Consider the following 182,309-nt stretch of genomic DNA (forward strand, 5'->3'; position numbering starts at 1 on the left):
GCCCTTTTCTGGTGGGGGTGGATTTTTTTTTTTATAACCCCCCCCCCGTTGTGGGGGTGGTGTTCCCCCCCCCCCCCCACCTTGGGGGGGGGCCCCCCCCCAACAACACACCTGTCCCCGGACACCGGTCGAGCCGCTGACTGTCAGGAGATTGCCCCGTCCTGATGCGTACGGTGACGGCTCGTTCCCCGGTTGCACGCCCCTCCTCGCGGAGTACGCTCAAAAATGAGCACACTCACCAGGAGGTGGTGTCGTGATCGCCACGGCAGCAGCGAACGAGCTCCGCACGACTCCCCCGACCGGGCGCCGCCAGCGTGCGATGCGCGAGAAGGAGAAGCGCATCTTCGAGGCGGCCTCGACGCTGTTCGACCAGCGCGACTTCCAGCACGTCGTGACCCAGGAGATCTCCAAGCGTGCCGACGTCGCCGTCGGGACCCTGTTCCGGTACGCGGCATCCAAGGGCGAGCTGCTGCTCATGGTCTACAACGAGCACCTCCGCGAGGCTGTCGCGGCCGGCGAGAGAGCGTCGGCCGGGATCGACGATCCGGCCGACGCCGTGGTCGCGCTCGTCGCACCGATCCTCGTCGAGAGCTCGAAGCACGCGCAGAACGCGGCGGCCTACCAGCGCGAGCTGTTGTTCGGCTCCCCCGAGGAGAAGTACCGGATCGAGGGACTGGCCCTCGTCGAAGGCCTCGAGGCGCGGATCGCCGAGCGGCTGGTCGCGGCAGCGAGCCCCGCCCCCGGTGCGCCGGGCACCGGTCCCGGCCCAGCGGTGGAGGTGCCCGACGCCGTCGGGCAGGACGCCTCCCGGGCGGCCCGCAGCGTCTTCGCGGTGCTCCACCTGCTGCTCGCCCAGGCCTCGACCGGCGCGCACGCGAGCCGAGACGCCTCGGTCGAGCTCGACGCGCAGGTGCGCCAGATCGTCCGCGGGTTCCTCGCGACCGTCGCCCCCGCCCCCACCCCCTGACGTCCGGGCCGAGGGCGGAGATCCCGCCGCGGCCCGTGCTGCACCCACTTCAGAAGATCCGTCGATGAAGGGAATGGCACATGTTCTACAGCAGCGGCAACTACGAGGCGTTCGCGCGACCGCGCAAGCCCGAGGGAGCGGAGAGGAAGTCGGCCTGGTTCGTCGGCGCCGGCCTCGCGTCCCTGTCCGGGGCAGCCTTCATGATCCGTGACGGGCAGGTTCCCGGGAGCCGGATCACGATCCTCGAACGCCTCAAGCTGCCGGGCGGCGCCCTCGACGGCATCCGGGAGCCCAAGAAGGGATTCGTCGTGCGCGGCGGACGCGAGATGGAGGACCACATGGAATGTCTGTGGGACCTCTTCCGGTCGGTGCCGTCGATCGAGATCGACGGGGCGTCGGTCCTCGACGAGTTCTACTGGCTCAACAAGGACGACCCGAACTTCTCCCTGCAGCGCGTGACCGAGAAGCAGGGGCAGGACGCGCACACCGACGGCCTCTTCACCCTCAACGACAAGGCCCAGAAGGACCTCGTCAAGCTCTTCCTCGCGACCCGCGAGGAGATGGAGGGCAAGCGGATCAACGAGGTCCTGGGCAAGGACTTCCTCGCGAGCAACTTCTGGCTCTACTGGCGCACCATGTTCGCGTTCGAGGAATGGCACAGCGCCCTGGAGATGAAGCTGTACCTGCACCGGTTCGTGCACCACGTCGGCGGCCTGCCCGACTTCAGCGCCCTGAAGTTCACCAAGTACAACCAGTACGAGTCGCTCGTGCTGCCGCTCACCCGCTGGCTCATCGACCAGGGCGTGACGTTCCACTTCCAGACCGAGGTCACGGACATCGACTTCGACATCACGCCCGAGCGCAAGCTCGCGACGCGGATCCACTGGATCAAGGACGGCGAGGAGGGCGGCGTCGACCTGGGCGAGGACGACCTGGTGCTCACCACGATCGGCTCGCTCACCGAGAACTCCGACGACGGTGACCACCACACCGCCGCGAAGCTCGACGAGGGCCCGGCCCCGGCCTGGGACCTGTGGAAGAACATCGCCCGGCGCGACCCGTCGTTCGGGCGCCCCGAGGTGTTCTGCACCAACATCCCCGAGAGCAAGTGGGAGTCGGCCACCGTCACCACGCTCGACGCCCGCATCCCGGAGTACATCCAGAAGATCGCCAAGCGCGACCCGTTCAGCGGCGGCGTCGTGACGGGTGGGATCGTGACCGTGCGCGACTCGGCCTGGCTCATGAGCTGGACGGTCAACCGGCAGCCGCACTTCAAGCAGCAGCCCGAGGACCAGATCGTGGCCTGGGTCTACTCGCTGTTCGTCGACACCCCCGGGGACTTCGTCAAGAAGCCCATGCAGGAGTGCACGGGCGAGGAGATCACGCAGGAGTGGCTCTACCACCTGGGCGTTCCCGTCGAGGAGATCCCCGAGCTCGCGGCGACGGGTGCGATGACGGTGCCCGTCATGATGCCGTACGTGACCTCGTTCTTCCTGCCCCGCCGGGCAGGCGACCGCCCCGACGTCGTCCCCGAGGGGGCCGTGAACTTCGCGTTCATCGGCCAGTTCGCCGAGACCACGCGCGACACGATCTTCACGACCGAGTACTCGGTGCGCACCGGCATGGAGGCGGCCTACCAGCTCCTCGGGATCGAGCGGGGCGTGCCCGAGGTCTTCAACTCGACCTACGACGTGCGCAAGCTGCTCGCCGCGACCACACGCCTGCGCGACGGCGAGGAGCTGCACATCCCCGGCCCCGGCATCCTGCGCAACCGCCTGCTGCGCAGGATCGACGCGACCGAGATCGGAGAGCTGCTCAGCGAGTTCGGGCTGCTGCACGAGAAGAAGTAGGGCGGGTCGTCGCACCGCGTCCGGCTCCCCGGGGGTGGGGTGCGTTGTTCGCGTCGTCGCAACAATTGTGGTGACTGCGCGAACGACACACCCCACCCCGGGGCCGTCCCTACCGGGAACGGGGTGCGTCCGGACGACCATGCACATCGACGAGCGCATCCTGCCCCGTCGAGGGGGCAGGATGCCGGTATGAGCACAGCATCAGCCGGCCCTCTGTCCGGCTACGTTCTCGAGGTGGTGCGCAACGACAGGTCCACGACCCTGTGGTGGGGTGAGGGTGCCGACGGCGGCGACGTCGTCGCGACGCGCAGCGGCAGGGTCATCACGTGGACGAGCCCCGAGGCCTGCTTCGCCGCGGCGGCCGTCGAGGGCTGGGACGTGGCTCACGACGAGGCGACGCGGATGGACCTGACTCCTGTCCTCGAGTGGCTGGCTCGCCGACGAGCCCTCGATGCCGCGGCGGCTCTGAACGCGTGGAACCTGGCAGGCGACACGGCGCGCAGCACCAGGACACCCTGGGGAGACCGTGGGCGCGTCGCGGATGCCTGTCACGACAAGCTCACCGTGGCGTGCATCCCGTGGCTCGTCGGGCAGGACGACCGCTCGCCCCGTTGGGCCGTGACCGAGGAGCGCTACCTGCGCGCGCGGGTCGGTGCGGCGGTCGCGCTGTTCGACCAGCAGGTCGCGGGGCGTCGCCACCTCCGCCCCTAGACCCGCGCCGGGACGATTCCTCAAGCCGGGACCCCCACGAAGGGATCTGGTTGGAGGTTTCCTCCAACCGGTTGTCGACTTCCGCCAACGCACGCTGCTCTCCCTGATTCGTGGCGCCGACGCACCGGCCCCCTGTCCGCGACAAGAGTGGACACGTGCCACCCGGCACCTCACGCCCTTCCCGAGGAGACCCCGTGGCCCGCGCAGTGCGCACCGACCTGCCCGCAGAACTGCCCGCTGACGTCCCCGCGAGCGAGCACCCCGACGCACCGGTGTCGCACGAGCCGGTACCCCGCAGTGCGGGCTCCGAGACCTCCGCGACCTCCCGCTGGCGCATCACCGCCGCCGACGCAGCCCGCATCGCGACCTTTGCCGCACTGACCGCGGTCCTCGGCATGCCCGGCTCGCTGGCCCTGTTCGGCAACGCGGTCCCGATCACGCTCCAGACCCTGGGCGTCATGCTCGCCGGCGCCCTCCTCGGCGCATGGCGCGGCGCGCTCGCGATGCTCACGTTCCTGGCCCTGGTCGCGGCGGGCCTCCCGCTCCTGTCGGGCGGCCGCGGCGGCCCCGCGGTCTTCGTGGGCCCGTCGGTCGGCTACCTGATCGGGTTCGTGGCGGGCGCTGCGGTCGTCGGCCTGATCGTCGAGCGCTTCCGCACCCTGACGTTCTGGCGGGTCCTGGTCGCGAGCGTCGTGGGCGGCATGCTCGTCATGTACGCCCTGGGCATCCCGCTCCAGGCGCTCGTCACGGGCTTCCCGCTCCAGACCGTCGCGACCGGGTCGCTCATGTACCTCCCGGGCGACCTCCTCAAGGCCGTGATCGCGGCCTCGGTCACGGTCGGCGTGGTCCGCGCCTACCCTGCGGCCTCGCCGCTGCGCCGCCCCCAGAGCCCCGGACGCTCCACCGAGCAGCGGTCCGCCGCGAGCCCCGCGGCCTGATCGACCTACGATCCCCTCATGCCCGTCGCCCGCACCGTCATCGCGCACGCCCGCAGCTCCGCAGGGGGTCGCTGCGCGCTGCGCTCACCGGAACGCTCCCGCACCTACCGAGCCCTCGCCGCGGACGTCGTGGCGGGCGGGGAGTTCCTGCGGGCGACCGGGACGGTCGTGGGCGACGTCGTCGCGATCTCGCTGCCCGACCCGGTCGACCTCCTCACGGCCCTCCTCGCGGTCGACCTCGCGGGAGCCACTCCCCTGGTCTGCGACCACTCGTGGTCGCGGGCCCAGCGCGCCGAGGTCCTGCGGACCATCGCCCCGGCGGGCTTCGTCGAGGTCCCGCTCCCGCGCGGCAGCGCCACGGACGCGCTCGCCCCGCTCAGCGGCCCGGTCACGAGCAGCCTGTCCGACGACGTCGCTCCCCTCGAGCCCTCGGCTGCGGATCTCGCGTGGGCCGGCTTCTCGTCGGGCAGCACGGGTCGCCCGCGCGCCGTGGTCCGCACGCGCGGCTCGTGGGTCGGGTCGTTCGAGGCGGCGGCCCGCCTCACGGGCACCAAGCCCGAGGACACCGTGCTGGTGCCCGGCCCGCTCGCGTCCTCGCTCTACTGCTTCGCGGCCGTGCACGCGCTCGCGACCGGGGCGTGCGTCCAGCTCGCCACGGGGGACGCTGCGATCACGACAGCCCTGGCGACCTCCGACGTCGTGCACCTCGTCCCTTCGGCGCTCGAACCGATCCTCGACGCGATCGAGGCGGGGGCCCCGAGCCGTCTGCGGACCGCCGTGGTCGGCGGTGCCTCGCTGCCCACGGACGTGCGCGAGCGCGCGGCGCGCGCCGGGGTCGCCGTCGTGACCTACTACGGGGCCGTCGAGCTGTCGTTCGTGGCGATCGACACCGACGGCACGGGTCTGCACCCGTTCCCGGGCGTCGAGGTCGAGGTGCGCGAGCTGCCCGGTGCGACGCTGGGCGAGGTCTGGGTGCGGTCACCCTGGGTCGCGCAGGGGTACCTCGCCCGCGCGACCGGCCCGTTCCGCCGCGAGGGCGAGTGGTCGACCGTGGGCGACCTCGCGGAGCTGCCCGCCCCCGGGGACGCGGATGCTGCCCTGGTCCTGCGCGGGCGCGGCGACGGCGCGATCCTCACGGGCGGCGCGACCGTGGTCCCCGAGGACGTCGAGGTCGTCCTGCGCGCGATCCCGGGCGTCGAGGACGTCGTGGTCGTCGGCACCCCGCACCGGCGCCTGGGCGCGGTCGTGACGGCCGTGGTGCAGTGCGCCGACCGCCCAGGCCTGCGCGCCCACCTCGAACGGGTCGCCCGCGCCTCGCTCTCGGCCGCCCAGCGCCCGCGCCGGTGGTACGGCGTGCGCGAGCTGCCGCGAACGCCGTCGGGCAAGGCGGCGCGCGGCGCGATCAGCGAGGCTCTCCTGTCCGGCGGCCCCGCGTACGAGGCGCTGCGGTGAGCGCCTCCCCCGACTCCCCCGTGATCGTCGCCGCGCGGCGTACCTGGATCGGCACGGCGGGGCACGGGCACGCAGACCTGTCGGCGACCGACCTCGCCGCCGCCCTGCGCGACCCGGCCGGCCCGCTGTCCGAGCGCGTGCCCGGCCTCACGATCGACCGGCAGTGCGGCAGCGGGCTGGCCGCGGTCCTGCTCGCGGCCCAGGGTGTCCGCGCCGGCGACGGCGACCTGGTGCTGGCCGGTGGTGTGGAGAGCGCCTCGACCGCCCCGCTGCGCGCCCACCGCCCGCCCCGCGGATCGGGGGCCCAGCCGGTCCCCTACGACCGCGCCCCCTTCACACCCTCCGAGCTCGGCGACCCCGACATGGGGGCCGCGGCAGACGCCCTGGCCCACGCACGCGGCATCGGCCGCGAGCGCCAGGATGCCTACGCCGCCCGTTCGCACGCCCGCGCCCTCGCGGCGCACGCGGCGGGCCGCTTCGACGCGGAGGTCGTCCCGGTGGATGGCCTCGCCCGTGACGAGCGCGCCCGCAGGCTCGACCCCGCGCTGCTCGCGCGCCTCCCGTCCGCCTTCACGCCGGGCGGCGACGGGACAGCGGGCAACGCGAGCCCGGTCAGCGACGGGGCCGCTGTGGTCGCGGTCGTCCCCGAGCGGGTCCGGGCACGGCTGGGCCTGCCGGGCCTGCGGCTCGTGGGCGGCCTGACGCGCGGCTGTGACCCGCGCCTGCCCGGGTGGGGCCCGGTCCCGGCGGTGCGCGAGCTGCTGGACTGCACGGACCGCACCACGGGCGACCTCGCGGCGCTCGAGCTCGTCGAGGCCTTCGCGGCGCAGGTCCTGGCGTTCACGGGAGCGTTCTCCCTGCCCGACGACGACGCTCGCCTGTGCGCGGACGGCGGCGCCCTGGCGCTGGGTCACCCGTGGGGGGCGAGCGGGTCCGTCTCCGTCGTGCGGTTGTTCAGCCGCCTCGTGCGCTCGGGCGCTCCGGCGGGTTCGCTCGGGCTCGCGGCCGCAGCGGTGGGCGGGGGCCTGGGCGTGGCCGGGCTGTTCGAGGTGGTCCGGTGAGAGGGACGAACGTGCGGAGAGCGGCTGCGACAGAAGCACCGCGCCATGCGACCGAGCCGCCCGAGGTGGGCTGCGTCGTCGGGCTCGAGGACGTGCACGTGCGCCTGGGCGAGCGCCACGTCCTGCGCGGGATCACCGCGGAGCTGCGCGAGCGGCGCATCGGGATCGTGGGGGCCAACGGCTCGGGCAAGAGCACCCTGGCCCGGCTGCTCGACGGGCTCGTCCTGCCCACGCGCGGGACCGTCCGCGTCGACGGCCTGGACACCCGCCGCTCAGGTGCCCAGGTCCGCCGGCGCGTGGGCTTCGTGTTCTCCGACCCCGACGCCCAGATCGTCATGCCGACCGTTGCCGAGGACGTCGCCTACTCGCTGCGCCGCAGCGAGCACGACCGTGCCGCGCGCGACCGGCTCGTCGCCGACTGGCTCGCGCGCCACGGCCTCGACGGGCACGCCGACCACCCCGCGCACCTGCTCTCGGGCGGGCAGAAGCAGCTCCTCGCGCTCACGTCGGTGCTCGTGACCGCCCCGCGACTCGTCGTCGCCGACGAACCCACGACCCTGCTCGACCTGCGCAACACGCGCCGCGTCGCGGCGCTGCTGGCCGAGCTCCCGCAGCAGGTCGTGCTCGTCTCGCACGACCTCGACCTCATGGCGGGCTACGACCGCGTCCTCGTGGTCGACGAGGGCCAGGTCGTGGCCGACGACGAACCCGCCCCGGCGATCGCGTACTACCGCCGGCTCCTGGACGAGCGGCCGTGAGCGGGACGAGCGCAGCGGCCGGGGCCTACGTCTTCGGGCGCTCGCTGCTGCACCGCGCGCCCGCCGGACCCAAGCTCGCCGCGCTCATGCTCTGCTCGCTCGCCCTGCTGCTGGTCCGCTCCCCCCTGGGCGTCGCGCTCGCGGCACTCGTGGTCGCAGGCCTCTACGCTCTCGCAGGCGTCGGCGGTCGCGCCGCATGGGGGCAGGTGCGCCCCCTGCGCGTGTTCGTGCCCGTGCTCTTCGCGCTCCAGTGGTGGCTCATGGACCTCACCTCCGCAGCCGTGCTCAGCACGCGGCTCGTGGTCCTCGTGGCGCTCGCGGGACTCGTCACGTGCACCACGCGGGTCGCCGACCTGCTCGGGGCGATCGAGCGCGGGCTCGCACCCCTGGGGCGCGTGGGCGTGGACGTCGAGCGCATCGCGCTCGTGCTCGCCCTCGCGCTGCGCAGCGTGCCCGTGATCGCGGACCTCGCGGGACGGGTCCGCGACGCGCAGCGGGCGCGCGGGCACGAGCGCGACGTCAGGGCGTTCGCCGTGCCGCTCGTCGTGGGCGCGATGCGCCAGGCCGACGCCCTGGGTGAGGCCCTGAGGGCGCGCGGGTTCGACGACTGAGGTCGTCGTCCCCCGCCTCAGGCCCGGCGCCGTGCCAACCAGTCGATCGCGACGAACCCCTGACGTCGCTGGAACGCGCGCAGGGTCGGCATGTTCTGCGGTGCGGGGTGCCGGGCGGCGTCGAAGAAGTAGCCCGCGAGCCCCGCGAGGAAGGCGTCGACGTGCTCGCGCGTGGCCCCGCGGAAGAGCGGGTGCGACGACGCGATCGCGTCGACGTCGACCGTGCTGTCGTTGACGCGCGCGTCGAGCAGCAGGGTCAGGGCGTCGATCCAGCGCGCACCCGTGGCGGCCCACGGCCAGTCGACGACCCACACGCGCGAGGACTGGTCGACCAGCACGTTGTCGAAGCGGAGGTCGAGGTGGACGAGGCGGTCTCCGTGCGCGGCCTGCGCGGCCGTCGCCGCGAGCGCCTCGAGCTCGTCGAGGTGCTCGACCGCCCAGGCAGGAAGACCCACCAGGTGACCGTCGGCGCGCAGCCGGGACCAGCCCTCGAACGTGGGGGCGAGCTCGGTCCGCGCGTCGGCGAACGGTGAGACGCCGGACGCGTCCCGGACCACGGGGAGCTCGAGGAGTGCGCCGAGCACCGCGATGAGCTCGCGGCGCTCGGGCGGCAGGTCGGGGTGGCGGCCCTCGATGTCCTCGACGACGAGCGCGACCCACTCCTCGCTCTCGTGCGCGCCCAGGAGCCGGGGCGCGGGGGCCGCGTCGGGCAGGCGGCGCAGCACCTCGAGCTCACGGCGGTGGACGTCGTACGCGTCGGGGTTGCGCGAACGGCTCACGGCTTTGACGAACGCACGGGCCCCCGACGCGGTGCGCACGCGGTCGGCGCTGCCCGGCGAGTAGCCCTGGACCTGGCTCGCGGCGAAGACCACCGGCCCGCCCAGGATCTTCTCGACGTCCGTGCGCACCTGCGGTGCGAGCTCCTGCCAGGTCGTGCGCCGCGTCGAGTCCACCCGGCGAGACTAGTGCGCGGGCGCGGCGTGCACGGACAGCGCGCGCCCGCGAGTCTGCGGAGCGCGCCGCCTACGTGCCCGCGGGCGTCGGCTGCTTCTCGATCTCGACCCTCGTCATCTCGGGCGTGAACGCGTAGACGTCCTCGCCCTCCGCCGAGATCCACCACTTGCCGCATATCACGGTGCTCCTGGCCTCCTGGCCCTCCGGCCACCAGCTCGCGAGCAGGGTGGAGTCGGTGCGGTAGTCGTCGGCCACCAGGTCGCCGCGCTCGGGCCTGGCGACCAGCGGGTCGTCGGCCGAGACGGCCGTGCAGTCGGCAGGCAGGCCGTCGAGCGACCCCTGGAACGTCACCAGGCGCTCGTCGCCCGTGGTGCGGAAGATCCCCCGGACCTTCGCGGCGTCGTCGGGCACCCAGGTCGGGACGACCTTCTCGTCCTTGCCCTCCTTGCCGGTCTCGAACGCGAAGGTCTTGGTGTGGCCGGCGTCGCGTTCCTCGAGCCCCTCGGCGATCGAGCCGCACGCGCTGAGCGTGAGGGCCGCGAGGCCTCCGAGGGCGACGACGAGGAGCGTGCGGGGGCGGCGGGACATGGACGGGGACGTGGTGTTCGTGGTCATGGCACCGACGCTACGGACGCGTCCCGGGGCACCGCGTCGGGTCCTGGTCGGGTCCTGCGGGCTCGTGGTTGCACCGCTCGCCGGACTCTCCTGCCGACCGGCTCCACCCCTCGGTGCAGGCCGGGGGCAGGTGTCCCAGGGTCATCCCCTAGGCGGCGCGGCGCCCGGTTCGTCCCGTCCGCCCCACTGGTCACCCGTCGGCCCCCACCGCGTCGGGCACCGTTCACCGACCGGACACCCGCCGCGCCTAGGTTCCGAGCGTCTGCCCTGCACCCTGCGGGGCCATCGGAACGAGGAGCACGGAATGCGCGTGGTTCACCAGTCCCGCCGGCACGGGAAGGCGGCCGGGATCGTGGCCGCCGGCCTCACGGTCGCCGTCGCCGCCGGGACGTTCGGGGTCGTCGGCACCGCCGTCGCCGCCCCCGACCCGTCCGTCCCCCCTGCCGTCACCCTCTCGCCGCTCGGCACGTACTCCACGGGCCAGCTCGACGAGTCCGCAGCGGAGATCGTCGCGTTCCACGCGGCCTCGAAGCGCCTGTTCGTCGTCAACGCCCAGTCCGGGAAGGTCGACGTCCTCGACGCCCAGGACCCCACGGCCCCGACCCGCCTGTTCGAGCTCGCGGTCGGCGGCACGCCCTCCGCGGACGGCTCGGTCGTGGCGGCCGACGCCGTCGTGAACTCCGTCGCGATCCGTCCCGACGGTCTCGCCGTCGCCGCGGTCGAGTCCAGCACCAAGACCGACGAGGGCTGGGTCGTCTTCTTCGACGCCGCCGCCCCCGTGACCACCCCGGGCACCGCGCCCGCAGCAGCGGTCCTCGGCGCCGTGCGCGTGGGCGCGCTGCCCGACATGGTCACGTTCTCGCCCGACGGCACGCGCATCGCGGTCGCCAACGAGGGTGAGCCGGCAGACGACTACAGCGTCGACCCCGAGGGATCGATCTCGATCGTCACGGCGCCTGCGGGCCTCGCGAGCGCCGCCCAGAACGACGTCCGCACCGCGACGTTCCACGCGTTCGAGGCGGGCGGCACCAAGACGCTGCCCGCGGGCGTCCGGGTCTTCGGCGGTCGGCAGGCCGCAGGCACGGGCGTCCCCGAGCGCCCCGTCTCGGAGAACCTCGAGCCCGAGTACATCGCGTGGGACGCGACCGGCACGGTCGCCTACGCGAGCGTGCAGGAGGCGAACGCGCTCGCGGTCGTCGACGTCGCGAGCGCGACCGTGACCGACCTGCTGCCGCTCGGGACCCAGGACCACCTGGCAGCCGGCAAGGGCCTCGACGCGTCCGACAAGGACGGGAAGATCAACATCCGCTCCTGGCCCGTCAAGGGCCTCTACCAGCCCGACACGATCGCCTCGTACCAGGCGGGCGGCGCGACCTACCTCGTGACCGCGAACGAGGGCGACTCGCGCGACTGGAAGGGCTGGTCCGAGGTCGCGCGCGTCAAGGACCTCGGCAAGAAGGGCGTGCCCGGCCTGTGCGCCGACGCGTTCTCGTCGTTCGTCGGCGCGCCGGGCAACCCCGCGACGCTCGCCGAGCTCACGGCCGACGCCAACCTGGGCCGCCTCAACATCAGCACCGCGAGCGGCCTGCGCGCCGACGGCTCGTGCTACGAGGAGCTGTACTCCTACGGGTCGCGGTCGTTCTCGATCTGGTCGACCGACGGACGACAGGTCTTCGACTCGGGCGACGCGTTCGAGCAGCTGGTCGCCTCGGTCAACCCCGACTTCTTCAACTCGAACCACACCGAGTCCGGGTTCGACGGGCGCAGCGACGACAAGGGCCCCGAGCCCGAGGGGCTCACGCTGGGTGAGGTCGGCGGACGCACCTACGCGTTCATCGGCTTCGAGCGCGTGGGCGGGATCGCGGTCTTCGACGTCACGGACCCCGCGCACGCGACCTACGTCTCCTACGTCAACAACCGCAACTTCTCGGTGAGTGCCGAGGCGACGCCCGAGAAGCTCGCCGAGGCCGGCGACCTGGGACCTGAGGGCCTCACGTTCGTCCCGGCGAGCGACTCGCCCACGGGCTCGCCGCTCCTCGCGGTCGGGAACGAGGTCTCGGGCACCACGACGTTCTACGACGTCGTCGTCCCGGGGGCCGAGCCCGGCGACGGCCAGATCGACCTGACGGTCACCATCCCGGCCGCTCCCGTCGAGCCGGGCGAGTTCGTCTGGACGGTCGACGGCGGCACGCGCGTGGTCGACCTCGGCACGGCACGCCTCGCGGGCGACCACCTCTCCGCGGCCGGACGCCTGGGCGCCGTGACGGTGACGGACACCCGAGCGACCGCCCCCGCGTGGTCCGTCTCGGCGCAGGTCGGGGACTTCACCACGACCGCCGGGGCGCGCACCCTCCCCGGCAAGCACCTCGGCTGGACGCCCGCCCTGGTCACGGCCGGCGGCGGGACGCTCGCGGGCGCCCCGGTCGCGTCGGGCCTGGTGAGCGGGAACGGCCTGGCCGACTCCGCCCTGCTCGGGTCCGCAGCGGCGGGGCACGAGCTGGGCAGCGCGGTCCTCGGCGCCGACCTCGACCTGCGCCTCCCGGTCGACGCGGCCGCCGGTACCTACACGGCCACGCTGACCCTCACCGCGATCGGCTGACCGACATGACCCGTCGCCACGTGCACGGTGGCAGCCGGTCCACCCGGTCCCGCGTCGCGACGGCGCTCCTGGTCGGGGCGGTGGCAGCGCTGCTGTCCGCAGCCCCGGCCGGAGCGGGCCTCCGGCAGGGCGTCGCCGCTCCGTCGTCGGCCGCGGCACGGTCGGCCGTCGACGAGACCACGAACCGGCCCGACGCTCAGCCGGTGACCTGGGGCGTGGCCCCGGCCTCGGCCCCGACCTTCGACTTCGCCCTGGAACCCGGGGCGACGCTCACCGACCAGCTCGTCGTGACCAACCACGGCGACGTCCTGCTCGACCTCGCGGTCTACGCCGCCGACGCCTTCACCTCGCCCACGGGAGCGCTCGACGTCCTGCCGGCAGGCACACCGTCCGAGGACCTGGGGTCCTGGATCTCGACCGACGTCGCTCAGGTCGTGGTCGCCCCCGGTGAGCGCGTGACGGTCCCCTTCACCCTCACGGTCCCGGCCGACGCCACACCGGGCGACCACACGGCCGCGATCGTGACCTCGCTCGTGACGGACGCCGGCGAGGGCGGCGTCGCGGTCGACCGGCGCCTCGGCACGCGCGTCCTGGTCCGGGTAGCGGGCGACCTCGCCCCGTCGGCGACCATCACGGACGTCGACGCCGACTACACCGGGTCGTGGAACCCGGCCGGGACGGGCGACGCGCACCTCACGTTCACCGTGACCAACACGGGCAACGTCCGCCTCACGGGACCGCTCGCAGCCACGGTCGCGGGCCCCGTGGGCATCGGAGCCGTCTCGGTCCCGCTGGGCGACCTGCCCGAGCTCCTGCCGGGCGACGCGATCACCCTCACGGGCACCGCGACCGGGGTCGCCCCGCTCGGGCGCCTGGCGGCGTCGGTCGCGCTCGCACCCGTGGTCGCCACGACGGCGACCACGACCCTGCCCGACGACGCAGCCTCCCACGCCCTCGACCCCGCCACGGGCGAGGCGCACCTGTGGGCGGTGCCGTGGTCGGCGCTCGCGGTGGCGACTCTGCTCGTGGGCGCGGTGCTCGCGTGGCGGACGCTGCGCCGTCGGGCACGCGTGCGCTTCGAGGCCGCAGTCCGGGACGCGCTCGCGGCCGCCTGACCGCGGGCGCTGGGCTCGGCCGCGACACGTCGGACGTGGCGCGGCCGGGTCATGCTCCCGACGGGCCGCAGATGTCCAGCGCCGCCTCCTCGGCCGCCGACGCGCGCGAGCCCTTGAGCGAGAGCAGCATCGAGACCGCGAGACCTGCGGCGGTCAGCCCGACCAGGAGGCGGTAGTCGACGGCCCCGACGACGGCCGCCGCGACCACGGTCATGACGAGCTGCGGCACGTTGAGCAGCATGTTCGTCGCGGCCGAGGTGCGCCCCTGGAGCGTGGGCGGCGTCTTGAGCTGGCGCTCGGTCACGAACCCGACGATCGCCCACGTGACCCCCAGGCCGATCGCTCCCATCCCGGCGACGATCGCGACGAGGTTGGTGCCCAGCGCCGGCAGGATGCCGAGCGTCACGATCCCGAGCGCGAGCGCGACCAGACGCTGCGAGCCGATCCGCTTGATCATGCGCGCGGCCGTGAGCCCCGCGACGATCGCCGTGACACCCTGGACGCTCGAGATGGGTCCGAGCATCTCCGGCCCCAGCCCCAGGCCGCTCTCGATGACCGCGAAGCTCACCGCGTTGAGCACGCCCACGGCGCCGAACCCGACCGCGAGCGCGACCGTCAGGACGCCGAGCGGCGCGGTGCGGAACAGGTGCCGGAACCCCGCAGTGACCTCGGCGAGGAACGGCTCACGCTCGTCCTGGGGCGTCGGCGGGGTCTCCACGAGCACGATCCGCGACACGAAGAACGCCGCGACCACGAACGCGACCACGGCCGAGACCACGAGCGGCAGGGGCCCGACCGCGACGTACACCCCTGCGCCGATGACGGGCATGACCAGGCGGAACGTCTGGTCGATCGTCGTGAGCCGGCCGTTGGCGGCGCCCAGAGCCTCGTCGGGCAGGAGGTCGCGGATGAGTCCCGACTGGGCCGCGGCCGTCGCGAAGCCGATCCCCGAGTACAGGACCGTGACCACGAAGATCAGCCACACCTGGCCGGGACCGCGCACGGCGAACAACGAGAGCAGCGAGACCGCGCCGACGAGGTAGGCGACGATCATCATGCGGCGGCGCGAGACGCGGTCGGCGACCTGGCCGAGCAGCGGCGAGACGAGCGCCGGGAGGCCCAGGGCCGCGAAGACCAGACCCGCGGTGCCGTTCGAGCCCGTGAGGTCCTTGACCCACACCGCGAAGATGATCGCGAGGACAGAGTCCGCGAAGTTGGTGAAGCCCCAGGCGACCGTGAGGAACCGGAAGGGCCGGGTGCGCAGCGCCTGCTTGACGAGGGTCGCCTCGTCGGTGGTCGCGCTCATGCGCGGGGCTCCCCGCCGGTCGGCAGCTCGACCGTGACCGGGCCGTCGGCGGGCGCGTCCAGGGCCCGGGACGCAAGGCCCCCGGCGTCCGCCGGCGCGTCGGGGTCGAACGGGTCCGCGTTGACGACGCCGAAGAACCGCGCGGGCCGCGACCCCTCGGGGCGCAGCTCGGGACGCGTCCAGCGTCCTGCGAAGCGGTCGGTGATCGCCTGCAGCTCGCGCGAGAGCTCGGTCAGCTCCTCGGGCGTCGCCCAGAACGAGCTCTTGGTCATGACCGAGGCGAGGAGCCACTCGTGGGGCTGGCGGGTCGCGCTGTCGATCCAGTGCCTGACCCGGTCCGCCTCCTGGTCGACCACGATCCGCGCGAGCTCGCCCGCGGCCCGCAGCGACTCGGGCTGCTCGGGGTCGTAGCGGCTCGTGCGCCCGGTGCCCACGGGCTTCCACGGCTTCTCGCGCCCCACCCGCTCGGCGGGCTCGACGAACCCGTACTTGGCGAGCATGCGCAGGTGGAACGAGCAGCTCGCGACCGACTCGCCCGTGACCTCGGCGCAGCGCGTGGCCGTGGCCTGCCCCTCGTCGTCGAGCAGGTCGAGGATCGCGAGGCGCAGCGGGTGGGCCAGGGCCCGGATCCGCTCCGGGTCGGACGTCGTGATGTCCTCGTCGCGCTGCGCCGGGGCCGGGAACTGTGCGGGCGGGTGCGCGACGTCGTCGGGCGGGGTGCTCTGTGGCATGCGGCCACCCTACGACTCTAAAGAAGTCTTGCGCAAGAGTTCTTTAGGATAAGGAGGAGCGCGCTCCGGGCACTCCTCCCAGGTCCGCTACGGACGACGTCCGGTGACGTCACTCGACAGGGACCAGACGCCCCCCGGTGAGCAGCAGCCGCACATCGCAGTGTTGAGCGACAGTCTCGCTGTGCGTCGCGACGACCATGTGCCGCCCGTCGCGCTGCAGGCGGGCGAAGAGCTGGAGAATGTCCTCCTCGGTACCCTCGTCGAGGGCGCCGGTCGGCTCGTCGGCGAGGATGATCTCCGGGGCCTTCGCGATCGCCCGAGCGATGGCGACCCGTTGCGCCTCGCCCCCGGAGAGAGTGTTGACTCGTGAACGCTCGAATCCGCCGAGGCCCACCAATTCGAGACACTCGCGCGCACGGGCCACTGATGCCTTCCGGTCGACCCGGCGGCCCGGGACGCCACGCACCTCCACGCCGAGAAGGACGTTGCGCAGGACGTTCCGGTCCTCGAGCAGATCGTAGTGCTGAGTCACGATCCCGACCTTCTCGCGACGGAATCGGGCCGCCGCGCTCGGCTGCCTGCTGACCTGCCTGCCGTCGGCGACATAGGTCCCGTCATACCGGAGATCGAGTCCCGCGAGGATCCGGAGGAGTGTGCTCTTCCCCGAGCCCGAGCGGCCCAGCACGGCCACCGACCGGACGTCGTCACGGAACGCCAGGTCGAGCCCGTCGAAGAGGACGCGTTGCGCACCGTTCCTGTCCCGCAAGACCTTGGTCATACCCTCGAGCCTGATCATGACCGACCTCCTGGAACTGCGAAGACCGCTCCGACGAGGAGGCGGTGCTGGACGAGCCCGTCCACGACGAACCAGACGACCATGAGCGCGAGAGTCGCCAGGAGAGCTCCCGGGCCCACCCCTGGAAGCAGGGGCAACCCGAGGGCGAACAGCGCCCCCACTGCCACGTACTCGACCATCCAGAGCCTGCGCTGCAGGCGAACGATACGTGGGAAGCTCCACCCCAGCGTCCACAGCACACTGGCGGCAGGACGCCGCCGAGCGCGCAGGTGCAGCGAGACGAACGTCCCCGCGCAGGCCACACCCCCGGCGAGCAACGCCAGCACGACGACGAGCAACCCGCGGTTGTCCACGATGAGCTGTCTCATCAGACCGAACTGGACGAGGTACGTCGGAACGCCGATGAGCGAGTAGTCCTCGAACCCCGTCCTCATCGAGATCTGCCTCAGCTCGTCGGCGACCCCGTCGAAGCCCGTGCCCCCGTCAGACGCGATGTCAGCGTTGATCATCGCGAACGAGAGGATCCCGAGAAACTCCTGGTCCAGCGAACCGATCTCGGTGAGAGACTCCGGGTACGGCACGATCATGGCCGAGTCCAGGTACGTGTTCATCTCTCCCTTGTAGAACATCGCAGACCCCTGCCTGAGGATTCCGACCACCTCGAACTCCATCGGGCGGAGGTAGAGCGAACCGCTCAACCTCTCTCCGACCTGGTAGACGCCCTCATAGGAACTGCCGAGGAGCACCGGCACCTTTCCGCCCGGATAGTCGACGGTGCCCCAGTCGATGGACGTGCCGCTGGCTACCTCGATGTCGTAGAACTCCAGGGCCTGACGGTTCATCTGCATCGCTCGGACGTCCTCGACCACCGACCCCGAGGCGGCATCGACGTACTCGTCCGTGAGCGAAAGCTCGTTCCCGTAACCTGGGTCGAACTCGTCCCCACCCCGGAAGTCCTGCACCGGGATCTGCTGGTCAAAGGCGGAGAGCAAGGCCAGGTCGTCGGACGTGTTGAGCCCGTCGTAGAACGCACCGAGCTGCTGGATCGACCGTGCTGACTGGCGGAAGGCATAGAAGGCGTCCGGGTCGGTCAAGGTGTCCACCACACCGAAGAGGTCGACTTCCGTCTCCTCGGAGAACGCCGAGCTGATCGCCGAGGAGACGGACGTCGCAAAGCTCGCGACGGTCGCGACGATGAGGAAGAACAGCGCCAGCACGACGACCTTCACCGAGATCGGTACGACGTTTCTTCGCAGGTCGATCAGCACCTCGCTCACTCGCCCGCACCCCTTTGGCGTGCGGTACCGAGCAAGAACACACCGGCAACCACGGCACTCTGCGCCAGGAGTCCCGCACCGAGAACGTCGAGCGGGACGGCAGTTCTCGACAGGAGCGTCGACACCACCGCGACGACAGCAGCGGTCACGATCCCGATCGCGGTCACCTCCGCCAGCAGCCTCAGCCGCGTGAGCGAACGAGGAGCACCCAGAAGGTGCAGGACCAGGTTCCGCCGACGGGTCGCAAAGCTCAGGAAGACACCTACGAACACCCAGCCCAACGCGACGAGCACCGCGCCGAGCACGAGGATCAACGGGGAGACCACGTCGATGTTCGTCCGGCGGCTGGTGGCTGTCGAGAAGTGCTCGACCGACGCCGCACCGTGCAGCCCTGCATACCGCGTACCAGCATCTGGGCCGTCCAGCACGAGCGGCTGCGGTTCGCCCGAGTCGAACAGATCCGGATCGAGCACGAGGATGTCATTGGCCAGCAGGCTGTTCTCACGCAGCCCGAGCCGGCCGACGACTTCATAGGATCGCTCTCCGAGTCGGACGAACTCACCGGTCGCCCCCTCAGAGACCACGACCCTGGATCCGACGAGCGCCACTCCTCGCTCTCCGCTCCGGAAGGTTCGGCCAGCATGAACAGGAAAGTTCAGTCGGGCTGATGAGCTTGCAGCGACGGCACGCACGGTGCCGCCGGACGTCAGTTCAGTGAAGACTCTCAGGTCACCGTCCGGCGATACCGCGAGCGCCTGTGCCGCGGTCGCGTCGACCAGGACTGCGTCGGCGGAGTAGAGCGAGTTCCCCTCTAGCTGGATGGCCCGCTGGCGGGAGTCGTAGATCGCAAGAGTCGCGGCGAGCGCCGAGAACAGGAGAAGCAGGAGAGCGCAGATCGCGCGACTCTTCACTGTCATGGTCGACCTTCGTGGCAGGCACCGGGCCGGGAGGGTCGTGAGAACCTCCCGGCCGGCCTGTCACTTGCCGTAGTAGGTCTTTGCCGTGCCGAGCTCCACAACCCGCCGCTGTGAATACGCACAGAGTAGCCTATTTCCGAAAATCAGGCCATAAGGGTTGCAAACGTGCACCCGGTCAGTCACGCCCGTTCGCCGCCGACAAGCGCTTGATCTCGTGCAGCCTGTCGATCACCACCACGCCCCCGAGGACCGCGACCGCGAGGCTCGCCCCCGCGAGCACGTCGGTCACGAAGTGGTAGCCCAGGTACAAGCGGCTGCCCCCGACGACCGCGATCACCACCACGCTCACGGCGACCCAGACCACGAGCACGAGCCGGCGCTGCCGCCCCTCCTGCCACTGCCGCCACACGAGGTAGCCGCCGACCAGCACGAGCGTCGCGGCACCGATCGTGTGCCCCGACGGGAACGAGAAGCTGCGCTCGACGCCCGGGACGACCATGGCGGCGTCGTCGGGCCGCGGCCTGGCCACGAGCGCCTTGAGCAGCGTCGAGACGATCGTCGAGGTGATCATGGCCCCGGCCAGCAGGCCCGGTTCCCACCAGCGCCGGGTCGCGAGCCCCCACCACAAGCACCCCACCCCGACCAGGATCGGCAGGACCACGGGGCCGAACATGTTCGTGACGACCGTCAGGACCGCCGTCGCGGCGGCGGTCCGGTGCGCGACCATCCACGCCAGCACGGCGTCGTCGGTGAACCAGAGGTCGTCGCGCTCGCGCACGGAGTCGTAGACGACCAGGAAACCCAGCACGCCGATCATGACCAGGACCAGGCCGGGCAGCGCGGCGACGAGCCGCGCGCGCCACACGCCCACCGTGCCCGACGACGTCCCCTCCCCCGCGCTCACGTCGCCCCGTGCGTCACTCGGCCCACCGTCTGCTCCCATCCCGAGAGCCTAAGGAGAAAAAGGCGTGCACCGCCCGGCGAGGAGATGGTTGTGTTGCACCTATCACCGCGGTGGCGTCCGTCCGGTCAGTACCGGGCGGTGGAGGACCCGGCCAGGTCCACGAATCCGACGTCACGAAAGACGAACCACCATGCATCCCCAGCTCATGCACGACGTCGCCGACCTCGGTCGGCGCGAACAGCTCCAGGAGCAGACGCTGCGCCGCAGCAGCCTGCGACGGACGACGACCCGCATCCCGGCGCGCACCCGGCAGGCCCGCCTGCCGCGTCGCACCGCATGACGGCGCCCGACCGTTCGGCGATCTCCCGCCGGCCGGGCACCCACCACCGAAGGCCCTGACCTCCTCGTCACAGGAGTCAGGGCCTTCGCGCTGCCGGCCCGCCACGAGCCTCCAGGAAGCGTCACCGGAGCGCCGCGGGCGTGCCCGCCCCGACCCACGGCCTAGGCTGTGGGCGTGAGCCCTGTGAACACCAATGACCGCATCGTGTGGATCGACTGCGAGATGACCGGTCTCGATCTGGGCGCCGACGCGCTCATCGAGGTCGCCGCCGTCGTCACCGACTCCGAGCTGAACGTCCTGGGCGACGGGATCGACGTCCTCATCGCCCCTCCCGCCGAGGCGCTCGAGCAGATGGGCGACTTCGTCCGCGAGATGCACACCACGTCGGGGCTCCTCGAAGAGCTGCCGGGCGGCACCACCATGGCCGACGCGCAGGCCCGCGTGCTCGAGTACATCCGCACCTGGGTCCCCGAGCCGGGCAAGGCCCCGCTCGCGGGGAACTCGGTCGGCACCGACAAGACGTTCCTCGAGCGCGACATGCCGGAGCTGGTCGGCCACCTGCACTACCGGATCGTCGACGTCTCCTCGATCAAGGAGCTCGCGCGCCGCTGGTACCCACGCGTGTACTTCGCGTCCCCCGCCAAGACGGGTGGCCACCGTGCGCTGGGCGACATCCTCGACAGCATCGACGAGCTGCGCTACTACCGCGAGGCGCTGTTCCTGCCGCAGCCCGGCACCGACTCCAAGACCGCGAAGGCGATCGCCGAGCGCATCGCGGCGACCTCGGTCGCCAGGTCGATCGGGACGCCGGAGACGGCCGCCGAGACCGGGACCGAGGCCGACGCCGCACCCCTGTCCTGAGACCCCTCAGAAACCAGGTACACTTTTCGACGGCTGCTAAAGAGTTCTTCGGAGCTCATGCAGGCCGTGGTGGGTATAGCTCAGCTGGTAGAGCACCTGGTTGTGGTCCAGGGGGTCGCGGGTTCAAGTCCCGTTACTCACCCCACGGAGAGAGGCTCCTCGCGTTCGCGCGAGGGGCCTCTTCTCGTTCCGGTCAGCCCCCTCGGACCGCGGTACCAGGGTGTGATTCCGCTCACCGGTGGCGACCGCGCCAGCCCGACCTACAGTGGGTGAGGTGTCAGCCCCCGCGAGCGTTGCCGTCCGTGGTGAGCACCAGCACGCCGAAGCCGTGGCCACGCTGGTCCGCTCCGCCGCCGCCGTCGAGTCCGGCCACCCGTTGCGCCTGGCCAAGCGGACCACCAACCTCTTCCGTCCCAGACGCCCGTCGGACGGGCCGGGCCTGGACGCGTCCGGCCTGACGGGTGTCGTCTCGATCGACCCCGCGGCCGGCACCGCGGACGTCCAGGGCATGTGCACCTACGAGGACCTGGTCGCGGCCGCCCTCCCGCACGGCCTCGTGCCGACGGTCGTCCCGCAGCTGCGCACGATCACGGTCGGTGGCGCGCTGGCGGGGCTGGGCATCGAGTCGAGCTCGCTGCGCAACGGTCTGCCCCACGAGGCGGTCCTCGAGCTCGACGTCCTGACGCCCGCGGGCGAGGTCGTCACGGCTGCACCCACGGGCGCCCATGCCGACCTCTTCCGCGCGTTCCCCAACTCGTACGGCACGCTCGGATATGCGACACGAGTGCGGCTGCGCCTGGACCGGACCGAGCCGTTCGTCGCGGTCCGCAACGTGCGCTTCGGTTCGGTCGCCGAGGTCGCGGCCGCGATCGGCAAGATCGCGGCGGACGGGTCGTGGGACGGCGAGCAGGTCGACTTCTGCGACGGCGTGCTGTTCGACCCGGGCGAGCTGTACCTGTGCCTGGGCAGGTTCGCGTCGCGCGACGAGGCACGAGCGCTCGCGCCCGCCCCGAGCGACTACACGGGCCAGGAGATCTACTACCTGTCGCTGCGCGAGAAGCCGCTCGACGTCCTGCGCACGCAGGACTACCTGTGGCGATGGGACACCGACTGGTTCTGGTGCTCGCGCGCGTTCGGGGTCCAGAACCCGCTCGTGCGCAGGCTGTGGCCGCGGCGGTGGCGACGTTCGGACGTCTATCGCCGGATCGTGGGTCTCGACGAGCGCCTGGACGTCACGGGTCGGCTCGCCGACCTCCGCCGTCGGCCCCGCAGCGAGCGGGTGGTCCAGGACGTCGAGGTGCCGCTCGACCAGGTCGAGAGCTTCATGGCGTGGTTCACGAGCCACGTGCCCATGACGCCGGTGTGGCTGTGCCCGCTGCGCCTCGCGTCGCCCGAACCCTGGCCGCTGTACCCCCTCGAACCTCACCGGGTGTACGTCAACGTCGGGTTCTGGGGCGGCGTGCCGATCGCCGAGGGCGCGCACGACGGCGACGTGAACCGCCAGATCGAGATGGCCGTCGCCGTCCGCCACGGCCACAAGTCGCTCTACTCGACCTCGACGTACGGCCGCGAGACGTTCGACACCCTCTACGGCGGCCTCGACTACGCGGCGGTCAAGGACCGCTACGACCCCGCGGGGCGCACGCCCACGCTCTACGAGAAGGCGGTACAGGGAGCATGACGCAGATCGCAGTGGCCGACGTCCTCGACCAGCTGGCCGACGGCCCGCTCCCGTTCGGGTTCACCGCGTACGACGGGTCGAGCGCCGGGCCCGCCGATGCCGCGTTCCACGTCCACCTCGCGAACGAGCGCGGCCTGCGCTACGTCGCGACGGCCCCGGGCGGGCTGGGTCTGGGTCGGGCGTACGTCGCGGGCGACCTCCAGGTCGACGGGGTGCCGGAAGGTGACCCGTACCCCCTGCTCAAGGCCGCCGCGGACGGGCTGCGGCTGCGCCGACCGAGCGCAGCGGAGGCCGCGCGGATCGCCCGGGGCCTGGGGCTGGGGGTCCTGCGACCGCCCGATCCCCCGCCCGAGGAGCACCTGTCGCGGCTGCGTCGGCTCACCGAAGGCCTGCGTCACTCGCGCCGGCGCGACGCCGACGCGATCAGCCACCACTACGACGTCTCGAACGCGTTCTACGGCCACGTCCTGGGGCCGTCCATGACGTACACGTGCGCGTGCTTCCCGACGCCGCAGTCGACGCTCGAGGAGGCGCAGGAGCACAAGTACGCACTCGTCGCGGGCAAGCTGGGCCTGCGACCGGGGATGCGCCTGCTCGACGTGGGCTGCGGCTGGGGCGGCATGGTCCGGCACGCGGCGCGCTCGGGCGTCCGGGCCCTCGGGGTCACGTTGTCGCGCCAGCAGGCGGAGTGGGCGCAGGACCGGATCGAGCGCGAGGGACTCGCGGACCTCGCCGAGGTCCGTTTCGCCGACTACCGGGACGTCACGGAGGGCGGGTTCGACGCGGTGAGCTCGATCGGGCTCACCGAGCACATCGGGGTAGCCAACTACCGCGCGTACTTCACGTTCCTCCAGGGTCGCCTGCGGGACGGCGGGCGCCTGCTCAACCACTCGATCACGCGCCCGACCAACACCGCCCGCCCCCGTGCGGGCGGCTTCATCGACAGGTACGTCTTCCCGGACGGGGAGCTCACGGGGTCGGGCCGGATCATCTCGACCATGCAGGACGTGGGCCTCGAGGTGCGCCACGCGGAGAACCTGCGCGAGCACTACGCGATGACGCTGCGCGAGTGGGGTGCGAACCTCACGCGGCACTGGGACGAGTGCGTGGCCGACGTCGGGATCGGCACGGCCCGCGTGTGGGGCGTGTACATGGCAGGTTCTCGGCTCGCGTTCGAGCGCAACGAGATCCAGCTGCACCAGGTCCTCGCGGTGCGTCCGGCGCCTGGTGGGGCGGCAGACTTCCCGCTGCGCCCGGACTGGACCCCGTAGGCCCGACGGCGTCGCTCGCCCTGGGCGGTCGCGTGCGGCGGGTGAGGAGTCAGGGCTCGTCGCGCGCGGTCGTGAGGTGCGTGCGCACGCACCGCCAGCCGTCGGATCCTCGGACGAACACGTCGGTGACCCACTCGTCGGAGCAGAACGCCTGGCCGCGGTAGTGCCCGGTGTTGGCGCCGCGCCCGGTGAGGACCGCGACGTCCCCCAGGTCGCGCACGCTGCCCGTGATCTTGCTCATCGTCTCGTGCGTGAGATCCCCTGAGCGGACGAGGTCCAGGAAGGTCTCGCGGGACGTGATGCCGTCCTCGCCGACGATCTGCCAGTCGTCGGTCATGAAGCGGCCGATCGCATCGGCGTCGTTGTCGACGATCGCCCGTCCCCAGGCGGCCTCGACCGCCTCGAGCTCACTCGTCAGGTCGCGCTCCTTGTCGCTCATCCGTCGCTCTCCCGTCGGTTCCTGGTGGGACCGGGACGGCCCGTGAAGAGGGCCGTCAGGACCTTGGTCCCCCGGCTGCGAACCCTTCGGCACTACGCCCCGGCGAGGCCTGTCGGATCACGCCTCCCCTCGTTGACAATCTGTCATCTCCGCGTGACAGAGGCCACATTCTCGCGCTTGTGAAGGCATTCACAAGCAGGTTAGGGTCGACACATCGAAGCGCTCCCAGCCCCGGGTTCGCAACGAAGATCGGCCCTTTCCGTTCCTTCACCGCAGGTCGTCCGACCTCTTCCTCTGGGAGTCACACCATGAGCACCAGCACCGCTGGTCCCGCCCGCTCCGTCCGTCTCATCGGCCTCGTCACGATGATCGCAGGCCTCGTGCTGCTGCTCGCCGGCGCAGCCACCTGGGCCACCATCTCCTCGCAGCTCGCCGCCGAGAAGATCACCGTCTCCGAGGACGCCTCGATGTTCGGTGGCTCGCAGGTCCGCGGCCCGTTCACCGCCTACGCGCAGGCAGAGGTCATCAACAAGCACGCGCTCGCCGCCTCGGAGGGCAAGACCTACGCCGAGCTCGACAAGGAAGACCCGGCCCGTGCGACCGTCATGAACGGCTCGTTCCTCCGCGCCTCGCTCTTCACCTCGGTCGTCTCCTACGGCGTCAGCGCACTGGTCATGGGCCTCGGTGTCCTGTTCGGCCTCCTCGGCTACGCACTGCGCCGCATCGGAGCAGCTCCCGCCCTGGCCGCCGGTCCCTCGACGCCCACCCCTGAGGTCGCCAAGGTCTGATCTCGGACCGGCTCCACCGCACGACCCGCACGACCCGCACGGCAGATCACCCGGCAGATTCTCCCGGCATGGTGAAGGGCCGACGAGCACCAGCTCGTCGGCCCTTCATCACGTCCGGGCCCGGTCGGTGGCGCGTGTGCCCGCCGAGCCGGACACAGGCCGTCGGGGACGGAGAGCGTCAGGCCGTGGGCGCCGCCACCAGGCGCTGCGCGACAGCGTCGGCGAACCGGTCGAGCGCCCCCTTGCCGAGCGAGAAGAAGAGCGAGGGCTCCGTGAGCTCGACCTCGATGACCATGGGTGCGCCGTCGTCCCCGCCCACCAGGTCGACGCGCGCGTAGAGGTTGGGCTCCTGCCCCGGGACGGCCTTCGCGGCGACCTCGAGCGCCTGCTGCGCGACCGCGAGCTGCTCGGGGCTCGCCTCGAAGCGGGTCATCTCCTCCTGCTTGTACAGGCCCTGGGTGGGGCGGTGCGGCCCGGTGAGGAGCGCGTTCTTGCGCACCGCGTGCGAGAACTCGCCGTCGATGAAGACCAGGCCGGTCTCGCCGGCCGTGTCGACGCTGCGGACGTAGGGCTGCACCATGACCTGGCGGCCCGAGACGAGCAGGTTCTTGGCGTGCTGGATGGCGAGGCCGCGCGAGTGGGCCTCGCCCGACTGGTAGCGCCCGGTGTCCTTGGCCCCAGCGCTCACGACGGGCTTGATGACGAAGTCGCCCTGCGCGGGCAGGCGCGTGTGGATGGCGCGCGACGACAGGTTCTGGCTCGGGTCGAGCCAGAGCGTCGGGATGACCGGGACGCCCTGCTCCTCGAGCTCGCGCAGGTAGCGCTTGTCGGTGTTCCAGCTGATGACCGCTGCGGGGTTCAGCACCCGCCCGGCGCGCTCGGCCCACTCGACGAACTCGTCGCGGCGCGGCGCGTAGTCCCAGGCGGAGCGCACGACGACCGCGTCGAACGAGGTCCAGTCGACCGTCTCGTCGTCCCACACCGAGGGCACTGCCTCGATCCCCCGCGCGGCGAGGGCCCCGACGAGCGGTGCGTCGTCGGGGTCGAGGTGCGGCAGGACGGAGCAGGTGGCGACGGCGATGCGCGAGGTGGTGGTCACGCACAAGAGCCTAGACGCCCTGGGCGCGCTGAACACGTGGGATCGGGTGAGATCTCCGTCGCGCCGCTAGACCGCAGCGGCGTCGGCCGTGCGGCGCAGGGCGGCGAGGATGCCGTCCGCGGTGAAGGAGCCGACGACGTCGCCCACCTCGTCCGCGACGGGCACCCTGCCCATGGCGGACCCGGGCAGGGCCGCGATCGCCTCGAACGCCTCGGTCAGCGGCGCGCCGAGCCGGATGGGCTCGGGGGCCGGGGCGGAGATCAGCTCGGCCCCGTCGAGGTCTCCCCGCTGCACCGTGGCCAGGCCGAGCATCCGGACCGGCGCTCCCTCACCGATGAACTCGCGGACCGCGTCGCTCGCGGGGTGCGCCAGGACGGTCAGCGGCTCGGCGAGCTGTTCGAGGTGCCCGCCGAAGCTGAAGACCGCGATCCGGTCGGCGAGGCGGACCGCCTCGTCGATGTCGTGGGTCACGAACAGAACCGTGGTCCCGAGCTCGCGCTGGATGCGCCGGAACTCGGTCTGGAGCCGGCGGCGTCCGGCAGGGTCGACCGCGCCGAACGGCTCGTCCATGAGCAGGACGGGCGGGTCGGTCGCGAGCGCCCTGGCCACTCCCACCCGCTGTCGCTCGCCCCCGGACAGCTCGTGCGGGTAGCGCTCGGCGTAGGTGCCGGGGGCCAGCCCGACGAGCTCGAGCAGCTCACCGACCCGCGCCCTGGTGCGTGCCCTGTCCCACCCGAGCAGCCCGGGCACGGTCGCGACGTTCTGGGCCACGGTCCGGTGCGGGAACAGGCCCACGTTCTGGATGACGTAGCCGATCCTGCGGCGCAGCGCCACGGGGTCGCCCTGCGTGATGTCCTCGCCGCGCAGCAGGATGCGCCCGGCCGAGGGTTCGACGAGCCGGTTCGTCATGCGCAGCGTCGTGGACTTCCCGCAGCCCGAGGGCCCGACGAGCGCGAGCATCTCGTGCTCGCGGACGCTCAACGAGAGGTCGCCCACCGCGACCGTGCCGTTGGGGTACTCCTTGCGGACGCCGTCGAACACGATGGCCGACTCGTCGGTGATGCTCGGGAAGGCTGCGGTCGCCTCGCTGGTGCCTGTCGTGGAGCTCGCCATGCCCCGACGCTACCGGGCGCCGCACGTCGTCGCGCGAGCGGTGGGCGGCTCGGGATAGGTTCGACGGCATGCCACCCAACCCGTGGTTCTCGTGGAGCTACGTCCAGAACAACTGGGGAGAGATCTCCCAGGCGCTCGTCGAGCACACGACGATCACCCTCGAGGCCGTGCTCATCGCGCTCGTGATCGCGCTGCCCCTCGCGGCCCTCGCGCACCGTGTGCGCTGGCTGGCTGTGCCCGTGCTCGGCATGACGGGCGTCATGTACACCATCCCGTCGCTCGCACTGTTCTCGATCCTCGTCCCGTTCACGGGGATCGGGCGGACACCCGTGCTCATCGGTCTGGTCATGTACGCCCTGCTGATCCTGGTCCGCAACATCCTCGTCGGTCTCCAGGGCGTGGACCCGGACGTCCGTGACGCCGCCCGGGGCCTGGGCTACGGCTCGACCCGGCTCCTGGCGTCGGTCGAGATGCCCAACGCGCTCCCGAGCATCATGACGGGCGTGCGCCTCGCGACGGTCTCGACCGTCGCCCTCGTGACCGTGGGGTTCGTCGCAGGCTACGGCGGGCTGGGCACGCTCATGTTCCGTGGCTTCCGCTCGAGCTACAACGCGCAGATCATGACCGCGACGCTCCTGTGCCTGCTCCTGGCGGTCGTGCTCGACCTCCTGCTGCTGCTCCTGGGGCGGGCGCTGACACCCTGGTCACGCACACGCGGCGCCTCGTCGAGGACGGGGGCCCGGGCGGCGACCGTCTCCCCGGGCGCGGCCGCGACCCCCGAGCCGCGGGATCCACGCGAGCCGCAGGACCGGACGGCGGTGCGGGACGCATGAACGTCGTCGAGCAGGCCCTGACGTGGCTCAACGACCCGCTCAACTGGACCGGACCGGACGGGCTCCTGGTCCGCACGGGCGAGCACCTCGAGATGACGGCCGTCGCGGTCCTTCTCGCGGCGCTCGTCGCGCTGCCCGTCGGTATCTGGCTCGGGCACTCCGGGCGCGGGGCCGGGCCGACCATCGTGGTCGTCAACACCTCGCGCGCGCTGCCGACGTTCGGGATCCTGCTCATCCTCGCCGCGGGCGGGCTGTTCGGGAACCGTGCGGCGGTCATCTCGGCCGTGATCTTCGCGATCCCGCTGATCCTCGCGAACGCCTACACGGGCGTCGCCGAGGTCGACCCCGACGTCAAGGACGCCGCGCGCGGCATGGGCATGTCGTCGCAGCGCTCGTTGTGGCTCGTCGAGGTGCCGCTCGCCGTGCCGTTGGTCGCGGCGGGTCTGCGCACCGCGATCGTGCAGGTCATCGCGGTGCTGACCCTCGCGGCGTTCGTGGGGGGCGGGGGGCTCGGGGTCCCGCTGCGGGTCGGCTTCTCCAACCAGCGGTACGGGCAGGTGCTCGCCGTGGGCGTCGTGATCGCGGTCCTGTGCCTGGTCGTGGACGCGGTCCTCGCCCTGGTCCAGCGAGCCGTGACCCCCGCACCGCTGCGAGTCCGGGCCGGGACCTTGCGCTGAGGTGTCGCTCGGGTTGCCGGTCTGCGGCCCCGGGGGTGGAATGGGTTGTCCGTGCGAGCCGACGATCGAGAGGCCCCGACACACATGTCACGGCGATCCACCACCCTTCGCACCCTGTCCGCTTCCGCCCTCCTCGTCCTGGCCCTCGCGGCGTGCGGCGAGGCCGGCTCCTCCGGTACCGGAGGGAACACCTCCGGCGGTCCGACGTCCACAGCGAGCGGCGCCGCGTGCGAACCGGTCGCCGGTGACGCGCTTGTCGTCCTCGAGGACGACAAGCACCTCCAGACGGTCGACAACATCATCCCCGCGGCCAACGCCGCCGCGGTGGCGAACCAGCCCGCGGTCCTCGAGCTCCTCGACACCGTGTCCGCGGCGCTGACGACCGACAAGCTCATCGCGCTCAACAAGGCCGTCGACGTCGAGCGGCAGACCTCCTCACAGGTGGCCCAGAAGTTCGTCGAGGACGAGGGCCTCGCAGCCCAGGACACCCCGGGGACGGGCACGTCGCTGGTCGTGGGGGCGGCGAACTTCTCGGAGAGCACGACGCTCGCGGAGATCTACGCGGCCGTGCTGCGCTCGGGCGGGTACGACGTCACCGTGCAGACCGTCGACGCGCGCGAGACGTACCTGCCCGCGCTCGAGTCGGGCCAGCTCAGCGTCTTCCCCGAGTACGTGGGCACGCTCACCGAGTTCCTCAACAAGGAGATCAACGGCCCCGACGCGGAGCCCCTCGCGAGCGGAGACCTGGACACCACGGTCGCGGCGCTGCGCGAGCTCGGTGCCGAGAAGGGCCTGACGTTCGGCGAGCCGTCGTCGGCCCAGGACCAGAACGCGTTCGCGGTCACCACGGCCTTCGCCGAGGAGCACGACGTCTCGACCCTCTCCGAGCTCGCCGAGGCCTGCCCGGGCGGCATCACGCTGGGCGCCGGTCCCGAGTGCCCCGAGCGCGCGTTCTGCGAGCCCGGGCTCGAGGAGAAGTACGGCCTGAACATCACCAACTTCGTGAACCTGGACGTGGGCGGCCCGCTGACCAAGGCCGCCCTCCTGCAGGGCGAGATCGTGCTCGGCCTCGTGTTCTCCTCGGACGGCCAGCTCGGCTGACGAGTAGGCGGCCGCTCGGGGCAGACGGTCACAAGCCGTAGGTCTCGAGCAGCCGTAGCCAGACCTCGCTGATCGTCGGGTAGGCGGGCACAGCGTGCCACAAGCGTGCAAGCGGCACCTGCCCGACGATCGCGATGGTCGCGGCGTGCAGCATCTCCGCCGCGTCCGGGCCCACGAACGTCGCGCCCACGATCACCTGGCGCTCGGTGTCGACCACGATCTGCGCGGTCCCCTCGTAGCCCTCGGCCACGAGCACGGCCCCGGACACGGACCCGAGCTTGTACGACACCGCACGGACCGGCAGGCCCGCCTTCTTCGCCTCGGCCTCGGTCGACCCCACCGACGCGACCTCAGGACGCGTGAACACGACCTGGGTCCTGGCCCCGTGGTCCGCGGTCGCGGCGTAGCGGCTCCAGGGTTCGGGGACCTCGCGCGCCGCCCCGCCCGCCCCGGCGGCCCGCGCCTCCTCGGGTCGGACCTTCCCGAACCGTGCCGCGACCACGTCGCCGACGACCCTGCCCTCGTACTTGCCCTGGTGCGTGGTCGCGACCCGTCCCGTCACGTCACCGCACGCGAACAGCCACCCGCCCTCGACCCCCTGGACCTCGAGCTGGTCGTCGACCGCGAGCGCCTTCCCCGGCTCGAGCCCGACCACCTCGACCCCCAGGTCCCCCGTGCGCGGCACCCGACCGGTCGCGACGAGCACCTGTGCGCCGGCGACCCACCCCTTGCCCTGCGGGCCGTCGTACGCGAGGCGCGCTCCGCCGTCGGGCAGGGAGGTCGCGCCCGTGACGCTCACCCCCAGCCGGACGTCCACCCCGATCGACCGCAGGCCGGCCGCGACGGCCTCGCTCGCGAACGGCTCGGAGCGTCCGAGCAGGCGACCGCGCGAGAGCAACGTGACCTTCGACCCGAGGTCGGTGAAGGCCGTGGCCATCTCGACCCCCACCACTCCCCCGCCGACGACCGCCAGCGACGCCGGGACGTCCTGCACGCTCGTCGCCTCGCGGCTGCTCCACGGGTCGGTCTCGGCGAGGCCGGGCGTGTCGGGCAGCACGGGCACGCTGCCCGTCGCGACGATCACGGCGTGCCGCGCCGCGATCAGGCGGGTCGCGGGGAGGTCGTCGACGTCGGCGTCGGGGTCCTCGGGGCTGACCTCGACGAGCCTCGGCCCGACCAGACGTCCGAGACCACGCACGAGCGAGATCCCGACGCCGTCGAGCCACTGGACCTGGCCCGAGTCGTCCCAGTGCGAGACCATCTCGTCGCGGCGCGCCAGGATCGGGGCCGGGTCGAGCGTCGGGCTCGCCTCGACCCCCGGGACCGCGCGAGCGGCCGCGAGCGCCGCCCCGGGGCGCAGCAGCGCCTTGGACGGCATGCACGCCCAGTAGGAGCACTCGCCGCCGACGAGCTCGGCCTCGACCACGGCCACGCTCAGGCCTGTGCGGCTCGCGCGGTCGGCTGCGTTCTCGCCGACCGGTCCACCGCCGATCACGATCACGTCGAAGGTCTCGTCGGGGGTGGCTTGGGTCCGGGGGTCGCTGCTGCTCATGCCTCCCATCGTGGCCCGGAGGACGCGGGGCTGCGCGCCGGGCGGTCAGCTCACCGAGCGACGGGGTGACCCGCTCGGCCGCCGGCCCCGCTCAGGCGACGCGCGCCTCGTCGAGACGGTCGAGGATCTGCGCGACCGTCTCGACGACGGTCCACCCCGTCGTGTCGAGAAGCAGCCCGCCGGGGGTCTCGCTCGCGGCCTCGGCGAACTCCTCGGGGGTCCAGGCGCCGTAGGCCTGCTTGTGTCGGGCGGCGTCGCGCGCCGCGAGGGTCGCGGCGTCGGGCGTCAGCACGACGGCGTAGCGCGGGCGGGTGCGCAGGCTCGCCGTGAAGCGGGCCAGGTCCGGCCCCAGCAGGATGTCCTGGACCACTGCGGTGATGCCCGCCGACGCGTACGTGTCCGCGGCGTGGGCCGCGAGGGACTGCCGCAGGTCGAGCTGAGCCCGCGCAGCGGGTGAGAGCGGCGGGTCCATCGAGGCCTGGCCGCTCACGACGAACCGCCGGAACATGTCGCCGCGCACGTGCGCCGCGAGCGGGAAGGTGCGAGCCAGGGCCTCGGCGACGGTCGACTTCCCGGAGGCCATGGCCCCCGTGACGACCAGGACGGGAGCCGACGGACCGGGGTGAGCGGCGCCGTCGGGCGGGGAGGTCGAGGACATGTCCGGAGCCTAGGTCGCACGGCCCTCGCCGCGAAGCGAATTACCGCCGCTGATCCGCACCTCTCGGCGAGAGCCGGCCCTGCGGGACCGAAGCCCGGGGCCTCAGACCCGGCGGAGCTCCAGGTCCGTGATGGACCGGCCCGCGGCGTGGCCCTTGCCCTCGAAGCTCGTGCGCACGCGCCCCTCGAAGCGCGGCGCGACCGCCCCGACCCCGTGGACGTTGACGAACGACGGGTTCGCTCCGATGACCTCGAGCATCTGGTCGGCGTACTCGGCCCAGTCGGTCGCGAGCCGCCACGTGCCGCCGGGGCGGATCGCGCGCGCCGCGAGCTCGGCGAGCGAGGGCGTGACGAGGCGACGCTTGTGGTGGCGGGCCTTGTGCCACGGGTCGGGGAAGAAGACCCACAGCTCGTCGACGGACCCCTCGGGGAGCGTCGTCGTGAGGACCTCGGCGGCGTTGGCCTGCAGCAGGCGCACGTTCGTCAGCCCGCGCTGCGTCGCGCGCAGCACGGTCTGCGCGAGCCCGGGCGTGTAGACCTCGACGGCCAGGAAGTCGCGCTCCGGGGCCGTCTCGGCCGCGTGGACAACGGCCTCGCCCAGGCCTGACCCGACCTCGACCACGAGCGGAGCCTGGCGACCGAACGTCGCGGCGACGTCGAGCACGTAGGCCGGGTCCACCGAGGTGCGGGCCTCGGCGCGCGGGACGTCGACGACGAGCCGCGCCGCGTGCTCGTCCCACGCGCGCTGCTGGCGGGGGTTGAGGCGACCGCTACGACGGACGAAGGACACGATGTCGGTACGGAAGCCCTGCTCGCGGGCTTCGTCGAGGGTCTCGGGCATCCGACAAGTCTAGGCGGGCCCCGAGGCGGCCCCGGGCTGCGTGAGGCGGACCTCCAGGAGGTCCGCCTCACGCGACCAGGGACTACCTCGACCGGGCCACGGCCTGCAGGGTCCGCACGAGCGGCAGGACCCGCCGCGCCCGCGCGCCGCGCCGCGCCGCGTCCGACGGCGTCACACGTACTGCGCGTACGCCGGCAGGTCGAGCTGGCCGTTGCCCGACAACCCGATCACGACGACCTCGGGCTCCGTGACGGTCCGCGCGTACGCGATCGCGGCGGCGACCGCGTGCGTCGACTCGGGCGCCGGGATGATGCCCTCCGAGCGGGCGAACTCGAGCCCTGCCCGGAACGCCTCGTCCTGGTCGATCGCGACCGCGTCCATGAGGCCCAGGTTCACGGCGTGCGACACCATGGGCGACATGCCGTGGTAGCGCAGGCCGCCCGCGTGGATGGCCGGCGGCACGAAGTCCTTGCCCAGCGTGTGCATCTTGAGCAGCGGCGTGAGCCCTGCGACGTCGCCGTGGTCGTAGCGGTACTCGCCCTGGGTGAGCGACGGGCAGGCCGCCGGCTCGCACGCGACGAGCCGCGTCGTCGTGCCCTCGCGCAGGTTGCGCCCGAGGAACGGGAACGTGAGCCCCGCGAGGTTCGACCCGCCGCCCGCGCAGCCGAACACGACGTCCGCGCCCGTCTCCCCCGCCTCCTCGAGCTGGACCAGCGCCTCCTGGCCGATGACCGTCTGGTGCAGCATCACGTGGTTGAGCACGCTGCCCAGCGAGTAGTGCGCCTGCGGGTCCTGCGCCGCGACCTCGACGGCCTCGCTGATCGCCATGCCGAGCGAGCCCGTGGTGTCCGGGTCGCTCGCGAGGATCGCGCGCCCCGACGCGGTCAGCTCCGAGGGCGACGAGTGGCACACGCCCCCGTAGGCCTCCATCTGGAAGCGGCGGTACGGCTTGGAGTCGTACGACGCCCGGACCTGCCACACCTCGCACGTCAGACCGAGCAGGGCGGCGGCCATCGAGAGCGAGGCCCCCCACTGCCCGGCGCCCGTCTCGGTCGTGAGGCGCGTCGTGCCCTCGATCGCGTTGTAGTACGCCTGGGCGATGGCCGTGTTCGGCTTGTGCGAGCCGACCGGGCTCACGCCCTCGTACTTGTAGTAGATGCGGGCGGGCGTGCCGAGCTCGCGCTCGAGGCGGTGCGCGCGGACGAGCGGCGCGGGCCTCCACATCGCGTAGATCTCGCGGATCGTCTGCGGGATCTCGATGTAGCGCTCGGTGCTGACCTCCTGCTCGATGAGCGCCATGGGGAACAGCGGGGCCAGGTCCGCGGGCACGAGGGGCTCGAGCGTGCCTGGGTGCAGGTGCGGCGGCACGGGCTCGGGCAGGTCAGCGTTGAGGTTGTACCAGTGCGTCGGGACGGTGGAGGGGATCTCGACGCCGAGCGGCTCGAGCGAACGAGCGGTCGGACGGATCGGCACCTGGGGTGCGGCCGGGACGGAGGTGGAGACGGGGGACGTCGTCAAGGGACTCTCTCCTTCATGGATGGGCACGTGCCGGGGCACGTTCCGGGCGATCCACTCCGGGAGACCTGCTGGACCGCCCGTCGTCGGGCTCGGTCAGCACGCCACAGCGTCCGACCGTCAGTGGTCGGGCCACCAGGTGCGCGCGGTGAGCAGGTTCACACGGGTGACCATAGCCGACGGCGGACCGGGTGTGAAACGCGTCTCAGCATGGAATCGCGCGTGCCCGCGAGGGCGGGCCGTCAGGTCCGTCCGGGGACGCCGAAGGCCCCTCCCCCGCGTCTCCGCAGGTGAGGGGCCATCGTGTGGTGCGCCATCATGGACTCGAACCATGAACCCGCTGATTAAGAGTCAGCTGCTCTGCCAATTGAGCTAATGGCGCGCTGGTACTGCTGGGTGGTGCGGTGCTGCTGGTCGAACGTCACGACGGCCCTGTCTCCGGGACCGTGATCGTGGTGCGCCATCATGGACTCGAACCATGAACCCGCTGATTAAGAGTCAGCTGCTCTGCCAATTGAGCTAATGGCGCGCGAGAAGAAACACTACTGAACAGGCCCGGTAGAGACAAATCAGGAGGCCGGGCGGGCCTGTGACCTGCGCGACAACCGCCTGCGCACACGGTTCGCCCGGCCTCTTCTCGCCGGCGGACCTACAGGTACAGGCCGGTCTTGCCGTCGCTCTCCTCGGGCTGCGAGACGGCACTGACGTCCTTCTCGCGCAGCAGCACGTAGCTCTTGCCGCCCAGCTCGACCTCGGCGCGCTCCTCGGGGTCGAACAGCACGCGGTCCCCGCGGCTCACGTGCCGGACGTTCTCGCCCGTCGCGACGACCTGCGCCCACGCGAGGCGCTTGGGCCCCACGGCGGTGGCCGGGATCACGAGCCCCGCGGACGACTGCCGCTCGGACGCGTCGACCTCGGGCAGGACGAGGAGACGGTCGTGCAGCATGCGCAGCGGGAGTCGCTCGGGCGCGGTGGCCGACGGCGTCGCTCGGCTCGCGGAGGCGGCCTTCCGGGGGGCGGGGGTCGGGGTGTCGTTCGTGCTCGGGGTCGTCTTGCTCACGACCCCCACGCTACCCGTGTCCTCTAGGCTCGGAGGGAACCGTGAACGCTTCCCGAGGAGTCCCATGAGCACGCGCCTTGCCGTCGGAGACGACGCCCCCGACTTCACCCTCCCGACCGCCGACGGCGGCTCCGTGACGCTCTCCGAGCTGCGCGGCAGCTCCGTGATCGTCTACTTCTACCCGGCCGCGTCGACGCCGGGCTGCACCAAGGAGGCGTGCGACTTCCGCGACTCGCTCGCCTCGCTCCAGGGGGCGGGCTACAAGGTCGTCGGCATCTCGCCGGACCCGCTGCCCAAGCTCGTGAAGTTCGCCGAGGAGGAGCTGCTGACGTTCCCCCTCGCGTCCGACGAGTCCAAGGCGACGCTCGAGGCCTACGGCGCCTGGGGCGAGAAGAAGCTCTACGGCAAGACCGTGACGGGCGTGATCCGCTCGACGGTCGTCGTCGACCCCGAGGGCAAGGTCGCGCTCGCACAGTACAACGTCAAGGCCACGGGCCACGTCGCCAAGCTGCGCCGTGACCTGGGGATCGACCCCAAGAAGTAGGCCGCCCGTCGGTGGGCGGGGGCTCGGCGCAGGGCGCCGAGCGCCCCGGGCGCAGACCGCGCCGCACCCGGCGAGACCACGAACGACGCACCCCTCGCGCGCCCGTAGACTGTGCGGGCGCGCGAGTGGCGTAATTGGCAGCCGCGCCAGGTTTAGGTCCTGGTGTCTTCGGACGTGCGGGTTCGAGTCCCGCCTCGCGCACCACGTCGGTGCAGGTCAGCCGACCGGAACGTCGGACGCCCCTGGCACCAGGCCCGGCTCGGGGTCACCACAGCCGGACTCGTCCGGGTGGTCCCAGGCCTTCACGGGCACGGCGTCCCCGGCACAGCCGACGAGCGAACGCTCACCGAGCGGCTCCTCGAGCTCGACCGTCACGAGCCGCACCCCGAAGTCCTCGCTGCACGTGCCCGTGGTGCGGAGCACGAACGCCCGGACCTCGACGCTCTCCGCGCCCTCCTCGACCTCGATGCCGTCGTCGTCGGTGCAGGTGCTCCCACCGGCGTAGACCCCCAGGTCGAGCGACGTGCCCTCCTCGGACACCAGGATCCACTCGACCCGCTGCCGTTCGGGCGTGCCTGCGCCGCACGCGACGAGCATCCCGGTGCCGACCGCGCACACGAGAGCCCCGGCGAGCACCCGACCGGTCACCCCCGGTCTCCTCCGCGACGGTGGGCCCTCAGCTCCTGCCGATCCGGTCATGTGCGGGACCCTACCCTCCTGCCGGGCGCGAGGTCCCGCCCGTCGACCGCCGCGTCGTCCTACCCTGGAAGCAGGTCCCGAGGAGGCGATCCGACGTGCCGAACGGTCACAGGGCTCAAGCGACCACCGCGCGCGACGTCGCGGCAGCGATGTCGGCGATCGACCGACGTCGCTTCCTGCCCCGCAACCAGCGGCCCTACGCGCGCGACGACCGGCCGCTGCCGATCGGCCACGGCCAGACCAACTCGCAGCCACGGACGGTCGCCGACACGCTCCGCCTCCTCCAGGTGCCGCGCGGGGCGCGCGTCCTGGACGTCGGGTCGGGCTCGGGGTGGACGACCGCGCTGCTGGCCCACCTCGTCGGACCAGCCGGCAGCGTCGTCGGGGTCGAGATCGACCCGGACCTCGCGGAGTGGGGGGCGTCCAACCTCGCGAGCTACCCCATGTCCTGGGCGCGGATCGAGGTCGCGGAGCCGGGAGTCCTGGGACGTCCCACGATGGGCGGCTACGACCGCATCCTCGTGTCGGCGGCAGCGCAGGTCCTGCCGCAGGAGCTGGTCGACCAGGTCGCGATCGGCGGGCGCCTCGTGATCCCCGTGCAGCACGTGCTGGTGCTGGTCGAGCAGCACCTGACGGGCACCGTGACGAGCCGGCACGGCACCTACAGCTTCGTACCGCTCATCGGTTCCTGACCGTCGGGTCGTCCACGACTGCGGCCCCCGGCGCACCGGCACGCCAGCGGGCCGCCGTGAAGTGGACGCGGCACCGCGCCTGGTAGGTCTCGAGTCCGCCGACGTGCTCCGCGCCCGCGGTCAGGGCGTCCCCGTCCGCGGTGGCCACGACGCGCTCGTGGAAGGGGGCGTCCTCCCCGCAGACGGTGCAGACGGCCGTGAGCCTGTCGGCGCGCTCGGCGAGGGCCCCCAAGGCAGGGATGGGCTCGAACGGCCGGCCGTCGAACGTGACGTCGAGACCCGCGACGATCATCACGAGGCCGCTGTCAGCGCCACGCTGCACGACGTCGAGGAGCTCCGGTCCGAAGAACTGGGCCTCGTCGACCGCGACGAGCTCGATCGACGGGTCGACGCGGTCCAGGATCTCGGGCGCCGACGACGCAGGACGCGACGGGACGTCCAGACCGGAGTGCGAGCTGACGATGCCCTGGCCGCGCCGGTCGTCGAGCTCGTGGTGCACGACCTCGACGCGACGTCCCGCGATCTGAGCCCGACGAACACGCCGCAGCAGCTCCTCGGTCTTGCCCGCGAACATGGGCCCGCTGATGACCTCGACACGTCCCCGCCTCACGTCGTCCACGGGGCCAGTACAGCACCGGCGGCCGGCACGGGCCTGTCGAAGGTCAGGCGCCTGCTTCCCGCTCGCCGCGAAGCAAGTACGGCCCGTCCCGGTCGTGCCACTCGTGGTGGGGCCGCAGCCACCCACGGAAGACGGCGAGGTCCGCGGGCCGCCAGCCTCGGAGTCGGGCAGCATGCCCGACGCCGTGGACCGGCACCCGCGGGTCCCTCGCCGTCACGTGTCCTTCAGCAGGTCAGGAGTCGTCGCGCGACTCGTCGTCCGCTGCCGTCTCCTCGTCGGTCAGCCCAGCCGTCGGCGCAGGCTCTTCAGCAGCCGCGTCGTCAGCGGTGGTCGGCTCGGCGTCAGGGTCCACTGCCGTTCCGGGCTCGACTGCCGTTCCGGGCTCGACTGCCGTTCCGGGCTCGACTGCCGAGGCCGGAAACTGGTCCTCGTCGGCGACCTCCGGCGCGCCTTCCGTGGACTCGACGTCCGTCAGGACGGTCTCGACGCCCACCGCCTCGACCTCGACCTCGACCGCGGCCTCGGCTTCGGAGAGCGAGACCTCGACCTCGGTGGCGACGTCCGAGGTGACGACCTCCTCGACCGGCGCGGCGCCGTCGTGCTCGTGCTCGTGGGCGTGCGCCGCTGCTGCGGCGATCGTCGCGAGCGTGGCCTTGACGGCCTCACGGGCCTCCGACGTGACCTCGGGCAGGACCGGCACCACGGGAGCCACGGCGACCGGAGCGGTCTCCTTGGTCACGCGCTTGCGGCGCGAGCGCGACCGCGAGCCCTCCGCCTCGGCGGCGGGCTCCTCCGCCACCGGAGCAGCAGCCACCGGGGCGTGCTGGTGCTGGCCGCCGCCGTTGTTCGAGCCGCCCGACTTCTCGATCGGGTCGGTGTGCACGATGAAGCCGCGACCGTTGCAGTGGTCGCAGGTCTCGCTGAACGCCTCGACCAGGCCCTGTCCCACGCGCTTGCGGGTCATCTGGACCAGGCCGAGCGAGGTGACCTCGGCGACCTGGTGCTTGGTCCGGTCGCGGCCCAGGCACTCGACCAGACGACGGAGCACGAGGTCACGGTTGGACTCGAGCACCATGTCGATGAAGTCGATGACGATGATGCCGCCGATGTCGCGCAGGCGGAGCTGGCGGACGATCTCCTCGGCGGCCTCGAGGTTGTTGCGCGTCACGGTCTCCTCGAGCGTGCCACCGGAGCCGGTGAACTTGCCCGTGTTGACGTCGACGACCGTCATGGCTTCGGTGCGGTCGATCACGAGCGACCCGCCCGAGGGCAGCCAGACCTTGCGGTCCATGCCCTTGGCGAGCTGCTCGTCGACGCGGTGCGCCGAGAAGGCGTCCTTCTCCGACGTCCAGCGCGAGACGCGCTCCTTGAGGTCCGGCGCGAGCTCGGCGACGTAGCTCGAGATCTCGTTCCAGGCGTTGTCGCCCGAGACGACGAGCGAGCTGAAGTCGTCGTTGAAGATGTCGCGGACGACACGGATCGCGAGGTCGGGCTCGCCCTGGAGCAGTGCGGGGGCGGAAGCCGACTTCGCCTTCTTCTCGATCGCCTCCCACTGGCCCTGCAGGCGCTCGACGTCGGCGCGCAGCTCGTCCTCGCTCGCACCCTCGGCGGCCGTACGGACGATCACGCCCGAGCCCTCGGGGACGATCTCGCGGAGGATCTTCTTGAGGCGGGCACGCTCGGTGTCCGGTAGCTTGCGCGAGATTCCGGTCATGCCGCCACCGGGCACGAACACGAGGTAGCGGCCGGCGAGCGTGATCTGCGACGTGAGGCGCGCCCCCTTGTGGCCGATCGGGTCCTTGGTGACCTGCACGAGCACGGAGTCGCCCGACTTGAGCGCCTGCTCGATGCGGCGCGGCTGGCCGTCGAGGCCGACCGCGTCCCAGTTGACCTCACCGGCGTACAGGACCGCGTTGCGCCCCTTGCCCACGTCGATGAACGCGGCCTCCATGGAGGGCAGCACGTTCTGGACGCGGCCCAGGTAGACGTTGCCGGCCATCGAGACCTGCGACTGCTGGGAGACGTAGTGCTCGACGAGCACGCCGTCCTCGAGCACCGCGATCTGCGTGCGGCCGTTCTTCTCGCGCACGATCATGGCGCGCTCGACCGACTCGCGGCGGGCGAGGAACTCGGCCTCGGTGATGATCTGGCGGCGGCGGCCCGCGTCGCGGCCCTCGCGACGGCGCTGACGCTTGGCCTCGAGACGCGTCGAGCCCTTGAGCGCGGTGACCTCGTCGGACACGCTGGTGCTGCGCTCGCGCGAGCGGGTGCGGCTCGACGATGACGTCGTCACGGTGACGCCCGCGCTGTCGCCCGACTCGGGGCGGCCACCACGGCGACGGCGGCGACGGCGACGGCTCGAACCGACCCCCTCCTCGCCGTCGTGCTCGTCGGCGTGCTCGTCGTGCTGGTCGTCCGTCTCGGCCGAGGTCTCGACCGCGCCGGTCGTGTCGGTCGCGTCGGCGGAGGGCGACTGCTGCTCGTGCGAGGACTCGTCGTCCCCGTACTCGTCGTCGTCAGCACCTTCCGCGCGCGGCTCCCCGCCGCGCGAACGGCGGCCACGGCCACCGCGGCGGCGGCGACGACGCGGGGCGCCGTCCTCGTCGGTCTCCGTGGCGGGGGCGGGCTCGGCGACCTCGTCGGCCTCGACCACGAGGTCGAGGTCGTCGAGCTCGAGCGCGTCGGCCGGGATCTCGACGCCCTCGGCGACGAGCTCTGCTTCGATCAGCTCGATCTCCTCGACCGCAGCGAGGTCCGCACCCACGAGCACGATCTCCGCAGCGGGCGTGACGGCGGCCGGGGCCGCCTCGGGTGCCGCAGCCGGCGCCGGCTGGGTGGTAGGAGCCGACGAGGCGGCAGCCGACGCAGGAGCGCCCGCACCCCGACGGGCAGAACGGCCGCGGCCGCCGCGGGTACGCGTGGGCGCCTCGGTCCGCTGCTCGGCGGCGGGCTCGGGAGCCTGCTCGGCGACCGGGACCTGGCGAGCGGGCTCGACGCGAGCCGCGGGGGTCTCGACCTGGGCCGCGGGCTCCTCGGGGGTCCGGGCCGACGGCGTGGCGAAGCTGGGCATGGCGTCGGCCGCGAACGGGGACGTCGTGGGCCGCACGACGCGACGCGAGCGGCGGGGCGCAGCGGCCGGGTCGGGGGCCTGGAAGAGCAGCGCGGTCGTCGCGAGGCGGGGTGTCGCGGAACCGCCGCCCGTCGACGCGGTCGACGGCGCGGGAGCGGGCTCAGCGGCAGAGGTCTCGGGGGCCGGAGCGGCCTTGGACACCTTGTTGACCCGGCGCGAGCGGACCTTGGGCGCTGCGGGCTCGGTCGGGGCCTCGACAGCCGGCACCTGCGCGGCCGGAACGTCCACGACCGGGGCCTCTGCCTCGACGGGCGCGGTGGTCGCGGTCTTCGAGGTCGCGCGGCGACGCTTGGCCGGAGCCTTCTCGACCGGCGCGGGCTCGGCCGGCTCCTCGATCGCGGCCGGAGCCTCGACCGGGGCCGCCTCGGCAGCGCTCGAGCGCGTCGCCCGGCGACGGGTGGCGGCCCGCGGCGCAGCGGGCTCCGTGGGAGCAGCATCCTCGGCAGGAGCCGCAACCTCAGGGGCAGGGGTCTCGACGGGAGCCGCGACCTCGGGGACGACGGCCTCCGCGGCGGGCTTGCGGGTCCGACGGGCGCGGGCCGGCTTCTCGACCGGGGCGTCCTGCTCGGGGGCAGGCGCGAGGCCCAGCTCGGACAGCACGTCGAGCACGGGCGCATCGGCGGCGGCGCGTGCCGCGGCGCCGCGCTTGCCGCCGCGGCGCGGGGCTGCGGGAGGTGCGTCCTGCGCCACGGGCGCGGCCGCGGACTTCTCGGTGACGGCCTTCTCGACGGCCACCTTCTCGACGACGGGCTGCGCGGGCGCCTCGGCGACGGGCTTCTCGGCCGGAGCGGCGGGCGCCTCGACCGGAGCGGTGGTGGGTCGCACGACACGGCGTGAGCGGCGCGGCGCGGCCTCGGCCGAGGGCAGCTCGATGCCGAGCGAGCCCGTGGGAGCGGAGGGGTTCACGGGGGCCGGCTGCGCGGGCGTCGTGACGGCGGGGAGGGTGATCTGGGCCGCGGACGGGGCGTCCGGGGTGCCGGGGGCCGCCGTGGTGCGAGTGACCCGTCGTCGGGCCGGCTTCTTGGCGGGTGCTGCGTCCTGACCGTTCGACGAGCTCGTCGTGTCAGGGGTGTTGTCGAGGGTCACGCGATGCGCTCCTGGTACCCCGAAGGATCGCCCCCACATCGTGCGGCCCGTCGGGCGGTTGTCGTCGGCCGGGGCGTGCGCATCACAGCGCTGTCGTCCCCCGCGACGGAAGTCGGCGGTGGCGGCTCGAGCAAGGGCGAGCGGCGGGGGGCGCCTCGCCGTCCGGGCCATTCATCCCGGTCGGCGGCGCTCCGCGAGCCGCGGATCGCGGTTGCGACGAGCACGTACTGGGCCAGTGGGAGATGTGGTCCCCCCGGCTTGGTCAAGTATCGCACAGCCGAGGTCGATCAGATGGGCAGGTACAGGGTCGGGTGCCGTGTCGTCCAGAGGACCAAGGTCCCGATCCGGACCTTGTGAAGGTTCTCACAAACTGTCGTTTCCCGAGAGTTTTGGCGCCTCCCTGCCTCGCCGATGGTGCAGATTGGTCATAGCGTCAGGAGTACGACTGCTGACCCTGCCCTGAGCTCACCCTCAGAATCCCCCGGTAGCCCCCAGGAAACCCCCCAGGAGCGTTTGTGGACGTCCTCGATCTCGCGAGGTGGCAGTTCGCCATCACGACCGTCTACCACTTCATCTTCGTGCCGCTGACGATCGGGCTCGCCCCCCTCGTCGCCATCATGCAGACCGCATGGGTCCGCACGGGGAACGAGCGGTGGCTCAAGCTCACCAAGTTCTTCGGCAAGCTCCTCCTCATCAACTTCGCGATCGGCGTCGTGACGGGGATCGTGCAGGAGTTCCAGTTCGGCATGAACTGGAGCGAGTACTCACGCTTCGTCGGAGACGTCTTCGGTGCCCCGCTCGCCATGGAGGCGCTCGCCGCGTTCTTCATCGAGTCGACGTTCCTCGGTCTGTGGATCTTCGGCTGGGACCGCCTGTCCAAGCGCGTGCACCTCGCGTGCATCTGGGCCGTCGCGATCGCCGTGAACCTCTCCGCGTTCTTCATCCTCGCGGCCAACTCGTGGATGCAGCACCCGGTCGGGACGATCTACAACCCCGAGACCGGCCGCGCCGAGATGAACGACATCGGTGCGGTGCTCACCAACAACACCCTGTGGGCCGCGTTCCCGCACACCGTGACCGCGGCGTTCCTCACCGCGGGCACGTTCGTGGCGGGCATCGCCGCCTGGTGGATGGTCCGCCTGGTGCGCACCAAGAAGGCCGAGAACATCGAGCTCGCCCGCAACGTCTACCGGCCGGCGATCACGCTCGGCGTCATCACCATGATCATCGCGGGCCTCGGCGTCGCGGTCAGCGGTGACTTCCAGGCCAAGCTCATGTTCCAGCAGCAGCCCATGAAGATGGCGGCCGCCGAGGCGCTGTGCGAGAGCTCGCCCGACGGGGCCCCGTTCTCCATCCTCGCGATCGGCGACCTGTCCGACTCGTGCGAGGGCGTCAACCACATCCTCGAGATCCCCGGCATGACCTCGTTCCTCGCCAAGGGCAGCTTCACGGCCCCGCTGCCGGGCGTCGACGAGGTCCAGCAGTCCATGACCGAGCGCTACGGCGACGTCACCGCGGACGGCGAGCCGGTCAACTACTCCCCCAACCTCGGCCTGACCTACTGGAGCTTCCGCCTCATGATCGGGTTCGCGGTCGGCTCGATCGCGCTCTCGCTCATGGCCCTGTGGCTCACCCGCAAGGGCAAGGTCACCGACAACAAGTGGTTCGCCCGCGTCGGGATCTGGGCCATCCCCATGCCGTTCATCGCGTCGTCGTTCGGCTGGATCTTCACCGAGACCGGGCGTCAGCCGTGGGTCGTGGCCCCCAACCCGTCAGGGATCGACTCGATCCGCCTGCTCACCGAGCGCGGCGTGTCCACGGTCGTCGGCCCCGGCGTCGTGCTGACCTCCATGATCGTCTTCACGCTCGTGTACGGGGCCCTCGCGGTCGTCTGGTTCAAGCTCATCCACCGGTACACGGTCGAGGGCGTGCCGGACGTCGTGCACGACGACTCCCCCGAGGCGCGCGCCAAGGGCGACCCCGACGACCCGGACTCGACCGACGAGTCCGAACGCCCCCTGTCCTTCGCGTACTGACGCGCTCTGACGGCTCAAGGAGACCCAGTACTCATGGAACTCACCATTCTCTGGTTCGTGCTCATCGCGATCCTGTGGATCGGCTACCTGGTCCTCGAAGGATTCGACTTCGGCGTCGGCATGCTCATGCCGATCCTGTCCCGCAACAAGGACAAGGCCAAGCAGGACACCGAGCGCCGGCTCATCATCAACACGATCGGCCCGGTCTGGGACGGCAACGAGGTCTGGCTCATCACGGCGGGTGGCGCGACGTTCGCGGCGTTCCCCGAGTGGTACGCGACGTTGTTCTCGGGCTTCTACATCCCGCTGCTGCTGATCCTTCTCGCCTTGATCGTGCGCGGCGTCGCGTTCGAGTACCGCGGCAAGATCAACGACGACCGCTGGCGGGCGCGCTGCGACCAGGCGATCATCTTCGGTTCGTGGATCCCCGCGATCCTGTGGGGCGTCGCGTTCGCCAACCTCGTCCGCGGTGTCGAGCTCGACGCGGCGCACCAGTACGTGGGCGGCTTCTGGGCCCTGCTCAACCCCTTCGCGCTCCTCGGCGGGCTCACGACGCTCGTGCTGTTCCTCCTGCACGGTGCGGTCTTCATCGCCCTCAAGACCGACGGCGAGGTGCGGGTCAAGGCCCGCCGCCTGGCCGGGTACTTCTCGGTCGCCGCGGTCGTCGTGGCCGGCGGCTGGGCCGTGTGGGCCCAGGTCGCCTACTCGGTGCCGTGGACGTGGGCTGCGGTCGTCGTCGCGGCGCTCGCCCTGGTCGGCGTCGTGATCGCCAACGCCAAGGCGCGCGAGGGCTGGGCGTTCCTGTTCTCCGCGCTCGCGATCCTCGCGGCGACCGTCCTGATCTTCGGGTCCATGTACCCCGACGTGATGCCGGCCCACGACCCCGCGAACTCGCTGAACATCGACAACGCGTCCTCGACGCAGTACACGCTGACGGTCATGACCTGGGTCGCCGTGATCCTGGTCCCGGTCGTCCTGCTCTACCAGTCGTGGACCTACTGGGTGTTCCGCCGCCGCCTGTCGACCAAGGACATCCCGCCGCCCATCGGCCTCTCGCTCAAGAAGATCAAGGACGCCGCGTTCGGCGGTCCGTCGTCGGGCAGCGCCAGGTCCCTCGACCTGACCCCCGCCGAGGACGAGAAGGACACCGGGACGGGCGCGGCGCCGTCGGGCTCGGGGAAGCGCGGTCCCGGGGACACCTCCGCGTGAAGCCCCTCGATCCACGGCTCCTGCGCCAGGCGCGGGCGGCCCGCGGGTACGTCGTGCTCACGGCGGTGCTCGGCCTCGTGACGGCCGGGCTCGTCGTGGCACAGGCGCTGCTCATCGCGAGCGTCCTTGCCCCCGCGATCCAGGGCGACCTCTCGCTGACCGACGTCGGCACTCCCCTCACGCTGCTCGCTGCGGTCGTGGTGGTGCGCGCCGGGGTCGCGTGGGCGCAGGAGCGGTTCGCGCTCAAGGCTGCGACCAAGACGGTCGCAGAGCTCCGCGAGCAGGTCGTCAGCCATGCGGTGGCCCTGGGCCCCCGCTGGCTGGCGACCGGCCGCGGGCCCGCGGTCGCGACGCTCGCGACGCGCGGGCTCGACGACCTCGAGCCGTACATGGTCAGGTACCTGCCCCAGCTCCTGCTCGCGGCGACCGTGACCCCCGCGACCCTCGCGGTCGTCCTGGGGCTCGACTGGATCTCCGCGATCATCATCGCGGTCACGATCCCCCTCATCCCGGTCTTCATGATCCTCGTGGGCCAGCTCACCGCCGGGACGTCCGAGCGGCGCCTCAAGGTCATGCAGCGCCTCGGTTCCCAGGTGCTCGACCTCATGGCCGGCCTGCCCACGCTGCGGGCCTTCGGCCGCGAGCACGGGCCCGAGAAGCGCGTCAGGGCGCTCGGCGACGCCAACCGGCGCGCCACCATGGGGACCCTGCGCGTCGCGTTCCTGTCGGGCATGGTCCTCGAGCTGCTCACGACCCTGTCGGTCGCGCTCGTCGCGGTCGGGATCGGCTTGCGCCTGGTGTACGGCGAGGTCGGGCTCGAGCCCGCGCTCGCCGTGCTGGTGCTGGCCCCCGAGGTCTACCTGCCGCTGCGGCAGGTCGGCATGCACTTCCACGCCTCGACCGACGGGATCGCCGCGGCCAACCAGGCGTTCGAGGTGCTCGACGAGCCGTTGCGGCCCGTCGGCACGACGCCCGCCCCCGCCCTGGCCGGCGCCCGGATCACGTTCGAGGGCGTGAGCGTGCGCGCGGGAGACCGCGACGTGCTCGCCCCAGCGGCGCTCACGACGACCTTCGGCTCCGCTGCCGGCGAGGCGGGCTCCGCGACGGACGCTCCGTCGTCGGGCACCGTGGTGGCCCTGACCGGGCCCAGCGGGTCCGGCAAGACGACCACTGCGCTGGTGCTGCTCGGGCTGCTCGCCCCCGACGCCGGGCGCGTCGTGGTGACCCCGCGCGAGGGCGATCCCGTCGACCTCGCCGAGATCGACCCGACCACGTGGTGGCCGCAGGTCGCGTGGGTGCCGCAGCGCCCCACGCTCACCCCGGGCACGGTGCGCGACGTCGTGCTCGACGGCCGCGAGGTCCCCGACGACGAGCTCGCCGACGCCGCACGGCTCTCGGGGCTCGACGCCGTGCTCGACGTCCTGCCCGAGGGCTGGGCGACCCCGATCGGCCAGGGCGGCGTGGGCCTCAGCGTGGGCCAGCGCCAGCGCGTGGCCCTGACCGCAGCACTGCTGGGCGACCCCGCTCGCGTGCCGCTCGTGGTGCTCGACGAACCCACGGCGCACCTCGACGCGCGCGGCGAGCGCGCCGTGCTCGACGCCGTCCGGGCCTGGCGCGACCAGGGACGCACGGTCGTCGTGGTCGCGCACCGCACGAGCCTGGTCGAGCTCGCCGACCAGGTCGTCGTGGTCTCGTCGGCCGCGCTCCCCCCGGCTCCCCGCGCCGCTGCCGACGACGCCGCCTCGTCCTCACCCACCTCGTCTGGAGCCGTCGCATGAGCGCCCTCGACACGTCCCGCGACTCACCCGTCCATGACGCCGGCACGGCCGACGGCGCGGGCGTCGATCCCCTGTGGCGCGCGGTGCGGCTCCTCGACGTGAGCTGGGGACGCGCCGCGCGCGCGATCGGGCTGGGCTCGCTCGCGCTGGCCAGCTCTGTCGGGCTCGCGGCCGTCGCGGCGTGGCTCATCGCGCGCGCCTCGCAGATGCCGCCCGTGCTCCAGCTCTCGGTCGCGACCGTGGCCGTGCGCGCGTTCGGCATCTCGCGCGGGGTGTTCCGCTACCTCGAGCGGCTGGCCTCGCACGACGTCGCGCTGCGCGGCATGGCCTCGCTCCGCGCCAACGTGTACACCTCGCTGGCCTCCGGGCGTACAGCCGCGGTCGCGGGTGTCCGTCGCGGCGACCTGCTCGCGCGCGTGGGCGCCGACGTCGACTCGGTGGGCGACGTCGTCGTGCGCGCGATCATCCCCGCGGGCGTGGCCCTCGTGGTGTCCGCCGGTTCGGTGATCCTGGTCGGGGTGTTCCTGCCCTCGGCCGGCGTCGCCCTGTTCCTGTGCCTGCTGCTCGCGGGCGTCCTGGGGCCGTGGCTCTCGGCGCGGGCCGCGCGCCGTACCGAGGAGCGCGGGGCGGCCGCCCGCGCCGAGATGACGTCCACGGTGCTCGAGACGCTCGAGGGCTCGGGACCGCTCACGGTCTCGGGGCGGCTCTCCCAGCGCATGGACGCGCTGCGCCGCTCCGACCGCGAGCTCGCGGCCGTGACGGACTCGGGAGCCCGGACCTCGGGGACGGCCGCCGCGATCAACAACGTGTCGATCGGGCTCGCGGTGCTCGCGTCACTGCTGCTCGGCATCCCCGCCGTCGCCGCGGGGACCCTGGCCCCGGTCGAGCTCGCCGTGATCGTCCTGACCCCGCTCGCGGTGTTCGAGGCCGCCGGGGTCCTGCCCGCCGCGGCCGTGCAGATGCACCGCTCACGCCAGGCCGCACGCCGCATCATGGAGCTGCTCGACGCGGCGGCCGGGACCGAGGTGCGCGCTGAGGACGACGGGACCACCGGGCCCACCGCGGTCTCTGCCACGAGCCCCGGTCGCGCCGAGCTGTCAGAAGCACACCGGGCCGTCCCCCGGGCCACGTCTGACACCTCGGAAGCCGTGGACCCCACCCCCGAGATCACCGTGGCGGACGCCGCGTGCGGCTGGAACGGCCGCGCGGCCGTGACGGGGATCGACCTCGCGGTCCGCCCCGGTCGGGCGGTCGCGATCGTGGGACCGTCGGGCGTCGGCAAGACGACCCTGCTCATGACGGCCGCGGGGCTCATCCCGCAGGTCGCGGGGCGTGTGAGCCTCGACGGCTCGCCGGTCTCGTCCTTCGCACCCGACGACGTCGCCCAGCAGGTGGTCTTCGTCGCCGAGGACGGGCACGTCTTCGACACCACGCTGCTCGAGAACCTGCGCGTCGCGCGCGGCGACGTCACGCCGGACGAGGCCGAGGCCGCCCTGGTCGAGGTCGGGCTCGGCGAGTGGCTCGCGGGCCTGCCCGACGGCGTCGGCACGATCCTCGGCCCGGACGCGACGACCATCTCGGGCGGGGAGCGCCGTCGGCTCCTCGTGGCGCGGGCCCTGCTGGCCCCCGCTCCCCTGCTGCTCGTCGACGAGCCCGCCGAGCACCTCGACCCGGCGACCGCCGACGAGCTGCTCACCCACCTCGTGGAGACCAGCCGGACGGGTGGGCGCGGCGTGGTCGTCGCGACGCACCGGCTCTCGGCGCTCGCCGCGGTCGACGAGGTGCTGCTGCTCGGCCGGACCGACGACGCGAGCCCCGAGAGCCCCGCGACCGTGGTCGCCCGCGGCACCCACGCGGAGCTGCTCGCGCACGACGAGGGCTACCGCTGGGCGCTCGCGCAGGAGGCCGCGGTCTGACACGCGGACCCGAGGCGGGTCGGGCAGGCGAGCCGGCCGGCCCGACCCGCCTCGGGTGCGCGACCCGTCAGCCCAGCCGGGACAGGAACAGCGCCTCGCCCACCGCGAGCTGCTCGATCTCGCTCGGCGCGACCGACTCGTTGGGCGCGTGGATGAGGCACGCGGGCTCCTCGACACCGAGCAGGACGATCTGAGCGTCCGGGTACTCGGAGGCGAGCACGTTGCACAGCGGGATCGACCCGCCCTGACCGGCCGTGACGGTCTCCTTGCCGAACGCGTCCGCCAGCGCACGCGAGAGCGTGTCGAAGACGTGACCGTCGGTCCGGGCCTGGAACGGCTGCCCGACGGCGTCGCGCGTCGTCGTGACCTTGACGCCCCAGGGCGCGTGGTTCTCCAGGTGGGCCACGAGCTTGTCCTGGAGGTCCTGCGCGTCCGCCCCCGGTGGGACCCGCAGGTTCAGGCGGGCCGCCGCCCGCGGCTGGATCGCGGCGGCCGAGCCGACGACGTTCGGCGCGTCGATCCCCAGGATCGTGACCGCGGGGCGCGACCACAGCTGGTCGGAGACGCGTCCCGACCCCAGGAGCCGGGTTCCCTCGAGCATCCCCGCGTCGCTCCGGAACTGGTCCGGGTCGTAGTCGACCCCCGGCCACGTCGCGTCGGCGATCTCCGGCGGGATGCCGTCGATCGTCGTGTTCCCCGCGTCGTCGCGCAACGAGGACAGGATGTGGACGAGGGCAGCGAGCGCGTCGGGCGCCGCTCCCCCGAACATGCCCGAGTGGATCTCGCCCTCGAGCGCCTCGACCGTCACGACGACGTTGGTCGCGCCACGCAGCGACACCGTGAGCGTGGGGAGGCCGAGGGTCGCGTTGCCCGTGTCGGCGATGAGGATCGCGTCGGCGGCCAGCTCCCCCGGGTGAGCCTCGACGTACTGGTCCAGCCCGCCGGTGCCCTGCTCCTCGGAGCCCTCGATCACGATCCGGATGCCGACCGGGAAGTCGTCGCCACCGAGCGCCCGCAGAGCGCGCAACGCCGTGAGGTGCGTGACGATGTTGCCCTTGCAGTCGGCCGACCCGCGTCCGTACAGGCGCCCGTCGCGCTCGGTGAGCTCGAACGGCGGCGTGAGCCACGCGGCGTCGTCGAGCGGGGGTTGCACATCGTAGTGCGAGTAGAGGAGCACCGTGGGGGCTCCGGGTGGGCCGGGACGGTAGCCCAGGACCACGTTCGACCCGTCGGGAGTCTCGACCAGGCGGGCGTCGGCGATCCCCTCGGCACGGAAGGCGTCCGCGACCCAGTGCGCGGCGCGCTCGCAGTCCTCGCGCGGGAAGAGCCGTTCGTCGGCGACCGACGGGATCGCGACGAGCGTCCGCAGGTCGTCGAGCGCTCGAGGCAGCAACGAGGCCACCTGTGCCTGGACGGGAGCGAGGTCCAACGGTGTGCTGCTCACGATTCCTCCGGGGTGGTCGTGTTCTCGTCGAGGTTGAGGGAGTCGACATAGGCGTCGAAGTCGTCGAGCTGCTCGGGGCAGTAGACCTCGATCACGAAGCGGTCCCCCTGGAGGCGTCGCTCGTCGACGAGCGACGGCCTGCTGCCAGGACCCGTGGCCCCGTTCGTGGACCCGAGGTTCGCGGTCGCCTTCACCAGGGCTGCCGGGTCGGTGCAGAAGCCGCCGCCGTCGGCGCCCAGCACGGCCACGATCTGGTCCTCGTCGAAGGCGGTGATCCCGATCTCCTCGAACTTGGCGTGCAGCTCGGCAGCCCGCTGCTCGGCGAGCTCGCGGTCCTGCGCTGCGTGGTAGTTGTTGTACAGCACCGCCATGAGGACTCCTACGGCGACGGCCAGGATCGCGGCCGCGGTGTAGACGATCCACCGCCGGTTGTCGTCCGGCTCGTCCTCGTGCTGCGGCAGCCCGTCGGGGCCGTTCGTCGTCGACGTCGTGGTCATGTCACGCTTCCTCCGGTCCGCCCGCGGGGGCATCGACGAGCGGCTCCTCCGGTCCTCCGACGTTGGCCGGGTTCTTCCAGTGCGGCTTGCGCAGGAGGTAGAAGAGCGCGGGCACCAGGATCCCGACGACGCCCAGGCCACCACCCACGATCAGCAGGTAGACCCCTGCGCTACCGCTCGAGAACTGTGCGGGTGGCACGAAGCCGATGATCATGGCCGCGACCGACGCGAGGAACCCGACCGTGCACAGCAGCGTGAGCGCCGGTGCGCGATACCCGCGCGGGTGGTCGGGCTTGTTGCGCCGCAACCGGACCGCCGCCACGAAGAGCAGGAGGTACATGATCAGGTACACCTGCGTCGTGATGACCGACAGGATCCAGTAGGAGCTCGACACGTCGGGGATGAACGCGTAGAGCAGGGCGATCACCGTGGTCACGAGGCCCTGGGACACCAGGATGTTCTGCTGGACGCCGTGCTTGTTGAGCTTCTGCAGGAAGGGCGGCAGGTACCCCTCCTCGCGGGCCACGGTCAGCAGGCCCTTGGACGGACCGGCGAGCCAGGTCAGCATGCCGCCGAGCGAGGCCGCGATGAGCATCAGACCCAGGATCGGGGTCAGCCAGCTCACACCGAAGTTCGCGAAGAACGCGTCGAAGGCCTGCATGACGCCGGCCGTGAGGCTGAGCTGGTCGGCCGGGATGACCCAGCTGATCGCGAGCGCCGGGAGGATGAAGATGACCAGCACGAGGCCGATCGCGAGGAACATCGAGCGGGGGAACTCCTTGGCCGGCTTGCGCAGGCTCGTCACGTGCACGGCGTTCATCTCCATGCCCGCGTACGACAGGAAGTTGTTGACGATGAGCACGAGCGACGCGATGCCCGTCCACTGCGGCAGCAGGTGCGAGGCGTCCATGGGGGCGGCAGAGGTGTTGCCCTGCCCGAGGAACACGAGCCCCAGGACGACGAGCAGCGCACCGGGCACCAGGGTCCCGATGACGAGCCCGAAGCTCGACAGTCCCGCGACCGCCTTGGTGCCCTGCGACGACACCCAGACCCCGGTCCAGAACAGGACCACGATGACGATCGCGACGTACACCCCGTTGCTCGCGAGCGAGGGGTTGATGACGTACGCGAACGTGCTCGCCACGTACCCGAGGAGACTCGGGTAGTAGAAGATCGTCATGGCGAACTGGCACCAGATCGCCAGGAAGCCCGCGGGCTTCGAGATGCCGTCCGCGACCCAGCGGTACACGCCTCCCGACCAGCCGGACGCGAGCTCGGCCGAGACGAGCGACGTCGGGAGCAGGAACACGAGCGCCGGGACGATGTAGAGGAACACCGCGGCCAGCCCGTAGACCGCCATGGTCGGCGCGGCGCGCAGGCTCGCGACCGACGAGGTGATCATGAACGCGAGCATCAGCCACGTGATGTAGTTCTTGGGGGTCCTGGCGGTGATCGCCGCGCGCATCTCCTCGCGGGTGGGCGGGGCACCGCGGCTCTCGGACGTGACCGACGAGGGCGTCCCTGAACCGCCCGACTCCGCTGTGGGTGAGGCCATCATTCCTCCGTGCCGCCGAGACCCCCCTGGACGGACGGGTCGCCGAGAACCGCTCGAACGTGCCAGACGTTGCGAACATATCGCCCGGCACGGGTTTGCGCTCCCGGAACGGGCCGGCCCCGCGAACACCCGCGACACGCCGGGACGGTCGGGCGTGTCGCGCTGGTAGCGTCGACGCGTCAGCCGCCCGGGAGTCCCGGCCGCCGGCCCGCCCGCACCGCCCTCGCCCCGTCTGGAGCCACGCGTGAAGATCCTCGTCCCCGACACCCTCCCCCTCGACCTCACGTCCCGGGGCGTCGGTGACCCCACGCCAGGCGAGGGCGGCGCGCAGGACGTGTTCGTCGAGTACGACGCCGGGGCTCGCCTCCCGGTCGAGCACCGCGACGCCGAGGTCCTGGTGGCCTGGGCGAACTCCCCGGAGAACCTCGCGGACGCCGCCGCGCACCTCCCCCGGTTGCGCTGGGTCCAGACCCTCGCTGCGGGTCCCGACGCGATCCTCGCGGCGGGCTTCGCCCCGGACGTGGTCGTGACCAACGGGCGGTCGCTGCACGACGGCCCCGTGGCCGAGCACACCTTGGCCCTCACGCTCGCCGCAGTCCGGCGCCTCGACCGGTCGGGCACCGCGCAGCGCGAGCACCGGTGGGACTCCGCCCTGGGGCGCGAGCAGGCAGACCCAGCGACCAGCGGTCGCTTCACGCTGCACGGCGCGCACGTCACCATCTGGGGCTTCGGCTCGATCGCTGCGGCGCTCGCCCCGCTCTACGCCGCTCTCGGGGCCCGGGTCACGGGGGTCGCGAGCACTGCGGGCGAACGGTTCGGCTTCCCCGTCGTGACCGACGAGGACCTGCCACGGGTCCTGGCGACGACCGACGTCCTGGTCTCGCTGCTGCCCGCGGTCCCCGCCACGCGCCACGCGTTCGACGCCGCACGCATCGCCCAGCTCCCGGATCACGCGTGGTTCGTCAACGCCGGCCGGGGAGCCACGGTCGACGAGGTCGCCCTGGTCGCTGCGCTGCGCGAGGGCCGCCTGGGCGGCGCCGCGCTGGACGTGACGGAGACCGAGCCGCTCCCGGCGGACTCACCCCTGTGGGATGCCCCGCGCACGATCCTCACGCCGCACGTCGCAGGGGGCCGGCCCCAGGGTGCGTCAGCCCTGGTCCTGGAGAACCTGGAGAACCTGCGCGCGGGCCACCCGCTGCGCAACGTGGTCGCGCGGGGCTGAGCACCCGGCGGGCCCCGGGCGCGAGAGGGCTACCAGCGCGCGTTGCGCGGCACCTTCTGGCACACGGGGCACGTGTACGACGACCGGTTCATGAACTCGTCACGTCGCACGAGCGCCCCGCACCGCGTGCACTCCTCGCCCTCGCGCCCGTACACCGCGAGCGAGCGCGAGAAGTAGCCGGACTGGCCGTTGACGTTGACGTAGAGCTCGTCGAAGCTGGTCCCGCCCTGGGCGAGGGCTTCTCGCATGACCTCCTCGGCGGCGTCGAGCACGCGGTGCGCCTCGGCCAGGCGCAGGGTGTCGGTGGGGCGCGCGTAGTGGAGGCCGGCGCGCCACAGCGCCTCGTCGGCGTAGATGTTGCCGACGCCGGAGACCAGCCGCTGGTCGAGCAGCGCACGCTTGATCCCGGTCCGACGACGGCGCACCGCCCGTGCGAGGTCGTCGCGCCGCAGCGCGGGGTCGAGCAGGTCGCGCGCGATGTGCGCGGCGGGCTCGGGGATCTCCGCGAGGGGCGACCCCCAGCCGCCCGGCGCGCCGTCGGGGGTCGGTGCGAGATCCGTCACCGACAGGTGCCCGAACGTGCGCTGGTCCACGAAGTCGAGGGTGCGCGGGGCGTCGTCCTCGCCGGTGAGCGCAGACAGCTCGAGCCGGACCCGCAGGTGCGGCACCTTGTCGACCGCGGCGGTCCCCGAGCGGACCAGCAGCTGGCCGCTCATGCCCAGGTGCGCCATGAGCGCGGTGACGTGCCCGCCTGCGGGCGCTGCGGCGTCGGGCAGGTCGCCCGGCGTGCCGTCCTGCGTGCCCGAAGCGTGCTCCAGGAGGAGCCACAGGTACTTGCCTCGGCGCACCGCGGCGCCCACGCGCTGCCCCACGAGCTGGCCCCGGAAGCTGTCCGGGCCGCCCTCGTGACGACGGACCGAGTAGTCGCGCAGGACCTCGACGCCCGTGACCGTGCGTCCCGTGACGTGGCGGGCGAGACCGTCACGGACGGTCTCGACCTCGGGGAGCTCAGGCAACGGTACCCGGACCGTCGAGGGGCTCGTCCTCCGGGGAGGAGTCCACGTCCACCGCGCCCGGAACGGGCAGCGGCAGCTTCTGGATGGCGAGGTACGCCATCTCGGCTGCCTCCTGCTCGGCGTACTTCTTGGCCGAGCCGTGGCCCGTGCCGTAGACGACGCCGTCGAGCGAGACCTCGGACGTGAACGTGCGGGCGTGGTCGGGACCTTCGCCCGTGCTCGCGTAGACCGGAGCACCCAGGTTGCGGGCAGCGGCCGACTCCTGGAGGGAGGTCTTCCAGTCGAGACCGGCACCCAGGTCCGCGGCGACGGCGAGCGTCGGGTCCACGAGCCGGTGCACGAGGTCGCGGGCGACCTCGAGGCCGTGGCTCAGGTAGGTCGCACCGATCAGCGCCTCGACGGTGTCCGACAGGATCGAGTCCTTGTCGTTGCCGCGGGTACGGACCTCGCCCTTGCCGAGCAGGATGTACCCGCCGAGGCCCAGGTCGCGCGCGATCGCGGCGAGCGACTTCTGCGAGACCGTGGCGGCGCGCATCTTGGCGAGCTCGCCCTCCGGCAGGTCCGGGTGGCGGCGGTACAGCGCCTCGGTCACGACGAGCCCCAGCACGGTGTCCCCGAGGAACTCGAGGCGCTCGTTGGTGGGGATGCCGCCGTGCTCGTGGGCGAAGGAACGGTGCGTCAGTGCAAGCACGAGAAGCTCGGGATCCAGGTGGATCCCGAGCCTCTCGAGAAGACCGGCGGCCGCAGGGGCTTCCGGCGTCACGCTATTCAGCCTGCGTGCTCGGTGCGCAGCGCCTCGACGTACTGACGGCCCTTGTAGGTGCCGCAGGTCGGGCACGCAGCGTGCGACAGCTTGTCGCCCTTGCACTGCGGGCAGGTCGTGAGGTTCGCGGCGGTGGTCTTCCACTGCGAACGACGCGCACGGGTGTTGCTGCGCGACATCTTGCGCTTCGGAACAGCCACGGCTAGCTCTCTTTCGTCTCGTCGGACACGCTCGGATCCTCGAGCATGCTCTGTAGTGCCGACCACCGGGGATCGACAATGTCGTGCGAGTGATCAGGATCCTCAGCCAGACGTGCTCCGCACTCGGAGCACAGGCCCTGGCAATCGGGCTGACACAACGGTCTGAATGGTAGTGCAGTGACGACGGAATCCCGAAGCGCGGGCTCGAGATCGATCAGGTCGCCCTCGAGCTCGTACACCTCGTCCTCGTCGTCACCGGACTCTGCCGCAGCCTTTGCACGCTCGGGATACACGAACAGCTCCTGGATGTCCGCGACGACGTCAGCCGTCACCGGTTCCAAGCACCGCACGCACTCCCCGACCGCCTGGGCCTGGGCAGTCCCTGTCACCAGGACCCCGTCCATCACCGACTCGAGCCGGACGCCCAGCTCGAGGTCAGCGCCTTCAGGGATGCCGATCACGACGGTACCGAGGTCTGCCGGAGCCTTGACCGAGCGAGTCACTTCACGCATCGATCCGGGACGCCGACCGAGCTCGTAGGTGTCGAGCACAAGAGGCGAGCGCGAGTCGAGAGTGATGGGTTCCTCCACAGGTTCTCAGCGACCCGAGCGGGCCACCAGGTGTTCAAGGTCACAACGCGCACGTCAGTCCCGCAAGAACCAGGGGGATCTCAGGGAGATGAACGTGCACCTCGGCCCCAGCCGATGACAGGCAGGACCAACGGACCATCTTACGGCATGACAGAACCGCCGTCGAACCTCACGAACTGACCCGGATCGGACAGGTGTTCCGGACCCCGCGCGCGGGGCACGCGCTCCGTGCCGCCGACGGGCCAGCTCCTACTCCCCTGAGCCCTCGCCGCCCTGGAGCTCGCCCATGCGCTGGGCGAGCTTGGCCCGCCCGGCGTGCACCTGCGCCATGATCTTGCCCAGGTCCACCTCGAACTCGGCGAGACGGCGGTCGCAGTAGTCGTCGGCGTCGACCCGCAGCTCCGCGGCGGTCCGCTCGGCGTCCTCGACGATCGCGTGGGCCCGCGACTCGGCCTGCACCACGACCTGCTCCTTCTGGACCAGCTCGATCGCGCGGGCGCGCGCCGTCGTGAGGATGTCCTCGGCCTGCTTGGTGGCCTCCGCGAGCACCGCGTTGGCCTCCGCGAGCACCTCGTCGGCGTGCGCGAGCTGCTCGGGCAGCGCGTGGCGCATCTCGTCGACGAGGGCCAGGGCGTCGGCCTTGTGGACCAGGACCGACGACGACATGGGCATGGCCCGAGCCGTCTCGACCAGGTGGGCCAGGTCGTCGAGGATCACGTGGAGCCCGGCCTCGGTCTGCGCCTCGTCCTCGGTCTGGGCGAGCGGTTGGTCGTTCATCGGCCTGTTCCTTCCGTGGTGGGGGTCGCCTGCCGCGCCTGCCCCGACTGCTCCGTCGCGGGCGTCGAGCCGGCCGCGCGGTCCGCGAGCGCCCGGCGCACGAGGTCGCCCACGCCCGCCGGGACGAGGTCGTCGACGGGGCCGCCGAAGCGGGCCACGTCCTTGACGAGCGAGGACGCGACGTGGGCGAGGGCGGGGTCGCCCGGGACGAACACGGTCTCGACGCCCACGAGGTGGCGGTTCATGAGGGCCATGGGAAGCTCGGCGTCGAAGTCCGCGCCTCCGCGCAGGCCCTTGACGACGGCCACGGCTCCGACCTCGCGGCAGAAGTCCACGAGGAGACCGGGGACGATCGCGACGCGCACGTCCTCGAGGCCCGGGCTCGCGTCGAGCGCGGCGCGGGCGATCTCGACGCGCTGCTCGGCGCTCAGGAGCGCGGACTTGGACGAGTTGCGGGCGACCCCCAGGACGACCTCGTCGAACAAGGACCGCGCTCGGCGGACGATGTCGAGGTGGCCGAGGGTGAGGGGGTCGAACGACCCCGGGCAGACGGCGATGGTCACCTCGCCACGGTAGTACACGGGCCCCGGGAATCCGGGCAGGCCGGGGCTCGCCGCGGGCCGCGCCAGGCCGCGCGCGGAGCCCGGGCGCGGCAGGATGGGTGCCATGTCTCCTCAGTCCGGTCCCGTCGTCGTCCCCCTCCGCTCGGTCGAGCAGCTCACGCAGCTCTACCGGGACGTGCTGAGCCCGTCGTTCCCTCCGGCGGAGCTGGTCTCGCTCTCGTCGTTCCTCGCGGACCACGCGGCGGGGCACCTGGAGTCGTTGGGGGTCGTCGAGGTGCCCGACGGCGCCGCTCCCCCGAGCGGACCGGGTGCGGCCGGGCCGGGGCCCGGTGGGGCGGGCACGACGGACGGCGCGCCGGGCGAGGTCCCGGCCGGGCGTGTGGTGGCCGGCGTCGTCGGCTCGTGGTCGGCCGAGGCGCGGGTCCTGCTCGTGCAGTACCTGGCGATCGCGCCGGGGCGGCGCGGGGGCGGGATCGGCGCGGCCCTGCTCGGGGCGGCCGTGGCCGCGTGGCTGACGAACCTGCGCCCGGCCATGGTGCTGGGCGAGGTCGAGCACCCGGGCTTCCACGCGGCGAGCGAGGCGCACGGCGACCCCGAGGCGCGGCTGCGGTTCTACGCGCGCCACGGCGGACGTGTCCTGGCGGTGCCGTACTTCCAGCCCGGCAACGCTCCCGGCGCCGAGCGTGTGCCCGCGCTGCTGCTCATGACGCTCGCGACCGAGGACCCCACGGCGACGAGCGTGCCCGCGGCCCCGCTGCGCACGTTCCTGCGCGAGTACTTCGTGGACAGCGAGGGAAGCCTCGCGGACGACGAGCCCACGCGCGCGCTGCTGGCCTCGGTCGCAGGAGAGCGCGTCGAGCTGGTCGCCGCCGACGAGCTCGACCGCGTCCCGGTGGGGCTGCTCGACGAGGCGTCGCTGCGCGCGCCCGCTGCCCCGTCCGGTCTGTAGGTCCCTCAGGACCTGGGCAGGTCCCTCAGGACGCGTCGCCCGCAGCCTCCCCGGCCTCGGCCGCGGCCGGACCCGCGTAGTACACGGCCGTCTCGCCGTAGTCCTTGCGGGCGAGCAGCTCCCATCCTGCGGGCCACTGCGGCTCGGGGCTGCGCGTCGAGCGCTCCACGACCACGACCGCGTCCTCGACGAGCGCCGACGTCACCGAGAGCTGCCGCAGGAGCTCGGCGACCACTGCCTCCGCGAGGTCGTAGGGAGGGTCGATGAAGACGACGTCCCACGTGGTCGCCGGCGGCGACAGGACGAACTTCTCGGCCTTGTCCTGGACGACCTGCACGTTCGTCAGGCCGAGGGTCTTCACGTTGGCCCGGCAGACCTCCGCGGCGGCGCGCGCGGCGTCGACCAGCACGACCTTCTGCGCGCCGCGCGAGGCGGCCTCCAGGCCCAGGGCTCCTGACCCCGCATACAGGTCCAGGACATAGGCCCCCTCGAGGACCCCGTAGTGCTCGAGCCGCGAGAAGATCGCCTCGCGCACCCGGTCGCTCGTGGGGCGCGTGCCCTTGGGGGGCACCTGCAGGCTGCGTCCACCGACCGTCCCGGCCACGATCCTCGTCATGCGGGACAGCCTAGACGGGTCGGCCCGGGGCCCGGCTACGACCGTTCGAGGAACTCCTCGCGCTCGGGGTCGAGCCTGCTCGTGATCGCGGCCCGCAGCTCGGGGTGGTGCTCGAGGTCAGGGTCCGCGGCGATCACCTCGGCCGCGTCCGCGCGTGCCTGCTCGATCACCGCGACGTCCTTGACGACACGCAGCAGCCGCAGCGAGCTCGCCCTGCCGGACTGGGCAGCGCCCAGCACGTCGCCCTCGCTGCGCAGCTCGAGGTCGACGGTCGCGAGGCGGAAGCCGTCGGTGGTCTCGGCCATGGTCTCGACCCGGACGGCCGCGGGCGTGCCGGGCTCGACGGTCGAGACGAGCAGGCACAGCCCCGGCGCGGAGCCACGGCCCACGCGGCCGCGGAGCTGGTGGAGCTGCGAGAGGCCGAACCGGTCGGCGTCGAACACGACCATCACGGTGGCCTCGGGCACGTCGACGCCGACCTCGACCACGGTCGTGGAGACCAGCACCTGCACCGCGCCGGACGCGAAGTCGGCCATGGCCTTCTCCTTGTCCGCCGGCGGCATCTGCCCGTGCAGGACGCCGACCGAGAGGCCGCGCAGCGCGGGCACGCGCGCGAGCTCCTCGGCGACCTCGAGCACCGCGCGCAGCGGCGGCCGGTCCGACCCGGTGCCGGTCCCGTCGAGGTCGAGGAAGTCGGGCACCTCGTCGAAGTCGTCGGTCCTGGTCCTCCTCCTCGCGGCCACCTTGCCCTCCCCCGCGGCGTCGGGACCTGCGTCCGGGGCCGGGACCTCGGCGTCGGGGTGGATCCGGGCGCACACCACGTAGGCGCGGTGGCCGGCGTCGACCTCCTCGCGCACGCGCTGCCACGTCCGGTTCATCCACGCCTCGTTGTCCGCGGGGACCACGTGCGTCGTGATGCCCGCCCGCCCGGCCGGGATCTCGGTGAGCGAGGACGTCTCGAGATCACCGAACACCGTCATGGCGACCGTGCGCGGGATGGGGGTCGCGGTCATGACGAGCAGGTGAGGGCTCGTGCGGGCCTTGGCCCGGAGCGCGTCGCGCTGCTCCACGCCGAACCGGTGCTGCTCGTCGACCACGACCAGCCCGAGGTCCGCGAACTGCACGTTCTCGCTCAGCAGCGCGTGCGTCCCGACGACGATCCCCGCGCGTCCGCTCGCGGCGTCGAGCAGCGCGGACTTCTTGGCGGCGGCCCCCAGGGATCCCGTGAGGAGGGCGACGCGCGTGCCGTGGTCGGCCCCACCCAGCATGCCTCCCTCGGCGAGCGGCCCCAGCAGGGTCGCAAGCGTTCGGGCGTGCTGCGAGGCGAGCACCTCGGTGGGCGCCAGGAGAGCGGCCTGCCCCCCGGCGTCGACCACCTGGAGCATCGCGCGCAGCGCGACGACGGTCTTGCCCGAGCCGACCTCTCCCTGGAGCAGCCTCTGCATGGGCCGCGAGCGCGCGAGCTCCTCGGAGATCTCCGCGCCGATCTCACGCTGCCCGGCCGTGAGCGTGAACGGCAGGGACGCGTCGAAGTCCGCGAGGACGCTGGGCTCGCCCCGGGCGAGCAGGGGCCGGGCCGTCGCCTCCTCGGCCTCGGCCCGCGCGCGCCGCTGGGCGAGCGCGGCCTGGAGCACGAACGCCTCCTCGTAGCGCAGGCGGTCACGGCCGTGCTGCCACTGGCGCGTGTCGAACGGCTCGTGGACGTCCTGGAGCGCGGCGTGCCGCGACCCGAACCCGCGGGCCTCGCGGACCGTGGGAGGCAGCGGGTCCGGCACCTCGTCCTCGGTCAACGGGTCCAGGACCTGGCGGACGGCCTTCTGGATCCGCCAGCTCGGGATCGCGGCGCTCGCCGGGTAGAGCGGGATGGGGCGACGGGCCTCGATGAGGGCGGACTCCTCGTCGTCGGCGTCGACCCCGATGATCAGGTAGTCCGGGTGCGTGAGCTGGCGCGCCCCGCGGTAGGCGCTCACGACGCCCGTGAACAGTCCCGTGCGCCCGGGCTGCAGGCGGCTCTCGTGGGTCCGGAGCGCCCCGGTGCCCTTGGCGAAGAACGTCAGCGAGAGCCGGTGGACGCCGTCGGTGACCTCGGCCTGCATCATGGCCCCGCCCCGTGAGCGCATGGCGCGTACGGTCGCCTGGACCACGCGCGCCATGATCGTCACGTGCTCCCCGAGCACGAGCCCGCCGAGGTCGGTGAGCCTGCCCGGGTCGCCGTAGCGGCGCGGGTAGTGGCCCAGCAGGTCGCCCGTCGTCTCGAGGCCCAGCTTCGCGAGCGCGCCGGCGGTCCGCGGGCCGAGCACCTTGGCGAGCGGCTCGGCGAACCGGTCCACGGGTCCCGTGACGAGGTCCCCGGCCAGCACGCGGGTGGCGGTCACGTGGTCCGGGGTCTCGGGCGTCAGGTCCTTGGTCATTCCGCTCCCAGCTCGAGGTCTGCGTGGTCGCGCCCGGAGTCGAGGACGACGACCTCGATGCCCGGGACGCGCTGACGGGCGATGCCGACGACGACGTCGATCACGAGCGGGTCCACCCCACGTCCCGGCATGATCGTGAGGACCTCGTCGTCCGGGCGCAGGAGGTCCTCGAGCGCGGGACGCACGAGCGAGCCGTCCGCCGCGACCTGGACGGCCCGGACGTCGGCGAGCGCGGCTCGCATCGCCTCGGCCTGGTCCTCCTCGACGAGTTGCGCCGCGGCGAGGGCCGCGACGACGTGCAGGTCCGTCGGGGCGTCGAGGACCTCGACGGCCTGCAGGTCGCCCGCTCCCGGCTCGACCCGCGACGCCGCCGCGCGGGCCGCGACCGCGGCCGCGGCGCTGCCCGGAAGCACCGTGACGAACCGGGCCGAGGTGTCCACCGCGACCCTCAGCACCTCCTCGGGCTCGGGGGCGCGGTCGGCCGCGAGCAGGACAACGGCCCCGCTGCGGGCCAGGTCCGGTACGAGCCCTGGCGCCGACGTGATGGCCACCACGCCGTGCGCGGGCACCTGCTGCTCGGGGTGGGGCGCGGCGGCCGACGGGTCCTCGTGCACGCCGCGCGCAGCGACCTGGGTCGCGAGGTGGCGCACGCAGACCTGGCGCAGCCCCGCACGTCCGGCGGCGACCTGTCGCGCCGCGGCGACCGCGCGCCCGGGGTCGTCCGTGTGCACGTGCGCCTGCCAGACGCCGTCACCGACCACGACGACCGAGTCGCCGACCTCCTGGAGCGCGGTACGGAGCGCGGCTGCGAGGTCAGGGGCGTCCCTGCGGCCGTCCTGGACCGACTCCACGACGAACATGACCTCGAACTCGCCGTCGAGCCCCACAGCCGCGGGGTCGCCGCCGGTGAGCGCGGGCGACGGGCCGGCAGAGGGATCGGCGTGCCCGACGGCGAGGCCCGCCCTCGCCCGCGGGTCCACCGAGGCGTCGGTCGTCAGGGTCGCCATGGCGTCCATGGTGCCGCCGGCCACCGACAGCGTCGGGAGCGCTGGCAGCACCGGACCTGCCGGCACGTCCGACGCAGGCGAGCTGCCGTGACCCGGAACCACCACCGGGGCCCCGCCGAGGCGCGAGGTCTCGGTCACACCGGCCTCCAGACCGGCGCCGTCGAGCCCGTCCGCGCCCAGGACTCGGCACAGCGCGTCGAGCACGAGGACGAGCCCGAACGCCCCCGCGTCTCGCACCCCGGCGCGCGAGAGGACCTCGAGCTCGCTGGGGCTGCGGAGCATGGCGCGGTGAGATCCGTCACGTGCCGCGACCACCACGCCGGTCAGGTCGGCGCCCGCGTCGGCCGCGGCGCGGGCCGCGGACGCCCCGCCGCTCGCGGCCGTGAGGATCGTCCCGGGCACGGGAGCGGCGACCGCCGCGTACGAGGCCCGAGCAGCGGCCTCGAACCGTGTCGCGACGCGCAGCGACCCCACGGGCTGGTCCGCGGACGTGACCGCGCCCGCGAAGCCGCGCAGGAACTCGCTGAGGATCACGCCCGAGTTCCCGCGCGCCCCGAGCAGCGCGCCCCGCGCGAAGGCGACCAGGACGGAGTCGGTGGGCTCGCCGTCGGGCAGGGCGGCCACGGCCCGCGCCCCCTCGGTGACCGTCAGGAGCATGTTGGTGCCGGTGTCCGCGTCCGCGACGGGGAAGACGTTCGCGCTGTCGATGCGCGCCCTGGCCTCCCCGAGCGTCCGGACCGTCTCGGTCACCCACGCCCGCACCACTGCGGGCTCGATGTGCTCCTTGCCGTCGGTCACGCTCGTGGGGCTCCTCGGTCCGGGGCGGCACGCGAGGGTGCCGAACCCCCGTCGAGCCTGCGATACTGTCCGGACCACCGTAGTCCGCCTCGCGCGCTGCCTCTTGCATGCGTTCGGGCCGGTTTGGGGTGGAGGGCGGCCATCGGCTACCCTATGGAGGTTGCCCGGACAGATCTGGGCGACCACGGACGCTCCCCGGCTTCTGCCGGTTCGGAGCGTTCACCCCACAGACCATTCACTACGTCGCCGCTGTCCTTCGCGGAGGCGTGCACGACGATCAGGAGAAATCGTGGCTGCCAACTGCGAAGTCTGCGGCAAGGGCCCGAGCTTCGGGCACAGCATCTCGCACTCGCACGTCCGTACGAAGCGTCGCTGGAACCCGAACATCCAGCGCGTCCGTGCCATCGTTTCGGGCACCCCGAAGCGCCTCAACGTGTGCACCTCGTGCCTGAAGGCCGGCAAGGTCGTCCGTCACGTCTGAGCCTTTCAGCTCGTTCCACGAAAGCCCGTCAGGACTCGTCCTGGCGGGCTTTCGTGTGTCCGAGGACGTTCGGTGCCCGACGGCGGGCCGCCCGGGTGGCGGGCAGCGTCCGCCCGCGGGGCGCCCGGCTCCTCAGTCCGGCCGGTCGGCAGCGCGTGACGTGGGCCGCGCCCGCACGTGCGCCCTCTCCCCCTGGGGGCCGTAGAGGACGAGCAGCTCGACCGGGTGCTCGTCGGCACTGAGGATCGCGTGCGGGGTGCGCGTGTCGAACTCGGCCGCCTCGCCCTCGCCGAGGACCAGGTCGTGCTCCCCGAGCAGGAGGCGCAGCCGCCCACCCAGGACGTACAGCCACTCGTAGCCCTCGTGCACCCTGGTCTCGGGCAGGACGTCCGAGGTCCTGCCGTGCAGGAGCTGCTTGTAGGCCTGGACGCCGCCCGGCCTGCGCGAGAGCGGCAGGAACGTGGACCCGTGCCGCTTGACCGGGCGCGCGTGGATTCGCGGGTCCCCCGTGGGCGGGGCGCCGACGAGCTCGTCGAGCGGCACCTCGTGCTCGCGGGCGAGCGGCAGGAGGAGCTCGAGCGTGGGGCGCCGCCCCCCGGACTCGAGCCGGGACAGCGTGCTCACCGAGATGCCCGTGCGGTCGGACAGCTCGGCGAGGGTCAGGTGACGCTGCCGACGCAGCGCGCGCAACCGTGGCCCGACGGCCTCGAGGGCTTCGGCGAAGGGATCGTCCATGGCGTCAAGTTTGCCACTTCGGCAAGAGGAATTGCCAGCAGGCGGCGGGGGCGCGGATGCTCGACGACGGAGGTGGTCACCGTGACCCGAGAGAACCCAGCGCCCGCCACGGGCGAGAGCACGCCGAGCAGCACCACGCCGGAGACCTACGACGTCGTGGTCGTGGGAGGTGGCGCGGCAGGCCTGAGCGGAGCCCTCACGCTCGCGCGGGCACGACGCAGCGTGCTCGTGATCGACGCCGGACGTCCCCGCAACGCACCGGCCGAGCACATGCACGGCTACCTGTCCCGCGACGGCGAGAACCCCGCCACGCTCCTCGCGGCCGGGAGGGCCGAGGTCGCGGCCTACGGGGGCCGGATCTCCCAGGGCACGGTCGAGTCCGCGACGGCCCTGCCCGACGGCGGGTTCGAGGTCCTCACGACCGACGGCAGGGCCGTCCTGGCCCGTCGTCTGCTGGTCACCACGGGCCTCGTCGACGAGCTGCCCGACGTGCCCGGACTCGCCGACCGGTGGGGCAAGGACGTCCTGCACTGCCCGTACTGCCACGGCTGGGAGGTGCGCGACCAGGCCGTGGGCATCCTCGCGACGGGCCCGATGGCGGTCCACCAGGCGCAGATGTGGCGCCAGTGGAGCGACGACGTGACCCTCTTCCTCCACGGGTCGCCGGCCCCCGACGCCGAGACCCGTGCCGCACTCGACGCGCGCGGCATCCGGGTGGCCGAGGGCCCGGTCGCGGGGCTCGCGCTCGACGCGGGCGTCCTGAGCGGCGTCCGGCTCGCGTCCGGAGACGTCGTCCCGTGCGCGGCGCTCGTCGTCGCTCCCCGCTTCACGGCCCGGTCCGCGGTCCTCGCGTCGCTCGGGGTCGCGACCGAGGACCAGGTCGTCGACGGGGTGACGATCGGGACCTACGTGCCCTCCGACCCCCAGGGCGCGACCTCCGTCCCCGGTGTCAGGGTCGCGGGCAACGTCACGAACATCATGGCGCAGGTGGTCGCCGCGGCGGCGGCCGGCGTCCAGGCGGCAGCCGCGACCAACGGCGACCTGATCGCCGACGAGGTCCGGCAGGCGCTCGCCGCACGCACGACGTCCAGCGAGCACGCGGGGTGAAAGGCTGAGAGGATCGGCGGACGACGTGCGGGCACGCCCGCCGCTCCTCTCTCATCCCACCAGCACATCACCTTGGGGAGATTTGCTGAAGATCCGGACAAAGAGGTTTGGTGAAACTCCACGGAAGTGGCAGGATTTGGTCATGGTGACGGAACTCAACGAGGTAACGATCCGCACGGCAACTCCACAGGACGCGGCGTCGATCGCCCAGGTCCACATCGCCTCGTGGCGTGGCGCCTATGCCGGGATCGTCCCTGACGACTACCTCGCATCGCTCGACCACGACCAGCGCGAGGCCGCCTGGACGCAGAACCTCGCGAACTCCGGCGCCGACATCCTCCTGGCCGAGGCCGACGGGCGAGCCCTCGGGTTCGCGAGCCTCGGTCCCGCGCGCGACGAGGACGCCGAGTCCGGAGACCTCGAGGTCTACGCGATCTACCTCGACCCCGAGGCCTGGGGACGCGGCGTCGCCCGCGACCTCATGCGCACCATGCTCGCCAAGGTCCCGCCGCGCACCCCGGTCTCGCTGTGGGTCCTCAAGGACAACGAGCGCGCCCAGCACTTCTACCGCCGTCACGGGTTCGCACCGGACGGGGTCGAGCGTCGCGACGACATCGGCGGCCGTGACCTGACGCAGGTCCGCTTCCGCCGGACGGTCTGACCAGGCCCGCAGCACACCAGCTCCTCCGTCGAGGGGGTCGCCCTCCAGGGCGACCCCCTCGACGCGTCCGGTACGCGACCGTCACGACCTGGCGAGGAAGGTCACCTGGGTAGCCTCCGTCGACCGCGGAGTCCCTCGGCTGCGGACCAGGGCCCCTCAGCCGCGGAAGTGGTCCCACCCCACGCCGTGCGCACGCGGAGCCTCCCCGTCGACCGTGACCACCGGGGCCGGATCCGCGGCACCGCCGGCTCCCGGCGCGCTCGTGGGCCGCGCCACGACCCGGCCCACGGCCCGGAACGACTCGGGCAGCGACGTCCCCGCCGGGAACGTCGCGAGCAGACCGTGGTCCTCGCCGCCGGTCAGGACCCAGTCCCGGGCGAGGGCCGCCTGCGCACCGAGGTCCGCCGGGCCCGGCCCCGTCGCAGAGAGCGGTCCGTCCGCCGCCCGCACGGCCGACGCCGCGACGGCCAGCCGGTCCAGGTCGCCGCGGAAGGCGCCCAGGTCCAGGTCGACGGCCACGCCGCTGGCCCGGGCGAGACGCCCGGCGTCACGCAGCAGGCCGTCGGACAGGTCGAGCATGGCCGTGGCCCCGGAGCCCGCGGCGGCCGGTCCCGCGGCGAGCGGTGGCTCGGGACGCAGGTACGCGTCGACGAGCTCCTGGTCCAGGGGACCCAGGTCGTGGTCGAGCAGCGCGAGCCCCGCGGCGGACCAGCCCCTGCGCCCGGCGTGCGCGACGACGTCGGACACCTGGGCACCCGAGCGCAGGACCGGCTCCCGCCCGCCCAGGTCCCCGTGGACCGTGACCGCGACGACCACGTCGTCGCCGCTCGACAGGTCTCCCCCGACCACGGCCGCACCGCTGGGCGCGCACGCCGCGGCGAGTCCGCGGGCCAGGCCCGTGACCCACTCGACCGGCAGGTGCCCCGGGATGACGAGCGAGACCACGAGCGAGGTGGGCCGCGCTCCCATGGCCGCGATGTCGGCGAGGTTCTGCATCGCGGCGCGCCACCCGACGTCGTACCCCGTGGACCACTCGGGGCGGAAGTGCCGACGCTCGACCAGCACGTCGGTCGAGACCACGAAGCGCCCGTCGGGGGCGCTCACGACGGCCGAGTCGTCGCCGGGGCCCACGAGGGTCGCCGCGCCCGTCGGCAGGAGCGGGAAGATCGCCGCGAGCAGCTCCTCCTCGGACGTCTCGCGCACCAGCACCCGGCCCTCGTTCAGATCAGTCACGGCGCCACCTTACGCGGGACGAGGGCCCCGCCGGAGCGGCTACCGTTGGAGGGTGCTGAACGCCCCTCGTACCCCAGTCCGACGCCGGACGCTCGCCGGGATCCTGCTGCTCGCCACGGTCGCCGGCACCAGTGCGTGCACCCCGACCATCGGCGTCCCGGTCGCCGACGACGCCGCGAACCCGAAGTGCGCCGAGGTCGTCCTCGCGGTCCCCGACATGCTGGGCGACCTGCCCAAGGTCAAGACCGACAGCCAGGCCACGGCGGCCTGGGGGGCGTCGGGCGCCGCCGTGACGCTGCGGTGCGGCGTCACGCCGCCCGAGCCCACCACGACGGGCTGCCAGGGGGTGCCCAGCGCTGCGGGCAGCGTCGACTGGATCGTCGCCGACGACGGCAAGGGCACGTGGACCTTCATCACGTACGGTCGCGACCCCGCGGTCGAGGTCCAGATCCCGCCGTCGGTCAGCTCGGACCACTCGTCGTCGTTCGTCTCCGACCTCAACCGCGCGGTGTCCAAGGTCGAGCAGACGCGCTACTGCATGTGATCTTCGTGACCCGAACGACGCGAGGAGCGCGCCACCCCTGCGGGTGGCGCGCTCCTCGCGTCGGTCGGGCGGCGCCCGGGTCGGTCAGCGCAGGCCCGTGGGGCGCTCGAGCGCGAGCTGGATGAGCTCGTCGATCAGCTCGGGGTACGAGATGCCCGACTTCTCCCACATGCGGGGGTACATCGAGAACGGCGTGAAGCCCGGCATGGTGTTGATCTCGTTGACGATGACCTGGCCCTCGTCCGTGACGAACACGTCGACCCGGGACAGGCCCTCGGCACCGACGGCCTCGAACGTGCGGACGGCGACGTCGCGCACCTCGTCCACGAGGTGCTGGGGCAGGTCGGCCGGGCAGCTCAGCTCGACGCCGGCCTCGTCGAGGTACTTGGCCTCGAAGTCGTAGAAGTCGTGGTGCGTGTCGGTCACGACGATCTCACCGGGCAGCGACGCGCGCGGGCGCTCGCCCTCGCGCCCACCGAGCACCGCGCACTCGATCTCGCGCCCGACGACGCCGGCCTCGACCACGACCTTGGGGTCGTGCTTGCGCGCCTCGTCGATCGCCGCGGGGAGGTCTGCGAGGTCGTCGACCTTGGTGATCCCCAGGCTCGACCCCGCGCGGGCGGGCTTGACGAACACCGGCAGCCCCAGGCCCGCGACCGTCTCCGTCCAGGCGACCGGGTTGCGGTCCCACTCCCCCGGGCGGATGACCGTGTAGGGCGCGATGGGCAGTCCCTGGCCCGCGAGGACGAGCTTCATGAAGTGCTTGTCCATGCCCACGGCCGACGCGAGCACGCCCGCACCCACGTAGGGCACGTCGGCCAGCTCGAGCAGGCCCTGGAGCGTGCCGTCCTCGCCGAACGGGCCGTGCAGCAGCGGGAGGACGACGTCGACCTCGCCCAGCTCGCGCGGGAACTCGCCCGGCTCCAGGACGCGCAGCCCACGCTGCCCGACCGCGAGCGGCAGCAGGACCTCGCCGCCCGTCGCGGTGACCTCGGGCAGGTTGCCCGCCGTGATCTCCCAGCGCTCGGGCTCGTCAGCGGCGAGGACCCACTGGCCCGCCTTGGTGATCCCGACGGGGACGATCTCGTAGCGGTCTCGGTCGATCGCACGCATGACGCCGCCCGCGGTGGCGCACGAGATGACGTGCTCGCCGGAGCGTCCGCCGAAGAGGATGAGGACGCGCGTCTTGCGCGCGGGAGCACTGGGTTCTGGCTGGCTGGACATCGCGGACGACCCTACCGGAACCATGCTTCCCCGAGAGAACAGGAACGTTCCCCGCTCGTGAAGGAGCGGTGATAGAACGGGGGCATGAGCCACCCCCTGCTGACCGACGACCTGCTCGACCGCATCCGCTCGCGCGCCGCGGGCTACGACCGCGAGAACGCCTTCTTCACCGAGGACCTCGAGGAGCTGACCGCGGCCGGCTACCTCCAGGCCTTCGTCCCGGTCGCGATGGGCGGCCCGGGCCTCGGCCTGCGGGACGTGGCGCACGAGCAGATCCGCCTCGCGGGCGCTGCCCCCGCGACCGCCCTGGCCGTCAACATGCACCACGTCTGGACCGGCGTCGCGCGGTACCTGTACGAGCGCGGGGACCACTCGCTCGACTTCGTGCTCGAGGAGGCCGCGCGCGGCGAGGTCTTCGCGTTCGGGTACTCGGAGCCGGGCAACGACCTGGTCCTGTTCGGGTCTCGGACCCAGGCCCGTCCCGACGGCGAGGGCGGCTACTCGTTCCACGGCCGCAAGATCTTCACGTCGCTCTCGCCCGCGTGGACCCGGCTGGGGGTGCTCGGGATCGAGACGGCGGCCGAGGGCGGTCCGGAGCTCGACGGCGACCCTCGCCTCGTGCACGCGTTCGTGACGCGCGAGGGCGGCGGCGTCGACGTCCTGGACGACTGGGACACGGTCGGCATGCGCGCGAGCCAGAGCCGCACGACCCTGCTGGTCGGTGCGCACGCCCCGGCCGACCGGGTCGTCCGGCGCCTGGCTCCCGGCCCCTCGACGGACCCGCTCGTGCTAGCGATCTTCACGACGTTCGAGGTGCTCCTCGCGTCCGTCTACACGGGGATCGGCAAGCGAGCCCTCGAGCTCGCGGTCGAGAACGTGCACCGGCGCACCTCGATGAAGAACGGCGGCAAGCCGCTGTCGCAGGACCCGGACATCCGCTGGCGCGTCGCGGACGCGGGCATCGCGATGGACGGGATCTACCCGCAGATCGACCAGGTCGCGGGCGAGATCGACGCGCTGGTGGACCGCGGCGCCGGGTGGTTCACGGCCGTCGCGGGGCTCAAGGTACGCGCCACCGAGACGGCGCGCGTCGTGGTCGACCAGGCGATCCGTGTGTCCGGCGGGTCCTCGTACTTCGCGTCCTCCGAGCTCGGGCGACTCTACCGGGACGTGCTCGCGGGGATCTTCCACCCCTCCGACGACGAGTCCGCGCACTCGACGTTCGCGAGCGCGCTGCTCGGACCGGTCGAGGACTGAGCGCTGGGCGGGGCGGCGTCGAGTGTGCCGTTCGGGTCGTCCGGCCGCGGCAGACGACGACCAGAACGGCACGCTCGACGCACCCGCCCCGTCTCCACCTGCCGGTTGCCCGCGGCACCCGCTCCGCGTCGAGGCGTAATCTCACCTCCATGACGACCGAGCCGACCGGGCCGACCGCGCCCACCGTCCACAGCTCCCCCCTGTCCCCCGCCACGATCGCGGTCGCGGCCGGGCGCCCGCCGCGCGAGCAGGGCGGGCCCGTGAACCCGCCCGTCGTCCTGTCCTCGACCTACGTGTCGCGCGGCGTGCAGCAGCCCGGCGAGCTCCTGTACACGCGCATGGACACCGAGACCTGGCACCCGTTCGAGGAGGCCCTGGCCACGCTCGAGGGCGCCTCGGAGCCGGGCATCGTCTTCAGCAGCGGGATGGCGGCGATCGCGGCGGTCTTCTCGTTCGTCCCGGCGGGCGGCAAGGTCGTCGTGCCCCGGCACGCGTACCAGGTGACGCTCGGCTTCGTGGACGACCTCGCGGCCCGCCACGGGGTCGAGGTCGTCCGCGTCGACGTCGCCGACACCGACCAGGTGCTCGGGGCGATCGACGGGGCGGACCTGCTCCTGGTCGAGTCGCCGACCAACCCCATGCTCGAGGTCGCGGACCTGCCCGTGCTCCTTGCCGCGGCACGCGAGCGTGGAGTCCTCACCGCGGTCGACAACACGTTCGCGACCCCGCTGGGCCAGCAGCCCCTCGCCCAGGGCGCGGACGTCGTCGTGCACTCGGTCACGAAGTACCTCGCGGGACACTCCGACGTCGTGCTCGGGGCCGTCGTGACGAGCGACCCGGACCTGGCCGCGAAGGTCCGCGCGTACCGGACCCTGCACGGCGCGATCGCCGGTCCGTGGGAGGTGTGGCTCGCGCTGCGCGGGCTGCGCACGCTCGCGCTGCGCGTCGAGCGGTCCCAGGCCAACGCCGCGGAGATCGCCCGGCGCCTGGCCGAGCACCCGCTCGTCGAGGAGGTCCGCCACCCGAGCCTGCCGACCGACCCGGGCCACGAGCGTGCGGCCCGCACCATGACGGGCTTCGGGGCGATCATCGGGCTGCGCCCCCGCGGCGGTCGTGATGCCGCCGACGCGGTCGTCGAGGCCGTCGAGCTGTGGGTACCCGCGACGAGCCTGGGAGGGGTCGAGTCGAGCCTCGAGCGGCGGCGACGGTTCGCGACCGAGTCGCTCACGGTCCCCGAGGACCTGCTGCGCATGAGCGTCGGCATCGAGGACGTCGAGGACCTGTGGGCAGACCTCGACCGTGCGCTGCGGTCTGCTGCGGGCAGCTAGCGCGCAGCGGGCGTTCCGTCGGCGTCCTGCGGCTCGTACGCGTCCGCAGTGAAGACGACCACGCCCGACTCGAGGTCGACGTCGATCGGCGGAGCCGTGGACGGTGCCTGCGCGATGTCGAGCCGCTGCCGCTCCTTCTCCTCGGTGAGGTGGACCCGGCTCGGCTGGAAGACGTCGAGGAGCTCGCCGAACGCGCCGGCCCCCGGGCTCTCGCCCGACCCCCGTCCGTCCCCGAGCTGCCGGTCCCTGGAGCGCCCGCTCACCATGCGCTCGATCGCGACCACCGCGACGACCACGAGCACGACGACGAGGAAGAGAGGCGCGCCCACGCTGCTGAACCACGGCATGGGGCCACCGTAGGGCGGACGGGTGCCGCTGTCATCCCTCGCGGAGCAGCTGGCCCGGATCGCCCACCGCGACGACCCGGGCAATCGTCGTCGGCGCGAGGCGAGCAGGTCGCGTCTCGCGAGGCGCGTTCCCCGATCGAGACCTTCCCTCCATGCGACCGTGTCCTGGCCCACCTAGGCTTGAGGCGACCGAGAGCCGTTCCCGGTCGTACGTGCCGAGCAGGAGGCAGACATGGACTGCGCCACCCGAACGGCCCCCCAGACGGCCACCCGGACGCCCCGGCGTCGGCAGCGACCCCCCGTCGTCGCCGCCGTGTGCGTCGGCGTGCTCCTCGTGCTGACCGCGTGCTCGGGCGCGAACGGCGGCTACGACGCGACGCCCGATGAGTCCCCGTCGCCGACGGCGACGACGACGCCCAGCCCCTCGCCGTCGGGCGACGCCACCGACTTCCCGGCGGGAGCCACCGGATCGACCGGCTCCACCGAGGGGGACGGGTCGACCGCTGCTCCCGCGTTCCCCGCGAACACCGACCCGGACGTCTCCGAGCCCTCGGCCGGCGCCGCTCTGACCGTGACGGACCTGCGGGTCGGGCGCCACGACGGGTTCGACCGCGTCGTCTACGAGCTGGGAGGCACCGGGACACCGGGTTGGCGCGTCGAGTACGTCCCCGAGGCGATCGACGACGGCAGCGGGAACCCCGTCGAGATCGCCGGGGACGGCACGCTGCAGGTCATGATCTCGGGCTCGGGCTACCCCATGGACACCGGTGTCGCCGAGTACTCGGGCCCCAACCCCCTGCGTGTCGCGGAGACCGACGAGGTCGAGGAGGTCGCGCTCCGCGGCGTGTTCGAGGGGTACACGCAGTCGTTCATCGGGACCGACGACTCCGACAACCCGTTCCGCGTCTACGCCCTCACGAACCCGACGCGCGTCGTCGTCGAGGTGCGCGACGACGACTGACCAGCTCTGAGCGCACACGTCCGGCCAGGCTCCCCGCAGGGACCGGGCCGGACGTGTCGTGGGCGCCCCGCGCGGGGCGCAGGGTCAGCGTCCCGACGTCACGCCCTCGGACTTCTGGGGACGCGCGAGCAGCCCACGGGCCATGTCGTCGACCGGCATGCCCTCGTGCAGGACGGCGACGACGCCGGCCGTGATGGGCATGTCGACGCCCACCTTCTGGGCGAGCTCCAGGACGGAACGGCAGGACTTGACGCCCTCGGCCGTCCCACCCGTCGCCGCGACGGCCTCGTCGAGGCTCATGCCCTGCCCGATGTGCTTGCCGAGCGTGTGGTTGCGCGACAGGGGGGACGTGCAGGTCGCGACCAGGTCCCCCATGCCTGCGAGACCCGAGAAGGTCTCTGCGTCCGCACCGAGCGCGAGCCCGAGGCGCGTGATCTCGACGAGTCCGCGCGTGATGACGGTCGCGGTCGTGTTGTACCCGAAACCGCGGCCCTGGGCGATGCCCACGGCGAGCGCGATGACGTTCTTCACGGCGCCGCACAGCTCGACGCCCACGACGTCCGAGTTGGTGTACGGCCGGAAGTACGACGACGAGCAGGCCGCGGCGACGAAGCGGGCCGTCTCCGGGTCGGTCGCGGAGACCACGGTCGCGGTGGGCTGGTGCTCGGCGATCTCACGAGCCAGGTTGGGGCCCGAGACCACAGCGACCTTGTCGAGCGGGAGGCCCCACACCTCGGCGACGACCTCGCTCATGCGGCGGTCGGTGCTGAGCTCGACGCCCTTCATGAGCGAGACCGCGACGGCGCCCTCGGCGAGGTGCTCGCGCAGCGGGGCGAGCGTCGCGCGGGCGCTCTGCGAGGGGATCGCCACCACGACGAGCTGGGCACCGGCGAGCGCCGCGGCCGCGTCGGTCGTCGCGGTGAGCCCCGCGGGCAGCTCGATGCCGGGCAGGTACGCCGAGTTGTGGCGCGTGGCGTTGACGTCGGCGGCGACGTCGGCGTTGCGGCCCCACAGCCTGACCTCGCAGCCCGCGTCGGCGAGGACGGCCGCGAACGTGGTCCCCCAGGCACCGGAGCCGAGCACGGCGGCCGTGACGGGTGACGGGCTGGTGGTGGTGCTCACTTGCGCTCCTCCGAGCCGGGGTTCTTGCGGACGTCGAACCGCTCGGCCGGAGCCTTCTCGCCGCGGATCTCCTCGAGCAGGCCCGTGATGGCGTCCATGATGCGGTTGGTGGCCTCGCGCAGGGTCACGGAGTCGACGGGACGGTCGTAGAGGTCCGACAGGTCGACGGGCGGGCCCGCGTGCACAGCCACCTTCTTGGGCGGGATGGGCCTGAACCGCTTGCTGTAGCGAGGCAGGATGTCCTGCATGCCCCACTGCGCGATGGGCACCACGGGCATGCGGCTCGCGAGCGCGAGGCGCGCGGCACCCGTCTTGCCGACCATGGGCCACAGGTCCGGGTCGCGCGTGAGCGTGCCCTCGGGGAACACCGCGACGCACTCACCCAGCGCGAGCTGGTCGACGGCCTCGCTCACCGAGGACGCCGCGCCCGCGGTGTTGCGCTGCACGGGGATCATCCCGGTGCGGGTCAGCAGGCCGCCCAGGAACGGCACCTTCCACAGCGACGCCTTGGCCAGGATCTTGGGCGCCCGACCGTGGTCGTACAGGAAGTGGGCGAACGTCAGCGGGTCGATGTTCGACATGTGGTTGCCCGCGGCGATGAAGCCGCCCGTGGCGGGGATGTTCTCCGCACCCTGCCAGTCGCGGCGGGTGATCGCGAACATCAGGGGACGCACGATGAGCGCGACGAGTCGGTACGCGCGGCTGTCTGGATGAGCTTTCGGCACGGTCACCGAGCCTACCGGGCCTCGTGCCGTCGTCGGGCCCGACGGCGCCGCTCGCCCGGGGTGAGACCCTCACCCGGGGCGGGGCGCACCCTCAGATCCAGCCGTGCCGGCGCGCTAGGTGGACGGCCTCGTGGCGGTTCGTCGCGCCCAGCTTGGCCGCGGCCGACGAGAGGTAGTTGCGCACCGTCCCCGGTGCGAGCGAGGCGCGCGTGGCGATCTCCTCGACGGGCGCTCCCCCGGCGGCGAGCTCGAGCACGTCGGCCTCGCGGGGCGTCAGGGGGCTCGCGCCGGCCGCGATGGCCTCGGCGGCCAGCTCGGGGTCCACGTAGCGTCCGCCGCCGTGGACCTGACGCACCACGTCCGCCAGGACGCGCGACGAGACGGTCTTGGGCAGGAACGCGCGCACCCCGGCCTCGAGCGCACGCTTGAGGTACCCGGGGCGCCCGTGGCTCGTGACCATGACGACGCCGCACGCCGGCACCTCGGACGCCAGGGCCTGCGCGACCTCGATCCCGTCGAGGCCGGGCATCTGGAGGTCGAGCACCGCGACGTCCGGCAGGTGCCTGCGCGCTGCCGCGAGCGCCTCGGTCCCGGACGCGGCCTGGACGACGACCTCGAGGTCGTCCTCGAGCGAGAGCAGGGTGGCCAGGGCGTCGCGGATGAGGTTCTCGTCGTCGGCGAGCAGGATGCGGATCACGCGGTGGGGCCTTCCTGGGCGGGGCGAGGGGCGCCGGTGCCGCGGCCCCGGGGGACGAGCGGCATGCGCGAGACGAGGCTACCGACCGCCGGGAGCGGGACGCTGGCCGTGAGACGGAACGTGGGGGGCTCGAGGTGGGTCTCGAGCCGGCCGCCGGCACCCGCGAGCCGCTCGCCGAGCCCGATCAGCCCGGACCCGCTGGGGCTGCCCGGGCTCGTCGTGGTGCGGTCCAGGTCGGGGACGCCGTCGTTGGTCACGGTCAGGACCGCCTCGCCCCGCTCGACGCCCAGGGTGATCTCGCAGCGCGTCGCGTGGGCGTGGCGGACCACGTTGGTCACGGCCTCGCGCACGACCCAGGCGAGCGCCTCCTGCGTGGCCTCGGGCAAGGAGTCCTCCTGGCCGTCGTCGGACGACTCGATCGTGGTCTCGATGTCGGCCGACCGCAGGACCGAGCGTGCGCCGCTGAGCTCCGCGGCCAGGTCCGCGGCCCGGTAGCCCGCGACGACGGCCCGGACCTCGCGCAGCGAGTCCTGAGCGATCTGGCGCACCTCGAGCATCTGCTCGGCCGCGCCGGGGCGTCCGCGCGAGGCGAGCTCCGCGGCCAGCTCGCTCTTGACGGCCACGACCGAGAGCGTGCGGCCGAACACGTCGTGCAGGTCGCGCGAGAAGCGCAGCCGTTCCTCCGCGACCGCCAGGCGCGCGTGCAGGACGCGGTTGCGCTCCTGCTCCCACACGATCCCGAGCATCCACACCGACACGCGGTAGGACGCGAAGATGCCCACGCACATGAGGACGACGCCGATGCCCTGGCCCACCGCGATGCCCGCCGCCGTCTCGTCGCGGACCGGGGCGACGAACCACGAGACGAGCCCCGAGACCGCTGCGACGGCCACGGCCCCGAGCGCCAGCCACCGGAAGGTCAGGAGCGGCGCGCAGGCCGCGACCGAGAACGCGGTCGCCGCGGTCACGACCAGGACCGGGGTGTTGCCCTGGAACATCGATCCCTCGCCGGTCGGGTACGCCGCGAGGCCGACCGCGCACGTCGCGAGCGCGAGCCCGCACATCGCACCCAGGGACCAGCGGGGCGGGGGCGGACCGCCGAGGAACCGGGTGATCCCGTACCGGATCACGACGATGCAGGACGCCGTGTGCGCGAGGCACAGGCCGATCAGCGGGGCGAGCAGCACCGGGTGCCCGGTGGGCACCTCACCCACGATCCACAGCACCACGAAGAGCTCGAACGTCGCGACGACGTACAGCGACCAGCGCGTGTAGGTGTCGAACCGTTCGGGGTTGCTGCGACGCGACCACGCGCCGACGAGGGGGTTCCAGCTCACGGGGGTCAGCCTTTCACGCGGGATCGTCGCGGGGCGCAGGGGTGGCTCCGGTGCGGTCCGGGTGCTCCGGATGCGCTGTTGCTCCGGGTGCTCCGGGTGCTCCGGGTGCTCTGGGTGCCGAGCACGAGGTTGCGGTCGCTCTCAGCGGGAGAGCGACCGCAACCTCGTGCTCGACCGACCGCAACCTCGTGCTCGACGACGCCCGGTCCCCGCGTCACCACGGGCGACGCCGCGACCGTTTCAGCGGCGCGGCTCCCATCGCATGTACCGGGCCGCGAGCCACGCACCGATCACGCACCAGGCGAGCAGGATCGCGAGCGGCTGCGCGGCCAGGGCGAACGTCTCGCCGAAGCCGACCGCGACGCCGTCGGGCCCCAGACCCGTGAGGCCGATCGTCAGGAGCTCGCCGACCGGGTGCAGGGGCGTGAACGCGGCGAGCGTCTGGAGGCGCTCCGGCAGGAGAGCGAGCGGCAGCGTCGTCCCCGACAGGAGCAGCGCCAGGGCCATGATCGGCAGCGTCGAGAGCTGGACCGACTCGAGCGTGCGCGTGAACGCGGTGCTCGCGGCGGCCAGCGCCGCGAAGACGAACGTCCCCCCGAGGACCGCGACGAGCAGCAGCACCACGTTCGCGGGGGCGTCGAGACCGATCCACAGCGCGATCGCGGCCCCGCCCAGCACGAGCTGGCCGAGCATCGTCACGACCGCGGGCGTCGCTGCGCCGATCAGGATCTCGGCGTCCGAGCACTGCCCGGTCCGCAGCCGCTTGAGCACGAGCTCCTCGCGCCGCGCCACGTACGCGCTCGCGAGGTTGTAGTAGACGACGAACATGAGCGCGAAGCAGATGAGGCTCGTGAGCGCGAACGCCCCGACGACCGACGCCCCGGCCCCGTCGCCCACGACCGCCTCGAGCGCCCCCGAGAAGTGCAGGAACGCGACCATCGCGGGGGCCAGCGCGACCCCGTTGAACAGGGCGGTGCGGTTGCGCAGGAGCAGCGTGGTCTCGGCGCGGACGAGCGAGCCGACGCGGCGCAGCGAGCCCGCGAGGCCGGTCGTGCCACGGGGGGCCGAGGACGCACGGGTCGCGCGGCTCGGGGTCTGGGTCAGGGTGGTCATGCTGCACGCTCCGTCGGGTCGATGGTGGAGGAGGACGGGTGGCCGGGCCCGTCGGCGATCGCGAGGAATGCCTGCTCGAGCGACGCGGGGCGCGCCTCGATGCGGCCGAACGTCACGTCGCGGTCGGCCGCCCAGGCGAGCAGGACCGCGAGGCTGCGCTGGAGGTCACGCGTCGCGATCGAGAGCGTGCCGCCCTCGACGCGCTCGAGGGTCTCGCCCGGCAGGAGCGGGAGGTCCGCGAGGTGAGGACGCACGCTCGCCTCGTCGACGTAGACGTGCGCGGGCTCGGCGTCGACGATCTCGGCGACGGTGCCCTCCTGGACGATCCGGCCGCCGTGCATGATCGCGAGGCGGTCCGCGAGGCGCTCGGCCTCCTCGAGGTAGTGGGTCGTGAGGACGACGGTCGTGCCGTCGTCGAGCAGCGACTGGACCAGGTCCCAGGCCGAGCGGCGGCTCTCGGGGTCCAGGCCCGTGGTCGGCTCGTCGAGGAACAGCACCTCGGGGCGGCCGAGGAGCGCCAGGGCGAGGTCCAGACGGCGCCGCTCGCCTCCCGAGAGCGACGTCACCGTCACGTCGGCACGGCCGCGGAGCGCGACCAGGTCGAGCGCCTCCTCGACCGGGCGAGGGGCCGCGAGCGTCCCGGCCCACATGCGCGCGGTCTCGATCGCGGTCAGGTCGGACGGGAAGCCGGCCTCCTGCAGCATGATCCCGATCCTCGGGCGGACGTGGGCGCGCTCGCGGTAGGGGTCCTTGCCGAAGACCCGCGCCGTGCCGGCCGTGGGGCGCGAGAGCCCCTCGACGACCTCGAGGAGCGAGGTCTTGCCCGCGCCGTTGGTCCCGAGGAGCGCGAAGAGCTCGCCGCGGCGGACCTGGAGGTCGACGCCCGCCACCGCCTCGAACCCCTGGGCGCCGCGGGTGCTGCCGCCGTACCTGCGGCGCAGTCCCTGCACGTCGATGACGAGGTCGGCCTTGCGCGCGTCGCGGCCCGTGGTGCCGCGGTCGAGGCTGTCGTTGTCCATGCCTCCAGCCTGGTGCCGGCCGGAGCGCTCAGGCAGTGCAGCCCTTCACCCGTTCTGTCGGTTTCCTCATGCTTCGTCGGTGAGGTTTGTCATGCCGCCCGTGCCCCGGCGTCCGGTGGCGGTCGCGGCGTCCGGCACGACCGCGGACGGCACGCCCGCGGCGGCCCCGGTCACGGTCGCGGAGTCGGGGGCCGGAGCGCTCGTCAGCGCGAAGCCGCCCAGGGTGAGCACCGAGAAGGTGAGGGCTCCCGCGCCCCAGGTGAGTGCCCGACGTCGGGCACCGCGCGGCTCGGCGTGGTCCGCAGGCCCGGCGTGGTCCGTGGGGCCAGCAGGATCGGCCGGGCCGTCGAGCGGCTCGTGGTTCTCGGGTGACGTGGCGGACGGCATGGTCGCTCCTCCTGTCCGGGCGAACCCTTCGCCCCTGCCGACCACCCTCCTCGCCCGACCTGCGCACCGCGTGGTACGAGGCTGTGCGGCACCTGTGACCTCGCCCCGGTGGACGACGACGGGCGCGGCGCGTGCCTCAGCACGCACCGCGCCCGCGGGTCGGTCGCTCGGGGTCGGCGCCTGTCAGCCCCGGCTGACGTCGGCTCCGAGTGCGTCGAGCTTGTCCTGGAAGTACTCGTACCCGCGGTCGATCAGGCCGATCCCGCGCACGGTCGAGGTGCCCTTGGCCGTGAGCGCTGCGATGAGGTGGCTGAACCCGCCACGCAGGTCGGGGACCTCGATGTCCGCCGCGGACAGGGGCGTGGGCCCCGACACGACGGCCGAGTGGTGGAAGTTGCGCTGCCCGAACCGGCACGGCAGCCCGCCCAGGCACTCCTTGTAGACCTGGATGGTCGCGCCCATGCCGCGCAGCGCGTCGGTGAAGCCGAAACGGTTCTCGTAGACCGTCTCGTGCACGATCGACAGGCCCTTGGCCTGCGTGAGCGCCACGACCAGGGGCTGCTGCCAGTCCGTCATGAAGCCCGGGTGCACGGCCGTCTCGAGCACGATCGCGTTGAGGTCGCCACCGGGGTGGTAGAACCGGATGCCGTCCTCCTGGACCTCGAACTCGCCGCCGACCTTGCGGAACGTGTTGAGGAACGTCATCATCTCCGGCTGCGTCGCGCCCTTGACGGTGATGTCGCCGCCCGTCGCGAGGGCCGCCGAGCCCCAGGAGGCCGCCTCGATGCGGTCGCCCAGCGCGGTGTGCTGGTAGCCCATGAGCTTGTCGACGCCCTCGATGCGGATCACGCGGTCGGTGTCGACCGAGATGATCGCGCCCATCTTCTGCAGGACGGCGATGAGGTCCATGATCTCGGGCTCGATCGCGGCGCCCGAGAGCTCGGTGATGCCCTCGGCGCGCACCGCGGTGAGCAGGAGCTGCTCGGTGGCCCCGACGCTCGGGTACGGCAGGGAGATCTTGGTGCCCTGGAGGCGGCGAGGGGCGCGGATGTGGATGCCCTGCTCGCGCTTGTCCACCACGGCGCCGAACTGGCGCAGGATGTCCAGGTGGTAGTTGATGGGGCGGTCGCCGATCCGGCAACCACCCAGGTCGGGGATGAACGCCTCGCCCAGGCGGTGCAGCAGCGGACCGCAGAAGAGGATCGGGATGCGGCTCGACCCGGCGTGCGCGTCGATGTCCGCGACGTGCGCCGACTCGACGTCGGTCGGGTCGAGGTGCAGCGTGCCCCCGACCTCGTCCGCGACGACCTTGACGCCGTGCAGCTCGAGCAGCCCCGTCACGACGCCGACGTCGCGGATCTGCGGCACGTTGCGCAGCACGCTCGGCCCCTCGCCGAGCAGGGAGGCCACCATCGCCTTGGAGACGAAGTTCTTCGCCCCTCGCACGGTGATGGTCCCGTTGAGCGGTGTGCCACCGTTGACGTACAGCAGATCGTTCATGTGGTCGTCGTCGCCTAGCTCTCTCGATGGTCGTGCGGATGGGTCGTGCGTCTGACTCGGTCCGTGCGTCCCTGCGGCCGCCCGTCGGCCTGGCGGGCCGCTCCGGCGTCGGTGCGCGGACGCCGCGCGCGGCGCCGTGCTCCCTGTCCCCCAACGCGGGGCATCCGAAGATTATTCACCCACCGGGGCCCGTCCGACGACGGCGGGCCTCGCGGCACGTCGCTGACCAGCAGCGACGCGGCCCGACCGGGCCCGGCGCCAGGGTGCCCGCTCCCCCGGGCGCCCGACGGCGCAGGCTCGCCTCACGCGTGAGGCGGGCCCCGCCGTCGGGCACCTGCTGTGTCCTAGGCCTGGGCGGGCTCGTACTGCTCGACGTAGCGGTCGACCGCCGCGAGGTAGTCCGCGCGGCGGTCCTCGTCGATCCAGGAGGCCTCGAACGAGTTCTTCGCGAGCGTCACGACCTCCGCGGACGTGAGGCCGGCCTTGGCGGCGACCGCCGCGTAGTTGTCGGCGACGTACCCACCGAAGTACGCGGGGTCGTCGGAGTTGATCGTGATCTTGACGCCGTCGCGCAGGAGCTGGGCGACCTCGGCGGCCTTCATGTCGTCGGTCACGAAGCTGTTGGACACGGGGCAGCTCGTCAGGCCGATACCGCGCGCCTTGACCTCGGCGACGAGCGCCGGGTCCTCGACGATGTTGGTGCCGTGGTCGATGCGGTCGACCTGGATGGTCTCGAGGACCGTGCGGATGTTGTCGATGCTCCCGACCTGGTCGATGTCGCAGTGCATCGTGAGGCGGTAGCCGAGCTCGCGGGCGCGCTCGAAGACCGCGGCGAACTTCTCGGGCGGGTTGCCCCGCTCGTCGGAGTCCAGGCCGACGCCCAGGATCAGGTCCTTGAACGGCACCGAGGCCTCGAGGGTCTCCGCGGCGCTCTCGGCCGAGTGGTCGCGCAGGAAGCACAGGATGAGGTCGGCGTCGACGCCGAAGTCGGCCGCGGCCGCCGCGGCGCGGTGGTAGCCCTTGACGACGGTCTCGAACGGGACGCCGCGCGAGGTGTGCGCCTGGGGGTCGAAGAACATCTCGGCGTGCTGGACGCCGTTCGCGGCCGCGCGCAGGAGGTACGCGTGGGCCAGCTCGAAGAAGTCGTCCTCGGTCTGCAGCACGTCCATGGCCGGGTAGTAGACCGCGAGGAAGCTCGTGAGGTCCGTGAACCGGTAGGTCGCCTGGACCTCCTCGACCGTGCTCTGGCCGATGTCGATGCCGTTGCGCTCGGCGAGGCGGAGCTTGAGGTCCGGCTCGAGCGTGCCTTCGAGGTGCAGGTGGAGCTCGGCCTTGGGCAGCCCGGTGACGAAGTCCAGAGTCGGCTGGAGGGGCAGGGGCATGGTTCTCCTTCGTGAGGGGGTCGTCCTCCCATCATGCCCCCGGCTCTCGCCGTGACCACATCGCGAGACGGCCGCTTCGCCATGTGGGCACGGTCCTTACCGTGGGAGGGAAGTTACCGGGTAGTACGGTCCCCTCCGTCGCGCAGGGAGACCTCCCCGAACCATCGTCTGCACCAGGAGCGCACCCCCGTGACCACAACGGCCGCCCAACCGTCCGCCGACCCCGAGGCCCCCGCCAACAGCAAGGGCCGCGTGATCTTCGCGAGCCTCATCGGCACCTCGATCGAGTTCTACGACTTCTACGCCTACGCGACCGCGGCCGTCCTCGTCTTCCCGACCGTCTTCTTCTCGGCGCTCGACGGCGGGACGTCCCAGCTCCTCGCGTCGTTCGCGGTGTTCGGGGTCGCGTTCGTGGCGCGCCCGCTCGGCTCGATCGTGTTCGGTCACTACGGCGACCGGATCGGGCGCAAGGGCACGCTCGTCGCCTCGCTGCTGACCATGGGGGTCGCGACGTTCCTCATCGGCCTGCTGCCGCCGTCGACCACGCCCGGCTGGGCCGTGCTCGCCCCCGCGCTGCTCGTCGTCATGCGCTTCTGCCAGGGCCTGGGGCTCGGCGGCGAGTGGAGCGGCGCCGCGCTGCTCGCGACCGAGAACGCCCCCGCGGGCAAGCGCGCGATCTGGGGCACGTTCCCCCAGCTCGGCGCGCCCATCGGGTTCATCCTCGCCAACACGACGTTCCTGATCCTCGCCGAGACGCTGACCGACGCGCAGTTCGCCGCGTGGGGCTGGCGCGTGCCGTTCCTGGCGAGCGCGATCCTCGTGGTCGTGGGCCTGTGGGTGCGGCTCAGGCTCGTCGAGACGCCCGCGTTCCAGAAGGTCGTCGAGACCGGAGCGGTCGCCAAGCTGCCCGTCGCCCAGGTCTTCCGTACGTCGTGGCGCCAGATCGTGCTGGGCACGTTCATCATGCTCGCGACGTACGTGCTGTTCTACCTCATGACGACGTTCACCCTGACGTTCGGCACGGCACCCGCCGAGGTCCCCGCGGGCGCCGACGCCGCCCCCGGGCTCGGCTACGCGCGCACCGACTTCCTCGTGATGCTCATCGTGGGCGTCGTGTTCTTCGGGATCTTCACGCTCGTCTCGGGTCCGATGGCCGAGAGGTTCGGTCGCCGCAAGCACCTCATCTGGACGACCGTCGCGATCATCGTCTTCGGCGCGCTGTTCGTGCCGCTCTTCATGGGCGGGACCGTCGGGGTCATGACGCTCCTGATCGTGGGCTTCACGCTCATGGGCCTGACGTTCGGCCCCATGGCAGCGATCCTGCCCGAGCTCTTCCCCGCGAACGTCCGGTACACGGGCTCCGCGATCGCGTACAACCTGTCGTCGATCCTCGGGGCGGCCGTCGCGCCGTTCATCGCGGTCGCGCTGTGGAAGCAGGCAGAGGGCTCGCCCGTCCTGGTCGGGGTCTACCTCTCGGCCATGTCGGTCCTCACCCTCGTCGCGCTGCTCGTCAGCAAGGAGACCAAGGACGTCGACTACACCGACAACGTGAGCTGACACCCGCCCAGGTGCCCGACGGCGGGGCGCACCTTCCCACGGACGGCGCGCCCCGCCGTCGGGCATCCGCTCCGTGAGACCCGCACGCGCCCGTGGCATGCACTTCTGCGGAAGCACGACTTCTCCGCCATGCTGAGGGAACGACGCGGGGGAAGAGGCCGATCCGATGGAGGACGAGGCGCGGGACGGGGCGAGCGGCCGTTCGGGAGCAGCTCCCGGGTCGGCGCGGCGCACCGAGCGCCCGCCGGACGACGCGGAGCCTGCACCCGAGGCCGACCGGCTCGACTACCGTGCGGTGTTCGCCGCGCTGTCCGCGCCCAAGGTGGTGCTGGCACCCGACCTGACCGTCCTCGACGTCAACGACGCCTACCTCGACATGCTGGGCCTCCCGGCGACCGCGCTCGTCGGCCGCTCGCTCGACGCGGGCTTCACCTTCTCGCCCGCGGACGACGAGCACGTCGGACGGATCGTCCGCTCGTTGGAGAAGGTCCTGCAGACCGGTCGGATCGACCTGCTCGAACCGTTGCGCATCGACCTGCCCGGTGACCGACCGGGCGAGTGGGTCGAGCGCCACTGGCTCGTGACGAACATCCCGGTCTTCGACGCGAGCGGGCGCGTCGCCGCGCTCGTGCACCGCGCGGAGGACGTGACCGGGGTCGTCCAGAGCTCGCAGCGGACCGCGGCCGACCAGAGCATCGGGCTCGACGCCGCGGTGGTCGACCAGGCCCTGCACCTGGGGTCCTCGGTCGGCCGGTTCCAGGAGGGCCTCGACCGCGAGCGCCGCGCGGCGCTGCAGCTCCAGGACTCGATTCTCACTGCGCCCGCCCAGCCCGACGGGCTGCGCATCGACGTCCGCTACCGGCCCGCCTCGCGCGAGATGCACGTCGGCGGCGACTGGTACGACGCGTTCGAGCTGGCGTGCGGGTGCACGTTCGTGGTGGTCGGGGACGTCGTCGGGCAGGACATCTCCGCGGCGGCGACCATGGGTCAGCTCCGAGGGGTCATGCGCGGCGTCGCGTACGAGTCGGGCACGTCCCCGGCGACGATCCTCGAACGCACCGAACGAGCGGCCGAAGGACTCGGCATCGAGACGGCGGCAACGGTGGCCGCGGCACTCGTGGGGCTCCCCGGCCCGGCCGGCGACCGGGCGCTCACCTGGGTCTCGGCCGGTCACCCTCCGCCCGTCCTCGTGCGCGCCGACGGCTCGGCCGAGCTGCTCGCGCGGCACAACGACCGGATGTTCGGCCTCGGCTCGGGCACCTCGCGGACGAACCACGCGGACGTCCTGCACCCCGGCGACACCCTGCTCCTCTACACCGACGGCCTCGTCGAGAGGCGGGACCGACGACTGCGCGACGCCCTGCGGGACCTGCCGGGGGTCGTCGAGGAGATCGCGGACGGCTCGCGGGACAGGCTCCTCGACGCCCTGGTCGCCCGGCTCGTGCCCCGGCCCAGCGAGGACGACGTCGCCCTCGTGTCGGTCGAGGTGCTGACGGGTGACGCGAGCGGCGGCTGACAGGACCTGGGTCTCTACCCCGACGCGTCCCCTCTACCTCGCGGAGGGGCGCCCGACGACGGCTACGGGTTGTGCACCCGTGCGACGTCGAGGCTCTCGCGGACCAGTCCCAGGACCACGGCCATCTCGTCGGCGTCGCGCGGCCCGTAGACCATGATCTCGGTCGCGTGGTCGGCGTACTGGTGCGCTTCTCCCCAGCCTGCCGCGCAGACCTCCTGGGCCCGTTCGCGCGGCAGGCACAGGTGCAGGCTCGTGTCGGTCACGCCGTGCAGGTGGACCGGTTCGAGGCGCTGGTCCGGCGTCGCGAGGGACGTCGTGGGGTTCGAGGTGCGCTCGTGGCCATCGAGGAACAGTGCCCGGGACGACGCCGGGGAGACCGAGCTGTGCCCTTCGCGGACGCCCTCGATCGTGGTCGCCGCGAGCACGAGCTCGCCCCACAGCTCGGCCGGCGCCAGCTGGTCGACCTGCCGGTGCGGTCCCTCGTCGGACGTGATGGGACGAGGGCCTCGGCGCGGGGTGAGAGTCATGGGCGGGACGCTAGCGGGACCGGCACGGCTGCGGCGAGGGAATTGCCGGCGCGGGCAGGCTGAAGGCGCCCGACGACGGAGCGCACCCTCGCGGCGAGGGTGCGCTCCGGCGTCGGGCGCCTGGGTTCTGCAGCCCTGCCCGGATCAGTCAGGCGAACAGGTTCGTCTGCAGGACCGTGTAGAGGATGGTGTGGACGCGCTCGCGCAGGCCGTTGCCGACCCCCACCGGGTCTGCCTCGACCGCGGCCCGGGTGGCCTTGTCCGACCCCGGGAGCATCGCGAGCATGAGGTCGTTGCCGTAGCGGGCCGCGAGACCAGGATCCATCCAGGATCCGAGCACCGCGTCGGTCGAGACGATGCCCTGGAAGCCCCACTCCCCGCGCAGGACGTCCTGCAGGAGCGCCTCGTTGCCACCGGCCCAGGTGCCGCCGATGTTGATGAAGGAGCTCATCGCGCCGGTCGGGTCGGCCTCCTTGACCGTGATCTCGAACGGCTTGAGGTACAGCTCGCGCAGGGCCTGCTCGTCGACGAAGACGTTCACGCCCGTGCGGGCGTTGACCTCCTGCTCGTTGAGCGCGAAGTGCTTCATGAACGTGAGCACACCCTTGCTCTCCGCGCCCGAGACCATCGCGGCGGACATCATGCCCGACAGGTACGGGTCCTCCGAGAAGTACTCGAAGTCACGCCCGCCCAGAGCAGAGCGGTGCAGGTTCATGCCCGGGGCGTACCAGCCCTCGATGTCGTGGGCGACGGCCTCGTCGCCCACCGACTCGCCGAGCGCGAACGCGAGCTCGTCGTTCCACGTCGAGGCCACGACGATCTGCGTCGGGTAGGCGGCGGCCTCGAGCGGGCTGAACAGCGAGTTGAGGCCCGCCGGCCCGTCGAGCAGGTCCATCGCGGGGATGCCGAGGCGCTCGACCTCGTGCGTGCGGTACGCGCCCTTGGCGAAGAGGTCGATCTGCTCGTCGAGCGTGAGCTGGTCGAGGAACTTCTCCCACTGGGGGTCGTCACGGTCGAGGCCCGCCAGGTCGGCCAGGACGAGGCCGTTGTCGGCGCCGTAGGTCGGGACCTCGCCCTCCGCGGGCTCGATCTCCGGGTCCATGCGCGCGAGCAGCTCGTCGGAGGCCGTGGCACCCGGCTCAGGAGCCTGCGGGTACGTGCCCTCCCAGTCGGCGCGCGAGAGGGAGGTCAGGTCGCCCTCGGCGTCGGCGAAGCGGTTGGTCAGCTCGTACCCCGTGTCGGCGTCGGTGTCGTAGACGACGTCCTCGGCCACCACGTGGTCGAACTGCGCGACGGGCGTGTGCACGTCGGTGCGCACCGAGATCTGGTACGTCCCGGCCTCGAGCAGGTAGGCACCGTGGCCCTCGGTGCCCCAGGAGGCCATGTCGCGCACGTCGAACGTGACGGTCACGGTCTCGGACTCGCCGGGCTCGAGCATCGTCGTCTTGTCGTAGCCCGCGAGCTCGATCGCGGACTTCTCGATGCCGCCCGGCGTCCAGGGCGCCGAGAAGTAGACCTGCACGACGTCCTTGCCCGCGACGTCACCGGTGTTGGTCACCGTGACGTCGACGCTGATCGTCTCGCCCTCGACGCGCGGCGCGGCGGCCTGCTGCTCGAACGTGGTGTAGCTCAGGCCGTGCCCGAACGGGAACTGGACGGCCTCGGCGTAGCCCGCCTCGTCACCCACGTACCGGGTCTCGTAGTAGCGGTAGCCGACGTAGATGCTCTCTTCGTAGTCCATGTACGAGCGCTTGACGTTGGCGTAGTCGAAGTCGCCGACGTTCTCGATCGCCGGGGCGCTCGTGACGTCGTAGGCGTAGGTGTCGGTCAGGCGGCCGGACGGGTTCACGTCCCCCGTCAGCACCTTGGCGAGCGAGACCGCGCCACGGGGACCCGGGGTCCCGATCCACACCGCGGACTTGATCTGCGGGTACGCGTCGAGGAACCCGAGCTCCAGCTGGTTGCCCGAGTTCACGACCACGACGACGTCGTCGAACGAGGCCGTGACACGGTCGAACAGAGCGCGCTGCTCGTCGGTCAGGCGCAGCTGCTCGGGGCTCATGTCCTGCCCCTCGACGCCGTCGTTGCCGACGACCACGAGGGCCGTGCCGGAGAACTCGGCGGCCTGGGCCATGACGTCGTCGGTCAGGTAGTCGGGAGCGGGCTCGCCCTCGTCACCGCCGCCCAGCATGGCGCCCGCGATCTGCACGAGGCCGTTGGCGCCACCGGTCTCGGTCTTGGCGCCCGCGTCCTCCATGGTCGCCTTGAGGTCGGGGTTGACAGTGATCCCCTGGTCGGCGAGCGCGTCGTAGAACGGCACGGCCTGCGACTGGTTGCTGCCGCCCGACCCGCCGCCACCGAGGATGAGGTTGAAGGACGCGAAGCTGAACACGTTGAGGGACTTCTCGGCCAGCGGCAGGACGTCGTCCTCGTTCTTGAGCAGGACGATGCCCTCGTCGGAGATGTCCTCCGACACCTGGGCCGCGTTCTCCCGGGCGGCCACGCCTGCCGGGGAGGACGAGTCGTACTCGATCGACATGAGGCGGCCGAACGCGCTCGCGAACGGCGCGACCAGTCCCCCGATCGCGATCACGGCCACGGCGGTGACGCCCCACCCGACCGCGCGGCGCGGACGGTGCTCGACCTTGCGGTTGATCCGTGCGCGCCGCCTGTCCTCGCGGCGCTCCGCACGGGTCATCCCGGCGTGGGCCGCAGCCCGCTCTGCCTTGGCGCTCTTCTTCGCCTCCCGGGCTGCGACCTTGTCGGCTGCCCGGGCTTCCTTGCGGTCCTGCGGCGCCATTGCCTTCAGCTCGGCGCGTCGGGCCCGCCTGGCCGCGCGCAGCTCCTGTGCGCGCGCGACCGCGTCCCGCTTGATCTCTGTGCGTGTCGCCATCGTTCTCAGTCCTTCTTCGGAGCCCGCGCGGCCTTCGCGTGGGCACGCCATGCCGGGACGAGGCGGCGCATGCCACCCCAGAACCGGCCGTTGACCATCACGAGCAGGGCGTCGAGCATCGCGTCGTCGACCTTGCCCGCGCTCATCCGCGACACCGACCGGAACGGCAGGTCGAGCGCGAAGCGGGTGTTGTTCGCCGCCAGAGGGCGGCCCAGTGCCATGAGCAGTCGCCCGGCGGTGTCGATGAGCCCGACCAGCAAGCCCCCGACCCCGCCTCGGCCCCGCGCCTGGGCGACGATGTCGTCGCGCGTGAGCGGCTGCCCGACGGGCCAGTCCGCAGCCGGGGGCGTGCGCCCCAGGAGCGCGGCGAACTCGGCGGCCGGGACGCGGTCCACCCGGCCGCTGACGTAGTGCGGCAGGGCCGTGGCGCCCGGCGCGGTCGCACCGGGCGTCCACGGCTCGCCGTCGACCTCGACGGGCGCGCTCACCCGCAGGTCGCGCGACGAGGCGCCCACCTGGACCGTGGAGATGCCCGGCACGGTGCGCCACTGATGCGCGACGACGTCGTAGGCGTCGAACGCGTGCTCGGCCAGGTCGACCGTCACGGTCGCGCTCTCCCCCGCGTCGAGCGTGACCTTCGCGAAGCCCGCGAGCTCGCGGGGCGCGCGGAACGCGCCTTCCGCGGCGCCGGGCGCCTCGACGTACACCTGCACGGTCTCGGTCCCTGCACGGTCCCCTGTGTTGGTCACCGTGACGGTGACCTGCTCCCGGCCCGCCGTCAGGTCGCTGTACGCGAACGTGGTGTAGCTCAGCCCGTGCCCGAACGGGTAGCGGACGGGCAGGCCGACCTTGTCGGCGTAGCGGTAGCCGACGTAGATGCTCTCGCGGTGCTCGGACGTCGCCTCGGTCCGCCCGAACGTCGCCGACGACGGAACGTCCACATAGCGCAGCGGGTACGTCTCGGCGAGGCGACCGGCCGGGTTGACCGCGCCGGTCAGCACGTCGGCGACCGCCTGCCCGCCGCCCTGGCCCGCGAGGTAGCCGTGCACGATCGCGTCGACGTGCTCGGCGAACGGCAGCTCGACGGGGGCGCCGCCGGCCAGGACGACCACGACCGGGATCCCGAGCGCTGTCAGCTCGCGCGTGAGGGCGAGCTGGTTGCGCGCGAGGCGCATGTGCGCCCGGTCGACGCCCTCGGCCTCGGCGGACTCGTCCAGGCCGAGGAAGAGCAGCACGACGTCGGCGCGCTCGGCGAGACGGACGGCCTTGCGTCGGCGTCGCACCGACGACGGCGAGTCCCACGCGCCCCGGCCCGCGTCGCGGCGTGCGCAGCCGGGCTCGTAGCCGACGACGTCCAGCTCGCTCGCCCGCAGCGCGTCGAGCGCGACGTCCACCCGGGTCGGGTTCACGAGCGAGCTGCCAGCCCCCTGGTACCGGGGGCTCGCCGCGAAGTCGCCGATCACCGCGACGCGGCCCGAGTGCGACCCGAGCGGCAGGGTCCCGCGCGCGTTGCGCAGCAGGACGACCGAGCGTCGCGCGGCCTCGACCGCGAGCGCGTGGTGCGCGTCGTGGTCGACCGGTGCGGCGCCGTCGGGCGTGCGGGTTCCCTGCGCGCGGGCGCGCTCCGTGCGCGCGATCAGCGTGAGCAGCTCGTCGACGCGGGCGTCGAGGACCGCCTCGTGGAGGCGCCCCTCCTCGACCGCGCGCACGACCTCGGCGTCGGTCACCCCGTCGGTCGACGGCATCTCGAGCGCGTTGCCCGCGACCAGGCCTGCGACGCGGTCGTTGTTGCCGCCCCAGTCGGTCACGACCAGGCCGTCGAAGCCCCACTGCTTGCGCAGGATCTCGTCGAGGAGCTCGCGGTGCTCGTTCGCGTAGGTCCCGTTGACCTTGTTGTACGAGCTCATGACGGTCCACGGCCGGCCCTCGGTGACCGCGATCCGGAACGCCTCGAGGTAGGTCTCGTGGAGCGCGCGCTCGTCGACGACCTCGTCCATCGACATGCGGTGCGTCTCCTGGCTGTTCACCGCGAAGTGCTTGGCGCTCGCGGCGACGCCCTGGGACTGGATACCGCGGATCTGCGCGGCGGCGAGGCGGCCCGCGAGCAGCGGGTCCTCGGAGAAGTACTCGAAGTTGCGGCCCGCGAGCGGGTTGCGCTTGATGTTGAGGCCGGGACCGAGCAGGACGCTGACGTCCTCTGCGGCGGCCTCGGCGCCGAGCGCCTCGCCCACGCGCTCCACGAGGCCCGGGTCCCAGCTGTTGGCGAGCGTGGCCGCGGTGGGGAAGCACGTCGCGGGGATGCTCGCGTTGAGACCGAGGTGGTCCGCTGCCCCGCCCTGCTTGCGCAGACCGTGCGGGCCGTCGGTGAGCATGATCGAGGGAACGCCGAGCCGGTCGACCGGCTTGGTGTTCCAGAAGTTCGCGCCTGAGGTGAGCGATGCCTTCTCGGTGAGGGTCATCTCGCTACGGGCACGTCGTCGGGCGTCAGGAGTGAGCACGGCGCCAGGATAGCCCAACCTCCACCACTTGGTGGAATTACGTGGCAGGGTAGCCTCTGACCTCGGAGAGGATCGTCGTGACCACACAGCAAGCAGCCACCACAGGGCGACCCGAGGGGTACGCCACCGGGCGGGCGACCAAGCAGTCGATCGTCGCCCGCGCGGCCGAGGCCTTCGCCCAGAAGGGGTTCTACGGAGCCTCCCTGCGAGGCATCGCGCGTGAGGCCGGGGTCGACCACTCGACGCTCCTGCACCACTTCGGCAACAAGACCGCACTGCTCCTGGCCGTCATCGAGTGGCACGACGCGCAGCACGCGCCACCCGAGATGCCCACGGACTTCACGCCCGAGGACCTCGCCGACGGGTTCGTGCACGTCGCCGAACGCAACCGCGAAGCACCCGGGCTCGTGCAGCTCCTCTCGACCCTCTCGGCCGAGGCGGGGACCGAAGGGCACCCCGCGCGGCCCGTGCTCCAGCAGCGGCACCAGGTGCTGGTCTCGATCATCGGCGGGATGATCCGGTCGCAGCGCGAGCGCGGGGTCCTTGCGGAGACCGGCGCCTCACCCGAGGAACGCGCGGCGCTCTTCATCTCCACCTGGGAAGGGCTGCAGGTCTACGACGCGCTGCACCCGGGGACGGTCGACGTCCCCGGGATGGTCGGGGAGATGCTGCGGCGGGAGTTTGGGATCGGGTGATGCCGGGGGCCGCTGGGTGCGGCACCCAAGATGCCCGACGACGGAGCGCGCCGTCGTGCGGAAGGTGGGCTGCGACGTCGGGTAGGCGGGTGGCCGGAGGGCTCCAGCAGCATTGTGTATGGACAGGTGCAAATTCACCCGATCGGCGCTGATTTACCACCGGATGCTGTGGAACGATCCCACCATGCCTGGTTCGATTCACGCCCACGTCGCCGACGGTACGCGCCTCACGGTCGCGGTCGTCTCGGACCAGGGCGCAACACTCACCCTCTCCGGCGACATCACCGACCTCGACCCCACGATTGAGAGCGGTGGGGTCCTGCAGACCAATCCAGCTCTCCTCAGCAACATGTGGGCCTACGCCAAGGCGTGGTACGTGGCGCGGACGACGTCGTACTCAGAAGCGCTCGCTGCATCCGACCGCGAGAGCGAGAAGGCTGCGCTCAAGCAGGCCGAGGAGAACAAGAAGAGCGCCCAGAAGCGCGCCGACGGCTATGCGAAGGTCGCGCAGTGGATCGCCGACGTCGCAGACGACGTCTCACCTTATGAGCCGAAGCTGGGCTGGTGCTCGTCGTGCTTCGCCAAGTCCGAGCATCGCAAGTCCAACCGGCCCGCCGGCCAGCTGCCCGTCTACGTGTGCCAGGCGTGCGGGTCACCGACCCTTCCGTGCGTGGCTCCCGGTTGCGAGAACATGGCGGTCCGAGACCGCGGCGCCCTCCGTGTCCCCCAGTACTGTGCCGAGCACCGCCATGACATCCCCGGTTTCGAGAAGGCCCAAGGAACGTTCGGCGAGCTGCACGACTACGAGGACTTCCTCAAGTACGAGAAGCCCGACCTGAACAAGGCGTCCAAGATCGCTGCGGTCGGAATCGTCGGCCTTGCTGCCGGCGCACCACTCGCCCTTCTCGCCGCGCCGGCGATCGGCGGGGCGATCGGTTCGCTCGGGATGTTCGGCGGGCTCTCCGGTGCGGCCGCGACGTCGCACGGCCTCGCCGTCCTCGGTGGCGGCAGCCTCGCCGCCGGAGGGCTCGGCATGGCAGGAGGCACCGCCGTCGTCACCGCCGTCGGCGCTGCCGTCGGAGGCACTCTCGGTGCGTCCGTGTCGAACGCCTACGTCCGCGAGGACAAGTCGTTCCGGATCGAGCTCCTACGTCCTGGCCGCGGTGGCGTGCCCGTCCTCGTGTCCAACGGCTTCCTCACCGAGGGCGACCAGGAGAAGTGGGGTGGGTGGAAGTCGATCGTCGACGGGCGCTACCCCGACTCCCCCGTGTACCGCGTGCGCTGGGGCGCCAAGGAGCTCAAGGACTTCGGGGTGATGGGCGCGGGCCTGATCGGGAAGGCCGGGGGCACCACAGCGGTCAAGGGGGCCGCCGCCGTTGCTCACAAGGCCGGGGCGAAGTTCCTCGGCCGGACCATCGCACCAGCGCTCCTTGCGACCGACCTGGCCAAGAATCCCTGGCATGTCGCGAAGAGCCGCGCCGACAAGACCGGCGTCATCGTCGGCGACCTCCTCGCCCGGACCGAGGCAGAGTCCTATGTGCTCATCGGGCACAGCCTCGGCGCTCGAGTGATGGCTGTCGCGGCCGAGGCGCTGGGCACCAAGCCCGGCGGTCCGCGCATCCGGTCCGTCCACCTGCTCGGCGCAGCCATCGGCGCCAAGAGCGACTGGCGTGACCTGACGGGTTCGGTCGACGAGGCCGTGTACGGGTACCACTCGACTCGTGACAACGTCCTGAACGTGGTCTACAGGGTCGCGCAGGGGGGACAGGTCGCCGCCGGTCTCACGGGCTTCACCCCCGCCTCGGACAAGCTCGTCAACGTCGACGTCTCCGAGCACGTGAAGTCGCACTTCGAGTATCTGGGGCACGTACAGCTCAAGTGACAGGTGGGGGCGCGGTGGATCCTCGGACGTCACTGCACCACTACCCTGGGGCGATGCGTCCACCCCTCCACGTCCGCCCGGCCCGTCCCGACGACGCGGACGCGATGGCCGACGTCCACGTCGAGTCCTGGCGGCAGACCTACCGAGGCCTGATGCGTGACGAGGTGCTCGACGACCCGGGCCTGCTGCCGGCACGCGGGCGGTTCTGGAATGCCGTGCTCACCGAGGAGCGCTACGAGCCGTTCCGGGCTGCCGTCGCCGAGTCCGACGGCGCAGTGGTCGGCATCGCGCTCGCTGGACCAGCCACCGAAGCCGACGTCGCGTGGGACACCCAGCTGTACGTCCTCTACCTGCCGGGAGCGTTCCACGGCAGCGGCGCGGGACGTGGGCTGATGGAGGCCGTCCTCCCGGCCGGCACCTCGGCCGGGCTCTGGGTCGCAGATCCCAACCCACGAGCCCAGGCGTTCTACGCGAAGCAGGGCTTCAAGCCCGACGGCGTGACGAAGGTGGACGACGGTGTGAGCGAGGTTCGGATGGTGCGAAGCCACGGCTAGCTCGCCACATATCAGGTGGGTCCGGCGAACAGCGCCCGTTCAATCTCGTCGGCCTCGACCGTGCGGCCGACCGCAACGCTCAAGTCGTCAGCCCATCTCGACAACAGTCCGCAATAGGACACGTACGTGTCGGTGAACCAGTTGTAGTTGCCCTTCGGAAGCGACTCCCATCCGCAACTACGGAGGGACGTCGCGACGCGCGCATCGAGAATCAGACACCTCACGGCGCGACGCTCCTGCGGGGCGTCACCGCCAAGGAAGTACAGCACCTTGGTGAAAAAAGCCGGCCCGAGCCCAGGGATACGGCCCCGTCCCGGTTCGACGAGCGCGCCGTACGCCCCCCGCACGTCCTCTTTCCACACCCGCTCGGCAGCCTCGCGCAGATAGCCGATGCGATCTCTTCGCGTCACGGGATCCGCGAAGGCGTCGATTCGCGCGCGATTGTTCCGCCGCGACGGCCCAGAACCCCAGGCGAGCACATGCCACAGGAACTGCAGCCACTGCTCGTCCCGGCCTCGCCGCCCCTTGCTGCGGAGGTCCGCGGACATGGCGAACAAGTCCGCCCGGGTCAGCACCGCCGTCCCGTCCTCACGAGTCGAGGGGAACGTGATCATCGGAGAGGTCCCGTCAGCCAGACCGGCCTCGGTAAGCCGAGACGTCCACCACACCGACTTGAGTTGGGCATCGGAGAATCCGTGATCCAAGACCCGGCCGGTACGGCTCGACTCCCTGACTGCTTCCCGAACCCAACGGGGTGGGGCCAACCCTTCCGGCGCCGTCGGGCGCTGCCTCATCGTCATGCCGGGGATCGTCGCACATTCCTGCTTCCCCGGCGATACCCCCAGTGGCGCGAACGGGGCACCCCGGAGCCAAGCACGTCCACGCGGGGCACCACGGCACCGCGCGGTGAATCGCCCCTTCCCTGTTTACGACCGACAGCGCAGTCGCCATCGAATTCACCCGATCGACCGCCCCGACGCGAGGAGGACTGTGGGATGGCATCGATCACGGTGCGCACCGAACTGGAGCGCATCCAGGCACAGAACATCGACATCACAAACTTTGAGACCACCCTCAAGGGCTTCCAGGACTCGTTCAAGATGCGGGTCGGAAAGGCTCGCAACCAGTATGAGGTTGCGATCAAGACGATCGATACCGCCATCGCCAACCTCGAGAAAGTTAAGGAAGCCATGCGACTGTGGACACAGCAGCTTGACGTCGCGGACCGCGGGCTTGACGAGGTGACAATCCGCAAACTGACCAAGGGCAATCCCACGATGACCGCGCACTTTGAGTCGCTCGTGCTCGAAGCCACCGAACCAACCAACTAGGTCCGAGGCCACCTGACGCGTGCCCGGGCGTACGTTGTTGCCGCACAGGTCCGCACGTTGTCGGGAGTTACGCCAGGCTGTCGCGGACCGCCCAAGAAGAGCCTCGATCTAGGCCGCCGAACTCCGACGATGTGATCCCCAGCATGCAAGGTCCGCTTCAGCAGTTGTCTCAGTGCTTCCTGGCTGGTCGCCCGGTCCCTGCCCCCTTCGGAGTCGAGCAGCCCCGCGACCTTGAGGTTCTGGATCGTGAGAATTGGGCTCCCCTGGAACGCACGAAGAGGCCCGGACCTGCGGAAATCCGCAGATCCGGGCCTCCGATCAGGCGATCGACGCCCGACCCACCAACCAGGTCAGAAGTTGATCATGTGCCCCGCGAGTCCATGAATAGCCTCCTGCACGGCCTCCGACAGCGTCGGGTGCGTGTGCACGTTGCGCCCCAGCTCGGATGCCGTGAGGTCCCACTTCTGCGCGAGCGTGAGCTCGGGCAGCAGCTCGGATGCGTCGGGGCCGATCAGGTGGCCGCCGAGGAGCTCGCCGTAGCGGGCGTCGGCGACGAGCTTGACGAACCCCGTGGGCTCGCCCAGGCCGTGCGCCTTGCCGTTGGCCGTGAAGGGGAACTTGGAGACCTTGACGTCGTAGCCCTCGTCGCGGGCCTGCTGCTCTGTGAGGCCGAAGCTCGCGATCTGCGGCTGGCAGAACGTCGCGCGCGGCATCATGCGGTAGTCGCCCAGCGTCATGGTCTCGGCGCCGCCGATGGTCTCGGACGCGACGACTCCCTGCGCCTCGGCGACGTGCGCGAGCATGAGCTTCGCGGTGACGTCACCGATCGCGTAGATGTGGGGCACGTTGGTGCGCATGACGTCGTCGATCGCGATCGCGCCGCGATCGGTGAGCTGCACACCCGTGTTCTCGAGGCCGAAGCCCTCGACGTTGGGTGCGAAGCCCACGGCCATGAGGACCTTTTCGACCTCGATCGAGCCGGGCTTGTCGTCCTTGACGCCCTTGTAGGAGACGGTCACCGACGAGCCACCATCCACCACGGTCTGCACCGCGGTCGACGTCAGGATGTTCACGCCGAGCTTCTTGTACTGCTTGGCGATCTCCTTGGAGACCTCGATGTCCTCGTTGGGCAGCGCGCGGTCGAGGAACTCGATGATGGTCACGTCGACGCCGTAGTTCTTGAGGACGTACGCGAACTCCATGCCGATCGCACCGGCCCCGACGATCGCGATCGAGCGCGGCAGCTCGCGCGTCAGGATCTGCTTCTCGTACGTGACGACGTTCTCGCTCAGCTCGACGCCCGGCAGCAGGCGGACCTTCGAGCCCGTCGCGATGATGACGTTCGCGAACGTCACGGTCTCGGTCTGGCCCGAGGACAGCGCGACGTCGATCGTGTTGGCGTCGCGGAACGTGCCGCGCCCGTCGTACTCGGTGATCTTGTTCTTCTTCATGAGGAAGTGCACGCCCTTGACGCGGCCGTCGGCGACGTCGCGGCTGCGGTCGAACGCCTTGCCGAAGTCGAACGACACGTCACCGGTCATGCCGAAGAAGTCGGCCTGGTGCGTGAACAGGTGGGCGAGCTCCGCGTTGCGCAGGAGCGCCTTGGAGGGGATGCACCCGACGTTGAGGCACACACCGCCCCAGTACTTCTCCTCGATGATCGCGACGGACTGGCCGAGCTGGGCCGCGCGGATGGCGGCGACGTAGCCGCCGGGACCCGCGCCGAGGACGACGACGTCGTAGTGGTTAGCCATGTGGACCAGCCTAGATCGTCTGCCCGACGGCGGTGCGACCGATCGCGTCACACGCCACCAGGGCAGGGGGCCGGGTCGGGCGTCGACGAGCCAGCGGGCTCTCGTGGACGCCCCGAGACGGGCGCCCGTCCGAGGGAATACGATGCGCTACAGCCGCGTCGACTCCCGACCTCAGGGCTCGTGGGCGGCGACACGGGCCTCGTGGAGACCTCATGGCCTTCGGACTCGCAGCACTCCTGGACGACATCGCGGCGTTCGCCAAGCTCGCGGCCGCCTCCGTCGACGACATCGGTGCCGCCGCGGGGCGCGCGAGCGTCAAGGCCACCGGCGTCGTGATCGACGACACCGCGGTCACGCCCCGCTACGTCGAGGGTCTGGCCGCGAAGCGCGAGATCCCGGTCGTCAAGCGCATCGCCCTGGGCTCGCTGCGCAACAAGCTCCTGTTCATCCTCCCGGCGGCGCTGCTGCTCAGCCAGTACCTGCCGTGGCTCCTGACACCGCTGCTCATGGTCGGCGGGACGTACCTCGCGTTCGAGGGGGCCGAGAAGCTCTGGGAGATGATCTCGGGCAAGCACGGCGAGGCGATCGACGAGGCGGCGGCGAAGAAGGCCGTCGACGAGGACCGGGTCGTGTCGAGCGCGGTGCGCACCGACTTCATCCTCAGCGCCGAGATCATGGTCATCGCGCTCAACGAGGTCGCCGACGAGGCGTTCTGGTCGCGCGCGATCATCCTCGTGGTCGTCGCGCTGCTCATCACTGCTCTGGTCTACGGGATCGTGGGCCTGATCGTGAAGATGGACGACATCGGCCTGCACCTCGCCCGGCAGCGCACGGGGTGGGTCCAGTCGTTCGGGCGCGGCCTCGTGACCGCCATGCCGCGCGTCATGGCGGTCATCTCGACCGTCGGCATCGTCGCGATGCTGTGGGTCGGTGGGCACATCCTGCTCCAGGGCGCGTACGACCTCGGGTGGCACGGGCCCTACGACCTGCTGCACTTCCTCGAGTCGGGCGTGCACGGCGTCCCGGTCGTCGGGGGCGTGCTCACCTGGCTCGTCGACACCCTGGGCTCGGCGATCGTCGGCACCATCGTGGGCGCGGTCGTCGTCACGGTCGTGCACTTCATCCCGCGCAAGAACAAGCACCACTGATCCCCTGACGACGCCCGAAGGCCCGCTCGCCCGCGAACTCGCGGGGCGAGCGGGCCTTCGTCGTCCGGCCCGCGGCGCGTGTGGGTGGCCGGTCCTACCGTGGGAGGACCGCCAACGAGTCGCAGGAGGACGTCATGGCCTTGAAGTTCGGGTTCGTCGGGAGCTTCGGTTCCGCATCAGAGCTGGTCTCCATGGCCCGCGAGGCCGAGGACCACGGCTGGGACGGCTACTTCACGTGGGACGGCATCAGCCTGCCCGGCATGGAGGGCTACGACCCGTGGGGCATCCTCGCCGCGGCGGCCGTCCAGACCGAGCGCGTGACGCTGGGTGCGCTCGTATTCGCACTGCCCCGCCGGCGTCCGTGGGAGCTCGCACGCCAGGCGTTGACGGTCGACCACCTCTCGGGCGGGCGGCTCGTGCTGCCCGCGGGCGTCGGGGTGCTCGACGACGCGGGCTTCAGCGCCGTCCCCGGCCAGCTCACGTCGCTGCGCGAGCGCGCCGAGCTGCTCGACGACGTGCTGGCCTTCCTCGAGCGTTCCTGGTCGGGCGAGGCGTTCTCGTTCGACGGGAAACACATCTCGACGGGCGAGATGACGATCTCACCGCAGCCCGTCCACGGGCGCATCCCCGTGTGGCCCGTGGGGGTGTTCCCGAGCGAGAAGTCCATGAGCCGAGCGGTCCGCTGGGACGGCGTGACGGTCCAGCTCCGGGGCGACCGCGGCCTGGACCCGCTCACACCGGAGGACGTGCGCGAGGTCGCGACCTGGATGGGCGACCACCGTGACCCGGCGGCCGGTACGTTCGAGCTCGTGGTCCAGCGGGACTTCGCGACCGACCTCGACGCCGCGGCCCAGGACGCGCGCGCGCTCGAGGCCGCGGGCGCGACGTGGTGGCTCGAGGCCGGGTGGGACCCGTCGAAGATCACTGCGGAGTCGCAGCTCGCGCGGATCCGCCAGGGGCCGCCGCGACCGTGAGCGCGTGCGTCGCGCCACGTACGCCGCCCGTCGGCGACACGCCGTCTCGGCGAGCAGGTACGTCCCCCGTCCCGCACACGCCGACGGCGCCGCTCCCCACCCAGGGGCGCGGCGCCGTCGGGCCGTGCGAACCGCGTGCGACCGTCAGGTCATGCGGACGGGCGGGCCGCCTCGATGTCGACCGTCGGCAGGTGCTTCGCCGGCAGCGTCTTGGGGCGCCACGACGCGCGCGTCTGCTCGAACGCCGTGATGTCGGCCTCGTGCTGGAGGGTCAGGCCGATGTCGTCGAGCCCCTCCATGAGGCGCCAGCGCGTGTAGTCGTCGATCTGGAAACGGACCACGACGTCGTCGGCCGTCGCCGTGCGCTCGACCAGGTCGACCGTGACCTCGGTGCCGGGCTTGGTCTCGAGGACCTTCCACAGCAGCTCGATGTCCTCCTGCGCGACGATGCCCGCGACGAGGCCCTGCTTGCCCGAGTTGCCGCGGAAGATGTCCGCGAAACGCGAGGCCAGGACGACCTTGAAGCCGTAGTCCTTGAGGGCCCACACGGCGTGCTCGCGCGACGAGCCGGTGCCGAAGTCGGGGCCCGCGACCAGCACGGAGCCGGACGAGTAAGCGGGCTGGTTCAGGACGAACGCGGGGTCCCCGCGCCACGCCGCGAACAGCGCGTCCTCGAACCCCGTGCGCGTCACGCGCTTGAGGTAGACGGCGGGGATGATCTGGTCCGTGTCGACGTTGCTGCGGCGCAGCGGGACACCGACACCGGTGTGGGTGGTGAACTTCTCCATGATGCTTCTGCTTCCTCGATGAGTCGGTCGTCAGGTGGCCTGCCGGGGTGGCGCCCCGCGTGGGGCGCCGGAACCCGGTGTCAGACCTGCAGCGGGACGCGCGGGTCGAGCGGCGCGAGCGGCGTGCCGTCGAACGACGTGATGTCGACGTCGGCCGGCAGGTCCAGGTCGGCCAGCGAGGACAACGTCCCGCGGATGGCCGTCGCGGCCGCGACGAGCGGCGAGACCAGGTGGGTGCGTCCACCCTTGCCCTGGCGACCCTCGAAGTTGCGGTTGGACGTGGAGGCCGAACGCTCCCCCGGAGCGAGCTGGTCCGGGTTCATGCCCAGGCACATCGAACAGCCGGCGTTGCGCCACTCGGCACCGAAGTCGAGGAAGATCTGGTCGAGCCCCTCGGCCTCGGCCTGGAGGCGGACGCGCGCCGACGCGGGCACGACGAGCACGCGCAGCGAGTCGGCCTTCTTCTTGCCCTGGACGACCTTGGCGACCGAGCGCAGGTCCTCGATGCGGCCGTTGGTGCACGAGCCGATGAAGACCGTGTCGATCGCGATGTCGCGCAGCGGAGCACCCGGGGTCAGGCCCATGTACTCGATCGCGCGCTCGGCGGCGACGCGCTCGTTCTCGTCGGCGATCTCCGCCGGGACCGGGACGTTCGCGGACAGGGGCAGGCCCTGGCCGGGGTTGGTGCCCCAGGTGATGAACGGCTCGAGGTCGGCCGCCTCGAGCACGACCTCCTCGTCGAACGTGGCGTCGTCGTCGGTCTTGAGCGTCTTCCAGTACTCGACCGCGGCGTCCCAGTCGGCGCCCTCGGGCGCGTGCGGACGGCCCTTGAGGTACTCGAACGTGGTCTCGTCAGGAGCGATCATGCCGGCGCGCGCGCCCGCCTCGATCGACATGTTGCAGACCGTCATGCGGGCTTCCATGGTCAGCTTGCGGATGGCCTCGCCGCGGTACTCCAGGACGTAGCCCTGGCCGCCGCCCGTGCCGATCTTCGCGATGATCGCGAGGATGATGTCCTTGGACGTCGCGCCCGGGGGCAGCTCGCCGTTGACCGTGATCGCCATGGTCTTGAAGGGCGCGAGCGGCAGGGTCTGGGTCGCGAGCACGTGCTCGACCTCCGAGGTCCCGATGCCGAACGCGAGGGCCCCGAACGCGCCGTGGGTCGAGGTGTGCGAGTCGCCGCACACGACCGTCAGGCCCGGCATGGTGAGCCCGAGCTGGGGGCCGACCTGGTGCACGATGCCCTGGTCCGCGTCACCCAGGGAGTGGATGCGCACGCCGAACTCCTTGGCGTTGTTGCGCAGCGTGTCGATCTGGGTGCGGCTCGTGAGGTCCGCGATCGGCAGGTCGATGTCGAGCGTGGGGGTGTTGTGGTCCTCGGTCGCGATCGTCAGGTCGGTGCGGCGCACCTGCCGGCCGGCGAGACGCAGGCCCTCGAAGGCCTGCGGACTGGTGACCTCGTGGATGAGGTGCAGATCGATGTAGAGGAGGTCGGGCGACCCGTCGGTGCCACGTCGCACCAGGTGCGCGTCCCAGACCTTCTCCGCCAGCGTGCCGGCCATGTTGGTTTCTCCTACCTGTGTCCTGCGGTGGTCGCTCACGCGGGGGCCGTGGGCGACGATCGGGGGGTACAACTCGGTCGTGGTCCGGGTGATCTTCCCGGTCCTTCGGCGACACCGACACCCGCAAACTTGCATCTCACTGTGCGAGACGTCAATATCGACCTATGGACAATTCTAGCGGAGTCGGCGTGCTGGACAAGGCGGCGTCCGTTCTGGGCGCTCTGGAGTCCGGACCAGCCACTTTGGCCCAGCTCGTCACCGCCACCGGACTCGCCCGTCCGACGGCTCATCGCCTCGCTGTCGCGCTCGAGCACCACCGCATGGTGGCTCGCGACATGCAGGGCCGTTTCGTCCTCGGACCGCGCCTGAACGAGCTCGCGACCGCAGCAGGCGAGGACCGCCTGCTCGCCGCCGCGAACCCCGTTCTCACGGCGCTGCGCGACCACACGGGCGAGAGCGCCCAGCTCTACCGCCGCCAGGGCGACCATCGCATCTGCGTCGCCGCGGCAGAACGCCCGGTCGGACTCCGTGACTCTATCCCCGTGGGGGCTACCCTCACGATGGGTGCGGGCTCGGCCGCCCAGGTCCTGCTCGCCTGGGAGGAGCCGGACCGCCTCCACCGCGGCCTGCGCGAGGCCGTCTTCACGGCCACGATCCTCTCGGGAGTCCGACGGCGCGGCTGGGCACAGTCCGTCTCGGAGCGCGAGCTCGGGGTCGCCTCGGTGTCGGCGCCCGTACGCGGACCGTCGGGGCGGATCGTCGCCGCAGTCTCGATCTCGGGACCGGTCGAGCGCCTGACGCGCCAGCCGGGCCGCCTGCACTCGGGCTCCGTCGTCGCCGCGGCCAACCGCCTGACCGAGGTCCTGCGCCGCGCCGGCGAGTGACCGTCCACCGACCCTGACCGAGGGGCGGGTGCCGTGAGGCGCCCGCCCCTCGGCGTTCCTGACTGGCGTTCCTGCCGGTCCTTGCCGCACCCGTCAGCGCTCGCCCCGGGGCAGGTCCCGCTGCGTAGACTCGGGCGATGACACTCCTTGCTGCCGAGCACGCGCTCCAGGCCGCCCAGCGTGCCGGCGACGTCGATGCGCTGGACGCACTGCTGCACCCTCGGTGCGTCGGCGCAGGCCCGGACGGGTCCGTCTTCTCCAAGGAGGACGACCTGGAGAGCTACCGCTCGGGGTTCCTGCAGATCACCCGCCTGGAGGAGGAGTCGCTCGACGTCCAGGAGGACGTCCTGAGCGGCGTGACCAGGCTGGTCGCCGCTGTCGAGGCGGTCCAGGGCGGGACCGTGGTCTCCGCACGGTTGAGCTACACGCGCCTCTGGGTGCGGGCGGACGAGGGGTGGCTGGTTCTGGCCGCCACGCTCGCACCGGGTGCTGCGCCTGCCTGACCGGACGCGTCGTGGCGCTCCGCGCCCTTTTGGACCCCCTCGTCCGGCGCTCCGCGCCCTCTGTGCGACCTTGTCCTGACACGGGACCCACGACCGATTCGGGCGAAACGCTAGACTCGTCGTCGGCGCGCCTCCGACGGCGTCCCGTCTGCTCTGGTCACCATGGCGAGCAGAGCACCACCGCCCCGATCGACGACCACGTGAGGACCACACGATGCCCGGCAAGGCCAAGACCATCCTGATGTGGGTCGTCATCGTCTTCCTGCTCTACGCGGTCATCAAGAGCCCTGACCGCGCAGCAGACATCGTCCAGGCGATCTGGGACGTCATCATGGGCGCGTTCGCGAGCTTCGGACAGTTCGTCCAGTCCCTCATCGAGTAGTCGACGGCATGGCGCGCGAGCAGCTGGAGGTGGAGGGCGCGGGTCGCCCTCCCCGCCTGAGCGCGCGTCATCTGCGCCGCTACATCATCCCCGGCGAACGGGTCGTCCTTGCCACACGGGCCCACTGGGGCAAGCTGGCCGAGCCCGTCGCCACGACGTTCGCCGCGTTCCTCGTCGTCGCATGGCTCGTGAGCGCGTCCGGTCCCACCGTGGGCGACGGCGCCCTCATGCTCTGGTGGGTCTGGCTCGCGGTCGCCCTGCGTCTCCTGTGGAAGGTCCTGGACTGGCGCAACGAGTGGTTCGTGGCGACCGACAAACGCATGCTGCTGATGTTCGGGCTCGTGACGCACAAGGTCGCGATGATGCCCCTCGGCAAGGTCACCGACATGAGCTACAGCCGTTCGATCGTCGGGCGCGTGCTCGGCTACGGCCAGTTCATCCTCGAGTCCGCCGGGCAGGACCAGGCCATGAGCCGCATCAACTGGGTCGCCAAGCCCGACGCGACGTACCGCAAGCTGTGCGACACGATCTTCCTCCCGGGGGGCAAGGGCGGCCCGGGCGGCTCCGGCGCTCAGAACGCCTCGGGTGGCGCCGACGGCTCCGCAGGCCGGCAGCAGGCCGCCCCGACGGCGCCCGGCCCTTCGACCACTGCTCCCCCGCCGCCACCCCCTCCGCCGGCCGCGGCACATCTCGCGTGGGCGCCGACGAGCGTCGGACCGGAGCGGGACCCTGCCGCGGCGGCGACCCAACCGGTCGCGGTGCGGTCCGTCCAGAAGGACGGCCAGGGGCACCTCTTCGTGGCCCCGCGCGGGAGTGCGCCCCGCCTGGCGGGGACCGACCGCCCCGTCATGGCGCCGCCGCTGCCCCCGCTCCCTCCGGCGAACCGTCTCGACGGCACCGACGGCGAGGCGGAGGGTCCGGCCTGGGAGGTCTCGGACGAGGACCGTGCGACGTTCGTGCCGATCGGCCGCTCGACGTCCTCCCCCGGGGCGCGCACCGAGCCCCCGGTCCCGCCGCCCCCCGCCTGACCTCGCCCGACGCCCCGTCCTGGGCTCTCCCAGGCCGTTCCGGTCAGCGTCCCGGCACGTTCGGGTCCTTCGACCCTGGCCGCGCGCCGCCCCGCAACCTACGGTGCAGTAACCACCCGTTCGGCGGTGGCAGCAGCACTCGCACCAGGCATGAGAAGAGTCCACCTGTGACCACGCTTTCCTTGACCGTCCCGTCGCCGTGCCCGCCGCTCCCGCGGGTCATCCAGGGCGGGATGGGCATGGCGGTCTCGTCCTGGCGCCTCGCGTCCGCGGTCGCGCACGCAGGACAGCTGGGCCTCGTGTCGGGCACGGCCCTCGACCTGGTGCTGGCGCGCAGGCTGCAGAACGGTGACCGCGACGGGGCGGTCCGTCGAGCGCTCGCCGCCTTCCCGGTCCCCCGGTTCGCCCAGCGGGTGATCTCGCGCTACTTCCGTCCCGAGGGGCGCAGCGAGGGTCAGCCCTACGCGCCGGTCCCGCGCCTCGCGCTGCGCCAGACCCGGCTCGCGCAGGAGCTCATGGTCCTGGGCAGCTTCGTCGAGGTGTGGCTCGCCAAGGAGGGTCACGACGGGCGCGTGGGGATCAACTTCCTCGAGAAGATCCAGATGGCCGCACCCGCCGCGGCGTACGGGTCAATGCTCGCGGGTGCCGACTACGTCGTGACCGGGGCAGGGATCCCCCGGGACGTCCCGCACCTGCTCGACCAGCTCGCGGAGCACGAGCACGTCGAGTTCCCCGTGACGGTCGTCGGCGGGAGCCACCACACGGTCGACTTCGACCCCGAGACGCTCCTCGGTGGCTCGCTGCCTGCCGTGTCACGTCCGACGTTCCTCGCGATCGTCTCCGCGCACGCCCTGGCCGAGCACCTGGTGCGCGAGGACCGCACCCGCCCGGACGGGTTCGTCGTCGAGGGGCCCCCTGCCGGCGGGCACAACGCGCCGCCCCGCGGACGGCTCACCCTCGACGAGGTCGGCCAGCCCGTGTTCGGCCCGCGCGACCAGGCCGACGTCTCGAAGGTGGCGGCGCTGGGGCTGCCGTTCTGGATCGCGGGCGCGCAGGGGACGCCCGAGGCGCTCGTCGCGGCCCGTGAGGCGGGAGCCGCCGGCGTCCAGGTGGGCACCCTCTTCGCGCTCGCAACCGAGTCTGGACTCGACCCCGCGCTCCGCGACGACGTCCTGACCCGGTTGCGCGACGGGACGCTCGACGTCCGGACCGAGGCCCTCACGTCCCCCACGGGCTTCCCGTTCAAGGTCGCGCAGCTCCCGGGGACGCTCGCCGAGGAGGGGCTGGTGGCGGCACGCCCTCGGCTGTGCGACCTGGGCTACCTCCGCACGCCCGTGCAGAAGGAAGACGGCAAGGTCGCCTACCGGTGCCCCGCGGAGCCCGTCCACATGTACGAGCGCAAGGGCGGAGCCGCGGCGGACACCGCCGGCCGGTCCTGCCTGTGCAACTCCCTCGCCGCGAACGTCGGGCTCGGGCAGACCCGCGCCGAGGGCTACGTCGAGCCGCCGCTCGTGACGCTCGGCGTCGACGTCGCCGGGGCTGCCCGGCTCGCCGCGCAGCACGAGGGCTCCTGGTCGGCCCGCGACGCCTTGGACTGGCTCCTGGGAGAGGGCTCGGCGGTCAGGGTGACGGACCTCACTGAGCGAACGGTGCCCGTCGGCTCCTGAGACGCACGAGCTGAGCGGTCAGGTCCCAGTCGGCCGGCCGTTCCTCGGGCACGAACCATCGCGCCCCCGCATCGAGCCACACCTTCCGGGCCCGCAGCGCGGTGCGCCAGGAGAGGTCCTCGACCCCGCTCTCGGAACCGCAGCAGTCGCAGATCGCGTAGAGGGGAGTCCCGCCGCGCCACAGATCCTCCGGGACCGATGGATCCGACCATCCGCAGACCCTGCAGGTCGTCTCGACGAACATCACAGAAACCTAGCAGCCGGCTCCAGCCGGGAGGCGACCTCGCCGGGTCGCTCCTCGGCAGGCCGTCGCGGCCCACGAACGACGAAAGCCCGGTCATCTGACGATGACCGGGCTTTCTTGGTGGTACCCCCAACGGGATTTGAACCCGTGTTACCGCCGTGAGAGGGCGGCGTCCTAGGCCGCTAGACGATGGGGGCCAGGACAGCTCTCCCACTCCGAAGAGTGATCGAGCGTCATCGAGGCCCGGTCATCTGACGATGGCCAGGCCTCGTACTACGTACCCCCAACGGGATTTGAACCCGTGTTACCGCCGTGAGAGGGCGGCGTCCTAGGCCGCTAGACGATGGGGGCCTAAGCTCGTCACCCCGAGGGGCGCCGTGCCGTTGAGAACTGTACTGCACGATTCGCGTCGGTTTGACCGACTCGATGCGCTACTTGCTCTGCGCTGGGGTACCAGGACTCGAACCTAGAATGACGGTACCAGAAACCGTTGTGTTGCCAATTACACCATACCCCAAGGAGGTATCAGCGCCGCGCCCTCTTCCCGTTCCCGGGCTTCGGGTGAGCGCCTCACCGAGAGAAAACATTACCGGAGAGTCCCGGTCCGGCCAAATCGCCCTCAGCCGGCCTGCCAGTCGCTGCCAGTCGCTGCCCACTCCCGCCCGCACCCCGGGGTGAGCCGCGTCCGGAACGGACGTGCCGCCGTCGGGCACCACTGCTCCGACACGTCCCGGCCGACCGCGAGGAAACTGTGGACCTCGCCCACGCGACGTGGCACCGTCGAAGACATGAGCACCGCAGCACCCCCTGAGCCTCCGTCCTCCACCCCGCGCGCGTCCCACGCCGAACGCGCGTCGTCGTTCGGCGCAGGTGCCGACGACTACCGGGCCGTCCGCCCCTCCTACCCTGACGCCGCGATCGACTGGATGCTGCCCGCCGGGGCCCGCCACGTGCTCGACCTCGCGGCAGGGACGGGCAAGCTCACCGAGAGGCTGGTCGCGCGCGGCCTCCACGTGACCGCCGTCGAGCCCTCGGACGGCATGCGCGCCCAGCTCAAGGACGCCGTGCCCGGCGCCCACGTCCTGCCCGGCACGGCCGAACGCATCCCGCTCGAGGACGGGAGCGTCGACGCGGTCCTCGTGGCCCAGGCCTGGCACTGGTTCGACGTCGCGACGGCCGTCCCGGAGATCGCGCGCGTGCTGCGCCCCGGCGGCCGGCTCGGCGTCGTCTGGAACGTCCGCGACCACACGGTCGACTGGGTCGAGCGCTTCACCGAGATCATCCACCGCGGCGACTCGCTCGAGCCCGTCCACCGGACCCCGCAGCTCGACGGGGTCGACGAGTCCTTCACGCCGCTCGAGCACGCGACCTTCGACTGGGCCGACCACCTCCCCGCCGCAAGCCTCCGGACGCTCGCCGCGACCCGGAGCCATCTGCTCACGCTGCCGCCCGCCGAGCGAGACGAGCTGCTCGACGCCGTCGACCACCTCGCGGCGACCCACCCCGCGCTCGCGGGGCTCACCGAGGTCGACCTCCCCTATCGCGCCGAGTGCTGGCGCGCGGACCGCACCGACCGCGCGGTCGACGAGTGAGCGCGCAGCCCGAGGACCCCGGCGTCTCGGTCGTCCGGCTCGCACCCGGCCCCGTCACGCCCGACGACGTCCGCACCGCCGCACGCTGGCTCGCCGACGGCGTGGGTCGCCATCCGGACGCCGCGTTCGACGCGCAGGCCGGGCCCGTGCGGTGGTCGTGCTGGGCGACGGCCGAGCACGTCGTCGACGACCTCCTCGCCTACGCGCTCCAGGTCGCAGGGCTTCCCCTGCTCGACTACCTGCCGCTCGCCGGCCCCAAGGGCGAGGACGAGATCGCGCACGTCAAGCGCGAGGCGGGCCCGCCCGGGATGGCCGAGGTGCTCCTCGCGGGCGGCGAGCTCCTCGCCGCCCAGGTGGGCGCCCGTCCGGACACGGCCCGCGCCTACCACCCGTACGGGCTCTCGGACCCGCAGGGGTTCGCGGCCATGGGGATCGTCGAGATCCTCGTGCACGGGCGCGACATCCTCGAAGGGCTCACGGGTATCGCCCCCGACCTTCCCGAGGGCCTCAGCACCCGCGTGCTCGCGCGGCTCTTCCCCGACCTGCCGGACGCGAGCCGCGAGCTCCCGGCAGCACAGGTGCTCGTGTGGGCGACGGGTCGCTGCGAGCTCCCCGGACTCGCGCGCCGCACCCGCTGGCGCTGGGACGCGACCGTCCGGTAGCGCGCGTCGAGCGGTGCCCGGTCTGCCCGGGCACCGCTCGGTACATCAGCAGGCCGGCTCACTCCCCCGCGTCGAGCGCGGGCTCGGCAGCTCGCCACCCGTCTCAGGTCAGCGCCAGCACCGCCACGAGCGAGGTGCCGGTCACGACGGCGGCCGACGCCGTCCCGAGCACGAGCGCGCGCCGACCCGTGCGGACCAGGTGGGCGACGTCGACCCCCAGCCCCATCGCGAACATCGCCGCGGTGAAGAGCAGCGTCGTGACCACGGTCGTCACCTCCACGACCGACGCGGGCAGCAGACCGGTGCTGCGCACCAGCACGGCCACGAGGAAGCCCACGACGAACAGGGGCACCGGCGGCGTCCTGCGGGCCGCACGGGCCCCCGTGGCGGGCTCGACGTCCGCGGGGCGCGCCACGCGCTGGCTGCGCGCCCGCAGCACCCCGGCCCCCGCCACGAGGGGCGCGAGCAGCACGACGCGGGCGAGCTTGCTCACGGTCGCGGTCGCGAGCGCGGCCGCGGAGATCGCGCCACCTGCGGTCACGACCTGCGCGACCTCCTGGACGCTCGCCCCGATCCAGAGCCCGGCGCGGTCGTCGGCGAGCCCGAGCAGCCCGGCGAGCCAGGGCAGCACGAAGATCGCGAGCGAGCCGAAGATCGTCACGAGCGCGAGCGCGGTCGCCACGGCGTCGTCGGCGTCGCGGCGCGACTCGTCGTCGTCGCCTCCTCCGACCACGCCCTGCATGGCCGAGATCGCGGCCGCGCCGCAGATCGAGAACCCGGTCGCGACGAGCAGCGACGTCACGCGCGGGACACGCAGCACGCGCCCCAGGGCGAGCGTCGCGCTGAACGTCACGGCGACCGTGATCGCCACGACCGCGAGGCCGCGCCAGCCGAGCGCGAGCACCTCGGGCAGCGAGAGCTGGAGCCCCAGGAGGACCACGCCTGCGCGCAGGACGCGCATCGCGGTCCACCGGGTCCCTTCCTGAGTCCGGTTGGTGAGGGCTTCCGCCCACCGCGCGGCACGCGTCGTCTGCCCGACGGCGCCGCTCGCCCCGCGCGCGCGGCGCAGGCTTCCGAGCACCGAGCCGACGACGGCACCGACGAGCAGGGACAGCACGAGGGGCGAGAGCGGGACCACCTGCGCGAGAAGGTAGGCGACGACGGTCGCGAGCGCGCAGAACGCGAGCCCGGGGGCTGCGCGGCGGATCCAGGGAGCCGAGGCGGTGGCCTCGGTCGAGGGGGCGGGCGTGGTGGGCCGGCGGGCGGCGTGGTCGACGCCCGGGGTGGGGGTGTCGAGGTCGGTCGTGGGGGTCATGTTCTCAATGTGCCGCGCCGGCCCTCTCGTCAGAAGGCCCACCTGACGACCGAGCCATAGGATGAACCTATGGCCGCGAGCACCCCGCAGACACCTGCGAGCCCCCCTCCCCCACGTCGGGACCGGACCTCGCTCGGGCTCCTGGAGCTGCTCGTCGCGACCGACAGCCACGGCTCGATCAGCGCCGCGGCGCGTGCGCTGGGCATCTCCCAGCCGAGCGCCTCGGCCGGCATGCGGCGCCTCGAGAGGCACCTGGGGCTCGAGCTCGTCGCCCGCTCGACGCGCGGGGCCCGCCTCACCGAGACCGGGCGCGCGACCGCGACCTGGGCCCGCGAGGTCGTCGACGCCTCGGACCGGTTCGAGACCGCGGCCGCGGCGCTGCGCGAGGCACCCTCGGCCCGGATACGGCTCGCGGCCAGCCTGACGATCGCCGAGTACCTCGCCCCTCGCTGGCTCGCGACGCTCGCGCTCGACGGCCTCACCCCGGTGCCCGGGGCCGGTGCGGGTCTGCCGGCGGGGCAGGGCGGCGCGTCGGGGCAACGCGGACCGTCGGAGGCCGCCCGCGGGCCGTCCTCTCCCGACGTCGAGCTGCTCGTGCGCAACTCTCGGGCCGTCATGGAGCTCGTCCTGTCGGACGACGCCGAGCTCGGCTTCATCGAGAGCTCGACCATGCGTCGCGGGCTGCGCAGCCGGACCCTGGCCCACGACGAGCTGGTCGTGGTCGTCGCGGCGGCGCACCCGTGGGCCGGACGCCGGCGTCGCACCGCGACGGTCGAGGAGCTGCTGAGCGGTGGGCTCGTCGTCCGTGAGCGCGGCTCAGGAACGCGCGAGACGCTCGAGAAGTCGCTCGTGGCGGCCGGCGCCCGCCTCCCGGACCACCTGCCCTACCTGGGCTCGACCGCGTCGCTCAAGACCGCGGTCCAGTACGGCGGCGCGGTCGCGGTGCTTTCCCGGTTGACGGTCGCGGACGACCTGGCTCGTGGCACGCTCGCCGAGATCCAGGTGCCCGGCCTGGGGCTCTCGAGGCGGCTCCGGATGATCTGGAAGGACGGCACCGAGCTCTCGGCGGCGGCCAGGCGGATCGCGGCGGTCGCGGCCGGTAGCGGCCGGTAGCGCAGGGGCACCGCACCCGAGGGCCGGGCGGTAGGCCTCCGACCTCCGGCCCCCTTCGCCCGGCCACCGGCCACTAGCCAACGCGAGGTAGAACGTGCTGCGCGAGGTAGGACGCGTCGCGCACTACCTCGCGCAGGACGTTCTACCTCGCGCCCGGCAAGACGTCGCACCTCGCACCGCAGGACGGGCGGCACGCGCAGAAGTCCGACGGTCAGCGCCCCGCGAGCACCAGGTCGCCGACCTCGTCGAGAGTCGCCACGACGTGCACCCCCGCCGCACGCGCGGCCTCGGGGTCCTCCTCGTGCGGGCCACCACGCCGGGTGCCCGGACGGTCGATCCACACGCCCGTCAGGCCTGCAGCGGCCGCGGCCCGCGCGTCGACATCGAGCTCGTCGCCCACGTAGACCGTGCGCGCCGGGTCCGTGCCCAGGCGCGCGCACGCCTCGACGAAGACCCGCGGGTCCGGCTTGCCGAATCCCAGGGTGTCGACGCCCACGAGCATGGGCACGTCCGAGAGCCCCGACCGGGTCAGCTTGTCCGTCTGGAGCGCGACCGACGCGTTGGACAGCGCACCCACCTTGACCCCTGCGGCGGCGAGCCGCGCGAGGACCGGTGCGGCGTCGTCGTGCGCGCGCCAGCTCTCCTCGAAGGTGCCCCAGAAGACCGCCTTCCACGCCGCGTACCCGTCCTCGTCGAGGACCACTCCGCCGAACGTCTCCTGCAGCTCGTTCGCGCGCAGCATGCGCTGGCCGTCGAACGTCAGCTCCCCGCGCGTGTACGCCCGGTACCAGCCGTGCGGGTCGCTGCGCCACAGCGCGAGGACCTCCCCGTACCTCTCGACCGGCATGTGGGGCAGGTACACCTCGCACACCGCGTCGATCGCGCGCGCGAACGCGCCGCGGGTGTCGACGAGCGTGTCGTCGACGTCGAACAGGACACCGTCAACGCCGTCGACACCGTCGACACCGTCGACAGCAGCGCCGGGCGCGACGTCCCCCGCGAGCGGAGCGACGCCGTCGGGAAGCGAGGGCAGCACCGTGCCGGGCGCCGGCTCGGGCGCGGTCACAGCGACGCGCGCAGCGTCCGCAGACGCGCCAGGGTGGACTCCTTGCCGAGGATCTCCATCGACTCGAACAGCGGCGGCGACACGCGACGTCCCGTCACGGCCACGCGCAGCGGCGTGAACGCGAAGCGGGGCTTGATGCCCAGCTCCTCGACCAGGACGGCCTTGAGCGCCTCCTGGACCGGGTCCGTCGAGAAGTCCTCCAGGGCGTCGAGCACGCGGATCGCGGCGTCGAGCACGGCCGGCGCCTCCTCGCGCAGCGCGGCGCGCGCCTCGTCCTCGACGGGCACGGCGTCGTCGGCCACGAACAGGAAGCCGAGCATGCCCTTGGCCTCGCCGAGCAGGACCATGCGCTCCTGCACGAGCGGCGCACCCGCCGTGACGAGCGCCTGGTGCTCGGCCGAGAGGTCCGCGAACGAGTCGGCCGGGACGAACCCGCCCTGGTGCAGGTACGGGACCAGGCGGTCGCGGAAGTCCTCGGGCGCCAGCAGGCGCAGGTGCGTCGCGTTGATCGCCTCGGCCTTCTTGAGGTCGAAGCGGGCGGGGTTGGGGTTGACATCGGCGACGTCGAACGCCGCGACCATCTCCTCGACCGTGAAGATGTCGTTGTCCGCCGAGATGCTCCAGCCCAGCAGCGCGAGGTAGTTGAGCAGGCCCTCGGGCGTGAAGCCGCGCTCCTTGTGCAGGAACAGGTTGGACTCGGGGTCACGCTTGGAGAGCTTCTTGTTGCCCTCGCCCATGACGTAGGGCAGGTGGCCGAACTGGGGCATGACGTGCGCGACGCCCAGCTCGAGCAGCGCGCGGTACAGGACGACCTGGCGCGGGGTCGAGGACAGCAGGTCCTCGCCGCGCAGCACGTGCGTGATGCCCATGAGGGCGTCGTCGACCGGGTTGACCAGCGTGTACAGGGGCTGGCCGTTGCCGCGCACGATCACGTAGTCCGGGACCGAGCCCGCACCGAACGAGATCTCGCCGCGCACCAGGTCCGTGAACGCCACGTCGGTGTCCGGCATGCGCATGCGCAGCACGGGCTCGCGGCCCTCGGCGCGGAACGCGGCCTTCTGCTCGTCGGTCAGCGTGCGGTCGAACCCGTCGTAGCCCATGGCCTTGGGCCGACCGGCCGCGACGTTGCGCGCCTCGATCTCCTCGGGCGTCGAGAAGGACTCGTACGCGTAGCCGCCCTCGACGAGCCGACGGATGACGTCCTGGTAGATGTCACCGCGCTGCGACTGGCGGTAGGGCTCGTGCGGACCGCCGACCTCGACGCCCTCGTCCCAGTCCATGCCGAGCCAGCGCAGCGCCTCGAGGAGCTGCTGGTAGCTCTCCTCGGAGTCGCGCGCGGCGTCGGTGTCCTCGATGCGGAAGACGAACGTCCCGCCCACGTGCCGGGCGTACGCCCAGTTGAACAGCGCCGTGCGGATGAGGCCGACGTGCGGCGTGCCGGTGGGCGACGGGCAGAAGCGGACGCGGACGGGCGAGGAACCAGGTGCAGGGATCACGTCCCACAGCCTATCGCCGCTGGGTCGCCGGGACCGTGCGCTGCCCGTCGCCGGGCACCCGGCACGCCCCGCGGGCACAATCGCGTACATGTCCTCCTCCGCGCAGTCCACGCCCGGCCCGGGCCGCACCGGCGCGAGCGAGCTCATCGCCGACGCGCTCGCCGCGGTCCACGAGGCGTTCCGCGACCTCGACGAGGGCACGGTCGCGACGTACATCCCCGAGCTCGCCACGGCCGACCGCTCGCTGTTCGGCGTGGCCCTCGCAGGAGTCACGGGCAGCATCTACACCGCGGGCGACGCGGACGCCCCCTTCACCATCCAGTCGCTGTCCAAGCCGTTCGTGTTCGCCCTGGCCCTCATGGACCGCGGGCTCGCCGAGGTCCTCGAGCACGTGGGCGCCGAGCCGAGCGGCGAGGGGTTCAACTCGATCCGCCTCGATCCCGTCACGGGGCGCCCGCCCAACCCGATGGTCAACGCGGGCGCGATCGTCACGACGTCCCTGGTCCGCGGGGCCTCCGAGGAGGAGCGCTTCGCGCGCATCCTCGACCTGCTCGGCGCGTTCGCGGGCCGCCCGCTCGACGTCGACGGGCGCGTCTACGTGAGCGAGTCCGAGACCGGGGACCGCAACCGCGCGATCGCCTACCTCATGCACAGCACGGGTGCGCTCACCGCGGACGTCGAGTCCACGCTCGACACCTACTTCCGCCAGTGCTCGGTGCTCGTCACGGCCCGGGACCTCGCGGTGATGTCGGCGACGCTCGCGAACGGGGGCGTCAACCCGGTCTCGGGCGAACGTGTGGTCGACGAGGTCGTGACCGAGTGGGTCCTGGCCGTCATGGCCACGAGCGGGATGTACGACTACGCGGGCGAGTGGCTGCTGCGGGCCGGGCTGCCGGCCAAGAGCGGCGTCTCGGGCGGGCTCGTGTCGGTCGGTGTGGGGCAGTTCGGCCTGGGCCTGTTCAGCCCGCCGCTCGACGCGCGCGGCAACAGCGTGCGCTCGGTCGCGGCGGCGCAGGAGATCTCCCGGCAGTTCGACCTGCACCTCATGCACCGCCCCGACCGCGACGTGCCGACGCTCTACCGGAGCACGCGCGCCGACCGCCTGCGCCAGCTCGCGCACCGCACGCCGTCCCAGCTCCGCCGCCTGCGGGACCTGGGCTCGGCGATCTCGGTGCGGGCCGTCCAGGGCACGGTCGAGTTCGCGGCGGCCGAGACGATCCTGCGCTCGGTCGACGAGCTGCCGTCGCCCCTGCCGAGCGGCGAGCGGTGGCTGATCCTGGACCTGCACCGCACGTCTCGTGTCGTGACGCTCGGGGCACAGCTCCTGCGCGGGCTCGTCACACGCCTGCAGGGGCAGGGCGTGCACGTCGTGGTGGTCGACCCGTTCGAGCGCGGCTTGCTGCCAGGCGTCGACGGGGAGTTCACGACGTTCGAGGACGCGCAGCGCTGGTGCGAGGACCGGCTGCTCGACGCGGCCCGGGCCGCCTGACCCGGGTCGCGCGACCGGGGCCGCCGTCGCAGCGGACGGAGAGATCGCAGCGGACGGAGAGGAGGTCGCCGCCCCGCGCGGGACGGCGACCTCCTCCGACGACCACGACGGTCAGGAGCCGTCAGCTCCGCCGGACCACCGGGTTCGCGAGCACGCCCAGGCCCTCGACCTCGCACTCGACGCGGTCGCCCGCCTCGATGCGGCCGACGCCTGCGGGCGTGCCCGTGAGGATGACGTCGCCCGGGAGCAGCGTGAACGCCTCGGAGATGTACGACACCAGGTACGGGATGTCGAAGATCATGTCGCGCGTGCGGCCGTCCTGGCGGATCTCGCCGTTGACGCGCGAGCGCACCGCGACGTCGTCGATGTCGAGGTCGGTGTCGATCCACGGGCCGAGCGGGCAGGCCGAGTCGAAGCCCTTGGCGCGGGCCCACTGACCGTCGGTGCGCTGGGCGTCGCGCGCGGTCACGTCGTTCGCGATCGTGTAGCCCAGGATGTACGACGCCGCGTGCTCGGGGCTCACGTCCTTGGCCATGCGGCCGATCACGACCGCGAGCTCGGCCTCGTAGCTGACCTCCTCGGAGAAGTCGGGCAGCACGATGGGGTCGTCCGGACCCACGACCGAGGTGTTGGGCTTGAAGAAGATGAGCGGCGACGTCGGGACGTCGTTGCCCATCTCCGCGGCGTGGGCCGCGTAGTTGCGTCCGACCGCGACCACCTTGGAGCGCGGGATCACGGGCGCGAGGAGGCGGACGCCGTCCCCGAGCTCGATCCGTTCGCCCGTCGGCAGGACGGGCATGTAGAGGGGGTCGCCGTTGAGGACGGCGAGGTAGGTCTTGCCCGCCTCCTCCTGCACGAGGGCGTAGCGGGGGTCTTCTCCGGTGGTGAATCTGGCGATGCGCACGAGCCCAGCCTACCGACGAGAAGGCCGCGGCCCCCTGGGCAGGGGTCCGCGGCCTTCTCGTGGTGGTCGTGCTGGTGCGTGCGGGGCGTGGCGTCCGCGGGTCCGTCGGCTCGCCTCCGGCGCGGGGACGTGACCCGACGGCGGCGCTAGACCCGGGCGAGCACCTCGCCGTTGAGGACGGCGAACCATCCTGCGGGCTCCTCGGCCCAGCGCAGCCACTCCTGCGCGAGCTGTTCGAGGGCGACGTCGTCCGCGAGCGCCGACTCCTTGGCCTGGACGGCGAAGTTGGAGGCGATGCAGCGCTCGGCCCACAGGCCGCCCCACCAGGCGCGGTCGGCGGGGGTCGAGTAGCACCAGACCCCGGCGGACGGCACGATCCCGGCGGGGTCGAACCCGGCCTCCTGCACCCAGGCGAGGAGGCGCCGGCCCGCGTCGGCCTGGTAGCCGTAGGCGTGCGTGACCTCGTGGTAGAGCTCGTTCCACTCGGTGAGGCCCGCCGACTCGGGGTACCAGGTCATGGCGGCGTAGTCGGCGTCGCGCACGGCGACGAGGCCGCCGGGCTTGGCGACGCGCTTCATCTCGCGCAGCGCGGCGAGCGGGTCGGACAGGTGCTGGAGGAGCTGGTGGGCGAACACGACGTCGAACGTGTCGTCCGCGAACGGCAGCTCGTAGGCGTTGGCCTGCTGGAACGAGACGTTGCTCAGCCCGGAACCGGCGGCGAGCTCACGGGCGCTGTCGAGCACCGCGGCCGAGGCGTCGACGCCGATCACGGTGCCTCCGGGAACGTGCCGCGCGAGGTCGACGGTCACGGTCGCGGGGCCGCAGCCGACGTCGAGGATCGCGTGGTTGGGGCGCAGGTGCGGCAGGAGGAACCCGGCGGAGTTCTCCGCGGTGCGCCACCGGTGCGAACGCAGGACGGACTCGTGGTGGCCGTGGGTGTACGACTCGGACTCCATGCTGGGAGTGCTGCCCAGGGCCCCGGTGGGGGCGTCGGGCGCGTGGGTGTCGGCCGCGGCGTCGACGGTGACGTCCTGGTCCGGCGTGGGGGTGTGGGTCATGCTTGCACGGTAGAACGCTTCCACGGTTACCACAGCCCCGTTCTCACATCATGGGCGGTGGAGGGTCGGGGTGCGGGTCGCACGTCGTCGCGAGGCCCTGTCGGGTGCCGCCGCGTCCGGTGCGTCCCGCACGCGCGGAGCGCTCCCGGGGGCAGGATTCTCCCGTGACCACACCCGCGGCCGAACTGTCCCTCCCGAGCCTCGCGACGCCGTCGGGCGGGTTCTGGCGGCGGCACGCCGACCTGCTCCTGCCTGCGGGAGACCGCGTCCCCGGGGTGGACCTGGCGCGCGGCCTGGCGATCCTGGGGATGTTCGCGGCGCACGTGGGCGTGACGTCGGACGACTTCGCGACCGGCGAGGGGTGGCTCTCGCTCGTGCACGGCCGGTCCTCGATCCTGTTCGCCCTGGTCGCGGGCGTCTCGCTCGCGCTCGTCTCGGGGCGCCGCACCCCGCTGGTCGGCGTGCCGGCGCTCCAGGCGCGCACGCGGATCCTGGTGCGAGCCGTGCTGCTCCTCGCGATCGCGGGGCTGCTCGACCTGCTGGGAACGCCGGTCGCGCTGATCCTGGGCTTCTACGCGGCGTACTTCGTCCTGGCGCTGCCGTTCCTGCGGTGGTCGCCGCCCCGGCTCGCGGGACTCGCGCTCGTCGTGGCGGTCGTGGGGCCACCGGTCGCGTACTGGCTGCCCGAGGTCATGCTGCGGGCCGAGCTCTGGCTGCCGATGGACGGTTCGGGCGCTCTGACGGACTTCCTCCTGACGGGCACGTACCCGGCCGCCGTGTGGATGGCGTTCGTGCTCGGGGGGCTCGCGGTCGGGCGCCTCGACCTGGCCTCGCGCCGTCTGCAGGTGTCGTTGCTCGCGGGCGGCCTCGTGACGTCGCTCGCCGCCTACATGGCGTCGGCGCTCGTCACGGGTGGCTGGCTGACGGCGGTGCTCGCGGGGAGCGGCCCGGCGGCACGGATCGAGCAGCAGGCCGCGGACGCGTCGGGCATCTACCAGCCCGAGCCGCTGCCGTGGTCGTCCCCCCTGCCGACGTCGGACTACCTGTGGCTCGCCGGGCCGCACACGAACACCACGCTCGAGGTCCTGGGCTCGGGTGGGTTCGCGCTCGCGGTCCTGGGGCTGTGCCTCCTGCTCGGGTCGAGCCGTGCGGTGCTGCGTGTCCTGGCCCCGCTCGCGGCCGTGGGGTCCATGGCCCTGACGGTGTACTGCCTGCAGGTCCTCGCGATCTGGGCGTGGGAGGACCAGCTCATGAGCGCGACCGGCAACGGCGAGCTCGCGCTGCTCGTCGTGGCGAGCCTGGTCTTCGCGACGGTGTGGCGCTGGGCGCTGGGGCGCGGTCCGCTCGAACGGTTCGTGGGCTGGGTGGCCGGGCGTGCGGCGTCGATCCCCGCGGCACCGGCGCCGGATCCCACCAGCCGGGACGACGGCCCGACGGCGTCGCCCACCCCGCGAGGCGACGTACAGTCGGGCGCATGACGACGTCTTCACCCATCGCCCCTGTCCGCCCCGAGGTCCGTCGCCTCGGCTCGTCCGGCCTCGCGGTCTCCGCGATCGGCCTGGGCTGCAACAACCTGGGCCGCCCGCGCACCGCGACCGAGACCCTCGAGGGCTCGACGGCCCTGATCGACGCCGCGCTCGACGCGGGCATCACGTTCTTCGACGTCGCAGACGTCTACGGCGCCCGCCCCGGCCTGAGCGAGGAGCTGCTCGGCAAGGCGCTGGGCAGCCGCCGCGACGACGTGGTGGTCGCGACCAAGTTCGGCATGCCCATGCATGGCGCGAACGGCGAGGACTTCCGGGCACGCGGCTCGCGCCGGTACGTCGTCAAGGCCGTCGAGGCGTCGCTGCGGCGCCTCGGGACCGACTGGATCGACCTCTACCAGTTCCACACGCCGGACAAGCGCACGCCCGTCGAGGAGACGCTGTCCGCGCTCGACGACCTGGTCCGTGCGGGCAAGGTCCGCTACGTGGGGCACTCGAACCGTGCGGGGTGGCAGATCGCCGACGCCGAGTACCAGGCGCGCCTGGCGGGCACCGTCCGCTTCGTGTCGGCGCAGAACCAGTACAACCTGATCGACCGCGAGGCCGAGCTCGAGGTCCTGCCCGCCGCGAAGGCGTACGGGCTGGGCGTGCTGCCGTTCTTCCCGCTCGCGAACGGCCTGCTGACGGGCAAGTACGCGGACGGCACGGGGCCCGACGACGGCCGTCTGGTCCACAGCAAGCCGCACCTCCTCGAGTCCGCGCCCTGGCAGGCGCTGAAGGCGCTCCACACGTTCGCGCGCGAGCGCGGCGTGACCGAGGTCGAGGTCGCGTTCGGGTGGCTGCTGGCCCAGCCGCAGGTGTCGAGCGTCATCGCGGGCGCCACGCGCCCCGAGCAGGTCCGGCAGAACGCCGCGGCCGGGGCCTGGGTGCCGAGCGCCGACGACCTCTCCGCCCTGGACGCGATCTTCCCGCCTGCTCGCAAGGTCGCGCCGTTCTGAGCGCCCCCTGCCCTAGGCTCGGAGGATGGCAGCGGACACGCGGGACGAGGACCGGCCGGAGACCCGACCGGCCGACCGGCCGGTCCCGCTGACGGCCGTGCCGCCTGCCGGGCCCCCTGTCGTCGTCGGGGTGAGTCCCGGCCAGCCGGACGTCGTCCTGGTCGAGGCCGCACGCTTCGCCGGTCGGTTCGGCGGCGAGCTGGTCTGCGCCCACGTGGTCGCCGGCCGTTTCGCCGTCTCGGAGCGCCCGGACGGGAGCGTGGTCTCGGCCTCGATCGACCCGGACTACGACGACGAGCGCGAGCAGGACCTGGAGCCTGCGCTCGTGGAGCACCTCGCCGCGGTCCTCGGCCCGACCGGCGTCCGGTGGAGCACCCGGCTCCTGGTCGGCGACACGGCCGACGCGCTGGGACGTCTCGCGGACACGCTCGACGCGGCGATGGTCGTGGTCGGCGCGCACCGCCACGGGCTCGCCCGGGGCGTGCAGGAGCTGTTCAACCGTTCGGTCGCCGTGCACCTGGCCCACCGCCAGGTGCGGCCCGTGGTCGTCGTGCCCGTGCGGGCGACGGACAGGCACGGGCAGGGGGTCGGGTGACCGGCCGGGGCGCCCGGCCCGGCTATCTGCGCTGGTCGTCGATCGGGCTCGTCGTGCTCGGAGGGGCGTTCGGTGCGGCAGCGCGCGAGGGGGTCGTCCTCGCGATCCCCGACCTTCATGAGGTGCCCGTCGCGATCCTGGTGGTCAACGTCGTGGGGGCCTTCGTGCTGGGGTGCCTGACGGAGGTGGTCCTGCGCCGCCTGCCCGACGACCCGCGCGGTCCGCGGCTGCGCCTCCTGCTCGGGACGGGCTTCTGCGGCGGCTTCACGACGTACAGCACGCTCGCGACCGACGTCGCCCTGCTGCTCGACTCGTCCCGCGCGGGGCTGGGCGTCGCGTACGCGCTCACGACGGTGCTCGTCGGCGCGGGCGCGACCCTCGCGGGCATCGTCGTGGCGGCCCGGTACGACGCGCGCTCGCGGCGCGTGGACTGCAGGACCGTCCGATGACGCCGGGGGTCTTCGTCCTGCTGGCCGTCGCGGGCGGCCTGGGTGCCGGCGTGCGGTTCGTGGTCGACGGGCTGGTGCGGTCCCGGGTCCGGACGGAGTTCCCGTGGCCGACCGCGGTGATCAACATGTCGGGCTCGCTGCTCCTCGGCGCGCTGACGGGGCTGCTCGTCGCCCACCTGGTGTCGAGCGACGTGGCGGCCGTCGTCGGCACGGGCTTCCTCGGTGGTTACACCACGTTCAGCACCGCGAGCTACGAGACCGTCCAGCTCGTGCGTCAGCGCAGGTACGGGCTGGCGTTCGCCTACTCGCTCGGGATCCTGGTGGCGTGCGTGGGGCTGGCCTGGGCGGGCTATTCCTGGGGCGTCGCACGCTGACAGCACCGTCACGGAGGCGTAGCGTCGAGCCATGGCCACCTGGGAGGACGTGGACCGCATCGCGGCGGTGCTGCCCGACACGGCCGAGCACCGTCCGCGCGAGTGGGCCGTGCACGGCCGCAACTTCGCGTGGGAGCGTCCGCTGCGCCGTCGGGACCTCGACGAGCTGGGCGCCTCCGCGCCGGACGCCGCACCCCTCGGGTTCTACGTCGCCGACGAGGGCGAGAAGCTCGCGCTCGTGGGCGACGAGCCGAGCACCTTCTTCACGACGGCCCACTTCGCGGGCTACCCGATCGTGCTCGCGCGGCTCGACCGCGTCGCGGTCCCCGAGCTCGAGGAGCTCCTGACGGACTCCTGGCTGGCGCGGGCCCCCCGGCGCCTCGCGCAGTCGTTCCTGGACACGACCGAGTAGGCCCCACGGCCCGACGGCGCCGCTCCCCCACCGCGCCGAGCGGCGGCCCTACCGGCGGACGGCTCTCCGGACGCCGCTCGCCCGGCCCGAGCGGCCGTTCCGGCCTACGCTCGGCTCATGACGTTCGCCGAGGTGATCGAGGTCGTCGGCAAGGTGGTCGACGCGGCGGGGGTCGCCGCGATCGTCGTCGGTGCCCTGTTCGCGACGTTCCTGTCCGTGACCCGGCGACGGGAGGGCAACGTCTACCGTCTGTTCCGGCGACGCCTCGGCCGGTCCATCCTGCTCGGGCTCGAGCTCCTGGTCGCGGCCGACATCATCCGTACGGTGGCCGTCACCCCGACGCTCGAGAGCGTCGGGGTGCTCGCCGCGATCGTCCTCATCCGGACGTTCCTCAGCTTCTCCCTCGAGCTCGAGATCACGGGCCGGTGGCCCTGGCAGCAGGCCCCCGAGGAGGACCTGCCGCGCTCCGACGCCGAGGACAGGGACGCGCGCAGCACGGGCACGCGGGACGCGGCGGGAACCGTCGGCCCGTAACGCCGTCGTCCTGCGAGGCCCCGCGTCCCGCGGGGGTCAGCCCGCCGTCGAGAAGAGCACCGACTCGTACTCCCACGCCCCGACGTCGACCTCCATGGTCAGGTCGGCGGGGTCGGTGACTCCGAAGACCACGGGGAACGTCACGGACTGGCCGGGGAGCAACGAGGTGCTCGGGCCGCTGCCGATCGAGCTCGCCGCGTCGAAGACCTGGGTCCCCTCGGCACCTCCCGACGAGAGCGTGACGTACGTGAGCGCCGGGTCGAACGCCTCGGAGGTACCGTTCGTCAGCGTGAGGTCCACCCGGACGAACTGCGTGAAGCCCTCGCCGCCCACCGACGTGTCGCTGGGCGTGAACGCGACCGGGACGCTCGCGCCGACCTCGAGACCGTCCTCGAACACCGCGGCGTCGCCGAAGACCAGGGCCGACAGGTCGTCACCGACCGTGGTGTCCTCGGCCGTGCCCGCCGGGGTCTCGTCCGCGCCGGCTCCTGCGGGGGCCGTGCTCGTGACGCTCGTGGACTCCAGGCTCGTGGAGAGCTCTTCAAGTGCTGCGACGAAGAAGACCTGGGAGACGACGACACCGACGCCCGCGACGGACGAGACGACGATCGCGGCGATCGACCGTCCCTTGCCGGTGCCGAGCGGCCGGGCCTGGACGAGGCCGACGATCCCCAGGACGAGCCCCGCGAGCGCCAGGACCGCCGCGAAGAGGTTGATGATCGGGATCAGGCAGAGCACGAGCGCGACGAGCGCGAGCACGAGCCCGGTCGTCGCGAGCACGTTCGACCGCGGGGGCGGGACCGAGCCGTGGGGAGGACGGTGGACGGGCTGCTCCGGTGCCCACGTCGCCGGCCCTCCGGGCTGCGGGTACGGCGTGCCCGGTGGCGGCGCGGTGGGATACCCGGTCGGCGAGGGGTTCGGCTCGGAGGTTCCGGGAGGGGGGTAGCTCATTCGTCTGCTCTGCTTCTGGTCGTGCACGGCACGGCGGCGCCGGGGTGTGCGTGGAGGAGCCGCACGTCGCCCCCGCACGAACTCCGGAACAAGCGTCCCATGTGTGGAGATGCCGCAGAGGGGGCTCTCGGGTGAAAACGACCGCGGTCCCAGGACCACGGGGCCGTCGAGCCCCCGGGGGGTGCCACGCCGCCGTCGAGCCCCCAGGGGGCACGCGCCCCGAGCGACCCTCAGCGCGAGTCCGTCGCCCTGTGCGGGGGCGCCGGGTCCGCCGCCCCCTGCACGGGAGGCGGGTTCACGAGGACCACCTCGGCCGTGTCCCGCTCCCCGGCGGTCCGCTGGTCCCAGCCCGGCTTGCGCAGGGCGTAGAAGAGCAGCGGCGGACCACCGAGGACCACTACTACGGCGGCCACCACGAAGGGGTAGGCGGCGGGCGGGACCCCCGTGAAACCCTCGGGCGGCACGAAGGCCAGCACGAAGGCCGCGGCGCACGCGACGAAGCCCACGCCCGCGACGAACGTCATCGCGGGGGTCCGGTAGGTCCGCACGACGTCCGGCTTGGAACGTCGGAGCCGGATCGCCGCCGCGAACATCATCATGTACATGATCAGGTAGAGCGCAGCCGCCATGTCGATGAGCGCGATGAACGCCGTGTTGATGTTCGGGATGACGATGAACAGCAGCGCCAGGACCGACACCACGATCCCCTGGACCCCGAGAATGCCCACCTGGACGCCCGCCTTGTTGCGCTTCTGGAGCGCCGGAGGAAGAAGGCCCGTCCGCGCCGCCGCGAGCAGCCCGCGCGAGGGACCCGCGATCCAGGTCACGACCGAGGCGAAGGCGCCCAGGGCGATGAGGGCCGAGATCGCGGTGACCGCCCACGGCATGTCCCACTTGTCGAAGAACACCTGGAACGCGAGGTTGATGCCGTTGGTCAGGCCCAGGTCCTTCTTGGGCACCGCGACCGCCATCGCGATCGTGGGCAGGATGAACACCACGAGGATCAGGAGCGTCGCGACGGCGATCGACTTGGGGAACCCCTTCCCGGGATTCTTCAGGTCGTTCGCGTGGACGGCGTTGACCTCCATCCCCGCGTACGCGAGAACGTTGGAGACCACGAGGACGATCGACGCGATCCCGGTCCACGGCGGGATGACGGCGGACGCCTCCAGCGAGGTCTCCGACTTCTCCCCGGTCGCAAGCCAGATCGCACCGAGCACGATCAGCAGGACGGCAGGGAACAGAGTCCCCAGGATGCCGCTCCACGACCCCACCTTGGCGAACAGGTTGCCGCCCTTGAGCGTGATGAGGGTCGACCCCCAGTACAGGACGAGGATCACGACCGCGGTGTACAGGCCGTTGCTCGCCAGCCCCTGGTTCCCGATCACGAACGACAGGCTCGCTGCGATGAAGGCGATCTGCGTCGGGTACCAGACCACGTTCTGGATCCACTGGAGCCAGATGGCCGTGAAGCCCAGCCGGTTGCCGAAGGCCTCCCGGACCCAGGTGTACACGCCCCCCTTCCACCCTGTGGCCAACTCCGCGGCCACGAGGGCCGTCGGCACGAGGAACACGATCGCAGGAATGACGAACAGGGTGATCGACCCGAGGCCGTAGGCCCCCATGGCAGGCAGCGAACGCAGTGACGCCACGGTGACGACCGTGAGCATCGCGAGCTGGAAGACCGACAGGAAGGCCGTCGCAGTCGCGGCTGGCGCGCCGATGGCGGGCCCGGTGTGCTGCGGATCCTTGCCGTACGGGTGCGGGGTGACATGTTCCGCCCCGGGAGCGTGGGTTCCGTCCGCCCGGACGAACGGGCCCGATGTTGGGCCGTTCGACCGGGTGCGGTCACCCTGAGAGATGGAGTCCATTGCTGTCCCCTTAGTGGTGGAAGCCCGGGTGGTGACCCTCGATGGGCATGGGACCTGATAGGGCGTCGAGGTAGGCGACCTCAGCGTGCAGGTCGTCGATGAGTGCATGTGCGAGATCGATGCTCAGGCCGTTGCGCACCACGATGCGCTGGACCGTGAGGTCCTGGAGGTCTGCGGGCATGGGGTAGGCCGGGACGAGCCATCCCTTGAGCCGCAGGCGGTCCGAGAGGTGATAGAGGTTCCAGTTCTTGCCGTGCCCCTGCGCGATGCTCCAGGCGAAGACGGGGATGTCGCTCCCGTCATTCCACAGGTCGAACTGCGGCATCTTCGCGATCTCGCCCGAGAGGTAGAGCGCGACGTCCTGCGAGGCCTGCTGCACCTTGCGGTAGCCCTCGAACCCGAGCCGCAGGAACAGGTAGTACTGGAGCAGCACCTGGGCGCCCGGGCGCGAGAAGTTGAGCGCGAACGTCGGCATGTCGCCGCCGAGGTAGCTGACTCGGAAGATCAGGTCCTCGGGCAGCGCGGCCTCGTCGCGCCAGACGACCCACCCGAGCCCGGGGTACACGAGCCCGTACTTGTGCCCCGAGGTGTTGATCGACGCGACGCGCGGGACGCGGAAGTCCCACTCGAGGTCCGGCTGGATGAACGGCGCGATCATGGCCCCGGACGCCCCGTCCACGTGGATGGGGACGTCGAGCCCCGTGGCGGCCTGGATGCGGTCGAGCGCCGCTGCGATCTCCGTGACCGGCTCGTACATCCCGGTGTACGTGACCCCGAGGATCGCGACGACCCCGATCGTGTTCTCGTCCACGTACTTCTCGAGCTCGAACCCGTCGAGCACCTTGTGCTCGTACGAGATGGGGACGTAGCGGGCCTCGACGTCCCAGTAGTTGCAGAACTTCTCCCAGCAGACCTGGACCGCGCTCGACAGCACGAGGTTGGGCTTCTCGGTCGACTTCCCCGCGGCGCGGCGCGCGTGCTGCCAGCGCCGCTTGAGCGCGAGCCCGCCCAGCATGGCGGCCTCGGAGGAACCGATGGTCGACGTCCCGATCGTGTCGTCCGGGTCCGGGGCGTTCCACAGGTCGCCGAGGATCTTCCAGCACCGGGTCTCGATCGCGGCCGTGGCCGGGTACTCGTCCTTGTCGATCATGTTCTTGTCGGCCGTCTCCTCGTACAGCCGCTGGGCGTACGGGTCCATCCACGTGCCGACAAACGTCGCGAGGTTCAGGCGGGCGTTGCCATCGAGCATCGCCTCGTCATGGACGATCTGGTAGGCCGTCTCGGGAAGTGACTCTCCGGACGGCAGGACGTTGCGGGGGAGCTCGGTCGCCTCGCCGGGGCGGGCGAACAGTGGGTTGAGCGCGACGACGTCGCGCTCCTCGGACTCTGCACCTCGGGCTGATCCAGACATGTTCATTACCTTTCGTCGGACGGTAGTCGGCGGCACGGTGTCCCGCCGCTTGCTGTCGATCGATGCGGCCCCGGGAGTCGGTCGCCGGGCCCGCGAGCGGCCGCCGGGCGTCGAGCAGGCGACCTGCCAGAGCGGCGGGCCGTGGTCCGGGCCCGCCGAGGACACGGCCCGACGCCCCGCCAGGAGCACGGGCCGCTCCCGTGTCGCGACGACGGTCCGTGCTGGTCGAGAAGCCGGGTGTCCCCTCTCACCGCACCCCGGCTCGTCCAAGGAGTCTCACCTTCACCGTGACAGACGTCACCTGGTTCAGCCAGCGGTAGGGACCGTGCCCGGGCCGCTCGTCCCGGGCCGACGAGGGTCGCCCCACCGTCCGACGCCTACCCTGGAGCCATGCCCACGCTCCCCGCTCCCCACCGCACGCGCCCTCCCGTGGCGCGCGACGCCGTCGGGCCGGGACGGCTCGCCGGGGACGAGTGGCTCCTCCTCGCCGAGGCCCACGCCGAGCGCGCCGACGCCCTGACCGCGGGCTGGCGCGAGCGCCGGACCCGAGGCGAGAAGCACGCCGTCGAGGACTTCCTCTTCACCTACTACCCCACGCGCCCGGCCCAGCTCCGCCGGTGGCACCCGGGTGCGGGCGTCACGCTCTCCGGTGCCAGCGGCAGGCCCGACGGCGCCGCTCCCCTCCTCGCCGAGCGCGCCACCTGGCGGTGGTACGGGGCCGACGCCACCGGCGACGTGACGCTCGACGTCGACGCGTTCCTCGCCGACCGCGGCGAGACCGTGCGCTACGCGCGCGAGCTGCTCTCGGCCACGGCCTCACGACCCGCGACGCTCGGCTGCTTCGGGCTCCACGAGTGGGCCATGGTCTACCGCGACCACGCCCAGGGGCGCGACCACCGTCACCCCCTGCCGCTGCGGCTGGGTGCCCGCGGCACCGACGACGTCGTGGCCTCGCACCCCGTGCGCTGCTCGCACTTCGACGCGTTCCGCTTCTTCACCCCCGAGGCCGTGAGCCTCAACCGGCTCCAGCCCACGCGCGAGACCCAGCCCGCGCTCGAACAACCGGGCTGCCTGCACGCCAACATGGACCTCTACAAGTGGGCGACCAAGCTGTCGCCCGCCGTGCCGAGCGGTCTGGTCCTCGACGCGTTCGAGCTCGCGCGCGACATCCGCTGGGTCGACATGCGGGCCAGCCCCTACGACGTGTCGTCCTACGGGGTCGCCCCCGTGGCGATCGAGACGCCCGAGGGCAAGGCCGAGTACGTACGGCTCCAACGCGGGTTCGCCGAGCGGTCCGCGACGCTGCGCGAACGGCTGGTCGAGGTCTGCGAACGCCTGCTGGGCTGAGGCGTGCGACAGTTGCCCGCCGACACCGCGCGGCTCGAGATCTGTCCGACCTGACCGACCCACGGCCGAGGACCCGGTGGGCTTTGGCCTGCCGACAGGGTGCCTGCCGGGCGCGCGAGGAGGGGGTACGGCGACCTGGCAGGATCGGGGCATGACCCGACCGCCGCTCGCCGAGATCCCGACGGGGCCCGTGCCCGTCCCACCCGCCGTCCGCTCGCTCGTCGACGCCGCGGGGGGCGGGGACCTGGTCCCGGTGTGGAAGAACGACCTCGGCGGCCTCACGTTCCGCTGGGGCACGGGCGCCACGGCTCGGTACGTCAAGTGGGTCGCGGCCGGGACGCCGGAGATCGACCTGCTCGCCGAGGCCGAGCGGCTCGCGTGGGCCTCACGGTTCGCGACCGTGCCACGCGTGCTCGACGCCGGGCAGGACGAGGTCGGTGCCTGGCTCGTGACCGAGGCGATCGACGCGGCGTCGGCCGTCGACCCGCGCTGGATCGCCGAGCCCGTGACGGCCGCGGCGGCGATCGGTCACGGGCTGCGCGTCCTGCACGACACGCTGCCTGTCGAGGACTGCCCGTTCACGTGGGGCGTCGAGGCGCGCATCGCGCGCGCCGACGAGCGGATCGCCGACGGCGAGGGACCGTCCGACTGGTTCCCCGAGCACGCGCAGCTCTCGGTCGCCGAGGCGCGTCCGCTCCTCGACCTGACTCCTCCCGTGGACCGGCTCGTCGTGTGCCACGGCGACGCGTGCGCGCCCAACACCCTGCTGGCCGCCGACGGCACGTTCGCGGCGCACGTCGACCTCGGGTCGCTCGGGGTCGCCGACCGCTGGGCGGACCTGGCCGTGGCCGCGTGGAGCACCGAGTGGAACTACGGGCCGGGCTACGACGGGATCGTGTACGAGGCCTACGGCATCGAGCCCGACAAGGAGCGCATCGCCTACTACCGCCTGCTCTGGGACCTGGGCTGACGCCACGGCCCCCGGGGCCGAGCGGCCCCGGCTACGCCTTCGAGCCCTCCTGGACCGGCGCCCACACGTCGCCCGGGACGTCACCCGGCAGGTCCGGGTTCCCGACCCCGACGAACCGGTCCCCGCCCCCGCCCTTGCGCAGGCGCTCGTAGTCCTTGAGCGCCCCGAACGCCCAGCGGCCCAGCAGCGTGATCGCCACGAGGTTGACGAGCGCCATGAGCGCCATCGCGACGTCCGCCACGGCCCAGACGGCCTCGAGCTCGATGAGCGAGCCGATCCCGATCGCGGCGAGCACGAGCGTGCGCAGCGCGGTCAGCGCCTTGGCACGGATGCCGAGGAAGGTCAGGTTGACCTCGGCGTACGAGTAGTTGCCCAGCACCGAGGAGAACGCGAAGACGAACACGAGGATCGTCATGGGCCACACGGTCCACGTCCCGAGCTGGGCCGCGACGGCCTGCTGCGTGAGCGAGGCCCCGGCGGCGTCGGTCGTGGTGCCCGGGTCGAACACGGACGGCCCTGCCATGAGGATGATGAAGGCCGTGGCCGAGCAGACCACGATCGTGTCGACGAACACCCCGAGCGACTGGATGAGCCCCTGCTTGGCCGGGTGCGAGACCGTCGCGGTCGCGGCCGCGTTCGGGGCGCTGCCCATGCCCGCCTCGTTCGAGAACAGGCCGCGCTTGACCCCGTTGAGCAGCGCGGCGAGGATCCCGCCGGCCGTGCCCGCGACGGCCTGGTCCAGGCCGAACGCGCCCTCGACGATCTGCCGGACCACGCCCGGCACCGCGCCGAGGTTCATGAGGATGATCGTGGCCGCGAGCAGGACGTAGACCCCCGCCATGATCGGCAGGACGATCCCCGCGACCTTCGCGACACGCTTGACCCCGCCGAACAGGACGGGGGCCGCGAGGATCATGAGGAACACCGCGGTCCAGCCCGGCGCCACGGCGTGGCCGTTGTCGAGCGCCTCGCTGATCGTGTTGGCCTGCACCATGTTGAACGCGAAGCCGAACGCGAAGATCAGCAGGATCGCGAACACGATCCCCCACCGCCGCGAGCCCAGGCCGCGCTGGATGTAGTACGCGGGGCCGCCGCGGTAGGAGCCGTCGTCGGCCCGGACCTTGAAGATCTGTCCGAGCGTCGCCTCGACGAACGCCGTGGCCATGCCGAGGAGCGCGACGCACCACATCCAGAAGATCGCGCCGGGGCCGCCGAGCGTCAGCGCGATCGCGACGCCCGCGATGTTGCCCGTGCCCACGCGTGACGCGAGGCCCACGCAGAACGCCTGGAACGAGGAGATACCGCCCTCGGCCGCACCGGTCGAGCCCCCGACGAGGCGGAACATGAGCCCGAACAGCCGCACCTGGACGGCACGCGTGCGGACCGTGAACCAGATGCCGGCGCCGATGAGGACGTAGATCAGGACGTACGAGTACAGGGCGTTGCTCAACGGGTCGATCAGCGCCTCCTGCAGGACCTCCATGCGTTCACTCCTTCAGCCCGACGGCGGTGCTGCCGTCCCGACGGACGCTAGCCGCTGGCGGTGGTCGTGTCGCGACGGGCGCTCAGCGCGGCTGCTCGTGGGCTCGTTCGCCTCGCCGGGCCTTGTCGGCCGTCTCGGCGATCCGCGCAGCCCGGGTCTGCGGGCGCCTGGCGTCGGCGACCCATCCCAGGATCAGCCGACGAACCCCTGGCGGAAAACCGTCCCAGTGCTCCCGGGCGGGTGGTGCCGCCGCGAGCGCCGCGGCCAGGTCGTCGGGGACGACGAGCGCCTCGGCGTCGTCGTACCTCGTCCAGGACCCGTCGGCCTTCGCGGCCTCGACCACCGCCCGCCCCGCGTCGGTCATCCTGCCGTCGGCCTCCGCGCGGGCGACCCGCTCCTTGCTCAGCCGCGTCCACCGGCTGCCGGGCCGACGCCGGGTCAGCCACATCATCGAGCGGTCGTCGTCGATCGTCCGGACCGTCCCGTCGATCCAGCCGAAGCTCAGCGCCTCCTCGATGAGCGCGTCGTAGTCGATCGGGGCGCGACCGGAGGCCCGGCGCCACTGCACGACCCACACCCCGGGCACCTCGTCGGCGTGGTGCTCGACGAGCCAGGCCCGCCACTCGGCGGCGGTCTCGGGGTGGAAGCGAGGCGCGTCCACGCGCCGGTCGGTCACCATGCGCCCAGACTGCCACGGGGCGTCGTGCTCTTTCGCGGCGAGACCAGCGGGTCCCGGTCACGCGAACGGAGAGGGGAGGTGCTGGTCCGGGACGCGTCCGGACCAGCACCTCCCCCGCTCGCGGGTCAGTCGCAGGTGGCAGCGTCGTAGGACGCCACGACCTCCTGCGAGCGACCGTCCTGGGTGACCGCGACCGTGACCTGGCCCGCCTCGACCGCGCCAGAACGCGTCGCGAACGACGCCGACGCACTCTTGCCCGACGCCAGACCCACGAACGACCTGCTGCCGAACGCCGACGACACCTTCACGTCCACCGGCGACTCCTCACCGCTCACCGCACGCACCGAGACCACCACACGCCCCGCCACGCACTGCGTCCTCGCCGAGACCACCACATCGAACACGGGCCCCTCCACGACCGCATCGCTCGCCACCGCGAACACGTGCAGGTCCTTGTTCCGCGGGAACGTGATCGAGACGATCTTCTTGCCCTCGGGGGCCACGTAGGGGGCCGTGGAGAACACGAACGCACTGTCCTTGTCCCCGTTGCGGCGGTCCATGCGCGCGACCACCGCGTTCCCCAGGACCGGGCTGCCGTCCGCGCTGGGCAGGACCCAGTCACCGAAGCCGACCGTGGTCGTGGCCGTGGTCCCGTCCGTGAACGTCACGGTCGCCTGGCCCTGCTGGGTCCCGTTGGTCGCAGCACCGACGAGCGAGAAGCCCGTGCTCGGCGCCGGCAGGACGACCGTCTCGCCGTCGAGCGTGAGCGAGTCCGGGCGTCCTTCGGGCGAGGAGGGCCAGACGAACGGCAGCCCGCCGACGTCGTGCGCCGAACCCGGCGTGAGCCCCGCCTGCGCGAGCGCCTCGCGCGAGAACGAGTTCCCCGCACCGTCGAAGTTGGCGCCGCCCCGCTGGGCCTGGCTCGCGCTCCCCACCGTGTCGAACGCCGCGAACAGGCTTCCCTCGGCCGCGACCCGCACCGTGACCGGGACACGCCTCTCGGTACCCCCGGCCGTGAGCGTGACCTCGACGTCGTGGAAGCCCTCGGGCACGTCCTGCCCCACCGCGAAGGTGAGGTCACCGCGCAGGTGACCTGCGCCGTCGGGCACGAGGGCCTCACCCGTGACCGTGATGCCCGTGGGCGCGTCGACCGAGACCGCGACCTGGGCTTCCAGGTCCCCGAAGAGCTGGGCGTCGACCGGCGACGTCGCCGTGCCGCCCGGGGCGACCGAGACGAGCGCGCTCCCCGCGTTCGCGACGAGCCCCTGCTCACCCTCGCGGAACGACGGCGGCGAGGCCTCGGGCGACGTGCCCCAGGACGTGTCGCGCTCGGCCGACAGGGCCAGCTCGACGACCCCGCCCTCGTGGATCAGGCCCTCGGGCAGGTAGGTCCGGTCCCAGGGCTGCCCGTCGACCGTCATGCCCGTGATGTACCGCTGCCCCGTCGACGCGCCCGGCGCCCGCAGGTCGAGCGCCTTGCCGTCTCCGAGGTCGATCACGACCCGGTCGAAGCGCGGGGTGTTGATCGCCAGGACGTCGGTCCCGGGGGTCGTGGGGTACAGGCCCGCGGCGGCCCAGACGTACCAGCCCGCCTGCGCGCCCAGGTCGTCGTTGCCCGGCTTCCCGTCCGGCGTCGGGGAGAACAGCGTCGCGGTGATCTCGTCGACCAGCTCGGTCGTGCGCCAGGGCTGTCCCACGTAGTCGTACAGCCACGGCACGCCGAAGTTCGGCTCGTTGCCGATCCAGAGCCGGGGCTCGTTGGGACCCGAGTTGTGGGTCGTGGTGAACCGGTCGAGCCGCTCGGCCACGGCCTCCCGACCGCCCAGCCCCTCGGTGAGCGCCGCGACGTTCTGCGGGACGAGCCACGTGTACTGCTCGGCGTTGCCCTCGTCGAAGCCTTCCTGCCCGAACCCGCCGCTCCCGTCCGGGACCACGAACGAGCCGTCCGCGTTGCGGGCTGCGACCGTGCTCGTGCTCGGGTCGAAGATGTTCTGCCAGTACTGGCCGCGCGCCTGGTACTCGGCCGCGGTCTCGTCCTGCCCCAGGGCCCCCGCGAGGCGACCGATCGCGAAGTCCGCGACCGACCACTCGAGCGTGATGGACGCCCCGACCACGCGGTGGTCACCCCGGAACTCCTCGGTCTGCGGGGCGTACCCGCGCTCGAGGTAGGTCCCGATCCCGTGCCGCTGGACGTACCCGCTCGGGGTCCGGCCCTCGGTCGTGGCGCCCTTGACCATGTACTCGAGCGCCGTCTCGGCGTCGAAGTCCCGCGCACCGAACGCGTACATGCTCGCGATGAGAGGCACCGAGCTGTCGCCGGTCATCTGCCCCGTGTACCCGTTGGCGACGGGCCAGCGCGGGAGCCAGCCGCCCTCGACGGCCGAGCTCACGAGCGACTGCGCCATGTCCGAGGCGCGCTCGGGGGCGAGCACCGCCTGGAGCGCGCCGAGCGACCGGTAGGTGTCCCAGTCGGAGAAGTTGGCGTACCGGGTGCGACCGTCGGCGACCTGGTGGATCTGCTGGTCGAACCCGACGTAGCGGCCGTCGACGTCGTCGAACGTGTTGGGGTGCATCATCGAGTGGTAGAGCGAGGTGTAGAACATGGTCTTGTCGGCGGCGTCCTCGCCCGCGACCTGGACCTTGCCCAGCAGGTCGGACCAGGCCGCGCGGTTGTCGTCCCTCACCGCGTCGAAGTCCCAGCCCGGGATCTCGGCCGCGAGGTTGGCCTGCGCGCCCTCGACGCTCACATACGACATCGCGACCTTGGCCTGGACCGTCGAGCCCGGCGCGAACGTCGTCCACGCTCCCGCGCGGCTTCCCTTCGCCGAGCGGTCGCCCGTCGTGAGGGTCGTGCCCTCCCACGTGCCGAACGACGAGAAGTCCTGGTCGAACTCGACCGCGTAGTAGAGCGTGTAGCGGTTGCCCTTGCCGCAGAACCCGCCGCTCGACACCGAGCCGGTGACCGTGCGGCTGCCCGTGACCTCGACCGTGGACCCGAAGACCGTGCCGAGCGAACCGCCCGGGTTGACGATGACCTGCGCGTCGCCCGTCTGCGGATAGTCGAACGTCATGCCGCCCGAGCGCGTCGCGGCCGAGAGCTCGGCCTCGATGCCCGAGCTCTTGAGGGTCACCGCGTACCTGCCCACCTCGGCGCTCTCCTGGTCGTGCGAGAACTCCTCCTTGCGGTCCCACGGCGCACTGCCCACGCTCCCGGCGACAGGCAGGATCGGGACGTCGCCGAACACCCAGCACCCGGCCGACGCGTGGTTCATCGAGAACCCGCGGATCGCCTGGTGCGAGTAGCGGTACCCCGCGTACGCCCGGTCGCCGTTCCCCACCGACACCTGGGTGTCGGGCGAGAGCTGCATCATGCCGAACGGCATCGACGGTCCGGGGAAGTTGTTGATCTCCCCCACGACGCCGTTCGCCTGCCCCGTGCCGACCATCGGGTCGACCAGGTCGACCGGGTCGGTCACCAGTCCGGTGTCGGAGGCCCCGGCCGCTGGTGCCGGCGGGGCGGCGACCGCCGCCCCTCCCACGAGCCCCGCGCCCGCAACGGCCGCTGCGGCGAGTGCCGCGACGACCCTTCGTGTCCTGCCTCGTGCTGTTCTCACGCTCTGCTCCCTCGTTGGTCGTACCTGACCTCGTGACGTGCTGCGGAACGCCGGTCGTCCCGGCGGACCGGGGGCGCCCCGCCCGTGTCCTGCGCGTCGGGCGGGTCGCACCGACGTGCCCGCCCGGGGTTCCCTCCCCGGGCGGGCACGTGGTGGGTCAGTCGCAGGTGGTGGCGTCGTAGGACGCCACGACCTCCTGCGAGCGACCGTCCTGGGTGACCACGACCGTGACCTGGCCCGCCTCGACCGCGCCAGAACGCGTCGCGAACGACGCCGACGCACTCTTGCCCGACGCCAGACCCACGAACGACCTGGACCCGAACACCGAGGACACCTTCACGTCCACCGGCAGGTCCTCACCGCTCACCGCACGCGCCGAGACCACCACCCGCCCCGCCACGCACTGCGTCCTCGCCGAGACCACCACGTCGAACTCAGGAGCCACCACGACCGCATCGCTCGCCACCGCGAACACGTGCATGTTGGTCGCGCGCGGCAGGGTGATCGTCGCGAGCGCCTTGCCCTCGGGGACGGCGACCGGAGCCGTGGCGTACAGGCCGCACCCGATGCGCTGGGTCCCCGTGCCGCTGCCGCGAGCGCCCGCCTTGGCGACGAGGATGTTCCCGGCCACGGGCGACCCCGTGCACCAGTCGCTCAGCTCGACGCGCGACGTCTGGCTCGTCCCGTCGGTGAATCCCAGGACCAGGTCGCCCCCGTGCGTGCCGTTGTTGCTCGAGCCGACCAGCGAGACCTGGCGCGCCGTGCCGATGCTCGCGCGCACGTCGAGCACCTGGCCGTTCGCGCGGACGTTGTCGGGCGCCCCCGGCTCCTCGGCCGCGAGCACGTAGCCCAGCTGCGTGCCCGGGACGAGTCCCGGCACGCCCTGGACGGCACCCTGCTCGGCGAGCAGGTCGCGCAGCAGGTAGGCCCCCTGCCCGTCGAAGTTCGCGTTGGCCGCCCCGGTGTCGCCGATCCCCACGTTGTCGAAGCTGCTGCGCAGCCACGACTCCTGCGCGACGACGACGGTCACCTCGCGGGAGACCTCGTGCCCTGCGGCGTCGGTCACGACGACCGTGACGGGGTACGCACCGGGCGCGACGCCCGGAGCGGCCGAGAGCCTCAGCGGGATCTCGCTCGTGGCCGGCAGCCCGTCCGAGACGACGGACCACGGACCCGAGCCGTCCTGGACCTGGACCGCGTCGCTCCCGGTCACCTGGATCTCGCCCGAGACCGTGCCCGGGCCCTGCGCGACGACGCTCGCCACGAGGTCGACCGTCGTGCCCGGTCGGATGACCGGGTGCGCGGTCGAGAGGCCTGCGAACAGGCGGCTCACCTCGACGTCGACACGGTCGACCGCGCCCGGCGCGGCGTCCTCGCCCGTGGCCCACGCGGTGTGCTCGGCGCTCGTGGCGAACGACAGCGTTCCGGCCGCGGTCAGCTCGGGGCCCGTGAGGTAGGCGCGGTCCACCGTGGTGTCCCCTGCGGTGACCGAGGCCGTGTAGCGGTTCTCGGTCGACGTCCCCGGTGCGGTGATGTGCAGCTCGCTCCGGGCGTAGAACGACTCGTCGAGGTCGATCCGGACGTCGTCGAACAGGGGGGTCGAGAGGCCCCACGTGTCCGTGCCCGGCACGATCGGGTAGATCCCGAGCCCCGACAGGACGTGCCACGCCGACATGGTGCCCAGGTCGTCGTTGCCCGTGACGCCGTCGGGGCCGTCGGTGAAGAGGGTCAGGGCCGCGCGCACCACGTCGTTGGTCTTCCACGGCTGCCCGGTCCACAGGTACACGTACGGCGCATGGAGGTTGGGCTCGTTGTTGGGGTTGTAGGTGTCCTGGTCGTAGTAGGAGTAGGTGCCGTTGACCCATACCTCGCGGGCCGTCTTCTCGGGGTCCACGAGCAGCTGGTCGTACGCGAAGAACGCGTCGAGCGCGTCGTTGGCGGCGTCCGTGCCGCCGATCAGGTCCACGAGGCCCGGGACGTCCTGCTGGACGAGCCACTGGTACTGGACCGCGGTGCCCTCGTGGAACCCGTCGCTCTTGGCCGGGTCGGGGTCGCCCACGAACAGGCCGTCGGCGTTGCGGGCGCGGAAGGCCCCGGTGCGCGGGTCGAACACCGAACGGTAGCTCTGGCCGCGCGCGGCGTAGCGGTCGGCGTCCTCGTCATGGCCGAGGCCGCGCGCCATGGTCGCGAGCATCGCGTCCGAGAGCGCGTACTCGAGCGTTGCCGAACCACCGTGCTGCAGGTCGTAGTCTCCGGGCTTGCCCGACCGTCCCGGCTCGTGCGGGACGAACCCGCTCGCCAGGTACGTGTCGTTGCCCGCGCGTCCGTTGAACGGCGAGTCGGCGGGGGCCATGTTGTCGGCGCTCTGCTGGAGGACCGCGTAGGCCTCCTCCTCGTGCCCTGCGAGGAGCCCCTGGCTCCACGCGCTCACGAGGAACGGCGTGGCCGGGTCGCCCGTCATGATGTTGGTCTCGACGGTCCCGTAGCCCCAGCGCGGCAGCCAGCCGCCATGCTCCGCCGCGCGCACCACGGACAGCGCCATGTCCTGCGACTCCTGCGGGGCGAGGAGCGCGAGCAGCTGCTGCTGCGTGCGGTACGTGTCCCACAGCGAGAAGTTCTGGTAGTAGGTGAAGTCCTCGGCGACGTGGACCTCCTGGTCCCAGCCGCGGTAGCGCCCGTCGACGTCGGTGCCCGTGTTGGGGGCCAGGAAGCTCCGGTAGAGCGAGGAGTAGAAGGTGCGCAGGTCGTCCTCGGCGCCGCGCTGGACGGCGACCGACCCGAGCCGCTCCTCCCACGCGGCGGTCGCGGCCGTGCGGGCCTCGTCGAACGTGCCCGCCTCGGCCTCGAGGTTCGCGGAGGCTCCCGCTGCGTCGACGTAGCTCATCGACGTGGTCGCCTCGACGTCGAGGTCGCCGCCCGTGGTGTCGAACCGGAGGTAGGCGCCCACGCGGCCGTCGCCCGTGGCGCTCGCAGCGCCCGCCGTGACGGTGCCGCCCTGCCAGGTGCCGTAGGTCGTGAAGGGGCGGTCGAACGTCGTGCGCGTGTGGATCGTGAAGGGCTGCGTGTCCTGGCAGAAGCCGCGCTGGGTGATGGTCGTCTCGACCGTGCGGTCGTCGATCACGGTCACGGTCGACCCGGTGACCCGGTTGAGGGCCTGGCCGGTGTTGATCAGCACGTTCGCCTTGTCGGTCGACGGGAACGTGTAGCGCTGGACCGCGGTGTGCTCGCCGGCCGTGAGCTCGGCGTCGATCGTGCCCGCCGACGCCTGGAGCCCCACGCGGTAGTACCCGGGCGAGGCCTCCTCGTCGTCGTGCGAGTACTGCAGGGCGTACTGCCCGTAGTCGGTCGAGGTGACGTCGCCCGTCGTGGGCAGGACGGGCAGCGTGCCGCCCAGCCCGCACCCGACACCCGAGAGGTGCACGAGCGAGAACCCGCGGATGCGGTCGCGCCCGTGGTCGTACCCGACGTTGTGGCCGTTGTCGGGCGAGAACTGCACCATGCCGAACGGGACGCTCGCCCCGGGGTAGGTGTTCCCGTCGTCCTTGGTCCCGATGAAGGGGTTGACGTACGAGACGAGGGGCTGGTCCACCGGGACGACCTCGGCCCGGACCGCGGTCGGGGCGGCCGGCGCCGCGCCCGCGGCCGGGAGAGCGGTCGCCGCAGGAACGGCCCCCACGAGGAGCGCGAGCGCCAGGGCGGTCGACGGGATCGGGCTCCGACGGTGCTGCTTCGAACGAGTTGTCGCGTGCTGACGAGGAGTCATACGGCTCGCCCTCCTGCCCACCACGGCGTGGGCTGCTCGGTGTACCCAGCGTCAGTGCTGGGCGTTCTGCACCTTTGCATGGCATGACAGCGCTGTCCACGGGAGCCATAAGGTTGCCGCCCCTCGGTGGCGCGGCACAGCCGGGCGACCACGCGACGCGGCCCACCGCCAGGCGCCCGCTCTGCGACAATGGCCACGATGAGCACCACGACCCCCACCACCCGTCCCGAGCCCGGCCTGGTTCGTCACCTGCCGGCACCGGACGGCTCGGGCACCCCCGACCCTGACGCCCTCTACGAAGGGTTCACCGAGTGGGCCACCGAGACGGGGATCGACCTCTACGCCCACCAGGACGAGGCCGTCATCGAGATCTTCTCGGGCGCGCACGTCATCCTGGCCACGCCCACGGGGTCGGGCAAGTCGCTCGTGGCGGTCGGCGCGCACTACGCGGCCCTCGCCGCGCACCGTGCAGGAACCCCCGGGCGCAGCTACTACACGGCCCCGCTCAAGGCGCTCGTGAGCGAGAAGTTCTTCGCTCTCGTCGCGGTGTTCGGGTCCGCGAACGTGGGCATGATGACGGGTGACTCGTCGGTCAACCCGACCGCACCGATCATCTGCTGCACCGCGGAGATCCTCGCGAACATCGCGCTGCGCGACGGCGCCGACGCGGACGTCGCGCAGGTCGTCATGGACGAGTTCCACTACTACGCGGACCCACAGCGCGGCTGGGCCTGGCAGGTCCCGCTCCTCGAGCTGCCCCAGGCGCAGTTCGTGCTCATGTCCGCGACGCTGGGCGACACGAGCACGTTCACCGAGGACCTCGAGACCCGCACGGGACGCCCCGTCGCCGAGGTCACGAGCGCCGAGCGTCCCGTGCCGCTCACGTTCGCCTACGTCGTCGAGCCGCTGGGCGAGGTCATCGAGGAGCTCGTCACGACGCACCGGGCGCCCGTCTACGTCGTGCACTTCACCCAGAAGGACGCGGTCGACCGCGCCCAGGCCCTGCTGAGCATCAACGTCGCGAGCCGCTCGGAGAAGGACGCGATCGCGGCCGAGCTGGGCGACTTCCGCTTCACGTCGGGGTTCGGCAGGACGCTCAGCAAGTTCCTGCGCCACGGCGTGGGCGTGCACCACGCGGGCATGCTGCCCAAGTACCGTCGCGTGGTCGAACGCCTGACCCAGGCCGGGCTGCTCAAGGTCGTGTGCGGCACCGACACCCTGGGCGTCGGCATCAACGTCCCCATCCGCACCGTCCTCATGACGAGCCTCGTGAAGTTCGACGGCGAGCGCATGCGCCACCTCACGGCACGCGAGTTCCACCAGATCGCGGGCCGCGCCGGCCGTGCGGGCTACGACACGCTCGGTGAGGTCCTCGTCATGGCCCCCGAGCACGTGATCGAGAACCGCAAGCTGCTCGCCAAGGCCGGGGACGACCCCAAGAAGCTCAAGAAGATCGTCCGCAAGAAGGCACCCGCAGGTGCGGTCAACTGGACCGACGCGACGTTCGAGCGTCTGCGCGACGCCGACCCCGAGGCCCTGACCAGCCACTTCACGGTCAACCACGCCATGGTGCTCAACGTGCTCGCGCGCGGTGACAAGGGCGAGGACCCGGTCCGAGCCATGAAGCACCTGCTCACGGCCAACCACGACACCGAGGCCCAGCGCGAGCGCCACGTGCGCCAGGTGTTCCGCATCTACCGCTCGCTGCGCGTCGCGGGCATCGTCGAGCGCGTGCGCGTGCCCGACCCGACGTACCCGAGCGGGCAGCGCCCCACGGTGCGCCTCACGGTCGACCTGCCGCGCGAGTTCGCGCTCAACCAGCCCTTGTCGCCGTTCGCGCTCGCGGCGCTCGACCTGCTCGACGTCGAGTCCCCCACGCACGCGCTCGACGTCGTCTCGGTCCTGGAGGCCACGCTGTCCGACCCGCGCCAGGTGCTCGTCGCGCAGCAGCACCGGGCCCGCGGCGAGGCCGTGGCGGCCATGAAGGCCGAGGGGTACGAGTACGAGGAGCGCATGGCGCTGCTCGAGACCATCACGTGGCCCAAGCCCCTCGCAGACCTGCTCGAGCCCGCGTTCGTCACGTACAAGCACTCGAACCCGTGGGTCTCCGACGCCGAGCTCTCGCCCAAGTCGGTCGTGCGGGACATGGTCGAGCGGGCCATGACCTTCGGAGAGTTCGTGTCCGTGTACGGCCTGGACCGCACCGAGGGCGTCGTGCTGCGCTACCTCGCGGACGCGTACCGCTCGATGCGCCAGACGATCTCCGAGGAGCACCGCACCGAGGAGGTCCAGGACATCACCGAGTGGCTGGGCGAGCTGGTGCGCGGCACCGACTCGTCGCTGCTCGACGAGTGGGAGCGCCTGGCCAACCCGGTCGACGACGACGCGGACGACGAGGTCGGCGACGGCCCGCTGTCCGGCACGGGCGCCGAGGCCCCGGTCCGCCCGGTCACGGGCAACCCGCGCTCGTTCCGCGTCCTGGTCCGCAACGCCCTGTTCCGCCGGGTCGAGCTCGCGGCGCGCGAGAACTACGACGCGCTCGAGGCCCTCGACAAGGCGAGCGGCTGGGACGGCGACGCGTGGGCCGACGCGCTCGACCCGATGTTCGAGCTGCACGGCAACGACGCGATCGGCGTGGACGCCGCGGCGCGGTCGTCGGCCCTCGTGCAGATCTTCGAGAACGGCGTGCGGCCCGACGGCGAGCGCGTCGAGCCCGGCACGTGGTTCGTCCGCCAGGTGCTCGACGACCCGGCCGGCGACCACGACTGGGCGATCAGCGCCGTCGTCGACCTCGCGGCGAGCGACGAGGCCGGGGCCGTGGTGCTGAGCGTCGTGGCGGTCGGGACGATCTGACGGGGTCTACCGGACCACGTCGTCGGCCGGGCGGCGAGGCGTGCGGGGGGACGTCGCGCTGTATCCCAGTCGCAGCACCATCTGAGGCGCCCCCGCGTCGAGGGCCGCCGTGAGCGCGGCCCGTGTGGTCGGGTTCTCCAGGACGGTCGTCGCGAACGACGCGTGCACGAAGTAGGTGGTCGCGGTCAGCAGGACGCGTTCGAGCGCCTGACCGGCGGCCAGCCAGTCGCGCACGGAGTCGCCCGGGGTCGTGAGGACCGCGAGCGTCGACCGGTGCTCGAACGCGGCCCGGTCGCTCGTGGAGTCGCCGCCGAAGTGCCGCACGGGCGCCAGCGCGTCCTCGCTGCGGGGTCCGAGCGCAGCGACCGGGATGCCGTCGGGGCGGTCGGGGTCGTTCGTCACCCAGCGCGCCTGCTCGACCCGGCCCGAGTGGTCCTTGCCGGCGGCCTCCTCTGCCTCGCGCACGAGGTCCAGCAGCACGGTCCGCTCGGGGGCCTGCGGCGCGAGCGTCACGAGCCGTGCGCCCTCGGACGTCGCAGCCTTGTCCAGGTCGTCGACGACGTCGGCGTCGAGCGGCTGGTCCTCGAACGGCACCCGGGACGTGGCACGCCGCTCGATCGCGACCGCGAGGTCGAGCTCGTCGGCGTCGGGCAGGACGCCGGGCACCAGGTCGACGCGGGCGACCAGGGCAGGGTCGGCGTCGTCGGGCAGCAGCGTCAGCACCGGACGGAAGGACTCGCGGCGCGCCGCGACGCGCAGGTTCGCGAGGAACGCGCCACAGCTGATGAGCATCTCGCGACCGGCGGGGTCGGCGTGCGTCAGTCGGCGCGAGTCGTCGGCCAGGACGTCGAGCGTGGTGCCGCGCACGCGGACCGACCACGGCTGGGTGTTGTGGACGCTGGGGGCCCGCGACGCGGCCGCGAGGATCCGTTCGATACGAGGGTCGTCGATGCTCATGTGCGTTCTCCCTGCTCCGATGCGCCCCTGACGCATCCCCTGCCGGCGGTCACCTCTGCCACCTCGAGCCTCTCAGGACGGGCCGGGGTCGGCCAGGGACGAAGGTCCTCGCGGGCCTGAGGTGCAGGTCACACGCTCGGCGCCCGGGACGGGAGCGAGCGCGTCGTGGCCCACCACGACAGGCTCGCTCCCCCGTCCTACCGTGGCCTCATGAGCGCACGCGACCAGGAGACGACACCGCACGAGGGAGAGCAGCACCAGACCGAGGGGACCGGGTCGCGGCTCAACAGGCTGCGCGCCGGGGTGCTCGGCGCGAACGACGGGATCGTCTCGACCGCGGGCGTGGTCGTGGGTGTCGCCGCCACCAGCACGTCGATCCCCGTCATCGCGACCGCGGGCGCCGCCGCGCTGCTCGCCGGGGCCTTGTCGATGGCCGCGGGCGAGTACGTCTCGGTGAGCACGCAGCGCGACACCGAGGAGGCCATGCTCGCCAAGGAGCGCCAGGAGCTCGCGACCATGCCCGACGAGGAGCTCGCCGAGCTCGCGGGGATCTACCGGGCCAAGGGGCTCACGCCCGAGCTCGCGCACGAGGTCGCCGTCCAGCTCACGGCGCACGACCCGCTCGCGGCGCACGCCGACGCCGAGCTCAACATCGACCCCGACGACCTGACCTCGCCGTGGGAGGCCGCGGTCGCCTCGATCGTCTCGTTCACGGTGGGTGGTCTGCTCCCCATGGCCGCGATCCTCCTGTCCCCCACCGCAGCACGGATCCCCGTGACGTTCGTCGCGGTCGTCCTGGCGTTGGTCCTCACGGGTTGGGGCAGCGCGAGGCTCGGGCAGTCGCCGACCCGGCGGGCCACGATCCGCACGGTCCTGGGTGGCGCGATCGCCATGGCGGTGACGTTCGGGATCGGCTCGCTCGTCGACGTGAACGTCTAGCGGAGCCCGCTCCGCGGCTCAGTGCATGAACGGCCCGAAGATGGCGGCCACCATCGCCGCTGCCCGATCGGCGTCCCCCTCCGCGATCGCCTCGACCAGCTCGTGGTGGCGACGGTGGGCCGCGTCCTCGTCCTCGTGCTCCTCGTCGCGCATGTGGACCGCGAAGACGTCGAGCATGCTGGAGTAGAGCTGCAGGTAGAGCGGGTTGTGCGTGGCCGCCACGATCGCACGGTGCAGGTCGAGGTCGGCGCCTGCCCGCTGGTCGCGGTCACCGGTCGACCAGATCGATGCGCGTCGGTCGCGCAGCTCGCGCAGCAGCTCGACGTCGGCTTCCGAGCGGCTCGATGCGGCGAGCGAGGCCGCGGTGCTGTCCAGGGCGAGGCGCAGCTCCAGGTAGTGGCGACGGCTGCCCCCGGCGAGCTGGCGTTCCAGGGTGCTCGTCAGCTCGGAGCTGGAGATGACGAAGGTGCCGCGGCCCTGCTCACGGCGCAGCAGGCCCGCGTGCACCAACGACTGGAGCGCTTCGCGGACCGTGTTCCGCCCCACCCCGAACTCCGCCACCAGGTCGGTCTCGGTCGGTATCCGTTCGCCGACCGGCCAGCGACCGGAGACCACCTCGTCGCGGAAGCGCTCGACCGCCTGGTCGATCAGACCTGCTCGACGCATCGGCCGCCGTGTGTCAGACTCACCTGGATTCATCCCATGATCCCATCATTCGCCGATCTCATCGTGGAGTTTAGCGTGACGACACTCTCTCCAGCGCGCATCCCGGTACGCCGTGGGCGCCTGACCATGTGGGCCGGCCTTGCCGTCGCGCTGACGGCGGTCAACCTCCGCACGGCCGTGACCGGATTCACCCCGCTCCTCGAGATCATGGGGTCCGACCTCGGGTTCGGGGTGGCCCTGGCGGGCCTGCTCGGGACCGTGCCTGCGGCGTCGTTCGCCGTCTTCGGGTTTCTCGCCCCGGTGGTGACGAGGAGGTTCGGGCTCGAGCGCACGGCCACGGTGGCGCTGGGCCTGACCGCCCTGTCGCTCGTGGTGCGCGCCTTCTCACCGACTCCCCTCGCGCTCGTGCTGTCGACCGTGCTGGCCCTGGCCGGGATCGGCGCCGCGAACGTCGTGATCGTCCCCCTGGTGAAGGCTTGGTTCCCCGACCGGATCGCCCTGTGGACCTCGCTCTACCTGCTCCTGATGCAGACGGGTCAGTTCGTCGCCCCGCTGCTGGCCGTCCCGGTGGCGGAGGCGACGAGCTGGCGGCTCTCGGTAGGGGTCTGGGCGGTCCCGGCCGCGCTGGCCGCGGTGGTGTGGCTCGTCCTGGCAGCGCGGCTGCCCGCCGACCACCACCGCCCGAGCGTCCCGGCGACCACGGGGGCGAGGCCGCGGATCAGCCGGTCGTCGACCGCCTGGGGTCTGGTCGTCCTGTTCGCAATGATGGCCCTGTCCAACTACGGGATCATCACCTGGGTGCCGGCCGTGCTCACCGACGCGGGCGGGAGCCCGGCCCTGGGCGGCTCCATGATCGCGCTGTACTCGGCCTGGGGCGTGGCCGCGGCGTTGGTGGTCCCGCACGTGGCCACGCGCATGGCGAACCCGTTCGTCGTGGTCGTCGCGTGCTCGGTCGTCCTGATGGCCGGCTACCTGGGCCTGATCCTCTCCCCGCTCGGCGGCACGGTGCTCTGGGTGTGCGCCCTGGGTATCGGGGTGAGCACGTTCCCGCTCTGCATGACGCTGATCAACCGCCGGACCAGGACCCCGGAGTCGGCCTCGGCCGTCTCCGGCTTCGTCCAGGGGATCGGCTACGGCCTGGCCTGCTTCGGCCCGCTGGGCCTGGGCCTTCTCCGCGAGGCGACCGGCTCGTGGACGATCCCGCTCCTCGCGCTCGCAGCGACCGTGGTCCCCGGAGTGGTCGCCGGCTGGTTCGCCTGCCGTCCACGCTTCGTGGAGGACTCGGCGACACGGCCGGAGCCCGCCTCCGCTCCTTCGCCGCCGCCGGAGACGCGCGCCTAGGGGGCACAATCTCCCTGTGGCCAAGAAGCAGAAGTCCTCCCCCCACGCAGGCACCCCCGCGCTCGTCGCGCTCGAGAAGGCCGGGGTCCCGCACACCGTCCACCCCTACGAGCACGACCCGTCGTCCGACCTGAGCTACGGGCTCGAGGCGGCGGCCGCGATCGGCATCCCGGCCGAGCAGGTGTTCAAGACCCTGGTCACCTCGGTCGACGGGACGCTCGTCGTGGGCGTCGTGCCCGTGGACCGCAAGCTCGACCTCAAGGCGCTCGCCCACGCGGCGGGCGGCAAGAAGGCCGCGATGGCCGAGCAGTCCGCGGCCGAGCGCGCGACCGGGTACGTGGTGGGCGGCATCTCGCCCCTGGGCCAGCGCCAGCGGCTGCGCACCGTGATCGACGAGTCGGCACTGGCGTTCGACGCCGTCTACGTCTCGGGCGGGCGCCGCGGGCTCGACGTGGGCCTGGCCCCCGCGGACCTGGTCTCCCTCACGGGCGCGGTGACAGCACCCATCGCTCGCGACTGACGGGCCCGTCCTCGGCCGCCCTGGCGCTGCCCTCCGACGGGTAACACTGTCTCAGCATGTGCGACGGGCCTTCCGGTCCGTGGACACCGTTCCTAGAGTGACGAACGTGCCCGAGCGGTACCCACCGCGCCGGCACGCACGTCTCAGCCCGACCCCGCCCGCGCCGTCCTGCGTGCATCCCCGCCGCCGCCCTGCCAGCCCATGAGCCTCAGGAGGACATCATGTCCGCACCCCTCGACACGACCGAGAAGATCGCCGCCTACGCCCACCCCGACCGCCTCGTCTCCACGGACTGGCTCGCCGAGCACCTGCACGACGAGAACGTCGTCGTCGTCGAGTCCGACGAGGACGTGCTGCTCTACGAGACCAGGCACATCCCGGGCGCGGTCAAGGTCGACTGGCACACCGACCTCAACGACCCCGACCTGCGCGACTACCTCGACGGCAAGGGCTTCGCCCAGCTGCTCGGCTCCAAGGGCATCTCGCGCGACACCACGGTCGTCCTGTACGGCGACAAGAACAACTGGTGGGCCGCGTACTCGGCATGGGTCTTCACGCTGTTCGGCCACGAGGACGTCCGCCTCCTCGACGGCGGGCGCGGCAAGTGGATCGCCGAGGCCCGCGAGACCACGACCGACGTCCCCACGCCCGAGCCCGTCGAGTACCCCGTGGTCGAGCGCGACGACGAGACGATCCGCGCCTTCAAGGAGGACGTGCTCGCTCACCTGGGCAACGGCCCGCTGGTCGACATCCGTTCGCCCCAGGAGTTCACGGGCGAGCGCCTGCACATCCCGGACTACCCCGAGGAGGGCGTGCTGCGCGGCGGTCACATCCCCACCGCGCGCAACGTCCCGTGGGCGACCGCGGTCGCCGAGGACGGCACCTACAAGTCGCGCGAGGAGCTCGAGGCGATCTACCAGGAGGGCGGCCTGGGACTGTCGACCGACGACGAGGTCATCACCTACTGCCGCATCGGCGAGCGTTCGAGCCACACGTGGTTCGCGCTGACGTACCTGCTCGGCTTCGACAAGGTCCGCAACTACGACGGCTCGTGGACCGAGTGGGGCAACGCGGTCCGCGTCCCGATCGTCAAGGGCACCGAGCCGGGCGAGGTCCCCGCGCGCCTCTGAGGTGATGCCCCGCACGGGGCGCTCTCCTGGTGCCCGACGGCGGTGGGCCGGGTCCGCGACCCGGCCCACCGCCGTCGGGCATCCCTCGTCCTCACCGCAGGACGCCCGGGGCGGCGCCGGCCGGCCACCCCGGGCTCCACCGCTCAGACCCTGCGCACGACCGGCGGGACCCAGCGACCGTCGAGCGCCTCGGGCCGCGGCGCGTAGAGGCGCATCGTCACGCCCACGGGTCCCCGCGGGGCGGGGAGCCAGTTGGACTCGCGGTCCGCGCCGGGGCTCTCGTGCTGGAGGTAGAGGTCGAGCGAACCGTCCGCCCCGTACCGCAGGTCGTCGCGGTCACCGAGCGCGAACCGGTCCAGGGCGTTGGCGACCTGGAACCCCTCGGCGTCGTACATCGTGACCGACCAGAAGGCCTCCGCGGGCGGGAGCTGGTCGGCGTCGAAGTGCAGCACGTAGTCGTGGTCGCCGTTCACGGCCTCCCCGTCCGCGTCCTCGACGAGGAAGGGGTAGATCGCGTCCTCGACCGGGTTCGCCCCGAGCCCTACGAGCGTGATGAACGCCCGCTGGAGGTAGTAGTTGCCGTAGACGCCCATCGGCTGCCGGAAGAGCGACCACCCGTTCGCCGCGATCCCCAGCGTCGCCTGCGACGCACCCAGCAGCTCCCGCGCGCTCGCGGCGCCCGCCTCGATCTCGACGATCTCGGCCTCGTCGAACTGACCGGGGTCGAACTCGTCGCCCGGGACGATGCCCAGCGCACCGATGCGCGCGAGCACCGAGAAGTCCGTGGGGTGCGGCGGGTTGGTGTCGAGCAGACGGGTCGCGTAGGTGAAGAAGTCGACCGCGCTGAGGGCGTCGACCTGCCGCAGGGGCTCGGTCCGCGTGTCCGCGGTCGGGTCGATCACGAACGGCGGACGGTCGCCCAGCGCGCGCACGCTCATGCCGTCCTGCACCGCGTGCACGGCCGGGTAGTCCGCGGGGCCGTTCGTCTGGATACGACCGATGGCCCACACGTGCGGGGTCGGCGCGACGATCAGCGCGACCTCCTCGGGAAGGTCGTCGTAGAACTCGGTGAGGTCGCCCTCGTAGTCGGGCCCCACGACCAGGTAGTCGCCCGCGCCCGTCCCCGTGGTCCGCTTGCCGATCGTCGCGAACACGTCGGTCCACATGTCCAGCAGGGGCAGCATGTAGTAACGGTCGTCGGTGTCCGGGACGTGCAGCAGCACCGGCCCGTCGGTCAGGTCGAGCCACAGGTTCGCGTAGAGCGTGTCGAAGTTGGGTCGGACGACCGCACGGAAGTCCGCGGGTGGGAACGCGCGCAGGTGATGGAACGTGTTGGGCGGCCCGAACCCCGGGCGGACCCCCGCCTCCACGTTGGTGCCCTGGCGACGCGTCAGGTCCATGGTCACGAGCGGGTAGAGATAGAGGTAGGCCTCGTGGCTCAACGTGCGCAGGTCGTTCGACAGCTTTCCCATGACTCTCCGTCCCTCCGCGCCGGGGGTCGGCGCGCTCGGGCCCAACGTATCCACGGGCGTCGGGCGGTGCGCGGCGAGGGCGGGCGAACTCTCGAGGGTCGCGCGCCGCGGCCGTCCGCAGGGCGGGCGCGGGCTGCCGGTGGACGCCCCCGGGTGGGAAGATCGACGGATGACTGACGACGCCACGACCGAGCTGCCCCCGGTCCTCGCCGAGATCCGCGACGACTTCCTCGCGCTCGGCGAGCGCGACCGGCTCCAGCTCCTGCTGGAGTTCTCGCGCGAGCTGCCCGACCTGCCCGCGCGCTACCAGAACGCCCCGGGACTGCTCGAGCGCGTCGAGGAGTGCCAGTCCCCGGTCCGCGCGTTCGCCGAGGTCGAGGCCGACGGCGTCCACCTGTACGCGACCGCACCGGCCGAGGCCCCCACGACCCGCGGGTTCGCCTCGATCCTGGCCCAGGGACTCGAGGGCCTGACGCCCGAGCAGGCCCTCGCCGTGCCCGACGACTACCCGTTCACGATCGGGCTGACCAACGCGGTGAGCCCTCTGCGCCTCAACGGCATGACCGGCATCCTGCTGCGCGCCAAGCGCCAGATCCGCGACCAGGTCGCGGCGGGCTGAGGTCGCAGGCTCGCGGGGCGGATCGGTCCTGTGCTCTGATCGACCGTGCCGTCGCCGCGCCGAACGCCGTGGCCGGCCGGCTCGCTCAGCCGCGGGTCACGCCTGGCCGCCCGCGGACTTCGCGTCGAAGCCCTCGCGATGCCCCTGGATCTCGTCGGTGTTCTCCATGGCCCACCGGACCAGGGCGAGCACCGGCGGGAGCAGCGTGCGACCGAGCTCCGTGAGCTCGTAGTCGACTCGCGGCGGGACCACGGCGTGAACGGTCCTGCTCACGAGCCCGTCGCGCTCGAGCTGGCGCAGGTTGAGCGTCAGCATGCGCTGGGAGATCCCGCTGATCCCGTGCAGGAGCTCGGTGAACCGCAGCGGCCCGCTCGAGAGCGTGCCGAGGATGAGGACGCTCCACTTGTCGCCGACCCGGTCGAGCACGCGCCGGACCTCGCTGGTCGCGTGGTCGGCGCCGCAACCGCCACCGTCGGGAAGTGGCACGTGCAGACCGTCAGGACCCGGCACGTGGAGCGCGCGGGGCCGTGGCACGTGCTGAGCGTCGGGACCTGGCGCCTGGTGGGCGCCGGAGGCCGTCGCGGTCATGGGTTCTCCGTTTCCTGACTCACCGGGAACACCGGTGTGCCTTTTGTAGACCTTCTTCAGGTTACCCATGATGTCCTCCGGCACAAAAGGTGACTGACCAGACGGACAGTGACCCACGGACCTCCCCACCGTGGCGCGACCCGCGCCACCGACCTCGAAGGAAACCCATGAACATCGCCCTCTGGATCGCCGCTGGACTGCTCGCCGTCGCCTTCGCCGGTGCGGGCTTCATGAAGCTCACCACCCCGGCCGACAAGCTCATGGAGAAGATGCGCTGGGTCACGCCCGGCCGTCTCGCAGCCACCCGCGCCCTCGGTGCGCTCGAGCTGCTGGGCGCGATCGGCCTGATCCTGCCAGTCCTGACCGGGATCGCCCCCATCCTGACCCCGATCGCCGCCGTCGGCCTCGCCGTCACGCAGATCGGCGCGATCCCCCTGCACGTCCGCCTGGGCGAGAAGCAGTCCGTGCCGGTCAACACCGTCCTGCTGCTGCTCGCGGTGTTCGTCGCCGTGGGGCGCTTCGCGGGCTGGGGCGCGTGACGCCGTCGGGCCGATGACGACGCGCGCCGCGCGCCGAGCGCGAGGGACCGACGACGGATCGGTCCTCGCGCTCGCCGCCCTCGCTCCGGCCCCGCCGGCCGCCCGGCCGGGCCTCAGGCGTCGGCGCGCAGCGCGAGCCTGCGCGCCAGGACCGCGCACACGATGAGCTGGAGCTGGTGGAAGACGATCACTGGCACCGCCACGGTGCCCGCGACCGCGACGGGGAAGAGCACCGCGGCCATGGGCAGGCCCGTGGCCAGGCTCTTCTTGGACCCGCACATGAGCAGCGCGATCCGGTCCTCGACACCGAGCCGCAGCCCGGCGCCGCCCCACCACGTGACCGCGAGCATGACGACCAGGATCAAGGCGCTGATCCCGACGAGCGCGACGATCGTCCACGCCGAGATCCCGGCCCACACCCCCGCGCTCGTCGCCGCGGCGACCGCCCCGAAGACCACGATCAGGATCGTGCCCCGGTCCACGGACAGCGTGAGCCACCGCCTGGCCCGGATCCACCGGCCGACGAACGGCTGCAGGAGCTGGCCGACGACGAACGGGGCGAGCAGGCGCACCAGGACGTCGCGCAACCCGCTCAGCCCGCCCGTCGCACCGCTCGACGACATGAACCACAGGACCAGCAGCGGCGTCACGACCATGCCCACGACGTTCGAGACCGTGGCCCCGCAGATCGCTCCGGCGATGTTCCCGCGCGCGACCGAGGTGAACGCCACGGACGACTGGACGGTCGAGGGCAGCAACGACAGGAAGAGGATGCCCGCCGCGAGCGGCGCGCCGACCAGCGGCGTCACGGCCCACGAGACCGCGAGGCCGACGAGCGGGAAGACGACGTAGGTCGAGGCGAGGATGCCGCCCTGGAGCCGGACGTTCTTCAGGCCCGCCCACACCTCGGTAGTCGACAGGCGCATGCCGTAGACGAGGAAGAGGACCGCGACCGCGACGTCCGCGACCGCGTCCACGACGCGCTGGGCCTCTGCGGGGACCGGGACCACGAGCCCCAGGACCATGGTCGCGACGAGCGCCACGATGAACGGATCGACCCACTGCTTGAGAACCTGGCGCACGAGGGTCGAGTCTAGGTGTCGCCCGAGGCGACAGCGTCGGCGTGCCAGGACCGGCGGGACGTCGAGGCCCCGCCGGTCCTGGCTCGTCGCTCCGAGCGCCCGACCGGGTTAGTGGTGCGCGTGCCCCTGGTAGCGGTGGAGCGCGGCCTGCGCGTGCTCGGGCACGCTGCCGTCCTTGTCGGCGACCAGGAAGATCCCGCCCATGCCCATGTCGGAGTGGGACTGCACGTGGCAGTGGACCATCCACGCGCCGGGGCCGACCTTCTCGCCCGCGATCACCTGGAACCCGAACGAGTCGCCCGGGTTGAGGTCGCGCGTGTCGATGACCTGGGTCGGGTCGTTCGGACCCGTGAGATAGCCCGTGCGGTTGTTCGCCCACCGGTGCGCGTGCAGGTGGAAGGTGTGGAACGCGTTGCCGTGGCCGATCGCCACGAACTCGACCCGCTCGCCCTCGTTCGCCTCGAACACGGGCACGTTCGGCGCGACCTGGTTGTTGATCGACATCCCGTTGAACGCGACCGTGTACTGGCGGTCCGGCAGGACGTCTCCCTTGCGCCGGACGATGAGAGCGCCGTACATGCCGACCTTGACGCCCTCGGTGCCGTGGTCCGTGCCCAGCGCGTGGTCGTGATAGTGCCAGTAGCCGGCGCTCCCGGGCATCCACTGGCCGCCCTTGGTCGTGTACGCGGCGTGGGTGCGCCACACGTAGGTCCGCGACTGGCCGGGCTCGTTGAACGACGCGTTGAGCGGGCTGCCGTCGGAGTCGTGGCTGTAGCTCACGCCGTGCGCGTGCAGCGAGAGCCGCTTGTCGGTGGTGTTGACCAGGGTGATCTCGAAGGTCTCGCCCTCCCACATCTCGAGGGTCGGCCCCGGGACCGTGGCCTTGCCGGGCTCGAGCCCGTAGCCGACGAGGCCGCCGGGCAGCGCCTCGGCGTACATCGTCAGGCGGCGGACCTTGTTCTTGTCCGGCTTGCCCTTGTCCTTGTCGGGCTTGCCGTGGTTCCCGTTGCCGTGCGCCGCGGCGGGAGCCGCGCCGAGGCCGAGCGCCGTGGGCGCCACGAGGCTCGCGACCGTCCCGGCCAGCATCGACCGGCGCGAGATCTGTCGCTTGAGCAGTCCGTCGGGGGCGGCGGTGTCCTGCGTCATGGTTCTCCCTCTCCTCTGCCCGCCGACCCGGACCGTGGGGATCCGGCAGCGGTCAGGTATTCGTCGTCGAATCCCTGCGCGCTCGCACCGGTGACCCCGCGCGCCCTGCGGGCACGTGAGGTCGAACGGGCGAGCCGTGTCTGCACGCGGGCTGCGTGACCGATCCCGTGGCCCACGACGTCGTGGGCCCTGACCTCGGCCCGGCCCCGCGGTGGCGGGGTCCCGGTGCACGCCCGACCCTAGGGAGACTTCTGACAAGCGTCAAGCAGAAGTAGAAGGTTCACCCTTTTTGTTTTGCGATTCGCAACCCGAAAGGGGCCAAGAGTCAGACCGGGCGAGCCCGCGAGGGCAGGCCCGGCACGTCGCCGATCAGAAGAGCGTGTACCCGCCGTCGACCGTCACGACGGCCCCCGTCATGAAGCTCGACGCCTCGCTCGCGAGCATGACCACGACCGGCCCCAGCTCGGCGGGGGTGCCCCACCGCTTCATCGCGGCGGGGGCCACGCAGTCGTCGTAGTACTCGGGCTGGTCCACGGGCGACGCCTCGGTCAGGATGTAGCCGGGCGCGATCGCGTTGACCCGGATCCCGTGCGGCGCCCACTCGGCCGCGAGCCCCTTGGTCAGCTGGTGCACCGCGGCCTTCGACGCCAGGTACGCGGGCTGCCACCGCGGACGGTTGACGATCTGCGCGGACATCGACCCCACGTTGACGATCGCCCCGCCCCGACCCTCCGCGACCATCTGTCGGGCCACGGCGCGCGAGCAGTACCAGACGCCGTCGAGGTTCGTCGCGAGCGTGCGGTGCCACACGTCGTCCTCGATCTCGAGGGCCGCTCCCCCGATCGAGATCCCCGCGTTGTTGACGAGCACGTCGACACCGCCGCCCTCGCGCCCGACCTGCGCCACGACGTCGTCGACCTGCTCGCGGTCCGTGACGTCGAGCTCGTAGCCGTGCGCCGCGAGCCCCAGTGCCCGCAGCTCGTCGGCCGCCGCCTGCGCGGCGTCGAGCGTCGTCGCCGTCAGCGCGACCTGCGCCCCCGCCTCCCCCAGCGCCTGCGCGAGCCCGCGCCCGATCCCGCGGCTCGCGCCCGTGACGAGCGCCGTGCGGCCGGCGAGGGAGAACGTGTCGAGGACAGCCATGTCGGTCCGATCCGGGGGTCAGAGGAAGTTCAGCAGGTGGAGAGGGGACAGAGCTCGAGGGATGCACGACGACGGCGCCGCCCCGCGAGGGACGGCGCCGTCCGAGGCTCAGAAGTCGAAGAGGTCCTCGAGCCAGGACTCCTTCTTCTTGCGCTTGCGGTAGCGCGGGTCGTCGCTGCGGTACTGGTCCGACCCGCGGTCGGACCCGCGGTACCGGTCGTCCCCGCGGTAGTCGTCCCGGCGGCGGTCGTCGCCCCGGTAGTCGTCCCGGCGACGGTCGTCCGCGTAGCCGTAGGGCGCGGGCTGCGGCGGGACCGGCAGCTGCTGGGTCGGCGGGTACTGCACGGGCGGGGGCGTCGCCGCGCGCGGAGCCGCGGCTGCCGCCGGGCCGCCGGCCTCGGCGGCGATCTCGGCCTCGAGGCTGCGGTCGATGATCTTGTCGAGCTCACCCCGGTCGAGCCACACACCGCGGCACGTGGGGCAGTAGTCGATCTCCACTCCCTTGCGGTCGGACATCACGAGCACGGTCTGATCGAGAGGGCACAGCATGACGGGTCTCCTTCGTCGGGTCGAACGCACAACGGTCGGCGTGGCGCAGGGGTTCCCGCCTCGGGCCGGCAAGGTGCGTGTCACCGGCGGACAGGTGCGAGCCACGGGGCAGGACGGGCGGTCAGACCTCGAAGAGATAGCCCATGCCCGGCTGGGTGATGATGTGCCGGGGGTTCGCGGGGTCGTCCTCGAGCTTGCGCCGCAGCTGCGCGGTGTAGACGCGCAGGTAGTTGGTCTCGGCCGAGTACGCAGGCCCCCACACGTCGTGCAGGAGCTGCAGCCGCCCGACCATGCGGCCCCGGTGGCGCACCAGCACCTCGAGCAGCGACCACTCGGTGGGGCTCAGCCGGACCTCCTGCCCGGCCCGCAGCACCCGGCGGCGGGCCAGGTCGATCCGCAGGTCGCCCGCCTCCACGACCGGCTCGGACACCTCGGCCGGCTGGGCGCGACGCACCGCGGCCCGCAGCCGCGCGAGCAGCTCGTTCATCGCGAACGGCTTGGTCACGTAGTCGTCCGCGCCCGCGTCGAGCGCGTCGACCTTGTCGTCGCCCAGCTGACGCGCCGAGAGCACCACGATCGGCACGGCACTCCACCCGCGGATGCCCTCGATGACCTCGAACCCCGAGAGGTCGGGCAGGCCCAGGTCGAGCAGGATCACGTCGGGCCGGGCGCTCGCGGCCGCGTCGAGGGCCTCGGCGCCCGTCATGGCGACCGTCACGTCCCAGCCGTGCGCGCGCAGGTTGATCGCGAGCGCGCGCACGAGCCCGGCGTCGTCGTCGACGACGAGCACCCGGTTGCCGTCGCCGCTCATCCGCGCACCTCGTCCGTCTCGCTCGTGCTGCTCGTACCGTGGGTGCCGCTGTCCGCGCTGCCTGTGCCGTCCGTGCTCACGTCGTCATCCTCCCGCGCCTCGCGCGGGACCGTGACCACCATGGTCAGTCCGCCGCCGGGCGTGTCCTCGGGCGTGATGCTCGCGCCCACGGCCCGGGCGAGCCCGTCCGCGACCGCGAGCCCCAGGCCCAGGCCTTCACCGGTCGTGTCCCCGAGACGTTGGAACGGCTCGAACATGCGGACCTTGGACTCGTCGGACAGGCCGCGGCCCGTGTCGACGATCCGCAGCTCGATCTCCCGGGGTCCCGCCGAGGCCGTGATCCGTACGGGCTCACCGGGCGGGCTGTGCCGCACCGCGTTCGACGTGAGGTTCGCGACCGCCCGCTCGAGCAGGCCGGGGTCGGTGCGCACGAGCGGCAGGTCGTCGGGCACGTCGAGGCGCACGACGCCCGGACCGTAGGGCTCGATCGCGAGCGGCACGATCTCGTCGACCGACGCCGCGCGCAGGTTGGGCCGCACGCTCCCCGTCTGCAGCCGCGACTGGTCGAGCAGGTTGTCGATGAGCTTCTCGAGTCGTCCCGTCGAGTCCTGGATGGTGCGCGTGAGCGCGTCGGTGTCCTCGTCGTCGAGGTGCACGTCCGGGGAGGCCAGGCCGTCCACGGCCGTGCGGATCGAGGCGAGCGGGGTGCGCAGGTCGTGCGAGACGGCCGCGAGCAGCGCGGTGCGCGTGGCGTCGGCCTCCTCGAGGACCGCGGCCTGGGCGGCCTGCTCGCGCAGGCGGCGGTACTCCAGGACGAGCCCGGCCTGCGCCGCGAAGGCCTCGAGGACCTGCCGGTCGCTCGCGGGCAGGGCCCGGCCCCACAGCGACAGGCGGTGGGTGTCGTCGACACGCAGCTCGGTCCGCTGAGCGTCGCCCGGGTGCCCGACGGCGGAGCGCGCCCCGGTGCGCCCGTCCTGCTCGGCGGGGGTCCTGTCCCCCGCGGCGAGGGCTCCCTCCCCGGCGGGAAGCACGTCTCCCTCGACCCGGCCCGTGCTCGCGACCGTCCGCCACGGACCGCGCTCCCCCGTCCGCGTCTCGAGCTCGACCCGTGACAGGCCGAACGTCTCGGCGAGCCGGGTGACGATCGCCTGCGCGGTGTCCTCGCCCGAGAGCACGGACCGCGACAGGGCGGCGAGCGTCGAGGCCTCGGCCCGCGCCCGGTAGGCCTGCGCGGTCCGTCGCGCGGCGAGGTCGACGACCGACGCGACGGCCGCGGCGACCAGGACGAACACGAGGAGCGCGAGGAGGTTCTCGGGGTCCTGGACCGTGAGGAACCCGGTCGGCGGCGTGAAGAACCAGTTGAGGCACAGGAACGAGACGACGGCCGCGGCCACCGCGGGCCACAGCCCACCCACGAGGGCGACGCCCACCGACCCGGCCAGGAACAGCATGAGCTCGGTCGAGAGCGAGACGACGTCGCGCAGGAGCCAGAACACCCCGGTCAGCACGGCCGGGACCACGAACGCGAGCACCCACCCGGCGGTCCGGCGCGGTCGGGACAGCGCGGACCACCGGCCGCGCAGGAGCCTGCCCGCGCGCGCCTTCTCGTGCGTCACGAGGTGGACGTCGATCGTCCCCGCCAGGCGGGCGATCTCGGCGCTCGAGGATCCCAGGAGGGCCTCTCGCCAGCGAGAGTGCCGCGAGACGCCCACCACGATCATGGTCGCGTTGACCCCTTGCGCGAAGTCGACGACCGCCGAGGCGACGTCCTCGCCCACGACCGTGTGGAACGTCCCGCCCAGCGACTCGACGAGCTCGCGCGAGGCCGCGATGGCCGCGGGCGGTGCGCTGGGCAACCCGTCGGTCGCCAGCACGTGGACCGCGACGAGCTCGGAACCCGCGGCGCGCTGGGCGATCCGGGCGCCGCGGCGCAGCAGCGTCTCGCCCTCGGGACCGCCCGTGACCGCGACGACGATACGCTCGCGCGCGGGCCACGTCCCCGAGATCGCGTGGTCCGCCCGGTAGCGGGTCAGGGCGTCGTCGACGCGGTCCGCGAGCCACAGCAGAGCGAGCTCTCGCAGGGCCGTGAGGTTGCCCGTGCGGAAGTAGGAGGACAACGAGGCGTCGATCTGCTCGGCCCGGTAGACGTTGCCGTGCGCGAGCCGGCGCCGCAGCGCCTGCGGCGACAGGTCGACGAGCTGGATCTGGTCGGCGTCGCGCACCACCTGGTCGGGCACGGTCTCGCGCTGGCGCACGCCCGTGATGGCCTCGACGTCCGCGGTGAGCGACTCGAGGTGCTGCACGTTGACCGTGGTCACCACGTCGATGCCCGCGGCCAGGAGGTCCTGCACGTCCTGCCAGCGCTTGCGGTGGTGCGAGCCGGGAGCGTTGGTGTGCGCGAGCTCGTCGACCAGGACGACCTGGGGGTCGCGGGCGAGCACGGCCTCGACGTCGAGCTCGGTCAGCTCGACGTCCCGGTGGCTCACGACGCGACGCGGCACGACCTCGAGGTCGCCGATCTGCGTGATCGTCGCGGCGCGCCCGTGCGTCTCGACCAGGCCCACGACCACGTCCGTGCCGCGCGCCCTGCGTCGGTGGGCCTCGCCCAGCATCGCGTACGTCTTGCCCACGCCCGGCGCGGCCCCGAGGTACACGGTGAGCAGACCCGGGCGGCGTGCGGCGCCGTCGGGCCCCCCTGCCCTGCGGGCTCCGGGACCCTCCCCGCCCGCGGACGCGCCCGGGTCCGGGCGCCCCTCCTGGGGGCTCCCGGACCCTGCGGCCTCCTGGCCGTCGCGTCCCTCAGGCACGGGGCACCCGCGCCGTCAGCTCCGCGGCTCGGTGCCTCGCGCTCGTCGTCATGGGTTCATCTTCTCCGAGTTCTCGAGCGCGAGGTTGAGCTCGAGCACGTCGACACGCGGTTCGCCCAGGACACCGAGGTCCCTGCCCGCGGTGTGCTGCGCCACGAGGTCCGCGACGACGGCCTCGTCGAGGCCCCTCGCCTCGGCGACCCGCGCGACCTGCAGGGCCGCGTACGCGGGGCTGACGTGCGGGTCGAGGCCCGACGCCGAGGCCGTGAGCGCGCCGGCCGGCAGGTCTGCGGGGTCCACGCCGTTGAGGGCCGCGAGCGCCGCACGACGCTCGTCGATCGAGGCGACGAGCTCGGGGTTGAGCGGCCCGAGGTTGGTGCCCGCGGACGCGAGCGTGTCGTACCCGTCGCCCGCGGCCGAGGGGCGGCCGTGGAACCAGCGCTCGGCGTCGTCGGCCGCGGCGAAGTCCTGACCGATCAGGGCCGAGCCCACGACGGGCGCCCCGTCCGCACCGGTGTCGGTGATCGACGTGGCGTGCGTGCCGTCGCTGCGCACGAGCGAGCCGTTCGCCTGCCAGGGCAGGGCGAGCTGCCCGACGCCCCACACCGCGAGCGGGTAGGCCACGCCCAGGAGGAGCGTCAGGACGAGCAGGACGCGCAGGCCTGCGAGCGTCTGGCGGAACAGGGACGCGGCACCGGCCGAGGCCGAGGGACGCGCGAGGGGGGCGGGGCGTCCGGGGACGCCCGCGGGGGTGGAGAGAGTGCCAGGCATGTCAGCCAATCCCGGGGATGAGGGAGATCACGAGGTCGATGAGCTTGATCCCGACGAACGGGGCCACGAGGCCGCCCACGCCGTAGACCAGGAGGTTGCGGCGCAGCATCGCGGAGGCCGACGAGGGCCGGTACCGCACGCCCCGCAACGAGAGCGGGATGAGCACCAGGATGATGAGCGCGTTGAACACGACGGCCGACAGGATGGCCGACTCGGGGCTCGACAGGCGCATGACGTTGAGCACCGCGAGCTGCGGGAACACGACCATGAACATCGCGGGCAGGATCGCGAAGTACTTCGCGATGTCGTTCGCGATCGAGAACGTCGTCAGGGCCCCGCGCGTGATGAGGAGCTGCTTGCCGATCTCGACGATCTCGATGAGCTTGGTCGGGTCGGAGTCGAGGTCCACCATGTTCCCCGCCTCCTTGGCGGCGGTGGTCCCGGTGTTCATCGCGACGCCCACGTCGGCCTGGGCCAGGGCGGGCGCGTCGTTGGTGCCGTCGCCGGCCATGGCGACGAGCCGCCCGCCGGCCTGCTCGCGCCGGATGAGCGCGAGCTTGTCCTCGGGCGTCGCCTCGGCCAGGACGTCGTCGACGCCCGCCTCCGCGGCGATGGCCCGCGCGGTCACGGCGTTGTCGCCCGTGACCATGACGGTGCGGATGCCCATGGCGCGCAGCTCGTCGAACCGCTCGCGCATGCCCGCCTTGACGACGTCCTTGAGGTGGACGACACCCAGCACCCGCGCGGGCCCCTCGCCGACCTGCTCGGCCACGACGAGCGGTGTGCCGCCCGAGGAGCTCACGGCGTCGACGTGGGCCGCGAGCTGCTCGGCGACCGCGCCACCGGGGCCGCTGCCCGTCGCGGCGCCGGTCGAGTGGACCCAGCGCTGGACCGCGCTGCCGGCCCCCTTGCGGATGCGGCGCACGCGCCCGTCGGGCAGCGGCAGGTCGATCCCGCTCATGCGCGTGTGCGCGGAGAAGGGCACCATCTCGGCGCGCTCGAGGACGTCCCTCTGGTCGATCGGCCCGTCCCCGTCGCCGTACCGCTCACGGACGAGCACCACGATGCTCTTGCCCTCGGGCGTCTCGTCCGCGAGCGACGAGAGCCGGGCGGCCTCGGCGAGCTGCGCCGTCGTGACGTCGCCGACCGTGAGGAGGTCGGCCGCCTGCCGGTTGCCGTACGTGATGGTGCCGGTCTTGTCGAGCAGCAGCACGTCGACGTCCCCCGCGGCCTCGACCGCGCGGCCCGACATCGCGAGGACGTTGCGCTGGACCAGACGGTCCATGCCGGCGATGCCGATCGCCGACAGCAGCGCCCCGATGGTCGTGGGGATGAGGCACACGAGCAACGAGATCAGGACGATCATCGACTGCTTGGAGCCCGAGTAGACCGCGAACGGCTGCAGCGTCACGACCGCCAGCAGGAAGATGATCGTGAGCGAGGTCAGCAGGATGTTGAGCGCGATCTCGTTGGGCGTGCGCTGGCGCTCCGACCCCTCGACGAGCGCGATCATCCGGTCGACGAACGTGTGGCCCGCGGGCGCCGTGATCCGCACGACGATCGTGTCCGACAGGACCACGGTCCCGCCCGTGACCGCCGATCGGTCGCCGCCCGACTCGCGGATCACCGGGGCCGACTCGCCCGTGATCGCGGACTCGTCGACCGACGCGACCCCCTCGACGACGTCGCCGTCACCGGGGATGATCTCGCCCGCCCGGACGACCACCACGTCCCCGACGGCGAGCGTCGAGGAGGGGACCTCCGCCGTCGGGCAGCTCGCGAGGCCTGTCCCCGACGCGAGCGTGTCGGACGGAGCCATGACGCGCCGCGCGGTCGTCTGCTGCTGGGTCGCGCGCAGGCTCGACGCCTGCGCCTTGCCCCGGCTCTCCGCGACCGACTCGGCGAGGGTCGCGAACAGCACGGTCGCCCACAGCCACACCGCGATCGCCCACGCGAACACGCTGGGGTCGAACGCCGCGAGGAGCGTCGTGGCGACGGCCCCGAGCTCGACCACGAACAGCACGGGCGAGGCCACCAGATCGCGCGGGTCGAGCTTGCGGAACGCTCCGGGGAGCGCGGCACGGACCTGCGTCCACGACAACCCCGAGCCCCGCCCGGGCCCGGCCTTGCGGCCACCGGAGCTGCCGGCCGAGCCGGCAGACGCCGACGAACCGGCCACGCCGTCAGCACCTTCACCGACAGCACCGGCTGAGCCCCCAGCGACAGGGAGCAGGACCGCGTCCGACGTGGCGAGCAGCGTGTCACCGCGGGGGGTGGGGCGGGTCGTGGCGGGTCTGGCGGAGGACCGAGGAACGAGGTCCTCGGGTAGGCCCGCCGCCCCGTCGGGGGCGGTGCGCCCCGCAGGAAGGGAACGAGAGGAAGAGTTCATGAGAGCGACTCCACGATGGGACCGAGCGACAGCACGGGGACGAAGGTGAGCCCGACGACGACCAGGGCGACGGTCCCGAGCACGCCCACGAACAGCGGCTGGTGCGTCGGGAGGGTGCCCGCGGTGGCGGGGACCGTCTTCTGGGAGGCGAAGCGTCCGGCGAGGGCCAGGACGAGGGCGATGGGGATGAAGCGGCCGGCGAGCATCGCGATGCCCAGGGCCGTGTTGTAGAAGGGGGTGCCCGACGTGAGCCCGCCGAACGCCGACCCGTTGTTGTTGGCCGCGGACGTGAACGCGTACAGGACCTCGGACAGCCCGTGCGGGCCGGCCTCCTGGATGCCGGCCTGGCCGGCGGGGAGCGCGATCGCGAGCGCCGTGCCGACGAGCACGAGGAACGGGACCGTGAGGATGTACAGCGCGACGAGCGTGATCTCCTGGCGACCGATCTTCTTGCCCAGGTACTCGGGCGTGCGCCCGACCATGAGCCCCGAGACGAACACCGCGACGATCGCGAGCATGAGCATCCCGTACAGGCCCGACCCCACGCCTCCCGGCGCGATCTCGCCGAGCATCATGGTGAACATCGTCACGCCGCCACCCGGCGCGGTCAGGGAGTCGTGCATCGCGTTGACCGCACCCGTGGAGGTGCCCGTGGTCGACGCGGCGAACAGGGCGCTCGCGGCGAGGCCGAAGCGGGTCTCCTTGCCCTCCATGGCGCCGCCCGCGGCGAGGGGCGCAGCTCCGGGCCCGGCCATCTCGGCCCAGGTGATGAGCGCGACCGAGACGAACCACAGCGCGCCCATGGCCCCGAGGACGGCCCAGCCCTGACGCTTGTCGCCGACCATGAGGCCGAACGTGCGAGGGAGGGTGAAAGGGATCACGAGGATCAGGAAGATCTCGAACAGGTTGGAGAACGGGCTGGGGTTCTCGAGCGGGTGCGCCGAGTTGGCGTTGAAGAACCCGCCACCGTTGGTGCCGAGCTCCTTGATGACCTCCTGCGAGGCGACGGGGCCACCGAGCACGTGCTGCGTGCCGCCCGCGACCGTGTCGATCGCGGTGTGCGCGTCGAAGTTCTGGATGACGCCCGTGGCGAGCAGCACGATCGCGCCGACGAACGCCATGGGCAGCAGGATGCGCACGCACGTGCGGGTCAGGTCGGACCAGAAGTTGCCGACGCGCCCGTCCGTGCCCGAGCGGACGAACCCGCGGATCAGCGCGACGGCGACCGAGATGCCGACGGCCGCGGACACGAAGTTCTGCACCGCGAGCCCGGCCATCTGGAGCAGGTGCCCCGCGGCGGCCTCGCCCGAGTACCACTGCCAGTTCGTGTTGGCCACGAACGAGACCGCGGTGTTCCAGGCCCCGGCCGGGTCGAACGCGGAGAACCCGAGGTTCATCGGCAGGTGCTGCTGGAGGCGGGCGATCCCGTAGAGGAGCAGGAGCGAGGCCATCGAGAAGCCGAGGAGCGAGAGCAGGTAGGTGCTCCACTTCTGCTCGGCGTCGGGGTCGACGCGCATGAGCCGGTACCCGGCCCGCTCGACCCGCAGGTGCCGGGGCGAGGTGAAGACGCGCGCCATGTAGGCGCCGAGCGGGGCGTGCACCGCGGCGAGCGCGAGGAGCAGCAGGACGAGCTGCCCGACGGCGAGCCACACGCCGGGCGCCTGCGACGCGACCTCGCCGACCGCCTGGGTCGCCGTCGCCTGGGTCAGCACGCTGGTCTGGGTCAGCACGGTCGCGCTCACCGGACCTTGTCGCTGCGGAGCAGGGCGACGAACAGGTAGCCGAGCAGCACCACGACGGCACCGAGCCCGACCCAGTCGAGGACCGTCATGACGTGGACCCCCCGGAGGAGCCGTGGCGGCGGGCCACGAGGCCGACGGCGGTGAAGAACACCACGGTCAGCAGGATGTAGGCCAGGTCGGCCATCTGAGTTCTGCCTTCGAACGTCGTGCGGCGGGCGGATCTCGGGGGACCGCGGGCAGGTGCCGTGGTCGGCGTGGAGGCGCCGTGCCGGTGCGCAGCTCCTGCGCACACCCCAGGTCTATGCCGTGGGAGGAGGCGGGAGGCGGGACGTTGACGGGTTCTTGACGGGGGTCCGGCGGGTGTTGACGCAACCCTGACGGGTGGGGCCGGCCGGGTGCTCAGTCGGCGTCGAGGCGCTCGCGCAGCTCCTCGGCCAGGTGCAGGTCGTCGTCGAGCGCCGCGAGCGCGTCCGCGAGCAGGGGCAGCGCCTCGGCACCGGCGAGGAACCGGGCGGCCGCGGCGTCGTCGTGCAGCTGGAGCGCGAGGTCCGCCCGCAGGACGAGCGCACGGAAGCGCAGCCGCTCGGACACGGTCCGGGTGCGGACGCCCTCGGCGTCGAAGGCTCGGTCGAGGACACGGGCCGCGCCGGTGGGGTCCCCGGCCCCGCGCAGGATGCGCGCGTGCTCGACCGCTCGGGCGATGTCCGACGGGGCGTCGACCGTGCGTCGCGGGAGGCGGCCCGACGGCACCCCACCACGCTGCACCACGTGAGCCTCCTCGCGCTCGCCGGGCCACGGAGGCTCCCGACGCGCTGTGTCCGATCTGTCCGTCCTCGTCCACCCTAGCCGCGACCTCGGGGCGCCGCTCGGGATGAGGCGCGGCGTGCCGCCGGGAACCTGAGGCCGGGCGGAACGGGGGCGAGGCGCCGGCCGCGGCGGGCAAGGCCCCCAGGCCGCGGGCAGGCGAGGCGACCGCGGGCCGGACCACCCGACTCGAGATGCGGCGAACGGGGGTCCAGAGCGCTCCTGGACCCCCGTTCGCCGCATCTCGGCGTGCCGCGTCAGCGCTGCACGCGCGCGCTCCCGCCCGAGGCGAGCTTGCGGACCTCGGCGAGCGACGCCGTCGACGTGTCGCCGGGCGTGGTCATGGCGATCGCACCGTGGGCGGCGCCGTACTCGACGGCCTCCTGGATGCTCCCGAGCTCCATGAGCCCGTACGCGAGACCCGAGGCGAACGAGTCGCCCCCGCCCACGCGGTCGAGGATCTCGAGGTCCGCGCGGTGCGTGGCCTCGGCGAACCCCTGGACCCGGGACCACGCGACGGCCCCCCAGTCGTTGCGCGTCGCGGACCGCACGGCCCGCAGCGTGGTGCCGATGACCTGGAAGTTCGGGTACGCGGCCGCGGCGGTCTCGATCATGGCGCGGAACGCCGCGGTGTCCAGGTCCGTCAGGTTCTCGTCCACGCCCTCGATCTCGAACCCGAGGCTCGCCGTGAAGTCCTCCTCGTTGCCGATCATGACGTCGACGTACTGCGCGAGGTGGCGGTTGACCTCCTGCGCGCGCGCCGGGCCGCCGATGCCCTGCCACAGCGAGGGGCGGTAGTTGAGGTCGTAGGACACGATCGTGCCGTGCCGGCGTGCGGCCTGCATGGCGGCCTCGGCCACGTCCGCGGACGACGCGGACAGCGCCGCGAAGATCCCGCCCGTGTGGAGCCAGCGCACGCCGCGACGACCGAACAGCTCGTCCCAGTCGACGTCCCCGGGCTGCATCTGGGCGATCGCGGTGTTGCCGCGGTCGCTCACGCCCACCGCGCCGCGCACGCCGTAGCCGCGCTCGGTGAAGTTGAGCCCGTTGCGGACCGTGCGACCGATCCCGTCGTAGGGCACCCACTGCACCCAGCTCGTGTCGAGGCCGCCCGTGAGCATGAGGTCCTCGACCAGGCGACCGACCTCGTTGTCCGCCAGCGCCGTGACGATCGCGCCGCGCAGACCGAAGCACCGGCGCAGGCCGCGCGCCACGTTGTACTCCCCGCCGCCCTCCCACGCGTCGAACGAGCGGGTGGTCTTGATGCGCCGCTCCCCCGGGTCCAGGCGCAGCATGACCTCGCCCAGGGAGACGACGTCGTAGGTGCAGTCCGCGGCCGGGCGCAGGTTCAGGGGGGCGCCCGCGGGGCGGGGGGTCGCGTCGGTCATGTCAGCTCACTTTCCTGCGGCGACGGGTGCGGTGGGGGCGGTGGGGGCGGTCGGTCCTGCGGGTGCCGGAGGCACGGCGTCCGCGGCGGGCGCGTCCGGCACGGCGGCTTCCCGGGCGGGTGCGAGCGATGCCGCGAGCGCGACGGCCTGCGCGGAGCGACGCGTGATCTCGGCGAAGTCCCCGGCTTCCACGAGGGACTTCTCGACCATCCAGGAGCCGCCCACGGCCAGGACGGAGGGCACCGAGAGGTACTCGGTCGCGTTGGCCGCGCTCACACCGCCGGTGGGGACGAACCGCAGGCCGGGGAACGGCGCGGACAGCGCCTTGATCGCGGGCACTCCCCCGTTGATCCCGGCGGGGAAGAACTTCACGACGTCGAGCCCCAGGGCCAGGGCGGCCATGACGTCCGACGGCGTCGCGACGCCCGGGAAGATCGGCAGGCCGTGGTGCTGGGCCCGGCGCACGACGTCGACGCTCAACCCGGGAGACACGAGGAAACGCGCACCGGCGTCGACGGCCTGGTCGACCTGGTCGGCGTTGATCACCGTGCCCGCGCCGGTCACGAGCTCGGGAAGCTCGCGCGTGACTGCGGCGATCGCGGCGCGAGCACCGGCGGTGCGGAAGGTGATCTCGGCGATGGGCAGGCCGCCGTCCAGGAGAGCGGCTCCGAGGGCGAGCGCCTGCGCCTCGTCCTCCACGACGACCACGGGCACGACCCGCACCCTGGCGAAGAGCTGGTCGACGTCGGTCGGGGGCGCTGCGGGTGACATGAGGCCTCGCGTTTCGTTATAGTGAACGGATGTTCTGGAATGCGAAATCACTCTACGCGAGCGGTGCGTCCACGTGGTAGCCCGTCCGGGCGCCGAGACCCCTGGCGACCCCGTGCCGACAGTCCGCTCCTCGACAGAGCATGCACCGGCAGACCCTGCCTCCACGAGCAGCCCGCTCGGCTCGGTCGACAAGGCCTTGCTCACCCTCGAGCGGCTCGCTGCCGCAGGACCGCACGGGCTCACCCTGGGTGCGCTCGCCGCCGAGCTCGGCCTGAACAAGACCTCGCTGCACCGCACGTTGTCGGCCCTGCGTTTCCGCGGCTACGCGGACCAGGACCCCGCGACGGGCAGCTATCGCCTGGGCCCCGCCGCGACCGCGCTCGGCGACACGTTCCTGGGCGAGGAGAACCTGCCGGCGCTCCTGGGCCCGGCGCTCACGGCCGTGTGCGAGGCGTCGGGCGAGCTCGTCCACCTCGGCGTCCTGTCCGGCCCGGAGATCGTCTACCTCGACAAGGTCGAGCCGGCGCGCGCCGTGCGGGTCTGGTCGGCGGTCGGACGACGCCGGCCCGCCGCGACGACCGCGCTCGGACGGGCGCTCCTCGCGTTCCGGACCACCGACCGCTCGGGCATGTCCTGGTACACCGCCGCGACCGGCGACACGGGCGCCACGACGGTCACCGCGGACTCCCTGTGGGACACGCTGACCGCCGCCCGGGACGTCGGCTACGCGACCGAGGCCGAGGAGAACGAGCCCGGCATCAACTGCCTCGCGGTGCCGCTGCTGCGCGCGGGGCAGGCCGTCGCCGCGCTGTCCGTCACAGCTCCGGCCGACCGTATGGGACCGGACCGGCACCGCGAGCTCGCCCGGATCGTCCGCTCCGTGGCCCCACCCCTCCTGCCCCCGTCGCTGAGCCTCCCCGACGTGCTGGCCACGGACGCCTGACCTGCGAGGGGACGCCCGGCGCCACCCGCGCTCGCCCCGGGAGCCCGCGACCACGGGCGAGCGCAGCGGGGGCCGCGGCGCCGTCGGGCATCCGGTCCTGCGACGCGCTCCCACGCTCCCTGCAGGGACCCCCGGGGTGTGAGAGAGTGCGAGGGCACACGCGATCTGCCCGCTGACCCGGGCACGACGAACGAGGAGCACAACGGCGATGACCGTTCTTGTGGCCTACAACGACTCGCCACAGGGTGAGGCGGCCCTGCACGCCGGAGCCGCCGAGGCGGTCCGCCGAGACCTGCCGCTGGCGGTCTTCGTCCTGACCCCGCTCGAGGGCCCGCCGCAGGACGACCCGCCCCTCCCGCCCGACCTGGCGCACCTGCTCGACGCCCTGCCCGCGGGCACCCCCGCGGCGACCGTCACGTACCGCGAGTCTCGGATCGACCCTGCGGACGCGATCCTCGACGAGGCCGAGCGCCTGACCGCGAGCCTCGTCGTGATCGGCTCGCGCAAGCGCTCCCCCGTCGGCAAGTTCCTGCTCGGCAGCACCACGCAGCGCGTCCTGCTCGACGCCCACGCACCCGTGCTGGTCATCAAGGCCAAGCACTAGCCCCACCTCACGCCAGGAGGTCTCATGGACCCGGTCGTCGCAGGTCTCGTCATCGTCGCCGTCGGGTTGCTCCTGTGCTTCCTCGGCGTCGGCTCGGTCCACCTGGCGGTGATCGCCTCCGGGTTCGGCCTCGGCTGGATGCTGGGCGACCTGTTCGGGGCGAGCCAGACCACGGCCCTGCTCGTCGGGGTGCTCGGCGGGCTCGTCGCCTGGATCGCCGTGGCGTTCGTGTTCAAGCTCGCGTCGTTCTTCATCGGGATCGTGACGGGGGCCGTGATCGGCGCCAAGCTCTACGGCACGGTCTCGGGCGACTCGGGCAACTGGGTCCTCGCGGCGATCATCGTCATCGCGGTCGCGGCGGCGTGCGGCTTCCTCGCCGACAAGTACCGGCGCCGGGCACTGCTGTGGCTCACGACGATCGGTGGTGCGGGCATCGTGCTGGGCGGCCTGGGCCGCGTCTCCCCCGACACCCTGGGGTTCCTGCGCGACCCGTCCGTGGGGTGGGAGCAGGTCGTGTCGTTCCTGGCGTGGGCCGCGCTCGCGCTGGCCGGGTGGCTCGTGCAGCGCAAGCTGTTCGCCAAGCGCCTGGGCATCACGCGCGGCGAGGAGCCCGCCAAGCGCTGAGGCGCCCCACCTTCCGCTGAGTGCGGAGTTCTTGTGCGACTCGCCGGGCGTGTCGCGCAAGAACTCCGCACTCAGCGCGCGAGAGGGGCGCGGCTCAGCGCACCGCGACCTCGATGAGGTTCTTCCACGGGTCGTCGAACCGCAGCGTCGCGCCGTCGTGGCGCATCTGGATCCCGCGCCGGGACAGACGGTCGACGAGCGCCGTGACGTCGTCCTCGGAGGGCACCGAGATCGCGACCTGCCCCAGGCCCAGCGTCGAGGCGCGCGGCCCCGCTCCCTGGCTGTTCCACGTGTTCATGGCCATGTGGTGGTGGTACCCGCCCGCCGAGACGAACAGGGCGCTGGGCAGCGAGGCCGTGGCCTCGAAGCCCAGGGTGTCGACGTAGAACTCGCGGGCCGTGGCGATGTCGCCCACCTGGAGGTGCACGTGCCCCACCACGGTGTCGTCCGGGCCCACGACGTCGGTCGAGAGCGCCCGCTCGAGCGCCGCGTCCGTGAGGTGCTCCTGCATGAACGCGTTGGGGTCGATGTAGAGCGTGTCCATCGCGACCTGGCCGTCCTGCCAGGTCCAGGTCTCGCGCGGGCGGTCGTGGTAGAGCTCGACGCCGTTGCCCTCGGGGTCGGTGAAGTAGAACGCCTCGGAGACCAGGTGGTCACCGCTGCCGACGAACGTGCTCGGTGCGGTGCGCGCGACCGAGGCGACCGCTGCGGCGAGCGCAGGGGCGTCGTCGAACAGCAGGGCCGTGTGGAACAGGCCGGCCTCGCCGCGGCGGGCGCGCGGCAGGTCCTGGCCGCGGCGCAGCACCACGAGCGGGGTCGCGCCGCGCCCGAGGACCACGGTCTCGTCGCGCGAGCCGGCTCCGGCGCCGGGGACCGCCGAAAGCAGAGCGTCCGACGGCGTCAGCACGGCCAGGGAGAGCGCGTCGCGGTAGTAGCGGGTCATCAGGTCGAGGTCGGCGACGTGCAGCGTCACCGCGTCCATCGAGGTCTCCGCGGACAGCAGGTCCTTGGCCGCGAAGGCGGTGGTGTCGGTGCCGGGCAGGCGTGTCGTTCGGTCAGTCATGGTGTCCTCCGTCCAGGGCCGGGTCCCGACCTCTGCTTCCAGAATAGTTGAAGGTTTAACTAATTGGAAGCCGGCATTGTTCCCGGCACCGAGCCGTCGCCCTCGAGTGCATGATTGCGCTGCGACACGCCGGGCGTGTCGCAGCGCAATCATGCACTCGGCGAGGGCAAGTTCAGGCCGGCGTCACGCGGCCGACGTCACGCCCACCGCGGCCCGCAGGCCCTCGGCGAGCGTCGTCGTCGGGCGCCCGATGAGGCGCGACAGCTCGCCCGACGTCGCGGAGAGCAGACCGTCGCGCGTGTTGCCGTCGAGGGCGACCACGAAGCCCGCGGTCCCCTCGTCGAGACCCGCGTCCAGCAGGGCCTGGACGTGCGCCTCGGGGGTCACGTCCTGGTAGACGACCTCGCGCCCGACGATCTCGCCGATGGTCGCGGCCAGGAACGAGTGGTCCCACGCGACGTCGCCCGAGAGCTCGTAGACGGCACCCTCGAGCGAGGGGTCGGCGTCGGCCGCGGCGAGGACGACGGCAGCAGCCTCGGCATAGTCCTTGCGGCTCGCCGACGCGACGAGGCCGTCGCCGACGCTCCCGAGCAGGACGCCCGTCTCGCGCGCCTGCTCGACGTTGCCGACGTAGTTCTCGGTGTACCAGCCGTTGCGCAGGATCGTCGCGGTCAGACCCGATGCCGCGATGAGCTCCTCGGTGGCCTTGTGCTCGGGCGCGAGGACCAGCGCGGACGTGGTGGCCTGCGGGGCGCTCGTGTAGACGAGGTGGCGGACGCCGGCAGCCTTGGCCGCCTCGACCACGTTCGCGTGCTGCTGGACGCGCTGCCCCACCTCCGAGCCCGAGACGAGGAGGACGACGTCGACACCCTCGAGGGCGGTCGCGAGGGTGTCGGGGCGCGAGTAGTCGGCCTCACGGACGAGGACGCCGCGCTCGGCGAGGTCGGCAGCCTTGGCCGGGGTGCGGACGGCGGCGACGATCTGCTCGGGGGCGACGCCGCGCTCGAGGAGCGATTCGACGACGAGGTGTCCGAGGTGTCCGGTGGCTGCGGTGACGGCGATCATGTGGTCCTCCTGAAGGGGTGGTGGGTACCGCGACAGCCTGGCACTAACTTTTCGTAAGTGCAATCCTTCCGACAGTGCGTTCTATGTCACAGCGCTTGCGATCCGCCTGCACGCTAGGCTGTCCTCGTGACCGACCTCCAGCCCACCCCCGAGACCACGGGACCGTCCGACGAGATGATCGCCGACGTGTTCCAGCGCGGCTGCACGTCCCGCCACGCCCTCGAGGCCGTGACCGGGCGCTGGGGCGTCCTGACCGTCGCGGGGCTGCGCGACGGCGCGGTGCGCTTCAACGCGCTGCGCCGGCGCATCGACGGCGTGAGCGAGAAGATGCTCGCCCAGACGCTCCAGGGGCTCGAGCGCGACGGACTCGTGGTGCGCGAGGTCCGCGCGACCATCCCCCCGCACGTCGAGTACTCGCTCACCGACCTCGGCCGGGTCGTGGCGGACCAGCTCGTCGGCCTCCTCGACGTGCTCGAGGGCGCGGTCCCCCAGGTCGTCGCCGCCCAGCAGGCGTACGACGCCCGCGCCGCCCGGTAGCGGCGCCCCTCCTGCCGCCCCGGGCGCAGCCGATCGGCCGACCCGTCGATCCGTCGATCCGTCGATCCGTCGACCCGTCGATCCGTCGACCCGTCGACCCGTCGAGTGCATGGTCGTGCAGCGACACGCCCGGCGAGTCGCAGCCGAAGCATGCACTCGGCGCCGGACAGCCCCCGCCCGACCTCCCGTCGCTGCGTAGACTCGCGATCATGACTGCCGTCGCTCTCGGGCTGCCCCGCGTGCGTCCTGCCGGGGCGCCGAGCACCCTGGGGCGCCCGGACACCGACGCGCTCGTCGACCGCTACGGCCGCGTCGCTCACGACCTGCGGGTCTCCGTGACCGAGAAGTGCTCGTTGCGCTGCACGTACTGCATGCCCGCAGAAGGGCTCCCCGCGATCCCCCGCGACGACCTGCTGACCCCGGCCGAGATCGGGCGGCTCGTGGGGATCGGCTACCGCCTGGGCATCCGCGACGTGCGGTTCACGGGCGGAGAGCCGCTCATGCGCCCCGACCTCGCCGAGATCGTGCGTCGCTCCCGCGCCGCGGCGCCAGGGGTGCGGATCTCGATGACGACCAACGCGATCGGCCTCGACAAGCGCGTCGGCGAGCTCGTCGACGCCGGGCTGGACCGCGTCAACGTGTCGCTCGACAGCATCGACCGCCGGCACTTCGCCGAGCTCACGCGCCGCGACCGGCTGCCCCAGGTGCTCGCGGGGATCCGGGCCGCGCTCGACGCCGGCCTGTCGCCCGTCAAGCTCAACGCGGTCCTCATGCCCGAGACCCTCACGGGAGCGGCCGACCTGCTCGCGTGGGCCGTCGAGCACGGGTGCCGGCTGCGCTTCATCGAGCAGATGCCTCTGGACGCCGACCAGAACTGGGACCGCGCCCAGCTGGTCTCGGCCGAGCGCCTGCTCGACGTCCTCGGCGAACGCTTCGACCTGACGCCCGTGGGCCGTGAGGATCCCTCGGCCCCCGCCGAGGAGTGGGCCGTCGACGGCGGTCCCGCCACGGTCGGGATCATCGCCTCGGTCACGCGCTCGTTCTGCGGGGACTGCGACCGGACCCGGCTCACCGCGGAGGGGACCGTGCGCTCGTGCCTGTTCGGCAACGAGGAGGTGGACCTGCGCGCTCTCCTGCGGTCGGGGGACGCCACCGGCTCGGCCGGTGCGCCAGGGACGCACGTGCCCGACGGCGGCGCGTCCGACGCGCAGATCGTCGCGGCCTGGCAGGCGGCCATGTGGGCCAAGCCGTTCGCGCACGGTCTCGATCGTGGCGCCCCCGACACCGGGGCCGTCGGCGGCCCGGCCGACGACCCCGAGGCCTTCGCCCGCACCGAGCGCAGCATGGGTGCGATCGGGGGCTGAGCACCCGTCGGGCGTGACGGGCGACGGGCCCCGACCCTCGCGTCGACCACCTCGCAGAACGTGTCCAAGGTCATCGGGTGATCCCGCCCGACGAGCCTCGCGGCACCCGGCCGAGAGACCCCGCCAGACCTACCATGGAGGGGTGGCACTCCTCGAACGTCCCAGCGACATCACCACGACCCCCGAGCCCGCCCCCCGGACCGACGCCCTCCCGGTCCACCGTCCCGGACCGAGCCGTCTCACCGCAGGTCCGAGCACGGTGCTGGGAACCCTGATCGGCACCGTGGCGGGCACGCTCCTGCTCGCGGGGCCCGGCCTGATCCTGGGCGCCCTCGTCGGCATCGGGTTCGGCCTGCTCAAGGACAACCCCCGCGACTGACCTCGGAGCCGCCACTCCTCCCGGCGCGGGCGCCTACAGCCCGACCCACTCCGAGTCGCCGTCGGTGAAGTGCTGCCGCTTCCAGATCGGCACCTCGGCCTTGATGCGCTCGACGAGCAGCGAGCAGGCCGCGAACGCCTCGGCCCGGTGCCCCGAGGCGACGCTCGCGACGAGCGCGACGTCCCCGATCGTCAGCACGCCGTACCGGTGGACCGCCGCGACGCACAGGCCCGTCTCGGCCGAGACCGCCGCGCAGCACCGCCGGAGCACCTCGGTCGCGTCGGGGTGCGCCTCGTAGTCGAGGCCCGTGACGTCGCGCCCGCCGTCGACGTCCCGCACGACCCCACGGAAGGTCACGACGGCGCCGCACTCGCGCGAGGACACGGCGCCTTCCACGGCGCGCACCACGGCGTCGTCGAGCGCGTCCTTCGTCACGCGAGACACGTCGAGCGCGACTGTGCCGGCACCGCCGGCCGCGCCGGCCGCACCATCGCTGACCCGCTGCTCTCCGCCCGGCCCGTCGGCGACCGACGCACCCTCGTGCTGCTTCCCGTCTCGTGCCACCCGCTGGTCTCCCTCGATCGCCCCGCCGCTGCCGGCCGTCCCGTCCACCGCACTCACCTCGTCCGCCGCGCTCACAGCCGCACGACCCGTACCTGCTCGCCCGCCTCGAGGTGCCCGACGCCCTCGGGAACCTCGACCAGCACGTCGGCCGAGGCCATGGTGGCCACGAGGTGCGAGCCCGCGCCACCCACGACGCGGACGCTGCCGTCGGGGCCCGTGCGGCCGCGCAGCATCTGCCGCTTGCCCGGTGGCGAGTCGATCACCTCGACGGTCCTGCGGTCCTCCTCGTCGCGGGGCGGGCGCCCCGCGGCTCGCTCCAGGACGTCACGCGCGAACACCACGAACGAGACCTGGGCGCTCACGGGGTTGCCCGGGAAGGTCAGGACGGGGGTCCCGTGGACCGTGCCGAAGCCCTGCGGCCCGCCGGGCTGCATCGCGACGGACCGGAAGGTCACCCCCTCGCCCAGCGTGTCCTTGACGACCTCGTACGCTCCTTGGCTCACGCCGCCCGACGTGAGGACCAGGTCCGCCTCGGCGGCAGCCCGTTCGAGCACGGCCGAGAGCTCGGCCGGGTCGTCCCCGGTGCGCTCGGCCAGGGTCACGACGGCTCCTGCCCGCCGTGCCGCGGCCGACAGCCCGGTGAGGTTCGCGTCGTAGACCTGACCCGTCGCGGCAACCTGCCCCGGCTCGACGACCTCGGTGCCGGTCGAGACGACCGCGACCCGCACGGGCGCCAGCACGTCCAGCCCGGGCACGCCGCACGACGCGGCGGCGGCCAGGTGCTGCGGTCCCAGGAGCGTCCCGGCGGGCAGGACCAGGTCGCCGGCACGGACGTCGGTCCCGACGTCCCGCACGAACTCCCCGACCGCGCGCGGCACGAGCACGCCGACCTGGTTCCCGAGGGTCCCTCGCGCCGCGCTCGTCGAGCGCCCACCGAAGCGCGCGGCGTCGGTGTCCTCGACGGGTACGACGGCGTCGCTCCCCTCGGGCACGACGGCGCCCGTCATGATCCGGGCCGCGGTCCGCGCGGCGAGCACCGCGGGCATGCCCGGCCCGGCCGGGATCTCCGCCACGACGGGAAGCACCACGGGGGACGCGCTCGCGGCCCCGGCGACGTCTGCCGCCCGCACCGCGTACCCGTCCATCTGGGAGCTGCGGAACCCCGGGAGATCCACGGGGGCGACGAGATCCACGGCGAGCACCCGGTCCAGCGCGTCGGCGAGCGCCACCCGCTCGGAGCCGCGCGCCGTGAGCGCGGCGCCGACGAGCGCCTCGACCTCGCGGCGGTGCCGCTCGACGCTCACCCTGCCCACGTCCGGGCGAGCGCTGCTCGCCGCCTGCCGGCGCCCTGCCCCGGACGCGCCGGAGCGCTCGGCCGGGAGCGACGTCGTCGGCCCGGCGGATCCCTCGTTGCTCGTCGCAGCCTGCTCTGCCGTCACTTCTGCTCCTCACCTGCCGGACCGCCCGCCCGCAGCGGGACGGCACGTGACCCAGCCTTTCACGCCCGGGCCCGCGGGCCGCACCCGGCCGGCCCGTGGGCGCACACCGGCCGCACCCGCCCGGGTTCGCCCGGGCGGACACCCGTTGCGCCGGGCGCCCCGCGCTGCGACCTTGGAGCGGTGACGTCCACTCCCCCGGTCCCGCCGGCCCAGCCCGGCGCCCGTCCGCTCCTCCCGACGCTCGACCAGCGACCGGGTCCGCCGCTGCGCTTCCCCGTGCGCCCCGTGGCCCCGGCCGTCCGGCAGTTCCTCGCGACCGAGGCCGGCGGCGCGGTGCTGCTGCTCGCAGCGACCGTGATCGCGCTCGTGTGGGCGAACTCGCCGTGGTCGGCCGCGTACGACGACCTGTGGGCCACCACGGCCGGGATGCACCTGGGCGAGTGGTCGCTCGACATGGACCTGCACCACTGGGTCAACGACGCCGCCATGGCGATCTTCTTCCTCGTGATCGGCCTCGAGATCAACCGTGAGGTCACGAGCGGCGAGCTCCGCAACCGTCGGACGGTCGCGGTCCCGGCGCTCGGTGCGCTGGGCGGGCTGCTGGTACCCGCGCTCGTCTACCTGGCCTTCAACGCGGGTACCGACGCGCAGCACGGCTGGGGCGTGGTCATGTCGACCGACACCGCGTTCCTCGTCGGGGTCCTCGCGCTGTTCGGCCCGCGCTGCCCCGACCGGCTGCGCCTGTTCCTGCTGACGCTCGCGGTCGTCGACGACATCGGGGCCATCACGGTGATGGCCGTGTTCTACAACGACGGCGTGTGGCTGCCCGGGCTGGGCATCGCGGGCGCGCTCGTGGTCGCGCTGCTCGTGATGCGCTGGCTCGGCGTCTGGCGCCTCGCGCCCTACGTGGGCGTGGGCCTGGCGCTGTGGCTCGCGGTCTACTCCTCGGGGGTCCACGCCACGCTCGCGGGCGTGCTCGTCGGGCTGCTCGTCCCGTCGCGGCGGTCGCGTCGCGACCAGGTCGACGACGTCCCGGGGTACGCCCAACGGCTGCGCGAGGAGACGACGGCGGAGCGCGAGCACCTGACCGAGCTCGCCGCGCGCGCAGCGGTCCCCGCGAGCGACCGGCTCCAGCGCATCCTGCACCCGTGGAGCGCGTACGTCGTGGTCCCCGTGTTCGGGCTGGCCAACGCGGGCGTGCACCTGGACACCGAGTCGTTGTCGGCCGCGATGACGTCCCGCCTCACGATCGGCGTCGCGGTCGCGCTCGTGGTGGGCAACGCCGTCGGGATCTTCGGCGCCTCCGCCCTCGCGCTGCGGCTGAACCTGGGCGACCTGCCCGGTCGGGTGCGCTACTCGCACCTCCTGGGCGGTGCGATGCTCGCCGGGATCGGGTTCACCATCTCGCTGTTCATCGCCGAGCTCGCGTTCGACGACGAGGCGCTGATCGAGCAGGCGAAGATCGGGATCCTCGCGGGCTCGCTGGTCGCGGCCGTGGCCGGGTCGGTGACGCTGCGGATCCTGGGCGAACGTCTCCCGCTGTGCTCGCCCGAGTCGCCCGGTCCCCCACCCGGGCTCCCACCGCGGCCGTGGCGGGCGCCCGAGGCCGCCGAGACGTCTCGGGGCCCGCAGGGCGGAGCCGGTGCCTGACGCCTGGCCGCCTCGGCGCGGGGCCTCAGGCCCCGTCCCGGGCGGTGCGGCTCGCCGGGACGGTCGCAGCGGCGACCGCCGCACGCAGGCCGTCCTCGGCCACGCGCCCGCGGTACCTCACGCCCTCGACGTAGACCGTCGGCGTCCCGCGCACCCCCGCCGCAGAGCCGGCGAGGTAGTCGCGCTCCACGACGTCTCCGAACCGCTGGGCCGCGTCACCGACCACGCTGGCACCGTCCAGGCCGAGCTTCTGCGCCCAGTGCGAGAGACCGGCGTCGTCGAGCCGGTCCTGGTGGGCGAACAGGAGGTCGTGCATGTCCCAGAACCGCCCGCGCGCCCCCGCCGCCTCGGCCGCGAGCGCCGCCGTGAGCGCGTACGGGTGGACCTCGAAGAGCGGGAAGTGGCGGAAGACGAGCCGGACTTGGCCGCCCGACTCCTCGACGACCTTGCGCAGGACGGGCGCGGCGTCATGGCAGTAGGGGCACTCGAAGTCCCCGAACTCGACGATCGTCACGGGGGCGTCGGGGTTCCCGAACACGTGGGCGTCGGCCGGGACGAGGTCGGTGGTACGCGGTGCGGCAGGGGTGCCCGGTGCGGAGGTCATGTGCCCCAGCATCACATCGGCTGCACGTCGACGCCCGTCACCCGGCCGGGCGTCCTGCCGCTGCGCAGCCAGTCGACCAGGACCTCGACGTCGGCCGCCGCTCCGCGCGCCGTGACGAGCACCGTCCCGTCGGGCAGGTTCCGGGCCACGCAGAAGAGGCCCAGCTCGGTCGCGCGACGGGTCGTCGCGTACCGGAACCCGACGCCCTGCACGTGCCCGTGCACGACGGCGCGGGCCGCGGAGACCGACGGGACCTCCCCGCCCGCCACTACTGCCAGACCCCGAGGATCGCGCCCATGACCGCGAGCGCGATCACGTCATGCACCCCGTGGCTGAGCCCGTAGCCGAACGCCCCGCCGAGCGGCGCGTCCACGCGGTACCCGCGCGCGCCGACCCCCTCGACCGAGAACACCATCTGCTGGACCCCGTCCGGCCCGATCCCCGTGTGGACCGAGCGGGCGATCTTCTCGATGTTCGACACGCTCGCCCGGACCGGGGAGTTCCAGGTCCCGTCGCAGCAGAGAACCAGGCGTTTCATGGCTCCTCCTCGAACCACCCCGCCGCCGTCGGCGGGCCTACCGGGAGGGAGCCCCGCGCTCCGCGGGCTGATGCAGCCCGCGGCGGTTCAGTGGTGCACGTGCGCAGGCACCCCCGTGGAGCCCTCGATCTCGGACTCCGCGATGCCGAGCAGCCGGTCGGCGAGCGCACGCAGCGCGCGCGCGGCGGCGACGTGGTCGCCGATCGCCTCGATCTCGGCGTCGCCGGGGTCCTTGCGCGCCCTGCCCGTGGCGTGGAGCTCGGAGGGCACGTCACCGACCAGGATGGCCTCCGCCGTCGTGCGTCCTTCGCTCTCCACGAGGCTCACCTGGACGTGCCAGGACTTCGAGTGCACCGGGACCGTGACCTCGTGCGCGACGGCCCCCTCGACGGGGGCGCGGACCAGGGTGTCCGGCCCCGGGTAGACCAGCGTCCGTTCGCCCGTGTCGGCCCACTCGACCAGGAAGGGCGGCGAGCCGTCCTCGTGCTGGACCTCGACGACCATGCCGTCCCGGACGGCACCGCCCACCACCCCCGAGGCCCGGATGATCCTGTCTCCCACCGCTGCCTTCATGACGCGCCTCCTCGCTGAGGGACCTGCTTCCATCATGCGCGCCGCGCGCCGCGCACGAAAGGGCGGGCCCCCGGCGGAGGCGACCGGGCCGACGGCGCCCCGTCGTGCCGACCTCAGCGCAGCCGGCGCAGGAACTCCCGGGTCCGCTCGCGCTGCGGGTCGCCCAGGACCTGCTCGGGCGTGCCGCGCTCGTGCACGCGGCCCTGGTGCAGGAAGCAGACCTCGTCGGCGACCTCGCGCGCGAAGCCCATCTCGTGGGTCGCGACGAGCATCGTCACGCCCTCGGCCCGCAGGTCCGCGAGCAGGTCGAGGACCTCGCCCACGAGCTCGGGGTCGAGCGCCGAGGTGACCTCGTCGAGCAGCAGGAGCTCGGGCGAGGACACGAGCGCCCGCGCGATCGCGGCCCGCTGCTGCTCGCCCCCGCTGAGCTGGTCGGGGTAGGCCGTCATGCGGTGCGCGAGGCCCACGCGACGCAGCATGGCCTCGGCCGCGGCCTCGGCCTCGGCGCGGTCCCGCTTGTGCACGAGGCGCGGGGCGAGGGTCACGTTGTCCATGACCTTCATGTGCGGGAACAGGTTGTACGACTGGAAGACCAGGCCCATGCGCGCCCGGACGGCGTTCGCGTCGAGGCGCGGGTCGGCCACGTCCTGCCCGTCGAGCAGGATCTCTCCGTCGTCGATCTCCTCGAGCAGGTTCACGACGCGCAGCAGCGTCGACTTCCCCGAGCCCGACGCCCCGACGAGCACGACGCAGCGGTGCTCGTCGACGTCGAGGTCGATCCCGTCGAGCACCAGGCGCTCGCCGTACGTCTTGCGGATCCCCCGCAGGGACAGCAGGTGGCTCATCGGATGGCCCCCGCGCCGCTCACGGTCGCGAGCGAACCGCGCCAGCCCTGACGCGCCGAGTACACGTCGACCACGCGCGTGAGCGGGATCGAGACCAGCAGGAACAGGACGCCCGCCACGACGTAGGGCGTGAAGTTGTAGCTGCCCGACGCCGCGATCTGCGCGGCCCGGATCGCGTCCACCGCGCCCAGGATCGAGATGAGCCCCGAGTCCTTCTGGAGCGAGACGAGGTTGCTCGCGAGCGGCGCGGTCACGTGCCGCACTGCCTGGGGCAGCACGACCCTGCGGGTCGTCTGCGCGCGCGTGAGGCCGAGCGAGCGCGCGGCCGAGACCTGCGAGGGGTGCACCGACTCGATCCCGGCGCGGAACACCTCGGCCAGGTACGCGGTGTACGTGAGGATGATCGCGAGCGCGCCGAGGAAGGCCCCCGACGTCGGCAACCACTCCAGGCGCAGGGCCGGCAGGCCGAACCCGACGAGCAGCAGGACCAGCAGCAGCGGCACGCCGCGGAACACGTCGACGTACGCGACCGCGAAGGCGCGCAGCGGGAACAGGGCCGGGATGCGGCTCGTGCGGATCACGGCGAGCGCCATGCCGAGCACCATCCCGACGACCGACGCCACGACCCACACCCGCAGGTTGAGCCACAGCCCCTCGGCGATCGCGGGCAGCGAGTCCCAGGCGCTCTGCGGGGAGAAGAACGCGTCGCGCGTGCGCTCCCAACCGGGGGCCGTGGTCACCACGGCGTACAGGACCGCGACCACGACCACGGTCGAGAGGACGGACACCCACGCGGCCCGACGGCGGCGCGCACGTCGGTAGGAGTCCCTCGCCCGGGCGAGGGGCGACGGGGTCCAGCCCGCGCTCGCGGGGCGAGCGCCGTCGTCGGGCACGGAGCCGTCCTGCGGCGCGGCGCCCGACGCGCCCTCGCTCATCTCAGCCCAGCTCGGGGATGTCGTCCGACTTGAGCCACGTCGTGCGCAGCTCGGCGAGCGTGCCGTCGGCCTCGAGCGCGTCGACCGCGGCCGAGACGCACTCGGTGAGGGTCGAGTTGAGGTCGAGGACCAGACCGTACTGCTCGACCGTGCCCTGGTACGGCAGCGTCCCGACGACCACGGAGTCCGGGAAGTACTCGGTCGAGGCCGCGACGCCCTGGTCGACGTCCATGATCATGACGTCGATCGTGCCCGACTGCAGGGCCGTCATGCCGTCGCCCGCACCGTTGAACGGCACGAGGTTCGCGTCGTCGCCGAACGCGGCCTTGGCGAGCGTGAGGCTCGTCTGGGCGGCCGTGACGCCGATGCGCAGGTCCTTGAGCTCGTCGAGCGTCGTGGCCGAGGCGTACGGGCCGGCCTCCTGGACGATCACGCCCTGGCGTGTCGTGAGGTAGGGGCTCGAGAAGTCGACGGCCTTGCGCCGCTCGTCCGAGATGGACGTCTGCCACGCGGCGAAGTCGAAGGTCTTGATGCTGGGGCTGACGATCTGCTCGAACGTCACGAGCTCCCACTCGACGTCTTCCTCGGCGTACCCGAGCTGGTCGGCGACCTCGTAGACGAGCGCGGACTCGAAGCCCTCGCCGCTGTCGTGCTCGCCGATGTACCAGGGCGAGTACGCCTCGCCCGCGGCGACGGTCAGCTTGCCGTCGGTGTGCGTGGGCAGGGCGCCCGGCTCGCACGTGGGCGTCGCGGCGCCGGACGACCCGGCGTCGGTCGACGTGTCGGACGAGCAGCCCGCGAGGAGCAGGGCGGTCGAGACGGCTGCGACGGGCAGCACGGCGTTCAGGCGGCGCATGAGGACCTTCCGGGGTCAGGAGGGTGACGAGGCGGTACCGGGCCGCCGCGGGTGACGCGTGCTGCCGGGACTCGCCGGAGGACGACTCTACGCCGGTCCCACGCGGTGAGACATAGGCGGGACGTCCGGTGAGACGGTGGGTCGCGTCACACCGCGCTAGTCCTCGGGGAGGTGGAGCGCGTCGAGCCGGCCCTCGGTGTCGAGGGACTCGAGGATCGCCCGGGCGATCCCGTCGAGCTGCTCGACCTGCTCGGGGGTGAGGCGGTCGATGATGTGCTCGCGCACGGTGTCGACGTGGCCCGGGGCCGTCGCGACGACCTTGTCCCACCCGGCGTCGGTCAGGACCGCGAGCGTCGCCCGCTTGTCGGTCGGGCACGGGACGCGCTCGACGTAGCCGCGCCCCTCGAGCCGCTTCACCACGTGGGACAGGCGAGGGAGCGTCGCGTTGGTCTTGAGCGCGAGGTCCGTCATGCGCAGCGTGTGGTCGTCGGCCTCCGAGAGCATCGCGAGCACGAGGTACTCGAAGTGGGTCAGCTGCGCGTCGCGCTGGAGCTGGGCGTCGAGCACGCCCGGGAGGAGTTCGGAGACGGCCTGGAGGCGCATCCAGGTCCGCAGCTCGCGGGGGGAGAGCCATCGCACGTCGTCGGTCATGGGACCAGTCTAGCGGCAATGGTTGACACGACAACTAAGCGGGTCTACGTTAGTTGTATCAACAACCAATCGCGTCGGCCCCGGTCGGCGTCGCAGCCCCGGAGGACTACATGACCAGCATCACGATCATCGGCGCAGGGAACATCGCAGCAGGCGTGGCGCGCATCGGCCTCGACGCCGGCGCGCAGGTCCAGGTCCTGGCGCGCGACGCCGAGAAGGCCGCAGCACTCGGCTCGGGCGCGTCGTTCACCTCGGGCGTCGTGGGCGACGAGATCACGGGCGAGCTCGTGGTCCTCGCCCTCCCCTTCCCCGCCGTGCCCGAGGTCCTCGCGCAGTACGCGGGCCGCCTCGACGGCAAGGTCCTCGTCGACCCGACCAACCCCGTCGACTTCGCGACGTTCGACGCGCTCGTGGTGCCCGCCGACTCCTCGGCCGCCGCCGAGATCGCCGCGCTCGCCCCGACGGCCAAGGTCCTCAAGGCGTTCAACACCAACTTCGCCTCGACCCTCGCGAGCGGACAGGTCGCCGACCAGACCGCGACCGTCCTCGTCGCGGGCGACGACAACGACGCCAAGAGCACGCTCGTCGAGCTGGTCCGTGCGGGCGGCCTCAAGGGCGTCGACGCCGGCTCGCTCAAGCGCGCTCGCGAGCTCGAGGCCCTCGGCTTCGTCCAGATGACGCTGGCCGGCTCGGGCGCGACCCAGTGGACGACCGGCTTCACGCTCGCCGACTGACACGTCGCGTCCTCGTCGCGCCTCGGGCGCGGACCGCGTGCAGCGGTCCGCGCCCGAGGTGCGTTCTGGGCTGTCCCGCTGGCGCCCGTAGCGGGCGGACCGGCGGCTGGTGGGTCGGCGCCTGGCGGGTAGCCGAGGCCGCGACGACGGACGCGCGGGGCCCGCAGAGCGGTCGGCACGACACGGTTGCGCACGGGGAATGACGAAGGCCCGGTCCAGCATTTCTGCTGAACCGGGCCTTCCTGTGTAGCGGGGGCAGGATTTGAACCTGCGACCTCTGGGTTATGAGCCCAGCGAGCTACCGAGCTGCTCCACCCCGCGTCGGTGAACACCACTCTACGGGATCATCTGCCGGGACTCCTACTCGATTCCCTGTCGGCCACGTCACACCACGGAGGATGCCCTCCAGCCGCCGAGACGCCGGACCGGACAGCGGGACCGCGGTGAGGCGGATCCGTTCACGAGCCGGAACCCGGCCTGCCCGACGGTCCGTCGGAGCGGGCCCCTCACGGCCGAGGAAATGACGAAGGCCCGGTGCAGCATTTCTGCTGAACCGGGCCTTCCTGTGTAGCGGGGGCAGGATTTGAACCTGCGACCTCTGGGTTATGAGCCCAGCGAGCTACCGAGCTGCTC

The 182,309-nt window shown here is 72.6% G+C and carries 166 protein-coding genes and 8 tRNA genes; 76 read left to right on the forward strand and 98 right to left on the reverse strand.

Annotated elements, in window-relative coordinates:
- Nucleotides 1-253: 253 nt before the first annotated feature.
- The 8 genes from ACFWGN_RS04385 (at nucleotide 254) to ACFWGN_RS04420 (ending at nucleotide 8,348) form a co-directional block, all read left to right on the forward strand.
- Nucleotides 254-967: a TetR/AcrR family transcriptional regulator gene (locus tag ACFWGN_RS04385; RefSeq protein ID WP_377615857.1), complete on the forward strand. Its 714-nt coding sequence runs from the start codon at nucleotides 254-256 to the stop codon at nucleotides 965-967.
- A gap of 80 nt (nucleotides 968-1,047) precedes the next feature.
- The gene (locus ACFWGN_RS04390) at nucleotides 1,048-2,817 is read left to right on the forward strand and encodes an oleate hydratase (protein WP_377615858.1); all 1,770 of its coding nucleotides are present in this window, start codon (nucleotides 1,048-1,050) and stop codon (nucleotides 2,815-2,817) included.
- A gap of 189 nt (nucleotides 2,818-3,006) precedes the next feature.
- Nucleotides 3,007-3,528: a hypothetical protein gene (locus ACFWGN_RS04395; RefSeq protein ID WP_377615859.1), complete on the forward strand. Its 522-nt coding sequence runs from the start codon at nucleotides 3,007-3,009 to the stop codon at nucleotides 3,526-3,528.
- Nucleotides 3,529-3,722: 194 nt separating this feature from the next.
- On the forward strand, nucleotides 3,723-4,466 hold the full coding sequence (locus ACFWGN_RS04400) for a biotin transporter BioY (RefSeq protein WP_377615860.1): 744 nt from the start codon (nucleotides 3,723-3,725) through the stop codon (nucleotides 4,464-4,466).
- Nucleotides 4,467-4,484: 18 nt separating this feature from the next.
- Nucleotides 4,485-5,918 carry an AMP-binding protein gene (locus ACFWGN_RS04405; protein WP_377615861.1) on the forward strand — a complete coding sequence of 478 codons (1,434 nt, stop codon included), beginning with the start codon at nucleotides 4,485-4,487 and terminating at the stop codon, nucleotides 5,916-5,918.
- Nucleotides 5,915-6,979 carry a thiolase family protein gene (locus ACFWGN_RS04410; protein ID WP_377615863.1) on the forward strand — a complete coding sequence of 355 codons (1,065 nt, stop codon included), beginning with the start codon at nucleotides 5,915-5,917 and terminating at the stop codon, nucleotides 6,977-6,979. Before ACFWGN_RS04405 ends, ACFWGN_RS04410 begins: the two co-directional genes overlap by 4 nt.
- A gap of 65 nt (nucleotides 6,980-7,044) precedes the next feature.
- A complete protein-coding gene (locus tag ACFWGN_RS04415; RefSeq protein WP_377616078.1) occupies nucleotides 7,045-7,737 on the forward strand; it encodes an energy-coupling factor ABC transporter ATP-binding protein in 693 nt (230 codons plus the stop codon).
- Nucleotides 7,734-8,348 (forward strand): energy-coupling factor transporter transmembrane component T family protein, encoded by a 615-nt coding sequence (locus ACFWGN_RS04420; protein ID WP_377615864.1) that lies wholly within the window; start codon nucleotides 7,734-7,736, stop codon nucleotides 8,346-8,348. Before ACFWGN_RS04415 ends, ACFWGN_RS04420 begins: the two co-directional genes overlap by 4 nt.
- A 17-nt stretch (nucleotides 8,349-8,365) precedes the next feature.
- Here the strand turns inward: ACFWGN_RS04420 and ACFWGN_RS04425 are convergent, their stop codons facing one another.
- Both ACFWGN_RS04425 and ACFWGN_RS04430 read right to left on the reverse strand, forming a co-directional pair.
- Nucleotides 8,366-9,301 (reverse strand): phosphotransferase, encoded by a 936-nt coding sequence (locus ACFWGN_RS04425; RefSeq protein WP_377615865.1) that lies wholly within the window; start codon nucleotides 9,299-9,301, stop codon nucleotides 8,366-8,368.
- A 70-nt stretch (nucleotides 9,302-9,371) separates the two neighbouring features.
- Entirely contained in the window at nucleotides 9,372-9,917 is a 546-nt protein-coding gene (locus ACFWGN_RS04430) for a hypothetical protein (RefSeq protein WP_377615866.1), read from the reverse strand.
- Nucleotides 9,918-10,221: 304 nt separating this feature from the next.
- Here ACFWGN_RS04430 and ACFWGN_RS04435 point away from each other — a divergent pair, with 304 nt between their 5' ends.
- The gene (locus ACFWGN_RS04435; RefSeq protein WP_377615867.1) at nucleotides 10,222-12,516 is read left to right on the forward strand and encodes a choice-of-anchor I family protein; all 2,295 of its coding nucleotides are present in this window, start codon (nucleotides 10,222-10,224) and stop codon (nucleotides 12,514-12,516) included.
- Between the two features lie 5 nt (nucleotides 12,517-12,521).
- A complete protein-coding gene (locus ACFWGN_RS04440) occupies nucleotides 12,522-13,631 on the forward strand; it encodes a WxL protein peptidoglycan domain-containing protein (protein ID WP_377615869.1) in 1,110 nt (369 codons plus the stop codon).
- A 49-nt stretch (nucleotides 13,632-13,680) separates the two neighbouring features.
- On the opposite strand, the gene ACFWGN_RS04445 is transcribed toward ACFWGN_RS04440, so the two are convergent.
- The 6 genes from ACFWGN_RS04445 to ACFWGN_RS04470 all read right to left on the reverse strand — a co-directional run bounded on the left by ACFWGN_RS04445 (nucleotide 13,681) and on the right by ACFWGN_RS04470 (nucleotide 19,601).
- Entirely contained in the window at nucleotides 13,681-14,937 is a 1,257-nt protein-coding gene (locus ACFWGN_RS04445) for an MFS transporter (RefSeq protein ID WP_377615870.1), read from the reverse strand.
- Nucleotides 14,934-15,668, reverse strand: a complete 735-nt coding sequence (locus tag ACFWGN_RS04450; RefSeq protein WP_377615871.1) for an ArsR/SmtB family transcription factor — start codon at nucleotides 15,666-15,668, stop codon at nucleotides 14,934-14,936. The genes ACFWGN_RS04445 and ACFWGN_RS04450 overlap by 4 nt, the downstream gene beginning before the upstream one ends.
- 109 nt (nucleotides 15,669-15,777) lie before the next feature.
- Nucleotides 15,778-16,446, reverse strand: a complete 669-nt coding sequence (locus tag ACFWGN_RS04455) for an ABC transporter ATP-binding protein (protein ID WP_377615872.1) — start codon at nucleotides 16,444-16,446, stop codon at nucleotides 15,778-15,780.
- 14 nt (nucleotides 16,447-16,460) lie between these two features.
- On the reverse strand, nucleotides 16,461-17,741 hold the full coding sequence (locus ACFWGN_RS04460) for a hypothetical protein (RefSeq protein ID WP_377615873.1): 1,281 nt from the start codon (nucleotides 17,739-17,741) through the stop codon (nucleotides 16,461-16,463).
- Nucleotides 17,738-18,658, reverse strand: a complete 921-nt coding sequence (locus ACFWGN_RS04465) for a hypothetical protein (protein WP_377615874.1) — start codon at nucleotides 18,656-18,658, stop codon at nucleotides 17,738-17,740. Before ACFWGN_RS04465 ends, ACFWGN_RS04460 begins: the two co-directional genes overlap by 4 nt.
- A 175-nt stretch (nucleotides 18,659-18,833) precedes the next feature.
- Nucleotides 18,834-19,601 carry a phosphatase PAP2 family protein gene (locus ACFWGN_RS04470; RefSeq protein WP_377615875.1) on the reverse strand — a complete coding sequence of 256 codons (768 nt, stop codon included), beginning with the start codon at nucleotides 19,599-19,601 and terminating at the stop codon, nucleotides 18,834-18,836.
- A 151-nt stretch (nucleotides 19,602-19,752) separates the two neighbouring features.
- Between ACFWGN_RS04470 and ACFWGN_RS04475 the strand changes: the two genes are divergently transcribed.
- From ACFWGN_RS04475 to ACFWGN_RS04495, 5 genes are all read left to right on the forward strand, one after another.
- Entirely contained in the window at nucleotides 19,753-19,902 is a 150-nt protein-coding gene (locus ACFWGN_RS04475) for a hypothetical protein (RefSeq protein ID WP_157257454.1), read from the forward strand.
- A 174-nt stretch (nucleotides 19,903-20,076) separates the two neighbouring features.
- Complete coding sequence (gene orn / locus ACFWGN_RS04480; protein ID WP_377615876.1) at nucleotides 20,077-20,763, forward strand: oligoribonuclease; 687 nt, start codon at nucleotides 20,077-20,079, stop codon at nucleotides 20,761-20,763.
- Nucleotides 20,764-20,832: 69 nt separating this feature from the next.
- Nucleotides 20,833-20,908: transfer RNA gene (locus tag ACFWGN_RS04485), tRNA-His, on the forward strand.
- 129 nt (nucleotides 20,909-21,037) lie between these two features.
- The gene (locus ACFWGN_RS04490) at nucleotides 21,038-22,444 is read left to right on the forward strand and encodes an FAD-binding oxidoreductase (RefSeq protein WP_377615877.1); all 1,407 of its coding nucleotides are present in this window, start codon (nucleotides 21,038-21,040) and stop codon (nucleotides 22,442-22,444) included.
- Nucleotides 22,441-23,715, forward strand: a complete 1,275-nt coding sequence (locus ACFWGN_RS04495; RefSeq protein ID WP_377615878.1) for a class I SAM-dependent methyltransferase — start codon at nucleotides 22,441-22,443, stop codon at nucleotides 23,713-23,715. Before ACFWGN_RS04490 ends, ACFWGN_RS04495 begins: the two co-directional genes overlap by 4 nt.
- A gap of 49 nt (nucleotides 23,716-23,764) precedes the next feature.
- On the opposite strand, the gene ACFWGN_RS04500 is transcribed toward ACFWGN_RS04495, so the two are convergent.
- Nucleotides 23,765-24,154, reverse strand: coding sequence for a nuclear transport factor 2 family protein (locus tag ACFWGN_RS04500; protein ID WP_377615879.1), 390 nt, complete (start codon nucleotides 24,152-24,154; stop codon nucleotides 23,765-23,767).
- Between the two features lie 308 nt (nucleotides 24,155-24,462).
- Here ACFWGN_RS04500 and ACFWGN_RS04505 point away from each other — a divergent pair, with 308 nt between their 5' ends.
- Nucleotides 24,463-24,942, forward strand: a complete 480-nt coding sequence (locus ACFWGN_RS04505; RefSeq protein WP_377615880.1) for an aromatic ring-opening dioxygenase LigA — start codon at nucleotides 24,463-24,465, stop codon at nucleotides 24,940-24,942.
- A gap of 178 nt (nucleotides 24,943-25,120) precedes the next feature.
- On the opposite strand, the gene ACFWGN_RS04510 is transcribed toward ACFWGN_RS04505, so the two are convergent.
- Both ACFWGN_RS04510 and ACFWGN_RS04515 read right to left on the reverse strand, forming a co-directional pair.
- Complete coding sequence (locus ACFWGN_RS04510; protein WP_377615881.1) at nucleotides 25,121-26,041, reverse strand: RimK family alpha-L-glutamate ligase; 921 nt, start codon at nucleotides 26,039-26,041, stop codon at nucleotides 25,121-25,123.
- A gap of 66 nt (nucleotides 26,042-26,107) precedes the next feature.
- The gene (locus ACFWGN_RS04515; protein ID WP_191803079.1) at nucleotides 26,108-27,154 is read right to left on the reverse strand and encodes an ABC transporter ATP-binding protein; all 1,047 of its coding nucleotides are present in this window, start codon (nucleotides 27,152-27,154) and stop codon (nucleotides 26,108-26,110) included.
- A gap of 68 nt (nucleotides 27,155-27,222) precedes the next feature.
- Between ACFWGN_RS04515 and ACFWGN_RS04520 the strand changes: the two genes are divergently transcribed.
- From ACFWGN_RS04520 to ACFWGN_RS04530, 3 genes are all read left to right on the forward strand, one after another.
- Complete coding sequence (locus tag ACFWGN_RS04520) at nucleotides 27,223-27,987, forward strand: ABC transporter permease (RefSeq protein ID WP_377615882.1); 765 nt, start codon at nucleotides 27,223-27,225, stop codon at nucleotides 27,985-27,987.
- A complete protein-coding gene (locus ACFWGN_RS04525) occupies nucleotides 27,984-28,664 on the forward strand; it encodes an ABC transporter permease (protein WP_191803083.1) in 681 nt (226 codons plus the stop codon). Before ACFWGN_RS04520 ends, ACFWGN_RS04525 begins: the two co-directional genes overlap by 4 nt.
- A gap of 84 nt (nucleotides 28,665-28,748) precedes the next feature.
- Nucleotides 28,749-29,765, forward strand: a complete 1,017-nt coding sequence (locus ACFWGN_RS04530; protein WP_377615883.1) for a glycine betaine ABC transporter substrate-binding protein — start codon at nucleotides 28,749-28,751, stop codon at nucleotides 29,763-29,765.
- A 28-nt stretch (nucleotides 29,766-29,793) separates the two neighbouring features.
- Here ACFWGN_RS04530 and ACFWGN_RS04535 read toward each other — a convergent pair whose 3' ends face one another.
- From ACFWGN_RS04535 to ACFWGN_RS04565, 7 genes are all read right to left on the reverse strand, one after another.
- Entirely contained in the window at nucleotides 29,794-31,317 is a 1,524-nt protein-coding gene (locus ACFWGN_RS04535) for a dihydrolipoyl dehydrogenase family protein (RefSeq protein WP_377615884.1), read from the reverse strand.
- A 91-nt stretch (nucleotides 31,318-31,408) separates the two neighbouring features.
- Nucleotides 31,409-31,975 (reverse strand): AAA family ATPase, encoded by a 567-nt coding sequence (locus ACFWGN_RS04540; RefSeq protein ID WP_377615885.1) that lies wholly within the window; start codon nucleotides 31,973-31,975, stop codon nucleotides 31,409-31,411.
- A 102-nt stretch (nucleotides 31,976-32,077) separates the two neighbouring features.
- On the reverse strand, nucleotides 32,078-32,815 hold the full coding sequence (gene trmB / locus ACFWGN_RS04545; protein WP_377615886.1) for a tRNA (guanosine(46)-N7)-methyltransferase TrmB: 738 nt from the start codon (nucleotides 32,813-32,815) through the stop codon (nucleotides 32,078-32,080).
- A 171-nt stretch (nucleotides 32,816-32,986) separates the two neighbouring features.
- Nucleotides 32,987-34,288 (reverse strand): TrpB-like pyridoxal phosphate-dependent enzyme, encoded by a 1,302-nt coding sequence (locus tag ACFWGN_RS04550; protein WP_191803241.1) that lies wholly within the window; start codon nucleotides 34,286-34,288, stop codon nucleotides 32,987-32,989.
- A gap of 348 nt (nucleotides 34,289-34,636) precedes the next feature.
- Nucleotides 34,637-34,712 (reverse strand) — tRNA-Lys (locus ACFWGN_RS04555).
- A gap of 71 nt (nucleotides 34,713-34,783) precedes the next feature.
- A tRNA-Lys gene (locus tag ACFWGN_RS04560) sits at nucleotides 34,784-34,859 on the reverse strand.
- Nucleotides 34,860-34,979: 120 nt separating this feature from the next.
- Nucleotides 34,980-35,276, reverse strand: a complete 297-nt coding sequence (locus ACFWGN_RS04565; RefSeq protein ID WP_191803243.1) for a co-chaperone GroES — start codon at nucleotides 35,274-35,276, stop codon at nucleotides 34,980-34,982.
- A gap of 178 nt (nucleotides 35,277-35,454) precedes the next feature.
- Here ACFWGN_RS04565 and bcp point away from each other — a divergent pair, with 178 nt between their 5' ends.
- Complete coding sequence (gene bcp, locus ACFWGN_RS04570) at nucleotides 35,455-35,934, forward strand: thioredoxin-dependent thiol peroxidase (protein ID WP_377615888.1); 480 nt, start codon at nucleotides 35,455-35,457, stop codon at nucleotides 35,932-35,934.
- Between the two features lie 119 nt (nucleotides 35,935-36,053).
- Nucleotides 36,054-36,138 (forward strand) — tRNA-Leu (locus ACFWGN_RS04575).
- A 12-nt stretch (nucleotides 36,139-36,150) separates the two neighbouring features.
- On the opposite strand, the gene ACFWGN_RS04580 is transcribed toward ACFWGN_RS04575, so the two are convergent.
- The gene (locus tag ACFWGN_RS04580) at nucleotides 36,151-36,582 is read right to left on the reverse strand and encodes a hypothetical protein (RefSeq protein WP_377615889.1); all 432 of its coding nucleotides are present in this window, start codon (nucleotides 36,580-36,582) and stop codon (nucleotides 36,151-36,153) included.
- A gap of 200 nt (nucleotides 36,583-36,782) precedes the next feature.
- Between ACFWGN_RS04580 and ACFWGN_RS04585 the strand changes: the two genes are divergently transcribed.
- The gene (locus tag ACFWGN_RS04585) at nucleotides 36,783-37,325 is read left to right on the forward strand and encodes a protein-L-isoaspartate O-methyltransferase (RefSeq protein ID WP_377616079.1); all 543 of its coding nucleotides are present in this window, start codon (nucleotides 36,783-36,785) and stop codon (nucleotides 37,323-37,325) included.
- On the opposite strand, the gene ACFWGN_RS04590 is transcribed toward ACFWGN_RS04585, so the two are convergent.
- Both ACFWGN_RS04590 and ACFWGN_RS04595 read right to left on the reverse strand, forming a co-directional pair.
- Nucleotides 37,312-37,944, reverse strand: coding sequence for a thymidine kinase (locus ACFWGN_RS04590; RefSeq protein WP_377615890.1), 633 nt, complete (start codon nucleotides 37,942-37,944; stop codon nucleotides 37,312-37,314). The two genes, ACFWGN_RS04585 and ACFWGN_RS04590, sit on opposite strands and share 14 nt — an antisense overlap.
- 232 nt (nucleotides 37,945-38,176) lie before the next feature.
- Complete coding sequence (locus tag ACFWGN_RS04595; RefSeq protein ID WP_377615891.1) at nucleotides 38,177-42,160, reverse strand: Rne/Rng family ribonuclease; 3,984 nt, start codon at nucleotides 42,158-42,160, stop codon at nucleotides 38,177-38,179.
- 515 nt (nucleotides 42,161-42,675) lie between these two features.
- Here ACFWGN_RS04595 and ACFWGN_RS04600 point away from each other — a divergent pair.
- From ACFWGN_RS04600 to cydC, 4 genes are read left to right on the forward strand one after another with little or no spacing between them, the layout of a single operon-like run.
- The gene (locus tag ACFWGN_RS04600; RefSeq protein WP_377615892.1) at nucleotides 42,676-44,196 is read left to right on the forward strand and encodes a cytochrome ubiquinol oxidase subunit I; all 1,521 of its coding nucleotides are present in this window, start codon (nucleotides 42,676-42,678) and stop codon (nucleotides 44,194-44,196) included.
- Between the two features lie 33 nt (nucleotides 44,197-44,229).
- Nucleotides 44,230-45,405, forward strand: a complete 1,176-nt coding sequence (gene cydB / locus ACFWGN_RS04605) for a cytochrome d ubiquinol oxidase subunit II (RefSeq protein ID WP_377615893.1) — start codon at nucleotides 44,230-44,232, stop codon at nucleotides 45,403-45,405.
- Complete coding sequence (gene cydD, locus ACFWGN_RS04610; protein WP_377615894.1) at nucleotides 45,402-47,183, forward strand: thiol reductant ABC exporter subunit CydD; 1,782 nt, start codon at nucleotides 45,402-45,404, stop codon at nucleotides 47,181-47,183. The genes cydB and cydD overlap by 4 nt, the downstream gene beginning before the upstream one ends.
- Nucleotides 47,180-49,099, forward strand: a complete 1,920-nt coding sequence (gene cydC, locus ACFWGN_RS04615; RefSeq protein WP_377615896.1) for a thiol reductant ABC exporter subunit CydC — start codon at nucleotides 47,180-47,182, stop codon at nucleotides 49,097-49,099. The genes cydD and cydC overlap by 4 nt, the downstream gene beginning before the upstream one ends.
- A gap of 67 nt (nucleotides 49,100-49,166) precedes the next feature.
- Here the strand turns inward: cydC and ACFWGN_RS04620 are convergent, their stop codons facing one another.
- From ACFWGN_RS04620 to ACFWGN_RS04630, 3 genes are read right to left on the reverse strand one after another with little or no spacing between them, the layout of a single operon-like run.
- The gene (locus ACFWGN_RS04620) at nucleotides 49,167-50,543 is read right to left on the reverse strand and encodes a dipeptidase (RefSeq protein ID WP_377615897.1); all 1,377 of its coding nucleotides are present in this window, start codon (nucleotides 50,541-50,543) and stop codon (nucleotides 49,167-49,169) included.
- A complete protein-coding gene (locus ACFWGN_RS04625; protein ID WP_377615898.1) occupies nucleotides 50,540-51,040 on the reverse strand; it encodes a hypothetical protein in 501 nt (166 codons plus the stop codon). The genes ACFWGN_RS04620 and ACFWGN_RS04625 overlap by 4 nt, the downstream gene beginning before the upstream one ends.
- Nucleotide 51,041: 1 nt before the next feature.
- Nucleotides 51,042-52,595, reverse strand: a complete 1,554-nt coding sequence (locus ACFWGN_RS04630) for an APC family permease (RefSeq protein ID WP_377615899.1) — start codon at nucleotides 52,593-52,595, stop codon at nucleotides 51,042-51,044.
- A 244-nt stretch (nucleotides 52,596-52,839) separates the two neighbouring features.
- Here ACFWGN_RS04630 and ACFWGN_RS04635 point away from each other — a divergent pair, with 244 nt between their 5' ends.
- Complete coding sequence (locus ACFWGN_RS04635) at nucleotides 52,840-53,817, forward strand: NAD(P)-dependent oxidoreductase (protein ID WP_377615900.1); 978 nt, start codon at nucleotides 52,840-52,842, stop codon at nucleotides 53,815-53,817.
- Between the two features lie 29 nt (nucleotides 53,818-53,846).
- Here the strand turns inward: ACFWGN_RS04635 and mutM are convergent, their stop codons facing one another.
- The 6 genes from mutM to coaD all read right to left on the reverse strand — a co-directional run bounded on the left by mutM (nucleotide 53,847) and on the right by coaD (nucleotide 57,726).
- Nucleotides 53,847-54,833 (reverse strand): bifunctional DNA-formamidopyrimidine glycosylase/DNA-(apurinic or apyrimidinic site) lyase, encoded by a 987-nt coding sequence (gene mutM, locus ACFWGN_RS04640; protein WP_377615901.1) that lies wholly within the window; start codon nucleotides 54,831-54,833, stop codon nucleotides 53,847-53,849.
- Entirely contained in the window at nucleotides 54,826-55,596 is a 771-nt protein-coding gene (rnc, locus tag ACFWGN_RS04645; RefSeq protein WP_377615902.1) for a ribonuclease III, read from the reverse strand. Before rnc ends, mutM begins: the two co-directional genes overlap by 8 nt.
- A gap of 5 nt (nucleotides 55,597-55,601) precedes the next feature.
- A complete protein-coding gene (gene rpmF, locus ACFWGN_RS04650; protein WP_056648464.1) occupies nucleotides 55,602-55,796 on the reverse strand; it encodes a 50S ribosomal protein L32 in 195 nt (64 codons plus the stop codon).
- 2 nt (nucleotides 55,797-55,798) lie between these two features.
- Nucleotides 55,799-56,386, reverse strand: a complete 588-nt coding sequence (locus tag ACFWGN_RS04655) for a YceD family protein (protein WP_377615903.1) — start codon at nucleotides 56,384-56,386, stop codon at nucleotides 55,799-55,801.
- 249 nt (nucleotides 56,387-56,635) lie between these two features.
- The gene (locus ACFWGN_RS04660) at nucleotides 56,636-57,163 is read right to left on the reverse strand and encodes a hypothetical protein (protein ID WP_377615904.1); all 528 of its coding nucleotides are present in this window, start codon (nucleotides 57,161-57,163) and stop codon (nucleotides 56,636-56,638) included.
- Nucleotides 57,160-57,726, reverse strand: a complete 567-nt coding sequence (gene coaD / locus ACFWGN_RS04665) for a pantetheine-phosphate adenylyltransferase (protein ID WP_377616080.1) — start codon at nucleotides 57,724-57,726, stop codon at nucleotides 57,160-57,162. Before coaD ends, ACFWGN_RS04660 begins: the two co-directional genes overlap by 4 nt.
- A 103-nt stretch (nucleotides 57,727-57,829) precedes the next feature.
- Between coaD and ACFWGN_RS04670 the strand changes: the two genes are divergently transcribed.
- Nucleotides 57,830-58,675, forward strand: a complete 846-nt coding sequence (locus ACFWGN_RS04670; RefSeq protein ID WP_377615905.1) for a hypothetical protein — start codon at nucleotides 57,830-57,832, stop codon at nucleotides 58,673-58,675.
- A 25-nt stretch (nucleotides 58,676-58,700) separates the two neighbouring features.
- Here ACFWGN_RS04670 and rsmD read toward each other — a convergent pair whose 3' ends face one another.
- Genes rsmD through ACFWGN_RS04685 form a run of 3 tightly spaced genes read right to left on the reverse strand, consistent with a single transcriptional unit; the run spans nucleotide 58,701 to nucleotide 63,507 of the window.
- Nucleotides 58,701-59,291 carry a 16S rRNA (guanine(966)-N(2))-methyltransferase RsmD gene (gene rsmD / locus ACFWGN_RS04675; protein WP_377615906.1) on the reverse strand — a complete coding sequence of 197 codons (591 nt, stop codon included), beginning with the start codon at nucleotides 59,289-59,291 and terminating at the stop codon, nucleotides 58,701-58,703.
- Nucleotides 59,292-59,326: 35 nt separating this feature from the next.
- The gene (locus ACFWGN_RS04680) at nucleotides 59,327-61,702 is read right to left on the reverse strand and encodes an ATP-dependent DNA helicase RecG (protein ID WP_377615907.1); all 2,376 of its coding nucleotides are present in this window, start codon (nucleotides 61,700-61,702) and stop codon (nucleotides 59,327-59,329) included.
- Nucleotides 61,699-63,507, reverse strand: coding sequence for a DAK2 domain-containing protein (locus ACFWGN_RS04685; protein ID WP_377615908.1), 1,809 nt, complete (start codon nucleotides 63,505-63,507; stop codon nucleotides 61,699-61,701). The genes ACFWGN_RS04680 and ACFWGN_RS04685 overlap by 4 nt, the downstream gene beginning before the upstream one ends.
- Nucleotides 63,508-63,796: 289 nt before the next feature.
- Between ACFWGN_RS04685 and rpmB the strand changes: the two genes are divergently transcribed.
- Nucleotides 63,797-63,988, forward strand: coding sequence for a 50S ribosomal protein L28 (gene rpmB, locus ACFWGN_RS04690; RefSeq protein WP_056648452.1), 192 nt, complete (start codon nucleotides 63,797-63,799; stop codon nucleotides 63,986-63,988).
- A gap of 132 nt (nucleotides 63,989-64,120) precedes the next feature.
- Here rpmB and ACFWGN_RS04695 read toward each other — a convergent pair whose 3' ends face one another.
- Nucleotides 64,121-64,723, reverse strand: coding sequence for a helix-turn-helix domain-containing protein (locus ACFWGN_RS04695; RefSeq protein WP_377615909.1), 603 nt, complete (start codon nucleotides 64,721-64,723; stop codon nucleotides 64,121-64,123).
- An 81-nt stretch (nucleotides 64,724-64,804) separates the two neighbouring features.
- Here ACFWGN_RS04695 and ACFWGN_RS04700 point away from each other — a divergent pair, with 81 nt between their 5' ends.
- Both ACFWGN_RS04700 and ACFWGN_RS04705 read left to right on the forward strand, forming a co-directional pair.
- A complete protein-coding gene (locus ACFWGN_RS04700) occupies nucleotides 64,805-65,830 on the forward strand; it encodes an NAD(P)/FAD-dependent oxidoreductase (RefSeq protein WP_318244488.1) in 1,026 nt (341 codons plus the stop codon).
- A 142-nt stretch (nucleotides 65,831-65,972) separates the two neighbouring features.
- Nucleotides 65,973-66,491, forward strand: a complete 519-nt coding sequence (locus ACFWGN_RS04705) for a GNAT family N-acetyltransferase (RefSeq protein WP_377615910.1) — start codon at nucleotides 65,973-65,975, stop codon at nucleotides 66,489-66,491.
- A gap of 156 nt (nucleotides 66,492-66,647) precedes the next feature.
- Here ACFWGN_RS04705 and ACFWGN_RS04710 read toward each other — a convergent pair whose 3' ends face one another.
- Nucleotides 66,648-67,715 (reverse strand): thiamine-phosphate kinase, encoded by a 1,068-nt coding sequence (locus tag ACFWGN_RS04710; RefSeq protein WP_377616081.1) that lies wholly within the window; start codon nucleotides 67,713-67,715, stop codon nucleotides 66,648-66,650.
- A gap of 61 nt (nucleotides 67,716-67,776) precedes the next feature.
- Between ACFWGN_RS04710 and ACFWGN_RS04715 the strand changes: the two genes are divergently transcribed.
- Nucleotides 67,777-68,268 carry a DUF3515 family protein gene (locus ACFWGN_RS04715; RefSeq protein WP_377615912.1) on the forward strand — a complete coding sequence of 164 codons (492 nt, stop codon included), beginning with the start codon at nucleotides 67,777-67,779 and terminating at the stop codon, nucleotides 68,266-68,268.
- 84 nt (nucleotides 68,269-68,352) lie between these two features.
- On the opposite strand, the gene ACFWGN_RS04720 is transcribed toward ACFWGN_RS04715, so the two are convergent.
- A complete protein-coding gene (locus ACFWGN_RS04720; protein WP_377615913.1) occupies nucleotides 68,353-69,492 on the reverse strand; it encodes a D-alanine--D-alanine ligase family protein in 1,140 nt (379 codons plus the stop codon).
- Nucleotides 69,493-69,576: 84 nt separating this feature from the next.
- On the opposite strand from ACFWGN_RS04720, the gene ACFWGN_RS04725 reads away from it, so the two are divergent.
- Together ACFWGN_RS04725 and ACFWGN_RS04730 are read left to right on the forward strand one after the other, a co-directional pair.
- Nucleotides 69,577-70,749 carry an acyl-CoA dehydrogenase family protein gene (locus ACFWGN_RS04725; RefSeq protein ID WP_377615914.1) on the forward strand — a complete coding sequence of 391 codons (1,173 nt, stop codon included), beginning with the start codon at nucleotides 69,577-69,579 and terminating at the stop codon, nucleotides 70,747-70,749.
- A 149-nt stretch (nucleotides 70,750-70,898) separates the two neighbouring features.
- A complete protein-coding gene (locus tag ACFWGN_RS04730; protein ID WP_377615915.1) occupies nucleotides 70,899-72,077 on the forward strand; it encodes a trans-sulfuration enzyme family protein in 1,179 nt (392 codons plus the stop codon).
- Here the strand turns inward: ACFWGN_RS04730 and ACFWGN_RS04735 are convergent.
- On the reverse strand, nucleotides 72,074-72,424 hold the full coding sequence (locus ACFWGN_RS04735) for a DUF6191 domain-containing protein (protein WP_377615916.1): 351 nt from the start codon (nucleotides 72,422-72,424) through the stop codon (nucleotides 72,074-72,076). The genes ACFWGN_RS04730 and ACFWGN_RS04735 overlap by 4 nt on opposite strands.
- Nucleotides 72,425-72,656: 232 nt before the next feature.
- Between ACFWGN_RS04735 and ACFWGN_RS04740 the strand changes: the two genes are divergently transcribed.
- Nucleotides 72,657-73,385, forward strand: a complete 729-nt coding sequence (locus ACFWGN_RS04740) for a hypothetical protein (protein WP_377615918.1) — start codon at nucleotides 72,657-72,659, stop codon at nucleotides 73,383-73,385.
- An 84-nt stretch (nucleotides 73,386-73,469) separates the two neighbouring features.
- Here ACFWGN_RS04740 and ACFWGN_RS04745 read toward each other — a convergent pair whose 3' ends face one another.
- From ACFWGN_RS04745 to ACFWGN_RS04785, 9 genes are all read right to left on the reverse strand, one after another.
- A complete protein-coding gene (locus ACFWGN_RS04745) occupies nucleotides 73,470-74,507 on the reverse strand; it encodes an NAD(P)H-dependent glycerol-3-phosphate dehydrogenase (protein WP_377615919.1) in 1,038 nt (345 codons plus the stop codon).
- On the reverse strand, nucleotides 74,504-75,169 hold the full coding sequence (locus ACFWGN_RS04750) for a lysophospholipid acyltransferase family protein (RefSeq protein ID WP_377615920.1): 666 nt from the start codon (nucleotides 75,167-75,169) through the stop codon (nucleotides 74,504-74,506). The genes ACFWGN_RS04745 and ACFWGN_RS04750 overlap by 4 nt, the downstream gene beginning before the upstream one ends.
- Before the next feature lie 154 nt (nucleotides 75,170-75,323).
- On the reverse strand, nucleotides 75,324-75,929 hold the full coding sequence (locus ACFWGN_RS04755; protein WP_377615921.1) for a response regulator: 606 nt from the start codon (nucleotides 75,927-75,929) through the stop codon (nucleotides 75,324-75,326).
- The gene (locus ACFWGN_RS04760; RefSeq protein ID WP_377615922.1) at nucleotides 75,926-77,266 is read right to left on the reverse strand and encodes a sensor histidine kinase; all 1,341 of its coding nucleotides are present in this window, start codon (nucleotides 77,264-77,266) and stop codon (nucleotides 75,926-75,928) included. Before ACFWGN_RS04760 ends, ACFWGN_RS04755 begins: the two co-directional genes overlap by 4 nt.
- A gap of 240 nt (nucleotides 77,267-77,506) precedes the next feature.
- Entirely contained in the window at nucleotides 77,507-78,379 is an 873-nt protein-coding gene (locus ACFWGN_RS04765) for an ABC transporter permease (RefSeq protein ID WP_377615923.1), read from the reverse strand.
- Nucleotides 78,376-79,398 (reverse strand): ABC transporter ATP-binding protein, encoded by a 1,023-nt coding sequence (locus ACFWGN_RS04770; RefSeq protein ID WP_377615924.1) that lies wholly within the window; start codon nucleotides 79,396-79,398, stop codon nucleotides 78,376-78,378. The genes ACFWGN_RS04765 and ACFWGN_RS04770 overlap by 4 nt, the downstream gene beginning before the upstream one ends.
- Nucleotides 79,399-79,464: 66 nt before the next feature.
- Nucleotides 79,465-79,785 (reverse strand): hypothetical protein, encoded by a 321-nt coding sequence (locus tag ACFWGN_RS04775; RefSeq protein ID WP_377615925.1) that lies wholly within the window; start codon nucleotides 79,783-79,785, stop codon nucleotides 79,465-79,467.
- 183 nt (nucleotides 79,786-79,968) lie between these two features.
- Nucleotides 79,969-81,285 (reverse strand): UDP-N-acetylglucosamine 1-carboxyvinyltransferase, encoded by a 1,317-nt coding sequence (gene murA / locus ACFWGN_RS04780; protein WP_191803150.1) that lies wholly within the window; start codon nucleotides 81,283-81,285, stop codon nucleotides 79,969-79,971.
- A 344-nt stretch (nucleotides 81,286-81,629) separates the two neighbouring features.
- Complete coding sequence (locus tag ACFWGN_RS04785) at nucleotides 81,630-82,667, reverse strand: adenosine deaminase (RefSeq protein WP_377615926.1); 1,038 nt, start codon at nucleotides 82,665-82,667, stop codon at nucleotides 81,630-81,632.
- A 189-nt stretch (nucleotides 82,668-82,856) separates the two neighbouring features.
- Between ACFWGN_RS04785 and ACFWGN_RS04790 the strand changes: the two genes are divergently transcribed.
- Together ACFWGN_RS04790 and ACFWGN_RS04795 are read left to right on the forward strand one after the other, a co-directional pair.
- The gene (locus tag ACFWGN_RS04790; RefSeq protein WP_377615927.1) at nucleotides 82,857-84,224 is read left to right on the forward strand and encodes an MFS transporter; all 1,368 of its coding nucleotides are present in this window, start codon (nucleotides 82,857-82,859) and stop codon (nucleotides 84,222-84,224) included.
- 166 nt (nucleotides 84,225-84,390) lie between these two features.
- Nucleotides 84,391-85,740 (forward strand): PP2C family protein-serine/threonine phosphatase, encoded by a 1,350-nt coding sequence (locus ACFWGN_RS04795; protein ID WP_377615928.1) that lies wholly within the window; start codon nucleotides 84,391-84,393, stop codon nucleotides 85,738-85,740.
- Nucleotides 85,741-85,802: 62 nt separating this feature from the next.
- Here ACFWGN_RS04795 and ACFWGN_RS04800 read toward each other — a convergent pair whose 3' ends face one another.
- The 3 genes from ACFWGN_RS04800 to ACFWGN_RS04810 all read right to left on the reverse strand — a co-directional run bounded on the left by ACFWGN_RS04800 (nucleotide 85,803) and on the right by ACFWGN_RS04810 (nucleotide 91,658).
- A complete protein-coding gene (locus ACFWGN_RS04800; RefSeq protein ID WP_377615929.1) occupies nucleotides 85,803-86,267 on the reverse strand; it encodes a luciferase family protein in 465 nt (154 codons plus the stop codon).
- Nucleotides 86,268-86,415: 148 nt separating this feature from the next.
- Nucleotides 86,416-89,160, reverse strand: a complete 2,745-nt coding sequence (locus tag ACFWGN_RS04805) for a glycoside hydrolase family 3 C-terminal domain-containing protein (protein ID WP_377615931.1) — start codon at nucleotides 89,158-89,160, stop codon at nucleotides 86,416-86,418.
- A 5-nt stretch (nucleotides 89,161-89,165) separates the two neighbouring features.
- Nucleotides 89,166-91,658: a glycoside hydrolase family 3 C-terminal domain-containing protein gene (locus ACFWGN_RS04810; RefSeq protein WP_377615932.1), complete on the reverse strand. Its 2,493-nt coding sequence runs from the start codon at nucleotides 91,656-91,658 to the stop codon at nucleotides 89,166-89,168.
- 77 nt (nucleotides 91,659-91,735) lie between these two features.
- On the opposite strand from ACFWGN_RS04810, the gene ACFWGN_RS04815 reads away from it, so the two are divergent.
- From ACFWGN_RS04815 to ACFWGN_RS04825, 3 genes are all read left to right on the forward strand, one after another.
- A complete protein-coding gene (locus ACFWGN_RS04815; protein WP_377615933.1) occupies nucleotides 91,736-92,353 on the forward strand; it encodes a TetR/AcrR family transcriptional regulator in 618 nt (205 codons plus the stop codon).
- Between the two features lie 184 nt (nucleotides 92,354-92,537).
- Complete coding sequence (locus ACFWGN_RS04820; RefSeq protein WP_377615934.1) at nucleotides 92,538-94,235, forward strand: DUF726 domain-containing protein; 1,698 nt, start codon at nucleotides 92,538-92,540, stop codon at nucleotides 94,233-94,235.
- Nucleotides 94,236-94,288: 53 nt separating this feature from the next.
- Nucleotides 94,289-94,789: a GNAT family N-acetyltransferase gene (locus ACFWGN_RS04825; RefSeq protein WP_377615935.1), complete on the forward strand. Its 501-nt coding sequence runs from the start codon at nucleotides 94,289-94,291 to the stop codon at nucleotides 94,787-94,789.
- Nucleotides 94,790-94,800: 11 nt separating this feature from the next.
- Here the strand turns inward: ACFWGN_RS04825 and ACFWGN_RS04830 are convergent, their stop codons facing one another.
- Nucleotides 94,801-95,589 (reverse strand): hypothetical protein, encoded by a 789-nt coding sequence (locus tag ACFWGN_RS04830; RefSeq protein ID WP_377615936.1) that lies wholly within the window; start codon nucleotides 95,587-95,589, stop codon nucleotides 94,801-94,803.
- A 195-nt stretch (nucleotides 95,590-95,784) separates the two neighbouring features.
- Here ACFWGN_RS04830 and ACFWGN_RS04835 point away from each other — a divergent pair, with 195 nt between their 5' ends.
- Complete coding sequence (locus ACFWGN_RS04835) at nucleotides 95,785-96,120, forward strand: DUF2130 domain-containing protein (RefSeq protein WP_377615937.1); 336 nt, start codon at nucleotides 95,785-95,787, stop codon at nucleotides 96,118-96,120.
- A 350-nt stretch (nucleotides 96,121-96,470) separates the two neighbouring features.
- Here the strand turns inward: ACFWGN_RS04835 and lpdA are convergent, their stop codons facing one another.
- Nucleotides 96,471-97,874, reverse strand: coding sequence for a dihydrolipoyl dehydrogenase (gene lpdA / locus ACFWGN_RS04840; RefSeq protein WP_377615938.1), 1,404 nt, complete (start codon nucleotides 97,872-97,874; stop codon nucleotides 96,471-96,473).
- Nucleotides 97,875-98,086: 212 nt separating this feature from the next.
- Between lpdA and ACFWGN_RS04845 the strand changes: the two genes are divergently transcribed.
- Both ACFWGN_RS04845 and ACFWGN_RS04850 read left to right on the forward strand, forming a co-directional pair.
- Complete coding sequence (locus ACFWGN_RS04845; protein WP_377615939.1) at nucleotides 98,087-99,022, forward strand: DUF808 domain-containing protein; 936 nt, start codon at nucleotides 98,087-98,089, stop codon at nucleotides 99,020-99,022.
- Nucleotides 99,023-99,156: 134 nt separating this feature from the next.
- Entirely contained in the window at nucleotides 99,157-99,996 is an 840-nt protein-coding gene (locus tag ACFWGN_RS04850) for an LLM class flavin-dependent oxidoreductase (protein WP_377615940.1), read from the forward strand.
- Nucleotides 99,997-100,145: 149 nt separating this feature from the next.
- On the opposite strand, the gene leuD is transcribed toward ACFWGN_RS04850, so the two are convergent.
- A complete protein-coding gene (leuD, locus tag ACFWGN_RS04855; protein ID WP_191789286.1) occupies nucleotides 100,146-100,784 on the reverse strand; it encodes a 3-isopropylmalate dehydratase small subunit in 639 nt (212 codons plus the stop codon).
- 80 nt (nucleotides 100,785-100,864) lie between these two features.
- Nucleotides 100,865-102,346 carry a 3-isopropylmalate dehydratase large subunit gene (gene leuC, locus ACFWGN_RS04860; protein ID WP_056648171.1) on the reverse strand — a complete coding sequence of 494 codons (1,482 nt, stop codon included), beginning with the start codon at nucleotides 102,344-102,346 and terminating at the stop codon, nucleotides 100,865-100,867.
- Between the two features lie 164 nt (nucleotides 102,347-102,510).
- Between leuC and ACFWGN_RS04865 the strand changes: the two genes are divergently transcribed.
- From ACFWGN_RS04865 to ACFWGN_RS04885, 5 genes are all read left to right on the forward strand, one after another.
- The gene (locus tag ACFWGN_RS04865) at nucleotides 102,511-103,230 is read left to right on the forward strand and encodes an IclR family transcriptional regulator (protein WP_030150819.1); all 720 of its coding nucleotides are present in this window, start codon (nucleotides 102,511-102,513) and stop codon (nucleotides 103,228-103,230) included.
- Between the two features lie 137 nt (nucleotides 103,231-103,367).
- Nucleotides 103,368-103,733, forward strand: a complete 366-nt coding sequence (locus ACFWGN_RS04870) for a nuclear transport factor 2 family protein (RefSeq protein ID WP_377615941.1) — start codon at nucleotides 103,368-103,370, stop codon at nucleotides 103,731-103,733.
- Between the two features lie 214 nt (nucleotides 103,734-103,947).
- A complete protein-coding gene (locus ACFWGN_RS04875) occupies nucleotides 103,948-104,115 on the forward strand; it encodes a hypothetical protein (RefSeq protein WP_169834240.1) in 168 nt (55 codons plus the stop codon).
- Nucleotides 104,116-104,123: 8 nt separating this feature from the next.
- Nucleotides 104,124-105,143, forward strand: coding sequence for a PH domain-containing protein (locus ACFWGN_RS04880; protein WP_191803186.1), 1,020 nt, complete (start codon nucleotides 104,124-104,126; stop codon nucleotides 105,141-105,143).
- A 167-nt stretch (nucleotides 105,144-105,310) separates the two neighbouring features.
- Nucleotides 105,311-106,810 carry a nitronate monooxygenase gene (locus tag ACFWGN_RS04885; protein ID WP_377615942.1) on the forward strand — a complete coding sequence of 500 codons (1,500 nt, stop codon included), beginning with the start codon at nucleotides 105,311-105,313 and terminating at the stop codon, nucleotides 106,808-106,810.
- A gap of 365 nt (nucleotides 106,811-107,175) precedes the next feature.
- On the opposite strand, the gene ACFWGN_RS04890 is transcribed toward ACFWGN_RS04885, so the two are convergent.
- The 3 genes from ACFWGN_RS04890 to ACFWGN_RS04900 form a co-directional block, all read right to left on the reverse strand.
- Nucleotides 107,176-107,251 (reverse strand) — tRNA-Glu (locus tag ACFWGN_RS04890).
- Between the two features lie 81 nt (nucleotides 107,252-107,332).
- A tRNA-Glu gene (locus tag ACFWGN_RS04895) sits at nucleotides 107,333-107,405 on the reverse strand.
- A 94-nt stretch (nucleotides 107,406-107,499) separates the two neighbouring features.
- Nucleotides 107,500-107,571: transfer RNA gene (locus tag ACFWGN_RS04900), tRNA-Gln, on the reverse strand.
- Nucleotides 107,572-107,842: 271 nt separating this feature from the next.
- Between ACFWGN_RS04900 and ACFWGN_RS04905 the strand changes: the two genes are divergently transcribed.
- Both ACFWGN_RS04905 and ACFWGN_RS04910 read left to right on the forward strand, forming a co-directional pair.
- Complete coding sequence (locus tag ACFWGN_RS04905; RefSeq protein WP_377615943.1) at nucleotides 107,843-108,646, forward strand: class I SAM-dependent methyltransferase; 804 nt, start codon at nucleotides 107,843-107,845, stop codon at nucleotides 108,644-108,646.
- Nucleotides 108,643-109,308, forward strand: a complete 666-nt coding sequence (locus ACFWGN_RS04910) for a hypothetical protein (protein ID WP_191803190.1) — start codon at nucleotides 108,643-108,645, stop codon at nucleotides 109,306-109,308. The genes ACFWGN_RS04905 and ACFWGN_RS04910 overlap by 4 nt, the downstream gene beginning before the upstream one ends.
- A gap of 103 nt (nucleotides 109,309-109,411) precedes the next feature.
- On the opposite strand, the gene ACFWGN_RS04915 is transcribed toward ACFWGN_RS04910, so the two are convergent.
- Nucleotides 109,412-110,623, reverse strand: a complete 1,212-nt coding sequence (locus tag ACFWGN_RS04915; protein ID WP_377615944.1) for a YeiH family protein — start codon at nucleotides 110,621-110,623, stop codon at nucleotides 109,412-109,414.
- Between the two features lie 69 nt (nucleotides 110,624-110,692).
- Between ACFWGN_RS04915 and ACFWGN_RS04920 the strand changes: the two genes are divergently transcribed.
- Nucleotides 110,693-111,736, forward strand: a complete 1,044-nt coding sequence (locus ACFWGN_RS04920) for a LysR family transcriptional regulator (protein WP_377615945.1) — start codon at nucleotides 110,693-110,695, stop codon at nucleotides 111,734-111,736.
- Between the two features lie 211 nt (nucleotides 111,737-111,947).
- On the opposite strand, the gene ACFWGN_RS04925 is transcribed toward ACFWGN_RS04920, so the two are convergent.
- Nucleotides 111,948-112,802 carry an HAD family hydrolase gene (locus tag ACFWGN_RS04925; RefSeq protein ID WP_377615946.1) on the reverse strand — a complete coding sequence of 285 codons (855 nt, stop codon included), beginning with the start codon at nucleotides 112,800-112,802 and terminating at the stop codon, nucleotides 111,948-111,950.
- A complete protein-coding gene (gltX, locus tag ACFWGN_RS04930) occupies nucleotides 112,799-114,298 on the reverse strand; it encodes a glutamate--tRNA ligase (protein WP_377615947.1) in 1,500 nt (499 codons plus the stop codon). Before gltX ends, ACFWGN_RS04925 begins: the two co-directional genes overlap by 4 nt.
- Nucleotides 114,299-114,386: 88 nt before the next feature.
- Between gltX and glsA the strand changes: the two genes are divergently transcribed.
- Nucleotides 114,387-115,787 (forward strand): glutaminase A, encoded by a 1,401-nt coding sequence (glsA, locus tag ACFWGN_RS04935; RefSeq protein ID WP_377615948.1) that lies wholly within the window; start codon nucleotides 114,387-114,389, stop codon nucleotides 115,785-115,787.
- Between the two features lie 121 nt (nucleotides 115,788-115,908).
- Here the strand turns inward: glsA and ACFWGN_RS04940 are convergent, their stop codons facing one another.
- On the reverse strand, nucleotides 115,909-116,691 hold the full coding sequence (locus ACFWGN_RS04940) for a fumarylacetoacetate hydrolase family protein (RefSeq protein ID WP_191803205.1): 783 nt from the start codon (nucleotides 116,689-116,691) through the stop codon (nucleotides 115,909-115,911).
- Nucleotides 116,692-116,837: 146 nt separating this feature from the next.
- Nucleotides 116,838-117,647, reverse strand: coding sequence for a class I SAM-dependent methyltransferase (locus ACFWGN_RS04945; RefSeq protein WP_225220271.1), 810 nt, complete (start codon nucleotides 117,645-117,647; stop codon nucleotides 116,838-116,840).
- A 266-nt stretch (nucleotides 117,648-117,913) separates the two neighbouring features.
- Here ACFWGN_RS04945 and ACFWGN_RS04950 point away from each other — a divergent pair, with 266 nt between their 5' ends.
- The 7 genes from ACFWGN_RS04950 to ACFWGN_RS04980 all read left to right on the forward strand — a co-directional run bounded on the left by ACFWGN_RS04950 (nucleotide 117,914) and on the right by ACFWGN_RS04980 (nucleotide 122,595).
- Nucleotides 117,914-119,227: a heparan-alpha-glucosaminide N-acetyltransferase domain-containing protein gene (locus ACFWGN_RS04950; RefSeq protein WP_377615949.1), complete on the forward strand. Its 1,314-nt coding sequence runs from the start codon at nucleotides 117,914-117,916 to the stop codon at nucleotides 119,225-119,227.
- Nucleotides 119,224-120,231: an aldo/keto reductase gene (locus ACFWGN_RS04955; RefSeq protein ID WP_377615950.1), complete on the forward strand. Its 1,008-nt coding sequence runs from the start codon at nucleotides 119,224-119,226 to the stop codon at nucleotides 120,229-120,231. Before ACFWGN_RS04950 ends, ACFWGN_RS04955 begins: the two co-directional genes overlap by 4 nt.
- Before the next feature lie 25 nt (nucleotides 120,232-120,256).
- Entirely contained in the window at nucleotides 120,257-120,826 is a 570-nt protein-coding gene (locus tag ACFWGN_RS04960; RefSeq protein WP_191803213.1) for a universal stress protein, read from the forward strand.
- Nucleotides 120,823-121,275: a fluoride efflux transporter FluC gene (locus ACFWGN_RS04965; RefSeq protein ID WP_377615951.1), complete on the forward strand. Its 453-nt coding sequence runs from the start codon at nucleotides 120,823-120,825 to the stop codon at nucleotides 121,273-121,275. The genes ACFWGN_RS04960 and ACFWGN_RS04965 overlap by 4 nt, the downstream gene beginning before the upstream one ends.
- The gene (locus ACFWGN_RS04970) at nucleotides 121,272-121,649 is read left to right on the forward strand and encodes a CrcB family protein (protein WP_191803217.1); all 378 of its coding nucleotides are present in this window, start codon (nucleotides 121,272-121,274) and stop codon (nucleotides 121,647-121,649) included. The genes ACFWGN_RS04965 and ACFWGN_RS04970 overlap by 4 nt, the downstream gene beginning before the upstream one ends.
- A 31-nt stretch (nucleotides 121,650-121,680) precedes the next feature.
- Entirely contained in the window at nucleotides 121,681-122,061 is a 381-nt protein-coding gene (locus tag ACFWGN_RS04975; protein ID WP_191803219.1) for an MmcQ/YjbR family DNA-binding protein, read from the forward strand.
- A 117-nt stretch (nucleotides 122,062-122,178) separates the two neighbouring features.
- Entirely contained in the window at nucleotides 122,179-122,595 is a 417-nt protein-coding gene (locus ACFWGN_RS04980; protein WP_377615952.1) for a DUF1622 domain-containing protein, read from the forward strand.
- A 36-nt stretch (nucleotides 122,596-122,631) separates the two neighbouring features.
- Here ACFWGN_RS04980 and ACFWGN_RS04985 read toward each other — a convergent pair whose 3' ends face one another.
- The 3 genes from ACFWGN_RS04985 to ACFWGN_RS04995 form a co-directional block, all read right to left on the reverse strand.
- Nucleotides 122,632-123,546, reverse strand: coding sequence for a hypothetical protein (locus ACFWGN_RS04985; RefSeq protein WP_377615953.1), 915 nt, complete (start codon nucleotides 123,544-123,546; stop codon nucleotides 122,632-122,634).
- A gap of 230 nt (nucleotides 123,547-123,776) precedes the next feature.
- The gene (locus ACFWGN_RS04990; protein ID WP_377615954.1) at nucleotides 123,777-125,417 is read right to left on the reverse strand and encodes an APC family permease; all 1,641 of its coding nucleotides are present in this window, start codon (nucleotides 125,415-125,417) and stop codon (nucleotides 123,777-123,779) included.
- A 10-nt stretch (nucleotides 125,418-125,427) separates the two neighbouring features.
- Nucleotides 125,428-126,828: a glutamate decarboxylase gene (locus ACFWGN_RS04995; protein WP_377615955.1), complete on the reverse strand. Its 1,401-nt coding sequence runs from the start codon at nucleotides 126,826-126,828 to the stop codon at nucleotides 125,428-125,430.
- Between the two features lie 390 nt (nucleotides 126,829-127,218).
- Here ACFWGN_RS04995 and ACFWGN_RS05000 point away from each other — a divergent pair, with 390 nt between their 5' ends.
- Together ACFWGN_RS05000 and ACFWGN_RS05005 are read left to right on the forward strand one after the other, a co-directional pair.
- Complete coding sequence (locus ACFWGN_RS05000) at nucleotides 127,219-128,175, forward strand: 3-methyladenine DNA glycosylase (protein WP_225220200.1); 957 nt, start codon at nucleotides 127,219-127,221, stop codon at nucleotides 128,173-128,175.
- A gap of 151 nt (nucleotides 128,176-128,326) precedes the next feature.
- A complete protein-coding gene (locus tag ACFWGN_RS05005; RefSeq protein WP_191802929.1) occupies nucleotides 128,327-129,145 on the forward strand; it encodes an aminoglycoside 3'-phosphotransferase in 819 nt (272 codons plus the stop codon).
- Nucleotides 129,146-129,176: 31 nt separating this feature from the next.
- Here ACFWGN_RS05005 and ACFWGN_RS05010 read toward each other — a convergent pair whose 3' ends face one another.
- The 4 genes from ACFWGN_RS05010 to ACFWGN_RS05025 form a co-directional block, all read right to left on the reverse strand.
- Nucleotides 129,177-130,628: an alanine/glycine:cation symporter family protein gene (locus tag ACFWGN_RS05010; RefSeq protein ID WP_377615956.1), complete on the reverse strand. Its 1,452-nt coding sequence runs from the start codon at nucleotides 130,626-130,628 to the stop codon at nucleotides 129,177-129,179.
- Nucleotides 130,629-130,710: 82 nt separating this feature from the next.
- Nucleotides 130,711-131,307: a YdeI family protein gene (locus ACFWGN_RS05015; RefSeq protein ID WP_377615957.1), complete on the reverse strand. Its 597-nt coding sequence runs from the start codon at nucleotides 131,305-131,307 to the stop codon at nucleotides 130,711-130,713.
- A 125-nt stretch (nucleotides 131,308-131,432) separates the two neighbouring features.
- Entirely contained in the window at nucleotides 131,433-134,921 is a 3,489-nt protein-coding gene (locus ACFWGN_RS05020; protein ID WP_377615958.1) for a GH92 family glycosyl hydrolase, read from the reverse strand.
- A 157-nt stretch (nucleotides 134,922-135,078) separates the two neighbouring features.
- Nucleotides 135,079-138,684 carry a GH92 family glycosyl hydrolase gene (locus ACFWGN_RS05025; protein ID WP_225220199.1) on the reverse strand — a complete coding sequence of 1,202 codons (3,606 nt, stop codon included), beginning with the start codon at nucleotides 138,682-138,684 and terminating at the stop codon, nucleotides 135,079-135,081.
- Nucleotides 138,685-138,882: 198 nt separating this feature from the next.
- On the opposite strand from ACFWGN_RS05025, the gene ACFWGN_RS05030 reads away from it, so the two are divergent.
- Complete coding sequence (locus ACFWGN_RS05030; RefSeq protein ID WP_191802921.1) at nucleotides 138,883-141,537, forward strand: RNA helicase; 2,655 nt, start codon at nucleotides 138,883-138,885, stop codon at nucleotides 141,535-141,537.
- Between the two features lie 6 nt (nucleotides 141,538-141,543).
- On the opposite strand, the gene ACFWGN_RS05035 is transcribed toward ACFWGN_RS05030, so the two are convergent.
- Nucleotides 141,544-142,494 carry an Acg family FMN-binding oxidoreductase gene (locus ACFWGN_RS05035; protein ID WP_377615960.1) on the reverse strand — a complete coding sequence of 317 codons (951 nt, stop codon included), beginning with the start codon at nucleotides 142,492-142,494 and terminating at the stop codon, nucleotides 141,544-141,546.
- A gap of 210 nt (nucleotides 142,495-142,704) precedes the next feature.
- On the opposite strand from ACFWGN_RS05035, the gene ACFWGN_RS05040 reads away from it, so the two are divergent.
- On the forward strand, nucleotides 142,705-143,433 hold the full coding sequence (locus tag ACFWGN_RS05040) for a VIT family protein (RefSeq protein ID WP_377615961.1): 729 nt from the start codon (nucleotides 142,705-142,707) through the stop codon (nucleotides 143,431-143,433).
- 18 nt (nucleotides 143,434-143,451) lie between these two features.
- Here the strand turns inward: ACFWGN_RS05040 and ACFWGN_RS05045 are convergent, their stop codons facing one another.
- Nucleotides 143,452-144,099 carry a FadR/GntR family transcriptional regulator gene (locus ACFWGN_RS05045; protein ID WP_377615963.1) on the reverse strand — a complete coding sequence of 216 codons (648 nt, stop codon included), beginning with the start codon at nucleotides 144,097-144,099 and terminating at the stop codon, nucleotides 143,452-143,454.
- 75 nt (nucleotides 144,100-144,174) lie between these two features.
- Between ACFWGN_RS05045 and ACFWGN_RS05050 the strand changes: the two genes are divergently transcribed.
- From ACFWGN_RS05050 to ACFWGN_RS05060, 3 genes are all read left to right on the forward strand, one after another.
- On the forward strand, nucleotides 144,175-145,440 hold the full coding sequence (locus ACFWGN_RS05050; protein ID WP_377615964.1) for an MFS transporter: 1,266 nt from the start codon (nucleotides 144,175-144,177) through the stop codon (nucleotides 145,438-145,440).
- Nucleotides 145,441-145,456: 16 nt separating this feature from the next.
- Nucleotides 145,457-145,960, forward strand: a complete 504-nt coding sequence (gene ybaK, locus ACFWGN_RS05055; protein WP_377615965.1) for a Cys-tRNA(Pro) deacylase — start codon at nucleotides 145,457-145,459, stop codon at nucleotides 145,958-145,960.
- 221 nt (nucleotides 145,961-146,181) lie between these two features.
- Nucleotides 146,182-147,090, forward strand: coding sequence for a sulfurtransferase (locus ACFWGN_RS05060; RefSeq protein ID WP_377615966.1), 909 nt, complete (start codon nucleotides 146,182-146,184; stop codon nucleotides 147,088-147,090).
- A 143-nt stretch (nucleotides 147,091-147,233) separates the two neighbouring features.
- On the opposite strand, the gene ACFWGN_RS05065 is transcribed toward ACFWGN_RS05060, so the two are convergent.
- On the reverse strand, nucleotides 147,234-148,562 hold the full coding sequence (locus tag ACFWGN_RS05065) for a DUF1254 domain-containing protein (RefSeq protein WP_377615967.1): 1,329 nt from the start codon (nucleotides 148,560-148,562) through the stop codon (nucleotides 147,234-147,236).
- A gap of 169 nt (nucleotides 148,563-148,731) precedes the next feature.
- Here ACFWGN_RS05065 and ACFWGN_RS05070 point away from each other — a divergent pair, with 169 nt between their 5' ends.
- On the forward strand, nucleotides 148,732-149,181 hold the full coding sequence (locus ACFWGN_RS05070; protein WP_056647981.1) for a SufE family protein: 450 nt from the start codon (nucleotides 148,732-148,734) through the stop codon (nucleotides 149,179-149,181).
- A 96-nt stretch (nucleotides 149,182-149,277) separates the two neighbouring features.
- Here the strand turns inward: ACFWGN_RS05070 and ACFWGN_RS05075 are convergent, their stop codons facing one another.
- A complete protein-coding gene (locus ACFWGN_RS05075) occupies nucleotides 149,278-149,667 on the reverse strand; it encodes a winged helix-turn-helix transcriptional regulator (RefSeq protein WP_377615968.1) in 390 nt (129 codons plus the stop codon).
- A gap of 269 nt (nucleotides 149,668-149,936) precedes the next feature.
- Here ACFWGN_RS05075 and ACFWGN_RS05080 point away from each other — a divergent pair, with 269 nt between their 5' ends.
- Nucleotides 149,937-150,308, forward strand: coding sequence for a DoxX family protein (locus ACFWGN_RS05080; protein WP_377615969.1), 372 nt, complete (start codon nucleotides 149,937-149,939; stop codon nucleotides 150,306-150,308).
- Nucleotides 150,309-150,421: 113 nt separating this feature from the next.
- Here the strand turns inward: ACFWGN_RS05080 and ACFWGN_RS05085 are convergent, their stop codons facing one another.
- The 13 genes from ACFWGN_RS05085 to eda all read right to left on the reverse strand — a co-directional run bounded on the left by ACFWGN_RS05085 (nucleotide 150,422) and on the right by eda (nucleotide 165,708).
- Nucleotides 150,422-151,390, reverse strand: a complete 969-nt coding sequence (locus tag ACFWGN_RS05085) for a bile acid:sodium symporter family protein (protein ID WP_377615970.1) — start codon at nucleotides 151,388-151,390, stop codon at nucleotides 150,422-150,424.
- A 108-nt stretch (nucleotides 151,391-151,498) separates the two neighbouring features.
- On the reverse strand, nucleotides 151,499-152,536 hold the full coding sequence (locus tag ACFWGN_RS05090; RefSeq protein WP_377615971.1) for a multicopper oxidase domain-containing protein: 1,038 nt from the start codon (nucleotides 152,534-152,536) through the stop codon (nucleotides 151,499-151,501).
- Between the two features lie 369 nt (nucleotides 152,537-152,905).
- Nucleotides 152,906-153,676 carry an SDR family NAD(P)-dependent oxidoreductase gene (locus ACFWGN_RS05095; protein ID WP_377615973.1) on the reverse strand — a complete coding sequence of 257 codons (771 nt, stop codon included), beginning with the start codon at nucleotides 153,674-153,676 and terminating at the stop codon, nucleotides 152,906-152,908.
- Nucleotides 153,677-153,784: 108 nt separating this feature from the next.
- On the reverse strand, nucleotides 153,785-154,225 hold the full coding sequence (locus ACFWGN_RS05100; RefSeq protein ID WP_377615975.1) for a zf-TFIIB domain-containing protein: 441 nt from the start codon (nucleotides 154,223-154,225) through the stop codon (nucleotides 153,785-153,787).
- A gap of 121 nt (nucleotides 154,226-154,346) precedes the next feature.
- Nucleotides 154,347-155,036: a response regulator gene (locus ACFWGN_RS05105; protein WP_191802896.1), complete on the reverse strand. Its 690-nt coding sequence runs from the start codon at nucleotides 155,034-155,036 to the stop codon at nucleotides 154,347-154,349.
- Complete coding sequence (locus tag ACFWGN_RS05110; RefSeq protein WP_377616082.1) at nucleotides 155,033-157,690, reverse strand: DUF4118 domain-containing protein; 2,658 nt, start codon at nucleotides 157,688-157,690, stop codon at nucleotides 155,033-155,035. The genes ACFWGN_RS05105 and ACFWGN_RS05110 overlap by 4 nt, the downstream gene beginning before the upstream one ends.
- Before the next feature lie 201 nt (nucleotides 157,691-157,891).
- Nucleotides 157,892-158,614 carry a potassium-transporting ATPase subunit KdpC gene (gene kdpC / locus ACFWGN_RS05115; protein WP_377615976.1) on the reverse strand — a complete coding sequence of 241 codons (723 nt, stop codon included), beginning with the start codon at nucleotides 158,612-158,614 and terminating at the stop codon, nucleotides 157,892-157,894.
- Nucleotide 158,615: 1 nt separating this feature from the next.
- Nucleotides 158,616-160,793, reverse strand: a complete 2,178-nt coding sequence (kdpB, locus tag ACFWGN_RS05120) for a potassium-transporting ATPase subunit KdpB (protein ID WP_377615977.1) — start codon at nucleotides 160,791-160,793, stop codon at nucleotides 158,616-158,618.
- A 206-nt stretch (nucleotides 160,794-160,999) separates the two neighbouring features.
- Nucleotides 161,000-162,655, reverse strand: a complete 1,656-nt coding sequence (gene kdpA, locus ACFWGN_RS05125) for a potassium-transporting ATPase subunit KdpA (protein ID WP_377616083.1) — start codon at nucleotides 162,653-162,655, stop codon at nucleotides 161,000-161,002.
- 86 nt (nucleotides 162,656-162,741) lie between these two features.
- Nucleotides 162,742-162,834: a potassium-transporting ATPase subunit F gene (locus tag ACFWGN_RS05130; RefSeq protein ID WP_139107727.1), complete on the reverse strand. Its 93-nt coding sequence runs from the start codon at nucleotides 162,832-162,834 to the stop codon at nucleotides 162,742-162,744.
- Between the two features lie 310 nt (nucleotides 162,835-163,144).
- Nucleotides 163,145-163,513: a hypothetical protein gene (locus ACFWGN_RS05135; RefSeq protein WP_377615978.1), complete on the reverse strand. Its 369-nt coding sequence runs from the start codon at nucleotides 163,511-163,513 to the stop codon at nucleotides 163,145-163,147.
- Nucleotides 163,514-163,806: 293 nt separating this feature from the next.
- Nucleotides 163,807-164,937 carry a sugar kinase gene (locus ACFWGN_RS05140; RefSeq protein ID WP_377615979.1) on the reverse strand — a complete coding sequence of 377 codons (1,131 nt, stop codon included), beginning with the start codon at nucleotides 164,935-164,937 and terminating at the stop codon, nucleotides 163,807-163,809.
- A 6-nt stretch (nucleotides 164,938-164,943) separates the two neighbouring features.
- Nucleotides 164,944-165,708, reverse strand: coding sequence for a bifunctional 4-hydroxy-2-oxoglutarate aldolase/2-dehydro-3-deoxy-phosphogluconate aldolase (eda, locus tag ACFWGN_RS05145; RefSeq protein ID WP_377615980.1), 765 nt, complete (start codon nucleotides 165,706-165,708; stop codon nucleotides 164,944-164,946).
- A gap of 112 nt (nucleotides 165,709-165,820) precedes the next feature.
- Between eda and ACFWGN_RS05150 the strand changes: the two genes are divergently transcribed.
- From ACFWGN_RS05150 to ACFWGN_RS05160, 3 genes are all read left to right on the forward strand, one after another.
- A complete protein-coding gene (locus tag ACFWGN_RS05150) occupies nucleotides 165,821-166,651 on the forward strand; it encodes an IclR family transcriptional regulator (RefSeq protein WP_377615981.1) in 831 nt (276 codons plus the stop codon).
- Nucleotides 166,652-166,859: 208 nt separating this feature from the next.
- A complete protein-coding gene (locus ACFWGN_RS05155; protein WP_191802882.1) occupies nucleotides 166,860-167,255 on the forward strand; it encodes a universal stress protein in 396 nt (131 codons plus the stop codon).
- A gap of 24 nt (nucleotides 167,256-167,279) precedes the next feature.
- Nucleotides 167,280-167,879, forward strand: a complete 600-nt coding sequence (locus ACFWGN_RS05160; RefSeq protein WP_191802880.1) for a DUF4203 domain-containing protein — start codon at nucleotides 167,280-167,282, stop codon at nucleotides 167,877-167,879.
- Between the two features lie 94 nt (nucleotides 167,880-167,973).
- On the opposite strand, the gene ACFWGN_RS05165 is transcribed toward ACFWGN_RS05160, so the two are convergent.
- Nucleotides 167,974-168,942: a VOC family protein gene (locus ACFWGN_RS05165; protein WP_377615982.1), complete on the reverse strand. Its 969-nt coding sequence runs from the start codon at nucleotides 168,940-168,942 to the stop codon at nucleotides 167,974-167,976.
- Between the two features lie 183 nt (nucleotides 168,943-169,125).
- A complete protein-coding gene (locus tag ACFWGN_RS05170; RefSeq protein ID WP_377615983.1) occupies nucleotides 169,126-170,007 on the reverse strand; it encodes an SDR family oxidoreductase in 882 nt (293 codons plus the stop codon).
- 126 nt (nucleotides 170,008-170,133) lie between these two features.
- Between ACFWGN_RS05170 and ACFWGN_RS05175 the strand changes: the two genes are divergently transcribed.
- The 3 genes from ACFWGN_RS05175 (at nucleotide 170,134) to ACFWGN_RS05185 (ending at nucleotide 172,287) form a co-directional block, all read left to right on the forward strand.
- Nucleotides 170,134-170,544, forward strand: coding sequence for a helix-turn-helix domain-containing protein (locus ACFWGN_RS05175; protein WP_318244473.1), 411 nt, complete (start codon nucleotides 170,134-170,136; stop codon nucleotides 170,542-170,544).
- A 209-nt stretch (nucleotides 170,545-170,753) separates the two neighbouring features.
- Complete coding sequence (gene moaA, locus ACFWGN_RS05180) at nucleotides 170,754-171,908, forward strand: GTP 3',8-cyclase MoaA (protein ID WP_377615984.1); 1,155 nt, start codon at nucleotides 170,754-170,756, stop codon at nucleotides 171,906-171,908.
- 142 nt (nucleotides 171,909-172,050) lie between these two features.
- Complete coding sequence (locus ACFWGN_RS05185) at nucleotides 172,051-172,287, forward strand: hypothetical protein (RefSeq protein WP_191802872.1); 237 nt, start codon at nucleotides 172,051-172,053, stop codon at nucleotides 172,285-172,287.
- Between the two features lie 33 nt (nucleotides 172,288-172,320).
- Here the strand turns inward: ACFWGN_RS05185 and ACFWGN_RS05190 are convergent, their stop codons facing one another.
- Together ACFWGN_RS05190 and glp are read right to left on the reverse strand one after the other, a co-directional pair.
- A complete protein-coding gene (locus ACFWGN_RS05190) occupies nucleotides 172,321-172,899 on the reverse strand; it encodes a molybdenum cofactor biosynthesis protein MoaE (RefSeq protein ID WP_377615985.1) in 579 nt (192 codons plus the stop codon).
- A 23-nt stretch (nucleotides 172,900-172,922) separates the two neighbouring features.
- Nucleotides 172,923-174,290, reverse strand: a complete 1,368-nt coding sequence (gene glp, locus ACFWGN_RS05195) for a gephyrin-like molybdotransferase Glp (protein ID WP_377615986.1) — start codon at nucleotides 174,288-174,290, stop codon at nucleotides 172,923-172,925.
- A gap of 180 nt (nucleotides 174,291-174,470) precedes the next feature.
- Between glp and nhaA the strand changes: the two genes are divergently transcribed.
- A complete protein-coding gene (gene nhaA / locus ACFWGN_RS05200; RefSeq protein ID WP_377615987.1) occupies nucleotides 174,471-175,940 on the forward strand; it encodes a Na+/H+ antiporter NhaA in 1,470 nt (489 codons plus the stop codon).
- A gap of 25 nt (nucleotides 175,941-175,965) precedes the next feature.
- Here nhaA and ACFWGN_RS05205 read toward each other — a convergent pair whose 3' ends face one another.
- The 8 genes from ACFWGN_RS05205 to ACFWGN_RS05240 form a co-directional block, all read right to left on the reverse strand.
- Nucleotides 175,966-176,544 carry a DsbA family protein gene (locus ACFWGN_RS05205; protein WP_377615988.1) on the reverse strand — a complete coding sequence of 193 codons (579 nt, stop codon included), beginning with the start codon at nucleotides 176,542-176,544 and terminating at the stop codon, nucleotides 175,966-175,968.
- Between the two features lie 11 nt (nucleotides 176,545-176,555).
- Nucleotides 176,556-176,813 (reverse strand): acylphosphatase, encoded by a 258-nt coding sequence (locus tag ACFWGN_RS05210; RefSeq protein WP_377615989.1) that lies wholly within the window; start codon nucleotides 176,811-176,813, stop codon nucleotides 176,556-176,558.
- Complete coding sequence (locus ACFWGN_RS05215; protein ID WP_377615990.1) at nucleotides 176,813-177,082, reverse strand: phospholipase effector Tle1 domain-containing protein; 270 nt, start codon at nucleotides 177,080-177,082, stop codon at nucleotides 176,813-176,815. Before ACFWGN_RS05215 ends, ACFWGN_RS05210 begins: the two co-directional genes overlap by 1 nt.
- Before the next feature lie 87 nt (nucleotides 177,083-177,169).
- Entirely contained in the window at nucleotides 177,170-177,655 is a 486-nt protein-coding gene (locus tag ACFWGN_RS05220; RefSeq protein ID WP_191802862.1) for a dsRBD fold-containing protein, read from the reverse strand.
- Nucleotides 177,656-177,768: 113 nt separating this feature from the next.
- On the reverse strand, nucleotides 177,769-178,500 hold the full coding sequence (locus ACFWGN_RS05225; RefSeq protein WP_191802860.1) for an amino acid ABC transporter ATP-binding protein: 732 nt from the start codon (nucleotides 178,498-178,500) through the stop codon (nucleotides 177,769-177,771).
- Nucleotides 178,497-179,435 carry an amino acid ABC transporter permease gene (locus ACFWGN_RS05230; RefSeq protein ID WP_377615991.1) on the reverse strand — a complete coding sequence of 313 codons (939 nt, stop codon included), beginning with the start codon at nucleotides 179,433-179,435 and terminating at the stop codon, nucleotides 178,497-178,499. The genes ACFWGN_RS05225 and ACFWGN_RS05230 overlap by 4 nt, the downstream gene beginning before the upstream one ends.
- A gap of 1 nt (nucleotide 179,436) precedes the next feature.
- A complete protein-coding gene (locus ACFWGN_RS05235; protein WP_377615992.1) occupies nucleotides 179,437-180,291 on the reverse strand; it encodes a transporter substrate-binding domain-containing protein in 855 nt (284 codons plus the stop codon).
- A gap of 156 nt (nucleotides 180,292-180,447) precedes the next feature.
- A complete protein-coding gene (locus ACFWGN_RS05240; RefSeq protein WP_191802854.1) occupies nucleotides 180,448-180,942 on the reverse strand; it encodes a MarR family winged helix-turn-helix transcriptional regulator in 495 nt (164 codons plus the stop codon).
- 110 nt (nucleotides 180,943-181,052) lie between these two features.
- Between ACFWGN_RS05240 and ACFWGN_RS05245 the strand changes: the two genes are divergently transcribed.
- Nucleotides 181,053-181,676, forward strand: a complete 624-nt coding sequence (locus ACFWGN_RS05245) for an NADPH-dependent F420 reductase (RefSeq protein WP_377615993.1) — start codon at nucleotides 181,053-181,055, stop codon at nucleotides 181,674-181,676.
- Between the two features lie 247 nt (nucleotides 181,677-181,923).
- Here the strand turns inward: ACFWGN_RS05245 and ACFWGN_RS05250 are convergent.
- Nucleotides 181,924-181,997 (reverse strand) — tRNA-Met (locus ACFWGN_RS05250).
- Nucleotides 181,998-182,309: the final 312 nt, after the last annotated feature.

It is taken from the genome of Oerskovia sp. NPDC060338, from assembly GCF_042726295.1.
GTDB lineage: Bacteria > Actinomycetota > Actinomycetes > Actinomycetales > Cellulomonadaceae > Oerskovia > Oerskovia merdavium.

Coding starts and splice junctions, on each gene's coding strand:
- ACFWGN_RS04390 (WP_377615858.1), top strand. CDS start 1,048: ATGTTCTACAGCAGCGGCAACTACGAGGCGTTCGCGCGACCGCGCAAG.
- ACFWGN_RS04395 (WP_377615859.1), top strand. CDS start 3,007: ATGAGCACAGCATCAGCCGGCCCTCTGTCCGGCTACGTTCTCGAGGTG.
- ACFWGN_RS04405 (WP_377615861.1), top strand. CDS start 4,485: ATGCCCGTCGCCCGCACCGTCATCGCGCACGCCCGCAGCTCCGCAGGG.
- ACFWGN_RS04430 (WP_377615866.1), bottom strand. CDS start 9,917: ATGACCACGAACACCACGTCCCCGTCCATGTCCCGCCGCCCCCGCACG.
- ACFWGN_RS04435 (WP_377615867.1), top strand. CDS start 10,222: ATGCGCGTGGTTCACCAGTCCCGCCGGCACGGGAAGGCGGCCGGGATC.
- ACFWGN_RS04440 (WP_377615869.1), top strand. CDS start 12,522: ATGACCCGTCGCCACGTGCACGGTGGCAGCCGGTCCACCCGGTCCCGC.
- ACFWGN_RS04445 (WP_377615870.1), bottom strand. CDS start 14,937: ATGAGCGCGACCACCGACGAGGCGACCCTCGTCAAGCAGGCGCTGCGC.
- ACFWGN_RS04450 (WP_377615871.1), bottom strand. CDS start 15,668: ATGCCACAGAGCACCCCGCCCGACGACGTCGCGCACCCGCCCGCACAG.
- ACFWGN_RS04455 (WP_377615872.1), bottom strand. CDS start 16,446: ATGACCAAGGTCTTGCGGGACAGGAACGGTGCGCAACGCGTCCTCTTC.
- ACFWGN_RS04465 (WP_377615874.1), bottom strand. CDS start 18,658: ATGACAGTGAAGAGTCGCGCGATCTGCGCTCTCCTGCTTCTCCTGTTC.
- ACFWGN_RS04470 (WP_377615875.1), bottom strand. CDS start 19,601: ATGGGAGCAGACGGTGGGCCGAGTGACGCACGGGGCGACGTGAGCGCG.
- ACFWGN_RS04475 (WP_157257454.1), top strand. CDS start 19,753: ATGCATCCCCAGCTCATGCACGACGTCGCCGACCTCGGTCGGCGCGAA.
- ACFWGN_RS04495 (WP_377615878.1), top strand. CDS start 22,441: ATGACGCAGATCGCAGTGGCCGACGTCCTCGACCAGCTGGCCGACGGC.
- ACFWGN_RS04500 (WP_377615879.1), bottom strand. CDS start 24,154: ATGAGCGACAAGGAGCGCGACCTGACGAGTGAGCTCGAGGCGGTCGAG.
- ACFWGN_RS04505 (WP_377615880.1), top strand. CDS start 24,463: ATGAGCACCAGCACCGCTGGTCCCGCCCGCTCCGTCCGTCTCATCGGC.
- ACFWGN_RS04515 (WP_191803079.1), bottom strand. CDS start 27,154: ATGGCGAGCTCCACGACAGGCACCAGCGAGGCGACCGCAGCCTTCCCG.
- ACFWGN_RS04520 (WP_377615882.1), top strand. CDS start 27,223: ATGCCACCCAACCCGTGGTTCTCGTGGAGCTACGTCCAGAACAACTGG.
- ACFWGN_RS04525 (WP_191803083.1), top strand. CDS start 27,984: ATGAACGTCGTCGAGCAGGCCCTGACGTGGCTCAACGACCCGCTCAAC.
- ACFWGN_RS04530 (WP_377615883.1), top strand. CDS start 28,749: ATGTCACGGCGATCCACCACCCTTCGCACCCTGTCCGCTTCCGCCCTC.
- ACFWGN_RS04535 (WP_377615884.1), bottom strand. CDS start 31,317: ATGAGCAGCAGCGACCCCCGGACCCAAGCCACCCCCGACGAGACCTTC.
- ACFWGN_RS04540 (WP_377615885.1), bottom strand. CDS start 31,975: ATGTCCTCGACCTCCCCGCCCGACGGCGCCGCTCACCCCGGTCCGTCG.
- trmB (WP_377615886.1), bottom strand. CDS start 32,815: ATGCCCGAGACCCTCGACGAAGCCCGCGAGCAGGGCTTCCGTACCGAC.
- ACFWGN_RS04565 (WP_191803243.1), bottom strand. CDS start 35,276: ATGCTGCACGACCGTCTCCTCGTCCTGCCCGAGGTCGACGCGTCCGAG.
- bcp (WP_377615888.1), top strand. CDS start 35,455: ATGAGCACGCGCCTTGCCGTCGGAGACGACGCCCCCGACTTCACCCTC.
- ACFWGN_RS04585 (WP_377616079.1), top strand. CDS start 36,783: ATGTCGGCGATCGACCGACGTCGCTTCCTGCCCCGCAACCAGCGGCCC.
- cydB (WP_377615893.1), top strand. CDS start 44,230: ATGGAACTCACCATTCTCTGGTTCGTGCTCATCGCGATCCTGTGGATC.
- cydC (WP_377615896.1), top strand. CDS start 47,180: ATGAGCGCCCTCGACACGTCCCGCGACTCACCCGTCCATGACGCCGGC.
- ACFWGN_RS04625 (WP_377615898.1), bottom strand. CDS start 51,040: ATGACCACGACGTCGACGACGAACGGCCCCGACGGGCTGCCGCAGCAC.
- ACFWGN_RS04630 (WP_377615899.1), bottom strand. CDS start 52,595: ATGGCCTCACCCACAGCGGAGTCGGGCGGTTCAGGGACGCCCTCGTCG.
- ACFWGN_RS04660 (WP_377615904.1), bottom strand. CDS start 57,163: ATGAACGACCAACCGCTCGCCCAGACCGAGGACGAGGCGCAGACCGAG.
- ACFWGN_RS04670 (WP_377615905.1), top strand. CDS start 57,830: ATGTCTCCTCAGTCCGGTCCCGTCGTCGTCCCCCTCCGCTCGGTCGAG.
- rsmD (WP_377615906.1), bottom strand. CDS start 59,291: ATGACGAGGATCGTGGCCGGGACGGTCGGTGGACGCAGCCTGCAGGTG.
- ACFWGN_RS04680 (WP_377615907.1), bottom strand. CDS start 61,702: ATGACCAAGGACCTGACGCCCGAGACCCCGGACCACGTGACCGCCACC.
- ACFWGN_RS04695 (WP_377615909.1), bottom strand. CDS start 64,723: ATGGACGATCCCTTCGCCGAAGCCCTCGAGGCCGTCGGGCCACGGTTG.
- ACFWGN_RS04705 (WP_377615910.1), top strand. CDS start 65,973: ATGGTGACGGAACTCAACGAGGTAACGATCCGCACGGCAACTCCACAG.
- ACFWGN_RS04720 (WP_377615913.1), bottom strand. CDS start 69,492: ATGTCCAGCCAGCCAGAACCCAGTGCTCCCGCGCGCAAGACGCGCGTC.
- ACFWGN_RS04725 (WP_377615914.1), top strand. CDS start 69,577: ATGAGCCACCCCCTGCTGACCGACGACCTGCTCGACCGCATCCGCTCG.
- ACFWGN_RS04730 (WP_377615915.1), top strand. CDS start 70,899: ATGACGACCGAGCCGACCGGGCCGACCGCGCCCACCGTCCACAGCTCC.
- ACFWGN_RS04735 (WP_377615916.1), bottom strand. CDS start 72,424: ATGCCGTGGTTCAGCAGCGTGGGCGCGCCTCTCTTCCTCGTCGTCGTG.
- ACFWGN_RS04740 (WP_377615918.1), top strand. CDS start 72,657: ATGGACTGCGCCACCCGAACGGCCCCCCAGACGGCCACCCGGACGCCC.
- ACFWGN_RS04750 (WP_377615920.1), bottom strand. CDS start 75,169: ATGTTCGCGATCACCCGCCGCGACTGGCAGGGTGCGGAGAACATCCCC.
- ACFWGN_RS04765 (WP_377615923.1), bottom strand. CDS start 78,379: ATGACCACCCTGACCCAGACCCCGAGCCGCGCGACCCGTGCGTCCTCG.
- ACFWGN_RS04770 (WP_377615924.1), bottom strand. CDS start 79,398: ATGGACAACGACAGCCTCGACCGCGGCACCACGGGCCGCGACGCGCGC.
- ACFWGN_RS04775 (WP_377615925.1), bottom strand. CDS start 79,785: ATGCCGTCCGCCACGTCACCCGAGAACCACGAGCCGCTCGACGGCCCG.
- murA (WP_191803150.1), bottom strand. CDS start 81,285: ATGAACGATCTGCTGTACGTCAACGGTGGCACACCGCTCAACGGGACC.
- ACFWGN_RS04785 (WP_377615926.1), bottom strand. CDS start 82,667: ATGCCCCTGCCCCTCCAGCCGACTCTGGACTTCGTCACCGGGCTGCCC.
- ACFWGN_RS04795 (WP_377615928.1), top strand. CDS start 84,391: ATGGAGGACGAGGCGCGGGACGGGGCGAGCGGCCGTTCGGGAGCAGCT.
- ACFWGN_RS04800 (WP_377615929.1), bottom strand. CDS start 86,267: ATGACTCTCACCCCGCGCCGAGGCCCTCGTCCCATCACGTCCGACGAG.
- ACFWGN_RS04805 (WP_377615931.1), bottom strand. CDS start 89,160: ATGGCGACACGCACAGAGATCAAGCGGGACGCGGTCGCGCGCGCACAG.
- ACFWGN_RS04820 (WP_377615934.1), top strand. CDS start 92,538: ATGCCTGGTTCGATTCACGCCCACGTCGCCGACGGTACGCGCCTCACG.
- ACFWGN_RS04825 (WP_377615935.1), top strand. CDS start 94,289: ATGCGTCCACCCCTCCACGTCCGCCCGGCCCGTCCCGACGACGCGGAC.
- ACFWGN_RS04830 (WP_377615936.1), bottom strand. CDS start 95,589: ATGACGATGAGGCAGCGCCCGACGGCGCCGGAAGGGTTGGCCCCACCC.
- ACFWGN_RS04835 (WP_377615937.1), top strand. CDS start 95,785: ATGGCATCGATCACGGTGCGCACCGAACTGGAGCGCATCCAGGCACAG.
- lpdA (WP_377615938.1), bottom strand. CDS start 97,874: ATGGCTAACCACTACGACGTCGTCGTCCTCGGCGCGGGTCCCGGCGGC.
- ACFWGN_RS04845 (WP_377615939.1), top strand. CDS start 98,087: ATGGCCTTCGGACTCGCAGCACTCCTGGACGACATCGCGGCGTTCGCC.
- ACFWGN_RS04850 (WP_377615940.1), top strand. CDS start 99,157: ATGGCCTTGAAGTTCGGGTTCGTCGGGAGCTTCGGTTCCGCATCAGAG.
- leuD (WP_191789286.1), bottom strand. CDS start 100,784: ATGGAGAAGTTCACCACCCACACCGGTGTCGGTGTCCCGCTGCGCCGC.
- leuC (WP_056648171.1), bottom strand. CDS start 102,346: ATGGCCGGCACGCTGGCGGAGAAGGTCTGGGACGCGCACCTGGTGCGA.
- ACFWGN_RS04865 (WP_030150819.1), top strand. CDS start 102,511: ATGGACAATTCTAGCGGAGTCGGCGTGCTGGACAAGGCGGCGTCCGTT.
- ACFWGN_RS04870 (WP_377615941.1), top strand. CDS start 103,368: ATGACACTCCTTGCTGCCGAGCACGCGCTCCAGGCCGCCCAGCGTGCC.
- ACFWGN_RS04875 (WP_169834240.1), top strand. CDS start 103,948: ATGCCCGGCAAGGCCAAGACCATCCTGATGTGGGTCGTCATCGTCTTC.
- ACFWGN_RS04880 (WP_191803186.1), top strand. CDS start 104,124: ATGGCGCGCGAGCAGCTGGAGGTGGAGGGCGCGGGTCGCCCTCCCCGC.
- ACFWGN_RS04905 (WP_377615943.1), top strand. CDS start 107,843: ATGAGCACCGCAGCACCCCCTGAGCCTCCGTCCTCCACCCCGCGCGCG.
- ACFWGN_RS04915 (WP_377615944.1), bottom strand. CDS start 110,623: ATGACCCCCACGACCGACCTCGACACCCCCACCCCGGGCGTCGACCAC.
- ACFWGN_RS04920 (WP_377615945.1), top strand. CDS start 110,693: ATGGCCGCGAGCACCCCGCAGACACCTGCGAGCCCCCCTCCCCCACGT.
- glsA (WP_377615948.1), top strand. CDS start 114,387: ATGTCCTCCTCCGCGCAGTCCACGCCCGGCCCGGGCCGCACCGGCGCG.
- ACFWGN_RS04945 (WP_225220271.1), bottom strand. CDS start 117,647: ATGGAGTCCGAGTCGTACACCCACGGCCACCACGAGTCCGTCCTGCGT.
- ACFWGN_RS04955 (WP_377615950.1), top strand. CDS start 119,224: ATGACGACGTCTTCACCCATCGCCCCTGTCCGCCCCGAGGTCCGTCGC.
- ACFWGN_RS04960 (WP_191803213.1), top strand. CDS start 120,257: ATGGCAGCGGACACGCGGGACGAGGACCGGCCGGAGACCCGACCGGCC.
- ACFWGN_RS04970 (WP_191803217.1), top strand. CDS start 121,272: ATGACGCCGGGGGTCTTCGTCCTGCTGGCCGTCGCGGGCGGCCTGGGT.
- ACFWGN_RS04975 (WP_191803219.1), top strand. CDS start 121,681: ATGGCCACCTGGGAGGACGTGGACCGCATCGCGGCGGTGCTGCCCGAC.
- ACFWGN_RS04980 (WP_377615952.1), top strand. CDS start 122,179: ATGACGTTCGCCGAGGTGATCGAGGTCGTCGGCAAGGTGGTCGACGCG.
- ACFWGN_RS04985 (WP_377615953.1), bottom strand. CDS start 123,546: ATGAGCTACCCCCCTCCCGGAACCTCCGAGCCGAACCCCTCGCCGACC.
- ACFWGN_RS04990 (WP_377615954.1), bottom strand. CDS start 125,417: ATGGACTCCATCTCTCAGGGTGACCGCACCCGGTCGAACGGCCCAACA.
- ACFWGN_RS04995 (WP_377615955.1), bottom strand. CDS start 126,828: ATGTCTGGATCAGCCCGAGGTGCAGAGTCCGAGGAGCGCGACGTCGTC.
- ACFWGN_RS05000 (WP_225220200.1), top strand. CDS start 127,219: ATGCCCACGCTCCCCGCTCCCCACCGCACGCGCCCTCCCGTGGCGCGC.
- ACFWGN_RS05005 (WP_191802929.1), top strand. CDS start 128,327: ATGACCCGACCGCCGCTCGCCGAGATCCCGACGGGGCCCGTGCCCGTC.
- ACFWGN_RS05010 (WP_377615956.1), bottom strand. CDS start 130,628: ATGGAGGTCCTGCAGGAGGCGCTGATCGACCCGTTGAGCAACGCCCTG.
- ACFWGN_RS05015 (WP_377615957.1), bottom strand. CDS start 131,307: ATGGTGACCGACCGGCGCGTGGACGCGCCTCGCTTCCACCCCGAGACC.
- ACFWGN_RS05025 (WP_225220199.1), bottom strand. CDS start 138,684: ATGACTCCTCGTCAGCACGCGACAACTCGTTCGAAGCAGCACCGTCGG.
- ACFWGN_RS05030 (WP_191802921.1), top strand. CDS start 138,883: ATGAGCACCACGACCCCCACCACCCGTCCCGAGCCCGGCCTGGTTCGT.
- ACFWGN_RS05035 (WP_377615960.1), bottom strand. CDS start 142,494: ATGAGCATCGACGACCCTCGTATCGAACGGATCCTCGCGGCCGCGTCG.
- ACFWGN_RS05040 (WP_377615961.1), top strand. CDS start 142,705: ATGAGCGCACGCGACCAGGAGACGACACCGCACGAGGGAGAGCAGCAC.
- ACFWGN_RS05045 (WP_377615963.1), bottom strand. CDS start 144,099: ATGCGTCGAGCAGGTCTGATCGACCAGGCGGTCGAGCGCTTCCGCGAC.
- ACFWGN_RS05060 (WP_377615966.1), top strand. CDS start 146,182: ATGTCCGCACCCCTCGACACGACCGAGAAGATCGCCGCCTACGCCCAC.
- ACFWGN_RS05065 (WP_377615967.1), bottom strand. CDS start 148,562: ATGGGAAAGCTGTCGAACGACCTGCGCACGTTGAGCCACGAGGCCTAC.
- ACFWGN_RS05070 (WP_056647981.1), top strand. CDS start 148,732: ATGACTGACGACGCCACGACCGAGCTGCCCCCGGTCCTCGCCGAGATC.
- ACFWGN_RS05080 (WP_377615969.1), top strand. CDS start 149,937: ATGAACATCGCCCTCTGGATCGCCGCTGGACTGCTCGCCGTCGCCTTC.
- ACFWGN_RS05090 (WP_377615971.1), bottom strand. CDS start 152,536: ATGACGCAGGACACCGCCGCCCCCGACGGACTGCTCAAGCGACAGATC.
- ACFWGN_RS05095 (WP_377615973.1), bottom strand. CDS start 153,676: ATGGCTGTCCTCGACACGTTCTCCCTCGCCGGCCGCACGGCGCTCGTC.
- ACFWGN_RS05100 (WP_377615975.1), bottom strand. CDS start 154,225: ATGCTGTGCCCTCTCGATCAGACCGTGCTCGTGATGTCCGACCGCAAG.
- ACFWGN_RS05105 (WP_191802896.1), bottom strand. CDS start 155,036: ATGAGCGGCGACGGCAACCGGGTGCTCGTCGTCGACGACGACGCCGGG.
- kdpC (WP_377615976.1), bottom strand. CDS start 158,614: ATGCCTGGCACTCTCTCCACCCCCGCGGGCGTCCCCGGACGCCCCGCC.
- ACFWGN_RS05130 (WP_139107727.1), bottom strand. CDS start 162,834: ATGACGGTCCTCGACTGGGTCGGGCTCGGTGCCGTCGTGGTGCTGCTC.
- ACFWGN_RS05140 (WP_377615979.1), bottom strand. CDS start 164,937: ATGACCGACGCGACCCCCCGCCCCGCGGGCGCCCCCCTGAACCTGCGC.
- eda (WP_377615980.1), bottom strand. CDS start 165,708: ATGTCACCCGCAGCGCCCCCGACCGACGTCGACCAGCTCTTCGCCAGG.
- ACFWGN_RS05155 (WP_191802882.1), top strand. CDS start 166,860: ATGACCGTTCTTGTGGCCTACAACGACTCGCCACAGGGTGAGGCGGCC.
- ACFWGN_RS05160 (WP_191802880.1), top strand. CDS start 167,280: ATGGACCCGGTCGTCGCAGGTCTCGTCATCGTCGCCGTCGGGTTGCTC.
- ACFWGN_RS05165 (WP_377615982.1), bottom strand. CDS start 168,942: ATGACTGACCGAACGACACGCCTGCCCGGCACCGACACCACCGCCTTC.
- ACFWGN_RS05170 (WP_377615983.1), bottom strand. CDS start 170,007: ATGATCGCCGTCACCGCAGCCACCGGACACCTCGGACACCTCGTCGTC.
- moaA (WP_377615984.1), top strand. CDS start 170,754: ATGACTGCCGTCGCTCTCGGGCTGCCCCGCGTGCGTCCTGCCGGGGCG.
- ACFWGN_RS05205 (WP_377615988.1), bottom strand. CDS start 176,544: ATGACCTCCGCACCGGGCACCCCTGCCGCACCGCGTACCACCGACCTC.
- ACFWGN_RS05215 (WP_377615990.1), bottom strand. CDS start 177,082: ATGAAACGCCTGGTTCTCTGCTGCGACGGGACCTGGAACTCCCCGGTC.
- ACFWGN_RS05220 (WP_191802862.1), bottom strand. CDS start 177,655: ATGAAGGCAGCGGTGGGAGACAGGATCATCCGGGCCTCGGGGGTGGTG.
- ACFWGN_RS05225 (WP_191802860.1), bottom strand. CDS start 178,500: ATGAGCCACCTGCTGTCCCTGCGGGGGATCCGCAAGACGTACGGCGAG.
- ACFWGN_RS05230 (WP_377615991.1), bottom strand. CDS start 179,435: ATGAGCGAGGGCGCGTCGGGCGCCGCGCCGCAGGACGGCTCCGTGCCC.
- ACFWGN_RS05235 (WP_377615992.1), bottom strand. CDS start 180,291: ATGCGCCGCCTGAACGCCGTGCTGCCCGTCGCAGCCGTCTCGACCGCC.
- ACFWGN_RS05240 (WP_191802854.1), bottom strand. CDS start 180,942: ATGACCGACGACGTGCGATGGCTCTCCCCCCGCGAGCTGCGGACCTGG.
- ACFWGN_RS05245 (WP_377615993.1), top strand. CDS start 181,053: ATGACCAGCATCACGATCATCGGCGCAGGGAACATCGCAGCAGGCGTG.